This is a genomic window from Bradyrhizobium sp. SPXBL-04 (genome assembly GCF_051853035.1).
GTDB lineage: Bacteria > Pseudomonadota > Alphaproteobacteria > Rhizobiales > Xanthobacteraceae > Bradyrhizobium > Bradyrhizobium zhanjiangense.
Genome location: NZ_CP182472.1, coordinates 1 through 225,019, shown reverse-complemented (window position 1 = coordinate 225,019; position 225,019 = coordinate 1). Strand labels below are relative to the sequence as shown.

210 protein-coding genes, 2 tRNA genes and 1 pseudogene (1 of these 213 cut by a window edge) are annotated in these 225,019 nt (G+C 64.9%); 91 read left to right on the top strand and 122 right to left on the bottom strand.

The window, feature by feature from the left end:
- The 9 genes from ACNJX8_RS01065 to xth all read left to right on the top strand — a co-directional run.
- Positions 1-147, top strand: partial view of an SRPBCC family protein gene (locus tag ACNJX8_RS01065; protein ID WP_128944575.1) — the 3' portion only. The gene continues 210 nt to the left of window position 1, outside the view; the window shows 147 of its 357 coding nt (coding positions 211-357); the start codon falls outside the window, past its left edge; its stop codon occupies positions 145-147.
- Positions 148-188: 41 nt separating this feature from the next.
- Positions 189-791 carry an ATP-dependent Clp protease proteolytic subunit gene (locus tag ACNJX8_RS01060; RefSeq protein ID WP_128930524.1) on the top strand — a complete coding sequence of 201 codons (603 nt, stop codon included), beginning with the start codon at positions 189-191 and terminating at the stop codon, positions 789-791.
- 426 nt (positions 792-1,217) lie between these two features.
- Positions 1,218-1,556: a P-II family nitrogen regulator gene (locus ACNJX8_RS01055; protein ID WP_008142813.1), complete on the top strand. Its 339-nt coding sequence runs from the start codon at positions 1,218-1,220 to the stop codon at positions 1,554-1,556.
- A gap of 38 nt (positions 1,557-1,594) precedes the next feature.
- Positions 1,595-3,043, top strand: a complete 1,449-nt coding sequence (locus ACNJX8_RS01050) for an ammonium transporter (RefSeq protein ID WP_128930523.1) — start codon at positions 1,595-1,597, stop codon at positions 3,041-3,043.
- A gap of 202 nt (positions 3,044-3,245) precedes the next feature.
- Positions 3,246-3,650 (top strand): GFA family protein, encoded by a 405-nt coding sequence (locus ACNJX8_RS01045; protein ID WP_128930522.1) that lies wholly within the window; start codon positions 3,246-3,248, stop codon positions 3,648-3,650.
- Between the two features lie 319 nt (positions 3,651-3,969).
- Positions 3,970-5,184 (top strand): aminotransferase class I/II-fold pyridoxal phosphate-dependent enzyme, encoded by a 1,215-nt coding sequence (locus ACNJX8_RS01040; RefSeq protein WP_439359289.1) that lies wholly within the window; start codon positions 3,970-3,972, stop codon positions 5,182-5,184.
- A gap of 9 nt (positions 5,185-5,193) precedes the next feature.
- Positions 5,194-7,668, top strand: a complete 2,475-nt coding sequence (locus tag ACNJX8_RS01035; RefSeq protein WP_439359288.1) for a DNA translocase FtsK — start codon at positions 5,194-5,196, stop codon at positions 7,666-7,668.
- Between the two features lie 152 nt (positions 7,669-7,820).
- Positions 7,821-8,576 carry an outer membrane lipoprotein carrier protein LolA gene (locus tag ACNJX8_RS01030; protein ID WP_128944639.1) on the top strand — a complete coding sequence of 252 codons (756 nt, stop codon included), beginning with the start codon at positions 7,821-7,823 and terminating at the stop codon, positions 8,574-8,576.
- Positions 8,577-8,781: 205 nt separating this feature from the next.
- On the top strand, positions 8,782-9,597 hold the full coding sequence (gene xth, locus ACNJX8_RS01025; RefSeq protein WP_128944571.1) for an exodeoxyribonuclease III: 816 nt from the start codon (positions 8,782-8,784) through the stop codon (positions 9,595-9,597).
- A 123-nt stretch (positions 9,598-9,720) separates the two neighbouring features.
- Here the strand turns inward: xth and ACNJX8_RS01020 are convergent, their stop codons facing one another.
- Both ACNJX8_RS01020 and ACNJX8_RS01015 read right to left on the bottom strand, forming a co-directional pair.
- Complete coding sequence (locus ACNJX8_RS01020; protein WP_439359287.1) at positions 9,721-10,164, bottom strand: cyclic nucleotide-binding domain-containing protein; 444 nt, start codon at positions 10,162-10,164, stop codon at positions 9,721-9,723.
- 58 nt (positions 10,165-10,222) lie between these two features.
- Positions 10,223-10,909: a response regulator transcription factor gene (locus ACNJX8_RS01015; protein ID WP_007598630.1), complete on the bottom strand. Its 687-nt coding sequence runs from the start codon at positions 10,907-10,909 to the stop codon at positions 10,223-10,225.
- Between the two features lie 200 nt (positions 10,910-11,109).
- On the opposite strand from ACNJX8_RS01015, the gene ACNJX8_RS01010 reads away from it, so the two are divergent.
- Both ACNJX8_RS01010 and ACNJX8_RS01005 read left to right on the top strand, forming a co-directional pair.
- Positions 11,110-11,679, top strand: a complete 570-nt coding sequence (locus tag ACNJX8_RS01010) for a L,D-transpeptidase family protein (protein ID WP_164934846.1) — start codon at positions 11,110-11,112, stop codon at positions 11,677-11,679.
- A 6-nt stretch (positions 11,680-11,685) separates the two neighbouring features.
- Entirely contained in the window at positions 11,686-12,471 is a 786-nt protein-coding gene (locus ACNJX8_RS01005; protein WP_439359286.1) for a 2-keto-4-pentenoate hydratase, read from the top strand.
- A gap of 144 nt (positions 12,472-12,615) precedes the next feature.
- On the opposite strand, the gene ACNJX8_RS01000 is transcribed toward ACNJX8_RS01005, so the two are convergent.
- Positions 12,616-13,305, bottom strand: a complete 690-nt coding sequence (locus ACNJX8_RS01000) for a YggS family pyridoxal phosphate-dependent enzyme (protein WP_128940782.1) — start codon at positions 13,303-13,305, stop codon at positions 12,616-12,618.
- 108 nt (positions 13,306-13,413) lie between these two features.
- Between ACNJX8_RS01000 and ACNJX8_RS00995 the strand changes: the two genes are divergently transcribed.
- Entirely contained in the window at positions 13,414-15,117 is a 1,704-nt protein-coding gene (locus ACNJX8_RS00995) for a diguanylate cyclase domain-containing protein (protein WP_439359285.1), read from the top strand.
- 99 nt (positions 15,118-15,216) lie between these two features.
- On the opposite strand, the gene ACNJX8_RS00990 is transcribed toward ACNJX8_RS00995, so the two are convergent.
- Positions 15,217-16,263, bottom strand: a complete 1,047-nt coding sequence (locus ACNJX8_RS00990) for a diguanylate cyclase (RefSeq protein WP_439359284.1) — start codon at positions 16,261-16,263, stop codon at positions 15,217-15,219.
- A 194-nt stretch (positions 16,264-16,457) separates the two neighbouring features.
- Here ACNJX8_RS00990 and leuS point away from each other — a divergent pair, with 194 nt between their 5' ends.
- The 3 genes from leuS (at position 16,458) to holA (ending at position 20,784) form a co-directional block, all read left to right on the top strand.
- Entirely contained in the window at positions 16,458-19,082 is a 2,625-nt protein-coding gene (gene leuS / locus ACNJX8_RS00985; RefSeq protein WP_439359283.1) for a leucine--tRNA ligase, read from the top strand.
- A complete protein-coding gene (gene lptE, locus ACNJX8_RS00980; RefSeq protein WP_128930512.1) occupies positions 19,069-19,620 on the top strand; it encodes an LPS assembly lipoprotein LptE in 552 nt (183 codons plus the stop codon). The genes leuS and lptE overlap by 14 nt, the downstream gene beginning before the upstream one ends.
- Before the next feature lie 135 nt (positions 19,621-19,755).
- Positions 19,756-20,784 carry a DNA polymerase III subunit delta gene (holA, locus tag ACNJX8_RS00975; RefSeq protein WP_439359282.1) on the top strand — a complete coding sequence of 343 codons (1,029 nt, stop codon included), beginning with the start codon at positions 19,756-19,758 and terminating at the stop codon, positions 20,782-20,784.
- A gap of 314 nt (positions 20,785-21,098) precedes the next feature.
- Here the strand turns inward: holA and ACNJX8_RS00970 are convergent, their stop codons facing one another.
- The 7 genes from ACNJX8_RS00970 to hemJ all read right to left on the bottom strand — a co-directional run bounded on the left by ACNJX8_RS00970 (position 21,099) and on the right by hemJ (position 29,834).
- Positions 21,099-21,983, bottom strand: a complete 885-nt coding sequence (locus tag ACNJX8_RS00970; protein WP_439359281.1) for a ParB/RepB/Spo0J family partition protein — start codon at positions 21,981-21,983, stop codon at positions 21,099-21,101.
- Positions 21,984-22,139: 156 nt separating this feature from the next.
- Entirely contained in the window at positions 22,140-23,018 is an 879-nt protein-coding gene (locus ACNJX8_RS00965; RefSeq protein WP_128944563.1) for a ParA family protein, read from the bottom strand.
- A 32-nt stretch (positions 23,019-23,050) separates the two neighbouring features.
- Entirely contained in the window at positions 23,051-23,692 is a 642-nt protein-coding gene (rsmG, locus tag ACNJX8_RS00960) for a 16S rRNA (guanine(527)-N(7))-methyltransferase RsmG (protein WP_439362047.1), read from the bottom strand.
- 141 nt (positions 23,693-23,833) lie between these two features.
- Entirely contained in the window at positions 23,834-25,714 is a 1,881-nt protein-coding gene (gene mnmG, locus ACNJX8_RS00955; RefSeq protein ID WP_439359280.1) for a tRNA uridine-5-carboxymethylaminomethyl(34) synthesis enzyme MnmG, read from the bottom strand.
- A 507-nt stretch (positions 25,715-26,221) separates the two neighbouring features.
- Positions 26,222-27,577, bottom strand: coding sequence for a tRNA uridine-5-carboxymethylaminomethyl(34) synthesis GTPase MnmE (mnmE, locus tag ACNJX8_RS00950; protein WP_439359279.1), 1,356 nt, complete (start codon positions 27,575-27,577; stop codon positions 26,222-26,224).
- Between the two features lie 315 nt (positions 27,578-27,892).
- A complete protein-coding gene (gene rho / locus ACNJX8_RS00945; RefSeq protein WP_128930505.1) occupies positions 27,893-29,158 on the bottom strand; it encodes a transcription termination factor Rho in 1,266 nt (421 codons plus the stop codon).
- A 253-nt stretch (positions 29,159-29,411) separates the two neighbouring features.
- Positions 29,412-29,834: a protoporphyrinogen oxidase HemJ gene (hemJ, locus tag ACNJX8_RS00940; RefSeq protein ID WP_091882604.1), complete on the bottom strand. Its 423-nt coding sequence runs from the start codon at positions 29,832-29,834 to the stop codon at positions 29,412-29,414.
- A 524-nt stretch (positions 29,835-30,358) separates the two neighbouring features.
- Between hemJ and ACNJX8_RS00935 the strand changes: the two genes are divergently transcribed.
- Genes ACNJX8_RS00935 through dnaQ form a run of 4 tightly spaced genes read left to right on the top strand, consistent with a single transcriptional unit; the run spans position 30,359 to position 33,184 of the window.
- Positions 30,359-31,198: a pyruvate, water dikinase regulatory protein gene (locus ACNJX8_RS00935; RefSeq protein ID WP_091882598.1), complete on the top strand. Its 840-nt coding sequence runs from the start codon at positions 30,359-30,361 to the stop codon at positions 31,196-31,198.
- 7 nt (positions 31,199-31,205) lie between these two features.
- On the top strand, positions 31,206-31,814 hold the full coding sequence (locus tag ACNJX8_RS00930; RefSeq protein WP_439359278.1) for a Maf family protein: 609 nt from the start codon (positions 31,206-31,208) through the stop codon (positions 31,812-31,814).
- Positions 31,815-31,837: 23 nt separating this feature from the next.
- A complete protein-coding gene (gene coaE, locus ACNJX8_RS00925; protein ID WP_439362046.1) occupies positions 31,838-32,437 on the top strand; it encodes a dephospho-CoA kinase in 600 nt (199 codons plus the stop codon).
- Between the two features lie 30 nt (positions 32,438-32,467).
- Positions 32,468-33,184 carry a DNA polymerase III subunit epsilon gene (gene dnaQ / locus ACNJX8_RS00920; protein WP_128930501.1) on the top strand — a complete coding sequence of 239 codons (717 nt, stop codon included), beginning with the start codon at positions 32,468-32,470 and terminating at the stop codon, positions 33,182-33,184.
- Here the strand turns inward: dnaQ and secB are convergent.
- Entirely contained in the window at positions 33,181-33,666 is a 486-nt protein-coding gene (gene secB, locus ACNJX8_RS00915) for a protein-export chaperone SecB (protein WP_091882589.1), read from the bottom strand. The two genes, dnaQ and secB, sit on opposite strands and share 4 nt — an antisense overlap.
- A 413-nt stretch (positions 33,667-34,079) precedes the next feature.
- Between secB and ACNJX8_RS00910 the strand changes: the two genes are divergently transcribed.
- From ACNJX8_RS00910 to ACNJX8_RS00900, 3 genes are read left to right on the top strand one after another with little or no spacing between them, the layout of a single operon-like run.
- The gene (locus ACNJX8_RS00910; RefSeq protein WP_439359277.1) at positions 34,080-34,775 is read left to right on the top strand and encodes a Tim44/TimA family putative adaptor protein; all 696 of its coding nucleotides are present in this window, start codon (positions 34,080-34,082) and stop codon (positions 34,773-34,775) included.
- Positions 34,753-36,342 carry a murein transglycosylase A gene (gene mltA / locus ACNJX8_RS00905; RefSeq protein WP_439359276.1) on the top strand — a complete coding sequence of 530 codons (1,590 nt, stop codon included), beginning with the start codon at positions 34,753-34,755 and terminating at the stop codon, positions 36,340-36,342. The genes ACNJX8_RS00910 and mltA overlap by 23 nt, the downstream gene beginning before the upstream one ends.
- A complete protein-coding gene (locus tag ACNJX8_RS00900) occupies positions 36,339-36,929 on the top strand; it encodes a Smr/MutS family protein (protein WP_128944553.1) in 591 nt (196 codons plus the stop codon). Before mltA ends, ACNJX8_RS00900 begins: the two co-directional genes overlap by 4 nt.
- A gap of 161 nt (positions 36,930-37,090) precedes the next feature.
- Here ACNJX8_RS00900 and ACNJX8_RS00895 read toward each other — a convergent pair whose 3' ends face one another.
- From ACNJX8_RS00895 to hslV, 5 genes are all read right to left on the bottom strand, one after another.
- Positions 37,091-38,230, bottom strand: coding sequence for a hypothetical protein (locus ACNJX8_RS00895; RefSeq protein ID WP_439359275.1), 1,140 nt, complete (start codon positions 38,228-38,230; stop codon positions 37,091-37,093).
- 186 nt (positions 38,231-38,416) lie between these two features.
- Entirely contained in the window at positions 38,417-39,721 is a 1,305-nt protein-coding gene (gene hslU / locus ACNJX8_RS00890) for an ATP-dependent protease ATPase subunit HslU (RefSeq protein ID WP_091882581.1), read from the bottom strand.
- A gap of 53 nt (positions 39,722-39,774) precedes the next feature.
- Positions 39,775-40,392 (bottom strand): DUF2585 domain-containing protein, encoded by a 618-nt coding sequence (locus tag ACNJX8_RS00885; protein WP_439359274.1) that lies wholly within the window; start codon positions 40,390-40,392, stop codon positions 39,775-39,777.
- Entirely contained in the window at positions 40,389-40,874 is a 486-nt protein-coding gene (locus tag ACNJX8_RS00880; RefSeq protein ID WP_439359273.1) for a GNAT family N-acetyltransferase, read from the bottom strand. Before ACNJX8_RS00880 ends, ACNJX8_RS00885 begins: the two co-directional genes overlap by 4 nt.
- Positions 40,875-41,059: 185 nt before the next feature.
- On the bottom strand, positions 41,060-41,620 hold the full coding sequence (gene hslV, locus ACNJX8_RS00875; RefSeq protein ID WP_091882572.1) for an ATP-dependent protease subunit HslV: 561 nt from the start codon (positions 41,618-41,620) through the stop codon (positions 41,060-41,062).
- A 213-nt stretch (positions 41,621-41,833) separates the two neighbouring features.
- On the opposite strand from hslV, the gene hisB reads away from it, so the two are divergent.
- From hisB to ACNJX8_RS00835, 8 genes are all read left to right on the top strand, one after another.
- Positions 41,834-42,427 (top strand): imidazoleglycerol-phosphate dehydratase HisB, encoded by a 594-nt coding sequence (gene hisB / locus ACNJX8_RS00870; RefSeq protein ID WP_439359272.1) that lies wholly within the window; start codon positions 41,834-41,836, stop codon positions 42,425-42,427.
- Between the two features lie 63 nt (positions 42,428-42,490).
- Positions 42,491-43,021, top strand: coding sequence for a DUF2628 domain-containing protein (locus ACNJX8_RS00865; protein ID WP_128944549.1), 531 nt, complete (start codon positions 42,491-42,493; stop codon positions 43,019-43,021).
- The gene (gene hisH, locus ACNJX8_RS00860; RefSeq protein ID WP_439359271.1) at positions 43,018-43,668 is read left to right on the top strand and encodes an imidazole glycerol phosphate synthase subunit HisH; all 651 of its coding nucleotides are present in this window, start codon (positions 43,018-43,020) and stop codon (positions 43,666-43,668) included. Before ACNJX8_RS00865 ends, hisH begins: the two co-directional genes overlap by 4 nt.
- The gene (hisA, locus tag ACNJX8_RS00855) at positions 43,656-44,396 is read left to right on the top strand and encodes a 1-(5-phosphoribosyl)-5-[(5-phosphoribosylamino)methylideneamino]imidazole-4-carboxamide isomerase (RefSeq protein WP_439359270.1); all 741 of its coding nucleotides are present in this window, start codon (positions 43,656-43,658) and stop codon (positions 44,394-44,396) included. Before hisH ends, hisA begins: the two co-directional genes overlap by 13 nt.
- A 10-nt stretch (positions 44,397-44,406) precedes the next feature.
- On the top strand, positions 44,407-45,180 hold the full coding sequence (hisF, locus tag ACNJX8_RS00850) for an imidazole glycerol phosphate synthase subunit HisF (protein ID WP_091882560.1): 774 nt from the start codon (positions 44,407-44,409) through the stop codon (positions 45,178-45,180).
- A 78-nt stretch (positions 45,181-45,258) separates the two neighbouring features.
- Positions 45,259-45,585 carry a phosphoribosyl-ATP diphosphatase gene (locus ACNJX8_RS00845; RefSeq protein ID WP_008539706.1) on the top strand — a complete coding sequence of 109 codons (327 nt, stop codon included), beginning with the start codon at positions 45,259-45,261 and terminating at the stop codon, positions 45,583-45,585.
- Between the two features lie 21 nt (positions 45,586-45,606).
- Entirely contained in the window at positions 45,607-46,563 is a 957-nt protein-coding gene (gene coaA / locus ACNJX8_RS00840) for a type I pantothenate kinase (protein WP_091882557.1), read from the top strand.
- A 105-nt stretch (positions 46,564-46,668) separates the two neighbouring features.
- Positions 46,669-46,965, top strand: coding sequence for a hypothetical protein (locus ACNJX8_RS00835; RefSeq protein ID WP_244551021.1), 297 nt, complete (start codon positions 46,669-46,671; stop codon positions 46,963-46,965).
- Positions 46,966-47,004: 39 nt separating this feature from the next.
- Here ACNJX8_RS00835 and ACNJX8_RS00830 read toward each other — a convergent pair whose 3' ends face one another.
- From ACNJX8_RS00830 to ACNJX8_RS00820, 3 genes are all read right to left on the bottom strand, one after another.
- Positions 47,005-49,230, bottom strand: coding sequence for an ATP-binding protein (locus ACNJX8_RS00830; RefSeq protein WP_439359269.1), 2,226 nt, complete (start codon positions 49,228-49,230; stop codon positions 47,005-47,007).
- Positions 49,231-49,355: 125 nt separating this feature from the next.
- Positions 49,356-49,823, bottom strand: a complete 468-nt coding sequence (locus ACNJX8_RS00825; RefSeq protein ID WP_128930492.1) for a hypothetical protein — start codon at positions 49,821-49,823, stop codon at positions 49,356-49,358.
- Between the two features lie 110 nt (positions 49,824-49,933).
- Positions 49,934-51,472, bottom strand: coding sequence for a YifB family Mg chelatase-like AAA ATPase (locus tag ACNJX8_RS00820; protein ID WP_128930491.1), 1,539 nt, complete (start codon positions 51,470-51,472; stop codon positions 49,934-49,936).
- A 226-nt stretch (positions 51,473-51,698) separates the two neighbouring features.
- On the opposite strand from ACNJX8_RS00820, the gene ACNJX8_RS00815 reads away from it, so the two are divergent.
- Positions 51,699-51,944, top strand: a complete 246-nt coding sequence (locus ACNJX8_RS00815; RefSeq protein ID WP_018644993.1) for a PilZ domain-containing protein — start codon at positions 51,699-51,701, stop codon at positions 51,942-51,944.
- An 80-nt stretch (positions 51,945-52,024) separates the two neighbouring features.
- Positions 52,025-52,798: a tetratricopeptide repeat protein gene (locus tag ACNJX8_RS00810; protein WP_439359268.1), complete on the top strand. Its 774-nt coding sequence runs from the start codon at positions 52,025-52,027 to the stop codon at positions 52,796-52,798.
- A gap of 87 nt (positions 52,799-52,885) precedes the next feature.
- Here the strand turns inward: ACNJX8_RS00810 and ACNJX8_RS00805 are convergent, their stop codons facing one another.
- From ACNJX8_RS00805 to rsmI, 7 genes are all read right to left on the bottom strand, one after another.
- Positions 52,886-54,175 carry an AAA family ATPase gene (locus tag ACNJX8_RS00805; protein ID WP_439359267.1) on the bottom strand — a complete coding sequence of 430 codons (1,290 nt, stop codon included), beginning with the start codon at positions 54,173-54,175 and terminating at the stop codon, positions 52,886-52,888.
- On the bottom strand, positions 54,172-54,906 hold the full coding sequence (locus ACNJX8_RS00800; RefSeq protein WP_439359266.1) for a CpaD family pilus assembly protein: 735 nt from the start codon (positions 54,904-54,906) through the stop codon (positions 54,172-54,174). Before ACNJX8_RS00800 ends, ACNJX8_RS00805 begins: the two co-directional genes overlap by 4 nt.
- Positions 54,907-54,964: 58 nt before the next feature.
- Positions 54,965-56,482, bottom strand: a complete 1,518-nt coding sequence (locus ACNJX8_RS00795) for a type II and III secretion system protein family protein (protein ID WP_091882534.1) — start codon at positions 56,480-56,482, stop codon at positions 54,965-54,967.
- 13 nt (positions 56,483-56,495) lie between these two features.
- On the bottom strand, positions 56,496-57,308 hold the full coding sequence (gene cpaB, locus ACNJX8_RS00790) for a Flp pilus assembly protein CpaB (protein ID WP_439359265.1): 813 nt from the start codon (positions 57,306-57,308) through the stop codon (positions 56,496-56,498).
- Between the two features lie 465 nt (positions 57,309-57,773).
- Positions 57,774-58,718, bottom strand: coding sequence for a glutathione synthase (gene gshB, locus ACNJX8_RS00785; protein ID WP_128930486.1), 945 nt, complete (start codon positions 58,716-58,718; stop codon positions 57,774-57,776).
- Positions 58,719-58,728: 10 nt separating this feature from the next.
- Complete coding sequence (locus tag ACNJX8_RS00780) at positions 58,729-59,130, bottom strand: YraN family protein (RefSeq protein WP_128930485.1); 402 nt, start codon at positions 59,128-59,130, stop codon at positions 58,729-58,731.
- Positions 59,117-60,079 (bottom strand): 16S rRNA (cytidine(1402)-2'-O)-methyltransferase, encoded by a 963-nt coding sequence (gene rsmI, locus ACNJX8_RS00775; protein ID WP_249758942.1) that lies wholly within the window; start codon positions 60,077-60,079, stop codon positions 59,117-59,119. Before rsmI ends, ACNJX8_RS00780 begins: the two co-directional genes overlap by 14 nt.
- Before the next feature lie 324 nt (positions 60,080-60,403).
- On the opposite strand from rsmI, the gene ACNJX8_RS00770 reads away from it, so the two are divergent.
- Positions 60,404-61,642, top strand: coding sequence for a penicillin-binding protein activator (locus tag ACNJX8_RS00770; RefSeq protein WP_439359264.1), 1,239 nt, complete (start codon positions 60,404-60,406; stop codon positions 61,640-61,642).
- A gap of 148 nt (positions 61,643-61,790) precedes the next feature.
- On the opposite strand, the gene hemW is transcribed toward ACNJX8_RS00770, so the two are convergent.
- The 3 genes from hemW to rph are packed head-to-tail and all read right to left on the bottom strand — an operon-like array spanning position 61,791 to position 64,291.
- Complete coding sequence (gene hemW, locus ACNJX8_RS00765; protein ID WP_091882516.1) at positions 61,791-62,945, bottom strand: radical SAM family heme chaperone HemW; 1,155 nt, start codon at positions 62,943-62,945, stop codon at positions 61,791-61,793.
- A complete protein-coding gene (rdgB, locus tag ACNJX8_RS00760; RefSeq protein ID WP_128930482.1) occupies positions 62,932-63,567 on the bottom strand; it encodes an RdgB/HAM1 family non-canonical purine NTP pyrophosphatase in 636 nt (211 codons plus the stop codon). The genes hemW and rdgB overlap by 14 nt, the downstream gene beginning before the upstream one ends.
- Before the next feature lie 10 nt (positions 63,568-63,577).
- A complete protein-coding gene (rph, locus tag ACNJX8_RS00755; RefSeq protein ID WP_091882509.1) occupies positions 63,578-64,291 on the bottom strand; it encodes a ribonuclease PH in 714 nt (237 codons plus the stop codon).
- 167 nt (positions 64,292-64,458) lie between these two features.
- Between rph and hrcA the strand changes: the two genes are divergently transcribed.
- Together hrcA and grpE are read left to right on the top strand one after the other, a co-directional pair.
- Positions 64,459-65,547, top strand: a complete 1,089-nt coding sequence (hrcA, locus tag ACNJX8_RS00750) for a heat-inducible transcriptional repressor HrcA (protein WP_128940757.1) — start codon at positions 64,459-64,461, stop codon at positions 65,545-65,547.
- Between the two features lie 96 nt (positions 65,548-65,643).
- Positions 65,644-66,261: a nucleotide exchange factor GrpE gene (grpE, locus tag ACNJX8_RS00745; RefSeq protein WP_439359263.1), complete on the top strand. Its 618-nt coding sequence runs from the start codon at positions 65,644-65,646 to the stop codon at positions 66,259-66,261.
- A 68-nt stretch (positions 66,262-66,329) separates the two neighbouring features.
- Here grpE and pncA read toward each other — a convergent pair whose 3' ends face one another.
- On the bottom strand, positions 66,330-67,052 hold the full coding sequence (gene pncA, locus ACNJX8_RS00740) for a bifunctional nicotinamidase/pyrazinamidase (protein WP_128930479.1): 723 nt from the start codon (positions 67,050-67,052) through the stop codon (positions 66,330-66,332).
- Between the two features lie 548 nt (positions 67,053-67,600).
- The gene (locus ACNJX8_RS00735; protein WP_439359262.1) at positions 67,601-68,542 is read right to left on the bottom strand and encodes a hypothetical protein; all 942 of its coding nucleotides are present in this window, start codon (positions 68,540-68,542) and stop codon (positions 67,601-67,603) included.
- A 394-nt stretch (positions 68,543-68,936) separates the two neighbouring features.
- Between ACNJX8_RS00735 and dnaK the strand changes: the two genes are divergently transcribed.
- From dnaK to ACNJX8_RS00690, 9 genes are all read left to right on the top strand, one after another.
- On the top strand, positions 68,937-70,838 hold the full coding sequence (gene dnaK / locus ACNJX8_RS00730) for a molecular chaperone DnaK (protein WP_122400223.1): 1,902 nt from the start codon (positions 68,937-68,939) through the stop codon (positions 70,836-70,838).
- A gap of 77 nt (positions 70,839-70,915) precedes the next feature.
- Positions 70,916-71,071 (top strand): hypothetical protein, encoded by a 156-nt coding sequence (locus ACNJX8_RS00725; protein WP_245473353.1) that lies wholly within the window; start codon positions 70,916-70,918, stop codon positions 71,069-71,071.
- A gap of 27 nt (positions 71,072-71,098) precedes the next feature.
- On the top strand, positions 71,099-72,235 hold the full coding sequence (gene dnaJ / locus ACNJX8_RS00720) for a molecular chaperone DnaJ (protein WP_128944536.1): 1,137 nt from the start codon (positions 71,099-71,101) through the stop codon (positions 72,233-72,235).
- A gap of 87 nt (positions 72,236-72,322) precedes the next feature.
- Complete coding sequence (locus tag ACNJX8_RS00715) at positions 72,323-72,922, top strand: class I SAM-dependent methyltransferase (protein ID WP_439359261.1); 600 nt, start codon at positions 72,323-72,325, stop codon at positions 72,920-72,922.
- A 163-nt stretch (positions 72,923-73,085) separates the two neighbouring features.
- A complete protein-coding gene (locus ACNJX8_RS00710) occupies positions 73,086-73,664 on the top strand; it encodes an NADPH-dependent FMN reductase (protein WP_128930475.1) in 579 nt (192 codons plus the stop codon).
- A 6-nt stretch (positions 73,665-73,670) separates the two neighbouring features.
- Positions 73,671-74,381, top strand: coding sequence for an orotidine-5'-phosphate decarboxylase (gene pyrF, locus ACNJX8_RS00705; protein WP_439359260.1), 711 nt, complete (start codon positions 73,671-73,673; stop codon positions 74,379-74,381).
- A 24-nt stretch (positions 74,382-74,405) separates the two neighbouring features.
- Complete coding sequence (locus ACNJX8_RS00700; protein WP_091882479.1) at positions 74,406-74,717, top strand: DUF1330 domain-containing protein; 312 nt, start codon at positions 74,406-74,408, stop codon at positions 74,715-74,717.
- A 253-nt stretch (positions 74,718-74,970) separates the two neighbouring features.
- Positions 74,971-75,786, top strand: a complete 816-nt coding sequence (gene dapB / locus ACNJX8_RS00695; RefSeq protein WP_439359259.1) for a 4-hydroxy-tetrahydrodipicolinate reductase — start codon at positions 74,971-74,973, stop codon at positions 75,784-75,786.
- A gap of 82 nt (positions 75,787-75,868) precedes the next feature.
- Positions 75,869-76,492 carry a 2,3-bisphosphoglycerate-dependent phosphoglycerate mutase gene (locus tag ACNJX8_RS00690; protein ID WP_128940750.1) on the top strand — a complete coding sequence of 208 codons (624 nt, stop codon included), beginning with the start codon at positions 75,869-75,871 and terminating at the stop codon, positions 76,490-76,492.
- A 123-nt stretch (positions 76,493-76,615) separates the two neighbouring features.
- Here the strand turns inward: ACNJX8_RS00690 and ACNJX8_RS00685 are convergent, their stop codons facing one another.
- Both ACNJX8_RS00685 and ACNJX8_RS00680 read right to left on the bottom strand, forming a co-directional pair.
- Positions 76,616-77,512 carry a methylated-DNA--[protein]-cysteine S-methyltransferase gene (locus tag ACNJX8_RS00685; protein ID WP_128944534.1) on the bottom strand — a complete coding sequence of 299 codons (897 nt, stop codon included), beginning with the start codon at positions 77,510-77,512 and terminating at the stop codon, positions 76,616-76,618.
- Positions 77,513-77,566: 54 nt separating this feature from the next.
- Complete coding sequence (locus ACNJX8_RS00680; protein ID WP_439359258.1) at positions 77,567-78,100, bottom strand: DUF2244 domain-containing protein; 534 nt, start codon at positions 78,098-78,100, stop codon at positions 77,567-77,569.
- A gap of 22 nt (positions 78,101-78,122) precedes the next feature.
- Here ACNJX8_RS00680 and nth point away from each other — a divergent pair, with 22 nt between their 5' ends.
- The gene (gene nth, locus ACNJX8_RS00675) at positions 78,123-78,875 is read left to right on the top strand and encodes an endonuclease III (protein ID WP_439359257.1); all 753 of its coding nucleotides are present in this window, start codon (positions 78,123-78,125) and stop codon (positions 78,873-78,875) included.
- 21 nt (positions 78,876-78,896) lie between these two features.
- Here nth and ACNJX8_RS00670 read toward each other — a convergent pair whose 3' ends face one another.
- From ACNJX8_RS00670 to ACNJX8_RS00660, 3 genes are all read right to left on the bottom strand, one after another.
- Positions 78,897-79,637, bottom strand: a complete 741-nt coding sequence (locus ACNJX8_RS00670) for a sulfate transporter family protein (protein WP_128930467.1) — start codon at positions 79,635-79,637, stop codon at positions 78,897-78,899.
- Positions 79,638-79,935: 298 nt separating this feature from the next.
- On the bottom strand, positions 79,936-80,388 hold the full coding sequence (gene nikR, locus ACNJX8_RS00665) for a nickel-responsive transcriptional regulator NikR (RefSeq protein WP_128930466.1): 453 nt from the start codon (positions 80,386-80,388) through the stop codon (positions 79,936-79,938).
- Between the two features lie 180 nt (positions 80,389-80,568).
- Complete coding sequence (locus ACNJX8_RS00660) at positions 80,569-83,031, bottom strand: heavy metal translocating P-type ATPase (protein WP_439359256.1); 2,463 nt, start codon at positions 83,029-83,031, stop codon at positions 80,569-80,571.
- A 50-nt stretch (positions 83,032-83,081) separates the two neighbouring features.
- On the opposite strand from ACNJX8_RS00660, the gene ACNJX8_RS00655 reads away from it, so the two are divergent.
- Positions 83,082-83,357, top strand: a complete 276-nt coding sequence (locus ACNJX8_RS00655; RefSeq protein ID WP_024338640.1) for a metal-sensitive transcriptional regulator — start codon at positions 83,082-83,084, stop codon at positions 83,355-83,357.
- 249 nt (positions 83,358-83,606) lie between these two features.
- On the opposite strand, the gene ACNJX8_RS00650 is transcribed toward ACNJX8_RS00655, so the two are convergent.
- Positions 83,607-84,572, bottom strand: coding sequence for a YiiX/YebB-like N1pC/P60 family cysteine hydrolase (locus ACNJX8_RS00650; protein ID WP_128930462.1), 966 nt, complete (start codon positions 84,570-84,572; stop codon positions 83,607-83,609).
- A 191-nt stretch (positions 84,573-84,763) separates the two neighbouring features.
- Between ACNJX8_RS00650 and ACNJX8_RS00645 the strand changes: the two genes are divergently transcribed.
- Positions 84,764-86,158 carry a flavin monoamine oxidase family protein gene (locus tag ACNJX8_RS00645; protein WP_439359255.1) on the top strand — a complete coding sequence of 465 codons (1,395 nt, stop codon included), beginning with the start codon at positions 84,764-84,766 and terminating at the stop codon, positions 86,156-86,158.
- Between the two features lie 184 nt (positions 86,159-86,342).
- On the opposite strand, the gene ACNJX8_RS00640 is transcribed toward ACNJX8_RS00645, so the two are convergent.
- The 6 genes from ACNJX8_RS00640 to rpmI form a co-directional block, all read right to left on the bottom strand.
- Positions 86,343-87,113: a sulfite exporter TauE/SafE family protein gene (locus ACNJX8_RS00640; protein WP_439359254.1), complete on the bottom strand. Its 771-nt coding sequence runs from the start codon at positions 87,111-87,113 to the stop codon at positions 86,343-86,345.
- A complete protein-coding gene (pheT, locus tag ACNJX8_RS00635) occupies positions 87,110-89,518 on the bottom strand; it encodes a phenylalanine--tRNA ligase subunit beta (protein ID WP_439359253.1) in 2,409 nt (802 codons plus the stop codon). The genes ACNJX8_RS00640 and pheT overlap by 4 nt, the downstream gene beginning before the upstream one ends.
- The gene (locus ACNJX8_RS00630; RefSeq protein WP_439359252.1) at positions 89,515-89,961 is read right to left on the bottom strand and encodes an endonuclease domain-containing protein; all 447 of its coding nucleotides are present in this window, start codon (positions 89,959-89,961) and stop codon (positions 89,515-89,517) included. Before ACNJX8_RS00630 ends, pheT begins: the two co-directional genes overlap by 4 nt.
- A gap of 215 nt (positions 89,962-90,176) precedes the next feature.
- Positions 90,177-91,259 (bottom strand): phenylalanine--tRNA ligase subunit alpha, encoded by a 1,083-nt coding sequence (gene pheS, locus ACNJX8_RS00625; RefSeq protein WP_439359251.1) that lies wholly within the window; start codon positions 91,257-91,259, stop codon positions 90,177-90,179.
- A gap of 201 nt (positions 91,260-91,460) precedes the next feature.
- The gene (rplT, locus tag ACNJX8_RS00620; protein ID WP_027528250.1) at positions 91,461-91,820 is read right to left on the bottom strand and encodes a 50S ribosomal protein L20; all 360 of its coding nucleotides are present in this window, start codon (positions 91,818-91,820) and stop codon (positions 91,461-91,463) included.
- 80 nt (positions 91,821-91,900) lie between these two features.
- Entirely contained in the window at positions 91,901-92,101 is a 201-nt protein-coding gene (gene rpmI, locus ACNJX8_RS00615) for a 50S ribosomal protein L35 (RefSeq protein WP_008539890.1), read from the bottom strand.
- A gap of 275 nt (positions 92,102-92,376) precedes the next feature.
- On the opposite strand from rpmI, the gene ACNJX8_RS00610 reads away from it, so the two are divergent.
- Positions 92,377-92,772: a hypothetical protein gene (locus ACNJX8_RS00610; protein ID WP_128940740.1), complete on the top strand. Its 396-nt coding sequence runs from the start codon at positions 92,377-92,379 to the stop codon at positions 92,770-92,772.
- Between the two features lie 139 nt (positions 92,773-92,911).
- Here the strand turns inward: ACNJX8_RS00610 and infC are convergent, their stop codons facing one another.
- Complete coding sequence (infC, locus tag ACNJX8_RS00605; protein ID WP_128937058.1) at positions 92,912-93,451, bottom strand: translation initiation factor IF-3; 540 nt, start codon at positions 93,449-93,451, stop codon at positions 92,912-92,914.
- 250 nt (positions 93,452-93,701) lie between these two features.
- Here infC and ACNJX8_RS00600 point away from each other — a divergent pair, with 250 nt between their 5' ends.
- Together ACNJX8_RS00600 and ACNJX8_RS00595 are read left to right on the top strand one after the other, a co-directional pair.
- The gene (locus ACNJX8_RS00600; protein WP_128930456.1) at positions 93,702-94,502 is read left to right on the top strand and encodes an alpha/beta hydrolase; all 801 of its coding nucleotides are present in this window, start codon (positions 93,702-93,704) and stop codon (positions 94,500-94,502) included.
- A 191-nt stretch (positions 94,503-94,693) separates the two neighbouring features.
- Positions 94,694-95,164 (top strand): nuclear transport factor 2 family protein, encoded by a 471-nt coding sequence (locus tag ACNJX8_RS00595; RefSeq protein WP_439359250.1) that lies wholly within the window; start codon positions 94,694-94,696, stop codon positions 95,162-95,164.
- A 132-nt stretch (positions 95,165-95,296) separates the two neighbouring features.
- Here ACNJX8_RS00595 and ACNJX8_RS00590 read toward each other — a convergent pair whose 3' ends face one another.
- The 3 genes from ACNJX8_RS00590 to ACNJX8_RS00580 all read right to left on the bottom strand — a co-directional run bounded on the left by ACNJX8_RS00590 (position 95,297) and on the right by ACNJX8_RS00580 (position 98,119).
- Positions 95,297-96,094 carry an acyl-CoA thioesterase domain-containing protein gene (locus ACNJX8_RS00590; RefSeq protein WP_439359249.1) on the bottom strand — a complete coding sequence of 266 codons (798 nt, stop codon included), beginning with the start codon at positions 96,092-96,094 and terminating at the stop codon, positions 95,297-95,299.
- 208 nt (positions 96,095-96,302) lie between these two features.
- A complete protein-coding gene (gene queG, locus ACNJX8_RS00585) occupies positions 96,303-97,478 on the bottom strand; it encodes a tRNA epoxyqueuosine(34) reductase QueG (protein ID WP_439359248.1) in 1,176 nt (391 codons plus the stop codon).
- Positions 97,427-98,119, bottom strand: coding sequence for a glutathione S-transferase family protein (locus tag ACNJX8_RS00580; RefSeq protein ID WP_128930451.1), 693 nt, complete (start codon positions 98,117-98,119; stop codon positions 97,427-97,429). Before ACNJX8_RS00580 ends, queG begins: the two co-directional genes overlap by 52 nt.
- A gap of 169 nt (positions 98,120-98,288) precedes the next feature.
- On the opposite strand from ACNJX8_RS00580, the gene ACNJX8_RS00575 reads away from it, so the two are divergent.
- The 3 genes from ACNJX8_RS00575 to ACNJX8_RS00565 all read left to right on the top strand — a co-directional run bounded on the left by ACNJX8_RS00575 (position 98,289) and on the right by ACNJX8_RS00565 (position 101,384).
- Entirely contained in the window at positions 98,289-99,095 is an 807-nt protein-coding gene (locus ACNJX8_RS00575; RefSeq protein ID WP_249758921.1) for an undecaprenyl-diphosphate phosphatase, read from the top strand.
- 219 nt (positions 99,096-99,314) lie between these two features.
- Positions 99,315-100,640, top strand: coding sequence for an FAD-binding oxidoreductase (locus tag ACNJX8_RS00570; protein WP_439359247.1), 1,326 nt, complete (start codon positions 99,315-99,317; stop codon positions 100,638-100,640).
- A gap of 3 nt (positions 100,641-100,643) precedes the next feature.
- The gene (locus ACNJX8_RS00565; RefSeq protein ID WP_439359246.1) at positions 100,644-101,384 is read left to right on the top strand and encodes an SDR family oxidoreductase; all 741 of its coding nucleotides are present in this window, start codon (positions 100,644-100,646) and stop codon (positions 101,382-101,384) included.
- Between the two features lie 149 nt (positions 101,385-101,533).
- Here ACNJX8_RS00565 and ACNJX8_RS00560 read toward each other — a convergent pair whose 3' ends face one another.
- Positions 101,534-102,499 (bottom strand): complex I NDUFA9 subunit family protein, encoded by a 966-nt coding sequence (locus ACNJX8_RS00560; protein ID WP_439359245.1) that lies wholly within the window; start codon positions 102,497-102,499, stop codon positions 101,534-101,536.
- A gap of 152 nt (positions 102,500-102,651) precedes the next feature.
- On the opposite strand from ACNJX8_RS00560, the gene ACNJX8_RS00555 reads away from it, so the two are divergent.
- A tRNA-Leu gene (locus ACNJX8_RS00555) sits at positions 102,652-102,738 on the top strand.
- Positions 102,739-102,967: 229 nt separating this feature from the next.
- Here ACNJX8_RS00555 and ACNJX8_RS00550 read toward each other — a convergent pair.
- Positions 102,968-103,336 (bottom strand): antibiotic biosynthesis monooxygenase family protein, encoded by a 369-nt coding sequence (locus ACNJX8_RS00550; RefSeq protein WP_128940732.1) that lies wholly within the window; start codon positions 103,334-103,336, stop codon positions 102,968-102,970.
- Positions 103,337-103,430: 94 nt separating this feature from the next.
- Here ACNJX8_RS00550 and ACNJX8_RS00545 point away from each other — a divergent pair, with 94 nt between their 5' ends.
- Entirely contained in the window at positions 103,431-103,907 is a 477-nt protein-coding gene (locus tag ACNJX8_RS00545; protein WP_128930445.1) for a MarR family winged helix-turn-helix transcriptional regulator, read from the top strand.
- Between the two features lie 87 nt (positions 103,908-103,994).
- On the opposite strand, the gene ACNJX8_RS00540 is transcribed toward ACNJX8_RS00545, so the two are convergent.
- Positions 103,995-105,266, bottom strand: coding sequence for an MFS transporter (locus ACNJX8_RS00540; protein WP_439359244.1), 1,272 nt, complete (start codon positions 105,264-105,266; stop codon positions 103,995-103,997).
- A gap of 282 nt (positions 105,267-105,548) precedes the next feature.
- On the opposite strand from ACNJX8_RS00540, the gene ACNJX8_RS00535 reads away from it, so the two are divergent.
- The 8 genes from ACNJX8_RS00535 to ptsN all read left to right on the top strand — a co-directional run bounded on the left by ACNJX8_RS00535 (position 105,549) and on the right by ptsN (position 113,643).
- Complete coding sequence (locus ACNJX8_RS00535) at positions 105,549-106,874, top strand: UbiA family prenyltransferase (protein WP_439359243.1); 1,326 nt, start codon at positions 105,549-105,551, stop codon at positions 106,872-106,874.
- A gap of 114 nt (positions 106,875-106,988) precedes the next feature.
- A complete protein-coding gene (locus ACNJX8_RS00530) occupies positions 106,989-107,603 on the top strand; it encodes a ribonuclease D (RefSeq protein WP_439359242.1) in 615 nt (204 codons plus the stop codon).
- A 144-nt stretch (positions 107,604-107,747) separates the two neighbouring features.
- A complete protein-coding gene (lptC, locus tag ACNJX8_RS00525; protein ID WP_128930441.1) occupies positions 107,748-108,482 on the top strand; it encodes an LPS export ABC transporter periplasmic protein LptC in 735 nt (244 codons plus the stop codon).
- A gap of 5 nt (positions 108,483-108,487) precedes the next feature.
- Positions 108,488-109,198: an LptA/OstA family protein gene (locus tag ACNJX8_RS00520; RefSeq protein WP_249758908.1), complete on the top strand. Its 711-nt coding sequence runs from the start codon at positions 108,488-108,490 to the stop codon at positions 109,196-109,198.
- Positions 109,199-109,445: 247 nt separating this feature from the next.
- The gene (gene lptB / locus ACNJX8_RS00515) at positions 109,446-110,456 is read left to right on the top strand and encodes an LPS export ABC transporter ATP-binding protein (protein WP_128930439.1); all 1,011 of its coding nucleotides are present in this window, start codon (positions 109,446-109,448) and stop codon (positions 110,454-110,456) included.
- A 90-nt stretch (positions 110,457-110,546) separates the two neighbouring features.
- On the top strand, positions 110,547-112,181 hold the full coding sequence (rpoN, locus tag ACNJX8_RS00510; RefSeq protein WP_439359241.1) for an RNA polymerase factor sigma-54: 1,635 nt from the start codon (positions 110,547-110,549) through the stop codon (positions 112,179-112,181).
- A 189-nt stretch (positions 112,182-112,370) separates the two neighbouring features.
- Complete coding sequence (gene hpf, locus ACNJX8_RS00505; protein ID WP_128930437.1) at positions 112,371-112,973, top strand: ribosome hibernation-promoting factor, HPF/YfiA family; 603 nt, start codon at positions 112,371-112,373, stop codon at positions 112,971-112,973.
- Positions 112,974-113,181: 208 nt separating this feature from the next.
- Positions 113,182-113,643, top strand: a complete 462-nt coding sequence (ptsN, locus tag ACNJX8_RS00500) for a PTS IIA-like nitrogen regulatory protein PtsN (RefSeq protein ID WP_091882367.1) — start codon at positions 113,182-113,184, stop codon at positions 113,641-113,643.
- A gap of 312 nt (positions 113,644-113,955) precedes the next feature.
- On the opposite strand, the gene ACNJX8_RS00495 is transcribed toward ptsN, so the two are convergent.
- The 9 genes from ACNJX8_RS00495 to ACNJX8_RS00455 form a co-directional block, all read right to left on the bottom strand.
- A protein-coding gene (locus ACNJX8_RS00495; protein ID WP_439357590.1) for an IS3 family transposase occupies positions 113,956-115,130 on the bottom strand; the annotation gives its coding sequence in 2 pieces (ribosomal slippage) (positions 113,956-114,836 and positions 114,836-115,130; 1,176 coding nt in all).
- Between the two features lie 189 nt (positions 115,131-115,319).
- On the bottom strand, positions 115,320-115,592 hold the full coding sequence (locus ACNJX8_RS00490; RefSeq protein WP_035704148.1) for a DUF1150 family protein: 273 nt from the start codon (positions 115,590-115,592) through the stop codon (positions 115,320-115,322).
- A gap of 50 nt (positions 115,593-115,642) precedes the next feature.
- Positions 115,643-116,068 (bottom strand): Hsp20 family protein, encoded by a 426-nt coding sequence (locus ACNJX8_RS00485; RefSeq protein WP_091882361.1) that lies wholly within the window; start codon positions 116,066-116,068, stop codon positions 115,643-115,645.
- A gap of 310 nt (positions 116,069-116,378) precedes the next feature.
- Complete coding sequence (locus ACNJX8_RS00480) at positions 116,379-117,461, bottom strand: sn-glycerol-3-phosphate import ATP-binding protein UgpC (RefSeq protein WP_439359240.1); 1,083 nt, start codon at positions 117,459-117,461, stop codon at positions 116,379-116,381.
- A 20-nt stretch (positions 117,462-117,481) separates the two neighbouring features.
- Positions 117,482-118,330, bottom strand: coding sequence for a sn-glycerol-3-phosphate ABC transporter permease UgpE (gene ugpE / locus ACNJX8_RS00475; protein ID WP_128930435.1), 849 nt, complete (start codon positions 118,328-118,330; stop codon positions 117,482-117,484).
- The gene (ugpA, locus tag ACNJX8_RS00470) at positions 118,330-119,211 is read right to left on the bottom strand and encodes a sn-glycerol-3-phosphate ABC transporter permease UgpA (RefSeq protein ID WP_128930434.1); all 882 of its coding nucleotides are present in this window, start codon (positions 119,209-119,211) and stop codon (positions 118,330-118,332) included. The genes ugpE and ugpA overlap by 1 nt, the downstream gene beginning before the upstream one ends.
- Before the next feature lie 49 nt (positions 119,212-119,260).
- Positions 119,261-120,577 carry a sn-glycerol-3-phosphate ABC transporter substrate-binding protein UgpB gene (gene ugpB / locus ACNJX8_RS00465; protein WP_128930433.1) on the bottom strand — a complete coding sequence of 439 codons (1,317 nt, stop codon included), beginning with the start codon at positions 120,575-120,577 and terminating at the stop codon, positions 119,261-119,263.
- A 386-nt stretch (positions 120,578-120,963) separates the two neighbouring features.
- Positions 120,964-122,169, bottom strand: coding sequence for a CaiB/BaiF CoA transferase family protein (locus ACNJX8_RS00460; RefSeq protein WP_439359239.1), 1,206 nt, complete (start codon positions 122,167-122,169; stop codon positions 120,964-120,966).
- Between the two features lie 176 nt (positions 122,170-122,345).
- Positions 122,346-122,771 (bottom strand): organic hydroperoxide resistance protein, encoded by a 426-nt coding sequence (locus ACNJX8_RS00455; protein WP_439359238.1) that lies wholly within the window; start codon positions 122,769-122,771, stop codon positions 122,346-122,348.
- A gap of 153 nt (positions 122,772-122,924) precedes the next feature.
- Between ACNJX8_RS00455 and ACNJX8_RS00450 the strand changes: the two genes are divergently transcribed.
- Positions 122,925-123,386: a MarR family winged helix-turn-helix transcriptional regulator gene (locus ACNJX8_RS00450; RefSeq protein WP_439359237.1), complete on the top strand. Its 462-nt coding sequence runs from the start codon at positions 122,925-122,927 to the stop codon at positions 123,384-123,386.
- A 15-nt stretch (positions 123,387-123,401) separates the two neighbouring features.
- On the opposite strand, the pseudogene ACNJX8_RS00445 reads toward ACNJX8_RS00450, so the two are convergent.
- The 3 genes and pseudogenes from ACNJX8_RS00445 to ACNJX8_RS00435 all read right to left on the bottom strand — a co-directional run bounded on the left by ACNJX8_RS00445 (position 123,402) and on the right by ACNJX8_RS00435 (position 124,398).
- Positions 123,402-123,637 (bottom strand): annotated as a pseudogene (locus ACNJX8_RS00445) (GIY-YIG nuclease family protein).
- A gap of 182 nt (positions 123,638-123,819) precedes the next feature.
- A tRNA-Ala gene (locus ACNJX8_RS00440) sits at positions 123,820-123,895 on the bottom strand.
- A 95-nt stretch (positions 123,896-123,990) separates the two neighbouring features.
- A complete protein-coding gene (locus ACNJX8_RS00435; protein WP_128930428.1) occupies positions 123,991-124,398 on the bottom strand; it encodes a TIGR02300 family protein in 408 nt (135 codons plus the stop codon).
- A 156-nt stretch (positions 124,399-124,554) separates the two neighbouring features.
- Here ACNJX8_RS00435 and aroA point away from each other — a divergent pair, with 156 nt between their 5' ends.
- From aroA to ACNJX8_RS00375, 12 genes are all read left to right on the top strand, one after another.
- The gene (aroA, locus tag ACNJX8_RS00430; RefSeq protein WP_439359236.1) at positions 124,555-125,892 is read left to right on the top strand and encodes a 3-phosphoshikimate 1-carboxyvinyltransferase; all 1,338 of its coding nucleotides are present in this window, start codon (positions 124,555-124,557) and stop codon (positions 125,890-125,892) included.
- Entirely contained in the window at positions 125,889-126,527 is a 639-nt protein-coding gene (gene cmk / locus ACNJX8_RS00425; RefSeq protein ID WP_128930426.1) for a (d)CMP kinase, read from the top strand. The genes aroA and cmk overlap by 4 nt, the downstream gene beginning before the upstream one ends.
- A 264-nt stretch (positions 126,528-126,791) precedes the next feature.
- A complete protein-coding gene (gene rpsA / locus ACNJX8_RS00420; protein ID WP_164934835.1) occupies positions 126,792-128,498 on the top strand; it encodes a 30S ribosomal protein S1 in 1,707 nt (568 codons plus the stop codon).
- A gap of 271 nt (positions 128,499-128,769) precedes the next feature.
- Complete coding sequence (gene sppA / locus ACNJX8_RS00415) at positions 128,770-129,750, top strand: signal peptide peptidase SppA (protein ID WP_439359235.1); 981 nt, start codon at positions 128,770-128,772, stop codon at positions 129,748-129,750.
- 172 nt (positions 129,751-129,922) lie between these two features.
- Positions 129,923-130,228, top strand: coding sequence for an integration host factor subunit beta (locus ACNJX8_RS00410; protein WP_008539997.1), 306 nt, complete (start codon positions 129,923-129,925; stop codon positions 130,226-130,228).
- A gap of 71 nt (positions 130,229-130,299) precedes the next feature.
- Complete coding sequence (locus tag ACNJX8_RS00405) at positions 130,300-130,692, top strand: DUF1049 domain-containing protein (protein WP_439359234.1); 393 nt, start codon at positions 130,300-130,302, stop codon at positions 130,690-130,692.
- A 66-nt stretch (positions 130,693-130,758) separates the two neighbouring features.
- Positions 130,759-131,430 (top strand): phosphoribosylanthranilate isomerase, encoded by a 672-nt coding sequence (locus ACNJX8_RS00400; protein WP_439359233.1) that lies wholly within the window; start codon positions 130,759-130,761, stop codon positions 131,428-131,430.
- Positions 131,427-132,644: a tryptophan synthase subunit beta gene (trpB, locus tag ACNJX8_RS00395; RefSeq protein WP_439359231.1), complete on the top strand. Its 1,218-nt coding sequence runs from the start codon at positions 131,427-131,429 to the stop codon at positions 132,642-132,644. The genes ACNJX8_RS00400 and trpB overlap by 4 nt, the downstream gene beginning before the upstream one ends.
- Entirely contained in the window at positions 132,641-133,477 is an 837-nt protein-coding gene (gene trpA / locus ACNJX8_RS00390) for a tryptophan synthase subunit alpha (RefSeq protein ID WP_439359230.1), read from the top strand. Before trpB ends, trpA begins: the two co-directional genes overlap by 4 nt.
- Before the next feature lie 105 nt (positions 133,478-133,582).
- Positions 133,583-134,524 carry an acetyl-CoA carboxylase, carboxyltransferase subunit beta gene (accD, locus tag ACNJX8_RS00385; protein WP_091882310.1) on the top strand — a complete coding sequence of 314 codons (942 nt, stop codon included), beginning with the start codon at positions 133,583-133,585 and terminating at the stop codon, positions 134,522-134,524.
- The gene (locus ACNJX8_RS00380) at positions 134,521-135,864 is read left to right on the top strand and encodes a bifunctional folylpolyglutamate synthase/dihydrofolate synthase (RefSeq protein WP_439359229.1); all 1,344 of its coding nucleotides are present in this window, start codon (positions 134,521-134,523) and stop codon (positions 135,862-135,864) included. The genes accD and ACNJX8_RS00380 overlap by 4 nt, the downstream gene beginning before the upstream one ends.
- Before the next feature lie 102 nt (positions 135,865-135,966).
- On the top strand, positions 135,967-136,707 hold the full coding sequence (locus tag ACNJX8_RS00375; protein ID WP_439359228.1) for a metallophosphoesterase family protein: 741 nt from the start codon (positions 135,967-135,969) through the stop codon (positions 136,705-136,707).
- 102 nt (positions 136,708-136,809) lie between these two features.
- On the opposite strand, the gene ACNJX8_RS00370 is transcribed toward ACNJX8_RS00375, so the two are convergent.
- The 12 genes from ACNJX8_RS00370 to ubiE all read right to left on the bottom strand — a co-directional run bounded on the left by ACNJX8_RS00370 (position 136,810) and on the right by ubiE (position 155,151).
- Positions 136,810-137,817, bottom strand: coding sequence for an ATP-dependent DNA ligase (locus tag ACNJX8_RS00370; RefSeq protein ID WP_439362045.1), 1,008 nt, complete (start codon positions 137,815-137,817; stop codon positions 136,810-136,812).
- Between the two features lie 145 nt (positions 137,818-137,962).
- Positions 137,963-138,283, bottom strand: coding sequence for a thioredoxin (trxA, locus tag ACNJX8_RS00365; RefSeq protein ID WP_008540017.1), 321 nt, complete (start codon positions 138,281-138,283; stop codon positions 137,963-137,965).
- Between the two features lie 67 nt (positions 138,284-138,350).
- Positions 138,351-141,860, bottom strand: a complete 3,510-nt coding sequence (gene addA / locus ACNJX8_RS00360) for a double-strand break repair helicase AddA (protein WP_439359227.1) — start codon at positions 141,858-141,860, stop codon at positions 138,351-138,353.
- Positions 141,854-145,000 (bottom strand): double-strand break repair protein AddB, encoded by a 3,147-nt coding sequence (gene addB, locus ACNJX8_RS00355; protein ID WP_439359226.1) that lies wholly within the window; start codon positions 144,998-145,000, stop codon positions 141,854-141,856. The genes addA and addB overlap by 7 nt, the downstream gene beginning before the upstream one ends.
- A 223-nt stretch (positions 145,001-145,223) precedes the next feature.
- Positions 145,224-145,946, bottom strand: a complete 723-nt coding sequence (locus ACNJX8_RS00350; RefSeq protein WP_439359225.1) for a nucleotidyltransferase family protein — start codon at positions 145,944-145,946, stop codon at positions 145,224-145,226.
- Positions 145,947-146,070: 124 nt separating this feature from the next.
- Complete coding sequence (locus ACNJX8_RS00345; RefSeq protein ID WP_091883010.1) at positions 146,071-146,388, bottom strand: PilZ domain-containing protein; 318 nt, start codon at positions 146,386-146,388, stop codon at positions 146,071-146,073.
- Positions 146,389-146,477: 89 nt separating this feature from the next.
- Positions 146,478-147,998, bottom strand: coding sequence for a tRNA (adenosine(37)-N6)-threonylcarbamoyltransferase complex ATPase subunit type 1 TsaE (tsaE, locus tag ACNJX8_RS00340; protein ID WP_439359224.1), 1,521 nt, complete (start codon positions 147,996-147,998; stop codon positions 146,478-146,480).
- On the bottom strand, positions 147,995-150,499 hold the full coding sequence (locus ACNJX8_RS00335; RefSeq protein WP_439359223.1) for a PAS-domain containing protein: 2,505 nt from the start codon (positions 150,497-150,499) through the stop codon (positions 147,995-147,997). Before ACNJX8_RS00335 ends, tsaE begins: the two co-directional genes overlap by 4 nt.
- Positions 150,500-150,855: 356 nt before the next feature.
- Positions 150,856-151,314, bottom strand: a complete 459-nt coding sequence (gene dut / locus ACNJX8_RS00330) for a dUTP diphosphatase (protein ID WP_439359222.1) — start codon at positions 151,312-151,314, stop codon at positions 150,856-150,858.
- On the bottom strand, positions 151,311-152,762 hold the full coding sequence (gene coaBC, locus ACNJX8_RS00325) for a bifunctional phosphopantothenoylcysteine decarboxylase/phosphopantothenate--cysteine ligase CoaBC (RefSeq protein ID WP_439359221.1): 1,452 nt from the start codon (positions 152,760-152,762) through the stop codon (positions 151,311-151,313). The genes dut and coaBC overlap by 4 nt, the downstream gene beginning before the upstream one ends.
- A gap of 56 nt (positions 152,763-152,818) precedes the next feature.
- A complete protein-coding gene (gene ubiB, locus ACNJX8_RS00320) occupies positions 152,819-154,393 on the bottom strand; it encodes a 2-polyprenylphenol 6-hydroxylase (protein WP_439359220.1) in 1,575 nt (524 codons plus the stop codon).
- Entirely contained in the window at positions 154,390-155,151 is a 762-nt protein-coding gene (gene ubiE, locus ACNJX8_RS00315) for a bifunctional demethylmenaquinone methyltransferase/2-methoxy-6-polyprenyl-1,4-benzoquinol methylase UbiE (protein WP_439359219.1), read from the bottom strand. The genes ubiB and ubiE overlap by 4 nt, the downstream gene beginning before the upstream one ends.
- 81 nt (positions 155,152-155,232) lie before the next feature.
- On the opposite strand from ubiE, the gene mutM reads away from it, so the two are divergent.
- A complete protein-coding gene (mutM, locus tag ACNJX8_RS00310) occupies positions 155,233-156,138 on the top strand; it encodes a bifunctional DNA-formamidopyrimidine glycosylase/DNA-(apurinic or apyrimidinic site) lyase (protein WP_128930408.1) in 906 nt (301 codons plus the stop codon).
- Between the two features lie 275 nt (positions 156,139-156,413).
- On the opposite strand, the gene ACNJX8_RS00305 is transcribed toward mutM, so the two are convergent.
- Together ACNJX8_RS00305 and ACNJX8_RS00300 are read right to left on the bottom strand one after the other, a co-directional pair.
- Entirely contained in the window at positions 156,414-157,157 is a 744-nt protein-coding gene (locus ACNJX8_RS00305; protein ID WP_439359218.1) for a nucleotide-binding protein, read from the bottom strand.
- Positions 157,158-157,534: 377 nt separating this feature from the next.
- Positions 157,535-158,893 carry a serine protease gene (locus ACNJX8_RS00300; RefSeq protein ID WP_439359217.1) on the bottom strand — a complete coding sequence of 453 codons (1,359 nt, stop codon included), beginning with the start codon at positions 158,891-158,893 and terminating at the stop codon, positions 157,535-157,537.
- Positions 158,894-159,126: 233 nt separating this feature from the next.
- Between ACNJX8_RS00300 and ACNJX8_RS00295 the strand changes: the two genes are divergently transcribed.
- On the top strand, positions 159,127-159,930 hold the full coding sequence (locus ACNJX8_RS00295; protein ID WP_091882261.1) for a HesA/MoeB/ThiF family protein: 804 nt from the start codon (positions 159,127-159,129) through the stop codon (positions 159,928-159,930).
- A 13-nt stretch (positions 159,931-159,943) separates the two neighbouring features.
- On the opposite strand, the gene ACNJX8_RS00290 is transcribed toward ACNJX8_RS00295, so the two are convergent.
- Positions 159,944-160,945, bottom strand: coding sequence for a 2-hydroxyacid dehydrogenase (locus ACNJX8_RS00290; protein ID WP_439359216.1), 1,002 nt, complete (start codon positions 160,943-160,945; stop codon positions 159,944-159,946).
- A gap of 339 nt (positions 160,946-161,284) precedes the next feature.
- Here ACNJX8_RS00290 and ACNJX8_RS00285 point away from each other — a divergent pair, with 339 nt between their 5' ends.
- Entirely contained in the window at positions 161,285-161,815 is a 531-nt protein-coding gene (locus ACNJX8_RS00285) for an SH3 domain-containing protein (RefSeq protein ID WP_128940694.1), read from the top strand.
- Positions 161,816-161,883: 68 nt separating this feature from the next.
- On the opposite strand, the gene irrA is transcribed toward ACNJX8_RS00285, so the two are convergent.
- On the bottom strand, positions 161,884-162,375 hold the full coding sequence (gene irrA, locus ACNJX8_RS00280) for an iron response transcriptional regulator IrrA (RefSeq protein WP_091882249.1): 492 nt from the start codon (positions 162,373-162,375) through the stop codon (positions 161,884-161,886).
- Positions 162,376-162,726: 351 nt separating this feature from the next.
- Here irrA and fabA point away from each other — a divergent pair, with 351 nt between their 5' ends.
- From fabA to fabI, 3 genes are all read left to right on the top strand, one after another.
- Entirely contained in the window at positions 162,727-163,248 is a 522-nt protein-coding gene (fabA, locus tag ACNJX8_RS00275) for a 3-hydroxyacyl-[acyl-carrier-protein] dehydratase FabA (RefSeq protein WP_091882246.1), read from the top strand.
- A gap of 39 nt (positions 163,249-163,287) precedes the next feature.
- Positions 163,288-164,511 carry a beta-ketoacyl-ACP synthase I gene (gene fabB, locus ACNJX8_RS00270; protein WP_439359215.1) on the top strand — a complete coding sequence of 408 codons (1,224 nt, stop codon included), beginning with the start codon at positions 163,288-163,290 and terminating at the stop codon, positions 164,509-164,511.
- A gap of 137 nt (positions 164,512-164,648) precedes the next feature.
- Positions 164,649-165,446 (top strand): enoyl-ACP reductase FabI, encoded by a 798-nt coding sequence (fabI, locus tag ACNJX8_RS00265; protein ID WP_439362044.1) that lies wholly within the window; start codon positions 164,649-164,651, stop codon positions 165,444-165,446.
- A 112-nt stretch (positions 165,447-165,558) separates the two neighbouring features.
- Here fabI and ACNJX8_RS00260 read toward each other — a convergent pair whose 3' ends face one another.
- The 5 genes from ACNJX8_RS00260 to ACNJX8_RS00240 all read right to left on the bottom strand — a co-directional run bounded on the left by ACNJX8_RS00260 (position 165,559) and on the right by ACNJX8_RS00240 (position 168,963).
- The gene (locus tag ACNJX8_RS00260; protein WP_439359214.1) at positions 165,559-166,155 is read right to left on the bottom strand and encodes a glutathione S-transferase family protein; all 597 of its coding nucleotides are present in this window, start codon (positions 166,153-166,155) and stop codon (positions 165,559-165,561) included.
- Between the two features lie 42 nt (positions 166,156-166,197).
- Positions 166,198-166,509 (bottom strand): hypothetical protein, encoded by a 312-nt coding sequence (locus ACNJX8_RS00255; protein ID WP_439359213.1) that lies wholly within the window; start codon positions 166,507-166,509, stop codon positions 166,198-166,200.
- Positions 166,510-166,634: 125 nt separating this feature from the next.
- Positions 166,635-167,450: a hypothetical protein gene (locus ACNJX8_RS00250; protein ID WP_439359212.1), complete on the bottom strand. Its 816-nt coding sequence runs from the start codon at positions 167,448-167,450 to the stop codon at positions 166,635-166,637.
- Between the two features lie 114 nt (positions 167,451-167,564).
- On the bottom strand, positions 167,565-168,029 hold the full coding sequence (locus ACNJX8_RS00245; protein WP_439359211.1) for a GNAT family N-acetyltransferase: 465 nt from the start codon (positions 168,027-168,029) through the stop codon (positions 167,565-167,567).
- A 7-nt stretch (positions 168,030-168,036) separates the two neighbouring features.
- A complete protein-coding gene (locus tag ACNJX8_RS00240) occupies positions 168,037-168,963 on the bottom strand; it encodes a hydrogen peroxide-inducible genes activator (RefSeq protein ID WP_128940689.1) in 927 nt (308 codons plus the stop codon).
- A gap of 113 nt (positions 168,964-169,076) precedes the next feature.
- Here ACNJX8_RS00240 and katG point away from each other — a divergent pair, with 113 nt between their 5' ends.
- Positions 169,077-171,242, top strand: a complete 2,166-nt coding sequence (katG, locus tag ACNJX8_RS00235; RefSeq protein WP_128946624.1) for a catalase/peroxidase HPI — start codon at positions 169,077-169,079, stop codon at positions 171,240-171,242.
- 207 nt (positions 171,243-171,449) lie between these two features.
- On the opposite strand, the gene pnp is transcribed toward katG, so the two are convergent.
- The 8 genes from pnp to rimP form a co-directional block, all read right to left on the bottom strand.
- Complete coding sequence (pnp, locus tag ACNJX8_RS00230; protein ID WP_128940687.1) at positions 171,450-173,612, bottom strand: polyribonucleotide nucleotidyltransferase; 2,163 nt, start codon at positions 173,610-173,612, stop codon at positions 171,450-171,452.
- A 379-nt stretch (positions 173,613-173,991) separates the two neighbouring features.
- A complete protein-coding gene (gene rpsO / locus ACNJX8_RS00225) occupies positions 173,992-174,261 on the bottom strand; it encodes a 30S ribosomal protein S15 (RefSeq protein ID WP_008540131.1) in 270 nt (89 codons plus the stop codon).
- A gap of 2 nt (positions 174,262-174,263) precedes the next feature.
- Entirely contained in the window at positions 174,264-175,385 is a 1,122-nt protein-coding gene (gene truB, locus ACNJX8_RS00220) for a tRNA pseudouridine(55) synthase TruB (protein WP_164939657.1), read from the bottom strand.
- Positions 175,382-175,813 carry a 30S ribosome-binding factor RbfA gene (gene rbfA, locus ACNJX8_RS00215; protein WP_439359210.1) on the bottom strand — a complete coding sequence of 144 codons (432 nt, stop codon included), beginning with the start codon at positions 175,811-175,813 and terminating at the stop codon, positions 175,382-175,384. The genes truB and rbfA overlap by 4 nt, the downstream gene beginning before the upstream one ends.
- Positions 175,814-175,967: 154 nt before the next feature.
- Complete coding sequence (gene infB / locus ACNJX8_RS00210) at positions 175,968-178,676, bottom strand: translation initiation factor IF-2 (protein WP_439359209.1); 2,709 nt, start codon at positions 178,674-178,676, stop codon at positions 175,968-175,970.
- A 70-nt stretch (positions 178,677-178,746) separates the two neighbouring features.
- Entirely contained in the window at positions 178,747-179,430 is a 684-nt protein-coding gene (locus ACNJX8_RS00205) for an RNA-binding protein (RefSeq protein ID WP_439359208.1), read from the bottom strand.
- Positions 179,431-179,507: 77 nt separating this feature from the next.
- Positions 179,508-181,115, bottom strand: coding sequence for a transcription termination factor NusA (nusA, locus tag ACNJX8_RS00200; protein ID WP_128930390.1), 1,608 nt, complete (start codon positions 181,113-181,115; stop codon positions 179,508-179,510).
- 2 nt (positions 181,116-181,117) lie between these two features.
- A complete protein-coding gene (rimP, locus tag ACNJX8_RS00195; protein WP_439359207.1) occupies positions 181,118-181,873 on the bottom strand; it encodes a ribosome maturation factor RimP in 756 nt (251 codons plus the stop codon).
- Between the two features lie 356 nt (positions 181,874-182,229).
- Here rimP and ACNJX8_RS00190 point away from each other — a divergent pair, with 356 nt between their 5' ends.
- Positions 182,230-183,312, top strand: coding sequence for a DUF2336 domain-containing protein (locus ACNJX8_RS00190; RefSeq protein WP_439359206.1), 1,083 nt, complete (start codon positions 182,230-182,232; stop codon positions 183,310-183,312).
- Positions 183,313-183,447: 135 nt separating this feature from the next.
- Here ACNJX8_RS00190 and trmB read toward each other — a convergent pair whose 3' ends face one another.
- From trmB to murJ, 16 genes are all read right to left on the bottom strand, one after another.
- Positions 183,448-184,158, bottom strand: a complete 711-nt coding sequence (gene trmB, locus ACNJX8_RS00185) for a tRNA (guanosine(46)-N7)-methyltransferase TrmB (protein ID WP_439359205.1) — start codon at positions 184,156-184,158, stop codon at positions 183,448-183,450.
- Complete coding sequence (locus ACNJX8_RS00180) at positions 184,155-185,312, bottom strand: M20 family metallopeptidase (RefSeq protein WP_439359204.1); 1,158 nt, start codon at positions 185,310-185,312, stop codon at positions 184,155-184,157. The genes trmB and ACNJX8_RS00180 overlap by 4 nt, the downstream gene beginning before the upstream one ends.
- 87 nt (positions 185,313-185,399) lie before the next feature.
- Positions 185,400-185,813, bottom strand: a complete 414-nt coding sequence (locus tag ACNJX8_RS00175; protein WP_024338547.1) for a helix-turn-helix domain-containing protein — start codon at positions 185,811-185,813, stop codon at positions 185,400-185,402.
- A gap of 210 nt (positions 185,814-186,023) precedes the next feature.
- The gene (lnt, locus tag ACNJX8_RS00170) at positions 186,024-187,637 is read right to left on the bottom strand and encodes an apolipoprotein N-acyltransferase (RefSeq protein ID WP_439359203.1); all 1,614 of its coding nucleotides are present in this window, start codon (positions 187,635-187,637) and stop codon (positions 186,024-186,026) included.
- Positions 187,634-188,752, bottom strand: coding sequence for a hemolysin family protein (locus ACNJX8_RS00165; protein ID WP_164934831.1), 1,119 nt, complete (start codon positions 188,750-188,752; stop codon positions 187,634-187,636). Before ACNJX8_RS00165 ends, lnt begins: the two co-directional genes overlap by 4 nt.
- 1 nt (position 188,753) lies before the next feature.
- Positions 188,754-189,263 carry an rRNA maturation RNase YbeY gene (ybeY, locus tag ACNJX8_RS00160; RefSeq protein ID WP_439359202.1) on the bottom strand — a complete coding sequence of 170 codons (510 nt, stop codon included), beginning with the start codon at positions 189,261-189,263 and terminating at the stop codon, positions 188,754-188,756.
- 60 nt (positions 189,264-189,323) lie between these two features.
- The gene (locus tag ACNJX8_RS00155; RefSeq protein WP_091882190.1) at positions 189,324-190,319 is read right to left on the bottom strand and encodes a PhoH family protein; all 996 of its coding nucleotides are present in this window, start codon (positions 190,317-190,319) and stop codon (positions 189,324-189,326) included.
- Positions 190,320-190,383: 64 nt separating this feature from the next.
- Positions 190,384-191,778, bottom strand: a complete 1,395-nt coding sequence (gene miaB, locus ACNJX8_RS00150) for a tRNA (N6-isopentenyl adenosine(37)-C2)-methylthiotransferase MiaB (protein WP_439359201.1) — start codon at positions 191,776-191,778, stop codon at positions 190,384-190,386.
- Positions 191,779-191,925: 147 nt separating this feature from the next.
- Positions 191,926-192,651 carry an HAD family hydrolase gene (locus ACNJX8_RS00145; protein WP_439359200.1) on the bottom strand — a complete coding sequence of 242 codons (726 nt, stop codon included), beginning with the start codon at positions 192,649-192,651 and terminating at the stop codon, positions 191,926-191,928.
- 225 nt (positions 192,652-192,876) lie between these two features.
- Entirely contained in the window at positions 192,877-193,332 is a 456-nt protein-coding gene (locus ACNJX8_RS00140; RefSeq protein ID WP_094894339.1) for a Fur family transcriptional regulator, read from the bottom strand.
- Positions 193,333-193,372: 40 nt separating this feature from the next.
- Positions 193,373-193,858, bottom strand: coding sequence for a ribosomal protein S18-alanine N-acetyltransferase (gene rimI, locus ACNJX8_RS00135; RefSeq protein WP_439359199.1), 486 nt, complete (start codon positions 193,856-193,858; stop codon positions 193,373-193,375).
- On the bottom strand, positions 193,855-194,550 hold the full coding sequence (gene tsaB / locus ACNJX8_RS00130) for a tRNA (adenosine(37)-N6)-threonylcarbamoyltransferase complex dimerization subunit type 1 TsaB (protein WP_128930379.1): 696 nt from the start codon (positions 194,548-194,550) through the stop codon (positions 193,855-193,857). The genes rimI and tsaB overlap by 4 nt, the downstream gene beginning before the upstream one ends.
- A gap of 199 nt (positions 194,551-194,749) precedes the next feature.
- Complete coding sequence (locus tag ACNJX8_RS00125; RefSeq protein ID WP_439359198.1) at positions 194,750-195,319, bottom strand: NifU family protein; 570 nt, start codon at positions 195,317-195,319, stop codon at positions 194,750-194,752.
- Positions 195,320-195,484: 165 nt separating this feature from the next.
- Positions 195,485-195,979: a universal stress protein gene (locus tag ACNJX8_RS00120; RefSeq protein ID WP_439359197.1), complete on the bottom strand. Its 495-nt coding sequence runs from the start codon at positions 195,977-195,979 to the stop codon at positions 195,485-195,487.
- Between the two features lie 108 nt (positions 195,980-196,087).
- Positions 196,088-197,140 (bottom strand): tryptophan--tRNA ligase, encoded by a 1,053-nt coding sequence (trpS, locus tag ACNJX8_RS00115; RefSeq protein WP_128946877.1) that lies wholly within the window; start codon positions 197,138-197,140, stop codon positions 196,088-196,090.
- Positions 197,141-197,220: 80 nt separating this feature from the next.
- Positions 197,221-198,753 (bottom strand): murein biosynthesis integral membrane protein MurJ, encoded by a 1,533-nt coding sequence (murJ, locus tag ACNJX8_RS00110; protein ID WP_439359196.1) that lies wholly within the window; start codon positions 198,751-198,753, stop codon positions 197,221-197,223.
- Positions 198,754-198,876: 123 nt separating this feature from the next.
- On the opposite strand from murJ, the gene ACNJX8_RS00105 reads away from it, so the two are divergent.
- On the top strand, positions 198,877-199,878 hold the full coding sequence (locus tag ACNJX8_RS00105; protein WP_128930376.1) for an adenosine kinase: 1,002 nt from the start codon (positions 198,877-198,879) through the stop codon (positions 199,876-199,878).
- 274 nt (positions 199,879-200,152) lie between these two features.
- On the opposite strand, the gene ACNJX8_RS00100 is transcribed toward ACNJX8_RS00105, so the two are convergent.
- On the bottom strand, positions 200,153-201,349 hold the full coding sequence (locus ACNJX8_RS00100; RefSeq protein ID WP_439359195.1) for a serine hydrolase domain-containing protein: 1,197 nt from the start codon (positions 201,347-201,349) through the stop codon (positions 200,153-200,155).
- 345 nt (positions 201,350-201,694) lie between these two features.
- On the opposite strand from ACNJX8_RS00100, the gene ACNJX8_RS00095 reads away from it, so the two are divergent.
- Positions 201,695-202,015, top strand: coding sequence for a hypothetical protein (locus ACNJX8_RS00095; RefSeq protein WP_091898185.1), 321 nt, complete (start codon positions 201,695-201,697; stop codon positions 202,013-202,015).
- A gap of 110 nt (positions 202,016-202,125) precedes the next feature.
- The gene (locus ACNJX8_RS00090) at positions 202,126-203,616 is read left to right on the top strand and encodes an NAD-dependent succinate-semialdehyde dehydrogenase (RefSeq protein ID WP_128930374.1); all 1,491 of its coding nucleotides are present in this window, start codon (positions 202,126-202,128) and stop codon (positions 203,614-203,616) included.
- A gap of 164 nt (positions 203,617-203,780) precedes the next feature.
- Here ACNJX8_RS00090 and ACNJX8_RS00085 read toward each other — a convergent pair whose 3' ends face one another.
- Both ACNJX8_RS00085 and ACNJX8_RS00080 read right to left on the bottom strand, forming a co-directional pair.
- Positions 203,781-204,695 (bottom strand): phosphoribosylaminoimidazolesuccinocarboxamide synthase, encoded by a 915-nt coding sequence (locus ACNJX8_RS00085; protein WP_439359194.1) that lies wholly within the window; start codon positions 204,693-204,695, stop codon positions 203,781-203,783.
- 63 nt (positions 204,696-204,758) lie between these two features.
- Positions 204,759-205,676 (bottom strand): pirin family protein, encoded by a 918-nt coding sequence (locus ACNJX8_RS00080; protein WP_439359193.1) that lies wholly within the window; start codon positions 205,674-205,676, stop codon positions 204,759-204,761.
- Between the two features lie 317 nt (positions 205,677-205,993).
- Here ACNJX8_RS00080 and ACNJX8_RS00075 point away from each other — a divergent pair, with 317 nt between their 5' ends.
- Entirely contained in the window at positions 205,994-207,058 is a 1,065-nt protein-coding gene (locus ACNJX8_RS00075; protein WP_439359192.1) for a helix-turn-helix domain-containing protein, read from the top strand.
- Positions 207,059-207,383: 325 nt separating this feature from the next.
- Positions 207,384-208,808 (top strand): serine hydrolase domain-containing protein, encoded by a 1,425-nt coding sequence (locus tag ACNJX8_RS00070; protein ID WP_439359191.1) that lies wholly within the window; start codon positions 207,384-207,386, stop codon positions 208,806-208,808.
- Positions 208,809-209,278: 470 nt separating this feature from the next.
- Here ACNJX8_RS00070 and ACNJX8_RS00065 read toward each other — a convergent pair whose 3' ends face one another.
- A complete protein-coding gene (locus ACNJX8_RS00065; RefSeq protein ID WP_439359190.1) occupies positions 209,279-210,649 on the bottom strand; it encodes an MmgE/PrpD family protein in 1,371 nt (456 codons plus the stop codon).
- Between the two features lie 122 nt (positions 210,650-210,771).
- Here ACNJX8_RS00065 and ACNJX8_RS00060 point away from each other — a divergent pair, with 122 nt between their 5' ends.
- Positions 210,772-211,887 carry an FUSC family protein gene (locus ACNJX8_RS00060; RefSeq protein ID WP_128930368.1) on the top strand — a complete coding sequence of 372 codons (1,116 nt, stop codon included), beginning with the start codon at positions 210,772-210,774 and terminating at the stop codon, positions 211,885-211,887.
- A gap of 1 nt (position 211,888) precedes the next feature.
- On the opposite strand, the gene ACNJX8_RS00055 is transcribed toward ACNJX8_RS00060, so the two are convergent.
- The 8 genes from ACNJX8_RS00055 to recF form a co-directional block, all read right to left on the bottom strand.
- Complete coding sequence (locus tag ACNJX8_RS00055) at positions 211,889-212,539, bottom strand: 2-hydroxychromene-2-carboxylate isomerase (protein WP_439359189.1); 651 nt, start codon at positions 212,537-212,539, stop codon at positions 211,889-211,891.
- Entirely contained in the window at positions 212,536-213,024 is a 489-nt protein-coding gene (locus tag ACNJX8_RS00050) for a DUF2867 domain-containing protein (protein ID WP_091898205.1), read from the bottom strand. Before ACNJX8_RS00050 ends, ACNJX8_RS00055 begins: the two co-directional genes overlap by 4 nt.
- Positions 213,021-214,415, bottom strand: coding sequence for an MATE family efflux transporter (locus ACNJX8_RS00045; RefSeq protein WP_439359188.1), 1,395 nt, complete (start codon positions 214,413-214,415; stop codon positions 213,021-213,023). Before ACNJX8_RS00045 ends, ACNJX8_RS00050 begins: the two co-directional genes overlap by 4 nt.
- A 263-nt stretch (positions 214,416-214,678) precedes the next feature.
- Positions 214,679-215,974 (bottom strand): UDP-N-acetylglucosamine 1-carboxyvinyltransferase, encoded by a 1,296-nt coding sequence (gene murA / locus ACNJX8_RS00040; RefSeq protein WP_439359187.1) that lies wholly within the window; start codon positions 215,972-215,974, stop codon positions 214,679-214,681.
- A 124-nt stretch (positions 215,975-216,098) separates the two neighbouring features.
- Entirely contained in the window at positions 216,099-216,566 is a 468-nt protein-coding gene (locus ACNJX8_RS00035) for a hypothetical protein (protein ID WP_128947851.1), read from the bottom strand.
- Between the two features lie 568 nt (positions 216,567-217,134).
- A complete protein-coding gene (gene gyrB / locus ACNJX8_RS00030) occupies positions 217,135-219,570 on the bottom strand; it encodes a DNA topoisomerase (ATP-hydrolyzing) subunit B (RefSeq protein WP_128940667.1) in 2,436 nt (811 codons plus the stop codon).
- 256 nt (positions 219,571-219,826) lie between these two features.
- A complete protein-coding gene (locus tag ACNJX8_RS00025) occupies positions 219,827-220,567 on the bottom strand; it encodes a hypothetical protein (RefSeq protein WP_439359186.1) in 741 nt (246 codons plus the stop codon).
- A gap of 109 nt (positions 220,568-220,676) precedes the next feature.
- The gene (gene recF, locus ACNJX8_RS00020) at positions 220,677-221,813 is read right to left on the bottom strand and encodes a DNA replication/repair protein RecF (RefSeq protein ID WP_439359185.1); all 1,137 of its coding nucleotides are present in this window, start codon (positions 221,811-221,813) and stop codon (positions 220,677-220,679) included.
- Between recF and ACNJX8_RS00015 the strand changes: the two genes are divergently transcribed.
- Positions 221,797-221,883, top strand: coding sequence for a hypothetical protein (locus tag ACNJX8_RS00015; RefSeq protein WP_439362043.1), 87 nt, complete (start codon positions 221,797-221,799; stop codon positions 221,881-221,883). The two genes, recF and ACNJX8_RS00015, sit on opposite strands and share 17 nt — an antisense overlap.
- Before the next feature lie 114 nt (positions 221,884-221,997).
- Here the strand turns inward: ACNJX8_RS00015 and dnaN are convergent, their stop codons facing one another.
- Entirely contained in the window at positions 221,998-223,116 is a 1,119-nt protein-coding gene (dnaN, locus tag ACNJX8_RS00010; protein ID WP_091898217.1) for a DNA polymerase III subunit beta, read from the bottom strand.
- A 393-nt stretch (positions 223,117-223,509) separates the two neighbouring features.
- Positions 223,510-224,919, bottom strand: a complete 1,410-nt coding sequence (dnaA, locus tag ACNJX8_RS00005; RefSeq protein ID WP_027572414.1) for a chromosomal replication initiator protein DnaA — start codon at positions 224,917-224,919, stop codon at positions 223,510-223,512.
- Positions 224,920-225,019 lie beyond the last annotated feature (100 nt).

Below are 225,019 nucleotides of genomic sequence, written 5' to 3'. Positions count from 1 at the left end.
TTTCGCGAGAGCCACGTCATCTTCCGGATCGAGCCGAACGAAGACGGCGGCACCCGCTTTCGCATCATCCAGCAAGCCTGCGACGAGCGAACAAGGCTGCCGCAGCCGGCCAATAGCAATTGCTGCCTGATGCGCGCGGCGGCCTAGCAACAACACAACTTCATCACCTGCAGACATGGAGGTCGCCGATGCGCGACATGCTTCAGCTCGTCCCTATGGTCGTCGAACAATCCGCCCGCGGCGAACGATCCTTCGACATCTACTCGCGGCTGCTGCGCGAACGCATCATCTTCCTCAACGGCGAGGTCAATGATGCGATGTCCGGGCTGGTTTGCGCGCAGCTGCTATTCCTGGAGGCGGAGAATCCGAGCCGGCCGATCAATCTCTACATCAATTCCTATGGCGGCGTGGTTACCAGCGGGCTCGCGATGTACGACACCATGCAGTTCATCAAGGCGCCGGTTCATACGCTGTGCATGGGCACCGCGCGCTCCATGGGCTCGTTCCTGCTGATGGCCGGCGAACCCGGTCACCGCGCCGCGCTGCCCAATGCGAGCCTTCACGTGCATCAGCCGCTCGGCGGCTTCCAAGGCCAGGCGTCAGACATCCTGATCCACGCCAACGAAATGCAGGAAACCAAGCGGCGCATCACCAGGCTCTATGCGCAGCATTGCGGACGGACTGAAGAGGAGGTGGAACGGACCCTGGACCGCGACCACTTCATGACCGCGCAGCAGGGAGTCGAATGGGGATTGGTCGACCGGGTTTTTGCAGAGCGCGACGCCGCCTGATGGTGCGACAGCGGCCCTCAGCGGGATACCCTCGGCGAGGTTCATCTGCTCGACCCGCGGCCGCCGCGATGAGCGTATCCCGTAAGCAGCGGGCGCAGTGGTCTCGATATTTCTCAAGTCCCCTTCCGTATCAAAATACCTTTTGACTGCCCGACACATGAGCAACATTGTGTCGGCAGCCTGTCCTGCCTGCGTTTTGAGCAGACGTGACCACGTTTTGAGCGCGACGTAATATCGCACCGCACGGCAATGCGCGTTAGGCGCGAAAACACGCGTTTTCATAATCCGTTAGGCAACGCGCCTGATCTGGCACGGCATTTGATTCTACGGGTCTCGGCTGAGCCCGCGTAGTGAACTTCTCCCTCGTGGCGAACCAGTCGAGAACGCCCGGCCATGTCCGGACCGGGCCAAGCGGGGATAGGACCCATGAAAATCGTTATGGCGATTATCAAGCCATTCAAGCTGGAAGAAGTCCGTGACGCCCTGACCGCCATCGGCGTTCACGGTCTCACGGTGACGGAAGTCAAGGGATATGGCCGCCAGAAGGGCCATACGGAAATCTACCGCGGCGCCGAATATGCCGTGAGCTTCCTGCCCAAGATCAAGATCGAGGTCGCTGTCGCCTCCGACCAGGTCGACAAGACCATCGACGCCATCACGTCCGCCGCGAAAACCGGCCAGATCGGCGACGGCAAGATCTTCGTCATCAACCTCGACCATGCGGTGCGCATCCGCACCGGCGAGGCCGACGCCGCGGCCCTTTGATTTCGCGCTCAACCTTTATCCAATCAGGAGTGAATACAATGACGTTTAAGCGTCCCTATGGCGCGGGACTGGCGGCTCTCGCAGTCGGCCTGTTCGCTGCGACCGCAGCCTATGCCGAGCCAACGGTCAACAAGGGAGACAACGCCTGGATGCTGACATCGACAGTGCTGGTGCTGTTGATGACGATCCCCGGCCTCGCACTGTTCTACGGCGGTCTCGTCCGTTCCAAGAACATGCTCTCGGTCCTGATGCAGGTGTTCTACACCGTCTGCGTCGTCACCGTGATCTGGGCCGTGTACGGCTACAGCCTCGCCTTCACCGGCGGTTCCGACTTCATCGGCGGCTTCTCCAAGGCCTTCATGATGGGCGTCACCACCGACTCGAAGGCGGCCACCTTCTCGGTCGACGCCAACATCTCGGAGCTCATCTACGTGTGCTTCCAGATGACCTTCGCGGCGATCACGCCCGCCCTCATCGTCGGCGCCTTCGCCGAGCGCATGAAGTTCTCGGCGATCGCTCTGTTCATCCCGCTCTGGGTCACGCTGATCTACTTCCCGATCGCGCACATGGTCTGGTACTGGCCCGGCCCGGACATGATCCAGGATGCGGCCAAGGCGCTCGCTGCGGCGGGTGATGCGGCAGCCAAGACCGCGGCGCAGGCCAAGCTCGACGAGATCAACGCCGACGCCGGCTGGATCTTCAAGAAGGGCGCCATCGACTTCGCTGGCGGCACCGTGGTGCATATCAACGCCGGCATCGCAGGTCTCGTCGGCGCTCTCCTGATCGGCAAAAGGGTCGGCTACGGCAAGGAGCTGATGGCTCCGCACTCGCTGACCATGTCGATGATCGGCGCCTCGCTGCTCTGGGTCGGCTGGTTCGGCTTTAACGCCGGCTCCAACCTTGAAGCCAATGGCGGCGCTGCGCTCGCCATGACCAACTCCTTCGTCGCCACTGCTGCCGCCGCGCTGTCGTGGATGTTCGCGGAGTGGATCGTGAAGGGTCATCCGTCGGTGCTCGGCGTGATCTCCGGCGCTGTCGCGGGTCTCGTGGCCGTGACGCCCGCTGCCGGCTTCGCCGGCGCGATGGGTGCGATCGTCCTCGGCCTCGTGGTCGGCGTGGTCTGCCTGTTCTTCTGCACCGTCGTGAAGAACGCGCTCGGCTACGACGACTCCCTCGACGTGTTCGGCGTGCACTGCATCGGCGGCATCGTCGGCGCCCTCGGCACCGGCATTCTGGTCAACCCGGCGCTCGGTGGTGCCGGCATCATGGACTACACCGCGATCCCGCCCAAGGTTGCCGATTACGACTTCGCCACGCAGATGATCGCCCAGCTCTGGGGCGTCTGCACCACGCTGGTGTGGTCGGGCATCGGTTCGGCGATCCTCTACAAGGTCGTCGATGTGATCGTTGGCCTTCGCACCAATGTCGAGAGCGAGCGTGAAGGCCTCGACATCACCGAGCACACCGAGCGCGCCTACAATATGTAACTCTCCTCCCGGCCGCGATCTCCTCGGGGATCGCGACCAGACCTACGGTTTGGGCACATACCCGGCAATGCCCTGACCGTTGAGGGGCTCCAGCGCAAGTTGGAGCCCCTTTCTTTTGGTCGGAGCGCCGAAGAAAAACATTGCCATTGCGGACCGCCGGCGCAGAAATATCGACCTCAAGAACAACAATCGGGAGGTCGTCATGCGTTTGGAAGGCGGATGCTATTGCGGCGCAGTGCGCTACAAGGCCGAAGGTGATCCGATGATGCAGGCCCAGTGTCATTGTCGCGAATGCCAGTACATCACCGGCGGCGCGCCCAACACCTTCATCGCAATGCCGGCGGCCGGCTTCAGCTACATCACCGGACAGCCCAAGCAGTTCACGCGCAAGGACCTCGAACGCGCCGTCACGCGCGAATTCTGCGCCGAATGCGGCACCCATCTGGTGACCAAGGTTCCAGGCCTGCCGGCCGCGGTCGTGAAGGTCGGCACGCTGGACGAGCCCGGCCAGTTCCATCCGCAGATGGCGATCTACACCTGCGACAAGCAGGAGTTCCACGCGATCCCCGCGGGCATGAAGACATTCGAGAAGCTGCCGGGGCATTGAAGCTCGAATCGAGCCAGGGAGACGCTGCGCTCCCTCTCCCGCTTGCGGGGGAGGGCTGGGGTGGGGTGCTTCCGCGGGCGAGAGCCCCAAGAGGAGAGAACCCTCACCCGACGCTTCGCGTCGACCTCTCCCGCATGCGGGAGAGGTGACGAACCCGCCCATGCATCCCGTTATTATCCGGCCCCATTATTCCCGCTCTGGACGGGGGCGGCGGCCGATGGTTAATCGTGTCTTAACCTCGCCCTATCTATGGTGAACTGAACCGCTTCCCGCCGGCGCCTTGGTGCGACCGGCTGTTCCAAGAGTGCTGGCGCCCAGAATGGTCATGACCGCTTCATCCCGTGCGCCGCAGGCCAGTGGAAGCTCCGACAGCGAACGCTCGCCCTTCGTCCGGCTGAACGAGCTCTTGGGCCCGCATCAGCCGGGTAAGCCCTTGATTACGCTTGCAGTCGGCGAGCCACAGCATCCCGTGCCTGACTTCGTCGGCCCGGTGCTGGCCAAGCACATCGCCGAGTTCGGCCGTTACCCGGCGAACAAGGGCACCGACCCCTTCCGCAACGCGGCGGGTGCCTGGCTGTCATCGCGCTTCAAGCTGCCGCGGCCGCTCGACCCCGAGAACGAGATTCTCGTCCTCAATGGCAGCCGCGAGGGGCTGTTCCTCGCCGCGCTCGCGGCGGTGCGCTGTGTCGGCCCGCGCCCCGGCAAGCCTGCCATCCTGATGCCGAACCCATTCTATCCGGTCTATGGCGCCGGCGCTCGCGCCGCGGCCTGCGAGCCGGTCTACCTGCCGACAACGGTCGAAAACGGCTTCCTGCCCGATCTCGACGCCATCGACGAAGCGACACTGGCGCGCACCGTGGCGTTCTATCTGGCCTCGCCCGCCAATCCGCAAGGCTCGGTCGCCACGCCCGATTATTTCAAGCGGTTGAAGCAGCTCGCCGACCGCTACGGCTTCGTGATCCTCAGCGACGAGTGCTATTCCGAGATCTACACCCGCGAGGCACCGGGCAGCGCGCTCGAATGCGCCGGCCCCGATTTCACCCGCGTGGTTGCGTTCCAGTCGCTGTCGAAGCGCTCCAACCTGCCCGGCCTGCGCGTCGGCTTCGCCGCCGGCGACAAGAAGTTCATCGGCATGTTCCTGGAGCTGCGCAACATCGCAGCGCCGCAGGTGCCGGTACCGCTCCAGCATGTCGCGACCGTTGCTTACGGCGACGAAGCGCATGTCGAGGAGAACCGCAGGCTCTACCGGATCAAGTTCGATCTCGCCGACCAGATCATCGGCAATCGTTACGGCTATCGCCGGCCCGATGCCGGCTTCTGCGTCTGGCTCAACACATCCGCGTTCGGCGACGACGTGTCGGTGACGCTGAGACTGTTCACGGAAGCAGGCGTGCGCGTGGTGCCCGGCAGCTATCTGGCGCGGCTCCAGCCTGACGGCTTCAATCCCGGCGCGGGCTATATTCGCCTTGCGCTGGTGCAGGATGGCGAGACCACGGCGCAAGCGCTGCACCGCCTGGTCGAGACTCTGGGTTAGGCGGGGCCCATGAGCATGTCGGCAATCGAACGTGTCATTCCACTGGTCGGCCATCTGCCGCCCTCGATCCGAGAGGGGCTGGCGCGACGTCTGCGCGAGCTCACCGGCCTCGGCCTGATCGCGCTGGCGGGCGTCGCATCGGCGGCGCTGATGACCTGGTCGGTGCAGGATCCCAGCCTCAGCCACGCCACCTCACGGCCAATCCGCAACATCCTCGGCTATGCCGGTGCGATCGGTGCCGACCTCTCGATGCAGATCCTCGGCCTTGGCGCGATCATGCTGGTCCTGACCGTCGCGGTCTGGGGCTGGCGCATGATGACGCATCGCCCGTTCGACCGCGAAGCGCTGCGGCTCGGCTCATGGATTCTCTGCACGGTGATCGCCGCGGGCTTTGTCAGCTGCTGGCCGCACGGCGGCGCCTGGCCGCTGCCGACCGGCCTCGGCGGTGTCGTCGGCGATGCCCTGGTGCGCGCGCCCGCCGTGATCTTCGGACCTGCAGGAACAATCTATCGCATCGTGCTGGGCACGATCCTGTTCGCCGCGATGACGGCGACCTTCCTGATCGCCTGCGGTCTCGGCGCACGCGAGCATGACGACGAGCTCGCGGAGATCGAGGATGACGACAAACCGCTCGACGAAGACGAGGAGAGCGATCGCGGCTCGGTGTCGCTGGGCTGGCTGTTCCACGCCTTGATGAGCACCAAGGCGCGACTGATCTGGCTCTTCGGTGCCGCTTACCGCTCGCTGGTCTCGAGCGGGCCGAAGACCAAGGCCGCTCAGTTCAGCCGTCAGGAGCCCAATCTCGGCGGCGGCCGCGCCGCGCCCTCGATCTCACCACAGTCCGAAGACGAGGACCACGAGGACGAGTACGAAGAAGAGGAAGAGGAGGAGGAAGAGGAGGAGCCCGCCGCGCGCGCACCGCGCAAGAAGGCCGCGCCGAAGACCTCTGCCAAGAAATCCTCCGACAAGTTCGATCTTCCGTCCGTCTCCATGCTGGCCGCACCAAAGGCCGGTGACCGCCAGCCGCTCAGCAAGGCGGAGCTGGAGACCAATTCCCGCTCGCTCGAAGGCGTGCTCCAGGATTTCGGCGTGCGCGGCGAGATCGTGAAGGCCAATCCGGGTCCCGTGGTCACGCTGTACGAGCTGGAGCCGGCGCCCGGCATCAAGTCGTCGCGCGTGATCGGGCTTGCTGACGACATCGCGCGCTCGATGAGCGCGCTGTCGGCACGCGTCGCCGTCGTGCCCGGCCGCAACGCGATCGGCATCGAATTGCCGAACGCGCATCGCGAAAAAGTTTACCTGCGCGAACTGCTGGTGGCGAAGGAGGCGACCGACACGGTGGCAAAGCTGCCGCTCTGCCTCGGCAAGACCATCGGCGGCGACCCCGTGATCATCGACCTCGCACGCACGCCGCACATGCTGATCGCCGGTACCACCGGCTCCGGCAAATCGGTCGCCATCAACACCATGATCCTCAGCCTGGTCTACAGGTTGCGCCCCGACCAGTGCCGGCTGATCATGGTCGATCCGAAGATGCTCGAACTCTCCGTCTATGACGGCATCCCCCATCTGCTCACGCCTGTTGTGACCGATCCGAAGAAGGCGGTGGTCGCGCTGAAATGGGCCGTGCGCGAGATGGAAGAGCGCTACAAGAATATGGCCAAGCTCGGTGTGCGCAACATCGACGGCTACAACACGCGCCTGCTCGAATTGAAGGCCAAGGGCGAGGAGCCGACGCGCACGGTGCATACCGGCTTCGACAAGGAGACCGGCAAAGCGATCTACGAGGAAGAGAAGCTCTCGCTCGACCCGCTGCCTTACATCGTGATCATCGTCGACGAAATGGCCGACCTGATGATGGTCGCCGGCAAGGACATCGAAGGCGCGGTGCAGCGTCTGGCGCAGATGGCGCGCGCCGCCGGCCTGCACGTGATCCTCGCCACGCAGCGTCCGTCGGTCGACGTCATCACCGGCACCATCAAGGCGAACTTCCCGACGCGCATCGCCTTCCAGGTCACGTCCAAGATCGACAGCCGCACCATTCTCGGCGAGATGGGCGCCGAGCAGCTGCTCGGCCAAGGCGACATGCTCTACATGGCCGGCGGCGGCCGGATCAGCCGCGTGCACGGACCTTTTGCCTCCGACGAGGAGGTCGAGAAGGTGGTGCGTCACCTCAAGACGCAGGGCCAGCCCGAATATCTCGAAGCGGTCACGGCCGAAGAGCCCACCGAGGATGAGGACGGCGCGGTGTTCGACGCCACAGGCATGGGTGCCGACGGCGGCGGCGATTTGTTCGCGCAGGCCGTTGCCATCGTCAAACGCGACCGCAAGGCTTCGACCAGCTACATCCAGCGCCGCCTGCAAATCGGCTATAATCGCGCTGCATCGCTGATGGAGCGCATGGAACTGGAAGGCATCGTCGGGCCCGCCAACCATGCCGGCAAGCGCGAGATTCTGGTCGAGGAAGAAGACAGCCATATGTGAGGCGAGGAGCCTCAACACATCATTTCACGCAAAATCGATATCTGCTTTTGCCCGAAATCACGCTAAAAGGCGCCCAGCCACGTTAGGACGACGCGTTGATCAGACATCCGGACATTCGATTCGCTGCCACCATCGCTGCGCGAAGCGCGCGCGTGGCCGGCGTGCTTCTCGTCACCGCCGCGATGGTGACCGCTACGTCGCTCGCGCAGACCGTGCCCGTGCCGAAGCCAGCGCCGAAGGGCCGCGATGGCGGTGCGGCGGGGGGAGGGCCCGCCGTCACCGGTGCGACGCAGGCGCCGCCGAATCCGGTCATCCCGGATCCGCGCCGCAACGTGCCGAGCAGCATCTTCCAGACCTTCGATGCCAACCAGAAGGCGCAGGCCGCCAAGATCAGCGCCTATCTCTCCTCGCTCCAGACACTGGTCGGGAATTTCGTCCAGGTCGGCCCCGACGGCAGCAAGACGCAGGGCGATTTCTACATCCAGAAGCCGGGCAAGGTGCGCTTCGAATATGACGCGCCGAGCCCGATCGACATCGTCGCCGACGGATCATCGCTGGTGGTGCGTGATCGCAAGCTTGCGACCCAGGACATTTATCCGCTGTCGCAGACGCCGCTGCGTTTCCTGCTGTCCGATCGCATCGACCTGATGAAGGACACCAACGTCGTCAACGTGTCCGCCGACGACGTCTTCACCAGTGTCACTATCGAGGAGAAGCAGGCGCTGGTCGGCACCAGCCGCCTCCTGTTGATGTTCGGCGCCAAGGACGGCCAGTTGAAGCAGTGGACCGTCACCGACCCGCAGGGCTACGACACCACGATCGCGGTCTACAATCTGGATTCGAGCAAGAAGCTCGATCCCAGCATGTTCAAGATCGATTTCACCAATTACGGCCCATCGCCGGGTTGAGCGCTCCGCTGCCGTAGGGTGGGCAAAGGCGCGTTTGCGTCGTGCCCACCATCTTTCCTCCTCTCGATCGGCACGTCGGCACGCTTCGCTTTGCCCACCCTACAAAAGCACGCCCAGATACTCACATCTCGCACCCGAAAAGACGGTGGGCACGGCGCTTTGCGCCTTTGCCCACCCTACGAGAGCTTGCTAAGACGCATCCCTCATGCGTCTCTCCCTGACAACCTGGAACATCAATTCGGTGCGGCTGCGCATCGATCTGGTCGCGAAATTCCTCAAGAGTGCGCGGCCGGACGTGCTGTGCTTGCAGGAGACCAAATGCATCGACGACGCCTTTCCGCTGAAGCGCTTCAAGCGGCTCGGCTATGAGCACGTCGCGCTGAACGGACAGAAGGGCTATCACGGTGTCGCCATCGTCTCGAAGATCCCGTTCGAATCGAAGGACATCCGCACCTTCTGCGACAAGATCGATTCGCGGCACATCTCGGTGTCGTTCGGCGAGAAGGCCAACATCGCAAAGCCGCTGGTGCTGCATAATTTCTACGTGCCCGCCGGCGGCGACATTCCCGATCCCGCGCTGAACGAGAAGTTCGACCACAAGCTCCGCTTCCTCGACGAGATGAAGGCCTGCGAACCGCTGCATCCGCGCGGCGAGGACCGTCATATCCTGGTTGGCGATCTCAACGTCGCCCCGCACGAGAACGACGTATGGTCGCACAAGCAACTCCTGAAGGTGGTGTCGCACACGCCTGTCGAAACCGAGAAGCTGAAGGCGGCGCTGGCGGCCGGCGAATGGATCGACGTCGCGCGCGAGCGAATTCCGATGTCGGAGAAGGTCTATACCTGGTGGAGCTACCGCTCCGCCGACTGGACCGTCGGCGATCGCGGCCGCAGGCTCGACCATATCTGGGTCTCGCGCGCGCTGAAGCATGCCGTCAGTGATTTCAAGATTCTTCGCGATGCCCGGAGCTGGGAGCGGCCGTCGGACCATGTCCCAGTCACGGTGACGCTGGATCTATGATTGTCGCCCTGGCGAAAGCCAGGGCCCATTACCACCAGTCTTCGTTGTTGCGCGAGGACGTCGGCAGTCGCACCAAGCCACAAACATTTGGGTTAATGGGTCCTGGCCTGCGCCAGGACGACTTCAGCTCGTCAGCTTCGCACCGGCCATCAGGATATCGCTGGCGATCTGGCTGGATCGGACCGCGAATTCGTCGCGGAGGCGAACCGCGGCGGCGGGGTCGCTTTCGAGCACGCGCTGGAACAGGCTGCGCGCGATGCGGATGACAGAGGCGTGCTCCAGCGCCACCGCTCTCGACGGCCGCTTCATCGGCACCACCAGCGCGAGCTCGCCGATCAGCGCGCCGGGACTGGCGATCATTTCGGCGCCGGCGCCGTCCTCGACCCGGAAGGCGCCGCGCTGGACCACAAAGCCGGCATCGGCCTCGTCGCCGAGATTGAACAGGACGTCGCCGCGGACGAAGTTCCGCTGCTCGGAGCCGATCGCCAGCATGCGCAACGATGCGTCTCCCAACAGGCGCAGTGTCGGGACTCGCTCGAGAAGCGCTACATCGTCGTCGATTGACATTCAGGTCCGAGGCTCAAAGGCACGCGATCTCAAACGATTCGCAGGCCCCTGAAGCGTATCACGGCACCAGCTTGTAGCCACCGGCTTCCGTGACCAGGATTTCCGGGTTGGCGGCGTCCTTCTCGATCTTCTGGCGAAGGCGGTAGATGTGGGTTTCCAGTGTGTGGGTGGTGACGCCGGAATTATAGCCCCAGACCTCCTGGAGCAGGGTCTCACGCGAGACCGGCATCTGGCCGGCCCGGTAAAGGAAACGGAGGATGGCGGTCTCCTTCTCGGTGAGGCGGACCTTGCGCGCGTTCGCCGCGGTCAGCATCTTCGAACCCGGGCGGAAGGAGTAGGGGCCGACCGAGAACACCGCGTCCTCGCTGGCCTCGTGCTGGCGGAGCTGAGCGCGGATGCGGGCGAGCAGCACGGCGAAGCGGAAGGGCTTTGCCACATAGTCGTTGGCGCCGGATTCCAGGCCCAAAATCGTGTCGGAATCGGTGTCGTGGCCGGTCAGCATGATGATCGGGGCCTTGAACCCGCCCTTGCGCAGGGAGCGGACCACTTCGCGGCCGTCGGTGTCAGGCAGACCGACATCCATCAGAACGAGATCGGGAGCATTGGCCTTTGCGGCGCTCGCGCCCTTGGCGCCGGTATCGACGGCGGACGCTTCGAATTCTTCGTGCAGCGATAATTGCTCCACCAACGTATCGCGCAGATCGGTATCGTCATCCACGATCAGGATCTTGCGGGCATTGGCCATGGGGGGTCATCCTTTTGGATCCGGCTCGGCGCGCATCCATGCCGCACCCAGCCGCGAGGGAAAGTTAGGGTCGCCGTTGTTATTGTTGTTCGTGTTGAAGTAGTGGGCTGTTACCGATTCACAAGCCAGAACCACTCTAACCCAGAATAGCAGGGCGTTTTGATGAATGTCCTGTAATGAACTCGACATCGCATGTTCACATGAAAAACAAAGCTGCGTCAGCTAGTTACACCCAGAATCGAAGGGCCAGGCCGCTGTCCGCGATCCGCGTTAAGCCAGCTGCCGGTAATCCGCGCCGGGGCTGGCTGACGGCCGGAGCACTGACGATACCGGTGGCGTTGGGGCGAGGCGGCATTCTCGCCAACAAGCGCGAGGGCGACGGCGGCACCCCGCGCGGCAGCTTCCGTCCCAGGCGATTGTGGTGGCGGGGCGACCGGCACAGCCGCCCCCAGACGTTCTTGCCGGCCCGGATCATCACCGGCGAAGACGCCTGGTGCGAGGATCCCAAAGACCGTCATTACAACCAGGGTATCCGGCTCGGCGAGGGGCAGGGCGGCGACCGGCTCAAGCGCGCCGACCACCTCTACGATTTCATCATCGAGATCGACCACAACACCAGGCCGCGGATCGCCGGCCGCGGCAGCGCGGTGTTCCTGCACCTCGCCCGCGACAATTTCGGCCCGACTGCAGGCTGCGTCTCCATGACGAAATCTGCGATGCTGCAATTGCTGCGACGGCTGGGGCCAAGAACAAAAATCATCATCGGGTGAGGACGGATGCTCGACAAGGATCAGATCGCCGCCGCATCGCAGGTTCTGGTGAAGCATTGGCGCGACGGCACCAAGCTTGACGCGCTGGATGCCCGGTTGCGGCCGCAGAGCCGCGCTGATGGCTATGCCATCCAGGCCGCGCTCGAAACGCAATCGAGCGGAAAATTATTCGGCTGGAAGATCGCGGCAACGAGCGAGTCCGGACAGAAGCACATCAATGTCACGGGACCGCTGGCCGGCCGCATCATGAGCGACACCGTAATCGCCGATGGCGGCACCGCGTCGATGCTGGGCAACGAGATGCGCGTCGGCGAGCCGGAATTCGCCTTCCGCATGGGGCGCGATCTATCGCCGCGCGCGGTGCCGTACACTGTCGACGAGGTCCTCGCCGCCGTAGGCACCTTCCATCCCGCAATCGAAATTCCCGATTCGCGCTTTACCGATTTCGCCGGCGCCGGCGAGGCGCAGCTCATCGCCGACAATGCCTGTGCGCATCTATTCGTGCTGGGCGCGCCGACGACTGCGGATTGGCGCGCGCTGGATCTCGTCGAGGAGCGGCCACAAATCACGCTATGCGGCCAGCGCTATATCGGCCACGGCAAGAACGTGCTCGGCGATCCCCGCGCGGCCCTCGCCTGGCTCGCCAACGAGCTCCGCGGCCTCGGCATCACCTTGCGGGCAGGGGAGGTGGTGACCACAGGCACATGCCATCCGCCGCTGCCGATCAAGGCCGGCGATCATTTTACGGCGGATTTCGGCGTGTTGGGGAAGGTGTCGGTGGGGTTTGTGTAGGCGCACACGCTCCGCTGTCATTGCGAGGCGCCCTTGCGACGAAGCAATCCAGAATCCCTCCGCGGAAAGATTCTGGATTGCTTCGCTTCGCTCGCAGTGACGAAATCGATGACGGTTGCTGGGTGCGTTCCTCGCTAACGGCTCTCACCTGTGTCCGAAGATCGCGCTCCCCACGCGGACATGGGTGGCGCCGAGCATGATCGCGGTCGCAAAATCCGCGCTCATGCCCATAGACAGGTTCTTCAATCCATTGCGCTCCGCGATCTTGGCAGTGAGAGCAAAGTGCGCCGCCGGCGGTTCGTCGACCGGCGGAATGCACATCAGGCCGGAAATCGTCAGCCCATAAGTGTCGCGGCAGCTCGCGAGGAAGGCATCGGCCTCGCCGGGCGCGACGCCGGCCTTCTGCGGCTCCTCGCCGGTGTTGATCTGGACGAAGAGCTGCGGGTGCTTGTTCTGGGATTCGATTTCCTTGGCTAACGCTTGGCAAATGCTCGGACGGTCGACCGAATGGATGGCATCGAACAGCGCGACCGCCTCTTTCGCCTTGTTGGATTGCAGCGGGCCGATCAGATGCAGCGCGATGTCGGAGTAAACAGACGTTAACGCAGGCCACTTGGCTTTGGCCTCCTGCACCCGATTCTCGCCGAATACGCGCTGTCCGGCGGCGATGACCGGGGTAATCGCATCCGCGGCGAAAGTCTTGGACACCGCGATCAGCGTCACGGAGGCGCGATCACGCTGCGCATCCTTGCAGGCGCGTGCAATTTCGGCTTCGACTGCGGCGAGCGCGTTTGGTGAATGGCCGGTTACCGGCGCGGCATTGGCTTCTGTCATGACGTCGATTGGCTGTGGTCGTAACCGAGGTAAGTCCAATTTTACCTAGTTCAAGAAAGAGTTTTTGAACCCTTCGCTTTACCTTGGCCCATGGGGTGGGTAGCGAAGATGGCAAGCGTCAGTCTCAACCGCAAACGAGCGAAACTCAAGCAGGTTCTCGGTATCCGAGCGCGGCTGGCGTTGCTAGCGGTGATTCTGGTGGCCCCCTTGATGCTCGAGCGCATCCGTTCGCTCGAAGACACGCGCGCGCGACAGATCGCGCAGGCCGCGGCCGAATTCACCACCGTCGCAAGGCACAGCGCCGATGCGCAGCGCGAGGTGATCTCGTCGGTCGAGACCATCCTGAAATCGGAGGCCTTCATCCGGGCGTCCGCCGGCGGCATCAGCAAGAGCTGCGACGTGCTGCGCGCGAGCCTGCCGTCCAGCCTGCCCTGGATCCGCACACTTCTGATCGCCGGCCAGGACGGACGCATCCAATGCGCCACCAACAACATGTATGTCGGCCTCGACCTCAGTGACCGGCCTTACTTCCTGCAGGCACAGCAAACCGGCCGCTTCGTGTTGAGCGACTTCATCATGTCCCGGCCCGCGCCGACGCCGACCGTCATGGCGGTTTATCCGGTGTCCGCGTTCAGCGGCGTCCCGGATGCCGTCGTGCTCGCCACCGTCAATCTCGACTGGATGTCGAAGGTCATGAGCAATCTCGGCGGCCGCGCCGGCATTTCTGCGGTGTTGGTCGACAGCGCCGGCACCGTGCTCGCCGCGCCCGCCGACCAGCACAGCGCGGTCGGCCGTCCCCTCGACAACATGCCGCTGATGTCGGCGATCGCCGACAGGGCACTGCGGTCGGACCAGGACGAAGGCTCGCTGTCGTTTCTTGCTGCAGACGGCTCCCGCCGCGCGGTCAGCTATATCCGCATCGCCGGCACCAATGCTCGCCTGATCGCCAGCATCGACGAGGACAAGGTATCTGCGGCCGTGAGCCGCGACATCCGCACCGCCTATCTCCAGTTCGCCTTCGTCGTCGTGTTCGTCCTGCTCGGCGCGCTGATCGCCGCCGAGAAACTGGTGATCAAGCCGATCGAGATGCTGGCCGACATGGCCAAGCGTCTCGGCGAAGGCGATCTGTCGGCGCGGGCGGCGCGCAGTCGCCTGCCCGCCGAGTTCGTGCCGCTGGCCCGCGCGTTCAACGCAATGGCCGCGCAATTGAGCCAGCGCGAGCGCGAGCTGATCGCCAGCAACGACCGCCTGACGGTGATGGCCTCGATCGACATGCTCTCCGGCCTCGCCAACCGCCGCGGCTTCCAGAGCCGGCTCGATTTCGAATGGATGCGCGCGCAGCAATATGGCAGCGAGCTCGCGCTTCTGATGATCGACGTCGACCACTTCAAGCTCTTCAACGACACCTATGGCCATCTCGAAGGCGATTCCTGCCTGACCCGGCTCGGCGAATCACTGTCCGGCATTGCAGCCGACACGATGGGCTTTGCGGCACGCTATGGCGGCGAGGAATTCTGCCTGCTGCTGCCGAACACCGACGTGCCCCGCGCCGTCGAAATCGGCGAATTGGTGCGCGCGGCCGTGCTGAAACTCTGCCTGCCGCACATCACCTCCGCGCATATGATCGTCACCGTCTCGATCGGCGTTGCTGCGACGAAGCCAAACGAGACACTGCGCCCCGGTGATCTCATCGAAGCCGCCGACGCCGCGCTCTATGCCGCCAAGCATCGCGGCCGCAACAACGTCGTCGAGCACGGCGTGCAGGCGATCGAGACCGGCACGACTGACATGATGATGGCGGCTAACGGCTAGAGCGTTTTCGAGCGAAGTGGACACCGGTTCGCGTGAAGAAAACGCATCAAAACAAGAATCTAGAGCTTCGGTTCTGATTCAATCGGAACCGATAATGCTCTAGCCCGCCGCTCCGGCGCGCTCGAGCTCGATCTCGGTCACCACGCGATTGCGGCCACCGCCCTTGGCGAGATAGAGCGCGCGGTCACAGCGCTCGATGAAATCGGTGATCGCTTCGCCGGTCCGGTATTGCGCGACACCGATCGACACACTGATATTGGGCAGGATCTCCCCGGTCGAACGACGCGTGATCCTGCATTCGGCGATCGCGCGCCTGATGCGCTCGGCGGTCTCGGCAGAGGCGGCAAGGTCGGCATCCGGCAGCACCGCGATCAGCTCCTCGCCGCCATAGCGGGCCGGCAGATCCTGCTCGCGGACCTTCTCGCGCAACACCTTGGCGATCAGGCGCAACACCTGGTCGCCGATGCCATGGCCGAAATTGTCGTTGAAGGTCTTGAAGTGCTCGATGTCGAGCAAGAGCACGCTGAGCGGCTCGCCCCATTCCGCGGTCGCCTGCGCCTTGCGCAGGAATTCGTCGAGCGCCCGCCGATTCGCCAGCCCCGTCAGCGTATCGGTCCGGGCGCGCTGCTCGGACCTCGACAGCGAATCACGGATCACGTCGAGCTCGCGGGTCTTTTCCGCAAAGCCTGCCTCGAGCCGTGTCGCGCGGGTGGCGGCGCGGGCCAGCTCGTTCATGAGCTGGGCGACCAGCGCCTTCGGATCGACGCCGGCCTTGCCTTGGTCCGCGACCTCGCTGATCGCCTGCATCTGCGAATGGTTGTCGGCGATGGCCGTCGTCAGAAACTCCTTTGCCGCACCCATGAGGGCATGTAGCCGCTCGGAGGTGCGGACGACGATGGCACTGACCTGCGGCGCGATGTAGGTCTCGAACAGATCCTGATTGGTTCTGCTGTCGAAAGGACGGTTGTGGTCGATCAGGAGATCGATCGCGTCGCGCAGATCGTCTTGGCTGCCGGCGAGATATTGGAACCAGACGGCAAAATTGGCCGGGGTGGGCGCAATCCGCTGCTCGGCCATGCTCCGCAGCGCCCGTCCGGCAATGGACGCGGCATAGTCGTAATCGGGATCGTCGAAGCTGGAATCCATCGCAAGTATCGGGGGTCCTTGGCGGCCGCAACTTCGCATCGACCCCTTAATCACACCCCAACGACGGCCTCGGTATTTTTGCGGAGCAGTTCGGAAGGTTCCCCAGATTGCGGCAACCCATTGACCCCTTGCGGACTTCTATGGCCTAGTCCGCCGTCTTTAAGCCGGCCGAACCACGAAAAGCCAACGATTCCATGACCTCCGAACGCTACAACGCCCGCGACGCCGAACCGCGCTGGCAACGCCTCTGGGACGAACAGGCGATCTTCGTCTCCCGAAACGACGATTCGCGGCCGAAATACTACGTCCTCGAGATGTTCCCTTACCCGTCCGGGCGCATCCATATCGGCCATGTCCGCAATTACACGCTCGGCGACGTGCTGGCCCGCTTCAAGCGCGCCAAGGGGTTCAACGTGCTGCATCCGATGGGCTGGGACGCCTTCGGCCTGCCGGCCGAGAACGCGGCGATCGAACGCAAGGTCGCGCCGAAAGCCTGGACCTACGACAACATCGCCGCGATGAAGAAGCAGCTCCGCTCGATCGGGCTGTCGCTGGACTGGTCCAGAGAGATCGCGACCTGCGATCCCTCCTACTACAAGCACCAGCAGAAGATGTTCCTGGACTTCCTGCGCGCAGGCCTCGCCGAGCGCGAGAAGCGCAAAGTGAACTGGGACCCCGTCGACATGACCGTGCTCGCCAACGAGCAGGTGATCGACGGCCGCGGCTGGCGTTCCGGCGCTGTCGTCGAGCAGCGCGAGATGAATCAGTGGGTCTTCAAGATCACGAAATACTCGCAGGAGCTGCTGTCCGCGCTCGATGGGCTCGACCGCTGGCCCGACAAGGTGCGGCTGATGCAGCGCAACTGGATCGGCCGCTCCGAAGGCCTGTTGATCCGCTTCGCGCTGGATGCGGCGACGACGCCGGCCGGCGAGAACGAGCTGAAGATCTTCACGACGCGCCCGGACACGCTGTTCGGCGCGAAGTTCATGGCGATCTCGGCGGATCATCCATTGGCGCAGGCGGCCGCCGCGAAGAACCCTAAGCTTGCGGAGTTCATCACCGAGATCAAGAAGATCGGCACCGCGCAGGAGATCATCGACACCGCGGAGAAGCAGGGCTTTGACACCGGCATCCGCGCGGTGCACCCGTTCGATCCCTCCTGGAAGCTGCCGGTCTATGTCGCCAATTTCGTGCTGATGGAATATGGCACTGGCGCGATCTTCGGCTGCCCGGCGCACGACCAGCGCGACCTCGACTTCGTCAACAAGTACAATCTCGGCAACACGCCGGTGGTGTGCCCCGAGGGCCAGGACCCGAAGACATTCGTCATCACCGACATCGCCTATGACGGTGATGGCCGCATCATCAATTCGCGCTTCCTTGACGGCATGACGATTGATCAAGCCAAGGAAGAGGTGGCGAAGCGGCTGGAAGGCGAGCTGCGCGGCAATGCGGCGGTCGGCGAGCGGCAGGTCAATTTCCGCCTGCGCGACTGGGGCATTTCGCGCCAGCGCTATTGGGGCTGCCCGATTCCCGTCATCCATTGCCCGAAATGCGATGTGGTGCCGGTGCCGGATGCCGATTTGCCGGTGACGCTGCCGGAGGATGCGACCTTCGACAAGCCCGGCAACGCGCTCGATCATCACCCGACCTGGAAGCACGTCACCTGCCCGAAATGCGGCGGCAAGGCGCAGCGTGAGACCGACACCATGGACACCTTCGTGGATTCGTCCTGGTACTTTGCGCGCTTCACCGATCCCTGGAACGAGAAGGCGCCGACCACGCGGTCGGTGGTCGATCGGCTGATGCCGGTCGATTGGTATATTGGCGGTGTCGAGCATGCGATCCTGCATTTGCTCTACGCGCGCTTCTTCACCCGCGCGATGAAGGCGACCGGGCACATTGCGCTGGACGAGCCGTTCGCCGGCCAGTTCACCCAGGGCATGGTGGTGCACGAGACCTACCAGAAGGCCGACGGCACCTATGTGCAGCCGGCCGAGGTCAAGGTCGAGGTCGGCGGCAATGGTCGCCGCGCCACGCTGCTCGCGACCGGCGAAGACATCCAGATCGGCCCGATCGAGAAGATGTCGAAGTCGAAGAAGAACACGGTCGATCCCGACGACATCATCGAGTCCTATGGTGCCGACGTCGCGCGCTGGTTCATGCTGTCGGACTCCCCGCCCGACCGCGACGTGATCTGGAGCGACGAGCGCGTCCAGGGCGCATCGCGCTTCGTGCAGCGGCTATGGCGGCTGGTGAACGATGCGAAGGAACTCGGCAAGGACGCTCCGGCGGCCCGGCCAGCTTCGTTCGGGACGGATGCGACCGCCTTGCGCAAGGCCGCCCATGGCGCCCTGGACAAGGTCACGACCGGCATCGAGCGGCTGCACTTCAACGTCTGCCTCGCCCATATCCGCGAATTCGCCAATGCCCTGTCCGAGGTGCTCCAGCGCCCCGGCCAGCCTGCCGCGGACCTGGCCTGGGCGATCCGGGAGGCCGGCCAGATCCTGGTCCAGCTGTTCTCCCCGATGATGCCGCATCTGGCCGAAGAGTGCTGGCAGGCTTTGGGCCAGAGCGGGCTGGTTTCGGAGGCCAATTGGCCCCAAATCGAACGCGATTTGCTGGTTGAAGACAGCGTGACCCTGGTGGTCCAGGTCAATGGCAAGAAGCGGGGTGAGGTCACGGTTGCAACAGTGGCCCAGAATCCGGAAATCGAGGCTGCCGTTTTGGCCCTCGATGCGGTAAAGCTGGCCCTGGACGGCAAGCCCGTTCGCAAGGTGATCATCGTCCCCAAGAGGATCGTGAATGTTGTCGGCTAGGATCCGCATCGCAGCCCGCTTGCTGGCGGTCGCCGCCCTGGCGGCGCTGACGGCCGGCTGCTTCCAGCCGATGTATGCCGAGCGTAACGACGGCACTCCCGGCCTGCGCGAGAAGCTGATGGGGGTCGAGCTGCCGCCGATCGCCAAGCCGAACGCGTCGCGCGAGGCGCGCGTTGGCGTCGAGGTCCGCAATGCCCTGGCCTTCAAGCTCTACGGCACGGCGACAGGCATGCCACCGACGCACCGCCTGGAGATCCGCTTCACATCCACCCGCTCCTCGCTGATCGTCAGCGCCGCGACCGGTCTGCCGACCAGCGAGAATTACGGCATCGACGCCCAGTACAATCTGATCGAGGTCGTCAGCGGCAAATCGGTGATGACCGGCACCACTTTCTCGCGTGTGTCCTACGACATGCCCGGCTCCTACCAGCGCTTCGCCCGCAACCGGGCCTATCGCGACGCCGAGGATCGTGCCGCCAACGAGATCGCCGAGAACATCACGACCCGGCTCGCCTCGTTCTTCACCGCCGGCACCTGATTCATTCCAGTTCATTCCGGGGCTCGCGAAGCGAGAACCCGGAATCCAGAGATTGTGGATCGAGATTCTCAGGCGCGCAATTGCGCGCCGTAGTTCGCCCTTCGGGCCCCCCGGAATGACGAGTTTTGAGGCGGCATGGTCGCGCTGCGCGGAAAAGAGATCGATGCCTTCCTCGCCCACCCCGATGCGGGCCGTCCGATCATCCTGCTCTACGGTCCTGACGCGGGCCTCGTGCGCGAGCGCGCCGATGCGCTGATCGCATCCGCCGTCGACGATCCCAACGATCCATTCTCACTGGTCAAGCTCGATGGCGACGAGCTCTCCGCCGAGCCGTCCCGCCTCGTTGACGAGGCCATGACCGTGCCGCTGTTCGGCGGCCGCCGCGCCATCCGCGTCCGCGCCGGCTCGCGCAGCTTTGCCAGCGGCATCGACACCCTGGCCGAGATGAGCGTGAAAGATTGCCGCATCGTGATCGAGGCCGGCGAGCTGCGCCCGGAATCGCCGCTGCGCAAAGCCTGTGAGCGCGCCAAGACGGCGGTCGCGATCGGCTGCTACCCCGACACCGAGCGCGACCTCGCCAAGCTGATGGAGGACGAGCTCCGCACTGCCAATTTGCGCATCGCGCAGGATGCCCGCGCGGCGCTGATGTCGTTCCTCGGCGGCGACCGCCAGGCCTCGCGCAACGAGCTGCGCAAGCTCATGCTCTATGCCCATGGCAAAGGCGAGATCACGCTGGACGACGTGATGTCCGTGGTCGCCGATGCCTCCGAGCTGAAGCTCGATCCCATCGTCGACGGCGCCTTCGCCGGCCGACCCGACATCGTCGAGACCGAATTCGCCAAGGCCATGATCGCCGGCACCTATCCCGGCGTGATCATCTCCGCCGCGCAGCGTCAGGCCGCGTGGCTGCACAAATCGGCGCTCGCGATTGCCGACGGCACGCCGGCCTCTGCCGTGCTCGACGGCGGCTTTCCACGGCTGCACTTCTCGCGAAAGCCCGCAGTCGAAACGGCGCTGCGCAATTTCAGCCCGGTCCGGCTTGCCGCCATCATCGAGCAGCTCGCGACAGCCGCGCTCGAGACCCGCAAGCAGTCCACCCTCGCCGCCGCCATCGCCCAGCGCACGCTGATGGCGATCGCCGCGAATGCGAAGCGGCGGGGGTAAGCGCGGCTCTCACCACGTCATTGCGAGGAGCACTTGCGACGAAGCAATCCAGAATCCTTCCGCGGAAAGATTCTGGATTGCTTCGCTTCGCTCGCAATGACGTGATTGATGTAGACGCGCCACACACGCAACTGTCGTCCTGGCGAAAGCCAGGACTCAATGCTGCAGCGAGACGTTTGGCGAAGATGTGATCCGGTACTGCGACCTTCCACGATCGATAGATCACGCGGTATGGGTCCTGGCTTTCGCCAGGACGACGCCGAGGGTACAGCCGATTGCCCGGCTCACAATGCCGGAGCAGGTCGCGGCCGCGATCAAATCCCGCCCTTCGCCAGCCGCTTCACCACCTCGTCGAGCTGATCGAGGTTGCGATAGTTGATCTGCACGGAGCCGCCGGGATCACGGTGATTGACGGTGACCTTGAGCCCGAGCGCGTCGCTGACGCGCTTTTCGAGATCGATCGTATCGGGGTCCTTTTCCTTCGCGCCAGCGCGCGCCTTCTGCGGCTTGCGCTCCGGCACGCCCTCTTCATGCGCCAACGCCTCGGCCTGACGAACATTGAGGCCCTCCTCAACGATGCGCTTGGCGGCTGCGAGCGGATCGGGCACGCCGATCAGCGCGCGGGCATGGCCGGCCGTCAGCTCGCCGGTCGCGATGAAGGCCTGCACCTCGGCCGGGAGCTTCGTCAGCCGCATCATGTTGGCGACGTGGCTGCGGCTCTTGCCGACGACTCTTGCGATGTCATCCTGGCTGCGTTTGAACTCGTTTGCGAGCGCGTGATAGCCCTGCGCCTCTTCCATCGGGTTGAGGTCTTCGCGCTGCACGTTCTCGACGATTGCGAACTCCAGCGCATCGCTATCGCTGATGTCGACCGGCACGATCGGCACTTCGTGCAGGCCGGCCATTTGCGAAGCGCGCCAGCGCCGTTCGCCGGCGATGATCTCGTAGCGGTCCTGTGTGCCCTTCACCGGTCGCACCACGATCGGCTGGATCACGCCGTGCTGCTTGATGGAGTCGGAGAGCTCCTTGAGCTCGGCCTCCGAAAAGGTACGGCGCGGATTGCGCGGATTGGCCTTGATGAATTCGATCGGCACCTTGCGCTGCGCGCGCGGACGATCGACATGCTGAGCCTCGCCGCCGACATCACCGATCAGACTCGCAAGACCTCGGCCCAGTCGCGAACGCGCTTCGTCGGCCATCGCCAGCTCCCTTGGATTCACGGTGCAGCACTCCAGAACTGAATTTCACACTCTCGATCGTAGGGTGGGCAAAGGCGCGTCTTCGCGCCGTGCCCACCATCTTTCAATCGAATGGTTTTGGTGGGCACGCTTCGCTTTGCCCACCCTACGGCAGCGTCAATGCGTCATGCGCAGCTCGCGCTCGCGCTGGATCACTTCGGTGGCGAGCCGCAAATACGCTTCGCTGCCGACGCATTTGAGATCGTAGACCAGCACCGGCTTGCCGTAGGACGGCGCTTCCGAGATGCGCACGTTGCGCGGGATCATGGTCTTGTAGACTTTCTCGCCCATGAACTGGCGGACGTCGGCAACGACCTGGTTCGAGAGGTTGTTGCGCGAGTCGAACATGGTCAGCACGATGCCGTGGATCGACAGGTTGGGGTTGAGCGTCGAGCGCACCTGCTCGACCGTCTGCAGCAATTGCGACAGACCTTCGAGCGCGAAGAACTCGCATTGCAACGGCACCAGGATCGCATCGGACGCCGCCATCGCGTTCACCGTGAGCAGGTTGAGCGAGGGCGGGCAGTCGATCAGCACATAGGTGTAGTCGGCGTCCGGCGAGACATTGTTGTTGAGCGCGCCGATGGCGTCGCGCAGCTTGAAGGCGCGGCCGGGCGTGGTGCCGAGCTCGAGCTCGAGGCCGGAGAGATCCATGGTCGAGGGCGCGATGTGCAGCCGCGGCACGGCGGTCGAGACCACCGCCTCGCGCAAGGCGGCTTCGCCGACCAGCACGTCATACGTGGAGCACGAACGGCTGCGGCGATCGATGCCGAGGCCGGTCGAGGCGTTGCCCTGCGGGTCGAGATCGACGATCAGGACGCGTTCGCCGATCGCCGCGAGCGCCGTGCCGAGATTGATCGCTGTGGTTGTTTTTCCCACGCCGCCCTTCTGATTCGCCAGCGCCAGGATGCGGGGGTGGCCAGGCGGCACCTCATTGGTCACCTCATTGGTCTCTTGGGCGCTCTGTTCTTGCTGCGGCTCGTCAATCACGCTCATCGCAAATTCCCCCACTCAGGCCCCTGAACGCCTCACCCGCGCCGTTCGACGGACGTCAGTTCCACGATCCACCCGTCACCGGTGCGGCTTGGATGGAGCTGAGGCTGAATATTCCAATATTTAGTGGCTTCGGTCAATTCAGCCTCTACATCTTGACCCTTGAGAAACAACGCTTTTGCGCCCTGGCGCATCAGCGGCTCCGCAAAGCCGATAAGTTGATGTAGCGGAGCCAACGCGCGCGCGGTGACGCAATCGACGGGGCCGGTGATTCTATCCACATTATCCCCGATCTCAGCGAGATGTACGAGCCCTGGAGATGTGGTGACGCGAATCGCCTCGCGCAGGAATGCGGCCTTCTTGGCGATTCGCTCGACGAGATGGACGCGGGCATCCGGCGTCCCGGCCATGGCGCAGGCGAGCACGACGCCCGGGAAGCCACCGCCGCTGCCGAGATCGGCCCAGCGTTTTGCCGCCGGTGCGAGATCCACGAGCTGAAGCGAGTCGGCGATGTGCCGGGTCCAAAGGTGCGGCAGCGTCGAGGGCGCGACGAGGTTGGTCTTGGCCTGCCACTCCCGGAGCAAGGCGATGAAGCGATCGAGCCGGTCTTCCGTTTCATGTGAAACGGGCGCGAGCTTGAGCGCCGCGATCTTGTCGGCAGCGATGACCGCGTCCAGTGATTGATCGGTGGCGCTGGCCTTGTCGATCTTCGGTCTGGTCGGCCTCGGCTCGGGTCGACCGCCGGCGCCCTCACCCGCCGCGGATTTTCTTGATGACGATCTGCCGCCTCCCGGCCCGCGATGTTTCACGTGAAACGCCTATGCGATCGCCTTTGAGATCTTCCGGGCCTCGCGCCGCAGATGGGCAGCGAGAATGCCGAGCGCCGCCGGCGTCATCCCATCGATCCGGCCGGCCTGGCCGACCGTGAACGGCCGGGCCTTTTCCAGCTTGGCCCGCACCTCATTGGAGAGACCAGGCACCCGCTGGTAGTCGACCTCAGCCAGCACCATCCCCTCGTCGCGTCGGAAGGCTTCGACATCGGCGCTCTGGCGCTCCAGGTAGACGTCGTATTTGGCATCGATCTCAAGATGGGTGGCGATGACGGGGTCGATCGCCGACAGCTCCGGCCAGATCGCGCGGACCTGACTCCAGCCAATATCTGGATACGCCATCAGCTCGAAGGCGGACCGGCGCTGGCCATCGCGGTTCAGGGACAGGCCGTGCTTGATCGCCTCGTTCGGGGTGATCGTGAGCGACTTCGAGAGCGTCCGGGCTGCGTTCAGGGCATCCATCTTGGCGCGATGGTGCTGCGTGCGGGCACTGCCGACACACCCCAAGGCGATGCCCTTCTCGGTCAGACGCTGATCCGCGTTGTCGGCCCGCAGCGTCAGCCGGTATTCGGCCCGGGAGGTGAACATCCGATAGGGCTCGCTGATCCCGCGGGTGACGAGGTCATCGATCATCACACCGAGATAGCCATCCGCCCGGTCGAACACGGTCAGTGCGGCCCCGCTGGCGGAGAGCGCTGCGTTGAGGCCGGCCACGATGCCCTGCCCGGCGGCCTCCTCGTATCCGGTGGTGCCGTTGATCTGCCCTGCCAGGAACAGACCGCGCAAACGCTTGGTCTGGAGGGTCGGATCGAGCTCCCGGGGATCGATGTGGTCGTATTCGATGGCATAGCCCGGACGGACCATCTTCACCCGTTCCAGGCCTGGAATGCTGGCGAGGATCGCGAGCTGGACCTCTTCGGGAAGCGAGGTCGAGATGCCGTTGGGATAGACGGTCGTATCGTCGAGCCCTTCCGGCTCCAGGAAGATCTGATGGCCATCGCGGTCGCCGAAGCGGACGATCTTGTCCTCGATCGACGGACAATAGCGCGGACCGGAGCTCTTGATCTGACCGGAATACATCGGGGAGCGATGGACATTGGCCCGGATCACCTCATGGGTCGCCGAGGTGGTCCGGGTGATCCCACACTGGATCTGCGGGGTCGTAATCCGCTCCGTCATCACCGAGAACGGCTCCGGTGGTTCGTCTCCGGGCTGCATTTCGACCGCCGACCAATCGATCGTGGTGCCGTCCAGACGGGGTGGAGTCCCCGTCTTCAGCCGTCCGAGGGTAAAGCCGGCACGCTCAAAGGAGCTGGACAGGCCCATCGCCGGCGCCTCGCCCACACGACCGGCGGGCCAATTCTCCTCACCGAGATGGATCAGGCCGCGCAGGAAAGTGCCGGTGGTGACGACAATCGCCTCTGCTCGAAGCTGCCGGCCATCAGCCAGGCGCAGACCGGTGACCCGGCCTTCCACCACGATCAGCTCGTCAGCCTCACCCTCGATGACGGAAAGACCCTCGGTTTCCCGGATCGCGGCCTGCATCGCGGCCGCATAGAGCTTCCGGTCGGCCTGAGCGCGAGGACCACGAACAGCGGGACCCTTGCGGCGATTGAGGACGCGAAATTGAATGCCGCCGGCGTCGCCGACGCGACCCATCAGACCATCGAGAGCATCGACTTCGCGGACCAGATGGCCTTTGCCGAGACCGCCAATGGCGGGGTTGCAGGACATGGCGCCGACAGTGGAGAAACGGTGCGTCACCAGAGCGGTCGCTGCACCCATCCGCGCAGCAGCAGCCGCGGCTTCACAGCCGGCGTGACCACCACCGATGACGATGACGTCGAAACTCTCTCGCTCTGTTCGCATGAGCGGACTTCTAGCTCAGAGGCGGAAAAGCCGGAAGCGGAAAACTGGGTGAGATGCATGGGCGAAAAGCGATTTCGTAAAAAACAACCCCATGCACAGTAGAAAGGGCGTTGAACGGTTGTTTCACGTGAAACAATAAGGCGCCGTTCGATGGGAGGTAGGACAGTGAAGCCCGCCATGTTTCGATGCCTAAGTATTTCAACATTGAGCGAGATCGACGCCCCCGCCCGTCATTGCGAGCGCAGCGAAGCAATCCAGCATCTTCTCTCGGGAGGCAGACTGGATTGCTTCGTCGCAAGGGCTCCTCGCAATAACGAGATTGAGCGCTAGGTTTCGATTCCGGCCGTCGCTGTTTTCGGGCCTAGATCGAAGAGACCAAGATCGAAACGGGTCAGGCAGTCTGTTTCACGTGAAACAAAAGGCCGGAACTCGTAAAGCTATTTCACCTGACCCACTTTCAGGCGCAAGAAATGGAACAAGCGCTAATCCTACAATGAAGAACTAGCGCTACTTTCCAATGCAGAATTTCTGGAAGATGGCCCCAAGGACGTCTTCGACATCCACCCGGCCCAGCAGCCGACCCAGGGCATAGGCGGCGGCACGTAGTTCCTCCGCGGCAAGTTCTTCGCCCTCTTCTACAAGCTCCAAGCTTTGGCGCAAGCTGTCCGCCGCTTGGCGCAACAGGTCGCGTTGGCGCGCCCGGGTCACCAATGCGCCCTCGCTGGTTCCGAAGAATTCAGAAGCAAATGTCACCAGTGCGTCGACCAGCTGAGGGATGCCATCGCCCCGGCTCGCCGAGATCCCGAACTCGCCGCGCGGCCCGGCTTCCCCCACCCCACCGAGATCGATCTTGTTGCGCACGATCCAGATCGAGCCACCGGTCCGATCGCCTTCGCCGGCCTTCCACAGCGACCGCGTCGCGTCGGGATCGATGGCCTGCGATCCCTCCACCAACCACAGCACGAGATCTGCGTCTTCGGCCCTGGCCTGCGCCCGGCGCACGCCCTCCTGCTCCACCGGATCATCGGTTTCGCGAATACCGGCGGTGTCGATCACCGTCACGGGGTAGCCATCGAGATCGAGCTGTACCTCGATCACATCGCGTGTGGTGCCGGCATGCGGCGAGACGATCGCAACCTCGCGGCGGGCGAGCTGATTCATCAGCGTCGACTTGCCGACATTCGGCTCGCCTGCGATCGCAACCACCAGGCCATCGCGCAGACGTTCAGCTTGTCCCTGTGCCGCAAGGACTTCTGCAATTTCACCATGCAGCGCTCGGATCGCCTTGATGGCCGGTGCCAGGAGCTCGGCAGGCACATCGCCCTCGTCCGAGAAATCGATGCCGGCTTCGATCAGGGCAGAAGCCTCGATGATGCGCTCACGCCAATCGCGCGCGCGATGGCCGAGCAGGCCTTGCAATTGGCGCAGCGCCTGACGCCGCTGGCGGTCGGTGTCGGCGTGGATGAGATCGTCGAGGCCCTCGGCCTCGGTGAGGTCGAGCTTGCCGTTTTCGAACGCGCGCCGCGTGAACTCACCAGGCTCGGCCGCCCGCGTATTCGGTATATCAGAAATAGATGCGAGAAGCGCCGAAAGCACCGCACGTCCGCCATGGACGTGGAATTCGGCGACGTCCTCGCCGGTCGCGCTTGCCGGTCCCGGAAACCAGAGCACGACTGCGTCGTCGATCGGTTGGCCCATACCGTCACGGAGCAATCGGCGGCTGGCCTGCCGCGGCGCAGGCAGCGTACCCGTCAGCGTCGTCAACACCACGCCGGCCTGCGGCCCGGAGACGCGCACCATCGCAATCGCGCTCGGCGGACGGCCGGACGACAGCGCAAAGATGGTCTGGTCTTGCGGATGCATGGCCTATTTGTCCGGCTGCGGGAGAAAAGGCAAATCCACCATTTTCGAACGCCAGGTGGCCTAGTTTTGCTGCGCCAAGTCCCGCAACAAAGGCTGATATTGCAATGCAATAAAGCTGCGGCAATTTTGCTGCGGGATCCAGCCGCTCAAGCCCAGCAGGCTCAAGCAAATTCAATCTTATTGTATTCTGTCAAAGGCTTAACCGAAAATCGGGCTCGAGCGAGAGGCCGCTAATCTGCTGCAATTCGCCGCAGGAAAGCTGCACAATGAAAATGGGCGCCCGAAGGCGCCCTCCAACTTTTCGCTGCACTGCACTCAGGTGTTCATCGAGTCGAAGAACTCCGAATTGCTCTTGGTCGAGCGCAGCTTGTCGAGCAGGAAGTCGATCGCATCCATGGTACCCATCGGGTTGAGGATACGGCGGAGCACGTACATTTTCTTGAGCACCTGCGGATCGGTGATGAGCTCCTCCTTGCGGGTGCCGGAGCGCGAGATGTCAATTGCCGGGAAGGTGCGCTTGTCCGAGACCTTGCGGTCCAGGATCAACTCCGAGTTACCGGTGCCCTTGAACTCTTCGAAGATGACTTCGTCCATGCGGCTGCCGGTATCGACCAGCGCGGTCGCGATAATGGTCAGCGAGCCGCCCTCCTCGATGTTACGGGCGGCACCGAAGAAGCGCTTCGGACGCTGCAGCGCGTTGGCATCGACACCGCCGGTCAGCACCTTGCCGGATGACGGCACCACGGTGTTGTAGGCGCGCCCCAGGCGGGTGATCGAATCGAGCAGGATCACGACGTCGCGGCCATGCTCGACCAGGCGCTTGGCCTTCTCGATCACCATCTCGGCGACCTGAACGTGGCGCACCGCCGGCTCGTCGAAGGTGGAGGACACCACCTCGCCCTTCACCGAACGCTGCATGTCCGTGACTTCTTCCGGACGCTCGTCGATCAAGAGCACGATCAGATAGCAGTCCGGGTGATTCGCGGTGATCGAGTGCGCGATATTCTGCATCAGCACGGTTTTACCGGTGCGCGGCGGCGCGACGATCAGCGCGCGCTGGCCCTTGCCGATGGGCGCGACGATGTCGATCACGCGTGCGGAGAGATCCTTGCGCGTAGGATCGTCGATCTCCATGCGGAAGCGCTGATTCGGAAACAGCGGCGTGAGGTTGTCGAAATTGACCTTGTGCTTGGCCTTTTCCGGGTCCTCGAAATTGAGCGTGTTGACCTTCAGCAGCGCGAAATAGCGCTCGCCCTCTTTCGGGCTGCGAATATGGCCCTCGATGGTGTCGCCGGTGCGCAGGCCGAACCGGCGGATCTGCGAGGGCGACACGTAGATGTCGTCCGGACCGGGCAGATAATTCGCATCAGGCGAGCGCAGGAAACCGAAGCCGTCGGAGAGCACCTCGACGACGCCTTCGCCAACGATATCGGTCTCGGCCAGCGAGAGCTGCTTGAGGATGGCGAACAGCAGCTCCTGCTTGCGCATGGTGCTGGCATTCTCGACCCCGTTCTCTTCCGCGAACGAGACCAGCTCGGCCGGGGTTTTCGACTTGAGGTCCTGGAGTTTAATTTCCCGCATTGGGGTGGTCCTGTGGGGTAACCTTGGAAGGGGGGTGCGAGGTGGCTCTGAAATGCGGACGCGAGCAGTGCAGGTAAGGTCCGCAGGTCTGGCAAGGAGAGTGCCGATGAGGCTTCAAACCTGATGCGGTGTCCGGCCTCTGGAAAGCTCGGACACAACCACATCCGCCTGCGTTGGGTGGGATATCGATAATATAGAAAATCGCTTCCTGCTCCGCAAGCCGAAGCGCTGAGCGATTCGTCGCGCGCCTTGCCTAGAACGGCTTCACGATCACCATGATCACGATGAAAATCATCAGGACGGTCGGCACCTCATTGATAATTCGATAGAATTTCTGGGTCCGCGGGCGCCGGTCGGCGGCGAAATCCTTCAGCCAGCGGGAAAAAAAGCCGTGGACCGCGGACATTGCCAGGACCAGTGCCAGTTTTACGTGCAGCCAGCCGGAGCTGAACCAATGGCCGGACCAGGCGAGATAGAGCCCGGCGAGCCAGGTGACCATCATGGCGGGATTGATGATCGCCTTGAGCAGCCGGCGTTCCATGACCTTGAACGTTTCGGACTGCTTCGAGCCGATTTCGGCTTCGGAGTGATAGACGAACAGCCGCGGCAGATAGAGCATGCCCGCCATCCAGGAGATGACGGCGATCACGTGCAGCGCCTTGATCCACTCATACATGCCGGCAGCCTTCCATTCTTGTTTTCGACCCACTTTGCCGACGCGAACCGGGATCCATTCTGCTCGAAACCGCTTTCTGCTCACCGAACAGTGGATGGAAGGTGTCCGGTAAGAATTCATTCATAGATTTGGGCGCACACACATATCCGCGTGCTCGGCTCTTCTAAACCTAAAAATTTTAGAATCTTAAGGTTTGAGTCTTTGTGACCGTGGATTGGACTCACGCAATTCCGTCCGCCACTTCACGCGCGCTTGTTCACATCCATCAACATCTCCTGCGTCGGTCTGGCCGGTCGGAATAAGTGACCCGGTCTCAGGGGCTTGCGCCCGCTTGTCGGCAGCTTATCAAGAGGCTTGTCCGCGCAATCCCGTTTCCGCGCCGGCCGGCCGGCAAACTTGTTCTGGCGGGCAGCGGTGTGAAGAAAATTGGCCGTTGTCCCGTCCCTGGTGTCGCGCATCTCTTTCCGAGAGGTTAAGCTCCACAGAAATCCACAAACTGCCCCGCCAAAATTCAAAGAGTTTTTGTGCCGACCTCGAACAACTATTTCCATCTGCACCTGGTCTCCGACTCCACCGGTGAAACACTCATCACCGTGGCGCGCGCGGTCGCGGCTCAATACGCCAACGTGACGCCGGTCGAGCACGTCTATCCACTGGTGCGCAGCCAGAAGCAGCTCGATCGCGTGCTCGACGAGATCGAGGAGGCGCCGGGAATCGTGCTGTTCACGCTGCTGGAGAAGGATCTGGTCTTCAGGCTCGAGAACAAGTGCAAGGAGATCAACGTTCCGAGCCTGTCGATCATCGGCCCGGTGATGCAGCTATTTGAAGCGTATCTCGGCGCTGCGACCACCGGCCGCGTCGGCGCCCAGCACGTGCTCAATGCGGAATATTTCAAGCGCATCGATGCGCTGAACTACACCATGATCCACGACGATGGTCAGCATGTCGAAGGTCTCGACGAGGCCGACGTGGTGCTGGTGGGTGTGTCTCGCACCTCGAAGACGCCGACGTCGATCTATCTCGCCAATCGCGGCATCCGCACCGCAAACGTGCCACTGGTTCCGGGCATTCCGGTGCCCTCGCAATTGGAGACGCTGACGCGTCCGCTGGTCGTCAGCCTGCATGCGACTCCGGAACGGCTGATTCAGATCCGTCAGAATCGCCTGCTCTCTATGGGAGCCGAGTCTGGCAGCGACACCTACACCGACAAGCAATCGGTCACCGAGGAGGTTGCGTTCGCACGCAAGCTCAGCGCCAAGCATGATTGGCCACTGCTCGATGTCACCAGACGCTCGATCGAGGAAACCGCCGCGGCGATCATGAAGCTCTACACCGATCGCCAGCGCAACCGGCCCTCAGAATAGTTTCGCAATGGGTCTGTGGCGCGGCACATCTCCGTTGATTCTGGCCTCGCAAAGCAGCGCGCGGAAAACGCTGTTGGCGAACGCTGGCTTCGAATTCGAGAGCGTGACGGCTGACATCGACGAGCGCGGCCTTCAGGCTGCGTCGAAGCTTTCAAACCCGCGCGCGATCGCTCTGTTGCTGGCCTGCGAAAAGGCGAAGGCCGTCTCGGCTCTTCATCCCGGAAGCTATGTGATCGGCGCCGACCAGACCCTGGCTCTTGGCGAGCGCCTCTTCAACAAACCTGCCGGTCGTCCCCAGGCGATGGCGCAATTGCGCGATCTCGCCGGCAACAGCCACGAGCTGAATTCAGCGGTGGCGGTGGCGCATGACGGAAAGATTGTTTTCGAGGATGTTTCGGTCGCCCGCATGACCATGCGGCATTTGACCGAAGCCCAGCTTTCAGACTATCTCGATGCCGCCGGTGACGCCGTCGCGACCAGTGTCGGCGGCTATCAGCTCGAAGGGCTGGGTATCCATCTGTTCGAGCGCATCGAGGGCGACCATTTCACCATTCTCGGCCTGCCGCTGCTGCCGCTGCTTGCGTTCCTGCGCCGCGAGCGGCTAGTTGCGGTGTGAACGACAGACATGGCTGGGCGCTGATGCGGATCCTTGGACTGACCGGCTCGATCGGGATGGGCAAATCCACCACCGCGAAATTGTTCGCGGAGGCTGGTGTTCCCGTCTACGACGCCGATGCCGCAGTTCATCACTTGTATGAAGGCGAAGCGGCTCCCGCGATCGAGGCTGCCTTCCCCGGCACCACCGTCAACGGCAAGGTCGACCGGTCCAAACTGTCCGCGCGGGTCGTGCACGATCCCGCCGCGATCAAGCAGCTCGAGCAGATCGTCCATCCAATGCTGGGCGAGTCCCGCAAAAAATTCTTCGCCGAGGCCGAAGCGGCCAAGGTCCCCGTCGTGGTGCTGGACATTCCCCTCCTGTTCGAGACCGGCGGCGAGAAACGGGTCGACGCCGTGGTCGTGGTCTCGACCTCGCCGGAACTTCAGCGCGAGCGGGTGCTGGCGCGCGGCACGATGGACGAGGCAAAGCTCGACGCCATCATCGCCAAGCAGATGCCCGACGCCGAAAAGCGCAAGCGCGCCGATTTCGTGGTGGATACCTCACACGGACTTGAGCCGGTGCGTGCTCAAATCAAGCACATCCTGGCCGAGGTCGTTAAGATGCCGCAGCGGCGATCCTGATTCGCCAATTTTTGCACGGCCATCCCAATCATGCGCGAAATCGTTCTCGATACCGAAACCACCGGCCTCGATCCGCTCCGCGGCGATCGCCTGGTCGAAATCGGCTGTGTCGAGATCTTCAACCGCATGCCGACCGGACAGACCTTCCACCGCTACATGAACCCCGAAAGGGACATGCCGGCGGAGGCCTTCGCAGTGCACGGGCTGTCGGCTGAATTCCTGTCGACCAAGCCGCTGTTCCACGAGGTCGTCGACGAGTTTCTGGAATTCATCGGCGATGCGCCGCTGGTGATCCACAACGCCTCGTTCGACATCAGCTTCATCAATGCCGAGCTCGATAGGATCAAGCGCGCGGCGATCCCGCGCGAGCGGCTGGTCGATACGCTGCTGCTTGCGCGGCGCAAGCATCCCGGCGTGTCGAACCGGCTCGACGATCTCTGCTCGCGCTACGCGATCGACAATTCACACCGCACCAAGCACGGTGCGCTGCTCGACGCCGAGCTCCTGGCCGAGGTCTATGTCGATCTGGTTGGGGCGCGGCAGTCGCAGCTGCTGCTGGCCTCGGACACCGAGGAGATTCGCGTCAGTGCGACCGGCGAAGCGCCGCGGCGACAGCGCCTGGTGCCGCTTGCGCCGCGGGTTTCCGATGCCGAACGCGAGGCCCACCGGGCCTTCATCGCAACGTTTGGCGACAAGGCGATCTGGAACGAGTACCTGCCCGCTCCAGCTGCCATGGCGGCCGGTTAGGCCTGACCGGCTTGGCCCTGAGCGGCCATTTGCCGCTCCATGTTCTGACGATAGAGACCGACGAAGTCGACCGGATCCAGCATCAGCGGCGGGAACCCGCCGTCGCGGACGGCGGTCGCGATGATCTCGCGCGCGAACGGGAACAGCAGGCGCGGGCACTCGATCATGACCAGCGGATGCAAATTCTCCTTCGGCACATTGGCGATCCGGAACACGCCGGCATAGGCGAGCTCGAACGAGAACATCACCTTGCTCGCCGCCTCGGCCTTGCCCTCGACCGACAACGTCACCTCGAACTCCTGTTCGCTGAGGTTGTTGGCGCTGACGTTGATCTGGATGTTGATCTGGGGCGGCTGGCTCTGCTGCTGGAGCGAGCTCGGCGCGTTCGGATTTTCGAACGAGAGGTCCTTGGTATATTGCGCCAGCACGTTGAGCTGGGGAGCCTGGGCCGCCTCGGGAGGGGTGCCGTTACCGTTGGTCATGAAAGTCTCTCCTTACCCGATTTGGGCTGAATTTCGCGGCGGTTGGCTAACATAGGCCCGCCTCATTCTACAAGGACGAACGACCCCGGGTGAGATATCGGAGCCGCGCCCGCAACTGTGCGGTTCACCCGGTCTTTTGCGCGAAATTGCGCCCTAAACGATTGAAGAAGCGCGATTTCCGGGCAGGATCGGGTTTCCCCTTAAGCATAAAACGCGCTACACTCAGCGCCGTGCCAAAAGGCGCCATTGGCCGGGCAAGATTTCGTGCCTACATCCCAGGGACCAGACGCGCGGACCTAAATGGTGATGTAGACTTGCCGTTTCCGTATGGAACGGTCTACTGGCCGGATTGATTTTCCCGGCGACGACCTCAAATCGAAGACCAAAAGCAAAGACCAGAAAGCGAATACGACGTGGACATCTACACTATCATTTTCCTGGCGCTGGCGGTCTTTATCTTTCTGCGGCTGCGCAGCGTGCTGGGACAGCGCACCGGCAACGAACGGCCGCCGTTCGACCGCAATGCGCTCCAGGGTGCCCAGGACAAGAACGTCGTGACCATGCCGGGCAAGGTGATCGACCAGGCCCCGCTGGCGCCGACGGCCGAGCCGATCCCGCCCGCCGATCGCTGGAAGGGCCTGGCCGAGCCGGGCACCCCACTCGCGCAGGGTCTCGACGCCATCGTCGACAAGGATTCCACTTTCGACCCGCGCCATTTCATCTCGGGTGCTCGTGGCGCCTATGAGATGATCGTGCTCGCCTTTGCCAATGGCGACCGCCGCGCGCTGCGCGACCTGTTGTCGTCGGAGGTCTATGAGAGCTTCGATGCCGCGATCAAGGAGCGCGAGAAGAACGAGCAGAAGACCGAGACGCGTTTTGTCTCGATCGACAAGGCTGAGCTCGTCGGCGCCGAGCTGCGCGACCGCACCGCGCAGCTCACCGTGCGCTTCGTCTCGCAGATGATCTCGGCCACCCGCGACAAGGCCGGCAACATCGTCGACGGCAGCGCCGACACGGTCGCCGACATCACCGACATCTGGACTTTCGCCCGCGACACCTCCTCTCGCGATCCGAACTGGAAGCTGGTTGGCACCGGAAGCGCGAATTAAGATATTTCTGAAGAACAGCGCGACGGCGCTTTGCGCAGGTGTCGTCGTGCTGTCGTCGTTTTCGCTCGGCGCAGAGGCGGCGCGGCGCCACTACCGCAGCCATCACCATCATCTTCCGACATTGCCTGCCGCCCCGCCGCGGGCCTTGCCCTATCCGCAGCTTCCCCTGCCGTTCGAGATTTCCGGCGCGCAGTATCTGCCGCTGGCCTGGGCGGACGTGAAGGGCTGGAGCGAGGACAATCATCTCGCCGCCTACAAGACCTTCCGTGCGAGCTGCCGGTCGATCAACGCGCAGACCGGCCCATCTGAGCCGAAAGCCGAATCCAAAGCACTTGGCGCCTCGCTGAGCAAGCCCTGCCGGGCCGCCAGATCGCTCGAGCTCACCGACGACGCCAAAGCGAAGACCTTCTTCGAGGAGAATTTTTCGCCGTTGCGCATCTCGCGCCTCGGCGAGCCCGACGGCTTCGTCACCGGCTATTACGAGCCCGTGCTGGAGGGATCGCGGACGCAGACCGACGTCTACAACGTTCCGGTCTATCGCCGCCCCTCCAACCTGTTCGTGCGCGGCTACAAGCAGGACTCGGTCAGCCTGCCCAACAAGGGTCCGGTCTATCGCAAGATCGGCCGCCGCAAGCTGGTGCCCTACTATGACCGCGGCGAGATCGAGGACGGCAAGATCGCCGGCCGCGGGCTGGAGATCGCCTGGCTCAAGGACCCCACTGATCTCTTGTTCGCGCAGATCCAGGGCTCGGCACGGATCAAGTTCGACGACGGCGGCACGGTCCGGCTCAATTACGACGCCTATAACGGCTATCCCTACACGGCGGTCGGTCGCATTCTGATCGAGCGCGGCATCATTCCGAAGGAAGAGATGTCGATGCAGAAGATCAGGGAATGGATGACGCAGAATCCTGAGGGCGCCAAGGAGCTGCGCCGCCAGAACCGCGCCTACATCTTCTTCCGCGAGGTAAATCTCTCCGACAAGGAGGAGGCGGTCGGCGCGCAGGGCATTCCGCTGACGGCCGGCCGCTCGATCGCAGTCGACAAGTCGCTGCACGTCTACGGCACGCCATTCTTCATTGAGGGCGAGCTGCCGATCGATTCCGAACGCGCCAAGACGTCGTTCCACCGGCTGATGATCGCGCAGGACACCGGCTCGGCCATCATCGGACCTGCGCGCGCCGATCTCTATTTCGGCGCGGGCCCGGATGCCGGCCGCGTCTCCGGGCGGCTCCGCCATCCCATGCATTTCGTGATGCTGGTGCCCAAGAGCCTCGATCCCAGCATACGCGGCGCGCGATTGCCGGTGCCGGACCCGCGTCCCTCGGAGAAGATCGCAAAGCTGTTCCCGCAGACCGACCCGGCCAAGGATCCGAAGAACGCGGCGGCTGCGGCGAAAGCTGCTGAGTCAGGCAAAGCTGGCGCGCCCTCGCCTGCCGTGCCACAAGCCAAGGACGCCACCGTTGCGGTAGCGAGCCCGGTGCCGCTGCCGGAGCCGCGTCCCAACATCAAGCCCGACCGCGAACAGCGCAAGCGCGTGTATCGTCGTTCCCACCCGCAGCAATGAAGCGATCGTCCCGTCCGCCCGTGCTGGAGCCGCGTCCCTCACCGCGCCGCCGTGCGCTGAGCGAGGAGGAGCGCGCACTGTGGGACAATGTTGCGAAACAGGTCAAGCCGCTGAGGAAGTCTCGCGTGGCGAAGGCGCCGGCCGCGCCGCGCGGTGAGCCATCACCGACGCTCCCGTCCGCAAGACCCGCGCCACCCGCAAGGCCGGTCGCCGCTGCGCCGGTGCCGCGCGTCGCAAAACCGTCCGTACCGCCATTGGCGCCGATCGGCAAGCGCGAGCGCGCAAAGCTATCGCGTGGGCGCAGCGAGATCGAAGCGCGGCTCGACCTGCATGGCATGACCCAGACGCGCGCCCATCGTGCGTTGACCGGCTTTCTGCACCGCGCCCAGAACGACGGCCTGACCTTCGTTCTGGTCATCACCGGCAAGGGCCGCAGCGGCGGCGAAAGCGGCGTGCTGCGCCGCCAGGTGCCGGAATGGCTCAGCCTGCCGGAATTCCGCGCCTTCGTCGTCGGCTTCGAGGAGGCCCATATCGGGCACGGCGGCGAAGGTGCGCTGTACGTGCGAATTCGGCGGGCGAGGGTCTAGAGCGGCCGGACGATTGCGAGCGCGGACTTCTCTTGCCTCTCCCGCTTGCGGGTGAGGGCTCTCTCATCTTGGGCAATCTCTTTGTGGGGACACCCTCACACCAGCCCTCTCCCGCAAGCGGGAGAGGGAGCGCACCGTCTCCGGAGTTGGACTGAGTCGTCTCAGAACGGCCGGATGATTCCGACGCGCGGGATCAGCGTGAGGATCAGGCCGAAGGTGTTCGTCTTCCGATCCTCGGCCGGAATCGGCGGCGTCTCGCGCGCGGCGGGAAGCATCTTCACCGCGTGCAGAATCAGGAACATGCAGACCGCCCAGTTCGAGATCCAGCGCGAATAGTCGAACACCATCGCGAACATCACGAGATAGGCGAGGCTGACGCCGATCACCGCCGCGAGGACGAGCCGCCGGTGCATATCCTTCGCAAGCGCGTCGATCAGGCTCGCAAGATAACGCCACAGCGGCGTGTGCAGCCAGATCAGTGCCGCAAACACGGGCACGCCGAGAATGTTGTGCGGCAGCCGGCCCCAGGTGTCGGCAACCTCCTTCGCCAGCGGTTGATACCAGATGTAGCTGAATTGCAGCAGATCGGTGCGGGATGGATCGGCCATCCGGCTCTTGAGATATGCGACGAAATCCGCTTCCGGGATCGGCATCGTTCCCAGAAACTGCGCCGCGAAGAACAGCGCGGAGACGATGGCAAAAGCCGCGACACCGAACGTATTGTTGGTGCGATTGCAGCCGCAAGCCAGGTAATGCCTGATCACGACGATGGTGATGATCGTCGGCACATACATCAAGAGATGGATGTGATGGATCAACACGAGCATGATCGAGAACAGTGTAGCCGTCGCCACGAAGAGCAGCGAGCCCGCCGGCATCAGCAAGAGGACGATCGCCAGCGCACAGCCATAGATGTCGAAATGGCCGAGCGTGTGCATGAAGTTCTTGAGGAAGAACGGCGAGCCCGCGGTGAAGACGAACAGCGGCAGCGTCTTCGCGGTGAAGCCGAACGTCTTCTGGAACAGCCTTGCGTACAGCCCCAGCGTCGCCAACCACGTCACCCCGCCGAGCGCGAACACCAGCCACACCGGCACCTTCGCCGTGAACAGCGCGACGATCGCCCCGATCAGCGCGCGCTTGATGAAGCCGAAATGGTAGTCGACGAGGAGGTGGATATAGGGGACGTAAGGCGGCAGCTGGATCTTGTGAAGGAAGACGCCGACCAGGACGGCGGCGTTGATCGCGAGCAGCAGCCGCCACGGGTTTTGCCAGAGGCTAGCGGGCACGCCGCACCTGCGCATTGGCGGCCAACTCAGCCGTCGTCCCGGACAAGCGAGCATAGCGAGTGCTGATCCGGGACCCATAACCACAGAAGGTCGTTTGAGCCGAGATCGGAGTCGCCATCTGTTTCAACAAGGACCGCCGCGGGTAATGGGTCCTGGCTTTCGCCAGGACGACGGCGGAATAGATACAGCGCCGGGGCAAAATTACAAAATAAACCGGCTCAGATCGGCATTCTTGGCCAAATCTCCGACGTGCTTCTGCACGTAGTCAGCATCGACCCGGACCGTCTCACCATTGCGGTCGGGGGCGGTGAAGGAGATCTCGTCCAGCACCCGCTCCATCACGGTCTGGAGCCGCCGCGCGCCGATGTTCTCGACGGCGGAATTGACGGCCACGGCGACGTCGGCCAGCGCATCGACCGCGCCATCGGTGATGTCGAGCGTCACGCCCTCAGTCTGCATCAAGGCGACATATTGCTTGATCAGCGAGGCTTCGGGCTCGGTCAGGATGCGGCGCATGTCGTCGCGGGTCAGCGCCTGCAATTCGACGCGGATCGGCAGGCGGCCCTGCAATTCCGGCAACAGGTCGGACGGCTTTGCGACGTGGAAGGCGCCGGAGGCGATGAACAGGATGTGGTCGGTCTTGACCGCGCCGTGCTTGGTCGAGACCGAGGTGCCCTCGATCAGCGGCAACAGATCGCGCTGCACGCCCTCGCGCGAGACATCGCCGCCGACGCGGCCGTCGCGGGCACAGATCTTGTCGATCTCGTCCAGGAACACGATGCCGTTGTTCTCGACCGCGCTGATCGCTTCCAGCGTCAGCTGCTCGGTGTCCAAGAGCTTGTCGGATTCCTCGTTGACGAGAATCTCGTGCGAGCCCTCAACGGTCAGCCGCCGCGTCTTGCTGCGGCCGCCCAGCTTGCCGAAGATGTCGCCGATCGAGATCGCGCCCATCTGCGCGCCCGGCATGCCCGGGATCTCGAACATCGGCATGCCGCCGCCGGACGACTGCGTCTCGATCTCGATTTCCTTGTCGTTGAGCTCGCCGGCGCGCAGCTTCTTGCGGAAGGATTCGCGGGTCGCGGAAGAGGCATTGGCGCCGACCAGCGCATCGAGCACACGCTCCTCGGCCGCGAGCTGCGCCCGAGCCTGCACGTCCTTGCGCTTGCGTTCACGCACCTGGACGATCGCGACCTCGACGAGATCGCGCACGATCTGCTCGACATCGCGGCCGACATAGCCGACCTCGGTGAACTTGGTCGCTTCCACCTTCAGGAACGGCGCATTTGCGAGCTTGGCGAGCCGCCGCGCGATCTCGGTCTTGCCGACGCCGGTGGGGCCAATCATCAGGATGTTTTTCGGCAGCACCTCCTCGCGCAAGGAGCCTTCGAGCTGCTGCCGCCGCCAGCGGTTGCGCAGGGCGATCGAGACGGCGCGCTTGGCATCGGCCTGGCCGACGATGAAACGGTCGAGTTCGGAAACGATTTCGCGGGGGGAGAAGTCTGTCATGGCACCTTAGCTAGGGTCAGATGCGGGCTGGGACAAGCCGCTTTTTTCGGCCATCAGATGATCGGCGGACCGGATTGCCATTGCTTCACGGCGTCCACCGGATTGATCAGCATCAGGATATTGAGTGTCAGATTGTCGCGAATGTGGAGCGCCAGCATGATTTCGAAGGCGAGCCCGATCAGAATGGTCACTGACACCGGCAGCACACGGGCAACGAGGAACCCCAGTACCATGAAGACCGCGTCCGAGACCGAGTTGACGATGCTGTCGCCGTAATAGTCCAGCGAGATCGTACCGGCGCGGTAGCGTTCGATGATGAACGGCGAGTTCTCGACGATTTCCCAGGTGCCTTCGATCAGCATGGCGATGATCAATCGTGCCGGCCATGACAAAGGCAGCGAGGGCAGTCGCGCGAACAGCAGCCAAGTCAAACCGTAGAACAGGAAGCCGTGCAGGACGTGGGAGAAACTGTACCAGTCGGCGATATGTTGCGAATTCTCCGAGCTGTTCACCACGCCATGCCACAGCTTCACATAGCCGCAGGTGCAGATCGGCACGCGTCCCACCGCGAACAGGATCGAGGCTTGCAGCATGAGCAGCAATAACGCGATGCCCAACCAGGCTTGCGGGGGTACCGCGACCTTGCTCTGCTGCGTGCTCGTCAGCGTCACGATTCACGCACCATCAACAGCGCCGGTCCGTCCGGCGTCTCGACCATGCGGTCGCGGACAAAGCCAGCCTTCTCATAGGCGCGTATGGCACGCGCGTTGAGCGGATCAGGATCGGTGACGATCCGCGGCAGGCCGTTCCGCAGCTGCGCGTTGACGAATTGGCGAATCAACGCCGCGCCATGGCCGCACGCGATCATGTCGCTTTCGCCGATGAACTGGTCGATCCCACGCGTGCCCTCCGGTTGCGGCCCGAAGCCCGTATTCCAGGCGGTCAGGCGGTAGCATTGAAGATAGCCGAAGGGCCTGTTGCCGGCCAACACGATGAACTGGTTCATGGCCGGCTCGTCGAGATCGCCGCTGACGAGCGAAAACTGCTCGTCCGGATCGCCCCACCATTCCCGCACATGGGGCTCGCCCAGCCACCGCCGGATCAGCGGCAGATCGGCCGCGGTCATCGGGCGGAAGATGTAGGTTATGGCCATCAGCTAGCCGCGGCGATGCTGCGCCCCCTCTCCCGCTTGCGGGAGAGGGTCGGGAGAGGGTGTCTCCGCAATGGGACAATCCCCCAGAGGAGAAAGCCCTCACCCGCGCGTTCGGCGCGACCTCTCCCGCAAGCGGGAGAGGTTACAGCCAGTCCGGTGCCCCGCCGTTGAGTCACAGGTAGGCCCTACCCTGTCGCCAGGCTCTCGATGGTCACATTCCGGTTGGTGTAGACGCAGATGTCGGCGGCGATGTCGAGGGAGCGGCGGACGATGGTCTCGGCGTCCTTGTCGGTATCGAGCAGGGCGCGTGCCGCGGCGAGCGCATAATTGCCGCCGGAGCCGATCGCCATCACGCCGGCCTCGGGCTCGAGCACGTCCCCGGTGCCGGTCAGCACCAGCGAAACATCCTTGTCAGCCACGATCATCATGGCCTCCAGCCGCCGCAGATAGCGGTCGGTGCGCCAGTCCTTGGCCAGTTCGACCGCAGCGCGGGTCAGCTGCCCCGGATATTGCTCGAGCTTGCTCTCCAGCCGCTCAAAGAGCGTGAAGGCGTCGGCGGTCGCGCCGGCAAAGCCGCCGATGACGTCGCCCTTGCCGAGCTTGCGGACCTTCTTGGCGTTGGACTTGATCACGGTCTGGCCGATCGAGACCTGGCCGTCGCCGCCGACCACCACCTTGCCGCCCTTGCGGACCGTCAAAATCGTGGTGCCGTGCCAGCCCGGCGAGCTGTTCTGGGAAACCTGCATGAATGACCCTCGTTGTCGGGCCTGATTTAGGCGGTCGAGGCCAAGGGGACAACAGGCGGACAACCGGCGGACAACGGGCCGCTCCGGGCCTAATTCGCTCACCATAGGCAGAAGTAGAGGCCCGGCTACCCCGTTCCCGCAGTAGCGAAGGCGTCATTTGGCTGTTAAAAGACCGGCGTTTTCGGCCCCGAACTAGGATGAAAGCTAGTTTTGATGCGCACCGCGACGATCAAGCGCAAGACCAAAGAGACCGACATCGAGGTCACTGTGAACCTCGATGGCAACGGCGTGGCCAATATCGCGACCGGCATCGGCTTTTTCGACCATATGCTCGATCTCCTGGCCCGCCATTCCCGCATCGACCTCACGGTCAAGGCGGTGGGCGACCTGCACATTGATCATCACCATACCACCGAAGACACCGGCATCGCGCTCGGCCAGGCGGTCAAGCAGGCGCTCGGCAACATGGCGGGCATCACCCGCTATGCCGGCGTGCACATGCCCATGGACGAGACGCTGTCGCGCGTCGTCATCGACATCTCGGGCCGCCCGTTCCTGGTGTTCAAGGCCGACTTTCCCCGCGACAAGATCGGCGAGTTCGACACCGAGCTGGTGCGCGAGTGGTTCCAGGCCTTCGCCATCAACGCCGGCGTGACTCTTCACGTCGAGACCCTATATGGCGATAACAGCCACCATATCGCCGAGTCCTGCTTCAAGGGTCTGGCGCGGGCGCTGCGCACTGCGGTCGCGATCGATCCGAAGGCTGTGGGCGAAATCCCGTCCACCAAGGGCTCGCTCGGCGGCTGACGTCTCGGTCCGGCGGCGGGCGCCGCCTCCGGTATCACTGAATTCAGAGAACGGGGCATCACCATGCCTGTCTATACGGTTCATGCTCCCTCTCCTGCCGGAGCCGATCTGCGTGCCACCGACAAGTTCGTCTTCGTGCGCGACGGCTTCCACTTCTGGGCGATGATCTTCGGCCCGGTCTGGCTGCTGTGGAATCGGCTGTGGCTGGCGCTGATCGGCTGGCTGATCTTTGTGGCCGCGTTCAATGCGGGGCTGTCCAGCCTCGGTCTCGGGCGCTCGTCGATCTTCTACGCGGATCTCATTATCGCCCTGCTGATGGGCTTTGAGGCCTCAAGCCTTCGCCGTTGGACCTTGTCGCGCGGCAAGTGGCGGCAGCTCGACGTCGTGATTGCCGACAACGAGGATACCGCGGAGCACCGCTTCTTCGAGCGCTGGAGCCAGAAGCAGCACGGCATCGTCAACGATCAATGGGCCGTTGATCGCGGCGGCCCGCCGCCGACCCGCGGCGTGCCGGGTCAGCAATTCTCGAACCCGCCGCCATTGCCGGCGGGCGGCATCATTGGGTTGTTTCCAGAACCGGGAGGGTCAAGATGAGCGTCGCCATCATCGATTACGGTTCCGGCAATCTGCATTCCGCCGCGAAAGCCTTCGAGCGCGCCGCGCGCAGCTTGGACAACCCGCAAAAGGTGTTCGTTACCAGCGATCCGGACCAGGCCTACAGCGCCGACCGTCTGGTGCTGCCGGGCGTCGGCGCTTTCGCCGATTGCCGGCGCGGACTTGATGCCGTCAACGGCATGGTCGAGGCGATCACGGAAGCGGTGCGCGTCAAGGCGCGGCCCTTCTTCGGAATCTGCGTCGGCATGCAGTTGATGGCAAGCCGCGGCAAGGAGCATGTCACGACGGACGGCCTGAATTGGATCGGCGGCGATGTCGAGAAGATCACGCCGCGCGACGAGAGCCTGAAGATCCCGCACATGGGCTGGAATACGCTGGAGGTTTTGCGCGAGCATCCGGTGCTGAACAAGCTGCCGCTTGGCCCTAAGGGCCAGCACGCCTATTTCGTGCACTCCTATCACCTCAACCCCGCCAACGAGGCGGATGTGCTGGCGCGCGCCGATTACGGCGGGCCTGTCACCGCGATCGTCGCGAAGGACACCGCGATCGGCACGCAATTTCACCCCGAGAAAAGCCAGCGTTTCGGCCTGGCCCTGATCTCGAACTTTTTGCGATGGAAACCGTGATCCTCTTCCCCGCGATCGACCTCAAGAACGGCCAATGCGTGCGCCTCGAGCAAGGCGACATGGCGCGGGCGACCGTGTTCAACCTCGATCCCGCGGCGCAAGCGCAGAGCTTTGCCGCGCAGGGTTTTGAGTATCTCCACGTCGTCGATCTCGACGGTGCCTTTGCCGGCAAGCCGGTGAATGCCGAGGCCGTCGAGGCGATGCTGAAGACGATCAGGATTCCGGTGCAGCTCGGCGGCGGCATTCGCGATCTCGCCACCGTCGAAGCCTGGCTCGACAAGGGCATCACCCGCGTCATCATCGGCACCGCAGCGGTGCGGGATCCTGAACTGGTGAAGGCTGCGGCGAAGAAATTCCCGGGCCGCATCGCGGTCGGTCTCGACGCCCGCGACGGCAAGGTCGCCGTCGAAGGCTGGGCCGAGACCTCGCAGGTCACAGTGCTGGAAATCGCGCAGCGTTTCGAGGATGCCGGCGTTGCCGCCATCATCTTCACCGACATTGCGCGCGACGGTCTGCTCAAAGGCCTGAACCTAGACGCGACCATTGCGCTGGCGGACGCGATCTCCATTCCCGTGATCGCCTCAGGCGGCCTCGCCTCGATCGAGGACGTCAAGGCGATGCTGACGCCGCGCGCCAAGAAGCTCGCTGGCGCGATCGCCGGCCGCGCGCTCTACGACGGCCGGCTCGATCCCGCCGCCGCCCTCACCCTGATCCGCAACGCGTGCTAGGAGACATCCAATGTTCAAGGTGCGCGTGATCCCCTGCCTCGACGTCAAGGACGGAAGGGTCGTCAAGGGAGTCAACTTCGTCGATCTGCGCGATGCCGGCGACCCTGTCGAAGCCGCGATCGCCTATGATGCCGCCGGGGCCGACGAGCTCACCTTCCTCGACATCACCGCGACCCATGAGAACCGCGGCATCATGCTGGACGTGGTCCGGCGCACGGCGGAAGCCTGCTTCATGCCGGTCACGGTCGGCGGCGGCGTGCGTGAGGTCAACGACATCAAGACGCTGCTGCGCGCCGGCGCAGACAAGGTCTCGATCAACAGCGCCGCGGTGTCGCGGCGCGAGTTCGTCAAGGAAGCCGCCGAGAAGTTCGGCGAGCAGTGCGTGGTGGTGGCGATCGACGCCAAGCGCGTCAAGCGTCCGGGCGGCGACCGCTGGGAGATCTTCACCCATGGCGGGCGCAATTCGACCGGCATCGACGCCATCGAATATGCCCAGGAAGTGGTCTCGCTCGGCGCCGGTGAAATCCTGCTCACCTCGATGGACCGCGACGGCACCCGGCAGGGTTTTGACATTCCGCTGACCCGGGCGATCGCCGACAGCGTCTCCGTCCCGGTGATCGCCTCTGGCGGCGTCGGCAATCTCGACCACCTCGTCGACGGTATCCGCGACGGGCACGCCACCGCCGTGCTGGCCGCCTCGATCTTCCACTTCGGGGAATTCACCATCCGCGAAGCCAAGGAGCACATGGCCCGCTGCGGACTGCCCATGCGCCTCGATGCCTGACGACTCCCGTTCACAAAAGTGCTACACGAGCCGGTAGACCGGCTCGTTCGGCCGGATCGCGCTTTCCGAGTAGTCTGTATGCCGCGTTTCACGATCCACGATCTGGCCGAGACCATCGATGCCCGCGCGGCATCCGGTGGCGAAGCTTCCTATACCCGCAAGCTTCTGGACAAGGGCGCCGAGCATTGCGCCAAGAAGTTCGGTGAGGAAGCAGTCGAAACCGTAATCGCAGCAGTCGAAAACGATCGCGCGCATCTGATCGCCGAAAGCGCCGACCTGCTCTACCATTTCCTTGTGCTGCTCAAGGCACGCGGCGTAAAGCTGGAGGAGGTCGAGGCCGCGCTGGACAAGCGGACGTCGATGTCAGGGTTGGAAGAAAAGGCGTCGCGCAAGAGCGGCAACTAGCCGAGGTGGAAAGATCGCGTCATGGATATCCGCGCACCCGAGCAGCAGTATAATCCGTACCGCGTCTATACGCGCGAGCAGTGGTCCAGGCTGCGCGACGATACGCCGATGACTCTGGAGCCGGGCGAGTTCGACCGGCTGCGCTCGCTGCACGATCGCCTGGACTTGCAGGAGGTCGAGGACATCTACCTGCCGCTGTCGCGCCTGTTGTCGATCTATGTCGACGCCATGCAGCGCCTGTATTACGCCGAGCGCCAGTTCCTCAATATCCGCGACCGAAAAGTGCCCTACATCATCGGCGTCGCCGGCTCGGTCGCCGTCGGAAAATCCACCACGGCCCGCGTGCTTCAGGCGCTGTTGGCGCGCTGGTCGCCGCGGCCGAAGGTCGAACTGATCACGACCGACGGATTTCTGTATCCCAACGCGGTGCTCGAGCGGCAGGGCATCATGCAGAAGAAGGGTTTTCCGGACAGCTATGACCTGCCGCTGCTGCTCAGCTTCCTCTCCGACATCAAGTCCGGCCGCCGGCACGTCCGCGCGCCGGTCTATTCGCATCTGACCTACGACATCGTGCCAAACGAGTGGGCGGAGATCGATCGGCCCGACATTCTGATCGTCGAAGGCGTCAACGTGCTGCAGACCGGAAAGCTGCCGCGTGACGGCAAGGCGGTGCCTGTGGTCTCCGACTTCTTCGACTTCTCGGTCTATATCGACGCCGACGAGGCGGCGCTGCGGCAATGGTACATCAAGCGCTTCCTGGCGCTGCGCGACACCGCCTTCACCAATCCAAAATCCTACTTCAACCGCTACGCCCTGTTGTCGGATGAGGAAGCGACCGCCACCGCGATCGCGATCTGGGAACGCACCAACCTCGCCAATCTCGAGGACAACATTCTGCCGACCCGCCCCCGCGCGACGCTGATCCTGAAAAAGGGCGCCGACCACACGGTGGAGAGCGTGGCGCTCAGGCGGCTGTAATCGCGCCGGTGAACATGGGTCCCTGGCTGGTCCGGGCTGAGTGTCTTTTGTTGCTGACCGACAATCGGTATTCCGCTATGCCTTCAAAAACGGCTGGGAGGCAGCATGGTTGATCGTCTCAGAAGCGCCGCGGAGCAGCTTGAAGCGCCGATCTGCCCGGACTGCCATATCGAGATGAAGTGGTTCCGCTCCGAACTGCTCGCGGACGAGCCGACCCCGATCATCGCGCATCTCTTCGTGTGCCCACATTGCAAGCGCGCGGCAAAGACGGACACCATATTCAAGGGCCCCCAAACGCCGCCAGATAAGCTCGCTGCGCCGCGTTTTACTGCTCATGAAGGAACGATCGTCCCGCCGGACGACACGGGGCATGCTCGGCTCCCGGCCTGCCCCGCACCATAGCTGGCGCCGGCCGGGCTGAGGTTCCCGTGAAATTCTGGATCAGACTGCCAGGTTCCGCGACGCGGCCAGCCCGGCCAGCGCCTCGTCCAGCTTCTCGCGGTCGAGCGGCTTGATCAGGAATCCGTTCATGCCTGCCTCGAAGCAGGCGTAGCGGTCCTCGACCAGCGTATTGGCGGTGAGCGCCAGGATCGGTGTGTGCTGGCGACCCGTGGCTGCCTCATGTGCGCGGATGCGTTTTGTCGTCTCGATGCCGTCGAGCTGCGGCATCTGGATGTCCATCAGCACGAGGTCATAGGGCGTGCCGGCCGATGAGGCGGCGAGCCAGGATTCCAGCGCCGCCTCGCCATGGACGGCGATGACGACGCGATGGCCGAGTTTGGTGAGCAGCGATCGCATCAACAATGCGTTGATCTCGTTGTCCTCGGCAACGAGAATCGAGAAGCCCCTCGCCCGCGTTGCGCTGGTGGATTCTGCCTCCGGCTCCGGCGCGAGATCGGGCGAGGCGACCTCCGGCGTCAGCGCGAGGCGTGTGGCAAGCGAGGCCGCGCGCAGCGGCTTCACCAGGAATCCGGAGAAGGCCGGGGAGAATTTCTCGTGGCGCGAGCTCGACGTCAGCAGCACGAGCCGCTGCATCGCATGCGCCCGCGCCGCTTCGCCGAGATGGTCGGCAGCGGCAGGACCGATCGCGCGATCGACCAGTACGGCGTGCCATGAACGCTCCGGCAGTAGCGCCTCGGCGACCGCCGCATCCGCAACCATGCAGGTCTGGCCGCCCCAGCGTTCCAGGCGCCGCGCGATCAGTGAGGCTTCGATGCCCTCGGCGACGAGGAGTAACGATTTGCCGGCGAGGTCGGGGCTGGGGAATGCCGTCTGTCCGGCGCCGGCTTGTGACGGGGGTAGCGGCACCGCGACCTCGAAGGTCGAGCCCTTGCCCGGCTCGCTCGTGAGCGTGATCCGGCCGCCCATGCGCTTGACGATGCGCTCGCTGATGGAAAGGCCGAGCCCGGTACCGCCATAGGTGCGCGCGACGCGCTCGTCCGCCTGCTCGAACTCCCGAAAGATGCGCGACTGCGCTTCCGGCGCGATGCCGATGCCGGTGTCGCGGACCAGGAAGCTGATCTCGTGCGGCCAGATGCCGGGCTCGACGATCAGCGCGACGCCTCCGCTCGCGGTGAACTTGATGGCGTTGCCCGCAAGATTGAGCAGGACCTGACGCAGCCGCGCGGCGTCGCCTACCACCTCGAGCGGCAGGCGCTCGTCGATATAGGATGCGATCTCGAGAGTCTTGGCCTGTGCCCGCGGCGCCAGAAGCTCGGTGATCTCCTCGATCAGCGTGGACAAGGCGAAGGGACGTTGCTCGAGATCGAGCTTGCCGGCTTCGATCTTGGAATAATCGAGCAGCTCCTCGATCAGCGTCATCAAGGCTTCGCCGGAGGTTTTCACCGCCTTGGCATAGGTCGTCTGCTCCGGTGTCAGCGTGGTATCGAGCAGAAGGCCGCCCATGCCGATGATGCCGTTGAGGGGCGTGCGGATTTCGTGCGAGGCCATCGCGAGGAAGCGCGATTTCGCGCGGTTGGCGGCATCGGCCTGATCGCGGGCGTCGGACAAAGCGCGTTCGGTCTCGGTGCGGTCGGTGACGTCGCGTCCGACGCTCTGCAGTTCGGCGGGCTGTCCGGCATCGAGGCGGACATAGCCCTCGCGCCAGGCGATCCAGCGCGCGCCGAGCGGGGTTGCGATCTTCTGGTCGTGAACGCGTGTGCCGCTGCTCTCGCGCGCGCTGTCGCCCTGCTCCAGCACGTCGAAATCGAAGCGGGTGCCGACCAGCGCGCTCCGCGCCTGTCCGGCCAGCGCGCAATAGGCGTCATTGGCAAAGGTGATGCGGCCGTTTGTGTCGCGCAGCACGATCAGATCGCCCTGCTGTTCGAACAGGCTGCGAGCGCGCTCTTCGGCTTCCTTCAGCTCCCAATTTCGATCGATCAGCGTCTCATTGTGGGCGGCGAGCGTACGCAGCCGCTTGTTGACGAAACGCAGCCGCATGCTCAGCGTCGCAAGGCCTAGACAGGCGAGGGCGAACAGGAAGCTCGCGCCGATCGCAAACGCATTCGGATCGTAGCCGGAGTTCTCGGACCGGCTGCCGGAGACGAAACCATAGGCGGCGCCGAACGTCGCCGAGAAGATCATGAACGAGCGGAGCGCGAAAGCGATACGGGGATGCCGTCGCCTGAAGCGGCGCATGCGCACCTTGATCCGGAACGTCCGACCCATCGCCACCGACCCCGACTCTTGTCCGAAACCCCGCGCTCGCCGTGTGTGACGATGTCGCCTCGACCTTGCGAACAGTTTGAGGCTTCGGCGCCGCCTCCAAACAGGGTTGACGAGGTGTTAATGCTTCAGAGCGAGGCGGCCTGGAGCTGGCGGTGGCCGCCGCGGGCGCCGACGATCAGCGCCGCCGCCTCGCGCTGCGAGAACGTTTTCGAGCGCACATAGATGCGGTAATCGGCCGGCCCTTCGGTGGAGAGATAGATCACCTGAGCGCCATCGATGGGCTGCGCCGCGATCGAGACCAGGCGCGTCGACGGAGTGGCCTGGCAGGTTTCCGATTCCGAACCGAGGCCGTCGTCCACCACCGCGAAATCCGCAGCGTCCGCATCGTCGGTGACCTGAACCCGCACCGTGGCCTGCGCGGGATCCTCGGTGAAGGCGACGTGCACGCCGGCGGTCCAGAACAGAGTTGTGAGCTCGACCGAGGTCTCGCCGAGGGCGATGCAGGGATGCGAGACCGATCCGATCTCAGCGCGGGCGAACACCGCCGCTGCCAACAGGGGGACAACCGAGGCCAGGATCTTGAAACGCAACATGACACTCTACTCGCCCGGGCCCCTCGGGAACTCGTGTTGGAAACACATGGGGCTTATGGTTTGCAGAGCGTAAAGGAAACTCGTTACCGCCGGGTTGATGCGCGGAATGATCAGGCCAACTGGCGCACATCCTCCGCGAGTGCGCGGTAGGACAGGGCCTCGGCGAGGTGCAAGCGGCCGATCTTGTCGGCATTGTCGAGATCGGCCAGCGTGCGCGCGACCCGCAGCACGCGATGATAGCCGCGCGCCGACAGCCGCATGGTCTCGGCGGCGTCGCGCAGCAGTTTGGCGCCCTGCGCATCCGGCTTGGCGATCTCTTCCAGGACCGAGGCCGGCGCCTCGGCATTGGTGCGGACGTTGGGCAGGCCGGCATCGGCATAACGCGCAAGCTGGATGTCGCGTGCGGCCGCCACGCGCGCGGCGACCTCGGCGGAGCCTTCCGCCGGCGGCGGTAGGATCAAATCGGCCGCGGTCACTGCCGGCACCTCAATGCGCAGATCAATGCGATCCATCAGGGGACCGGAGATGCGCGCCTGGTAGTCGCCGGTGCAGCGGTCGATGCGGCCGCGCTTGCAGGCATAGCCGGGCTCGAACGCATTGCCGCAGCGGCAGGGATTCATTGCGGCCACCAGCATGAAGCGGGCAGGGTAGGTGACGCGGTGATTGGCGCGCGACACCGCGACCTCGCCGTTCTCCAAGGGCTGGCGCAGCGAATCCAGGACGCGCGGATCGAACTCGGGCAGCTCGTCGAGGAACAGCACGCCCTGATGCGCCAGCGAGATCTCGCCGGGCTTGGCGCGCATGCCGCCGCCGGTGAGCGCGGCCATGCTGGCGGAATGATGCGGCGAGCGGAACGGCCGCCGCGCGGTCAGCGCGCCGCCCTCGATCTCGCCGGCGACGGACGCGATCATGGAGACTTCGAGCAATTCGCTCGGCGACAGCGGCGGCAGGATCGAGGGCAGGCGCGCCGCCAGCATCGACTTGCCCGCGCCGGGCGCACCGATCATCAAGAGGTGATGCCCGCCGGCAGCCGCGATCTCCAGCGCCCGCTTGGCGCTTTCCTGGCCCTTGATATCGCGCAGGTCGAGGGACGAGGCGGCGGCTTCATGCACCTTCGGTGAGGGCCGCGACAGCACCTGCGTGCCCTTGAAATGGTTGGCGATCTGAATGAGCGATTGTGCGGCGATGATCTGGATGTCCGGGCTCGCCCAGGCCGCCTCCGAGCCGCAGGCGGCCGGGCAGATCAGGCCCTCCTCGCGTCCATTGGCGCCGATCGCGGCGGGCAGGACACCTGCGACCGGCGCGATCGACCCGTCGAGGCCGAGTTCGCCCAGAACCGTGAAACCCGTCAGCGCATCCGGCGGGATCGCGCCGATCGCCGCCATCAGCCCGAGCGCGATCGGCAGGTCGTAATGGCTGCCCTCCTTGGGCAGATCGGCCGGCGCCAGATTGACGATGATCCGCCGCGCCGGCAGCGCCAGCCCCGAGGCGATCAGGGCCGAACGGACCCGCTCGCGCGCCTCCGACACCGCCTTGTCCGGCAAGCCGACGATCGCGAAGGCCGGCAGGCCCGGGGCGACCTGCACCTGCACGTCGACCGCACGGGCCTCGATCCCCTCAAAGGCGACGGTAGAAACCCGCTGAACCATGCTCGAACCAGCCTGCCCTCTCGTGCAATTAGGGGTAGCAGAGCCTGGCGCCCTTCGCAAGAACAATACAGGAACATTTCCGAGGCCAAGCAAGCCCTAACCGACCGTAAACGCGATGCCGACACTACGCCTCGAATGCGAGCGGCTCTCCTCAGCACATTCCAACGAATGTCCGCTACTCCTGGGGCTGCGGGATGGGCCGTGATCTAACGGGTGAAGAATTCAAATGCTTGCAAATCGCCGGAGAAGCGAACGCCGGGTGTGCAGCCGGCTGGCCAAGATCCATTTTGGTGCGGGCTCGCTGCCGCGCGACTGCACGATCACGGATATTTCGGATGGCGGCGTGAAAGTGGTGGCGGAATTCCTGGAAGTGCCGCCGCAATTCACCATCATCTTCGCGCCCGATTATTCCCGCCAATGCCGCCTGCGCTGGCGCATCGGCTGCGAGTTCGGCGCGGAGTTCGTCGATTAGGCCTTAATGGCTGCGCCTCCTTAACGGGGCTTTAGCGTTAATGGGTAAGCATCTCTGATCAGTCGCCGAGTGATCAGAGTATGCCCAAGCGTCCGTCCGCCGCCTTTCCTTCGGCGAAATTCCTGCTTCCCGCGTTCATGGTGCTCGTCCTCGGCGGCTGCCAGACCAATGGCATCGAGGATGTGACCGGCGCGCTCGGCGTCAGATCTGACGCCGCCGTCAAGGTCGACGCCAAGCCGGACATGGACGCCCTGCGCGAACGCTACCGCGCCAAGCCCGGCGATCCCAGCATTGCGCTCGCCTACGGCAAGGCGCTGCGCGAGAGCGGCCAGCGGGCGCAGGCCGTCGCGGTGATGGAGCAGGCCGTACTCGCCCATCCCAGCAACAAGGCATTGCTCGCCGGCTATGGCCGCGCGCTTGCCGACAACGGCAATTTCCAGCAGGCCTTCGATGTTCTCGGCCGTGCGCATACGCCCGAGGATCCGGATTGGCGCATCCTGTCGGCGCAGGGCGCGGCGCTCGATCAGCTCGGCCGCAACGAGGAGGCGCAGCAATATTACGCGACCGCCCTAAAGATCGTGCCCGACGAGCCGCAGGTTTTGTCCAATCTCGGCCTGTCCTACATGCTGCAGAACAATCTGCCGCGGGCAGAGGAAACGATGCGCCGCGCGCATGAGCGCAATCCCGGAGATCCCCGCGTGCGCGCCAATCTCGCGCTCGTGCTGGGGCTGGAAGGAAAGCAGGCCGAGGCCGAGATCATCGTGAAGGCCGATCTGCCGCCGGATCAAGCGGCAGCAAAGGTCACGGCGCTGCGGCAATTGCTGGCGAAGAAGCAGCAGCGGGCGGACAGATAGCCCACGCTCTTCTCTTCGTAGATTCTCGTTTTGACGCGTTGTCTTCGCACGAACCGGTAGCCAGTTCGCTCGAAGACGCTTCCAGCCTTACGACGCCTTGCGATGCGGGGCGGATCCGCGGCCCGACCTGCCCTTCAGCTTTTTCAGCAGCGGCCCGAGCAGCGAACGCTTCGGCTTCTTCACCTCGCCGCGGCCGGCGAGGCGGTTCGCCATGCTCTGGAACAGAAGGGTGGTGCGGTGACTCTTGGAGACCTCCGCGATCATCTGGCCATTGTTGGCAGCGGTCGAGAACAGCTTCGAATCGAACGGGATCACCGCGAGCGGCTGGCTCTCCATGGTCTTGGCGAAGGCTTTGACCTCGATCTCCGCCCGCTTGTGCATGCCGACCTGGTTGAGGCAGTACAGCGGCGGCCGGTCGTTCGGCCGCGCCGCCTTGAGCACGCTCAGCATGTTCTTGGTGTTGCGCAAATTGGCGAGATCGGGCTCGGCCACGATCACGATGTCGTCGGCGTTGACCAACGCGCGCCGGGTCCAGCCCGACCATTGGTGGGGAACATCGAGCACGATGCAAGGCGTGGTCATGCGCAGCGTGTCGAACACCGCGTCGAAGGCTTCGGCGCCGAAATCATAGACGCGGTCGAGCGTCGCGGGCGCGGCCAGCAGGCTGAGCCGCTCGGTGCACTTGGCGAGCAGGCGCTCCATCAGCGCCGTGTCCGGCCGGTCCTGCGACAGCACCGCGTTGGCGATGCCCTGCACCGGATCCTGATTGTAGTCGAGGCTCGCGGTGCCGAAGGCGAGGTCGAGATCGATCACGACGGAATCGAGCGCGAGATCGCGGGCGATGGTCCAGGCCACGTTGTGCGCGACGGTGGACGCGCCGACGCCGCCCTTGGCGCCGACCACCGCGATGACACGGCCGGTGATGATGGCTTCCGACGCCGAGAACAGGCTGCAGATCGAGCGGACCACGTCGAGGGTTTCGACCGGTCCGACCACGTAATCGTTGACGCCGCGGCGGACCAGCTCGCGATAGGGCGCGGTGTCGTTGGGATTGCCGATCACCACGACGCGGGTACCGGGATCGCAGACGCCGGCGAGGTCGTCGAGCCCCTCTAGGATGTCGCGCGTGCCGTCGGACTCGATCACGATCACGTTCGGCGTCGGCATCGATTCATAGACTTCGATCGCCGCAGCGAGGCCACCGTCCCTGGCAGTGAGATGCGCCTTGGCGAGCCGGCGATCCTCCCCCGCCGCGGTCACCGCGGCGAGCGTCTGCTCGGTCTCGCAAAAGGCCTGCACCGAGATGCGGGGAACCGGCGCAATGTGTTCGTCGGGGTGCCGCGGATCGTCCGCGTCTTCGTCGTGGATATCACTCATTTGCCGGTGTCGCTGAGTTTGGCCTTGTCGGCCTCGGGATAGGCAGTCGCAGTGGGCGAGCCCTTGCGATAGCGGTCGAAGGCGATGTCGCGCCGTGCGGTGTAGGCGGGCGTCTCGGCGCGCGGCTGTTCGAGATCGGCGGGGTTGTCGATCATGGCCGCGAGGTTGCGCTGGCTGGCGCAGCCCAGATTGAAATACGGCCGGTTCTCGTTGTAGCCGGGGTCGAGGATGTTCGGACCAACATCTTCCGGCCACAGTCCGCAGGGTCCGGCCACCGCGCTGATCTTGGAATAGCTCAGCCGGATCGTCGGCAGCAGGCCAGGATCCTCAGGACGATAGGGATGCTGGACGATGGCGCGCGAGGGCACGCCGCCGGATGCGAGCACGGAGCGGATTTCCTGATAGGTTGCCGCCGCCGCGCGCGAATTCGCGGTGTCGGTGGGCACGTCGACGCCGACGGAGCCGGTGCCTTCGCGCACCCAGTCCCGGGCAATGCCGACGACATCCGCGTGTTGCGCAGCCGAGAGGCCGCCGCGCGCCTTGCCGACGAAGATCACGATCGAGCGCTTGCCCTCCTGCACCGCGATCGGGTGGCGCTGGCGATAGTCGGTCGGCACCGTCTGAGTGACGATTTCACCGGTGGTGTTGCACGCGCCCAGCATGACGGACAGTCCCGTCAGCGCCATCGCTACGCTGAAGTGGCGGCGTCGGTCGGCTATCGTCCTCGTCATCGCTTGATCCCCTCTTGCCCCGTTTCCTGTCCCGTTCCCCCGGGCCGTCCGCTCGTCGTCAGTCGATGATGAAACCGAAATCGCCGGGCGTGCCGTTGATCGGATCGACGCGGCGCGCGATGCCATAAAGGCGGTTCATGCGGCCGAGCAGCGCCGTCTGCGCGTCGGAGGCCGGCGCGAAACCGTCGTCGGGCCGCGACAATTCCTTCTGGGCGACGGCACGCACCACATAGGGCGTCACGATCACCATCAGCTCGGTCTCGTTGTTGACGAAGTCCTGGCTGCGGAACAGCGCGCCGATGATCGGCACCTGGTCGACGCCGGGCAGGCCGTTGATCGCCTGCTTGGTGTGCTGCTGAATCAGGCCGGCCATCGCCATCGAGCCGCCGGAGGGAATTTCCAGCGTCGTTTCGGCGCGGCGGGTCTGAACCGAGGGGATCGTGATGGAGTTGCTCGAGGTCGAGGACACCGCCTGCGTCAGCGTGATCGCGTTCGTATTCGACAGCTCCGAGACCTCGGTCATGACGCGCAGGCTGATGCGGCCTTCGCTGAGCACGACCGGGGTGAAATTCAGGGAGATGCCGAACTTCTTGTAGGTGACCTGGGTGGTACAGACGTGGGTGACCGGATCGCAGGAATAGCCCGCCGGAATCGGGAATTCGCCGCCGGCGATGAAGGTTGCGGATTCGCCCGAGATCGCGGTCAGGCTCGGCTCGGCGAGGGTGCGCATGACGCCGGCGCTTTCCATTGCGCGCATCGTGGCGCTGACGGTGGCGACGCCCTTGGCGAGGCCGGCGACGCCGAGCCCGTTGTTGGCGACGATCGGTCCACCAGAGACCGAGAACGGGTTGGAGTTGTTGAAGTTCACCACCGCGGTGCCGGCATTCAGGCTGGCGCTGAGATCGACGCCCAGCTGCTTGACGATATCGCGGCGGACTTCGCCGACGACGACCTTGAGCATCACCTGGTCGCGGCCGCGCACGACGATATTGTTGACGACCTTGTCGCTGCCGCCGACGAGCTTTGCGGCGACGTCGCCGGCCTGCTGGGCCTCGACCGGGCTTGAGACCGAGCCGGTCAGCATCACGCTGTCGCCGACGCCTTCGATCTGCACGCCCGGCAGCGACTGGCGCAGCGCGGCGCGCATGCCGTTGAGGTCGCGCTTCACTGCGATGTCGTAGGAGGCGACCTGCTGGCCGTCGGCGGTGAAGAACACCACGTTGGTCTGGCCGACCTGGCCGCCGATGATATAGGCGCGCTGCGCCGAGCGGATCACCGCGTTGGCGATCTTGGGATCGGCCACCAGCACGTCCTTGACCTCGCGCGGCAGGTCGATGACGACGGACTTGCCGACGCCGAGCGACAGGAAGCGCGTCCGTGCCGGCGCGATCGTCGCGACCGGCGACACACCGAGATCAGGCGCTTGCATCGGTGTCTGGTCGCCGACCGGTGCGTCCGCGGCACTGAGCCGGTCGGGGGCTGCGAGCAGCCCCAGCATCAGCATCGTCCCCGCCAAGAACGAGCGCGCGCGCTTCCCCCGAATGCGCACGCCCGTCCGATCATCCCCGTAGTTCATGCTATCCCCATCATCACTTCTGTGACGTCAGTTGCCGCGCCTGCACGCCGTAACGAATTACATTCACGCCGGCGGGACGCTTGACCGCCTGGTCCTCGGGCGTGCCATCGACTGCGTTGGCATCGACGATGCTCCGCAGCGCGAGCTGGAGCGTGCCGCCCTGGCGCGCAGCCGACAGCGTGGCGACCTGGTCAGGCTTGAGCTCGAGCGTGACGGTCTTGCCGATCACGGCGGTCTGGCCGTCCTTCTCCTTCGGCGCCTGGTCGATCGCGAGCACGCGGATGTTGGTCAGGATGACCTCGGACACGATCAGGTCATTGCCGCCGGTCGGTACGTTGGTGTCGGGATTTTTCAGGCGGCGGGTCAGCACGATGTCGACGCGGTCGTTCGGCAGGATGAAGCCGCCGGCGCCGGTCTCGGCTGAAATTTCGGTGGAGACGGCCCGCATGCCGGAAGGCAGGATCGCAGCCATGAAGCCGGAGCCTTCGGCCCTGACCAGCTTCTGCTCGCGGATCGGCTCGCCCTGCATCAACGGCACGCGCGCGATCGAGCCGGCGATCTGGGTCTGCGCCTCGGGCCTGCTGTCGCGGCGGATGAAGGCGTTGCTCGCGGTCGCCGCCGGCCAGGCCTGCCATTGCAGATCCTCGGGCTTCACGGCCTGGCCGAGCCCGATGTCGTTTTTCGCGACCAGGACCTCGACCGTCGGAAGCTTCTCGGCGACGGGCAGAACGGGCGCGGGCGCACTCTGATAGCTGCTCGCCAGATACGCAGCGACGCCGCCGGCGCCCAGTGCGATGACGAGAACGACAATGCGTGCGGTATTCATACGCTTCTACTCTTACGCGGGGCACTCGAACCGCACGTGGCGGGTTCCCCCGCGTCGATGAGTAGGGAGTAAAAGTATAAGGGGTGTTGCGAGGTCGAATGTGATGGCCGATCACGCTGCGGGTTTTCGGCAGATGGTGAACGCAGCGTTATTCGGTCGGCCAGCGGCCCCGTAGATTCACGTAGCGCGTGAGACGCGTGCGGATGCAGCGCGGGGGCGTCATGGTGAATGGGTGGTTAGTGATGGGAGAGGCTCGAAGTCGCGCGTCATCGCAGTGTGTGCTGCGACGCGTCGGCGATCCGTGATCCTGAGGTGCGAGGCTGTCGATGCAACGCATCGCAAGGCGAGCCTCGAAGGATGAGCGGCCGGGATGCAGCCGGGCCGTCGTCCTTCGAGGCTCGTCCTGCTATGCAGGACAAGCGCCTCAGGATGACGGTGATAAATTGACGCCTGCGTAGCCCGACGCTACTTCGCGCGCTTCTGCTCGATCGCGTCCCAGATCTTCGCCGCCACATCTGGGCCGCCGAGCCGCGTAATGGCGCGGATGCCGGTCGGCGAGGTGACGTTGATCTCGGTGAGGTTGCCGTTGATGACGTCGAGGCCGACGAACAGGAGGCCGCGCTCGCGCAGCGCCGGTCCGACGGTGGCGCAGATCTCGCGCTCGCGCACCGTGAGCTCGGTCTCCTGCGCCGCGCCGCCGCGCACCATGTTGGAGCGGAGGTCGTCCGCGGCCGGGACGCGGTTTACCGCGCCGGCGAACTCGCCGTTGACGAGGATGATGCGCTTGTCGCCGTGCTTCACCTCGGGGATGAATTGCTGGATCACCCAGGGCTCTTTGAACGTCACCGAGAACATGTCGAACAGCGAGCCGAAATTCATGTCCTGCGGCATCACGCGGAAAACCGCGGCGCCGCCATGGCCGTGCAGCGGCTTCATGACAACGGCTCCATGTTTGTCGCGAAAGGCGTTGATCTCGTCGAGGTCGCGCGAGATCAGGGTCGGCGGCATCAGCTGCGGAAAGTTCATGACGAACAGCTTTTCCGGCGCGTTCCGCACCGAGGCGGGATCGTTGACGACCAGCGTCTTCGGATGGATGCGCTCCAGGAAATGCGTCGAGGTGATGTAGGCGAGGTCGAACGGCGGGTCCTGGCGGAGCAGCACCACGTCAAAGCCGTTGAGCGCCTCGCGCCTGGGCTCCCCGAGGGTGAAATGATCGCCGGGCTCGTCGCGCACCGTGAGGAGCTGAACCGGAGCGACCAGCTCGTCGCCGACCATCGAGAGCTTGTCCGGCGTGTAATAGGACAGGCCGTGGCCGCGCTTCTGCGCCTCCAGGAGCAGTGCAAAGGTGGAATCGCCCTTGATGTTGATGCGGGCGATGGGGTCCATCTGGACGGCGACGTTCAGTTTCATGGTCTGCCTTTCAGGTCGAGGCGTCGAATGCCGCCAACACATGGCGCGGAAGTGATCGCGGCGCAATCAGCATGGCGTCGAATCGCAATTCGAATTCGGCATGCTCGGGATGCGCCACGAGCCAGCCTTGTGCGGCATCGATGATGCGCTGCTGCTGGCGCGGCGTCACCGCGAAGGCGGCGTCATCCAGCGTCGCCCGCGCCTTGACCTCGACGAAGGCGATCAGATTGCGGCGGCGCGCCACGATGTCGATCTCGCCATGCGGGGTGCGATAACGCTTGGCGAGGATGCGATAGCCCTTGGCCATGAGAAAGGCGGCGGCGCGGCTCTCGGCGGAGATGCCGGTGCGGAACGCGGCGACGCGCTCGGGCGAGGCGACTTTCGGTTCCGCCGGGACCTCAGTCTTCGCCATCGCCGCCCCGCAAGTCCTTGTGCACGTCTTTTGCGAGCTCGAGCGCGCGGGCGTAGACCTCGCGTCGTGGCCGGCCCGAAAGTGCGACCGCATGCGCCACGGCATCCTTGACGCTGTGCGCGGCCAGCTGCTCGCGCAAGAGACCGTCGAGCGCATCCGATGCCAGCACGTCGGCGTTTGCTGCAGGCGGACCGATCACCAGAACGAATTCACCGCGCGTCTCCGGCGCGTCGGCTTGCCGCGCGAACTCGGCGAGGGGCGCACGCCTGACCTCCTCGTGCAACTTCGTCAGCTCGCGGCAAACCGCGGCCTCTCGTTCACCCATGATCTCGGCGAGATCGGTCAATGTGGCCTGCATGCGATTACCCGATTCGAACATCACCAGCGTCGCGTCGATGCGCGCAAGCTCGGCCAGGCGTGCGCGGCGCGCGGCCGATTTCGCCGGCAAAAAGCCTTCGAAGAAGAAGCGGTCGGTCGGCAGCGCTGCGACGGACAGCGCCGCCAGCACCGACGACGGGCCGGGCAGCGCATAGACCGCATGGCCGGCAGCGCAGACCTCGCGCACCAGCTTGAAGCCAGGATCGGAGATCAGCGGCGTGCCGGCGTCAGAGACCAGCGCGACCGAGCCGCCTGCCGCAAGCGCCTCCAGGATCTTTGGGCGCGCGGCTTCCGCGTTGTGCTCGTGATAGGGCTTGAGTTGTGCAGCGATGGCGTAGCGCTCGGTCAGGCGCCGGGTGATGCGGGTGTCCTCGCAGGCGATGACGTCGACGCCGGCGAGCGTCTGAAGCGCCCGCAGGGTGATGTCGCCGAGATTGCCGATGGGCGTCGCCACCAGATGAAGGCCGGGCGCCGCCTTCGGCGCCGTAAGCCGATGGGCGTCGATGGAGAAGCCGCGCGAGGCGGCATCTTGAGCTTCAGGCGTATTTATCGGGGCCGGCTTTGCGCGCATAATGAAGTCAACTTAGGCACGATCCGCAGGGCTGGGAACCGGCTCTTCGAAAAAGATCGTGCCGAGGTGAGGGCGGACGGGAATGTGATCGATCCGGGATCGCGTTGCGAGGGAGTAAGGGTCCTCGCGCCATATTCGCGACCGAAACGCCGCCTTGATGCTGCGTGAGTGCGTGAGCAGTTGGCCAGGACGGAAGGCGGCCGGGTTAAGTGGCTATTATCCTTTTGTTTTGGTTAACTATTCGTCGACAATATGCCTGAATCCCCGGCTTGTGTCGTGGAAGGAGTGACCGGCTGCCGACGGCCGGTCGGAAGAGAAGTTGCCATGGTGGGCCCGCGTCATCCCAGATCTTCCTCTTCGGAGGAGTCTTCCGCTCCCGGGCCCCGATCGTCGGCGGCGACCCGGCGGAGTGCGCTCGGCCTCCTGCTCGGCGCGCCCTTGCTGTCGGCCTGCGCCGGCGTGCAGCAGAGTCTCAGTCAGTTCTCCAGCTCGGCGCCCCCGGCTCAGCCGGCTGGCCCGCCGCAACAGGCCGCGACCGCGGGCACCGGCGGGGTGAAGGTCGCCGTGATCCTGCCGCTCTCGGCCGCCGGCAATGCGGGCCTCGCGGCGCAATCCATGCGCAACGCCGCCGAGATGGCGCTGGCCGAGTTCCAAAACCCGAACATCCAGCTCCTGATCAAGGACGACAATGGCAGCCCGCAAGGCGCGCAAGCAGGTGCGCAGCAGGCGGTCGATGAGGGCGCCGAGATCATCCTGGGACCGCTGTTCGCGCAGTCGGTGCCTGCGGTGGCGCAGGTCGCGCGCACGCGTGGCATTTCGGTGATCGCGTTCTCGACCGATTCCAGCATCGCCGGACGCGGCGTCTATCTGCTCAGCTTCCTGCCGGAGTCCGACGTCAACCGCATCGTCGAATATTCCGCCAGCATCGGAAAACGCTCCGTCGCCGTGCTCGTGCCCGACAATGCCTATGGCAATGTCGTCGAAGCCGCCGTGAAGGCGGCGGTGCCGCGGCGTGGCGGGCGCATCGTCGCCTTCGAGAAATACGGCGCCGATCGCGCCACCCCGGCGCGGACTGTGGCGCAGCAGCTCGGCAGCGCGGACGCGCTGTTCATTGCCGATGACGGCGATGCCGTCGTTTCGGTCGCGGATGCGATGACTGCGGCGGGTGCGAACTTGCGCAACATCCAACTACTCGGCACCGGCCTGTGGGACAATCCGCGCGTCTATGCCAGCGCTGCGTTGCAAGGCGGTCTCTATGCCGCGCCGGACCCGGCCGGTTTTCGCGCGTTCTCCGGCCGTTATCGCACCAAATACGGCGCCGACCCGATACGCACCGCGACGCTCGCCTATGATGCGGTCGCCCTCGTCGCCGCGCTCGCGCGCACGCAAGGCACGACCCGCTTCTCGCCTGATGTGCTCACCAACCCCTCGGGCTTTGCCGGCATCGACGGCCTGTTCCGCTTCCGCGCGGATGGCACCAACGAGCGCGGGCTTGCGGTCATGAAGGTGACGCAGGGTGGCGGCGTTGCGGTCGCGGGCTCGCCGAAGAGTTTTGGGGCTTGATGGCTCACCTCTCCCGCTTGCGGGAGAGGTCGGCGCGTAGCCGGGTGAGGGCTTCCTCCTCTTGGGGATTCTCCCGTTGCGGAAACACCCTCTCCCCAACCCTCTCCCGCAAGCGGGCGAGGGAGCGCACCAATGACTTGGCTGAGGCTTACGCCGCCAAATCCGCGACCACAGCATCCAGCACCGGAAAACCGCTGCTGGTCACGCGCAGCCGGCCCGTCGCGTCGACCGTGATCGCGCCTTCCTCGCGGAGCAGCGCAATGCGGCCGGGGTCGAGCGGGCGGCCGGAGAGGGCTCTGTAACGCTCGGGGTCGATGCCTTCGGCGAGACGCAATCCCATCAGCAAGAACTCGTCGGCGCGTTCCTCGCTGTTGAGGAGCTCATCGGTGACGACGCCGTCGCCGTTGGTCTCGACCCGCATCAGCCAGGCTTCGGGGCGCTTCTCGGTGGCGGTGGCATGGCGCACGCCGTCGATGTCGAGGCGGCCGTGGGCGCCGGGGCCGATGCCGGCATATTCCTCGCCGCGCCAATAGACCAGATTGTGCCGGCACTCGGCGCCGCGCCGCGCGTGGTTGGAGATCTCGTAGGCGGGCAGGCCGAGCTTGTCGCAGGTTTCCTGCGTGACGTCGTAAAGCGCACGCGCGACGGCTTCGTCCGGTGTCTTAAGCTTGCCCGCCTGGTGCAGGCCGAAGAACGGCGTGCCTTCCTCGATCGTCAATTGGTAGAGCGACAGATGCTCGGCCGCTTCATCGATCGCGAGACGCAGCTCCTCGGCCCACATCGCCGGCGTCTGGTCGGGACGGGCGTAGATCAGGTCGAACGAATAACGGTCGAACGAGCGGCGCGCGATGGCGACGGCATCGAGGGCCTCGCGCGCACTGTGCATGCGGCCGAGCGCCTTCAACGAGGCATCGTCGAGCGCCTGCACGCCGAGCGAGACGCGGTTGACGCCGGCGGCGCGATAGCCGGCGAAGCGTGTGGCCTCGACGCTGGTCGGGTTTGCCTCCAGCGTCACCTCGACATCGTCAGCAACATGCCAGTGCTTGCCGATCGCATCGAGCACTGCGCCGACGGTTGCGGGCTGCATCAATGACGGCGTGCCGCCGCCGAGGAAGATCGAGGTGACCTCCCGGCCGGGCGCGCGCTCGGCGGTCGCAGCGATCTCGCGGGCGAAGGCCGAAGCGAAGCGCGCTTCGTCGATTGGTGCGTGGCGGACATGGCTGTTGAAGTCGCAATATGGGCATTTCGACAGGCAGAATGGCCAGTGCACGTAGACGCCGAAGGCTTCCTTAGCGCGGCTCAAGGCAGATCTCCGCCAGTTTCACGAAGGCGCGGGCGCGGTGCGACAGGCCGAGGCCGAGCGGCGGCAGGCCATGCTTCTCGATACTGTCCATCTCGCCGAAGGTGCGGCTGTGGCCGTCGGGCAAAAACATCGGGTCGTAGCCGAAGCCGGCGGTACCGCGCGGCGGCCAGACCAGCGTGCCGTCGACGCGCGCCTCGACCTGTTCGAGATGATCGTCGGGCCAGGCGACGCAGAGCGCGGAGACGAAATGCGCGGTGCGCTTCGCCGGAATCGTCGCGCCGCGCTCCTGGAGCAGGCGCTCGATCTGCGCCATCGCCACTGCGAAGTCTTTGTTTGGCCCGGCCCAGCGCGCGGAGAAAATGCCGGGCGCGCCGTCGAGCGCGTCGACCACGATGCCGGAATCATCGGCGAAGGACGGGAGCTTGGACGCCCGCGCCGCCGCGATCGCCTTGATCGCGGCATTGCTGCGGAAATCATTGCCGGTCTCTTCGGGCTCGCTCAGGCCGAGATCTCCGGCCGACACCGCCTCGATGCCGTACGGCGCAAGCAGCTCCCGCATCTCGGCGAGCTTGCCGGGATTGTGGGTGGCGATGACGAGCTTGTCCGTGATTCGGCGGTGCATGGCCTATTGACTACGCCACAGCCAGTTTCTGCAAGTCTACCAGACGCGCGACGCCCTTGCGCGCCAGCGCCATCAACGCCAGGAACTCGGTTTCGGTGAAGGGCTCGCGTTCCGCGGTGCCCTGCACCTCGATGAGGCGGCCGTCGCCGGTCATGACGAAATTGGCGTCGGTCTCGGCTTCCGAATCCTCGGCGTAGTCGAGATCGAGCACCGGCGTGCCGTTGTAGATGCCGCAGGAGATCGCGGCGACGTTGTCGCGCAGCACGTTGGTCTTGATCATGTTGCGCGCCTTCATCCAGTTGATGCAATCGGCAAGCGCGACCCAGGCGCCGGTGATCGAGGCCGTGCGGGTGCCGCCGTCGGCCTGGAGCACGTCGCAATCGACCGTGATCTGGCGCTCACCGAGCGCTTCCAGATCGACGATGGTGCGAAGCGAGCGGCCGATCAGGCGCTGGATCTCGACGGTGCGGCCGCTCTGCTTGCCGGCGGAGGCCTCGCGGCGGGTGCGTTCGGAGGTTGCGCGCGGCAGCATGCCGTATTCGGCGGTGACCCAGCCGCGGCCCTGGCCCTTCAGCCACGGCGGCAGGCGGTCTTCCAGCGTGGCGGTGACCAGCACATGGGTGTCACCGAATTTCACCAGGCACGAGCCTTCCGCATATTTGACCACGCCGCGCTCCAGCGTCACGGGGCGCAATTCGTCGGGCGCACGGCGGCTTGGCCGCATGGGAAATCCTCCAAAACTCACGGGAAAGGCTGTTCGCGGTGCTTGTAGGAGGGGCGAGGGTAGGCGGCAAGGTTTTTTCACCCCCTGATGTCGAGCCTGTAAACGCCACGCTTGTCAGAAGCGCCCGGGATGGACAAATTATGAGTATCTGAGAGGAGTTACCGTCTGTGGCCCATCACGATCCGATCCATCTGATCGCGCCGCGCGCAGGCCTCGCCCAGCTCAACGAGCGTTCCCGCGACATCTTTCGTCAAATTGTCGAAAGCTATCTCGCGACCGGCGAGCCGATGGGCTCGCGCAATATCTCGCGCCTGATCGCGATGCCGCTGTCGCCGGCCTCCGTGCGCAACGTCATGGCCGATCTGGAACAGCTCGGCCTGATCTATGCGCCCCATACCTCCGCCGGCCGGCTGCCGACGGAACTCGGCCTGCGCTTCTTCGTCGATGCCTTGATGCAGGTCGGCGACCTCAACGAGGCCGAACGACAGTCCATCCAGAGCCAGCTCTCGTCCGTGGGCGAGGCGCAATCGGTCGAGGCGGCGCTGGACCAAGCCTTGATGCGGCTGTCGGGCCTGACCCGTGCCGCCGCGGTCGTGCTGACGCCGAAATCCAATGCGCGGCTCAAGCACATCGAATTCGTCCGCCTGGAACCGGAGAAGGCGCTGGTGATCCTGGTTGGCGAGGATGGCCAGGTCGAAAACCGCGTCCTGACGTTGCCGCCCGGAGTTCCCTCCTCGGCGCTGACCGAGGCCGGCAATTTCCTCAATGCGCGGATTCGCGGCCGCACGCTGGCCGAGGCGCGGCTCGAGCTCGAGACCGCGCTCGGGGAGGCCCGCGCCGAACTCGATCAGCTGACGCAAAAGGTGATCTCGGCCGGCATCGCGAGCTGGTCCGGCGGCGAGAACGAGGACCGCCAGCTCATCGTCCGCGGTCACGCCAATCTGCTGGAGGATCTGCACGCGCTGGAGGATCTGGAGCGGGTGCGCCTGTTGTTCGACGATCTCGAGACCAAGCGCGGCGTCATCGACTTGCTCGGCCGGGCCGAGACCGCCGAAGGCGTGCGAATTTTCATCGGGAGCGAGAATAAGCTGTTCTCGCTGTCGGGTTCCTCCACCATCATCTCGCCCTATCGGGATGCCGCCGGCCATATCGTCGGCGTTCTCGGCGTGATCGGCCCGACGCGGCTGAATTATGCCCGCGTGATCCCGACGGTGGACTACGCCGCCCGTATCGTCAGTCGCCTTTTGGGGGGCTGACCGGCGTTTCCTCCGATCACAGGCGCTTGATTTTCGTAAGCTTAGGCACGATATCCGGGCCAACAATCCCCTGAGACGAGTTCGAGAATAGAGCCGATGACCGATCAAGACCGGCAACCCGAAGACACGACCGCGCCGACCGGCGAGCCCGTGGTGTCGAAGCCCTACATCATGCCCGACGATCCCGAGCCCGGTTCGGTCGAGACGCTGCAGAAGGAAGCCGCCGAGGCGCGCGACCGCATGCTGCGGACGCTGGCCGAGATGGAGAACTTGCGCAAGCGCACCACCAAGGAAGTCGCCGACGCCCGCCTCTACGGCATCACCGGCTTTGCCCGCGACGTGCTCGACATCGCCGACAACCTCCAGCGCGCGCTCGATGCCGTTCCGGCCGAGGCGCGTGCCGCGGCCGATCCCGGCCTGATCTCGCTGATCGAGGGCGTCGAGCTCACCGAGCGCTCGCTGCTCAACGCGCTGGAAAAGCACGGTGTGAAGAAGTTCGATCCGCAGGGCCAGAAGTTCGACCCGAATTTCCAGCAGGCGATGTTCGAAGTGCCCGATGCGTCGGTGCCGTCGGGCACCGTGGTGCAAGTCGTGCAGGCCGGCTACACCATCGGCGAACGCGTGCTGCGTCCCGCCCTGGTCGGTGTCGCCAAGGGCGGCGCGAAGGCTGCGCCCGCGGCCAACAACAATGAGTCGAGCGGCGCGACGAATTGAGTCTCACGGCTTCGCCGTCATTCCGGGTTCGACGCTTCGCATCGCCCCGGAATGACGGTGCGAAACTCTTACGCGCTCACCGCGATATCGGCAGACTGAATCCGCTTCACGCCGGCCTTGGCCATATCGGCCCAGGCCTTTGCCAGCGAGCCCTGCGTGTCGATGCCGCGGCAGGCGTCCTCCACCACATAGACGTCGAAGCCCGCCTTGCGCGCATCGAGCGCGGTCCAGGCGACGCAGAAATCGGTCGCGAGGCCAGCGACGAAGACGCGCTTGATCTTGCGGCCCTTCAGGTAGCCGGCAAGGCCCGTCGAGGTCTTGCCGTCGGCTTCGAGGAAGGCCGAGTAGCTGTCGACGTCCCTGTGAAAACCCTTGCGGATGATGAGTTCGGCGTGCGGGATCGCAAGGTCCTTCGACAGCGCGGCACCGTCGGTGCCCTGCACGCAATGGTCCGGCCACAGCACCTGCTTGCCGTAGGGAAGATCGACGGTCTCGAACGGCTTCTTGCCGGAATGCACCGACGCGAACGAGATGTGGCCGGGCGTGTGCCAGTCCTGCGTCATCACCACGTTCGCAAACGCTTTCGCGATCTTGTTGATGACCGGCACCACCTGCTCGCCTTCCTTCACCGCAAGGCTGCCGCCGGGCAGGAAGCAGTTCTGCACGTCGATCACGAGCAGGGCGGAGGCCTCGTCCGGCTTGATTGACGCGGCCGCAAACAGCGCGGTTGGAGCGAGGCCCGCGAGCGCCGTAGTCGCAAGCGCCGCCAACATGTGTCGCCGATCCAGCATCGTTCGTCTCCCCTCCAGGATGATCCACGGGAAGAAAGCCTAGTTCCGTTCGCATACGAACAGAAGCCCGAAAATGCAGCCGATATTGGTGAGTGGTTGGGCTTGGTCGGCGGCTTCGCTTAACCTCTCCCGCTTGCGGGAGAGGTCGCTGCGCTCGCAGAGCGCGGCGGGTGAGGGCTCTGTCCACGTCGGGAGTGTCCCCTTGCGGAGACACCCTCTCCCCAACCCTCCCCCGCGAGCCGGTAGGGCTATCGCATATGGTGTGAATAATGCTTCGGCATCGGCAGTGGGCTCCCTCTCCCGCTTGCGGGGGAGGGCTGGGGTGGGGGTGCCTCCGCGTCGGGATTGTCGAGAATTGCGGAGGCGATCCCAGTGCGGTGAGAGCCCTCACCCGCCGCGCTCGGGACGATGCTTCGCATCGCCCGGGACGCGTCGGCCTCTCCCGCAAGCGGGAGAGGCGGAGCAAACTCGCGGGTGGTCCCCGCGAAATGCATATGCGATAGCCCTACGCGAGCCGGGGAGGGAGCGCATCCAGTTTGTGGATGCGACTACCCCTTCGGCTGGATGCCGTCGCGCACGGCGCGGAAGCGGGTGAAGGCGGCTTGCCACTGGTCGCGCGGGGCGCTGGCGATGATGCGCAGCGAGGCGCCGCCGGTCGAGAAGCGGATCCACTGCACCACGGTCACCGGCGTCTTGTCCTTGCCGCTGACGCCGTCGATCCGGGTCTCGAAGCCCTGCTGGCCGTTGATGCGGATCGGCTCGGACATGGTGACGCGCGACTCGCGCACGCCGGGAATCTGCAGCGCCGCCTCCTGCGCAAAGCGGGCGCGGTCGTCGGCTTGCTGCGGGGTGGCACCGATCAGGCCGAGGATCATGAACGGCTTCGACTCATAGCCTGCGCTCTCGTTGCCGTCGGCAAGGATGATGCTCGAGCCCGGCGCCAGCGTGCGGATGTCCTTGAAGTCGGCGAGATCGGTGATCTTGAACGGCATCAGCGCGATCTGCTCTTCGGCCGAGACCTGCTTGCGGGTCACAGTGCTCGCAAACATCTGCCGCACCGCTTCATCAGTGTAGATCTTGGTCGCATTCTCCGGGATCTGCACCGCGACATAGCCGGAGAAGCCGGCGCCCGGCACGATCATCGAATAGCGCCTCACCGGAGTGTCGCCGGCCTTGCCGCTTTCGGTGGTGAAATAGGCAAGGCCCGCGGGGGTCTCGATCTTGTCCTGCTTGACGCCGTTCGCGCCGGCCGGATTGGAATTGAAGGCGCTCACGACCTCGCCATAGGCCGCAGGCGGCAGCTCAGTGATCAGCACCTTGACGCTGCCGTCCTCGCTCTCGAAACCCGGAAAGGTTTTTGCCGTGTTGAGGCCGATCAGCGGCACCATTCCGAGGCGCAGGCCAGGCGGGTAAACGGCGTCGGCAGCAAGGGCCGGAAGCGCCGAGGCGACGAGGAGGACGAGCGCGGCGAGGGGGCGGATCAGCTTCATGGGCACTCTGATTGGTTCACATTGAGGCCGTTCGATGGTCGGCCATTGGGCCGCTTTGTCGCGCGGAGCAGCTGCGCTGCGGTTGCCGGCCGGACCGCCTTTTAGCGGGTTTGGCCTTGCCGCAACAGGGTGGGGCGGACTGCCATAGCGGGGGCTCGCCGAGGCCTGAACCTGTTAATATTTCCTCACCCGCAAGGGTGATTGAGCCCGGATATGATCTTCCAAAACCCGATGTTTTCGCGGCCGAAACTTGCGTTCGGTCCTTGCGGGCCCCTCCCCCCCTCCTATATGAGCCTCAATCATCGCAATATCGCGGATGTTTGATCTTAGGGGGTTTCGGTCGGGTGCCTTCTGGGCCCAGCCAACCTGCCGCAAAAAGAAGGATATCAGGACCATGGGAAAGGTCATTGGGATCGACCTCGGCACCACGAACTCGTGCGTCGCCGTAATGGATGGCAAGAACGCCAAAGTCATCGAGAATTCCGAGGGCATGCGCACGACGCCTTCGATCGTCGCCGTCACGGATGACGGCGAGCGCCTCGTCGGCCAGCCGGCCAAGCGCCAGGCCGTCACCAATCCCGAGCGCACCTTCTTCGCAGTGAAGCGCCTCATCGGCCGCCGCTACGACGACCCGATGGTCGAGAAGGACAAGAAGCTCGTTCCGTACAAGATCGTGAAGGCTTCCAACGGCGACGCCTGGGTCGAGGCCGACGGCCAGACCTACTCGCCCTCGCAGGTCTCGGCGTTCATCTTGCAGAAGATGAAGGAGACCGCGGAAGCTCATCTGGGCCAGAAGGTCGACCAGGCCGTCATCACCGTTCCCGCCTACTTCAACGACGCCCAGCGCCAGGCGACCAAGGACGCCGGCAAGATCGCGGGCCTCGAAGTGCTGCGCATCATCAACGAGCCGACCGCGGCCGCGCTCGCCTATGGCCTCGACAAGACCAAGGCCGGCACCATCGCGGTGTACGACCTCGGCGGCGGCACCTTCGATATCTCCATTCTCGAGATCGGTGACGGCGTGTTCGAGGTGAAGTCGACCAACGGCGACACCTTCCTCGGCGGCGAAGACTTCGACATGCGCCTGGTCGGCTATCTCGCCGACGAGTTCCAGAAGGAGCAGGGCATCAACCTGCGCAACGACAAGCTCGCCTTGCAGCGCCTGAAGGAAGCCGCTGAAAAGGCCAAGATCGAGCTGTCCTCGACGACGCAGACCGAGATCAACTTGCCCTTCATCACCGCGGATCAGACCGGTCCGAAGCATCTGACGATGAAGCTCACCCGCGCCAAGTTCGAGGCGCTGGTCGACGACCTCGTGCAGAAAACCATCGAGCCCTGCCGCAAGGCGCTGAAGGACGCCGGCGTCACCGCCGGTGAAATCGGCGAGGTGGTGCTGGTCGGCGGCATGACCCGCATGCCGAAGGTCCAGGAGGTTGTGAAGCAGCTGTTCGGCAAGGAGCCGCACAAGGGCGTCAATCCGGACGAAGTCGTGGCGATTGGTGCCGCGATCCAGGCCGGCGTGCTCCAGGGCGACGTCAAGGACGTGCTGCTGCTCGACGTGACCCCGCTGTCGCTGGGCATCGAGACGCTGGGCGGCGTGTTCACCCGCATCATCGACCGCAACACCACGATCCCGACCAAGAAGAGCCAGGTGTTCTCGACGGCTGAAGACAATCAGAATGCCGTCACCATCCGCGTCTTCCAGGGCGAGCGTGAAATGGCGGCCGACAACAAGATGCTCGGCCAGTTCGATCTGATGGGCATTCCGCCGGCTCCGCGCGGCATGCCGCAGATCGAGGTGACCTTCGACATCGACGCCAACGGCATCGTCAACGTCTCGGCCAAGGACAAGGCGACCGGCAAGGAGCAGCAGATCCGGATCCAGGCCTCGGGCGGCCTGTCGGAAGCCGACATCGAGAAGATGGTCAAGGACGCCGAGGCCAATGCGGCGGCCGACAAGAAGCGCCGCGAGGCGGTCGATGCCAAGAACCATGCGGACGCGCTGGTGCATTCCACCGAGAAGGCCCTCGCCGAGCACGGTTCGAAGGTCTCCGAGACCGAGCGCCGCGCCATCGAGGATGCCGTCAGCGACCTCAAGGAGGCGCTGAAGGGCGACGATGCCGAGGCGATCAAGGCCAAGACCAACACCCTGGCCCAGGCCTCGATGAAGCTCGGCGAAGCCATGTACAAGCAGCAGGCCGAGGCCGACGCCAAGAAGGACGCGGCCAAGGACGACGTCGTCGACGCGGAATTCACCGAGGTCGACGACGAGAAGAACAACAAGAAGTCCGCTTAAACCCCAAGAGGGTGACGATGCGGACGGCTTGGACCCCAGACGCGCTAAAGGCCTCCTCCCTCGCGGGGGAGGCCAACGTGTCGGGACGGGCGGGCAAGACGCCTGTTACGATCAATCAATTCCCAGCCGTTATGCTCAATGTTGCTACGCTGCCCTCTGCCGCGACGCGCAAGGCCGCCTATATCAAGGCTGCCTATGTCGTCGCGCAGCGGCATCGTTTCGCCCCGACTTGATTCGCGATTGGATAGACCGAGTCCGACATGTCCACGTCCACCAAGCGCTGCTACTACGAGACCCTCGAAGTCGAACGCGACGCCGACGAATCCAAGCTGAAATCGTCGTTCCGCAAGCTGGCAATGAAATTCCATCCCGACCGCAATCCCGGGGACCATACCAGCGAAGTCAAATTCAAGGAGATCAACGAGGCCTATGAGGTCCTGAAGGACAAGGACAAGCGCGCCGCCTATGACCGCTATGGCCACGCCGCGTTCGAGCAGGGCGGCGGCTTTGGCGGCGGCGCCGGTTTCGGCGCCGGCTTCGCCTCCTCCTTCTCCGACATTTTCGAAGACCTGTTCGGCATGGCCGGACAGCGCGGCCGCGGCGGCCGCGAGCGCGGCGCCGATTTGCGCTACAACATGGAGATCACGCTCGAGGAAGCCTTTGGCGGCAAGACTGCGCAGATCGAGATCCCGGTCTCGGTCACCTGCGAGGCCTGCTCGGGCATCGGCGCCAAGGCCGGTACCAAGCCGAAGACTTGCTCGACCTGCGGTGGCGCCGGCCGTGTGCGGCAGTCGCAGGGCTTCTTCACGCTCGAGCGCACCTGCCCCGGCTGCCAGGGACGCGGTCAGATGATCGAGGACGCCTGCCCCTCCTGCGCGGGCCAGGGCCGCGTCACGCGCGAGCGCACGTTGTCGGTCAACATTCCGCAAGGCGTCGAGGATGGCACCCGGATCAGGCTCGCCGGCGAGGGCGAGGCCGGGGTCCGCGGCGGCCCGCCCGGCGACCTCTACATCTTCTTGTCGCTGGCCCAGCACCAGTTCTTCCAGCGCGACGGCGCCGATCTGCATTGCCGCGTGCCGATCTCGATGGTGACGGCCGCCCTTGGCGGCGAATTCGAGGTGCCGACGATCGAGAAGAGCAAGGCCAAGGTGAAGGTGCCCGCCGGAACCCAGTCGGGCCGCCGTTTCCGCATTGCATCAAAGGGCATGCCGGTGCTGCGCTCGCGTCAGATGGGCGACATGTACGTCCAGGTCGTGGTCGAGACCCCGCAGAACCTCACCAAGAAGCAGCAGGAATTGCTGGCCGAGTTCGAAAAGCTCTCCTCCGGCAACACCCAGCCGGAATCCGAGGGATTCTTCGCCAAGGTCAAGGATTTCTTCGGCAACCGGGCGAGTTGACGCGTCTTGACCGTGTCGTCTTCGGCCTATACGTCTTTATGACCATTTTCTGACACGCCGCGTCCCGCGGTCCCGTCCGGTCCTGACATGCCATTGCCATCGTCCGCGCGTGCGTTGAAGAAGCCTCGTCTTGATGACGAGGTGCGCTTTCTCAGATCTTGGATCGAAAAGCCGCTGCACATGGGCGCGGTGATGCCGTCGGGCAAGCTGCTGGCTCGGACCATGGCCCATTACGTCGATATCGATTCCGACGCGCCGGTGGTTGAGCTCGGGCCCGGCACCGGCGCCATCACCTCGGCGCTGATCGAGCGCGGCATCGACCAGAAGCGCCTCGTCCTTGTCGAATACAATCCCGGCTTCTGCGCCCTGCTGCGCGACCGCTACCCGCAAGCCAAGGTGGTGCAGGGTGATGCCTATCGCCTGCGCGACACGCTCTGGAACGTCTTGAGCGCGCCGGCCTCCGCGGTCGTCTCCGGCCTGCCGCTCGTCACAAAACCGATGCTGACGCGGCTGCGCCTCATCCGCGATGCCTTCACGGCGATGGCGCCCGGTGCGCCGTTCATCCAGTTCACCTATGCGGTGGTGCCGCCGATCCCGAAATCGCTGCCCGGCGTGTCCACAGAGGCCTCGGAACGGATCTGGATGAACCTTCCTCCGGCCCGCGTCTGGGTGTATCGCAAGGACTAACCTGTCGCCACAAACGCGGTGCGCTCCCTCTCCCGCTTGCGGGGAAGGGCTGGGGTGGGGGTGTCTCCACGGTGGGATTCCCCCAGTCGAGAAAGCCCCCCGCCGCGCTTCGCGCGTCGACCTCCCCCGCAAGCGGGAGAGGTGAACGGAGTTCGCCGCCCGGATGTCAGCTCCCAAGATCCTGGTCATTCCCGGCTCACTGCGCACCGGCTCGCATAATGCGAAGCTGGCGGCGCTCGCAGCCTATGAATTCGACCAGGCCGGCGTCGACGTCACCCGCATCTCGCTCGCTGATTTTCCGCTGCCGATCTATGACGGCGATCTCCAGGCCAAATCCGGCGTGCCCAAGCACGCCATCAATCTCAAGCGCATGATCGGCGCGCATCACGGCGTGCTGATCGTCACGCCCGAATACAATGCTTCGGTGCCGCCGCTGCTGAAGAACGCGATCGACTGGGTCAGCCGCGTGCACGATCTGCACGAGGCGCGCGGCGACGTGTTCCGCAACCGCGTCTTCGCGCTCGCCGGCGCGTCGCAGAGCCGGCTGGGCGCGGCCCGTGCGCTGCAGGCGTTGCGGCTGATCCTGACCTCCTGCCACGCCCATGTGATTGCCAGCCAGCTCACGCTTGCCTTTGCCGATCAGGCCTATGACGATATGGACAGGCTGAAGAACGAGGGCGATATCGCCGCGTTGAAGGCGCTGGTGCGGCAGTTGATCGACATTTCCCAACGCATGATGTGAGGTGACATGACGCCAGCCGAGATCGCCCCGAAAGACCGCCTGATCGTTCCGCTCGACCTGTCGAGCCCGGAGGCTGCCGAGGCGATGGTCGCAAAGCTTGGCGACAGCGTCACCTTCTACAAGATCGGCTACCAACTCGCCTATGCCGGTGGCCTGCCGCTGATCGGCAAGCTTGCCGACACGGGCAAGAAGGTGTTTGCCGATCTCAAGATGCACGACATCGGCAACACCGTGATGCGCGGTGTCGAGGGTGTCGCCAAGCTGGGGGCGACTTTCCTCACCGTCCACGCTTATCCGCAGACCATGAAGGCGGCCGTCGAGGGACGTGGCGGCTCGGGCTTGAAGATTCTCGCGGTCACCGTGCTGACCTCCTACGACGACGACGATCTGCACGCGGCCGGATATCGGCTCGGCGTCTCAGAGCTGGTCGAGGCCCGCGCCCAACAGGCACAGGTGCTCGGTGTCGATGGCCTCGTGTCCTCGCCCGAGGAAGTGGGCGCCCTGCGAAAGATCGTCGGTCACCAGATGAGCCTCGTCACGCCAGGCATCCGCCCCGCGGGCGCGCCGAGTGGCGACCAGAAGCGGATCATGACGCCGGGTCGTGCGATCGCCGCAGGTGCCGATTATCTCGTCGTCGGACGTCCGATCCTCGAAGCCGCCGACCCCAGGGCGGCGGCCGACGCCATCCAGGCGGAGATCGCGCAAGCGCTCGGCTGAGCAACAACCAGGGAGAGAAGAACAATGGCAAAAGGCTACTGGATCGGGCGCGTCGATGTGAGCAATGACGAGGGCTACAAGCCCTATGCCGTGGCCAACGGTCCGATCTTCAAGAAATGGGGTGGTCGCTTCGTCGTTCGCGCCGGCAAGTTCACCACCGTCGAAGGCGCCAGCCGCAACCGCAACGTCGTGATCGAATTCCCGGACTACGAGACCGCGCTCGCCTGCTACAACTCGCCGGAATACCAGGCCAATATCAAGGTGCGCCAGCCGCACTCCATCGCCGAGCTCATCATCATCGAGGGCTATGACGGCCCGCAGCCGTCGGACGGCTGAGGCACGATCTTTCTTACCCTCCCCTGGAGGGGGAGGGTCGATCGCACGCAGCGCGAGCGGGGTGGGGTGATCTCTCCGCTCGGGCACGGTTGGTTGCTGAGAGACCGTCACCCCACCCCGTCACGCAATCTCGCTCTGCTCGATCGCGTGCCGACCCTGCCCCTCCAGGGGAGGGTGGGAGCGGGCCTCTGATCCCCCTCGGTTGCCGGAACTGCCTCCCCCCGCTACAACCGGCCCCAGAGAGGATCACACCATGTCCGACATGCGCTTGATTGTTGCTGGGGCCGGCGGCCGGATGGGCCGCGCGCTAACGCGGGCGATTGCCGAGAGCAAAGGCGCGGTGCTGGCCGGCGCGTTGGAGGCGCCGGGCTCGGACTTGCTCGGCAGGGATGCCGGCGTGCTCGCAGGCCTGCCGGCCAACGGCATCACGCTCTCCGCCGACCTCTGGGCGATGTCCAAGGATGCCGATGGCATCCTCGATTTCACCGTGCCGGCGGCGACCATCGCCAATGTCGCGATCGCCGCCCAGCGCGGCCTTGTCCATGTCATCGGCACCACCGGGCTGTCGGCCTCCGATAACGCCGTGATCAAGAGCGTGACCAACCGCGCCGTCGTGGTGCAATCCGGCAATATGAGTCTGGGCGTCAACCTGCTTGCCGCCGTGGTCAAGCGCGTCGCCAAGGCGCTGGACCAGAGTTTTGATATCGAGATCGTCGAGACCCATCATCGCATGAAGGTCGACGCGCCCTCGGGCACCGCGCTGATGCTGGGCCAGGCAGCAGCTAGCGGGCGCGGCATTCAGCTCGACGAACACGCCGCGCGCGGCCGCGACGGCATCACCGGCGCGCGCCGGCCCGGCGACATCGGCTTTGCCTCCTTGCGCGGCGGCACCGTGGCCGGCGATCACAGTGTCAGCTTCCTCGGCCAGTTCGAACGCCTGACCCTGTCGCATCACGCCGAGGACCGCATGCTGTTCGCCCATGGCGCGCTCAAGGCGGCGCTGTGGGCGCACGGCAAAGCGCCGGGGCATTACTCCATGGCCGACGTGCTCGGCCTGTCCGACATCTGAACCAGAGCATGATCCGGAAAAGTGCGAAGCGGTTTTCCGACAAGGTCATGCTCAGAACAATAAACTAGATGGAAAGCAGTTGATGAGCGAACGTCTTCTCGTGCTCGTGCGGCACGGCCAGAGCGAATGGAATCTGAAGAACCTGTTCACGGGGTGGAAGGATCCTGACCTCACCGAGCTCGGCGTCAGCGAAGCCAAGGAAGCCGGCCGCAAGCTGAAGGCGCAGGGCCTCGTGTTCGACGTCGCCTACACCTCGGTCTTGACGCGCGCGCAACACACGCTCGACCTCATCCTCGGGGAGCTCGGGCAGGAAGGCCTGCCGACCGCGAAGGACCTCGCGCTGAACGAGCGCGACTATGGCGATCTCTCCGGCCTCAACAAGGACGACGCCCGCAAGAAATGGGGCGAGGACCAGGTGCTGATCTGGCGCCGCTCCTACGACGTGCCGCCGCCCGGTGGCGAAAGCCTGAAGGATACGCTCGCGCGGGCGCTGCCCTACTACGTGCAGGAGATCCTGCCCGCCGTCCTCAACGGCAAGCGCACGCTGGTCGCCGCCCACGGCAACTCCTTGCGCGCGCTGATCATGGTGCTGGAGAAGCTCTCGCCCGAAGGCATCTTGAAGCGCGAGCTGGCGACCGGTGTGCCGATCATCTATCGCCTCAATGCGGATTCGACGGTGGCCTCGAAGTTGGATCTGGCGGGGTAATGACGATCCCGTAGGGTGGGCAAAGGCGCACAGCGCCGTGCCCACCATTCTTCCGCAATCGCTGATGCATGGTGGGCACGCTTCGCTTTGCCCACCCTACGGCAGATTCTCCGGGACGGCGATCTACTGCATCCCCACCCGCCCGGCTTCCCAGCCCAGCATCGCCTGCTTGCGGGTGATGCCCCAATGATAGCCGGTGAGCGTGCCGCTCTTGCCGAGGGCGCGATGGCAGGGGACGACGAACGAGACCGGATTCTTGCCGACCGCAGCGCCGACGGCGCGTGAGGCCTTCGGGCTGTTGATGTTGCAGGCGATGTCGGAGTAGGACACCGCGCGGCCCATCGGAATCTTCAGCAGCGTCTCCCACACCCGCACCTCGAAATCGGTGCCGATCAGGACCACGCGCAGCGGCTGATCCGGCCGCCACAGCTTGGGGTCGAAGATGCGCGCTGCGAGCGGCGCGGTGCCGTCGTGATCTTCCACATAAGTGGCGTTCGGCCAGCGCCGCGTCATGTCGGCGAGCGCGACCTTCTCCTCACCGTGATCGGCGAAGGCGAGGCCCGACAGGCCGCGGTCGGTCGCGATCACGATCGCGGTGCCGAACGGCGAGGGATGGAAGCCGTACCGCAGCGTCAATCCTGCGCCGCCGTTCTTCCATTCGCCCGGCGACATCGCCTCATGGGTGACGAAGAGATCGTGCAGCCGGCCGGGGCCCGACAGACCGGAGTCGAGCGCCGCATCGAGGATGCTCGCGGAGTCTCTGAGCAGCCCCTTGGCATGGTCGAGGGTGAGCGCCTGCATGAAAGCCTTCGGCGTGATCGAGGCCCAGCGGCGGAACAGATGGTGCAGCTCATCGGGCGTGACGCCGGCCGCATCCGCCATCGCCTCGATGGTCGGCTGCGCGCGCCAGTTTTCCGAGATGAACGCGATCGCCCGGCGCACGGAATCATAGTCGCGCAGCGCGGCGTTCTGGGGGCCCGGCTTGGCCAGACGCTGATCATGTATGGCGAGTGTCATCATGACCGGAATGTAGGAGCGGGAAGGGTATGAAACCACCCGATTTCTGATCTGGAATCAGGTGATCGGATTGTAGGTCGGGCCCCGCTTGGCGGCGTTCAGCGCCTCAACCAAGCCTTTGTAAAAGCTCGCTTTTTCGTTCGGTCCCAGGAAGCGGGCGATCTGGACATGGTGACCGCGCGAGATCAGATAGAGATGCTCGATGCCAAAATCCTCGTCGATCTCCATGTCGAGCCGGACCCAGAGCGGATTGAACGTCCATTCGACGATCTGGCCGCGATCACTGATGCGTCGCACGCGCAATTCGGAAAGGGTGACCACGATCTCCTCGCTGGCCCGTGCGGCGCGGAAATTGGCCTTGAAGGCCCACCAGATCACGAGAACGTCGAGCCCGAAGAACCCCAATACCGGCCAGGCCCCCATCATCAGGAAGGCAAGGCCCGTGACGAAGCTGACAACGCTCAGGAACAGCATCACGGCGAGGAAGCCGGCGCGGTTCAGCGAGCGGTGTGGCGTCAGCAGCGCGGAGAAGATCTGCACTTCGCGCTGATCTTCGGAGCCCTTGCGCTCAATTTCGTTGCCTGTGCTCATCGTCCCTCAGTATATCCCGATCATGGCGAAAATCACCCGCAAGCCGGCTCCGCGCAAAGCGACCGTGCCGAAGAAGAAGGCAAAACCGGCCGCGGCCAAGCCGAAACCGCCCGCGAAAAAGTCGCGCAAAGCCGCAAAACCCTGGACGCCCGCCGAAATTCACGAGGCCTTCAGCCGTTTCCGCAAGGCCAATCCGGAGCCGAAGGGCGAGCTTGAGCACATCAATCCGTTCACGCTGCTGGTCGCCGTGGTGCTGTCGGCGCAGGCGACCGACGCCGGCGTCAACAAGGCGACGCGCGCGTTGTTCGAGGTGGCCGACACCCCGCAGAAGATGCTCGATCTCGGCGAGGCGCGCCTGCGCGAGTACATCAAGAGCATCGGCCTCTATCGCACCAAGGCCAAGAACGTCATTGCGCTATCGGCAAAAGTGCTCAGCGAGTTCGGCGGCGAAGTGCCGCGCACGCGCGCCGGGATCGAGTCGCTGCCCGGCGCCGGACGCAAGACTGCGAACGTCGTGCTCAACATGGCCTTTGGCGAACACACCATGGCGGTCGACACGCATGTCTTCCGCGTTGGCAACCGCACCGGGCTTGCGCCGGGCAAGACACCGCTCGAGGTCGAGCTCGGTCTCGAAAAGGTGATCCCGGCCGAGTTCATGCGGCACGCCCATCACTGGCTGATCCTGCACGGCCGCTATACCTGCCTCGCGCGCAAGCCGCGCTGCGAGGTCTGCCTGATCAACGATCTCTGCCGGTGGCCGGAGAAGACGGTGTGAGACAGTGCCGCGTCGGGCGCGTCACCGCATCTGTCGCGCCGGCTCGATCAGCTCGGGTCGCGAGCCGGACAGGCGCTTGTGCATGTGGACCATGAAGGCCATGCCGAAGATCGGCGTCGCCAGATTCACGATCGGGATCGAGACGAAGGCGGCGATGAACAGGCCGGCGGTGAAGATGGTCGCGGCATTGTCGCGCCGCATCGCCTTGGCTTCCGCAGGCGGGCGGAAGCGCATGGCCGCGAGCTCGAAATATTCCCGGCCGAGCAGCCAGGCGGCGGCGATGAAGAAGATCAGGAAGCCGGCGCCAGCGAATAGCACCAGCGGCAGCGCGGCGAGATAGACCAGGATCGTCAGCAATGCGGTCTTGACGCCCTCGAGGATTGCCTGGCTGAACGGCAGCGCGACACCGGGCCGCTCGGCGGGATAATGCTCACGCTCGACGATGTCGGCGACGTCGTCGACGAACAGGCTCGCCACCAGCGAGGTGATCGCGGGCATCAGGAAGATGCCTCCGAACACGACGCCGAGGCCGGCCGCGATCGAGACGATCCACGAGAGGACCTCGAGCGATGAGTGCCAGCCCGGCCCAAGCAGACCCTCGAGCCAGACCTCACCAGAGGTCGCAAACCAGCTGAGGAGCCGCTGCAGGCCGATCGCCAGCACGGTGATCAGCACCAGCGCCAGCCCGATCGATCGCCACAGGATCGAGCGCATCGGCGGCGAGATCATTTGCGACAACGCCTTCACGGCGGCATCCAGCATGGGGCACCCTCTCCCGAAACCACCCGCGAGAGGTAGACATGCAAGGCAGCTTCGGCAAGGGCGGGCGGCTCCGCCGCCGTCGGCTGCGACGCGGCGCGAATTCTTGCTTACCCTCCCCTGGAGGGGGAGGGTCGGCACGTGATCGAGCGAAGCGAGATTGCGTGACGGGGTGGGGTGATCTCTCCACTCGGGCATTGTTCGTTGCGGAGAGACCGTCACCCCACCCCGCTCGCGCTGCGCGCGATCGACCCTCCCCCTCCAGGGGAGGGTAAGAGCCGCTAAGCTCTCCTAGAGTAGCCTACTCATGCCGATGACCGTGACCGTGCTTCCGCGCCTTCACGTGCTTGCCCTCGCCGGTCGGAATCATCACCACGCGGCCGTAGCGCACGCCGCGTTCGGCGATGATGTGATCGGCGAAATGCTTGACCTCGGAGGCCGCGCCGCGCAGCGCCGTCATCTCCATGCAATTGTTGTCGTCGAGATGGACGTGCAGGGTCGCCAGCGCGAGGTCGTGATGGCCGTGGAATTCCTGCACCAGGCGTTTTGAGAGATCGCGGGCGCTATGGTCGTAGACATAGACGAGGCCGGCGACGCAGGGGCCGGTCTGCGCGGTGTCCTCGGTGCTCTGTTGCAGGCCGGCGCGGGCGAGATCGCGGATGATCTCGCTGCGGTTCTGGTAGCCGCGTGCTTCCGCCGCCGCGTCGATCTCCGCCAGCAGATCATCCTCGATCGTGATCGTAATTCGCTGCATCAGATGCTCCCTCGCGGCCCCTTCTTACCTCGCCCCGCCTGCGGGGAGAGGTCGTAATTCAAGCGTAGCTTGAATTACGGGTGAGGGGGAGCATTCCGCGAATGCAGCTGTTACCGCCTGTGTGGAGATGCCCCTCACTCCAACCCTCTCCCCGTAAGAACGGGGAGAGGGAGTACACCATCACAATCGCGTCGCACGCAGCCGCAGGGCGTTGCCGACCACGCTCACCGAGGACAGCGCCATCGCCGCCGCGGCGATGATCGGCGACAGCAGCACGCCGAAGGCCGGATAGAGGATGCCGGCCGCGATCGGGATGCCGGCGGCGTTGTAGATGAAGGCGAAGAATAGGTTTTGGCGGATGTTGCTCATGGTCGCCTGCGAGAGCTTTCGCGCCCGCACGATGCCGACGAGATCGCCCTTGAGCAGGGTCACGCCGGCGCTCTCCATCGCCACATCGGTGCCAGTGCCCATGGCGATGCCGACTTCGGCCGCCGCCAGCGCCGGCGCGTCGTTGACGCCGTCGCCGGCCATTGCGACGCTGCGGCCGGCCTTTTGCAGCTTGGTCACCACCGCGCTCTTCTGGTCCGGCAACACCTCGGCCTCGACATCGGCGATGCCGAGCTGTCGCGCCACCGCTTGCGCCGTCGTGCGGTTGTCGCCGGTCAGCATGATGACCTTGATGCCTTCGGCCGCAAGGGCCTTCAGCGCCTCCGGGGTCGAGGCCTTGACCGGATCGGCGATCGCGAAAAGGCCGGCAAGCCGGCCGTCGACGGCCATGCTGATCACGGTCGCGCCGTCGCCGCGCAGCCGTTCGGCTTCGGCGTCAAGCAGCTTGGTGTCGATGCCGATCGACGTCAGATATCTGGCATTGCCGAGCGCGATGGTCTTGCCGTCGACCTTGCCGGTCGCGCCCTTGCCGGTCGGCGAGTCAAAATGCTCGACTTGGCCAAGAGTGAGCTGCTTCTCTTTTGCCGCGCGCACGATCGCGTCGGCCAGAGGATGCTCGCTGGCACGCTCGACGCTGGCGGCGAGGCGAAGGACGTCATCCTCGGCAAAGCCGGCAGCCGGCACGATCGCCACCACCTTGGGCTTGCCCTCGGTCAGCGTGCCGGTCTTGTCGACCACCAGCGTGTTGATCTTCTCCATCCGCTCCAGCGCTTCGGCGTTCTTGATCAGCACGCCGGCTTGCGCGCCGCGACCGACGCCGACCATGATCGACATCGGGGTCGCAAGTCCGAGCGCACAGGGGCAGGCGATGATCAGCACGCTGACCGCGGCGACCAAGCCGAAAGCGAGCCGCGGCTCCGGTCCAAACCACGACCAGGCCGCAAAGGCGGCGATGGCGACGACAATCACCATCGGCACGAACCAGCCGGCGACCTGATCGGCCAGCCGCTGGATCGGCGCGCGCGAGCGCTGCGCGTCGGCGACCATCTGCACGATCTGCGACAGCAGCGTCTCGCGTCCGACCTTGTCGGCGCGCATGATGAAGCTGCCGGACTGGTTGAGCGTGCCAGCGATCACCTTGGCTCCGCTCTCCTTGGTGACCGGCATCGATTCGCCCGTGATCAGCGATTCATCGAGCGAGGAGCGGCCCTCGAGGATCACGCCGTCGACCGGCACCTTCTCGCCGGGACGAACGCGCAAGCGGTCGCCGGCATGCAGCGTATCGATCTCGACTTCATGCTCGCTGCCATCGGCATCGACGCGGCGCGCGGTCTTCGGCGCGAGCTGGAGCAGCGCCTTGATCGCGCCCGAGGTCGCATCGCGGGCGCGCAGCTCCAGCACCTGACCGAGCAGAACCAGCACGGTGATCACGGCAGCCGCCTCGAAATAGACGGCGACCGCCCCCTCATGGCCACGGAAGGTGTCAGGGAATATCTGCGGCGCGACGGTGCCGATGATGCTGTAGACATAGGCGACGCCGGTGCCCATCGCGATCAGCGTGAACATGTTGAGGTTGCGCGTCAGCAGCGACTGCCAACCGCGGACGAAGAACGGCCAGCCGGCCCACAGCACCACGGGCGTGGCGAAGACGAGCTGGATCCAGTTCGACAATGTCTGGTCGATCCAGTTGTGCGGGCCCGCGAGGTGGCCGCCCATCTCCAGCACCACGGCCGGCAGCGCCAGCGCGCCGCCGATCCAGAACCGCCGCGTCATGTCGGCAAGCTCCGGATTGGGCCCGGTCTCGAGGCTCGCGACTTCCGGCTCCAGCGCCATGCCGCAGATCGGGCAGGTGCCGGGGCCGACCTGGCGGATCTCGGGGTGCATCGGGCAGGTGTAGATCGTGCCCGCGGGCATCTCGGGCTCGGGCGCCCCGTCCTTCGCGAGGTACTTGGCGGGGTCGGCGGCGAATTTGGTGCGGCAGCCGGCCGAGCAGAAATGGAAGGTCTCGCCGTGATGTGTGAGGTGGTGCTTCGACGTCGCGGGATCGACCGTCATGCCGCAGACGGGATCGAAAACCTTGGTCGCGGCATCGCCATGGTCATGGGCGTGATGATGGACGTGGCCAGCGTGATCGCCGTGTCCGCCGCAGCAGGAGGACGCCGGCTCGGGCGCTGCGGGCTCGGCCTTGGCGGAACAACCGCACCCCGAATGTCCATCTGCGGCGTCGTGATGAGGCTTGTGTTCGCTGCTGTTCATTTCCATGCTCCGGCCTTGCCACCTATACCCGGTAGGGGTATATAGGCCGCATGCGCAAGGACATCAAGGCATCTGTCGGAAAACGTCTCGGCCGGATCGAGGGCCAGGTTCGCGGCCTCTCGAAAATGGTAGAGGAAGACCGCTACTGTATCGACATCGTCACGCAGATCTCGGCGGTGCGCGCCGCGCTGCGCCGGGTCGAGGAGGAGATCCTGAAGGATCACGTCGCCCATTGCGTCGAGCACGCCATCGCCAGCGGCGACAAGGCCGATCAGCGCGAGAAGATCGCGGAGCTGATGGCAGTGATCGGGCGGGCGGAGCGGTAATTCTCGTCATTGCGAGCGCAGCGAAGCAATCCAGACTGTCTCTGCTTAGGGATTCTGGATTGCTTCGCTGCGCTCGCAATGACTGTGGAGAGGGACGCGAGATAACTCCTCTTGCGTCGTCCTGGCGAAAGCCAGGACCCATACCGCGGAATCTATCGATCGCGTTCGGTAGGCGTACCGAACGAGGAGTCTTCGCCAAACTGCTCCCTGGGGTAATGGGTCCCGGCCTTCGCCGGGACGACAGTGGAGCTACGCCGCCCTCTCTCTTGCCCGGCCTCGCCGCCTTGGACGATACATCGCCAGCCTCTTCAGCAGCGGGACATGGCCGGCCATCTCGGCAGGTTGCTTGCTCACTTCCTCAGCCGAAATCTCAGCCGGCGTCTCTTCGTCAATCGCTTCAGGAACGAGCGGCGGCGCACGGAGCGTTTCTGGAAACACACTGAATGTGCCCGCCACCTCCTCGAGCGGCTTCTGCTTGTCGGCCCAGTGCAAGGCCGTGTAGTCGAAGCCGTGCACGATGGTGGGTTTGACGACTTCGAAATAGGGCGAGATGTCGAAGTCGCGGGGCATGTAGAGCGAGGAATCGCGGATGTGCAGGATCTCGCGGCGAGCAGCGCGGCTGCCGGCCTTGGTGATCTTCGGCAGGATCGGGTAGCGCACCGCGTCGAACGCTTGCGCGATCAGCGCCGAGCAGATGATCTTGGTCGGATCGCCCGATCCCAGCGCGATCATGCGCCGCCGCCAGCGCTGTGGCACCGGCAGCGGGAACAGGAAGCGCATGAGGTCGACGATGTTCTTGGTGTCGTAGCCGAATCCGATGCGATTGATCGCATAGCGGCAGACGGTGGTGCGGTCCTCATACGACAGCCCGACCGGGCGGCAGACGCGGGTATGATAGGGGAAATATTTCGACAAAGGCGCCGAGGTGACGCCCTCGCCGATATTGGCCTCGATCAGCACATGCGGCTCGCCGTCCGCCTCTTCCGCGCCCTCGATCGGACCGACATAGAGCGCAGCATGCGACCAGGTCGACTGCGTCAGATATTTGATGATGCCGGAGATGCGGTTGTTGCCCTCGACCAGCAGCACGTCGCCGGGCTCGATGACGCCGCGCAGGTGCTCCGGGTCGCTCGGCGTGAACGGCTCGTAGCCCGGCACCTCCTTCGAGAGGTACGCGGCAATCAGCTTGCCGACTGAGTCCAGGACCGTCCCCATTTCGAACTCCCCCCACGGCCTTTTCGGCCGTCTTTTTCCCTTCTCTATCATGGTCGAAACGTGTTGCAATTCGGTTCATCACTCTGTGAGATCAAGCACGATTGATTCACCATGATGGTTGCTGCGCAACATCAGATGCGGCAAGGTTCGCGGGCTGTTCCCGTTCGCCGCAAGTCCCCGGAAACCATGACATGACAATCACGCGCCGCGGTTTCCTTTCGGCGTCGGCGGCTCTTGCTGCGATGCCGGTCCTGCGTGCAACCGCCGCGACCCCGCCGCGGGAGGCTGACATCGTCGTGATCGGCGCGGGGGCTGCGGGAATTGCCGCAGCGCGGCGCATCATGGCCGCCAACCGCAAGGTTGTGGTGGTGGAAGCGGCGGCCCAGATCGGCGGCCGTTGCATCACGGACAGCACGACTTTCGGCACGCCATTCGACCGCGGCGCGCGCTGGATGCACAATCCCGAGACCAATCCGATGATCCGGCTGGCGCGCAGCGCCGGCCTCGACGTGCTGCCGGCGCCATCAGGTCAGAAGATGCGCATTGGCCGCCGCAATGCGCGCGCCGGCGAGACCGAGGAGTTCCTGGCCGCGCTGGTGCGCGCCAACCGCGCCATCGACGACGCCGCGCGCGGCAAGCTGGATACTTCCTGCGCCTCCGTGCTGCCGAAGGATCTCGGCGACTGGGCCGGCGCGGCCGAGTTCATGCTGGGCGCGGGCTTTGCGGGCAAGGATCTGAAGGAGCTTTCGGCGATCGACAAGACCCGCGCGCAGGACCGCAATGGCGCGATCGCCTGCCGCCAGGGTCTGGGGACGCTGATCGCGAAACTCGGCGAGCAGGCGCCGGTGGCGCTGTCGACGCCGGCGAGCCGGATCGTCTGGAGCAATCGCGACGTCGGCGTGGAGACCCCGAGCGGCAAGATCGCCGCCCGCGCCGCCATCATCACGGTCTCGACCAACGTGCTGACCTCAGGCGCGATCAAATTCGCGCCCGACATTCCGAAACGCACGTTAGACGCGGCATCGAAGCTCACCCTCGGCAGCTATGATCACATCGTGCTGCAACTGCCGGGCAATCCGCTCGGCCTGTCGCGCGACGACATCCTCATCGAGCAGAGCAACTCGACGCGCACGGCCCGCATGTTCGCCAATATCGGCGGCTCCTCGCTGTGTTCGGTCGACGTCGGCGGCTCGTTTGGTCGCGATCTCGCCGAGCAGGGCGAGAAGGCGATGACGGCTTTCGCGAAGGAGTGGATCACCAAGCTGTTCGGCAGTGAGGCTGCGGCCGCCGTGCAGAAGACCAGCGCGACGCGCTGGAATGCCTCGCCCTATGTCATGGGCGCGATGTCGGCGGCCTCGCCCGGCGGCCAGCTCTCGCGAAAGGTTTTGGCAGAGCCGATCGGCAACATGTTCCTCGCCGGCGAAGCCACGCATGAGACGCTGTGGGGCACGGTCGACGGCGCCTGGGAAAGCGGCGAACGCGCCGCGGAGGCCGCCTTGCGCAAGATCGGCGCGCTCAAGGACGAGCCGGCGGACGTGCCGACGCAGTCGACGAAGAAGCGTAGGGCCAAGCCGCCGCGGGATTGATTCAGTCGTCGTCCTGGACAAGCGCAGCTCTTGGCAACGCGTAGCGTTGTCCAGGGCGGAGCGCAGATCCAGGACCCATTACCCCAGGGAGGGATTTGGCGACGGCCAGTGGTCACCAACCCGGGCTAAAAATGTTGACCGGGATAATGGGTCCTGGCTTTCGCCAGGACGACGCGAGGATGGTTCAACGCAACACCCCATCCAGCACCGGCAATCCCGCAATCACCGCCATCGCGATCAGCGCGTAGCAGATGCCGCGAAACACTTTTTCGCTGGCGCGGCCGAACAGCGAGGCGCCGAACGCGACGCCGAGCGCGTAGACCGGGCCGACGATCAGCGAAAGCACGAGCGACTCGCGCGAGATCAGGCCCGTGGTCGCGTAACTGACCATCGAGAAGAAATCCGACGCGCCGAAGAACAGCACGATGTTGGCGCGCGCGACGAACGGCGCGATCGGGCGCCCGAGCCAGTAGCCGACGATCGGCGGGCCGCCGGTCTGAGCCAGCCCGCTACAGAATCCCGAGAGGCTGCCGATGCCGACCGAGAGCCAGGCGTGATCCTTGCCGCGATAGCGCCAGCCCGACAGCAGCAGGAGCAGCAGCGCAGCGACGAAGCAGGAGATGATCCAGCGTGTGGTGACGGGCTCGAGCACGCTGAGGAAATAGGTGCCAAGGGGCACGCCGGTCAGCGCGCCCAGCACGATCACGGCAGTGGCCTTGCGGTCCGCCTTGCGCCAGGCGTCGGGCAGGAGCGGCGCGGCCGCGACGAAATCGATCACGAGCAGCAGTGCAGCCACGAGCCGCGGCGCCGCGATGCTGCTCGCCAGCGGCATGAAGATCAGCGCCGAGCCGAAGCCGGAGAAGCCGCGGGCGGTGCCCGAAACGAAAGCGACGGCGCAGAGCGCCATCGCAATGGTGAGGCTGACGTCCATGGGAAGAAAGTCGGTGAGACTCATCCCCGCAAGGTGCCACCGGTCTTCTTCGTCACCTCGGCAACGACCTTCGCGGCCACAGCCTCAATCTCCTGGTCGGTCAGCGTCTTCTCGCGCGGCTGGATGGTCACCGCGATCGCGATCGACTTCTTGCCGTCGTCGATGCCCTTGCCCTCGTAGACGTCGAAGACATTGACGCCGGTGATCAGCTTCTTGTCGACGCCTTGCGCGGCGCGCACGATGTCACCGGCCTTGATGGTACGATCGACGATGAAGGCGAAGTCGCGCGAGACCGGCTGGAACGCCGACAGCTCGATCACAGGCTTGGCACGGGTCGGCTTTTTCTTCGCCTCGGGGATGCGGTCGAGAATCACCTCGAACGCCATCAACGGGCCGTCGGCGCCGAGCGCCTCGAGCGCGCGCGGGTGCATCTCGCCGAAATGGCCAAGCACGTTCTGCGGACCGATCTGGATCGTGCCCGAGCGTCCCGGATGCAGCCAGCCGGGACCACCGGCGACGATCTGAAGCGCCTGCATCGGCGCGCCCGCGGCGGCGAGCACCGCCAGCGCGTCCGCCTTGGCATCGAACACGTCGGCTTGCGCCGAACCGGACCAGTGTCGTCCCAGACCTTCCGAACAAGCAACACCGCGGCGCACGCCGCTCGCCGCCATGAACTGATCCTGCGGGCGGTCACCCCTGAACAGCTGCCCGACCTCGAACAGTGCGACATCGCCAAAGCCACGATCGGCATTGGCCTGCGCCGCGGCGATCAGGCCCGCCAAAAGGGTCGGGCGCATGTCGGACAGGTCCGACGCGATCGGGTTGGCGACTTCGAGCTCGCGCTGACCGCCGCCGAACAATTTTGCCGCAGGTTTTGCGATGAACGACCAGGTCACCGACTCGACCATGCCGCGGCTCGCCAGCGCGCGCCGTGCGCGGCGGGTGCGGAGCTGAAGCGGAGTCAGTACCGGCTTGCGCGCGTCCTCGCCGCGCTCGAACGGTGTTTCCGGCACCTTGTCGACGCCGAAGATGCGCACGATCTCTTCGACGATGTCGGCCTTCCCGTGCACGTCGGTGCGCCAGGAGGGGACTGCGACCTTCACCACAGGGCCCGGGCCCGCCATCATGAAACCGAGATGGGTCAGAATGCGCTTCATCTCTGCTTGCGGCACTTCGATGCCGGAGAGACGCTTGACCTCGGTGACCGGGAAATCGATCACGCGATCGTCGCCGAAGGCCTTGCCGACCACGGCGGTCTCCGACGGCGTGCCGCCGCACATCTCCATCACCAGCTTGGTCGCGAGCTCGAGCCCCGGCACCATGAAGGCGGGATCGACGCCGCGCTCGAAGCGGTAGCGCGCATCGGAATTGATGCCGAGCTTGCGGCCGGTCTGGGCGATGTTGATCTCGTTCCACAGCGCCGATTCGATCAGCACGTCGGTGGTGTTCTCGTCGCAGCCGGAAGCTTCGCCACCCATGATGCCGGCGAGCGATTCGACGCCGTGCTCATCCGTGATCACGCAGATCGCGGGATCGAGATTGTAGGTGCGGCCGTCGAGCGCGAGCAGCGTCTCGCCCTCGCGGGCGCGGCGCACGACGAGGTTGCCCTTCACCTTCTTGGCGTCGAACACGTGCAGTGGCCGCGCGCGATCGAAGGTCATGAAATTGGTGATGTCGACCAGCGCGTTGATCGGGCGCAGCCCGATCGCGGTCAGCCGCTTCTGCAGCCATTCCGGCGACGGCCCGTTCTTGACGCCGCGCACGAGGCGCAGCGCGAAGCCCGGGCACAGCGTGGCGTCTTCGACCGTCACTTTCACGGGGCAGGGGAATTCACCCTTGATCGGCTTGATCGTGGGGTCCTTGAACTTGCCCATGTCGGCGGCGGCAAGATCGCGCGCAATGCCGTGCACGCCTGTGCAGTCCTGCCGGTTCGGCGTCAGATTGATCTCGACCACGGGATCGCCGAGCCCGGCCCATTCGGCGTAAGCAGCGCCAACAGGCGCGTTCGCCGGCAGCTCCATGATGCCGTCATGGTCGTTGGAGATCTGCAGCTCGGCCGCCGAGCACAGCATGCCGCGGCTCTCGACGCCGCGGATGGTGCCGACACCGAGCGTGATGTCCTTGCCGGGAATGTAGGTGCCGGGCGGCGAGAACACGCTGACGAGTCCGGCCCGCGCATTCGGCGCGCCGCACACGACCTGCACCGGCGCACCGCCGTCACCGGTGTCGACCATGCAGACCCGCAGGCGATCCGCATTCGGATGCTGCTCGGCCGAGATCACCTTCGCAATGGTGAAGGGCTTGAGCGCCTTCGCCTTGTCCTCGATGTTCTCGACCTCGAGCCCGATCATGGTGAGCTTGTCGGCGAGCTTGTCGAGTGACTCGTCGGTCTCGAGATGATCCTTCAGCCAGGAGAGAGTGAATTTCATGGCTGTTTTTTCTCCGCAGGGACGGTCTGCTCCCTCTCCCGCTTGCGGGGGAGGGCTGGGGTGGGGGCTCTCTCCGCAACGGTGGTTGCGATTGTTTCGAGAACGCCGGCACGATTGGTCATGACATCGAGATTGCTGAAGCGAAGCACTTTGAAGCCCTTGGCTTCGATCAGAGCTGAGCGACGCGCATCGGCGCGCTCGCCTTCGTCCGAGAAGTGTTGGCCGCCGTCGAGCTCGATGACGAGCTTCGCTGAATGGCAAATGAAATCGGCGATATAGTTCTCGATCGGCACTTGGCGGCGAAAGCTGGCGCCATTCAGCCGGTTGCCGCGCAGCTCCGACCAGAGGATTCGCTCTGCATCGGTCGAGTTGCGCCTGAGCGCGCGCGCATTGGCGCGCAGTCTAGGTGACACTTTCCAGTCCGGATGCTTGGGATCAACCATCGGCAGCCCCATTGCCGAGAAACCCTCACCCCAACCCTCCCCCGCAAGCGGGGGAGGGAGTTCGACCTGTCGAGCAGACACAGAATACGTACCCACGAGACAAAGGCTACGCGCACGCTCCATCCGTTTCCTCCTCCGCTTGCGGGGGAGGGGTAGGGAGAGGGTTCTCTCCACGGAGGGAACGGAGAGAGTCTTCCTGTGTCCGAGCGTCGCCATCACGTGCTCAATCCTCCCGCTAGCGTCGGTACCTCCAGCGGCTTGAAGCCGTAATGGGATAGCCAGCGGACGTCGCTGTCGAACAGCTGGCGCAGATCGGCGATGCCGTATTTCAGCATGGCGATGCGGTCGATGCCCATGCCCCAGGCAAAGCCCTGGTACTCGTCGGGATCGATGCCGCAGGCGCGCAGCACGTTGGGATGCACCATGCCGCAGCCGAGAATCTCGAGCCAGTCCTCGCCCTCGCCGAAGCGGATCTCGCCCTTGTCGCGGCGGCACTGGATGTCGACTTCCAGCGACGGCTCGGTGAACGGGAAGAACGACGGGCGGAAGCGCATGTTGATATGGTCGACCTCGAAGAACGCCTTGCAGAACTCATGCAGGATCCATTTGAGGTGGCCGAGATGCGAGTGCTTGTCGATGACGAGGCCTTCGACCTGGTGGAATTGCGGCGTGTGGGTCGCGTCCGAATCGATGCGGTAGGTGCGGCCCGGGCAGATCACGCGGATCGGCGGCTTCTGGCTCAGCATGGTGCGTACCTGCACCGGCGAGGTGTGGGTCCGCAGCAGCATGCGCGAGCCGTCTTCTTTCGGATGAAAGAAGAAGGTGTCGTGCATCTCGCGCGCGGGATGGCCTTCCGGGAAGTTCAGCTTGGTGAAGTTGTAGTCGTCGGTCTCGATGTCGGGACCTTCGGCGACCGAGAAGCCCATGTCGGCGAAGATCGTGGTCAGCTCGTCCCAGACCTGGCTCAGCGGATGGATGCGGCCGGCTTCAGCCGCCGCATCGCGCAGGGGCAGGGTGACGTCGATGGTCTCGGCGGCAAGCCGCGCATCGAGCGCTGCCGACTTCAAGACGTCGCGCTTTGCTGCGAGCGCCTCGGTGACCTTGTCCTTGGCCTGGTTGATCGCGGCGCCCTGCGTCTTGCGCTCGTCCGGCGACATCTTGCCGAGCGTTGCGAGCAGCGCTGAGATCGAGCCCTTCTTGCCGAGGGCCGCGACGCGCACGGATTCGAGCGCCGCCTCATCGGTGGCGGCGGCGATGTCGGCGGTGATCTGGGCTTGGAGCTGAGCAAGATCGGTCATGGCAATCCCTTTTGGCCAGGATGCTGAGCCGATGATCCTAGCCCGTCACACCCGGCACTCTGCCGGGCATCCACGTCGGAGAAGTGTGTTTGCGCAAGAGATGACGGCCGGGGCAGTCAAAGCGCCAAGACAAACGCCAAGACGCGCCGCTGCCCGGGCCATCACAAGCTGAACGCTGCGCAGAGCACAGTGGAAGACGGCTTACGCCGCCAGCGCGGCTTTGGCCTTCTCGGCGATCGCCTGGAACGCGGCGGGTTCGCGGATCGCGAGATCCGACAGCACCTTGCGGTCCACGGTGATGCCCGACTTGGCAAGGCCGTCGATAAATCGGCTATAGGTCAGGCCGAACGGACGCACCGCGGCGTTGAGACGCTGGATCCAGAGCGCGCGGAAGGTGCGCTTGCGACGCTTGCGGTCGCGGAAGGCGTACTGCGCGGCCTTCTCGACGGCCGGCTTGGCGGCGCGAATGGTGTTCTTGCGGCGGCCGTAGAAACCCTTGGCGGCCTTGTAGACTTTCTTGTGCTTGGCGTGGGCGGTCACACCGCGTTTGACGCGAGACATGACAGAAATCCTTCAGAGATGACTTGGTTTTCGGATCGCCGCGCGTAAGCGGGGCGAGGTGGCAGTGACCGTGGACGCGATCAGGCGTTCGGCAAGAAGTACTTCTTGACGTTGTCGCCGTCGGTCTTGAACAGCACGCGGGTGCCGCGGAGCTGACGGATCTGCTTTTTCGTCCGCTTGATCATGCCGTGACGCTTGCCGCGCTGGGCGTGCATCACTTTACCAGTGGCAGTCACCTTGAAGCGCTTTTTAGCGCCCGATTTGGTCTTCAGCTTGGGCATTTGGCTCTCCTATGGCCGCAACAGAAATCCGCCCGTGAAGGCGGCTGGCCGTCTAAAATGCTCGTTAGAGCGTTGATTGTGCTCAGGTTTTACGAACAAGCGCGAAACCCGCACGGTACATCGCCACGGCAGCCCTTAATCAGCCGGGCGGTGAAGGCTGGGCTTATGACAGAGCGGGAGCCAAATGGCAACGATGAACCGCCGGAACCTGCCCGCCGACTATTTGGAGTTGCCACCCCCAATATCCACGCCTTCATGTCCGGAGCAGGACCAAAATGGCCGATTTCCCGCAATCGATTTCCACCTTTGCCCGCCCGCGCCGCCTGGCGCTGCTCGCCGTGCTTGCCGCCGCCATGATGCCTTCGACTGCCGATGCCCGCGCCGGCGGCTATGACGGCATCTGGAACGTCACCTTCGCCACCACGAGGGGCAATTGCAGCTCCGGCTACAGCGTTCCCTTCACCGTCACCGGCAGCCGGGTGTCGTCTGCCGGCGGCGGGCGGGTGTCGGGCAAGGTCAATCGCGGGGGCACTGTGGCGGTCCAGGTCTCGGTCGGCGCCTCCCACGCCAGCGGCGGCGGCCGGCTCGCCGGCATCAACGGCGCCGGCTCGTGGAGAGGCATCATCTCCGGCGACCAGTGCAGCGGCACCTGGCAGGCGACAAGGACGTAGGCGCCAAGCGTTCGATGTGCTCCATCCCCCGCTTGCGGGGAGGTTGCAGCAGCGCTCGCGGCTTGCACCTCGACCAAAACAAAACGGCCCGCCGGAGATCCGGACGGGCCGTTGAACTCTCGATCCTAACAAGCCAGCGTTAGCGCGGCGCCAGCACCATGACGACCTGGCGGCCCTCGAACCTTGCGTCCTGCTCGACCTTGGCGAGCTCGGCGACGTCGGTCTTGATCTTGTCCAGAAGCTTGGTGCCGATCTCCTGGTGCGCCATTTCGCGACCACGATAGCGCAGCGTGATCTTGACCTTGTCGCCCTCTTCGAAGAACCGCTGCATCGCGCGCATCTTCACGTCGTAATCGTGATCGTCGATCATCGGGCGGAGCTTGATCTCCTTGATCTCGACGGTCTTCTGTCGCTTGCGGGCTTCGGCGGCTTTCTTCTGAGCGGAATACTTGTACTTCCCGTAGTCCATGATCTTGCAGACGGGAGGGCTGGTATTCGGCGAAATCTCGACCAGATCCATGCCCACGTCCTGGGCCATCCGGATGGCGACGACGGTCTCGACCGTGCCTTTGTTCTCACCGGTCTGATCGATCAGCTGGATCTGCGCATTGCGGATATCATCATTGATGCGGGGCCCGTCTTTGCTGGCAGCGGGCGGAGCTTTATTAGGACGGCGAATGGGTGGTTCTCCAAAGTTGTGAAGGAAGCGGCCATTTTGAAGGAAGATGCGTTTGCCGGCAAGCAAGTCGCTCGTGCGAGACGCGAAAAACCCTCAAATGCGAGGCATTTTGGTCACGCCCGTTGGCACGCAGACGACATAGACACCTTGCTTCTGTTCCGCAAGCGTCCCAAAGGGCCAATGCCGACACCGAATTGAGCTGCGGGGCGCGACCAAACAGCTCAAACCGCACAGCCAGAGTAAACGTTCCATGATCAATGCAATTCCCGATACCGTGCTCGACTTCATTGATGTCGGCGAGGGCCCGTCCGCGCGCAGGATCGCGGTGCGCCGCCGTGGCGGAACGGGCCCCGGGCTGGTCTGGCTCGGTGGATTCAAATCGGACATGCAGGGCGGCAAAGCACTGGCGCTGGACGCCTGGGCCAGAGAGCACGGCCGCGCCGTGGTCCGGTTCGACTATTCCGGTCACGGCGAATCCGGCGGCGAGTTCGCCGATGGAACCATCGGGCGCTGGCTGGAGGAGAGCGTCGCGGTGTTCGAGCGCTTCTGCGACGGTCCGCAAATCCTGATCGGCTCCTCCATGGGCGGCTGGATGGCACTGCTGCTCGCGCGCGAGATCAAGAAGCGTCAAGAGCAACAGCAAGCCAAGGCCTCGCTGGCCGGTCTCGTCCTGATCGCGCCCGCGCCCGACTTCACCGAGGCGCTGATGTGGAAGAATTTCTCGCCCGCGGTGAAGAAGGAGATCGAGACCAAAGGCGTCTGGATGCGGCCGTCGGACTATGGCGACGGCTCGCCCTATCCGATCACGCGAAACCTGATCGAGGAGGGGCGCAATCACCTCGTGCTCGGCAGCGCCATCGATCTCGGCTGCCCCGTCCGTATCCTGCAAGGGGCGAAAGATCCCGATGTGCCGTGGCAGCACGCCTTCGCGCTGACGCATCGCCTGCCGGCCGACGACGTCGTGCTGACCATGATCCAGGACGGCGATCACCGCCTCTCCCGCCCGCAGGACATCGCGCGCATTCTTGCCGCGGTGGCGGAGATCGAGTGAAGTGTCTCTCTTCCTTCTCCCCTTGCGGGAGAAGGTGGCGCGAAGCGCCGGATGAGGGGTGGTTTCCGCGAACTCGAATAGACGTGTTCGCCGAGACAGACCCCTCACCCAAGCGAATGCGTATCAACGAGCGGAGCTGCCCTCTCCCGCAAGGGGAGAGGGCACAATAAGAAGCACCGGGAGGCAACACAATGACCACCACCACCGCCATGCTGCGCACCTTCTGCGATGCGGTCGAGCAGCGCAACGGCCGTGCCTTTGCTGAGCTGTTCACCGAGGACGGCGTCTATCACGACGTGTTCTACGGTGCCTTCGCCGGTCGCGCCAAGATCGCCGAAATGATCGATGACTGGTTCTATCGCACGGCAACCGATTTCCGTTGGGACATGCACAATCCCGTATCGGACGGCACCACGCTCTACGCGCGCTACACGTTCAGCTACAAATCGACCCTGCCGGAGGCGAACGGCGCGCGGGCGATGTTCGAGGGCGTGGCGATCATGACGCTGACGGGCGGCAAGATCGCCAGCTATCACGAGGTTGCCAACACTGCGCCGGCGTTCGTCGACCTGAAATTTGCGCCGGAACGGATTGCGAAGATCGTGGCCAAGCAGGGCGCCGAGCTGAAGGCGCGGCCGGAGATGCTGCGGCATCTTAGTTGAGCGCCGCTCTCTCCATTTCGTCATTCCGGGGCGCGCCCATTGGCGCGAGCCCGGAATCCATTTCACCTCTTGGCCCGCGGCCCGATGGATTCCGGATCTGCGCCTGACGGCGCATCCCGGAATGACGACAAACTACCGCTTCGACGGATTCACCATCGGCTTGCGCTGCGCCAGCGCGGCGACCGTGGCGGTGCCGATCGGGCCCTCTTCGTCATAGAGCCAGCATTCGCCGATCGCCACGCCGTCGGTGGCGTGGTGATTCACCACCTCGAAGCCGATCCACTTCGTGACCGGCAGGCGATGCAGATAGATCGTGACGTCGCTGTTGATGTAGCCGAGCCCCTTGTCGCCGGCGTTCGCAAACGGGCTGGCGAAATCGGCACCAACAGCGACATGGACGAACGGCGTCATCGGCACGCCCGCAACGAGCTCGCGCACCTCGCTCATCCAGAGCCGGCGCGGTCCAAGCGAGCCCATATGGCCGATGATCGGCCGCGTCGTCCATTTGCCGTTCATGCCGAGCCTGGGATCGGTCGGCTTTAGAATGTCGGCCGGCTTCGGCACGTCCCAGTTCGGCGGCGACCAGATGTTACCTTCCGGATTCTGCGTCCGCCGCAACAGCTGGCACGAGGCGCGCGCCATGCTGACTCCGCCGGAGACGAACTCCGCTTCCAACACGCGGATGCGCAAGCCGTCGCGCACGAGCCGCGTCGTCACTTCGATCGGCTTGTCGATGGTCGGCAGCCGAAACATGTCGACGGTGAGTCGTGCCGGCACGAATTCGGGGCCGGAATAGCGCTCCTCGATGGCGAAACCGAGCAGGCCGATGATGACGCGCCCGTGCAGCGATTTCGGGTCCCATGGACCGTTGGCGACTTCCGTCGGATGGAATGTGTCGCCGTCGCGGGTGAAGAAAGGCATGTTTGTCATGACGCGCGAGATTGAAGAAACGCGCTTGGAAATCAAGATCGTACAGGGTGCCGAACGGCGCTCGCGCTCGCGTCATTGCGAGGAGCTCTTGCGACGAAGCAATCCAGACTGCCTCTGCGGAAAGATTCTGGATTGCTTCGCTGCGCTCGCAATGACGGAGGATGTGGCACTGACGCTGGTTCGATGTGAGTCGCGGATGAGGAAAATTTCAGGAGGCGGCGCGCCACTCCTCACGCACGCTCTCGTCAGACTCTCCATCCATCGCAGCGCTCTTCAACGCCGCAAGCTCCTCCTCCGACATTAACTGCCCCAACGCCCACACCGCGGCCCCGCGCACCAGCGGGCTCGCATCCTCCAGCAATCGCCGCGCCTCCGCAGCCAGGGCCCCCTCCCCGGAATTGCCGATCGCGATCAGCACGTTCCGCACAAAACGATCGCGGCCGATGCGCTTGATCGGCGACTTCGTGAACAGCGCGCGAAACGCCGCATCGTCGAGCCGTGCCAGTTCAGCGAGATCAGGCGCGCGCAATTCGTCGCGCGCGGCGAGCTTGGTCTCGCGCCCCTCCTGCGCGAACTTGTTCCAGGGGCAGGCGGCAAGGCAATCATCGCAGCCATAGATGCGATTGCCGATGGCTTTGCGAAATTCGTGCGGGATCGGCCCCTTGTTCTCGATGGTGAGATACGAGATGCAGCGCCGCGCATCGAGCTTGTAGGGCGCAGGAAACGCGGCAGTCGGGCAGATGTCGAGACAGGCGCGGCACGAGCCGCAATGGTCGATCTCCGCATCGTCGCGCGGCAGCTCCAGCGTGGTGTAGATCGCGCCGAGGAACAGCCAGGAGCCGAACGCGCGCGAGACGAGATTGGTGTGCTTGCCCTGCCAGCCCAGATGCGCGGCTTGCGCCAAGGGTTTCTCCATCACGGCCGCAGTGTCGACGAACACCTTCACGTCGGACGGCGCGGTCGCGACCAGCCAGCGCGCCAGCGCCTTCAGCCGCTTCTTGATAAGGTCGTGATAGTCATCGCCCTGCGCATAGACCGAGATCGCCGCACGCGTGCTCTGCTTCAGGATCGCAAGCGGATCCTGGTCGGGGCCGTAATTGACGCCGAGCATGATCACCGAGCGTACGTCCTGCCACAGCCCGCGCGGATCGACGCGGCGCTCAGGGCTTGCGGCCAGCCAGTCCATGTCGCCATGGCCGCCGGATGCGATGAATTCGAGAAAATATTTTCCGGCGCTCTCGATCGTGCCCGGTGCGGTGATGCCGATGCAGTCGAAGCCGAGCGCGCGGGCTTCGCGCGCAAGCGCCGTCTTCAGTTCAGCCGGATCGGAGCTCAGAAATCCAGGTCCACGTAAGTCCGCGACGCCGGCACGCCGGCCAGCCATTCGCTGAGCAGCGGACGGAACGACGGGCGGGACTTCACCCGCGCGTACCACGCCTTTGCTGCGTCGTCCTCGCTCCATGGCACGTCGCCCAGATAGTCGATCGCCGAGAGATGCGCCGCGGCGGCGAGATCCGCGTAGGTGAGCCGGTCACCCGCGAGGAAGTTACGCGTCTGCGCCAGCCAGCCGATATAGGCCAGATGATAGCGCACGTTGGCCTTGGCGGCGCGCATCACGTCGGCCGAAGGCGGGCCGCCGCCGTCCTCCTCGCTCATGAACCGCTTGTAGATGCGCTCGGTGACGAGAGGGTGCGAGACCTCCTCGAAGAATTTTTCGTTGAACCAGGCCATCAGCCGGCGCACCTCGACCCGCTCGCCGATCGTTTGCGGCATCAGGCGCTTGGGTCCCATCTCGGCGCCATGGGCCTCGTCGACATATTCGGCGATGATCGCCGCGCCCGGTATGGGCGGCTGCTCGTCGTCCACCAGAACCGGCGTCGTTCCCGCCGCATTGAGCAGCAGAAACGCCTCGCGCCGCTCCCAGCTGCGCTCTTCGACCAGCTTCAGGTCGAGCCCGTATTCGCCCGCGATCAGGCGGATGAAGCGTGAATGCGGGCAGAACGGATGATGAAACAGCGTAAACATGAAGCCTTTGACTATTTGATGGTGCTTAAGAATCCATCAATGTTTGTGCGGCGCCACACTAGTTCCTCAAAACCGCGAAGCAAGGGCGTGATGTCGCATTTTGCGATTGCGGCATGGGAGCGAATAGGCGAGAAGAGCCCCGCTTTTCCAGCCGAAATGGACCGTAAATATGTCAGATGCAATACGGGCAGTGATCCTCGGCATCATCGAGGGTGTGACCGAGTTCCTTCCCGTGTCCTCGACCGGCCACCTCTTGCTTGCCGAGCGCTTCTTCCACCTCGGCGAAGGAGCCTTCTGGGATTCGTTTACGGTTCTGATCCAGCTGGGTGCGATCCTCGCGATCGTCGGGCTCTACTTCAGGAAGCTCTGGGACGTCGCGATTGGCCTGTTCACGGGCGATGCCTATGCGCGCCGCTTCGTGATCGGCGTGCTGGTGGCGTTCCTGCCGGCCGTGATCGTCGGCCTCGTCGCCGGCAAGTACATCAAGCTCATGCTGTTCAATCCGTGGGTCGTGTGCTTCACGCTGATCGTCGGCGGCGCCATCCTGCTCTGGGTCGACAGGCTCGAGCTCAAGCCGCGCGAGTTTGATGCCACCAAGTTTCCGCTGTTGATGTATCTCTATATCGGCATCGCGCAGTGCGTGGCGATGATCCCGGGCGTGTCGCGTTCCGGCGCCAGCATCGTGGCCGCCATGCTACTCGGTGCGGACAAGCGCGCGGCGGCGGAGTTCTCGTTCTTCCTCGCCATCCCCACCATGATCGGCGCGTTCGCCTACGATTTCTACAAGAACCGCTCCGAGATGACGATGGATCACATGAACATCGTCACGATCGGCTTCGTGGTGTCGTTCATCACCGCGATCATCGTGGTCAAGACGTTTTTGACCTACGTCACTCGGCACGGTTTCATGCTGTTCGCCTGGTGGCGCGTCATCGTCGGCACGCTCGGCCTGGTCGCGCTGGCGCTGGGGCACTAAAGCGCCTGGCTGTAGCCCGGATGGAGCGCTAGCGTAATCCGGGGCCGGCGTCGCTTGTTGCACGATCCCGGATTGCGCCATCGGGCGGCGTTTCGCGCCGATCCGCTAGCTCCATCCGGGCTACGCCGCTCGGCTGGAAGAGCGTTTTCAACGCAAAATAAGCTTTTGATCGGTAGTCAGTTTCCAGCGCCGGGCGGAGCCCGGCACAGGAGCTGAACCATGACCCTCGTCAGCGGCTGGGGGCGCTTCCCGGTCGTCGATAGCGATGTGCTGCGGCCGCGCTCGTTCGCGGCGGTGGGCGAGGCTGTCTCGGCTGGCACCGTCGCGCGCGGCAATGGCCGCGCCTATGGCGATGCCGCGATCGGCGCCGCCAGAACCGTCGCGATGACGGGATTCGACCGGATCAGGTGGTTCGATCCGGCGACCGGACGCATCCGCCTCGAGGCCGGCGTGCTGCTGTCGGACCTGATCGAGACATTCGGCCCACGCGGCTTCCTGCCCTTCGTCGTTCCCGGCACGCGCTTCGTGTCGATCGGCGGCGCGATTGCGGCCGACGTTCATGGCAAGAACCATCATTGCGAGGGCGGCTTCGGCCGCTATGTCGAGAGTATTTTGCTGCGAACCGGACAGGGCGAGGTGATCGAAGCCTCGCGCGAACAGAACTCCGATGCGTTCTTTGCGACCGTCGGGGGCATGGGCCTGACCGGAATCATCCTGGAAGCGACGATGCGGTTGCGTCCGGCCGAAACGGGATGGATCCGCGAGCGGGTGATCTCCGCATCCGACCTCGACGCGGCGATGCGCGCGCTCGATGCGAGCGATTCCGCGACCTATTCGGTGGCCTGGATCGATTGTGTCGCGGGCGGCAAGGATCTCGGCCGCGCGCTGATTTATCTCGGCGAGCACGCCGGCAAAGACGAGCTCGCCGCTGACGCCGCTGCATTCCCTGTCGGCAAGGATCCCGGCCTCCGCGTGCCCGTCGATCTGCCCTCGATGACGCTGAACCGCACCAGCATCCGCGCCTTTAATGAGCTCTACTACCGCATGGGCGCGCGGCGCGCCGGCGGCAGCCAGGTGGTCTCGCTCTATCCGTATTTCTTTCCGCTCGACAGCCTCAAAGACTGGAATCGCATCTATGGCAAGCGCGGCTTCCTTCAGCATCAATGCGTGGTCCCGGAGCAGGGGGCACGCGCGGTGCTCGGCGACATCCTCGAGCGCGTCGCGCGTCGCGGCGATGCCTCCTTCCTCGCCGTGCTCAAGAAGCTCGGGCAGGGCGACGGCATCCTGTCGTTTCCGCTGCCCGGCTACACGCTGGCGCTGGATTTCCCGCTGAGGGGCGACATCCTGAATTTCCTCGACGAGATCGATCGCCTGGTCGTCGCTGCCGGCGGCCGGCTGTATCTCGCCAAGGATGCGCGTCAGTCGCGCGCGACGTTCGCCGCCGGCTATCCGGCCTTGTCGCGCTTCAACGCGATCCGCAAATCGCTCGATCCCGCCGGGACCATCCGCTCGAAACTTTCACAACGCCTGTTTGATGAGGTCTAGGCCGTGACGTCACGCAAGTCCGTATTGGTGCTGGGTGGCTCCTCCGATATCGGCCGCGCCGCCGCGCGCGCCTTTGCCAAAGCGGGATACGATGTCGGCCTCGCCGGCCGCGACGTCGCCGTGCTGGAGCCTGATGCCGCCGATCTGCGCGCGCGCTACAACATCGAGGTCGGACTCTATAAATTCGATGTGCTCGACACTGCGTCGTTCGAGAGCTTTGTCGGCGGCCTGCCGGCGTTGCCTGACGTCGTTGTCTCGATCGTCGGCCTGCTCGGTGTGCAGGAGACCGCCGAGAGCGATCTCGCCCACGCCACCACGATCATGCGCTCCAACTACGAAGGCCCGTCGCTGATCCTCGGCCTGTTCGCCGAAAAGTTTTTAGGCCGCGGCAATGGCACGATCGTCGGCGTGTCGTCCGTTGCCGGCGATCGCGGCCGCGCCTCGAACTATGTCTATGGTTCGGCCAAGGCCGGCTTCTCCGCGTTCCTGTCGGGCCTGCGTGCCCGCGCCAGCCGCGGTGGCGTGCACGTCGTCACCGTCAAGCCCGGCTTCGTCCGCACCAAGATGACGGAAGGCATGAAGCTGATCGGCCCGCTCACGGTCGAAGCGCCGGTGGTCGGCGATGCGATCCTTCAGGCCGTCGAGAGCAAAACCGACGTCGTCTATGTCAGCGGCAAGTGGCGCCTGGTGATGCTGATCATCAAGACGCTGCCCGAAGCGGTGTTCAAGAAGCTGAAGTTTTGAGGTGTATCCGCACCGGCGGTGCGCTCCCTCCCCCGCTTGCGGGGGAGGGTCGGGGAAAGGGTGTCTCCACAGAGAGACTCCCGATGACGAGAAAGCCCTCACCCGCCGCTTCGCGGCGACCTCTCCCGCAAGCGGGAGAGGTGTCAACCTCACGCGCTCTTGCGCTGAAACTGGCCCGCCGCGCGGAAGCGCCAGAGATATTGCGGGGCAATGGTGTCGAGCGAATCGGCCGTGATGCCGAGCCCTTCCAGCGTCAGGCCCGCCGCCTTCGCCGCATCCGACACGACATTGTCGAGCTCGAGCATCGTGACCTGGTCCGGTGTCAGCTTCAGCGCGCCCGGCGCGAATTGCAGGAAGTTAGCCTTGAAGCGGGCGAGCCCGAACGGCAGCGGGATCAGCATCCGCTCGCGATTGGTGATTGCGAGGATGGCCTCGATGATCGCGCGCATGGTCAGCACGTCCGGCCCGCCGAGCTCGTAGGTCGCGCCCGCCTTGGCCTTGCCGTCGACGGCGTCGGCGATCGCAGTGGCGACGTCGGCGACATAGACCGGCTGTACCTTGGTCTCGCCGCCGATCAGCGGCAGCACCGGCGAAATCCGGGCCAGCGCGGCAAAGCGGTTGGTGAACTGGTCCTCGGGCCCGAACATCAGGGAGGGACGGAAGATCGTCGCCGACGGCACGGCTGCCCTTACCGCCTCCTCCCCGGCCGCCTTGGCCTTGGCGTAGCGCGAGGGCGATTTGGCGTCGGCGCCGATGGCGGAGACATGCACCAGGCTGGCGCCGGCGGCCGCCGCCGCCTTGGCGACGGTTTCGGCACCCTTGGCCTGGACGGCGTCAAAGGTCTGCTGGCCGCCCTCGGTGAGGACGCCCACGAGGTTGATCACGACATGCGAATCACGCAGCGCCGCCTCGACCGAGGCCGGATAGCGCAGGTTCGCCTGCACGGTGTGGACCTGCCCAACCTTGCCGGAGGGCTGGAGGTATCCGGCCAGTTCCGGCCGCCGCACCGCCACCCGGATCCGGTAATCGCGCTTGCACAGGGCGCGGACGACATTCCGGCCCAAAAACCCCGATCCGCCGAAAATCGTGACGAGCGTGTCCAGATTCGATGCCATGGGGGTCGGTTCCTGCAGGTGGGGTAACGTGTTGTCAGGCTTGTATCGGGCCGGTTTGCGATGCGCAATCGGCATCCCAATGCAGGCTTCACGCATGAATTGACAACGGCGTCACCGAACCGTAGTAACCGCCTCCGTGCCCCAAACGGCATGCCCAGGTGGTGGAATTGGTAGACGCGCTGGCTTCAGGTGCCAGTGGCTTAACGGCCGTGAAGGTTCGAGTCCTTTCCTGGGCACCATCCCCAACCCAAGTGGTTGAAATCGCTCATTTGCAGGGAAATTGAGCCGCTAACCGGTACACAAGGCCGGGACACAGCGTTTATGGACTCTAGGAGTCCCGGATCTCCAATTTCATCATCATTGCCTTTCGGAAATCGGGAGTCAAAGGTCGCAACAGTCGTCAGTGCGACCGCGCCCGCTATCGAGTGGATGATCTTGGTCATCGGATCCCGCCGTTTTCGAAGCGAGCTACGCGACGCAGATGCCGGGCACGGCGACCTTCTGGAACAGGTGCGGAGAGGCGACGGCGGACGAGGGATAGGCCGAGATCTTCGATCTGAACTCAGGGTGCGTGAACGCAGCCCGGAAGTGGGCGGTCGATTCCCAGACGGCATAGTTCAGATAGGTCGGGCTTTCGCCGATCGCGCGGTGAAGCTGGGTGGAGATGAAGCCCGGCTGCCGCTTCATGAAGGCGGCATCGTCCTGCCAGACCTGGAGGAAGCTCTGCTCGTCGGCCTTGTCGAGCGTGAAGACATTCACCAGCACGACAGGGCTGGTATCGATGCCGAGCTGACGATCGATCGGAAAGGCGGGGTCCAGTGGGCGTAGGTGCGACATGAAGCCTCCGTGAGGTTGGTTGCATGATGTCATTATGGTACGATGCTATATATCAACTTGACATTATAATGTCAATATAGATTTATGGTGACATATGCTGAAATCCGAACGCACGCCAGCCGGCGATGCCCTGACCAACCTCATGCTTGACCTGTTCCGGTTGAACAGCCTGCTCTTGACCGCAGGCGACCGCTTGGTGGCCCGCCTCGGGCTCACGAGCGCCCGCTGGCAAATCCTCGGCGCCATCGTGCACGCCGAGCGCCCCCAGCCAGTCGCATGGATTGCCCGCGATCTGGGTGCCAATCGCCAGAACGTGCAGCGGATCGTCAACGACCTTCTCGCGGAAGGGCTTGTGGCGCTCGAGGCCAACCCGCATCACCGGCGAGCGCAACTTGTCGTCCTGACCGATAAGGGACGGCGCACTTTCGACGCTGCCATGGCTTTGCAGGCGCCGTGGGCCAACGGCCTTTCGGAAGGGCTCGCAGTCAAGGACCTGCAAGCCGTTCACCGTGTCGTCACGGCGCTACGGAAGAAACTGGAGAGCAACGATGAGCCTGAAGAGCGAGGCTAGTCCAGCGGTTCGGACGATGACTTATTGGGATCGCCGAAGTATCGCCGCCACAACGGTGCCTCTGTAGTACAAATCAGCCCGCCGCCCTCACACCACCCGCTTCCCCGCCCGCTCCGCCACCGCCTTCTGCACAAAATACATCGCGACCAGCGAGACGATCGAGGTCGCGACGACGATGTAGCCTAGGCGGTCGAAATGGATCAGCGAGCCGTCGGCCTGCTGCGCGATGATGCCTGCGGCGAGCACCGAGCCGAGCCCGCCGGAGAGCTGCTGCAGCGAGGCGCTGACCGCGCTGAACGAGCCGCGCTGGCTCGCGTCGGGGATCGCCGACATCAAGGCCTGCGACGGGATCATGCGCGAGAAGATGCCGACGAACATCAAGACGTTGACGAGGATCGCGGTCGCCAGCGAGACGTGGCCGAGATGGGTGTAGATCAGCACCATGATCACCGACACCACGCTGCCGAACACGAAGGTCGGGTATTTGCCGAACGCGTCGCTCGCCCTGCCGACCAGCGGCCCGGTGACGATGCTGAACAGGCCAGAGACGAGATAGATCGTCGGCAGATGCGTAATATCGATGCCGAGATTGTGCACGGTGAAGGCGCTGGAGAACGGCATCAGCATGTAGCCGCCGGTCGCCAGCAGCGTCGTGACGGCGAAGGCCAGCGTATAGCGCGTCTGTCCGATCGTCGCGATCAGATGGCGGAACGGGTTTCTGTCCTGCTTCAATTTCAGGTGCGCATCGACCGGCTCCATGACCAGGGCGATGATCGCGATCGCGGCGATCGACACCACGACGATCGCGGCGAAGCAGACATGCCAGTTCCAGTGATTGGCGAGAAACAGCCCGGCGGGAATGCCGAGCACCTGGCTCGCGGCAAACGCGGTCTGGATGAAGCCCATCACGCGGCCGCGCAGTTGCAGCGGAAACAGGTCGGTGACGATGGCGAGCACGACCGAGCCGATCACGCCGCCGAACAATCCGGTCACGATCCTGCCGAGCAGCAGCACATGGTAGGTCTGCGCGGCGGCGCAGAGCATCGTTCCGAGCGTGAAGCCGACATAGAAGAACAAGAGCAGGCGCTTGCGATCGAAGCGATCGGCAAAGCCGGCGGCCAGGATGCCCGAGATCCCCGCACTGAACGCGTAGGCCGACACCGCGACGCCGAACTGCCCGGCCGTGATGTTGAGCGAGGGCATCAGGATGGCGCCGAGCGGCGACATGATGATGAAATCGAGGATGATCGTGAACTGCGTGAACGCGAGCAGCGCGATGAGGAGCGCCTGATAGCGCGAAAAGCCGCGTTGGCGTTCCCTTGGGTCGTCGACGGGCGCAGCGAGCGTCTGTTCGGTCATGGCACCTGATTCAGGGTGAGGGCGACGGGGGCGCGAGAAACTGGCAGATAGGGTGGGCTGGGACGATGTCCACAGGGCGCAAGGCAAAAGCTCTGCCGGAACAGGACGCGCGCGCGGGTTGTGGGATTTGGGCAACAGGGCCTTCGGCGGGAGATCGTCCGCCCCCCTCCTACTCGGAATTAAGCCGCCCTTAGCGAATGCCGCTTAGGCTCGCGGCCGTCCATTTCCCCTGCTCCCCGGCCTTTGGGCCGGTCATTTGGCGGCAAGTAAGAGCATTTTCGGATGGAGCAGCCTGCCCGGCAGTATGATCCTGGCGCCCCGACACCGTCGGCGATTGCGGCGGCTGGGCGGACGCTTGTCGTCGATCTGGAAGGCGCTCTGCTGCGTTCCGAACTGCTGATGGAAGCGCTATTCAGCGCGCCTGGCCGCATGCTGGCCCGCTTCGGCGCAGGCGGACGGGCGGGCATGGCGGCGCTCACGGAAATTCTGGCGCGGGCCGAGATCGACTATGCCCATCTGCCCTATGATTCCGATGTGCTGAACCGGGCGCTGGCGGCGCGGGCGCGGGGCGCGAAGATCTATCTCGTCGCCGGACGTTTCGTCGATCATGCGACGGGCATTGCCGCGCATCTTGGTTTTGACGGCGTCGTGACGCCGGCCGATCTTGCTGCGGGCAACACGTTGCCGTTCGATCGCGGCGCGGTCGAGCGCATCGACAACCGAGGCGGAAGTCGCGTCAGCCTAAAAACCTGGGCCAAGGCGCTGCGCATCTATCAATATGCCAAGAACACGCTGGTGTTCGTGCCGGCGCTCACCGCGCATCAGCTGAACCTTTCGACGCTCGGCTATGCGCTGCTGGCGTTCATGGCGTTCTCGGCCTGCGCATCGGGCGCCTATCTGATGAACGATCTCTTGGATCTCGCGGCCGATCGGCAGCATCCAACCAAGCGCCATCGCGCGCTCGCGGCCGGCGATTTGCCGATCTCCTCCGCGCTGTCAGCGATTCCTGCACTGTGGCTGTTCGCGCTCGTCGCCGGCCTCTGCATCTCGCCCCTCTTCCTCGGCGTGCTCGGCGCCTACCTCGTCACCACGATCGCCTATTCGCTCGCGCTCAAGCGCAAGATGCTGGTCGACGTGGTGACGCTGGCGGGCCTCTACAGCTTGCGCATCATCGCTGGCGCCGTCGGCGTCGGCGTGGTGCTGTCGGAATGGCTGTTGATCTTCTCGCTGTTCGTGTTCACCTCGCTGGCGCTGATCAAGCGCTTCAGCGAGCTCAGCATGCGCGAGAGCGCCGGCCTCGCCGATCCCTCCAACCGCGACTACAGGATCACCGATCTGCATGTCATCGCCGCGATGGCGGCGGCGAGCGCGATGAACGCGGTGACCGTGTTCTCGCTCTACGTCTCCTCCTCCGCAGTGACGCCGCTCTACAGCCGCCCCTGGATGCTATGGCTGCTCAACCCGCTGCTGCTCTACTGGTTCGGCCGCGCCCTGATGATGGCGCATCGCCGCGAGATGCCTGACGATCCGATTCTCTACGCTTTCCGCGACGGCCCCAGCCGCATCACGGTGGCGGCGATGATCTGCATCATGCTGGCGGCGATCTGACCGGGCCCGTAAGGTCACGGCCGGCGCTTGCGCGGCGTGCTGCGAGTGGATACATCGCGGGTAATCCCGATTAGCCTATTCTGCCGACAGACCGATTCGAGGTTTTGAAACGCCATGACCGTACGCCTGCATCGCGGCGACCTGCCCGACTTGTCCCGCTACACCGGAGCGGTGGCGATCGACACCGAGACCATGGGGCTGAACCCGCACCGCGACCGGCTCTGCGTGGTGCAGCTCTCGCCCGGCGACGGCAGTGCCGACGTGGTGCAGATCCCCAAGGGCCACACCGACGCGCCGAATCTGAAGGCGCTGCTGGCCAATCCCGCCATCACCAAGATCTTCCACTTTGCGCGGTTCGATGTCGCGGTGTTGTACCAGACCTTCGGGGTCATGACCGGGCCGATCTACTGCACCAAGATCGCCTCCCGCCTGACCCGCACCTATACCGACCGCCATGGCCTGAAAGACCTCGTGCGCGAGGTGCTCAACATCGACCTCTCCAAGCAGCAGCAGTCCAGCGACTGGGGCTCCGACAGCCTGACCGAGCCGCAGCTCGCCTATGCCGCCTCCGACGTGCTGCATCTGCACGGCCTGCGCGAGCGGCTCGATGCCATGCTGGTGCGGGAAGGCCGCACCCAGCTGGCGCAGGCCTGTTTCGACTTCCTGCCGACCCGCGCCCTGCTCGACCTGCAGGGTTGGGCGGAAGAGGACATTTTCGCGCATTCCTGACGCCTCCTGTGGTCGCCAGGTTCAGGGCTGCCGCCCCGTTTCGGACACTTTCGTAACGGCCTGTCGCCGGCTGCATATTTCGGCGGCGCCGGGTACAATGGGGCGCCTTCGACTGGACAAGGTTAGCGACACGCTGGAGCAGCGGTGAACTCGGCCCAGAATCCCACCTACGACGCCGCGCTTGCGGCGAAGTTTGCCAGCGCGGCGCGCCACAGCCGCCTGGTGCGGATTCTGCGTGTCGCGGTGCCGGGCGCGGTGCTGCTGTCCATGGCCGCCATCGTCGGCGTGTCGGTCTTCAATCCGTTCCGCATGCTGATGCCGAAGCTGCCGCTCGATTCCGGAAACATGGTGGTGTCGGGCACCAAGATCACGATGGAATCGCCGCATCTCGCCGGCTTCACCCCGGACCAGCGGCCCTACGAGCTCTGGGCCAAGACCGCGACGCAGGACATCACCGACCCCGATCATGTCGATCTCGCCGATCTGCGCGCGAAGGTCCTGATGGAGGATCAATCCACCCTGTTCCTCGACGCTCGCACCGGCCGTTTCGACAACAAGCAGCAGCAGCTCGATCTGCACAAGGACATCTTGCTGCGTACCTCCACCGGCTACGAGGCGCGGCTGAACTCCGCCTTCGTCGACATGAACAAAGGCACGGTCACTTCCGACGAGCGCGTCGACGTCAAGCTGACCAACGGCACGCTGACTGCGGACCGGCTGCGGATCACTGAGGGCGGCGATCTCATCCGCTTCGAGGGCAACGTGGTGATGCACCTCGACAAGCTGGACGACACCGCCGCCGCGCAGCCTGCGCCACCCGATCCAGCGCCACCTGCGAAGACGCGCACGCCTCAGAACAAGTCTGCCAATTCAAAGTGATTTTCATGATCAGTTTTTTTTCGCGCAACGACAACAAGCGGAGCGCCATCATCAACGCGGCCGCGCTTGCCGCCACCGTCGTGCTGATGGCAACAGGTGGCGCGGTGGCCCAGAGCACGATGCAAGGCGTGCCCAACGCGATGCAGGGCTTTTCGCAAAACCGCGATCAGCCGATCCAGATCGAGGCCGCCTCGCTCGAGATGCGCGACAAGAAGAAGGAGGCGACCTTCGCCGGCAATGTGAAGGTCGTGCAGGGCGACACCACCATGACCTCGAAAACGCTTGTGGTGTTTTACGAGTCGAGCGGCGGCGATAAGCCGGCCACGCCGCAGCCCGCGGCGAAGGGCGCGAAGGCGGCGCCGATGCAGTCGGCAACGCCCGGTCCGGGCGGCAGCTCCGCGATCAAGCGGCTGGAGGCGCGCGGCAATGTCGTGGTCACCCAGAAGGACCAGGTGGTAACGGGCGAGACCGCCGTGTTCGATACCAAGACCAACCTCATCACCATGATCGGCGGCGTGGTCTTGACGCAGTGCAAGAACGTGCTGCGCGGCGACCGTCTGATGGTCGACATGACGACCGGCGTCTCACGTGTGGAATCCGACAGCGGCCGCGTCCAGGCCCTGCTGCCGCAGGGCGGCAGCAGTGATTGCGGCCAGGGCGCCAAACCCGGCACGGCGCCGCCTTTGCAGTTACCGGGCGCAAGTAAACAAAAGTAAATTCAAGCACTTGTGTCGGATGCTCCCGATCCGAGGTTGAAGCTTGCCCGGCAAGACTGTATCTAGCGCGAAGGGCTTTCGAAGCGGGGTTCGCCGCTTTTCGGGCGTGTTTCACTGGGCATGAGACATCCCTTCACCCATGCTGCACCGGCGGATCACAAGGCCGGGGTGGCAGATCGCGGGATCACGCGCGGATCATCGTGCAGGATTGTCGTGCAGGATCGTCGTGAAAGGCTAGAAGGCGGGGATGGTCGATCTCTTCAGCATGTTCCGTCGGCGCCCCGCCAAACGCGGCCGGCCAGGGTTTGCGCGTCAGGACATCACCGCGCTCGGTGACAACGTTGGCGGTCTCGTGACCAGCCCAGTGCGGGACGCGCCGCCGCTCGCCCGTGACCAGGCGATGCGGGCGCCCGACCAATTCCAGGGCGACTACCAGGCCGACTATCAAGCCGAGCCGCCGCGTCCGCAGGCGGTTCACCCCGTCAGGGCCGCCAGCAGGTCCAATGGCACGGGCGGACCGCAGCTGCTGCGGCGGCCGGGCTTCCTGGCTGTGCATAGCGTGGAAAAGGCTTTTGGCAGCCGCCAGGTCGTGCGCGGCGTCAGCATCTATGTGCGCCGTGGCGAAGCCGTCGGCTTGCTCGGCCCGAACGGCGCCGGCAAGACCACCGTGTTCTACATGATCACCGGCCTGATCAAGGCCGATCGCGGCGCCATCGAGCTCGACGGCCACGACGTCACGAAACTCCCGATGTATCAGCGCGCGCGGCTCGGCATCGGCTATCTGCCGCAGGAGGCCTCGATCTTCCGTGGCCTCACCGTCGAGCAGAACATCCGCGCCGTGCTCGAAGTGGTCGAGCCCTCGCGCAAGAAGCGCGAGCAGCAGCTCGATTCGCTGCTCGACGAGTTCAACATCACGCGCCTGCGGAAATCGCCGTCGATCGCGCTATCAGGCGGTGAGCGCCGCCGCGTCGAGATCGCGCGCGCGCTGGCGACGCGGCCGAACTACATGCTGCTCGACGAGCCCTTCGCCGGCATCGATCCGATCGCGGTCGGCGACATCCAGGACCTCGTCCGCCATCTCACCAATCGCGGCATCGGCGTCTTGATCACCGACCACAATGTGCGCGAGACGCTCGGCCTCACCGATCGTGCCTACATCGTCTATGCCGGTGAAATCCTGACCGAGGGTACCCCGGATGAGATCGTCGCCGATCCAGACGTGCGCCGGCTTTACCTTGGCGAGGAATTCCGCCTCTAGCCCGTTTTTGCGTTTCGTCAAGACGTGTACATCGGGCCCGGACTAGGGTAAGCAAAAATCGGACCAATTTTTGGGAACGGTTCTTGCTTCATGGCGCTCACGCAGAGATTAGAGTTCCGGCAATCGCAGTCGCTGGTCATGACGCCGCAGCTGATGCAGGCGATCAAGCTGCTGCAATTGTCCAATCTCGATCTCACGACCTTCGTGGAGGAGGAACTCGAGCGTAACCCGCTGCTGGAGCGGGCCAATGACGAAGCCGGCGGCGAAGCTTCCGCCGACGCCGGCCAGTACGGCGAGGAGGCCCGCGGCCAAGACGATGGTAACGGCGACAGTTTTGGCGACGATGGCTTTGGTGGCACCGCGGAGGCCTTCGAGCCCGGCCAGGAAGAATGGATGAGCAAGGATCTCGGCACCCGCGCCGAGATCGAGCAGACCCTGGACACCGGCCTCGACAACGTTTTCTCCGAGGAGCCGGCCGAGGCGGCTGCGCGCAATGCCCAGGACGCCGCGCCGACGACCTACACCGAGTGGGGCGGCGGCGCCTCCGGGGATGAAGACTACAATCTCGAGGCCTTCGTCGCCGCCGAGATGACGCTCGCCGACCATCTTGCCGAGCAACTCTCGGTCGCCTTCACCGCGCCGGCGCAGCGCATGATCGGCCAGTACCTGATCGACCTCGTCGATGAGGCCGGCTACCTGCCGCCGGATCTCGGCCAGGCCGCTGAGCGTCTCGGCGCATCGCAACAGGATGTCGAGGACGTCCTTGCCGTGCTGCAAAAATTCGATCCGCCCGGCGTCTGTGCGCGCAATTTGAGCGAATGCCTGGCGATCCAGCTGCGCGAGCTCGACCGCTACGATCCGGCCATGCAGGCGCTGGTCGAGCATCTCGATCTCCTCGCCAAACGCGACATCGCGTCCTTGCGCAAGCTTTGCGGAGTCGACGACGAGGACATCGCCGACATGATCGGCGAGATCCGCCGCCTCAATCCCAAGCCCGGCATGAAGTTCGGCTCGGCGCGGCTCCAGACCATGGTGCCCGACGTCTATGTCCGCCCGGGTCCCGACGGCGGCTGGCACGTCGAACTCAACAGCGACACCCTGCCGCGCGTGCTGGTCAACCAGACCTACTATTCCGAGCTGTCGAAGAAGATCGGCAAGGACGGCGACAAGTCCTACTTCACCGATGCGCTTCAGAACGCGACCTGGCTGGTGCGCGCGCTCGACCAGCGCGCCCGCACCATCCTGAAAGTTGCAACCGAGATCGTGCGCCAGCAGGACGGCTTCTTCACCCATGGCGTGGCACACTTGCGGCCGCTCAATCTCAAGGCCGTCGCCGATGCCATCCAGATGCATGAATCCACGGTGTCGCGCGTCACCGCCAACAAATACATGGCAACCAATCGCGGCACGTTCGAGCTGAAATATTTCTTCACGGCCTCGATCGCCTCGGCCGACGGCGGCGAGGCGCATTCCGCCGAAGCCGTTCGCCACCACATCAAGCAGCTGATCGATTCGGAAGAGCCCACGGCGATCCTGTCGGATGACACCATCGTGGAACGCTTGCGCGCCTCGGGCATTGATATTGCCCGCCGCACGGTCGCGAAGTACCGCGAAGCCATGCGCATACCCTCCTCGGTGCAACGTCGCCGCGACAAGCAGAGCGCTCTTGGTAACGTCCTCTCCACCGCAATGTCCGATCGTTCCCGCAACACCGAGCCGGCCTGATTGCGCCGGGGCGAAATCGCGCTACTCTCACCTCCCCATTGAGACCGATCCAAGCATGCGCATGATCCGGAAAAGGTTTTCCCTCCCGACAAATGCGGAACGCGTTTGCGGGGAGATCATGCGCAGGGAACAACTTCAGCTGCGGTGATCCGTCATCGCAGCTGAGGCGCAAACCAAGCGAGGCATCACATGACTCTCCGGATTTCGGGCAAGAGCATCAACGTCGGCGAGGCCCTGCGCGGCCGCGTTGCCGACCGCACCGACGAGGTGCTGCGCAAATATTTCGACGGCAACTATTCCGGCCACATCACGCTGAGCAAGGACGGCTTCGGCTTCCGCACCGATTGCGCGCTGCACCTCGATTCGGGAATCACCCTGGAAGCCGATTCGAACGCGCCGGATGCCTATGCCAGCGCCGACCAGGCGCTGCTGATGATCGAGAAGCGGCTGCGCCGCTACAAGAACCGCCTCAAGGACCGTTCCGCCCGCAAGGCCCATGCCGCCACCGAGGCGATGGCTGCGCTCAATGCCACGAGCTATGTGCTCGAGGCGCCCGAGGGCGAGGACGAGGTCTCCGGCTACAGCCCCGTGATCATCGCGGAGCAAACCACCTCGCTCAAGTCGCTGTCGGTCAGCGAGGCCGTCATGGAACTCGACCTCAGCGGGGCGCCTTGCCTGGTGTTCCAGCACGGCTCCTCGGGCCGGGTGAACATCATTTACCGCCGCGCCGACGGCAATGTGGGCTGGATCGACCCTCCGGGCGGCAAAACAGACCGCAAGGTGGACGGTTAATGGTTCCGTACCCTCCGCAAGCCTTAACAATGACCGTGGGCAAAGCCGCACGCGGGAGTTGGCACCGGGATTGCGTTGGAGTAGAAGCGCCCCACATCAGGACCGGGCTAAGTCCCCCTCCTGCTTCATGTTATTGACGCCGGCTCAGCTTGGTCTTCCAAGATGGCCAAATCGGAACTGACGGTTTAATTCACCTCGGAAAGCTTCCATGCCGATTACCGATCTGGTCGCACCCGAGGCGATTCTCCCGGCATTGAAAGTCAACAGCAAGAAGCAAGCCTTGCAGGAACTCGCGGCCAAGGCCGCCGAGCTGACCGGGCAGAACGAGCGCTCCGTCTTCGAAGTGCTGCTTCAGCGCGAAAAGCTCGGCACCACCGCAGTCGGCTATGGCGTTGCCATTCCCCACGGCAAGCTGCCCAAGCTGGACAAGATCTTCGGCCTGTTCGCGCGCCTCGATCGTCCGATCGATTTCGAATCGATGGACGGCCAGCCGGTCGATCTCGTCTTCCTGCTGCTCGCTCCCGAAGGCGCCGGCGCCGACCACCTCAAAGCCCTCGCCCGCATCGCCCGCCTGCTGCGCGACCAGGACATCGCCAAAAAACTCCGCGCCTCGCGTGACGCCCAGGCGATCTATTCAGTGCTGGCGCTGCCGCCGGCGACGGCGGCCTGATCTATTTCGTCATTGCCGACTAGCGAGAGAGCGTCGCAACTCGCTCCCGTGCCCCGGACGCAGCGCAGCGCTTCCCTCGCGATGCGAAGCATCGTCGAGCGCGGTGCGCCGCAGAGCTGGGGCCCATGTCTCCACATTGTGCGTGTTGCTTTCTGGGTCCCGGCTCTGCGCCGCAACGCTTCGCGCTGCACCGCGTCCGGGACACGAGAGTTGAGCACCTTGTAGCCTCACACTCCGTCATTGCGAGCGAAGCGAAGCAATCCAGAATCTCTCTGCGGAGGGATGATCTTCCCCCAAAAAAGTGGACAGCGTTCAAGCCGATTTTAGCTCCATCTCGACTGGGCTGATATAGCCGATGGCCGAGTGTCTGCGGTGTTGATTGTAGAAGCCCTCGACGTAGGCGAAGATGTCGCGCTCAGCTTCATCGCGGGTCGGATATTGACGGTGATGGATCAGTTCGGACTTGAGCGTGTGGAAGAAGCTTTCCATCGGGGCGTTGTCGTAGCAGTCGGCTCTGCGGCTCATCGAAGGCCGGACGCCGGCGGCTTGCAGCGCTTGGCGGTACTCGGTTGAAGCATATTGGATGCCGCGATCGGAGTGATGGATCAGGCCGGCGCCGGGCTTTTGCCCCTTGATCGCCATCCTTAATGCGGCGAGCGGCAATTCGGCGCGCAGATGGTCGTCCATCGCCCAGCCCACGATACGGCGACTGTACAGATCCATGATGGCGGCCAGGTACAACCATCCTTGGCCGGTCCAGACATAGGTGATGTCGGCGAGCCAGACCTGATTGCGCATGGCGGCCGAGAAGTTCCGGCCGAGCAAGTTGGGCGCGATCGGGAAGCCATGCCCGCTATCGGTGGTGCGGCATCGTCGCGGCCCGGCCGAGATGGCTCGAACGCCATGGCAGCGCATCTGCCGCTCGATTCGGCCACGGCTTGCATGGTGTCCCTGGGCCTTGAGTTCGACATGAATGCGCGGGCTGCCATAGCGACCATGACTGTCGCGATGAACCCGCTTGATGTCCTGCAGCAACTCTCGATTGGCAGCGGCCCGGGGGCTTTCCGGGCGCGACCGCCAAGCATAGTAGCCCGCAGGCGAGACGCCGAGGACACGGCACATGATCTTAACCGGATAGTCGGCGCGGCGATCTTCGATGAAGCGGAACTTCATGTCCTGGGTCCAGCAAAGATCGCGATCGACTTTTTTAAAATGTCGCGCTCCATACGCAACTGTTCGTTTTCCCGCTGCAACCGGGCGATCACGTCAGCTTGGGCCGCCGACGGCACCGCCGCTTGCGACGTGGGCGCCGCGGCGCTGCCGCCGGCTGCTACCGTGCTCCGCTCCTTCACCCATCGGCTGAGCACGGAGCCGTCCAGCCCGAGCTCCTTCGATACCGACTTCGCCGAACGGCCGCTCGACAAAACCAGATCAACTGCCTGCCGCTTGTACTCGTCCGAATACGAGCGTCGCTGCCGTTTCGCCATCTGACACCTCTCGCTGCCTAAGCTATAGGTGTCCACCGATTTAGGGGAGGCTCAGGATTTCTGGATTGCTTCGTCGCTTCGCTCCTCGCAATGACGATGCCGAGAGGATATCGCTCGAAATGAAAACGGGCACGCCTTCGCGTGAAGGCATGCCCGCTTGAAACTCTATTCGTGCGAACGCGCGTGCGCTCAGTGCACGCTCACCGCTTGCAGCTCGTTGCTCCAGGCGTTGGCGATCGCGGCTTCCCGGCTGTCGGTCAGCATGATCGGCGTGCCGTCGGCGGCGTGGAGCGCGAAGAGCTTGAGGCCCGGCGCAATCTTGGGCGCCTCGGGGAACAGGTCTGGCACGTCCTCGGAGCGGATCTGCTTCACATAGGCGATATGACCTTCGCCGAGTGTTGCCAGCGTCTCCGGAGAGACATTCTTGGCTTCATATTCGAACGCAACGTGACCTTCACTCATGGTCTCGACTCCTCTGGAACACTAAGCGGTCGAGTCCGCTACTCGTTCCATTATTCGTGCTCATTGATAGCGATTGTCTTAACGATCCTCTCCGGTTCAGGCCGGGCCAGATCGATCGACAACAGCCCGTTCTTCAGATCCGCGCCCAGCACCTGCATCCCCTCCGCCAGCACGAAGGTGCGCTGGAAGTGGCGCGCGGCGATGCCGCGATGGATGTATTGCCGGGTCTTGTCGTCCTGCTGCCGCCCGCGGATCACGAGCTGGTTTTCCTCAATGGTTACATCGAGTTGGTCGCGGGTGAATCCGGCGACCGCCAGCGTGATGCGCAAACGCTCGGGCTGGCCATCCGCGCGGTCGCACCTCTCGATATTGTAGGGAGGATAACCGTCGGCGCCTTTGACGACCCGATCGAGCACGCGCTCGATCTCGTCGAAGCCCAGCAGAAAGGGACTGGAGAGCGTTGGAACACGAGACATAGTTTACAAAGTCCTCGCAGAAGCGACTTTGGTGTTTCAGGGCCCGGAAGCGGCACCCCTTGGTCAGCAATATGGGCATATCCCCAAGGCGGTTCAAGCAGGTAGCCGGGGAGGCTGTGGATGGGCCTTTCCGGTCGTGATGGCCGGGCTTGTCCCGGCCATCCACGATCTTACCCGCGGCGCCAAGAACCTGGATGCCCGGGACAAGCCCGGGCATGACGAGTCTCGATTTATCGTAACGAAAACAAGCCCCTTCTACTGTGCATGGGGTTGTTTTCGCACTTTTTGGTTGGCCGGCCCCTGGAACCGGTCAGGCCTCGATCCGCTTGCGCCCGTCGCCGCTGAACAGGTGCAGCTTTTGGCGCACCGCCGCGACGCGGATGTTCTGGCCGATGGCGGGGGCCTCGGTTCCGGGAATGCGGACGATGACCTCGCCCGGCGGCAGCTCGCCGGGGGTGGCGGCGACGCGCTGCTCCTCCTGCTGGCGCGAGCCGTAGACGAAGGTTTCGGCACCGACGCGCTCGATCGCCTCAACGGTGAGCGGCAGCGCTACGCCGCCGGCCGGGGTCTGGTCGGTGATGACGAAATCCTCCGGGCGGATGCCTAGGATGCCGGCCTCGCCTACACCATTGAGCTGCGATCTGATCTCGTCAGGGCGCGTCGACATCAGATTCATCGGTGGTGCCCCGATGAAGGAGGCGACGAAGGTGGTGGCCGGCTTCTCGTAGATCGCGAGGGGGTTGCCGACCTGCTCGACCTGGCCGCCGTTCATCACCACCAGGATGTCGGCGAGCGTCATCGCCTCGAGCTGATCATGGGTGACGTAGATCGACGTGGTGTTGAGGCGGCGCTGCAATTTGCGGATCTCGACCCGCATCGCGATGCGCAGCTTGGCGTCGAGATTGGACAGCGGCTCGTCGAACAGGAACACTTTTGGCTGGCGCACGATGGCGCGGCCCATGGCGACGCGCTGGCGCTGGCCGCCGGAGAGCTGGCGCGGCTTGCGCTCGAGCATGGCGGAGAGCTCGAGCACGCGCGCGGCTTCCTCGACGCGGGTCTTGATCTCGGCTTCCGCCATGCCGCGGTTGCGCAGGCCGTAGGCCATGTTGTTGTAGACGCTCATATGCGGATAGAGCGCGTAGTTCTGGAACACCATCGCGATGTCGCGATCGGCCGGCTCGACCTGGTTGACGACACGGCCGCCGATGTCGATCTCGCCGCCGGTGACGGTCTCCAGCCCCGCGACCATGCGCAGCAATGTGGACTTGCCGCAGCCCGAGGGGCCGACCAGTACGCAGAACTGGCCGTCGCCGACATCGACGTCGACGCCCTTGATGGCTTCGAAGCCGCCGGGATAGGTCTTGCGGACGCTGCGCAGGGTGACGTTAGCCATGAAAACTCATTTCCAAGAACCTACTTTTCCGTCTCGACCAGTCCGCGCACGAACAGCTTCTGCATGGCGACGACGACGAACACCGGCGGCAGCATGGCCAGCACGGCAGTTGCCATCACGATCGGCCATTCGGTGAGTGCGTCGCTGGTGGTGATCATCTTGCGGATGCCGATCTGGATCGTCTGCATGTCGTCGCGGGTGGTGATCAGCAGTGGCCAGAGATATTGATTCCAGCCGAGGATGAACAGGATCACGAACAGCGCCGCCATGTTGGTGCGCGACAGCGGCAGCAGCGTATCCCAGAAGAAGCGCAAGGGGCCGGCGCCGTCGATGCGCGAGGCTTCCAAAAGTTCGTCCGGCACCGTCATGAAGAACTGGCGGAACAGCAGCGTTGCGGTGGCCGACGCGATCAGCGGCAGCGACAGGCCGGCATAGCTGTCGAGCATGTGCAGATCGGCGACGATCTTGTAGGTCGGATAGATGCGCACCTCGACCGGCAGCATCAGGGTGATGAAGATGAGCCAGAAGATCGGCATCCGGAACGGAAAGCGGAAATAGACGATCGCATAGGCCGAGATGATCGAGATCGCGATCTTGCCGACCGCGATCAAGAGCGCCATCACCAGCGAGTTCAGCATCATGTTGCCGACTGGCTCGCGGGTCGAGCCGCTCGTGCCGACGAAGATGGTCTGGTAGTAAGTCTGGAAGAAATGGCCGCCGGGCAGCAGCGACATCTGTCCGTTCGCTATCAGGGCGTTGTCCTGGGTCGAGGCGACGATCGCGATGTAGACGGGGAACGCGACGATCGCGATCCCGATCCAGAGGATGATATGAGCGACGTAGCGCCTGATGCCCTCTTGCTCGACCATCAGTAGGTCACCTTGCGTTCGACGAAGCGGAACTGGATTCCGGTCAGCACGATCACCATGATCATCAGGATCACCGATTGCGCCGCGGAGCTGCCGAGATTGCCGCCGAGCAGGCCGTCGGAATAGACCTTGTAGACCAGCGTCTCCGTCGACTTGCCGGGACCGCCGCGGGTCATGGTATCGATGATGCCGAAGGTGTCGAAGAAGGCGTAGACGATGTTGACGACCAGCAGGAAGAAGATGGTCGGCGACAGCAGTGGGAACGTCACGGTCCAGAATCGGCGCATCGGGCGCGCGCCGTCGATCGCGGCCGCCTCAAGCACGCTTCTCGGGATGCTCTGGAGGCCGGCGAGGAAGAACAGGAAGTTGTAGGAGATCTGCTTCCAGGCGGCGGCGAGGATGATCAGCGTTGCGGCCTGGTCGCCGTCGAGCAGCGGATTCCAGTCGACGCCCAAGGCGCGCACATAGCGCGAGAGCACACCCAGCGAGGGGTGCAGCATGAAGATCCAGAGCACGCCGACGACCGGCGGCGCCACCGCATAGGGCCAGATCAAGAGCGTGCGGTAGAGCATCGAGCCGCGCAGCGGCTTGTCCGCCATCACCGCGAGCAGCAGCGCAAACGACAGCGACGAGACTGCGATGGCGAACGAGAAGAAGAAGGTCCGCACGATCGCCTCGAAATAGGCGCGGTCCTTCAGAAGTTCGAGATAATTGTCGAACCAGACGAAGCTGGTCGAAAGACCGAAGGCGTCCTGGAGCAGGTAGGACTGGATCACCGCCTGCAAGGCCGGCCAATAGAAGAAAATCAGCACGATCGCGAGCTGCGGCGCAACCAGCGCGTAGGGCAATAGCTTCGATTGGAAAATGGCTTGCTTTTGCATGATGCCCGCAGGAGCGGCAGGCCGGGTTACCGGCCTGCCGCTGATCGCCTCACTTGACGGCGGTCTTTTCGAACTGGCGCAGCATCGTGTTGCCGCGCTCGACGGCGGCATCCAGCGCCTGCTTGGCGGTCTTCTTGCCGGCGAGCGCCTGCTCGATCTCTTCCGACCAGACGTCACGGAGCTGAACCATGTTGCCGAGGCGCAGGCCGCGGGAGTTCTCGGTCGGCTCCTTGTTGGTCAGCTCGAGCAGCGGGGTCTCGAGATAGGGCTGATCCTTGTAGAAGCCTTCCGCCTTGGCCTTCTCATAGGCCGCCTTGGTGATCGGCAGATAGCCCGAGGCCTTGTGGATGTAGACTTGGCGATCGGTATCGGAGAGGAAGCTCAGGAATTTCGCGACACCCTTATAATCGTCGGCCGACTTGCCACCCATGACCCAGAGCGAGGCACCGCCGATGATCGAGTTCTGCGGCGCGCCCTTCACGTCGGGATAGTAGGGCATCGGGACGGCGGTGAAGTTGAACTTGGCCTGCGCCTTGACGTTGCCGAAGAATGCCGAGGAGGTCAGATAGAGCGGGCATTCGCCTGACGTGAAGCGGCCTTCACCGGTGTTGGTGCGGCCGGCATAGTCGTAGGTCTTGTCCTTCTGGAGCTCGACCAGCTTCTCGAGGTGCTTGACCTGGACCGGGCTGTTGAACTCGAGCACGGTGTCGAAACCGTCGAGGCCGTTGGCCTTGGTCGACAGCGGCACGTTGTGCCAGGCGGAGAGCTGCTCGAGATTGACCCAGGTGACCCAGGAGTTGGAGAAGCCGCAGGTCGGATGGCCGTTGTCGTGCAGCTTCTTGGCGGCGTCGAACACCTGAGGCCAGGTCTTCGGGATCTCGACATTGGCCTTCTTCAGCTCGTCGAGGTTCACCCACATCACCGTCGATGACGAGTTGAAGGGGAAGGACAGCATCTCGCCCTTCGAGGTCGAGTAGTAGCCGGTGATCGCGGGCAGATAGGCCTTCGGATCGAATTTCTCGCCGGTCTCGGCCATCAGCTTGTACACCGGCTTCACCGCGCCGGTTGCGGCCATCATGGTCGCGGTGCCGACCTCGAACACTTGCATGATGTGCGGGGCGTTGCCGGCGCGGAAGGCGGCGATGCCGGCGTTCATCGTGTCGGCGTAATTGCCTTTGTAGGTCGGGATCACCTTGTAATCGCTCTGCGACGCGTTGAAGTCGTTCGCGAGCTTGACGATGACGTCGTTGTTGGCGCCGGTCATCGCGTGCCACCACTGGATTTCAGTCACGGCCAGGGCCGGCGAGGCCGACAAGCCAACCGTGATTGCAACAGCCGCAGCCGCACCAAAATGTCGAAGAGCCATCAAGAAAACCTCCCTTGCCCGTCAATAAAGAAGCGCTTGCGCTAGCAGCGCCATATGACGTTCACATGACTGTGTAAGCGGCCGAAACGAAAGCGGCAAGCGCTGGAAAAGGGAAGCCGGAAAATAGGCGAAGACGAAGGGGCAGCCTCCTACGCTCGCGGTGCAGCATCACGACAAGTGCGGTGTTGCCGCGAAAGGAGAGTGGCATGGGGGCTCGATGCGGCCGCAGATTAACCTCTCCCGCTTGCGGGAGAGGTCGCGCCGAAGGCGCGGGTGAGGGCTCTCTCCGCTTGGGGATTGTCCCGTTTTGGAGACACCCTCTCCCCAGCCCTCCCCCGCAAGCGGGGGAGGGAGCGGACCGGCGCCGCCGCTCAATCTCTCTTATCTCAGCGCTTGCGCTCGGGGCCGCAGACCACGCCCTTTTCGACCATCGCTTCGATCTCCGCCCTGGAGTAGCCGAACTCGCCCAGCACCTCAGCCGAGTGCTGGCTGAATTTCGGCGGCAGGCGGCGCAGGCTGGGCTTGCTGCGATCGAGCCGGATCGGCGAGGCCACGCCCTTGTACCAGTCCTTCTCGATGATATCGCCGCGCGCGATCGTGTGCGGGTTGGTCAGCGCCTGGTCGATTTTCTGCACCGGGCCTGCCGGCAGGCCGGCCGCGAGCAGGCGATTGCACAGCGGCTCGGCCTCATGCTGGCTGAACACGACGGCGAGCTCGGCGCGCAGCGCCTCGCGATTGGCGATGCGGTCCTTGTTGCGGGCAAAGCGCGGATCGGTGCCGAGCTCGGGCTTGCCGATCTCCTTACAGAGCTTGCGGAAGGTGCCGTCATTGCCGACCCCGATGAAGATGTTGTCGGTTTTCGTCGGGAAGATCGCGTAGGGCACGAGGTTGGGATGCTCGTTGCCGGTGAGCGAGGGCGGCTTGCCATGCATGAAATAATTCGCGGTGTGCGGATGCATGATGGCAAGGCCGGTCTCGTACAGCGTCGTCTCCAGGAACTGGCCCTGGCCTGAACGCTGGCGCTCCGACAGCGCCATCAGGATGCCGATCGCCGCATAAAGGCCGGTGGTGATGTCGACCAGCGGCACGCCGATCCGCATCGGCCCGCTCTCCGGTGAGCCGGTCGCGGCGATCATGCCGGTCATGGCCTGGATGATGGCGTCATAGCCGGGATTGCCGCCACGCGGGCCGTCGGCGCCGAAGCCGCAGATCCGACAATGCACGAGGCGCGGGAATTTTGCGCGCAGCACTTCGTTGCCGATGCCCCATTTCTCAAGGGTGCCCGGCTTGAAATTCTCGATCAGGACGTCGGCCGTCTCCAGCATCTTCAGCAGCACGGCACGGCCGCCCTCGGAGGCGAGGTCGAGGCCGATCGAGCGCTTGTTGCGGTTGATGCCGACGAAGTAGGCCGCGTCCTCCTCGTGGAAGGGAGGGCCCCATTCGCGCACCTCGTCGCCCGCGGGCGGCTCGACCTTGATGACGTCGGCGCCATGGTCGGCGAGGATCTGGGTGCAATAGGGACCGCCGAGCACGCGCGTGAGATCGATGACGCGCAATCCGCTCATGGCACCTGTGGCGGCTTCAGAACTCATGCCTTCGCTTCCCCTGTGTCGACGTTTGATCACAGGCCTAGCGAGGTTCGTGCACGCCAGCAATGGCCCCGCGCGTAGGGCCGTATGCGCCGCAGCGTCTCAATCCCGCGAAGTGGGAAATCCACGGAAGCGGCTGGCTCGAGGGGGATCTCGGGCCAGCCAATCCGCACTTCCGGTCAGACGACCGTCAGGCGAACGTCGATATTGCCGCGCGTGGCGTTGGAGTATGGGCACACCTGGTGCGCCTTCTCGACCAGCGCCTCGGCCTCGGCGCGGGCCAGGCCGGGCAGCGAGACGGCCAGATCGATGTCGAGACCGAAGCCGCCCTCGGAGCGCGGGCCGATGCCGACGGTCGAGGTGACGGAGGCGTCGGCGGGAACCTTGGGGCCGCCCTGCGAAGCCACGAACTTCATCGCGCCGATGAAGCAGGCGGCATAGCCGGCCGCAAACAGCTGCTCGGGATTGTTGCCGGCGCCGCCGGCGCCGCCGAGCTCCTTCGGCGTGGTCAGCTTGACGTCGAGCGCGCCGTCGAGGGTTGCGGCATGGCCGTCGCGGCCGCCGGTCGCCTTGGCGCTGGTCTTGTAGAGGACGTTCACGGACATTTTCATCTCCCTGGGGTTCGGGTGGGCGCGATCTGTATCGCAGACAATTAGATTGCGCACAATCTAAATTGTGGTGCCTCACATTTAATTGTTCGCAATTGAATATGCGACCGCCCGGCCCCACAATGCGGGGCAAATCCCGTGAGATTCGCCATGGCCCGGAAACCATCGGCAGCGGACGCGCCGCTGCGGCTCGACAACCAGATCTGCTTCGCCGTGTATTCGGCCGCGCATGCCTTCAACCGCGTCTACAAGCCGCTGCTCGACCGGCTCGGCCTGACCTATCCGCAGTATCTCGTCATGCTGGTGCTGTGGGAGCGCGACGACGTGCCGGTGAAGGACATCGGCGAGAAGCTGTTCCTGGATTCGGGCACGTTGACACCGCTGCTCAAGCGGCTCGAGGCCGCCCAACTCGTCAAACGCACCCGCTCGAGCGAGGACGAGCGTCAGGTGCTGATCGCCCTGACGCCGCAGGGCTACGCGCTGAAAGACAAGGCGCGCAGCGTGCCGCAATCGATTCTGGCGGCGTCGGACTGCTCGGTGCCGGAACTGGTCGCGATGAAGGACGAGATCGTCGCGCTGCGGGATAGGCTTAATGCGGTGATCGGGGAGTAGGGGCAGTTAGAGCGACTAGAAGTGCTTCTTCGCGAACGCGCGCCCCGAGCCAGATTTCAAGTATCGTTCGAATGCGACAGCGCGTGCGGCGTCATCGAACGCGAAATAAGTTCGTATTCGCCAGGTCCGTATTTCGACGTGTGAGGCACCTCGTCGGCGTTATGCTTTGCCAGACGCGCCCGTAGATCGTCGGTGATGCCGACGTAGAAGTGCTCGGAATCGAGACTTTCGAGAATATAGACGTACTTCATCGCGCTTCCTCCCTGGAGGGTAGGATAGCAGCTTCAAGACATGCCTAGGATGTTGCCGTGGTGGTGATCGCGGATAGAGTCCGCCGCCGCCCTTCGGGCTATGGCGGGGCAGCCTTCGCTCACTTCGCTACGAGGGACTTCCCTAGGCTTGCCCAGCCGAAGCTCGCGAAGCGAGCGAAGGCTGGTGGAGCCAGGCGGGATCGAACCGCCGACCTCTTGCATGCCATGCAAGCGCTCTCCCAGCTGAGCTATGGCCCCTTAACCTCAGACAGGGTGAATCTGGTGGATCACCCCAACCGGCGAGCCCTAGGCGACTCGCGCGGTGCACCCTTTTTCACAGATCAGGACTGATCTCAAGTCTCTTCATCACCTCCGACATCACCAATGATGTCGGTCACGTCCTCATCGCCCTCTTCCTCGTCGGCAATGAAGGTCGAATCATCGTCATCGTCGTCGTCGAGGGTCTCGTCGACCTCGATATCGTCCTCCGATTCGGGCACGACGGCCTTGACCTTGCCGGTGTTCTCCTCGGCATCGGCCTCCTCGAGCGACACCAACTCCTCGGCCTCTGCCGGCTCCGGCGCGGTGTCCTGGGCCATGCTGCGGGCTTCAGTGCCGCGGGACGCACGTGCGGGAGCGATGGGGGCGATCGGCACCACCTCGCCGGTATAAGGCGAGATCACCGGATTCTTGTTGAGGTCATAGAATTTCTTGCCCGTGGTCGGGCAAATACGTTTGGTTCCGAGTTCGGACTTGGCCACGGCAGGAATCCTGGGAATGTCTGAAAAGCGGTGCTTCACTTGGCTAGTTGGCGGCCCGCTGTCAATAGCGCATTACGGAAGAACGACATGCCCGTGACGGGGCGCGGACCATGTGGTACCTGCGGCCCAGCCTTCAAGGCATCCAAGGACACAATCTTGACCCATTCCGACCAACCGAGGCCGCTCCAGTCTCGCGCCAGCGGCCCCCTGACCGGGAAAGTACGGGTGCCCGGCGATAAGTCGATCTCCCACCGTGCCCTGATCCTGGGTGCGCTCGCGGTCGGGGAGACCAAGATTTCGGGCCTGCTCGAGGGCGAAGACGTCCTCAACACCGCCAAATCGATGCAGGCGCTGGGCGCCAGGGTCGCGCGCACCGGCGATTTCGCGTGGACGGTGAACGGCGTCGGCGTCGGCGGCTTCGCCCAGCCCAAGGCGGCGCTGGATTTCGGCAACTCCGGCACCGGCTGCCGCCTGGTCATGGGCGCCGTTGCGGGGTGCCCGATCTCGGCGGTGTTCGACGGCGACGCCTCGCTGCGCAGCCGCCCGATGCGCCGGATCCTCGACCCGCTCGAACAGATGGGCGCCAGGGTCGTATCAGGCGGCGAGGGCGGCCGTCTGCCGCTGACCCTCCAGGGCGCGCGCGATCCGCTGCCGATCACCTACAAGACCCCGGTCGCCTCGGCCCAGATCAAATCGGCCGTGCTGCTGGCGGGCCTGGCTGCGCCGGGCACCACCACGGTGATTGAGAGCGAGGCGAGCCGCGATCACACCGAGCTGATGCTGAAGCATTTCGGTGCCGACATCACATCGGTGCAGGAAGGCCAGCACGGCCGCCGCATCACGCTTCAAGGCCAGCCTGAGCTGCACGCTGCCACCGTCGTCGTGCCCGCCGACCCCTCCTCGGCGGCTTTCCCGGTCGTTGCGGCGCTGATCGCCGAGGGCTCCGACGTCATCCTGTCGGATGTCATGACCAATCCGCTGCGCACCGGCCTGTTCACCACGCTCCGCGAAATGGGCGCCTCGATCGAGGAAAACGACGTCCGTCGCGATGCCGGCGAGCCGATGGCGCAATTGCGCGTGCGCGCCTCGAAACTGCGCGGTGTCGAGGTGCCGCCGGAGCGCGCGCCGTCGATGATCGACGAATATCTGGTGCTGGCGGTCGCAGCCGCCTTCGCCGAAGGCACTACCATTATGCGCGGCCTGCAAGAGCTGCGCGTCAAGGAATCCGATCGGCTGGAAGCCACGGCTGCCATGCTCCGCGTCAACGGCGTGAAGGTCGAGGTCTCCGGCGACGATCTGATCGTCGAAGGCCGCGGTCATGTGCCCGGCGGCGGCGTTGTTGCCACCCATATGGATCATCGCATCGCGATGTCCGCGCTGGTGATGGGTTGCGCGTCCGACCAGCCGGTGAGCGTCGACGACACTGCCTTCATCGCCACCAGCTTTCCGGATTTCATTCCGATGATGCGTTCGCTAGGGGCCGAGTTTTCATGATCATCGCCATCGACGGGCCCGCGGCCTCCGGCAAGGGGACGCTCGGCAAGCGCCTCGCCCACCATTACGGTTATCGTCATCTCGATACCGGCGTAATCTATCGTGCGGTGGCTTACGAGCTGATGCAGTCCGGTCACGATCTCCGCGATGAAGCCGCGGCGGTCGCGGCGGCGCTGGAGCTCGACCCCGAAAAGTTCGGCAATCCCGCACTGAAGACCCAGAAGGTCGGCGAGGGGGCCTCCATCGTCTCGGCGATCCCTGGGGTCCGCGAGGCCCTGGTCAATTTCCAGCGGCAATTCGCCGCTGATCCGCCCGGGGCCGTGCTCGATGGCCGGGACATTGGAACCGTGATCTGCCCCCATGCCGACGTGAAGATTTTCGTCGTCGCCGATCCCAAGGTCCGCGCCCATCGCCGGACCATGGAGGCGAGGGCGCGGGGGGAGGAGGCGGACGAGGCGGCCGTGCTCGCCGACATCGTCCAGCGCGACGAGCGCGACAAGAACCGGCTGATTGCGCCTTTAAAACCGGCCCCGGATGCTCACTTGCTTGATAACTCCCAACTGGATATAGAAGGCGGCGTCCGGGCCGCCATCGACATTATCGAGGCCGTCCGAGCGGGCCGGTCGCGGGGTTAAGCCGCAGCCGTCATTGGAGGAAGCGCCCGCTCCCGCTCTTTGAGGTCGATAACCTTCGGTCCCTGATGGAACCGGCGCGATCCAGGCCCCGGACAACGATTCCACGTATCGAACGCGCGGGCCTCAGCCGGCCCGCTTCCGCAGTTCCGGCGCCGAGCCGGAGCAGCGAGCGGTCGCTCGAAGGTCTTGCGGACCTTCCGACACTGCGTGTGCGATGCGCCCATGAACCCAACGGCCGGCAAGACATCCGCAACTGGAGAACAAATGGCTTCGACTTCTGCTGATACCTATAGCCCCTCGCGCGACGATTTCGCCGCGATGCTCGACGAGTCCTTCGCAGGTGGCAACCTGCAGGAAAGCTCCGTCGTCAAGGGCAAGGTGGTTGCAATTGAAAAGGACATGGCCGTCATCGACGTCGGCCTGAAGACCGAGGGCCGCGTGGCCCTGCGCGAATTTTCCGGCCCCGGCCGTGACAGCGACCTCAAGGTCGGCGACGAGGTGGAAGTGTTCCTCGATCGCATCGAGAACGCCCTCGGCGAAGCCGTGTTGTCGCGCGACAAGGCGCGCCGCGAAGAGAGCTGGGGCAAGCTCGAGAAGGCGTTCCAGAACAACGAGAAGGTCAACGGCGTCATCTTCAACCAGGTCAAGGGCGGCTTCACCGTCGACCTCGACGGTGCCGTGGCCTTCCTGCCGCGCTCGCAGGTCGACATCCGTCCGATCCGCGACGTCGCGCCGCTGATGAACAACTCGCAGCCGTTCCAGATCCTCAAGATGGACCGCCGCCGCGGCAACATCGTCGTGTCGCGCCGCACGGTGCTGGAAGAGACCCGCGCCGAGCAGCGCCAGGAGCTGGTGCAGAACCTCGAAGAGGGTCAGGTCATCGACGGCGTGGTCAAGAACATCACCGATTACGGTGCGTTCGTTGATCTCGGCGGTATCGACGGCCTCCTGCACGTCACCGACATCGCCTGGCGCCGCGTCAACCACCCGACCGAGGTGCTCTCGATCGGCCAGACCGTGAAGGTCAAGATCATCAAGATCAACCACGAGACGCATCGCATCTCGCTGGGCATGAAGCAGCTCTTGGACGATCCGTGGCAGGGCATCGAAGCCAAGTACCCGCTGGGTGCCCGCTTCACCGGCCGCGTCACCAACATCACCGACTACGGCGCGTTCGTCGAGCTCGAGCCGGGCATCGAAGGCCTGATCCACGTCTCCGAGATGTCGTGGACCAAGAAGAACATGCACCCCGGCAAGATCGTCTCGACCTCGCAGGAAGTCGATGTGCAGGTGCTGGAAGTCGATTCCGTCAAGCGCCGCATCTCGCTCGGCCTCAAGCAGACCATGCGCAACCCCTGGGAGGTCTTCGTCGAAGGTCACCCGACCGGTTCGGTGGTCGAGGGCGAGGTCAAGAACAAGACCGAGTTCGGTCTGTTCCTGGGCCTCGAAGGCGACGTCGACGGCATGGTCCACCTCTCCGATCTCGACTGGAAGCTTCCGGGCGAGCAGGTGATCGACAACTACAAGAAGGGCGACATGGTGAAGGCCGTGGTGCTCGATGTGGACGTCGAGAAGGAGCGTATCTCGCTCGGCATCAAGCAGCTCGAAGGCGACCCCTTCGCCGAGCCGGGCGATGTCAAGAAGGGCGCGGTCGTGACCTGCGAAGTGCTCGAAGTGAAGGAGAGTGGCATCGAGGTGAAGATCGCCGGTACCGACTTCTCGACCTTCATCAAGCGCTCCGAACTCGCCCGTGACCGCAACGACCAGCGTGCCGAACGCTTTGCCGTCGGCGAGAAGGTCGACGCCCGCGTGATCCAGTTCGACAAGAAGGCCCGCAAGGTCCAGGTGTCGATCAAGGCGCTCGAAGTCGCCGAAGAGAAGGAGGCCATCGCGCAGTACGGCTCCTCCGATTCGGGTGCGACGCTCGGCGACATCTTGGGCACCGCGCTCAAGAACCGCGACAACAAGTAAGCGAAACGCAGGTTTCGCTGACATCAAAGCCCCGGCGCGAGCCGGGGCTTTTTTGTTACGCTTGTAGCCCGGATGGAGCGCAAGCGTAATCCGGGGTCGTTGCCTCACGGACGGACTGTCCCGGATTTCGCTGCGCTCCATCCGGGCTACGCACCTACCGCGGTCACAGCCTTGTTTTCTTCAAATTGCGCCGCAATTGATGTATCCAGATAAGCCGATAGTCACGCTGTGACGGCACAACGCGTCTAGCCATTCATTTGGAGATATTCCGATGTCGCTCGATTCGGACATCATCGTCGATCGCCGAAGGATCCGCCGCAAGCTGTCGTTCTGGCGCGTGATGGCCGCGTTGATCGCGATCGCGGCGATCGCGAGCTTCGCGCTGATCGCGACGCCAGGCGCGCGCGGCACGTTCGCATCTGCCGGGTCGATCGCGCGCGTCCACATCGATGGCCTGATCCGCAGCGATTCCGATCGCACCCAGGCGCTGGAGCGGCTGGAGAATTCGCAGGCCGCGGCCGTCATCGTTCACATCAACTCGCCGGGCGGCACCACCGCCGGCTCCGAGCAGCTCTACGATTCGCTCACCCGGCTGAAGGCCAAGAAGCCGCTCGTCGTCGTGGTCGAGGGCCTTGCCGCTTCCGGCGGTTACATCACCGCGATTGCGAGCGACCACATCATCGCCCAGCAGAGCTCGCTGGTCGGCTCGATCGGCGTGCTGTTCCAGTATCCGAACGTCACCGAGCTTTTGAAGACCATCGGCGTCAAGGTCGAGGAGGTGAAGTCGTCGCCGCTGAAGGCCGCGCCCAACGGTTTCGAGCCCACCAGCCCCGAGGCCCGCGCCGCGCTCGATGCGCTGGTGAAGGACTCCTACGCCTGGTTCAGGGGATTGGTGAAGGAGCGGCGTGGCATGGATGACACGCAGCTCGAGAAAGTTGCCGATGGCCGCGTCTTCACCGGCCGCCAGGCGATCGATCTCAAGCTGATCGATCAGATCGGCGACGAGAAGACGGCCGTGACCTGGCTGGTCGAGCAGAAGGGCGTCAAGAAGGGGCTCAGCGTGCGCGATTACAAGCTCCAGCCGCGCTTCGGCGATCTGCCGTTCCTCAAGACGGCCGCCGCCGTAACGCTGGAAGCGCTGGGTTTAGGCTCGATTGCGCATCAAATCGGGCAAGCCGGCGTCGCACAGGCGGTCGATCGGTTCGGAATGGATGGAATGCTGGCCTTGTGGCAGCCGGCCGCGTCAAACTGACGGGAACTGGGCGAGTCCCAGATGTTTTTCCCGCGGGGCGAGTGCCGGGTCAGCCTGCTTTTTCGGCATTTGTCACGCATTTTCACGACGCTCAACCTTGATTTAGCGTCTTGACAGATCACGGTATTTTCACGGAAATGGTCATCCGCACGCTTCCGGGTCCTATCTCTCGATGATCAAATCCGAACTTGTTCAGCGTATCGCCGAGCACAACCCGCATCTGTACCAGCGGGATGTCGAGAACATTGTGAATGCGATTCTCGAAGAGATCGTAGCGGCCCTCGCACGCGGTGACCGCGTCGAGCTGCGCGGCTTTGGTGCCTTCTCGGTCAAGCATCGCCCGGCACGCGCCGGGCGCAATCCGCGCACCGGCGCCCATGTGCCGGTCGACCAGAAGAGCGTTCCGTTCTTCAAGACCGGCAAGGAAATGCGCGAGCGGTTGAACCGCGACCATCCGGATCCCGGCGCGGCAGACTGAGGCCGGCGTCAGGATTTCCTGCGGTCGCGCATGATGCGGCCGCAAGCTTGATTCAAGGCGAGCGAAGCGAGATGCGAAAGTTCCTGACCGCGCTGATCGTGATTCCGCTGGGCCTGCTCCTGGTGGTCTTCGCCGTAACCAACCGGCATTTCGTCACCGTCTCCTTCGATCCCTTCCTGTCGTCCGACCCGTCGCTGTCGGTCACCTTGCCGCTGTTCCTGCTTTTGATCCTGGTCGCCGCCATGGGCGTGCTGGCAGGTGGCTGCGCCGTCTGGCTCGGCCAGCGGCACTGGCGGCGCGCGGCGCGCCGGAATGATGCGGATGCACGGGCTGCCAGGGGCGAATTGGCCGATCTGCGGGCCCAAATGGCCGCAGCAAAGCCCGAGTCCCAGCGCCTCCCCGTCGCCTCGGGGGTCGGCCTTTACGGGCCCATCGGGCGAGACAAGCAGCGCGCGACGTTGTAGAAGCGGCCGCAACCGAAAGCCCTGTTTTCCGGCCGCAGGCCCGCGGCCTCCATTCGCTTTGAGACCATGTCCCTGCTCGTCAAGATCTGCGGCCTGTCTACGCCCGAGACGCTCGAGGTGGCACTCGAGGCGGGTGCCGATATGGTGGGGTTCGTGTTCTTTCCGCCGTCGCCGCGGCACCTGTCGTTGGACGCGGGCCGCGAGCTCGGCCGCCAGGTGAAGCGGCGTGCGCTCAAGGTCGCGCTGACCGTCGATGCCGACGACGCCACGCTCGACAATATCATGGACGCGCTGTCACCGGACATTCTCCAGCTCCATGGCAAGGAGAGCGTGGCGCGGCTGCGCGACATCAAGCAGCGGTTCGGCCGCCCCGTGATGAAGGCGGTGCCGGTCGCCACATCTGCCGATCTCGCCGTGCTGCCCGGCTACGCCGCAGTCGCCGACCGCATCCTGTTCGATGCGCGCGCACCGAAAGATGCAACCCGCCCCGGCGGTCTCGGCGCGCCCTTCGATTGGCACCTGCTCGAAAATCTCGATCTGACCCTGCCCTACATGGTCTCGGGCGGGCTTCACGCCGACAATGTTGCGGAGGCTCTCCGCGTCACCGGCGCCGGCGGCGTCGACGTCTCCTCCGGCATCGAGAGCGCCCCCGGCGTCAAGGATCCCGAGATGATCAAGGCCTTCATTCGCGCCGCGCGCGCCAGCCAAGATACAAGCCAAGAGTTGAGTGTCCGATGAACGTCGCCAAACCCAATTCCTATCGCAGCGGCCCCGACGAGCGCGGCCATTTCGGCATTTTCGGCGGCCGCTTCGTCGCCGAAACCTTGATGCCGCTGATCCTCGATCTGGAGAAGGCCTATACCGAAGCCAAGGCCGATCCGGCGTTCCAGGCCGAGATGAACGGCTATCTCAAGAACTATGTCGGCCGGCCCTCACCGCTCTATTTCGCCGAGCGCCTCACTGAGCATCTTGGCGGTGCGAAAATCTACCTGAAGCGCGAGGAGCTCAACCACACCGGCTCGCACAAGGTGAACAACGTGCTCGGCCAGATCATGCTGGCGCGGCGCATGGGCAAGAAGCGCATCATCGCCGAGACCGGCGCCGGCCAGCACGGTGTCGCCACCGCAACGCTGTGCGCGCGCTTCGGCCTGGAATGCGTGGTCTATATGGGCGCCGTCGACGTCGAGCGGCAGCAGCCCAACGTCATCCGCATGGAGATGCTGGGCGCCAAGGTATTCCCGGTGCAGTCGGGCACGCGCACGCTGAAGGACGCCATGAACGAGGCGCTGCGCGACTGGGTCACCAACGTGCACAACACGTTCTACTGCATCGGCACGGTGGCGGGCCCGCATCCCTATCCGACACTGGTGCGCGACTTCCAGTCGATCATCGGCAACGAGACCAAGACGCAGATGCAGGAGGTCGAGGGCCGGCTGCCGGATTCGCTGGTGGCCTGCATTGGCGGCGGCTCCAACGCGATGGGCCTGTTCCATCCGTTCCTTGACGACCCCTCGGTCGAGATCTTCGGCGTCGAGGCCGCGGGCCATGGCCTCACGCAGCTGCACGCCGCCTCGATCGCGGGCGGCCGTCCCGGCGTGCTCCACGGCAACCGCACCTATCTCTTGATGGATGCCGACGGCCAGATCCAGGACGCGCATTCCATCTCGGCCGGTCTCGACTATCCCGGCATCGGCCCCGAGCATTCCTGGCTGCACGAGATCGGCCGCGTGAACTATCTCTCCGCGACTGACGACGAAGCGCTCGCCGCATTCCAGCTGCTGTCGCGGCTCGAAGGCATCATTCCCGCGCTCGAGCCCGCCCATGCCATCGCCAAGGTGATGGAGCTCGCGCCGAAGCGGCCTCGGGATCACCTGATGGTCGTCAACCTCTCCGGCCGCGGCGACAAGGACGTCCCGCAGGTCGGCGACATCCTCAGGGGCAAGAGCAAGTGACCACGCGTATCGACACCCGTTTTGCCGAGCTGAAAAAGCAGGGCCGCTCGGCCTTCGTGACCTTCCTGATGGCCGGCGACCCCGATCCGGCGACATCGCTCGAGATCATCAAGGCGCTGCCGAAGGCGGGCGCCGACGTGATCGAGATCGGCATGCCTTTCACGGATCCGATGGCCGATGGTCCGTCGATCCAGGCCGCCGGGCTCCGCGCGCTCAAGGCCGGCATGACGCTGAAGAAGACGCTCGACCTCGTGCGCGGCTTCCGCAAGGACGACAACGCGACGCCGATCGTGCTGATGGGCTATTACAACCCAATCTACATCTATGGCGTCGATAAATTCCTGGCCGATGCCAAGAGTGCCGGCGTCGATGGTCTCATCATCGTCGACCTGCCGCCGGAGGAGGACGACGAGCTCTGCCTGCCCGCGATGAAGGCCGGGCTCAACTTCATCCGTCTGGCGACGCCGACCACCGATGACAAGCGTCTGCCGGCCGTGCTCGCCAACACCTCGGGCTTCGTCTATTACGTCTCGATCACCGGCATCACCGGTGCGGCCGCCGCGGACTCCTCGGCGGTGAGCGAAGCAGTTGCCCGCATCAAGCGGCACACAAAACTGCCGGTCTGCGTCGGCTTCGGCATCCGCACGCCGGAGGCTGCGCGCGCCATTGCCTCGCATGCCAATGGTGCGGTGGTCGGCACCGCGCTGGTCGATGTGCTCAAGAACAGCCTCGATGCGGATGGGCGGGCAACTGGCAAAACCGTCAACGCCGTCGCCGAATTGACGGCGGCCCTGGCCCAGGGCGTTAAGGGCGCGCAACAGGCGGCGGAATAATTCCGCTCTTGGGGCGGGCGACACGGCGGCTTGCCGGGCAGCGGCCCGGCCGCCATATATCCCTTCAGGCGATCCGCGAGGCGGGTTCGCACATCGGAGCAAACCATGAACTGGCTTACCAATGTGGTTCGGCCGAAGATCCGCAACATGCTGCGGCGGGAGACGCCGGAGAACCTGTGGATCAAGTGCCCGGATTCCGGACAGCTCGTCTTCTACAAGGACGTCGAGGCCAACCAGTTCGTCATCCCCGGCTCGAACTACCACATGCGCATGGGCGCGGTGGCCCGGTTGAAGTCGATCTTCGACAACGAGACCTGGTTCGATGTGGCGCTGCCCGAGGTCACGCCCGATCCGCTCAAGTTTCGCGATGAGAAGAAGTACGTCGATCGCATCAAGGATGCGCGCGCGCGCACCAACCTCAACGACGCGATCAAGGTCGGCTACGGCAAGCTCGAAGGCTCCGCCGTCGTCGTCGCAGTGCAGGATTTCGATTTCATGGGCGGCTCGCTCGGCATGGCCGCAGGCGAGGCCATCGTGCGCGGGCTCGAGCTTGCGGTCGAGAAGAATGCGCCGTTCATCGTGTTCGCCGCATCCGGCGGCGCGCGGATGCAGGAAGGCATTTTGTCGCTGATGCAGATGCCGCGCACCACCGTTGCGGTGCAGATGCTGCGCGAGGCAAAATTGCCCTATATCGTCGTGCTGACCAATCCGACCACCGGCGGCGTCACTGCGTCCTATGCCATGCTCGGTGACGTGCAGATCGCCGAGCCCGGCGCGCTGATCGGCTTCGCCGGCGCACGCGTGATCGAGCAGACCATCCGCGAAAAACTCCCCGAGGGGTTCCAGCGCGCCGAGTATCTGAAGGAGCACGGCATGGTCGACATGGTCGTGCATCGCCACGAATTGCGTCCGACGCTGGCGCGACTCTGCCGCCTGCTGACCAAGGCGCCGGCGCTGGAAAGCGCATCGAAGCCGGTGCAGCCGGTTGCGAGCCCGGCGCAGATCGTATCGGCCGCCGAGACGGCGCCGGCCGCGCCCCACGCGTGAACGCGTCCTCTGACAGCGCAAAGCCGCCGCTCGGCGAATTGATCGGGCGGCTGTCGGCCCTGCATCAGAAACGCATCGATCTCGGGCTCGAGCGGATGCACCGCCTGCTCGCGCGGCTCGGCCATCCCGAAAGCAAGCTGCCGCCGGTGATCCACATCGCCGGCACCAACGGCAAGGGTTCGACGCTCGCTTATCTGCGCGCGACGCTGGAGGCCGCAGGCTTGCGCGTGCACGCCTACACCTCGCCCTATCTCGTCCGCATCAACGAATGCTTCCGGCTGGGTCGCGTCGGTGGCGGCGTGCTCGTCAGTGACGATGAATTGCGCGCCGCTCTCGAAGAGGTCGAGCGCGTCAATGCCGGCGAGGCTGCGACTCTGTTCGAGCTGAAGACCGCCGCGGCCTTGCATCTGTTCGCACAGCATCCGGCCGACGTGGTGCTGCTCGAAGTAGGCCTCGGCGGCCGGCTCGATTCGACCAACGTGATCGATGTGCCGGCGGCCTGCGTGATCACGCCTGTCAGCATGGATCACATGGACTTCCTTGGGGCGACCCTGGCATCGATCGCCGGCGAGAAGGCCGCGATCATCAAGCGCGGCGTACCCGTGATTTGCGCCGAGCAATCGCCGGAGGCGATGAACGCGATCGAGGCGCAGGCCAGGCGCATGCGCGCACCGCTGTTTGCGGCGAACGAAAGCTGGCACGTCAATGTCGAGCGCGGACGTCTGGTCTATTCCGACGATCGCGGTTTGATGGACCTGGCGGCGCCGCGCCTGTTCGGCCGCCATCAGTTCGACAATGCCGGCCTTGCAATCGCGACGTTGCGCGCCGTCCCGGCGTTCAAGGTCAACCAGGCGGCGTTCGAGGCCGGCATCGTCGGCGCGGAATGGCCGGCACGAATGCAGCGCATCACTTCGGGCGAACTGCTCTCTTGGGGACCGCAGGGCTCGGAAATCTGGCTCGATGGCGGACACAATGCGGAGGGCGGCCGTGTCGCCGCGGCTGCGCTCGGCGATCTCGAAGAGCGGGTGTCGCGGCCGCTGGTCGTCATCGCCGGCATGATGGCCAACAAGGATGCTCAGGGCTTTCTCGCCAATTTCGCCGGTCTCACCCGTCACATCATTGCAGTGCCGATCCCTGATACCGAGAACGCTATGCCGGTCGACCGCCTCGCGGACGCCGCGCGCAGCCTCGGCATGCGCGTCGAGCCCGCGCCCGGCATCGAAGCTGCGCTGCGCGCCTTGGCGAAGCTCGCCTACGAGGTGCCGCCGCGCATCCTGATCACCGGCTCGCTCTATCTGGCCGGCCACGTGCTGGCGATCAACGGCACGCCGCCTGCATGAGTTTGCGTAGCCCGGATGGAGCGCAGCGCAATCCGGGATCGTGCCACAAGCGATGAAGGCCCCGGATTTCGCTTCGCTCCATCCGGGCTACGGTGATGAACGATGCGTTTTGCCGCGATTGCCGACGTCCACGGAAACTATCTCGCGCTCGAAGCCGTGCTCGCCGACATCCGCGCGCAAGGCATTGCCGACATCGTCAATCTCGGCGACATGCTGAGCGGACCGCTCGATGCGCGCAGGACGATCGAGATCCTGATGACGCTCGACGCCGTGCACGTGCTCGGCAATCACGACCGCTATCTGCTCGACCGCGCTCCGGAACAGATGGGCTCGTGGGATCGTCCCGCCCATGCGCAGCTCAATGCCGCGCAGCTCGACTGGCTGCGCGCGCAGCCGATGACGCGTGTGTTTCGCGACCAGGTCTTCCTGTGCCATGCGACGCCCAATAGTGATGAAGTCTATTGGCTCGACACCGTGCATCCCGACGGCACGGTTGCGCTGTCGCCGCTGGACCGCATCGAGCAATTCGCACAAGGCATCACGCAGTCGCTGATCCTCTGCGCCCACACCCATCTCGCCCGCGCTGTGCGCCTGCGCGACGGCCGGCTGATCGTCAATCCCGGCAGCGTCGGCAGCCCTGGTTATCGCGACAAGCATCCGTATCCGCACGTCGTCGAAGCCGGCACGCCGCACGCGCGTTATGCCATTCTCGAACTTGCTGATGGCGTTTGGCAGGTGACGTTCCGACACGTCGTGTATGATTATGAAGCGATGGCGGCGTTGGCGCGGCGAAACGGGCAGCCTGAACTGGCGAACGCGCTGGCGACGGGATGGATTGGGTAGTTATGATCTTGTAGCCCGGATGGAGCGCAGCGTAATCCGGGGCATCGTCGCTTGTGGCACAATTCCCGGATTACGCTGCGCTCCATCCGGGCTACGGCTAGCTCACTTCAACAACTTCATCGGATCGGCCGCTTTCTGCTTCAGCTGCTCGAATGTGCATTGCCGCGGCGCCTTGTCGGGACGCCAGCGCAGGATCGAGGTGCCGTGGCGAAAGCGCTCGCCGCTGAAATGGTCGTAGCAGACCTCGATCACCAGCTTCGGCTTGAGCGGACACCACTTTGCTGACCGCTCGGTGGACCAGCGGCTCGGCCCGCCCGGCGCGTTGCCGGTGAAGCCGGGCTCGCCAATCAATGCTTCGAGCCGATCGGTCAGATCAGGCTTCTGCTCTGCCTTGATCGCCGAGGTGAAGCCGACATGGTGCAGTAGACCTTTGTCGTCATAGAGCCCGAGCAGCAGCGAGCCGACCACGTTCCTGCCGGCGATCTTGTTGGTGGCGTAGCGGAAGCCGCCGACGACGCAATCGGCGCTGCGGAATTTCTTGATCTTCTGCATGCCGTCGCGCGTGCCGGCTTGGTAGGGCAGGTCGATGCGCTTGGCGATGACACCGTCCGAACCGCCGCCGGATTGCGCCAGCCATTTTTTGGCGGTGGCGTAGCTCGTTGTCGACGGTGAAAGACGGAAGACGCTGCCCCTGAGGTTGGCTTTCGCGAACGCTTCGAGCGCCGGCCGTCGTTCGATCAACGACTTTCCAGCGAGGTGCTTGTCCTTCGCCGCCGCGAGCAGATCGAAGACGAGGTAGAGCGCCGGCGCGTCCTGCGAGAGCTTCTTCACGCGGCTTGCCGCGGGATGGATTCGTTGCAGCAATGTGTCGAACGAAAAACCCTTGCCGTGCGGCACGACGATCTCGCCGTCGAGCGTGAAACGATCCGCCCTCAGCTTCAACGCGGCGGCAACGATCTCGGGGAAATAGCGCGTGAGGTCCTCGCCGGATTTCGAGCGGAGATCGACGTCGCTGCCGTTGCGCGACAGCAAGCAGCGAAAGCCGTCCCATTTCGGCTCGTACTGCCACTCCTTGCCGCGCGGGATCGCATCGACCGACCGCGCCTCCATCGCAACGAGGGAGGTCGATTTTCGCGCGCGCTTTGCGGGAGGGGCGGGCAAGGGCTGGGACTCGTCCTACGCTGAACACGCCCCACCAACGCAAAACGGCCGGCTTTCGCCGGCCGTTCTCGAAAATAATCCTGCGCGAGAAGGATCAGACCGCGGAGGTGATCCACTGCTGGAGCTTTGCCTTCGGTGCCGCGCCAACCTGGCGGGAGGCCATCTCGCCGCCCTTGAAGATCATCAGAGTCGGGATCGACATCACGCCATACTTGGACGCGGTCTTCGGGCTCTCGTCGACGTTGAGCTTCACGATCTTGACCTTGTCGCCCATCGCACCGGCGATCTCGTCGAGGGCGGGCGCGATCATGCGGCAGGGGCCGCACCATTCGGCCCAGAAATCGACGACCACGGGGCCGTTCGCCTTGAGCACTTCGGCTTCGAAATCGGCGTCGGAAACCTTGCTAACGGCCATTGGAGTACCTCACTCGGTTGAAAGAATCGGCGCGACCTGGAATCGCGCCCGGGATCATGGGGTCAACCTATGAACGGCTCCTTGCCGGGTCAAGGACGCTCACACCGAGATGAAGGGATGCCAGCGCCGCGTCCAGCGCGGGGGCCGAAATCTCCATATATTCAAGGGTCTCGGTCCAGAGCAGGACAGCCCTGACAGGCCTTTGGGGATAAAGCCTCGATAGCACCGCACGGTACAGCGCGAGCTGCCGGACATAGGCGGCGGGTGTCTCGGCCGCGTTTCTGGGTGCCGCCTGGTTGGTCTTGAAATCGACGATCAGGACCTCCTCGGGTCGAACGACCAGCCGGTCGATCTGCCCCGACACCAGCGCCGGGGTGCGCCCCGGCCGCTCCAATTTGCCGACGATGGCGACCTCGGCCCGGCTGCCGGCGGCAAAGACCGGGGCGAAGCGCGGCTCAGCGATCAAGGCGAGCACCTTGTCGGCCAGTGCGGTGCGGTCGGCCTCCGGCCAGTCCGAGGCATTGCGTGCCATGAAGTCGCGTGCGGCCTCGCGCCGGCGCTGGGCGGCGATGTCGGGCAGGGATTGCAGCAGCCGGTGCACCAGCGTGCCGCGTTGCAGCGCCAGCGCGCGGGACTGCACCGATTCGCCGCTGCGTACGCGGCGGCCCTCTTCGGCCGACTGGCCCGAGGGGCGCACGGGATCCTCGTCGATAACCTCGCGCGGGGCCGGCGCTCGCAGCCAGTCCGGCAAAGCGATTGTCTGGTCCACCGACGTCGCCGGCGTGCCTAGCGCCGCGACATCCTCCGGCCGCGCGAATCGTGTCACTTTGCCGAGCGGCGTCTCGATGATCTGCTTGTCCAGGCCCGAGCCGGCGAGGCCGGTGTCGACCAGATCGTACCAGCTCAGCTTGCGGACGGTCCTCATATTGCCGGGCATGCAGCCGCCGACGATCAGGCGGTCGGCGGCGCGCGTCATCGCGACGTAGAGTAGGCGGCGATATTCGTCCTCGGTCTCCTCGAGCATGGCCTTGCGCGCCTCGGCGACCGGCTTGGGATCGTCGGCCTTACGGCCGGCCCAGACCACCACCTCGCCGCCATTGCCGCGCGGCACGTGAATTAGCCGCAGCCGCTGCGAATCCGCGGGCGAGGATGTCGTGTCCACCATGAATACGACGGAAGCCTCCAGACCCTTGGCACCGTGCACGGTCATCACCCGCACCTCGTCGCGCGAGATCTCCATGTCGCGCTTCACTTCGGTGTCGGCCGAACGCAGCCAGGCCATGAAGCCCTGCAGCGAGGCCGGCGCCTTGCGCTCATAGTTCAGCGCCAGCTCCAGGAACTCGTCGAGCGCGTCGTTGGCCTCAAAGCCGAGACGGCGCAGGATGCGTGCGCGGCCGCCATCGCCCCCTAGCAGCCAGGCGTAGAACGCGAACGGCGTCTCCTCGCGCGCGCGCATCTCGCAGGCTTCCAGGCGCCGCAATGCCGTGGCGAACTTCTCGCTTGTGTCCGCATGTTCGCCGAGCGCGCGGCGCAGCGATCCCTTGCGGTCCCAGGCAAGCTGGAACAGGTCGTCGTCATCGAGCCCGAACAGCGGGCTCTTCAGCGCCACGGCGAGCGCGAGATCGTCCTGCGGCAGCAGCAGCGCGTCCGCAAGGTTCATCAGGTCGATGATGGCGATGTGCTCGGTCAGCTTGAGCCGGTCGGCGCCGGCGACCGGGACGCCAGCGTGCTTCAGCGCCTGGATCACGGCGTCAAAGGCATTACCGCGCCGCCGCACCAGGATCAGCATGTCGCCATAGCGCAGCGGCCGCCGCTCGCCTTCGTGTCCCGTCAGCGTGCCGCTCTCGACCAGCCGCTTGATCTCGGCCTGGATGCGGCGCGCGAGCTTCACCTCGGGGCTGGTGACGGCAACGCCGTCGAACGGTGCGCGCCAGCCCTCGATGTCCTGTCGCTCGTCGGCCTCCGCGAGGTCCCACAGCTCGATCACGCTCGGGCCTGCATCGGCTAGCGCATTGTGCAGGGGATGGCCGATCTCGACCGAATGGATGCTCTTGTAGATCTGGGGATCGCGAAAGACGTGGTCGACCGAGTGCAGGATCGCGGCGCCCGAGCGGAACGAATAGGTGAAGGCGACCGGATCGAACTTCAGCCCGGCCGCGGTGAACTTGCGGTGCAGCTCGCGCCGGCGTGCGTCGAATTCGTGCGGAGCTGCGCCCTGGAACGAGAAGATCGACTGTTTCTCGTCGCCGACCGCGAAGACGGTGCGGTTCAGCCCCTCACGCGCGCCTTCGCCTGCGGTGAATTCGGAGATGATGTGCGCGACGATGTCCCATTGCCGCGGGCTGGTGTCCTGGGCCTCGTCGATCAGGACGTGATCGACGCCGCGGTCGAGCTTGTAATGCACCCAGCCCGAGGAGACGCGGTCCAGCATCGCCAGCGTCTTGTCGATGAGGTCGTCATAGTCGAGCAGACCGCGCTCCTGCTTCTCGCGGCGGTAGTTTTGGGCGGCAGCGGTCGCAATGTGCAGCAGGGCCGCGGTGCGGTCGCGAACCGTCACAGCGCGACGCTTCTCGATCAGCCCACCAAGCCGCTGCGCCTCGGCCTCGAACAGGCGGGCGACGGACGGGTTGTGATCGCAAAACTTCTTGGTCAGCACTGCCTTGCGCGGCAGCTTGTCGTCGGTGAGGAAGACGCAGAGATAGGCATCGACCTGTGCACTGCCGGAAAAGACTTTTGCTTCGCGGAGCCGGCCGGCCTGGTCGTTGTCGGACTTGCTGCCGTCCTCCAGCGCGAAGGCGATCTCGTCCCAGCGCGACCGCGGCAGGAACGGACCGTCGAGAATTTCAGTCTCGACGTCCTCGATGCGGTCGCCGGCGTCGACACCCAGCACCGCCGCCATCTGAGCAGCAGCTGCCTCGGCGTTGCCGGCCTCGTCGGTCCAGGCCATGAAATGATCGCGACTCAGGCACGCCTCGCGCACGACCTCCTTGAAGGTGACGTCGGCGGCGCTCGCCATCGCCGTCAACAGCGCGCGGCCTATGACGCTCTCCGGATCACGTGCGGCGTCGAGCAGCACCTTCAGATTGGCGCGCTCCATCATGTCGGTCTGGTCGCGCTCGTCGATCACGGCAAAGCGCGCGGGCACGTTGGCCTCGAACGGGAATTGCTGGAGCAGGCGGGTGCAGAGCGCGTGGATGGTCTGCACCTTCAAGCCACCCGGCGTTTCCAGCGCGCAAGCAAACAGCTTTCGCGCCTCGCGCCGCAGTTTTGGGCTGGGGTAGGGAATGCCGACGGCGCGAATGGCGGCGTCGAGCCCGGCATCGTCCAGCGTCACCCAATGACCGAGCGTGGTGAACACGCGCTCGGCCATGTTGGCGGCGGCGGCCTTGGTGAAGGTGATGCAGAGGATCTTTTCCGGCGGCACGCCGGACAGCAAGAGGCGGATCACGCGCTGGACCAGCACATGCGTCTTGCCCGAGCCGGCATTGGCCGACACGAAAGCGGAGGCGGTCGGATCGGATGCGCGCGCCTGCCGCGCGCGCACCTCGTCCGGGATGGGGCGCGGCGCCTTCACCATTCCTCGATCCCCAATCCACCGGCCGCAGACCATTCCTTGATCCGGGCAAGATCGTCATAGGTGCCGTAGCGGTTCGCCCACATCGGCAGGTTCAGCGAGGTGTACGGCTGGTTCTCGTCCTCGAAGGCGCGGATCAGCGCCTCCAATTTGGCTCTTGCGTCGGCGGCGGCAGTGTCCGGCGGAATTGGCTCGTCACCTTTGTTTACCTTGAGCTGGAGGATGCGCTCTTCCCCGGCCGGATTGTTGCCGCCCAGGCGGACATAGACGAGCTGGCTGACCGACGCACCGGCGTCGATGTCGGGAAAGCCGCCTTCGCGCAGGATCGCGGCTTCCAGCGTCAGCTGCGGTGACAGGCCCATGCGGACCTGCTTGTCGCTTGGCGGCTGCCCGGTTTTGTAGTCGAGGATGGCATAGAAGCCGCCCTTGCGGCGCTCGATGCGGTCCGCGCGCGCAGAGAGGCGGAAGCTACGCGTGGTGTCGAGCGTGATCGAGATCTCGCCGTGGGTCTCCGCCGTGATGGCCTCGATCGCATCGCGCCGCGCCGTCTCCCATTCGCCGAACCAGCGCGCGATGCGCTGGAAGCGCGGCCACCATAGCGCCCGCGCCTCGGGCCGCTCCATCAGCGGCGCGAAATGCTTCTCGCCGATTGCCCGCAGAACGCGCGCGGGATCGTCGGGCAGGCGTGCCGCATAGGTTTCCGTGAACTCTCCGAGCGCATCATGGATTGCCGAGCCGCGATCGGCGGCCGAGAGCGGCATGTCGACCGGGTCAAGCGCATCCAGCCGCAAAATGTGCTTTGCGTAGATCGTGTAGGGATCGCGCAGCCAGTCCTCGATCGCGGTCACGGACATCTTGAGCGGCCGCGTCGCGCGCGGCGGTCGCGGCTCGGGCTGCTTGATCGGCCTGACCTCGTCGGGCTGGTCCAGCGCGCCCGCGAACTGCACGTATTTCTCGCCGGCGCGAACCGCCGCCTTCCAGAGTTCGTCGCCCGCCACTGCCTCTAACCGATGCAGGAAGCGCGACGCCACCGCCGGCGCGCCGCCGGCCTTGGCGGAATGGGTGAGGATCACCTCGTCGCCGCCGAGCAATTGCGCAAAGTCGTGCGCGGAGAGGCCGATGCGGCGCTCCGGCAGATCGAGACCGAGCTCGTGCCGCATCGGCCGGCTGAGCCAGGGATCGATGCGAGGTGCCGGTGGCCAGACCCCCTCGATCAGGCCGCCAATGATGATGCGGTCGGCCTGCATCAGGCGCGATTCCAGGGGGCCGTAGATTTGCAGCCGGGCGCCCGGCCTGTCGCGCCGCCGCACGGCGCGATCGCCGAACGCGGTCTGGAAGACATCGGGATAGTCAGGCAACGGCACCATCAGCCCGCTGGTCGTGCCGCCGCGCAGCAGGTCGTCGAAGGCGCTGGCGAGGGCGAGGCCTTCGCGCTCCTCGAAGGCGAGCGGAATGCCCTGCTCGTCGCGTGACAGCTCGATCATGATCTCGCGATGCCGGTGCGCGAGCTCGGCGAAGTCATACGGTTTCGAAGAGGCCAGGCTCTCGATCGGCGCCAATGCTTTTTGCAAGGCATCGATCAGCGCCTGGATGCGATCGAGATCCTCGGCCTTGAGCCGCGCGCGTGGCTCGGCCTTATGGAGCGCGGAGACTTCGCTGCGCCACAGCTTTGCCAGCTCGTCGCGAAAGCGGTTGAATTCGCGTAGGAGGCCGGCCGTGCCTGCAGGTGGGCGCGTGCCGCGCAGGACCGCGAGTTCGAGTCCCTCGATCGCTGCCTTCCACGCACTGGGCGCGCGGCCGAGCCGGCACAGCGGATGCTTCAGCATCGCCAAAAGCGTCGGCGGCTCCAGGCCCTTGGTCGCCGCCTCTGCCGCCAGGCGGGCAAAGACGCCGGCGGATGTTTCCATCAACACATCGCCGCCGGAATCGTCGAAGGCGAGGTCCCATCGCGTCAGCGCAGCCATCACCCGCCGCGCCAGCGCGCGATCGGGCGTCACCAGCGCCGCCGATTTGTCGAGATGCCGCGCCTCGCGCATCGCGATCGCGATAGCGAGCGCCTCCATTTCAGGGTTGGGGGCTTCGACAACCGTCAGGTTCTTCATGCCGCCGGCGATCTTTGCGGCGACATCCGGCTGCTTCAGCCGGTCATGCCAAACTTCCGTCTTGGCCGACGGCCGCATCGATTCGGACGCGAGCAGATCCCGGCCGCCTTCTGCCGGCGGCTGGAGAATCTCGACGTCGCTGCGCTTGATGCCAAAACGCTGCAACAGCGCGTGCATGGCATATTGCGGATGGTTCGAGGCCGGATGCTCCGCGAATTTGCCGAGCGCATCGCGCACGCCGCCGATGGTGCGCCAGGCGTCATCGTCGAGATCGGTGTCGAGGCCCGGCAGCACCACGGCGCCATGTGGCAGCGATGCGACCGCATGGAGGAATTTTGCGGTGGCCGGCATCGAGCCGGTTGAACCGGCCGCGATCACCGGCCCGCTCGGATGCGCGGTCAGCCGCCTGGCTTCCGCCGCGATCAGGAGATCGCGCCGCGCCGCCGGCTCGATCCGTTTGATCTCGGCGAGATGGCTGGGCCAGGCAATGCGCGCGATGCGCAAGAATTCGAGCGAGTGCTGCCAGTAGCGGTCGAGGTTATCCGGTACCAGACCGTCGAGCGCGCTCCAGTCGACGCCGCGCGTCACCATGTCGTCGATCAGGCGCGCGAGGTCGCCGGCCAGCGCCAGTGTCGAAGCTGGACCGCCAACCACCAGCGGCGCCAGCACCGGGCCCTTGGCCCAAGCGGCGACGAGCTGCGCCAGCGTCAGCCGCCGTTCGAGCTCACCCAGCCGCGGCGGAATGTCGAGAGGTGTTGCACCTGAAAACGGCTCGCCCTCGTCGGCGAAAGCGAGCTCGTCCTCGTCGATGTCACCGAGCGCGACGATGCGCGGCAGCACCACCGCGTCTGCCTTCATCTCGTCGAGGAAGATCTCGCGCACCACACGCATCGCGCGCCGGGTCGGCAGATACAGCGTGGCATCGGCAAGCCGCGCCGGCTCCTTGCGCGCCTCGAAGCCATCGACCAGCCGGCCGTCGAGCAGGGCCGCGACGACCGTGCGTAGGAACGGAACTGAGATGGGAACGCTGAAAACGCGCATGGGCTGCCTGATTCGGGAATCAGGCGCCAATATAGGGAGGCGAGCTCAAATGGTCATGGGTGTGGGCGAGGTCTTCCCCGCTGTTCGCGATTGCTGGAACAGGTATCGTAGGGTTGGGCAAAGGCGCGCTTGCGCCGTGCCCACCATACTAACTTCGAGTCTTGGCTTGATTGGTGGGCACGCTTTGCTTTGCCCACCCTACGGCACCGTCTTCGAGGCGCCTTTACGCCACGCTCTCCAGAAACGCCTCTTCCGCCGCATGCACGGCATCAGGCGTGCCGACATGCATCCAGACGCCGTCGAGGCGCAGGCCGAAAAGCCGCTCCTGCTCATTGGCGCGATCGAACATTTTTGTCAGTGAGAACTCGCCGTTGGGCGCATCGGCAAAGATCGCGGGCGACATGATCGCCGCGCCGGCATAGACGAACGGAACGACCTCCTTCTCCTTGCGCTTGCGCAGGGCGCCGTCGGGCAGCATGCCGTAATCGCCACGGCCGCTATAGCCGATGCTGGTCGCGGTCGGCGCCATCAGCAGCAGAATGTCCATGCGCGCGGGGTCGAAGTTTTCCGCAAGCCGCGTCAGGTTGGAGCGCACCCCGTCGATCCACAACGTGTCGGAATTGACGTGGAAGAACGGCGCATCGCCGAGCAGCGGCAGCGCCTTGACCACGCCGCCGCCGGTGCCGAGCACCTGGTCGCGTTCGTCGGAGATGATCACGCGCGGAGATTGGCGCGATGCGGTGTGATCGATGATTTGATCGGGCAGGTAATGCACGTTGACCACCGCCTCGGTCACACCGGCTTGGCCGAGCTTGTCGAGCACGTGGTCGAGCAGTGGCTGGCCAGCCACCGGCACCATCGGCTTCGGCATCTTGTCCGTCAGCGGACGCATGCGCAGGCCGAACCCTGCGGCAAGCACCATGGCTTTGGTCGGTTTGACGGACATTCTTCGCTTTCTCAAATCCCTTTATTTCGCTTTCGCGGCAATCCTAGCATGAGCCTCGGCCTGCCGCACCGCATCCCAACCGCCTTAATCGCCCGCCGTGACGGTTATACGACGAGTGTTGCCGTTACGCCCCGATGGCTGTGGAGCGCGCCTTTTTCTTCTTGTCGCCGAGCTTGAGGAAATTGACGCCGATCTGGTCGCCATTGACCCAGGCCAGCTCGCAGCGCCGGTACGCAAGTCCGGTGGACGACAGCAGCAGAAAAAATTCCTTCAGGTGCAGGCCCTCAACCGAGCCGTCGATGGTCAGCTTGGCGCCGGTCTCGGAGACGTCCTCCATGGTGCAGTCGCGCCGCCAGGTGCCATCGATGCCCATCATCTGGGCCGGAACCCCGCGCTCGAAAACGACCCGGTTATTTCCGCGCTGATCCGCTTTCGCCGCCATCTGCCCTTGCTCCAGCCCCGTGACGATCCGGCTGCCTCGCCGCCAGAATAGCGACATCTTGGCTAACGGCCGGTAAATCGGGCCCCGGACTAGGGCTGCGGCGGCGGGACGTTGGCGAGATACCACTCGCGCAGATCGGTGAGCGCGGGATGCGCGAGCGAGCGCTGGAGATAGGTCCAGATCCGCGGCTGGTGACGCAGATAATGCGGCTTGCCGTCGCGGCGGTTGAGCCGGGCGAAGGTGCCGAGCAGGCGGGTGTTTCGCTGCGCGGACATGATGACGTAGAGCTCGGCGAATCCGGCCGCATCGAAGCTCGCATCAGCCGCGCGGCGCGCTTTGATGTAACGCGACAGCAGCGTCAGCTCGAGGCTTTCCGGCACGTCGATGCGGGCGTCCTGGAGCAGCGACACCACGTCGTAGGATTGCGGACCGAGCACGGCGTCCTGGAAGTCGATCACGCCGACGCGCGCGATGCCGGTGCGATTGCCGAGCCAGATCAGGTTCGGCGAGTGATAGTCGCGGATGATCCACGTCCGCGGCGCCGCCAGCGGCTTCTTCAGCAGCTCGCGCCACATCGCGAAGAACTCCGCGCGCGCCTCCTCGCTCAGCGGCGCGTTGCGATCGGGCAGATACCATTCCGGCATTAACCCGATCTCGATCAGCATCGCCTCGATGTCGAAGACAGGAATGGTGTAGGTCTGGTCCGCCAGCCGCAGCGTCCCCGGCAACGTCCTGCTGTGCAGCATGGCCAGCACGTCGGTCGCAGCTTCATAACGTTCGGCGATCGGGCGCGGCGGATCGCCTTCGATCACGCCTTCGCTGCCGAAATCCTCCGAGATCAGAAAACCGTGGTCGAGATCGAAATGGTGGATCGCGGGCGCTGAGATTCCCGCCACGCGTAAACCTTCGTCCATGAAAACGAACGGCTTTATGTTTTCCGCAAGATGCACCGCGGCGCTGTAGGACTTGCCGTCATAGAGCGCCGCGCCATCCGGGCGCTGCGGCGAGTTCATGAGGATGACGACGCCGTCGTCACGGATCAGCCGCGCATAGGAGCGCGTCGAGGCGTCGCCATTCATGCGCCGTCGCGTCGCGTCGATATAGCCGGATGCATCGAGGAATTCGCGCAGCGCCTTCAGCCGTGCGACTTGCGCTGCACCCTTGCCGTAACCGGTGATGTCGGCCGCGCGTGCATTCGAGCCCAGCGCCGGCCGGTGCGTCAGCGCGATGTCGATGCGATCTTTCGGCATCGCCGACGGCGCACGCTCTGGCCATTCGATCAGAACCAGAGTTGCGTCCGGTAGCGGCGACAGTCCGATCTCCTCGAGCTCGCTCTCGTCCTCGACACGGTAGAGGTCGGCATGCATCACCGGAAACGGCGGCAGCTCGTAGCCCTGCACCAGCGTGAAGGTCGGGCTCGGCACTTCCAGCGCATCGTCTCCGGCGAGATAGCGGATCATGGCGCGGGCGGCCGCGGTCTTGCCGGCGCCGAGATCACCGGTGAGCGTGATGACATCGCCCGGGCCGACCAGCAGCGCGAGGTCGGCCATCAATTGCGCAGTGGCCGTCTCGTTGTGGAGCGCGACGGAGAATGTGGTTGGTTCGGTCATTCGGCGGCGTCGCGATGCGCCGCCTGGTCGGTCGGGAAATCGCAGATCACGACCGTGCCCCGCCCGACGATCGAATCCACCCGCACCTTGCCGCCATGCAGCTCGACGAAGGAGCGCACCAGCGACAGGCCGAGCCCGGCGCCGCGGTGACGCGAGCCCTGGGAGCGGCTTTCGAACCAGTTGAACACCTTGTCCTTCATGTCGGCAGGTATTCCAGGCCCGGAATCTGTCACGGTGAAGACCACGCTGCGTTCGGTGCGGCGTGCGCTGATGCCGACGGTGGAATCCTGTGGAGAAAACCCGACGGCGTTGGCGAGGAGGTTATAGAGCACCTGCACCACGCGCTTCTCGTCGCCGATGAAGCTGCCGATGTTGGGCGCGATCTCGACCTTGAGGCGGATGCGGTCGGTGGCGAGGCGGTCCTGGATGCCCTCGGCGGCGAGCTCGATGGTCTTGCTGACGTCGACCGGGCCGAGTTCCAGCTTCATCGCGCCGGCGTCGATGGTGGCGAGATCAAGGATGTTGTTGGTCAGCGCCAGCAGCGCGTTGGTCGATTTGGTGACGTAGTCGAGATATTCGGCCTGCTTCGGCGTCAGCGGCCCGGTTGAGGGATCGCTGAGGAAATGCGCGAAGCCGATGATGGTGGTGAGCGGCGAGCGCAGCTCGTAGGAGACGTGGTGGACGAAATCCACCTTCATCTGGTCGGCGGCCTCCAGCGCCTCGTTGCGCTCGCGCAGCGCGCGCTCGACATTCTCGGTGTCGGTAATGTCTTGGAACGTCAACATGGTCGCGCCGTCAGGCAGCGGGCGGATCATGCCATGAAGCACGCTGCCGTCCTTGCGTTCCAGCTTGAGCGGGATGTCGGCGCGGTTCTCGATCGAGGTGATGGCTTCGCGGATCTGGCGCCAGACGCCGGGGTCGTCGAACAGCTGATGGCACCAGCCTTCGACCGTCTGGATATGCGGCTCGCCGCGCATGGCATCGCTCGACAGCTTCCACATCCGCACGAAGGCCGGGTTGAACAGCTGCGCCTTGCCGTTGCTGCCGAACACCGCGACGCCTTCGGCGAGGCTGTCGAGCGTCTCGCGCTGCACGCGGATCAGGCCGTCGAAGCGGCGGGCGAGGTCGAGGCTCTCGGTGACGTCGTCGAACAGATAGGTGACGCCGCCTTCCGGGTTCGGCGTGGTGACGACCGAGAGGGCGCGGCCGTCGGGCAGGAACCAGGTGTCCTTGGCGGTCTCGACCGCGCGGTAGGCCTCGTGCAGCTTGGCCTTCCAGGCGCGGAAGTCCGGCTGCTCCGGCAATTTGCGCGCGGCGCGGAGCTGGTCGAGCACGCTGGAATCATCAGGGTTGGCGTCGAGGAAGGTGCGGTCGAGGTCCCACAGGCGTCGGTAGGAATCGTTGTAGAAGGCAAGGCGGCGCTGACCGTCGAACACGGCCACGCCCGAGGAGAGCTGGTCCAGCGTGCGGCGATGTGCCTCCGCCATGCGTACGAGCGCCGAGCTCAGCGCATCTGCCTCGCTGGCATCGATGGCGACGCCGACGCTGCCGCTGCCGACATTGACCGCGCGCACGTCATACATGCGCCGCTCGCCGCCGATCACGATCGGCAGCCGCGAGTTGAAGTTGGCGGCGTCCTTCAGTCCCCGGTCCATTGCGGTGCGGTCGGCGCTGTCGAGCAGCTCGAGCTTGCGCTCCTGGGCATCGGTGACGCTGTTCGCCTCGGTCGCGCGGACATAGGCGGGATTGGCGTAGGTCAGTGCGCCGTTCTCGCCCTTGGCCCAGATCGGCCAGGGAGAAGCAGCGGCGAAGCCGCGCAGCATCTCGGTCTCGTCGGAGAGCGCTTTGTAACGCAGATTGGTCTCGGCCAGATCGCGCCGCAGCCCGGAGAGTTCGCGAATCCTGACAATGGCCTGGCCGCCGATGGCGCGGCCGATGGCTTCCAGCGTATGGCCATGCGCGGTGGTCAGCGTCAGTTGGAACCCGTCGCCGTGCTGGCGCAGCGCATCGACGGCGTGATCCATCTGCAGCGCCGGTTCCGGCGGCAGCCAGGTTCCGAATGCGAGCACGCGCTGCGGCGAGGAATCGCGCGGCAGCACCATCGAGATGTCGCCGGAGATCTGCGCGCGGTTGTCGCCGGCCGGCCAGGAGATCAGAACCTGCGGCTCGGCGAACAGCAGCGCGCCGAAGCGGTCGGCCTGGAGTTGCAGTTCCCCGATCCGGGCGCGCAGCCGCGCCTCGTTGTCCGCCGTGCGCACGCGCGTGCGCATCAACAGGATCGCGGCCACCACCGAGAAGCCGAGCAAGGCCAGCGCGGTGGCGAGCACCGCGAGTTCCTGCCGGTTGAAATCCAGCATGATGGAGAGAGTGTCGACGAGGTCGGCGGCCTCAGCCGGCGCAGCCGGCAGCAGCGCCGCGAAAGCGCTCCCCAACAAGCCGTTGCGCGCCAACGATGTGCACGACAACAGCGTCCGACGCATCGACACGATCACGCCTGACATAGTTGCCCCAAGATCGCACGGATTTGCGCGCGGCGACCCGTCGCGCGCGAATCAAAAGACAATACCCTCACCGCGACTCCGGCGGTAAGAGTCCAGATCGTGAACGCAATGGCGGCCCCCCAAAAATGCCGGGCACGATGTTCCAACGCACGTAGTTCTTCGGGTGATTCGGCTGGAGCTGTCGCGCGTTAGCGGGGCAATGCGGAGTGCTTGCCTCGATGAAGGTGCGCTCCCTCCCTCGCTTGCGGGGGAGGGTTGGGGAGAGGGTGTCTCGACAATGGGACATTCCCCCAGAGGATAGAGCCCTCACCCGGCACTCCGTGCCGACCTCTCCCGCAAGCGGGAGAGGTGAAGAACTAGCGGCCGGTGGAACCAAAACCGCCGGCGCCTCGATCGGTTGTCGACAAGGTGGCCACGGGAACCAGCGCGGCCTGCACCACGGGCGCGATCACCATCTGCGCGATGCGCTCGCCGCGCTTGATCACGAAGGGGGCTTGGCCGTGGTTGATCAGGATCACCTTGATCTCGCCGCGGTAGTCCGCGTCGATCGTGCCCGGCGAGTTCAGCACGGTGACGCCGTGCTTGGCGGCAAGCCCCGAGCGCGGCCGCACCTGGGCCTCGTGGCCCGGCGGCAAGGCGATTGCGAGGCCCGTCGGCACCAGCGCGTATTGGCCGGGCGCGAGCGTCAAAGGCTCGCTGTCCGGAACCGCAGCCATCAGATCGAGGCCGGCGGCCTCGGCGGTCTGATAGGTAGGTAGCGGCAGGCCTTCGGCGTGGGCGAGGCGTTGCAGTTCGACCGTGACTTTGGTGCTCAAGATGCCGGCTCCCGGGATTTGTCGGCCACGCTCCTTGCGACATGCGCGACCAGTTCGATGGCGACCTGTTCCTTGGTCATCACCGGCCAGGAATCAACTGCGATCTCGCCATTCTTCTCACCATTCTTGCGACTGATCAGGTGCACAGTGTTGCGGTCGCCGCCCATCACGCCGGTGGCCGGCGAGACGTCGTTGGCGACGATCCAGTCGCAGCCCTTGCGCGCGAGTTTTGACTTGGCGTTGTCGATGAGGTGCTCGGTCTCGGCGGCAAAACCGATCACCAGCGGCGGGCGCTTGTCGGTCAGCTTGGAGATGGTGGCGAGGATGTCGGGGTTTTCGACCAGCTGAAGCGGTGGCATGCCGGCCGACGTCTTCTTCAGCTTCTGCTCGCCCTCGTTGGCGACGCGCCAGTCGGCGACGGCGGCGGCGAAGATCGCAATGTCGGCGGGAAGCGCCGCCTGCACCTGTTCCAGCATCTGCCGCGCCGATTCGACGTGCTTCACCGTGACGCCCTGGGGATCGCTGAGATCGACCGGGCCGCTCACCAAAATCACCTCGGCGCCGGCGGCCTGGGCGGCGGCGGCAATGGCAAAGCCCTGCTTGCCGGAAGAGCGGTTGGCGATGTAGCGCACCGGATCGATCGGCTCGTGCGTGGGTCCTGCGGTGATCAGCACGCGCTTGCCGGCGAGCGGGCGCGGCACCGGCGGCCGCAGCAGCCGCTCGGCGGCATTGGCGATCTCGATCGCCTCCGACATGCGGCCGGTTCCGGCCTCCCCGGCCTCGGCCATCTCGCCGGAATTCGGGCCGATCAGCACCGCGCCGTCGCGCTGGAGCTGCGCGACGTTGCGGCGCGTCGCCGCGTTGTTCCACATCAGCGGGTTCATCGCCGGCGCCAGCAGCACCTTGCGATTGGTCGCGAGCAGGATGGCGCTGGCGAGATCGTCGGCATGGCCGTTCGCCATCTTGGCCAGGAGGTCGGCGGTCGCCGGCGCCACCACGATCAGGTCGCAGTCGCGCGCGAGGCGAATGTGGCCGGCGTCGAACTCGCTCTGGGGGTCGAACAGGTCCGTGTACACGCGCTCATGCGACAGCGCGCTCACCGCCAGTGGCGTGACGAATTGCTGCGCTGCCTTGGTCAACACGCAGCGGACCTCGACGCGCCGTTCCTTGAGCCTGCGGATCAGGTCGAGCGACTTGTAGGCTGCGATGCCGCCGCCGATGATCAGGGTGACGCTGGCCTCGGCAGCGGCGCTGATACGTTGGGGTGTCGGGGCTGAGACTGCCGCAGGCGGCACCGCAAACGGCGTCAGGGGCTCCTCGCGGCCCTCGATCAGCTCCCGCAGGATGACCCGGACCTCTTCCTCGACCGACCTGTGGTTCTTGGCCGAGCGCAGCCGCAGATAGGTTTTGACTGCGTCGTCGAGCTTGCGGATGGTCAGGCTCGCCATGACGCCCTCCAGCACGAAATGATCGCGATGCTATCATTCGTGTGATTGCAGTGCAATCACAGATTCCGGACGGCGATCAGGATGCCGATGAAGGTCGCGGCGATGATCCAGAGCGCCACGGTGCGCCCGCGGTTCTTGCGGCTCTCGCTGCGGCCCATCGCGGCGATGCTCTCCGGCGACAGCCCTATGCCCTCCCGCGTCATGGTCTCGAGCTGCTCCAGCACCTTCACCGACCGCTCGGCGATCTCCGGCAGGCGCATCAGCACGCGCGCGATGTCTCCGGTCCCCGCCAGCGCGCCCTGGACCCGGCCGATCGGCCCGAGATTGCGCTCGATCCATTCGCGCACCACGGGGTCCGCGACCTTCCAGATGTCGAGCTTGGGATCGAAGCCGCGGGCCACGCCCTCGACCACGACCATGGTCTTTTGAAGCAGGATCAGCTCGGGCCGCGTCCTCATGTCGAACAGGCCGGTGACCTCGAGCAGCAGCGTCAACAGCCGCGCCATCGAGATCTCCTCGGCGGTGCGGTTGTGGATCGGCTCGCCGATGGCGCGGATCGCTTGCGCGAAATTCTCGACCGAATGATGCGCGGGCACATAGCCCGCCTCGAAATGCACCTCGGCGACGCGGCGGTAGTCGCGGGTGATGAAGCCGAGCAGGATCTCGGCGAGGAAGCGCCGCTCCTTCATGCCGAGCCGGCCCATGATGCCGAAATCGACCGCGACGAGACGGCCGGTATCATCCAGGAACAGGTTGCCCGGATGCATGTCGGCGTGGAAGAAGCCGTCGCGCAGCGCGTGCCGCAAGAAGCTCTGGATCACCTTGCGGCCGAGATCGGGCAGGTCGACCTGCGCCTCTGCAAGGCGCTTGTGATCGTTCAGCGCGATGCCGTCGATCCACTCCATCGTCAGCACGTTGTGCGTGGTGCGATCCCAGTCGACGATCGGCACGCGGAAATCAGGGTCGTCGCGCGTGTTCTCCGCCATCTCCGACAGCGCCGCGGCCTCCAGCCGCAGATCCATCTCCATCGCGACCGAGCGCGACATGGTGTTGATGACTTCGATGAGGCGCAGGCGCCGTGCCTCGGAAGAATAGGCTTCGGCCTTGTGCGCGACGAAGAAGAAGTCGGAGAGGTCGCGGCGGAAACGTGCGGCGACGTTGGGCCGGAGCACCTTGATCGCGACCGGCTTGCGGATGCCGTCGCGCAGGACTTCGCCGCGATGCACCTGCGCGATCGAGGCGGCGGCGACCGGTGGGCCGAAGCTCGCAAACACATCCGTTAGCGGCCGTTCCAGCGACGTCGTGATCGCCGCCTCCGCTTCGGCTTGCGAAAATGGCGGCAGGCGGTCCTGGAGGCTTTCGAGGTCGCGCGCCATGATGACGCCGACGACGTCGGGGCGTGTTGCCAGGAATTGCCCGAGCTTGAGATAGGCCGGGCCCATTCGGGTGAGGGCGCGCGATATCCGCGGACCGTGCTTGACGCCGCGCCGCTCGACGAGCCGCGCCAGCTTCAGCGCGAGCTGTCCCGGCGGCGGCACCAGGCTCCGATCGACCGAGCCGAACACGCCTTCGCGCGCGAACACGAACGCGGCGCGGGTCAGGCGCGCAATGTGGCTAATGGCAGAGATCACAAACGCCAGCCTGAATGCAGTGCGACGATGCCGCCGCTGAGCGTCTGCCAGCTGACGCGGGAAAAGCCGGCGTCGCGAATCATGTCGGCGAAGACGCCTGGCTTTGGAAACTTGCGGATCGACTCGACCAGGTACTGGTAGGACTCGGCGTCGCCCGTGACCATGCGGCCAAGCGGCGGGATCACCTTGAACGAGAACAAGTCATAGAGGCGATCGAGGCCAGGCATCTCGACGGTCGAGAATTCCAGGCATAGGAAACGGCTGCCGGGCTTGAGCACACGATAGGCCTCGCGGACCGCAAGGTCGATCTGCGGCACGTTGCGAATGCCGAAGGCAATCGTATAGGCATCGAAGCTGCGATCGGCGAAGGCGAGCGCTTCGGCATTGCCCTCGACGAAATCGACCCGGGTCTCGAAATGCCGCTTCATGGCGCGCTCGCGGCCCACGGCGAGCATGTCGGTGTTGATGTCGCAGACGGTGGCATGGAAGCCGGAGCCTGCCGCCTTGGCGGCACGGAACGAGATGTCACCGGTGCCGCCGGCGACGTCGAGCAGCGCAAACGGCCGGTCGTTCCTCGGCGGGTCGAGCGCGTTGATCATGATGTCCTTCCAGACCCGGTGCAGGCCACCGGACATCAGGTCGTTCATCAAATCATAGCGCGAGGCCACGCTGTGAAACACATCGTTCACCAGCGTCTGCTTGTCCCCTAAGGGGACGTCCCTGAAGCCAAAATGCGTGGTTTCGCCCGGCCGATCCATTACTCTACTCCACGAGGCGGACCATAGCGCGCCCGCCGCAATGGCGCTATCACACCGCCCTCATAAGGTGAATGCCCGACCATGCCTGAATTGCCCGAAGTCGAGACCGTCCGCCGCGGCCTTCAGCCCGTCATGGAGGGCGCGAAAATCCTCAACGCCGAGGCCCGGCGGCCGGATTTGCGCTTTCCGTTCCAGCCGGACTTCGTGGCGCGGCTCAAGGGGCAGGTCGTCACCGGGCTCGGCCGCCGCGCAAAATATCTCATGGCCGATCTCGCCTCCGGCGACGTGCTCCTGATGCATCTGGGCATGTCGGGTTCGTTCCGCGTCATCAAGCCGGACAACGATGCCGCGCCCGGCGCGTTTCACTATCCCCGCGGCAAGGACTCAGCGCATGACCACGTGCTGTTTCGGATGTCCTCGGGCGCCGACATCGTCTTCAACGACCCGCGCCGCTTCGGATACATGAAAGTGATTGCGCGCGCTGCGCTTGATGAAGAGCCGCTGCTGCGCGGGCTCGGTCCCGAGCCGCTCGGCAACGAGTTCGACGCCGCGATGCTGGCGCGGTCCTGTGCCGGCAAGACCACCAGCCTGAAGGCGGCGCTGCTCGACCAGCGCGTGGTGGCGGGGCTCGGCAACATCTATGTCTGCGAGGCGCTGCACCGCTCGCATCTGTCGCCGCGCCGGATCGCCGCGACGTTGTCGACCAAGGCCGGACAACGCAAGGGCGTTGCCGGCGGCGAGCCGACGGACCACGCCAAGCGATTGGTCGGCGCGATCCACACCGTGCTGAACGATGCCATCAAGGCCGGCGGCTCCAGCTTGCGCGATCACCGCCAGACCTCGGGCGAGCTCGGCTATTTCCAGCATTCGTTTAGGGTTTATGACCGCGAGGGTGAGAAATGCACGACGCCGCGCTGCGGCGGCACCATCAAGCGGTTTACGCAGAGTGGTCGGTCGACCTTCTGGTGTCCGAAATGTCAGAAGTGAGGATCAGGCGAGCGGCCGACAGAAGGTGAGTTTCTGCTAGCCGATATGCCTACCGCAACCGTCATTGCGAGGAGCTCTTGCGACGAAACAATCCAGACTGTCACCGCGGAGGTACTCTGGATTGCTTCGCTTCGCTCGCAATGACGGGTAGGTCGAGCCTGTCCCCCAAAAAAGAAGCGAAGCAACCCCGCCGGGCTGGTGGCCGGGTTGCTTCATCGCTTGGGCTCTTCAACCGGATAGTGAAGAGCCCGCTGCCGTCCGAGCGATCGCCCCGCTCAGGACGCCAGTATCTTGGTCTCGTCCGCCGAAAGCTCGGCGCTGACATGCAGCATGCCGTCCGCAGCCGACATCATCTGGCTGGCCAGCAGATGGGTCGTGGTGGAGAGTTCGAGCCGGGTCTCGATCCACTGCCAGAGGCCGCGGATCTCGTCTGCCGATTTGCCGTTCGGCGCGAATTCGCTGACCGCGAGACCGTTCGCGAGTGAGTCCTGGTGATCGTTGCGCATCACGATCAGCGGACGCGCGAGCACCTCGGCAAGATCGAGCGCGGCTTCCTCGGCGAGGGTGTTGGCGGAATTGTCGATGCGCTGGCCGCGGATCGGCGTCTGGTTCAGCACGAAGGCAAAGGGCCGCTTCCAGGCGCGCGCGACGCTGAGCGTCGAAGCGGTCGCCTCGATGTCGGCGACGCTCGGGCGGGCCGGGATCAGGCAGAGATCGGAATGGCGGATCGCGGCGGTGGTGGCGGCGCTAAGGCCGGCCGCGGTGTCGACGATCGCGAGTTGAAGGCCGCTGTCGGCCAGCATTTTCAGGCGCGGCGCGATGTCGGCGGCGTGATAGATCGGCTCGACGACGAGATCATCCGTGGTGCGGCGGCGCTGCCAGTTGGACAGGGTGCCCTGCGGGTCGGTCTCGATCAGGCGGACGGTGAAGCCGGCCTGCTGAGCTGCGAGCGCGAGGCCGATGGCAAGCGTGCTCTTGCCGCTGCCACCCTTTTGGGTGGCCAGTACGATCGTGTGCATTGAAGATCAATCCTTTGGAATGCTTGGGTCAGGAATACGCCACGCGAACGTGCATCGATCTCGATGCTGAGCTCTTCTCGCTCAGGACGTGCCGGCCCGATCCAAAGGGGATCGCGGAGGTCCGAATCAACGGCAACGATGATGGCGGAATAGCGAATACCAGCGAATCCGTACCATTACCGGACCCGTAGTCGTACGTAAGATAGTGCTCACGGCGGTGCCCCGGACAAAGCGCAGCGGAAAGCGGTGCACTGCTGAGCCGGGGCCCAGAAAAATCACCTCCACGGAATTTGAGGTAGCATGGGTCCGGGCTCAGCGGCGCCGCACTACATGCCGCACCGCGTCCGGGACACGAGCGGATCATTCTCTCGGCTGGTTTACTTCCGCACGCAGATCACGCGTATGACGGCCGCTCTTGCGTCCGTCGACGTGCCATTCGGCGTGACGCCATTCGCCTTCAGGAATCCGCGCACCGTCTCCGCGGCGACCATCACCGCCTGCGACGCCGGCACCGACGTCGCAGGTCCCGCGACCATTGCCGGCTTCAGCAGCGCGACGCCCGCGAACTTGCCGTCGGCGTCGATGGTCGGGCTGCCGGAGAAGCCGACCGCCGGCGGAGGCGACAGTGCGAAACTGCTTGATGCGACCGGCGCCAGCGCAGCCTTGAGGCTCGACACGCCGGCCGCGCCCCCCTGGCTCTGCGGATCGGCGATACCGATGACATCGACACTCGTCTTTGCCGCACCGCCGATGAGGCTGAGCGGCTTCAGGCCGCGTGCGCCGTAGATGTGCAGGAGCGCGAGATCGTGCTCCTTGTCCTCGGCGAGACGGTCGGCACTGCCATAGCCGGCGATCGTGATCGCGAGACAGCCATCGGTGACGAGGCGGTCGGTGACGATCGCACCATCGTCGCTGACGACGATGCCGGTGCCGTATTCGACGGTCTTGCGCGGCGGCGGCCCGGCTTGCGGTCCCGACGGAAACGCATTGAACGCGCTCGACATCGCGATCACGACCGGCTCGACCGTGTTCTCAGTCGCCTGGTCGTAGAGGATCGTCATGGTGCGGACCTCGTCGCCTTTGAAGGTGCCGCGGACATAAAACTTCTTAAGGCCCTGCAATCCCGACAGCACGAAGAAGTCGGGCTTCACCACGGTGTAATCGACCTTGCGCCCGGACGGCTCCTTCTCCAGGTCGGCGAGTTTTGCCGAGGTCGGGTTCGCCTCTTTGCGACGGCTGAGCAGCACCTGAACCGTGCCGGTCGGCGAAGTCCATTTCGAGCCATTGGCGTCGCTCGCTTGCTGCGGCACCAGCTTGCCGGGGATGCCGAGCCGGGCGCCGCTGGTCGGCTCCGTCACGATCTTCCAGCCGACGCTCTTCTGTTTCTTTCGTGCCGTCTCGGCAAGCGCGGCGCGCTCCTGCGGATTGAGCACGCCGGTCGGCTTGCCGCCCTTGGCCTTCTGGTACTCCTTGATGGCGTTGACCATGCGCTCGCTGACGTCGCCGGTGATGGCGCCGTTATACTGGCCGACCCAGGCGAGGTCGGACTGGAGCGCCAGCCGCTCAGCTCTTGCCATGGCATCCGCTGTGGCCGACGGCGTCTGCATCGCCGGAGGCTGGATCGGCACGGTCTGCACCGTCTTCGGCTTGGTGCCGGGGACCTGTGGCGCCGTCATCTGGGCGTTCGCGCCTGTGGCAGCCGCAAACATCAGTGTTGCCGCAAGCATCGATCTCATGACAAATCCAGCCAGCCCATTGAACGCCATGTCATTGAAGCACATCTCCTTGGTCGCGACCAATGATGGGGTGGTTCAGGTGGCGATAGAGGCCACGAACCCAAGTCCTCATCCTGAGGAGCGGCCTCAAGGCCGCGTCTCGAAGGATGGCCACGGGCGAGATCGGGGCCTTTCATGGTTCGAGACGGCGCTTTGCGCCTCCTCACCATGAGGGGTGAGAGGAACGAAGAACGATGCTGAGCCCGGACGAACTTGAACGCTATGCCCGCCATATCGTGCTGCGCGATGTCGGCGGTCCCGGCCAGGCTGCGCTGAAGCGGGCCTCCGTGCTGGTGATCGGTGCCGGCGGGCTCGGCGCGCCCGCTTTGATGTATCTGGCCGCCGCCGGCGTCGGCACGCTCGGCGTGGTCGATGACGACGTGGTGTCGCTGTCCAACCTGCAGCGCCAGGTGATCCATACGACGCCCGATATCGGCCGGCACAAGGTCGAAAGCGCCGCCGAGCGGATTGCGGCGCTCAATCCGCATGTCCGTTTCGTCGGCCACGCCACCTGGCTCAACGCCGACAATGCGCTCAGCCTGATCGGCGACTACGACCTCGTGCTCGACGGTTCCGACAATTTCTCGACGCGCTATCTGGTCTCGGACGCCTGCTTCTTTGCAAAGCGGCCGCTGATCACGGCGGCGCTCGGCACCTTCGACGGCTCGCTCACCACCATCCGTGCACATGAGAAGAACGAGCAGGGCGAATTCAATCCGACCTATCGCTGCCTGTTTCCGGAGGCACCGCCGCCCGGCACGGTGCCGGCCTGCGCGGAGGCCGGCGTCATGGGGGCGCTCGCGGGGGTGCTCGGCTCGATGATGGCGCTGGAGGCGATCCGCGAGATCGTCGGCTTTGGCGACGGCCTCATCGGCCGCCTTCTGATGATCGATGCGCGCGCGATGCGCTTCGAGACGCTGCGCTATGGGCGAGATCCGGCCAATCCGCTCAACGGCGATGGGCCCGTCGTCACCGACCTCAGCGCCCATCGCACCTGAGCGCCGCACGCGATCAGAGCATGCTGGGCAGCACGCGATCCGGCGGCTTGTGGGCGTCGAGGAAGGTGCGGATGTTGATGATCACCTTCTCGCCCATCTCGACACGGCCTTCGATTGTGGCCGAGCCCATATGCGGCAGCAGCGTCACCTTGCCGGCCTTTGCGAGCCGCACCAGTTTTGGATTGACCGCGGGCTCGTGCTCGTAGACGTCGAGGCCGGCGCCGCCGATCTCGCCGCCTTCGATCAGCTTGATTAGCGTATCCTCGTCGGTCACCTCGCCGCGCGCGGTGTTGACGATGTAGGCGTCTTTGCGGATCAGCTTCAGCCGCCGCGCCGAGAGCAGGTGATAGGTCGCCGGCGTGTGCGGGCAGTTCACCGAGATGATGTCCATCCGCGCCAGCATCTGGTCGAGGCTTTCCCAATAGGTCGCGCCGAGCTCTTCGGCGATCACGGGGGCGACGGGACGGCGGTTGTGATAGTGGATCTGCAGGCCGAAGGCGCGGGCGCGGCGCGCCACGGCCTGGCCGATGCGGCCCATGCCGATGATGCCGAGCCGTTTGCCGCCGATTCGATGGCCGAGCATCCAGGTCGGCGACCAGCCCGGCCAGGGTTTTCCTTCGGTCAGTATCGAGGCGCCTTCGATCATTCGGCGCGGCACCGCGAGGATCAGCGCCATGGTCATGTCGGCGGTGTCTTCGGTCAGAACTTTTGGCGTGTTGGTGACGGTGATGCCGCGGGCATGCGCGGCCTCGACGTCGATATTGTCGACGCCGTTGCCGAAATTGGCGATCAGGCGAAGCTTGCAGTCGGGCTGATTGACGACATCGGCACTGATGTGGTCGGTCACGGTCGGAACCAGCACGTCGGCGGTGCGCGCGGCTTCCGCGATCTGCTCGGCCGACATCGGCGTGTCGTCGAGATTGATCCGCGCGTCGAACAGCTCGCGCATCCGCGTCTCGATCGAATCCGGCAGCTTGCGCGTCACCACGACGAGGGGCTTTTTCTTCACCGACATGTCCTGCCTCATGAGGTGCCGCAGGCCGCCTCCGTCACCAAAGGCCGGCCGTTGAGGCCTCATTAACCCGGTTGTTCGACACTGCCCTTGCCGTGTCGTCCCCGGCGTTTCCTTCAAGCTCTCCCGATATTTCCGGCCGGAAAATCGGGGCAAACTGGTTGTTCAAGCGTCCGTCCTCTCTAGCAGAAGACCGGGCCAAGACAAGAACCACGGGTTAGGGCTTGCGGACCTGGCTTTGGGGAACACCCGCGTGGGGCGGGACAGGGGCTGACGCGGCAGGATTTTGGATTTTGGGGTGAGGACCCGGCTCGGGCGGGTCTTCGACAGGAGACGGGTTTGATGGCGTTGGGGCGTTTTTGTTCGGTGATGGCGCTCGTTTGTACCTGGTTGAGCGCCTCGGTCAGCCCCTCGCATTCGGCGAAGGACAACACCCCCCAGACCGCCAGCGGGCTGCCGGTGCCGCGCTATGTCAGCCTCAAGTCGGATCACGTCAACGTTCGCGCCGGCCCGACCAAGGACAATGACGTGGCATGGGTCTATACCCGCGCCGGCCTGCCGGTCGAAATCACCGCTGAATTCGAGAACTGGCGCCGGGTACGCGATTCCGAAGGCGCCGAGGGCTGGGTTTATCATTCGCTGCTGTCGGGTCGCCGTACCGCGGTCGTCACCATGAAGAACAAGGACGACCTCGCGCCGATCTACGACCGTCCCGATCCCGACAGTGCGGTTGCAGCCAAGCTCCAGGTCGGCGTCGTCACGCAGGTGAGGAAGTGCACCGCAAACTGGTGCCACGTCACCGGCAACGGTTTTGACGGCTGGATCCAGCAGGAGCGCCTCTGGGGCGTCTACTCGGACGAGCAGGTAAACTGACGTCTTGCCGTCGTCCCGGCCTAGCACGCAATTGCGCGCTAGGCCGGGACGACGCGGGAGAGTGAGGCTCAGCGCTTCTTGCGCAGGCGCACGACCATGTCGATGCGCGAGATCTCGTACCCCTCGGGCACCTCAGGCATCTTGGACAGCGCCAGATGCGGATCCTCGATATCGACCAGCTCATGGCTGTTCTCGAGGTAGTAGTGGTGGTGGGTGGTGACGTTGGTGTCGAAATAGGTCTTGGTGCCGTCGACGCTGACCTGGCGCAGCAGGCCGGCATCGGTGAGCTGGTTCAGCGTGTTGTAGACGGTCGCCAGCGACACCGGAACCTTGGCCAGAGTCGCTTCCTCATAGAGCATTTCAGCCGTGAGGTGGCGCGCACCCTTGCCGAACAAGAGCCAGCCGAGCGCCATGCGCTGGCGCGTCGGGCGGAGCCCCGCGGACTGGAGCATTTCGTTGACGTCGTGCCACGGGCAGCCGGTCAGGGCCGGCTGGCGGCCGGACAAGAGAGCCGCGGAATGGACGTCGTCGTCGTGATGGGGCGCGGTATTCTCGCTCATTTCCAGATTTCGGGCACGCGTGAACAATATCTCCCTGCAATATAAGAACAGAAAGATGCAGATGCAAGTTTCTCGCAACTAGAGAGGTTCTAATCAGACTTGGAACCGGGCGAGGGGAGCGGTCATTTTACCTTCATGGACGCGCTTTGCGACCCGAAATGCCTGTGTTAGAGAGCGCGCGGTTCCGCTTAGCCGATTTTGGCGCAGCCAGGCATGGCGGCCCGTCCGCAGTCCATCGGGGCTTGCGGGAGGTGCGCCTGACGATGGCAATTGGCGTTGCTCTCCGACCGAGACGGGGCCCATTTTCGCCAAAAAACGTCGCTCAATCGGGATTAGAACAGAGGCTCGTGCATGCTGAACAGGCGCAACGGTTACGAATACGAAGATCTGCTGGCGTGTGCCCGCGGCGAGATGTTCGGCCCGGGCAATGCCCAGTTGCCGCTGCCGCCGATGCTGATGTTCGACCGCATCACGGAAATTAGTGACAATGGCGGGGAGTTCGGCAAGGGTCTGGTCCGCGCCGAGCTCGACGTGAAGCCCGACCTCTGGTTCTTCGGCTGCCACTTCAAGAACGATCCGGTGATGCCCGGCTGCCTCGGCCTCGATGCGCTGTGGCAGATGGTCGGCTTTTATCTCGGCTGGATCGGCGGCGAAGGTCGCGGCCGCGCGCTCGGCCTCAGCGAGCTGAAGTTCGGCGGCCAGGTGCTGCCCGAGGCCCGCAAGGTTGTGTACAACGTCGATATCAAACGCGTGATGCGTTCAAAGCTCGTGCTCGGTATCGCCGACGGGTGGCTTTCGGTCGATGACCAGATTATTTATCGCGCCAAGGACCTGAAGGTCGGCCTGTTCAAGCAGGGCACGAGCCTGGGCTGAGCGCATCACCAAGAAGGCAACGATTTAGGCGAGGCTGTCATGAGGCGGGTTGTGGTCACCGGGATGGGCATTGTCTCGTCGATCGGAAACAACACCCAGGAAGTGCTTGCGAGCCTGCACGAGGCGAGGTCGGGCATTTCGCGGGCTGAGAAATATGCCGAGCTCGGCTTCCGTTCGCAGGTGCAAGGCGAGCCGACGCTCGATCCTGCGACGGTGGTCGACCGTCGCGCCATGCGTTTCCTCGGTCAGGGCGCGGCGTGGAATCACGTCGCGATGGAGCAGGCGATTCAGGATTCCGGTCTGTCGCCCGACGAAGTCTCCAACATCCGCACCGGCATCATCATGGGCTCCGGCGGCCCCTCGGCGCGCACCATCGTCGAATCCGCCGACATCACCCGCAGCAAGGGACCGAAGCGCGTCGGACCGTTTGCCGTGCCGAAGGCGATGTCGTCCACGGCCTCCGCGACGCTTGCGACCTGGTTCAAGATCAAGGGCGTGAACTATTCGATCTCCTCGGCCTGCGCGACGTCGAACCATTGCGTCGGCAACGCCTATGAGACGATCCAGATCGGCAAGCAGGACGTCATCTTCGCCGGCGGCTGCGAAGAGCTGGACTGGTCGCTGTCGGTGCTGTTCGACGCCATGGGCGCGATGTCCTCGAAATACAACGACACGCCCGCCACGGCCTCGCGTCCCTACGACGTCAATCGCGACGGCTTCGTCATCGCCGGCGGCGCCGGCGTGCTGGTGCTGGAAGAGCTCGAGCATGCCAAGGCGCGCGGCGCGCGCATCTATGGCGAGATCGTCGGTTATGGCGCGACCTCGGACGGTTACGACATGGTCGCACCGTCGGGCGAAGGCGCCGAGCGCTGCATGCGCATGGCGATGTCGACGGTGAAGACCAAGGTCGACTACATCAATCCGCACGCGACCTCGACGCCCGCCGGCGATCCGCCGGAGATCGATGCGATCCGCAGAGTTTTCGGCGTCGGCGAGAAGTGCCCGCCGATCTCGGCGACCAAGGCGCTGACCGGCCACTCGCTGGGCGCCACCGGCGTGCAGGAAGCGATCTATTCGCTGCTGATGATGAACAACGGCTTCATCTGCGAGAGCGCGCACATCCAGGAGCTCGATCCCGTGTTCGCGGACATGCCGATCGTGCGCAAGCGCATCGACAACGTCAAGATCGGCACCGTGCTGTCGAACTCCTTCGGCTTCGGCGGCACCAACGCCACGCTGGTGTTCAGCCGGCTGGATGCGTGACGGCGTTGTTGGCGCACCGTTGATTTTCTCGTCATGGCCGGGCTTGTCCCGGCCATCCACGTCTTGGCCTCAGGTTTCGAAGGGCGTGGATGCCCGGGACAAGCCCGGGCATGACGAAAGCGGAAGGTGATCGTGAGATGGAAGGTTTGATGAAAGGCAAGCGCGGTCTGATCATGGGCATCGCCAATGATCATTCGATCGCCTGGGGCATGGCGAGGACGCTGCATGCCCATGGCGCCGAGCTCGCCTTCACCTTCCAGGGCGAGGCCCTGGGCAAGCGCGTCAAGCCGCTGGCGGAGCAGCTCGGCGTCGATCTGGTGCTGCCGTGCGACGTCGAGGACATCGCCAGCGTCGATGCGACTTTCGCTGCGCTTCGCGACAAGTGGGGCCAGCTCGATTTCGTGATCCACGCGATCGGCTTCGCCGACAAGAACGAGCTGAAGGGCCGCTATGCGGACACCAGCCGCGAGAATTTCTCGCGCACCATGGTGATCTCCTGCTTCTCCTTCACGGAGGTCGCAAAACGCGCCGCCGAGCTGATGACAGAGGGCGGCAGCATGATCACGCTGACCTTCGGCGCCTCGGAGCGCGCGATGCCGAATTACAACGTGATGGGCGTGGCCAAGGCGGCGCTGGAAGCCTCCGTGCGCTATCTCGCCGCGGATTTCGGGCCGCGCGGCATCCGCGTCAACGCGATCTCCGCAGGCCCCATCCGCACGCTCGCCGGCTCCGGCATCGGCGAGGCGCGGGCGATGTTCGCATTCCAACAGAAGCATGCGCCGCTGCGCCGCGGCGTCACGCTCGACGAGCTCGGCGGCTCGGCGCTGTATCTGTTGTCGGATCTCTCCGGCGGCGTGACCGGCGAGATCCACTACGTCGATTCCGGCTACAACATCATCCTGATGCCGAGGCCTGACGATTTGAAGACGGAGTAGCTGAAATTCTGTAGGGTGGGCAAAGGAGCGCAAGCGACGTGCCCACCATCTCTCGACAATTCGGGACAGATGGTGGGCACGCTTACGCTTTGCCCACCCTACGAGAGCTCGTTTACCCCGCCGCGATCTCCTCGGCGCGCTGAAATGCCGGCCGCGCCATGCAGCGCGCGAGATAGGCGTCGAACGCCGGGCGCGACGGCACCATCTTGAACAGCCGCACCGCGAAATTCAGGCCGGAGCCGATGGTGATGTCGGCGGCAGAAAATTCCTCGCCGAGAATCCACGGCCCCTTCTCGAGCGCGGCTTCCAGCACGTCGAAGACCTGCGTCGCGCTGCCCCAGGCCGCGGTCGAGGTCGGGATCTCGATCTTGGTGTAGATCTGGATGATGGCGGGCTCGATGCAGCCCGGCGAGAAGAACAGCCATTGCAGATAGCGCGCGCGGCGCGGATCGGTCACAGCGGGAGCGAGCTTGGTCTCTGGATAGCGATCGCCAATGTAGGCGCAGATCGCAGCGGCCTCGCCGAGCGCGGCGTCGCCGTCGGTCAGCGCCGGCACCTTGCCCATCGGGTTGATCTTCAGATAGTCCGGCGCCTTTTGCGCGCCGGTCGAGATGTCGGTCAGCACGCGCTCATAGGGAAGGCCGCTCTCTTCCATCAGCCAGAGCGTCGTGAACGAGCGCGAGCGGGGCGACCAATAGAGCTTGATCATGGCGAGGAACCTTCCATCGGCGAGAGGCGAACGGCGCGCAATTCATGACGCGTTTGCTACGCATTCGCAACGCACTACGCCTAGGCGGATGCGGCGCCCGGTCGCCACATCTTGGTCAACGCGAAGTCGGCGGACCCCTTCAATCAGCGTGACGGAGTCTGCGCCGGTTGTTGCAACAAGGATGGCAATGTCTTGTCGAGGCTTTTCGTCAGCAGCGTGCGCACGCCCTCGCGGAGCACCGGATTGTTGACCACGTCCGCAGGCTTTTTCGGGAAACATCGCGCGATCCAGCTGGGTTGAGGGGCCGCCGAGAAAATTGTGCGTCATGCGCTCGATATAGGTGTCATCCGTCATCAAGGCAGGCGCCTCCTTCGTCAACTCCAAGGTCTGACCGTCATAGACCGCCGCTTGGCGATAACAGTGCATATGAGACCATCGCGACAGCGGCGAGAACGTTCATCCTTATACCCCACCGCGTCTCACTGCGCGAAATAGGGCGGTAAGATCTTGTCTAGCCGCTCCGTCAGGAAATCGCGCATGTTGTCACGCAGGGTCGTGTTGCCGGCGGAGTCGGCCGCCGTGACCGGAAACAGGGAGTTGTCTACTTTGCGAAGACGTTCGTCCTGCACGAAACTGTCAGCCATATGCTTCATGACGCCTTCCAGCGTCACGCCAGGCCCCTTCTTGATTTCAAAGGTCTGGCCGTCGAACACGGTCACGCCGATATAAGCGTACAGAAACGAATAGCTGATGATACCTGCGCCACGATTGAGAATACCGAGTCCCCGGAGCGGCTGGTTGGTCCCCGGCAGCATCCCCTCGCCGCGCGTGACGACGACATATCGTTCGCAGCCGGCATTGCCCGCGATCTGACGGATCAGGTTCGACAGCTCTTCGCGCTCGTTGCGAAACAGACTGGGCTTCGGATGATAGTAGGCGTCGAACGCGCCTTTGGCGTAGGCAATTCGCCTGAGCGGCGTGGCGCCCGCCGCCGCACGCACACGTGCGAAGACAAGGTCGTCAAGGCCCCAGGAAACCGGCACTTCCGCATACTCGTTGCCGAACACCGTTAGGCCGATCTTCTCGACGACGAATGGGTCCTGCGTCGCCGCGATCACGCCGACGCCGCAAGGACCGGCAGTCGTCTGCTCGGTGGGTTTAGCCGGAGCCTTCGGCTTCGCCGTTGCCTTCTTGGCAGCCGGCTTTGCCTGGGGCGCGGTCTGGGCGGAGGGAGTTGCGGTCGCAGGAGGGGTTTGCGCGGCTGCCGGAGCCAGAAAGGACAGCAGGACGAGCACCGAAGCAGCAAATCGAAACATGAATTCCAAGCGGGATCAGAGGCAAGGGGGCGTCGGACACCCCACACTAGGGTGGGAGTGTGACAACCGCAAGCTGCACCCGGCAAACGTCGTCTATCCCGTCGATCGCTGCTGCTTCCACCGATAATACTTCATCACGAACCCGTTCGACGGCTCGATCTCTTCTTTCTCGAACACAAAACCTTCACGCTCATACCAGCGCCAGGCTTTTTCGTTCTCGCGCACGCAGCGCAGGTACATCTCATCAGGCAGTTGCGTGCGCGTGAAGGCGAGCAATTGCCGGCCGAGCGATTGGCTCTGATAGGCGGGCGCGACGAAAAGCATGTCGAGATAGCGCTTCGGCAGATGTAGCGCCAGCATCGCGGCGATCGTGCCGTTGTCGTCGGCGACGAACAGGCTCCAGCCGTTCTCGATCTCGCGCCGGACGCGCGCGCGCAGATTTGCCAGCAGGAAGTCGCTGGCCTCAGCGAGGCCGGTCGAGACCCAGCTCTCCATCCAGACGCGGCCGACCTCGTCATGTTCGTCGGCGCGCGCTGGGCGGATGATCGGATGCGGCATCCGGCGCTCAAGCCCGCTGACTGCGCGCAGCCTGACGCGGGCGCGCCTTGCCGGCCGACAGGCACACCACCTCGGAGATCTGCAGCAGCTGTCGCGCCAGCGGATTGGTCTTGCGCCAGACCATGCCGATGGTGCGCGAGGGTTGGGGGTCACGGAAGCGCGCCAGCGAGACCGAGGCCGATCGCGTCTCCACCGGCACCGCCATCTCCGGGATCAAAGTGACGCCGATGCCGGCACTGACCATCTGGACCAACGTCGAGAGGGAATTCGCATCCAGCATCTCGCGCGGCGGCGCCGATTGCATGTTGCAGAAGGACAGCGCCTGGTCGCGGAAGCAGTGCCCCTCCTCGAGCAGCAACAGCCGCATCTCCCGCATCATCTCGCGCGACGGCACCGGGGTGCCCTCGTCCGCGCCCGGCCGCACCAGCAGGAATTTCTCGTCGAACAGCGCGACCTCGGTGAGCGAAGGCTCGGACACCGGCAGCGCGACGATGGCGGTGTCGAGCCGGCCCTCGACCAGCTCCTGGATCAGTCGCGGCGTCATGGTCTCGCGCACGCGGATATCGAGCTCCGGATGCATGCGCGTCAGGTTCTTGGTGATCTTGGGCAAGAGATAGGGCGCGATGGTCGGGATCATGCCAATGCGCAGGCGGCCGGCGAAGCGGTCCCGTGATGCCCGGGCGAAATCGCCGAGCTCATCGACCGAGCGCAAAATGTCGCGGACGCGTTGCGCGAGCTCCTCGCCGAACCGGGTCAGCGCGACCTGCCGCGCGCTGCGCTCCAGCAGCAGGCCGCCGAGGGTCTCTTCCAACTCCTTGATCTGCATCGACAAGGCCGGCTGCGAGATCGAGCAGGCCTCGGCCGCGCGGCCGAAATGGCCGTGGCGCGCCAGTGCATCGAAATAGCGGAGCTGCCGCAGGGTCAGGTTTATCATCAGAAAATCCTATTGCAGCGATCATTAAAGTCAACTTCACCTGATGGGAGGCGACGCTTAGAGTAGTTCTACCTGGTCAAAGGCGCCGTCGGACGCCACCAGAGGAGGTAATCATGGATGACACTTCGAAGTGCCCGTTTACGGGCGGAAAACCCACGCGCGTGAACCGCGACTGGTGGCCAACCCAGCTCAGCATCGAGATGCTGCACAAGAATTCCGACCTGTCCGATCCGATGGGCAAAGAATTCGACTATGCCAAGGAGTTCAAGTCGCTCGACCTGAACGCGGTCGTTAAGGACCTGACAGCCCTGATGACGGATTCGCAGGAATGGTGGCCGGCCGACTTCGGTCATTACGGCGGCCTGATGATCCGCATGGCCTGGCACAGCGCGGGCACTTACCGCATCACCGACGGCCGCGGTGGCGCCGGCGCCGGTCAGCAGCGCTTCGCGCCGCTCAACAGCTGGCCCGACAACGCCAACCTCGACAAGGCACGCCGCCTGCTCTGGCCGATCAAGCAGAAATACGGCCGCAAGATCTCCTGGGCCGATTTGATGGTGCTGGCCGGCAACGTCGCGCTGGAATCGATGGGCTTCAAGACGTTTGGTTTTGCGGGTGGCCGCGCCGACGTCTGGGAGCCGGAAGAGCTCTATTGGGGTCCCGAAGGCACTTGGCTCGGCGATGAGCGTTACAGCGGTGAGCGTCAGCTCGCCGAGCCGCTCGGCGCGGTGCAGATGGGCCTCATCTACGTCAATCCGGAAGGCCCGAACGGCAAGCCGGATCCGATCGCGGCGGCCAAGGACATCCGCGAGACTTTCTTCCGCATGGCGATGAACGACGAGGAAACCGTCGCACTGATCGCCGGCGGTCACACGTTCGGCAAGGCCCACGGCGCGGGCGATCCGTCGCTGGTCGGTCCGGAACCGGAAGCGGGCGCGCTGGAAGATCAGGGCCTCGGCTGGAAAAGCAAGCACGGCACCGGCGTTGGCGCCGATGCGATCACCGGCGGCCCGGAAGTCACCTGGTCGCAGACGCCGACCAAGTGGAGCAACTACTTCTTCGAGAACCTGTTCAAGTACGAATGGGAGCTGACGAAGGCGCCGTCGGGGGCGCAGCAGTGGAAGGCCAAGAACACCGAGGCCGTCATTCCCGATGCCTTCGACAAGTCCAAGAAGCATGTGCCGACCATGCTGACGACGGACCTCTCGCTCCGCTTCGATCCAGCCTATGAGAAGATCTCGCGGCGCTTCCTCGAGCATCCCGATCAGTTTGCGGACGCCTTCGCCCGCGCCTGGTTCAAGCTCACCCATCGCGATATGGGCCCGATCCAGCGCTATCTCGGACCGCTGGTGCCGAAGGAGACGCTGATCTGGCAGGATCCGATTCCGGCCGTGAATCACGAGCTGGTCGGCGAGCAGGACATTGCCTCGCTGAAGACCAAGATCCTGGCCTCGGGTCTGTCGGTGTCGGAGCTAGTCTCGACCGCATGGGCGTCGGCTTCGACGTTCCGCGGCTCGGACAAGCGTGGCGGCGCCAACGGCGCTCGCATTCGCCTCGCGCCGCAGAAGGACTGGGAGGTGAATCAGCCGGCTCAGCTCGCCAAGGTCCTCGGCAAGCTCGAAGCGATCCAGAAGGACTTCAACGCGTCCTCAGGCGCGAAGAAGGTCTCGCTTGCGGACCTGATCGTGCTCGGCGGCACCGCCGCGGTCGAGAAGGCCGCCAAGGATGCCGGCGTCGACGTCAAGGTCGCCTTCGCGCCGGGCCGCATGGACGCTTCGCAGGAGCAGACGGATGCTGCCTCCTTCGCGCCGCTGGAGCCGCGGGCCGATGGTTTCCGCAACTACACCGGCAAGAAGCATCAGTTCATGATGCCTGAAGAGGCGCTCGTCGATCGCGCGCAGCTGTTGAAGCTCACCGGGCCCGAGCTAACCGTGCTCGTCGGTGGCCTGCGTGTGCTCGGCGCCAATGCGAACGGTTCGAAGCACGGCGTCTTCACCGCGAAGGTGGGCACGCTGAGCAACGACTTCTTCGTCAACCTGCTCGACATGAGCACGCAATGGGCGCCGGTTGCCGACGGCACCTACGAGGCCCGCGACCGCAAGACCAACGCGGTGAAGTGGACCGGCACGCGTTCCGACCTGATCTTCGGCTCGCACTCGCAGCTCCGCGCCTTCGCCGAGGTCTATGCCACCTCGGACTCCAAGGAGAAGTTCGTGAAGGACTTCGCCAAGGCCTGGACCAAGGTGATGAACCTCGACCGGTTCGACATCGCGGCTTGAGGTCTTGCACCTCTCCCGCTTGCGGGAGAGGTCGCGCCGAAGGTAGCCGATGCCTTGCATCGGCGTTCTTCATCTAAGAACGGCGGCCATAGGCCGCCTACGCCTCTCCCGCAAGCGGGAGAGGCGGCGCACTTTGCCCGGGACAAGCCACAAACAAAAAGGGCGGCCTTTCGGCCGCCCTTCATGTTTTTGACCGTGTAGCGAGACCTACTCGCCGGCCGCTTCGCGCGGAGCCTTCTCGCCCTCGGCGGCCTTCTCCTTGGCTTCGAGGTCTTCGCCGGTGGTCTGGTCGACTACCTTCATCGACAGGCGGGTCTTGCCGCGGTCGTCGAAGCCGAGCAGCTTGACCTTGACCTTGTCGCCTTCCTTGACGACGTCGGAGGTCTTCTGCACGCGGTTGGCCGCGAGCTGGCTGATGTGGACGAGGCCGTCCTTGGAGCCGAAGAAGTTCACGAAGGCGCCGAACTCCATCACCTTGACGACGGTGCCGTCATAGATCTGGCCGACTTCCGGCTCGGACGCGATCGACTTGATCCACTTGATCGCGGCCTTCATCGCCTCGCCGTCGCTGGAGGCGACCTTCACGGTGCCGTCGTCCTCGATGTTGACCTTGGCGCCGGTCTTCTCGACGATCTCGCGGATCACCTTGCCGCCGGTGCCGATCACTTCGCGGATCTTGTCGGTCGGGATCTTGAAGGTCTCGATGCGCGGCGCGTATTCGCCGAGCTCGGCGCGGGCCGCGGTCAGGGCCTTGGCCATCTCGCCGAGGATGTGGATGCGGCCTTCCTTGGCCTGGCCAAGGGCGACGCGCATGATCTCTTCGGTGATGCCCTCGATCTTGATGTCCATCTGGAGCGAGGTGATGCCCTGTTCGGTACCGGCGACCTTGAAGTCCATGTCGCCGAGATGATCCTCGTCACCGAGGATGTCGGAGAGAACCGCAAAGCGCTTGTCCTCGAGGATCAGGCCCATCGCGATGCCCGCGGTCGGCCGCTTGAGCGGTACGCCGGCATCCATCAGCGCCAGCGAGGCGCCGCAGACCGAAGCCATCGAGGAGGAGCCGTTGGATTCGGTGATCTCCGACACCACGCGCGTTGTGTAGGGGAACTCGTGATGCGGCGGCAGCACCGGGTGGATCGCGCGCCAGGCGAGCTTGCCGTGGCCAATCTCGCGGCGCTTGGTGCCGCCGAGGCGGCCGGTCTCGCCGACCGAGTAGGGCGGGAAGTTGTAGTGCAGCAGGAATGTTTCCTTGTACGTCCCCGACAGCGCGTCGATGTACTGCTCGTCCTCACCGGTGCCGAGTGTGGTCACGACCATCGCCTGGGTCTCGCCGCGGGTGAACAGCGCCGAGCCGTGGGCGCGCGGCAGCACGCCGACTTCGGCGACGATGTTGCGCACCGTCTTGACGTCGCGGCCGTCGATGCGCTTGCCGGTGTCGAGGACGTTCCAGCGAACGATCTTGGCCTCGAGCTCCTTGAACACGCCGGCGATACGGAGCTTGTCGTATTTCGGCTCCTGGCCCTCCGGGAAGTAGTGGGCCATCACCTTTTCCTTGGCGACGCCGACCGCGGCATAACGCTCCTGCTTCACGGGGATCGCGTAGGCGGCGCGCAGCTCCTGCTCGATCAGGCCGAGCATTTCCTTTTCGATCGCCGAATTGTCGATCGCGGTGACTTCGCGCGGCTCCTTGGCGGCCTTCTCGGCGAGCTCGATGATCGCGTTGATGACCGGCTGGAAGTGGCGGTGACCGAACATCACGGCGCCGAGCATCACGTCTTCGTTGAGCTCCTTGGCTTCCGACTCGACCATCAGCACGGCGTCGGCGGTGCCGGCGACGACGAGGTCGAGCTGGGTGTCGACCATCTCGTCGAGCGTCGGGTTGAGGACGAATTCGTCATTGGCAAAGCCGACACGCGCCGCGCCGATCGGGCCCTTGAACGGCACGCCGGACAGCGTCAGCGCGGCGGAGGCCGCGACCATCGCCACGATATCGGGATCGTTTTCCATGTCGTGCGAGAGCACGGTGACGATCACCTGGGTCTCGTTGCGCCAACCGTCGACGAACAGCGGGCGGATCGGACGGTCGATCAGGCGGGAGACCAGCGTCTCCTTCTCGGTCGGACGTCCCTCGCGCTTGAAATAGCCGCCGGGAATGCGCCCCGCAGCGTAGGTCTTTTCCTGGTAGTCGACAGTCAGCGGCAGGAAGTCGACGCCTTCGCGCGGCGCTTTCGCCGCGACGACCGTGGCAAGCACCACGGTCTCACCATAGGTGGCGATGACGGCGCCGTCGGCCTGACGGGCGATCTTGCCGGTTTCGAGCTTGAGAGGGCGTCCGCCCCAGTCGATCTCGACTGAATGCTTATTGAACATAGAGGTCTTCTTTCATGGGTTCTCGAAAGAAGGGACACGCTTCGAAAAACAAAAACCATGCGCAAGATTGCGAGGCGCTGATCGGAGCGGGTGATCAGCGTCCTGCGATCCTGCCATGGTTTTTGGATGTCGGATGGCGTCCATCCTTTCGGGTCATACGGGCGCCTTGCCCGTTGTGCCCAGCCGCCGGATTGCTGCTGGACTGTCAGTCGGCACGAACGCGAACACCGAACCTTGGTCTTCGCTCATCATGCCCCGGATGTTCGCCGTCAACGGCTCGCATCCGACGCGCACGCAGCCTCGATCAAAAACCTTTAAGGAAGCGCTTTCGTTCGAAACCACGCGCGAAAACGCGCGCCAGTGGCGCGCGCAGGAACTCTTAACGACGAATGTTGTGCTTCTCGAGCAGCGCCTTGTACCGCGCCTCGTCCTTCTTCTTGAGGTAGTCGAGGAGCGAGCGGCGGGTCGAGACCAGCTTCAAGAGGCCGCGACGCGAATGGTTGTCCTTCACGTGGGTCTTGAAATGGTTGGTGAGGTTGTTGATGCGTTCCGACAGGATCGCGACCTGAACCTCGGGCGAGCCGGTGTCGCCGGCCTTGGTGGCATTCGTCTTGATGACTTCCGCTTTGCGTTCTGCGGCAATCGACATCGTCAATTTCTCTCGTTGCGACCGGGGTTGGCAGTCAGGCCGGTCAGGTTGAACACACGCTTGGGGATGATTTCGCCATTGCCAACTTCGGCAAGCGCCAAAAGACGGCCTGCCACCGTGACATAGACTGTGCCGCTACAAGTGGGCGCATCCCGTCCGCGCAACAAAACGGCTTGGCCCCGATGGAGCCTTGCCGCATCAGCCCGAGTGACGGCCAGTGCCGGGATGTCGTCCAGCGCGGTCTCAACGGGCAAAAGCGCGTCGGCGAGGCTGCCCTCGCCGGACGCGGCTCTATCGCACAAAGCCTCCAGCTGATCCAGCGGAATCATGTCGTTTTCGCCAAATGGGCCGACCAGGGTCCGCCGCAGCGCGCAGATATGGCCATAAGTGCCGAGAATCCGGCCCATATCGCGGGCCAGCGCCCGGACATAGGTGCCCTTGCCGCACTCGGCCTCGAACACGGCCCGGTCGTTATCCGGTTGATCCACAAGGGTTAAATGGTGAATCTCGACGGGGCGGGGCGCCAGCTCTACGACCTCGCCGTCGCGGGCGAGGTCATAGGCGCGCTCGCCCTGGACCTTGATCGCGGAATAGCGCGGCGGAATCTGCTCGATTACCCCAGTGAAGCGGGGCAACAGGGCCAGGATGGCCTCCCGGGTCGGGCGCTGGTCGGAGGTCGCGGTGACCCGACCCTCGATATCGTCGGTGTCGCGTTCCTCGCCCCAGCATACGGTGAACTGGTAGCGCTTGCGGCCGTCCATCACGAAGGGAACGGTCTTGGTGGCTTCGCCGAGTGCGATCGGCAGGCCGCCCGAGGCGAGCGGATCGAGCGTGCCGGCATGTCCCGCGCGCTTGGCGTTGAACAGGCGCTTGAGCACGGCGACGGCCTGGGTCGAGGTCATGCCGATCGGCTTGTCGAGCACGACCCAGCCGTGGACGTCGCGCCGGTCGCGGCGCGGCTGGTTGCCCTTCTGCTGCTGCTTGGCGCGCGGATCGTTGTTGACGCGGCGCGGCTCCTGGTACGATTGAGAATTGCTGCCCAGATCCGCAAAATTATTTGTCTGCACGTCGCGTTGATCGCCCTGTTCGCCGCTGATCGTGTCGTGAGCCGGGTCCATCGTCATCGTTCTTCTTCCCGATCCGAATCCGGATCCTGTTCCAAGTCCTTCTGCACCGCAGGTGTTCGCAAAAGCTTCTCGATCCGTTCCGCCTCGTCGAATCGTTCGTCGACGCGGAAGCGAATGTCAGGTGCAAATTTCAGGTTAACGCGCCGCGCGACTTCGCCGCGCAGGAATTTCTTGTTGCGCTCGAGCGCAGCGATGACGATCTCGGTGTCGCGGCCACCGAGCGGCATCACGTAGATTGTCGCGAGCTTCAGGTCCGGCGACATCCGCACCTCCGGCACGGTGATGATGTGACCTTCGAGATCCGCATCATGCACGTTGCCTTGCGCCAGAATCTCGGCCATCGCATGGCGAACCTGCTCGCCGACGCGCAACTGACGTTGCGAGCCTCCGGCTGCGGAACTCTTCTTTTGATGCTGGCGGGGCATTCTCGAAAATCACCTCGTCATGCCCGTGTTTGGGACACGGGCATTGTCATTTGTCCTGTTGAAACGAAGAGAGGTGGATGGCCGGAAAAATCCGGCCATCGCACTCTCGCAATTTCAGTTCAAAAAGATCCGAACGCTTCGGTAAGATTTGGACTTACAGGGAGCGCTGGATCGTCTCCACGCGATAACACTCGATGACGTCACCGGCACGCATGTCGTGATAGTTCTCGAAGGCCATGCCGCACTCCTGGCCGGACTGGACTTCCTTCACTTCGTCCTTGAAGCGCTTGAGCGTCGACAGCTTGCCTTCGTGCACGACGACGTTGTCGCGGATCAGGCGCACATTGGCGCCGCGTTCCACGGTGCCGTCGGTGACGCGGCAGCCGGCGACCTTGCCGACCTTGGAGATGTTGAAGATCTCCAGGATCTCGGCATTGCCCAGCATGGTTTCGCGCAAGGTCGGCGCGAGCAGGCCGCTCATCGCCTTCTTCACGTCGTCCACGAGGTCGTAGATGATGTTGTAGTAGCGGATCTCGATGCCGTTGCGCTTGGCGGCCGCGGCGGCCTCCTTGTTGGCTCGGACCGAGAAGCCGATGATCGCGGCGTTGAAGCCTTCCGCGAGCGTCACGTCTGATTCCGAGATGCCGCCGACGCCGGCATGCAGGATGCGGGCGGCGACTTCGTCGGTGCCGAGCTTCTCCAGCGAGCCGAGGATCGCTTCCAGCGAGCCCTGCACGTCGGCCTTGACGATCAGCGGGAATTCCTTGCGGCCCGCCGTCTTCAATTGCGACATCATCTGCTCGAGCGAGCCACGCATGCCGGAGATCGAGGCCGCCGCGTTCTCGCGCTTCTGGTGCGCGCGGTAGCTGGTGACCTGGCGGGCGCGGGCTTCGTTCTCGACCACGGCGAGACGATCGCCGGCCTCCGGCGGACCGTTGAAGCCGAGCACCTCGACCGGCACCGAGGGACCGGCCTCCTGCACCGTCTCGCCCTGATCGGAGATCAGCGCGCGGACGCGGCCCATCTCGGCCCCGGCGACGATGATGTCGCCGACACGGAGCGTGCCGCGCTGGACCAGCACGGTCGCGACCGGACCACGGCCGCGATCGAGCTTGGCCTCGATCACGGTGCCTTCGGCCGGACGCTCCGAATTGGTCTTCAGGTCGAGGATTTCGGCCTGCAGCGCGATCATCTCGAGCAGCTTGTCGAGATTGGTCTTGTTCTTGGCGGACACTTCGACGTCGACGACTTCGCCGCCGAAGGATTCGACCTGTACCTCGTGCTGGAGCAGCTCGGTGCGGACGCGCTCGGGCTTGGAGTCGGGCTTGTCGATCTTGTTGATGGCAACGATGATCGGCACGCCTGCCGCCTTGGCGTGATTGATGGCTTCGACCGTCTGCGGCATCACGCCGTCATCGGCCGCGACCACCAGCACGACGATGTCGGTGACCTTGGCGCCGCGGGCACGCATCGCGGTGAACGCGGCGTGGCCGGGCGTGTCGATGAAGGTGATCTTCTTGCCGCTCTCGGGCGACAGCACCTGATAGGCGCCGATATGCTGGGTGATGCCGCCGGCTTCGCCGGAGACCACGTTGGCATGGCGTAGCGCGTCGAGCAGCGAAGTCTTGCCGTGGTCGACGTGGCCCATGACGGTCACGACTGGCGAACGCGTCTCGGTGTCGGTGGAATCGTCGACCTGGTCGAACAGGCCTTCTTCCACGTCCGAGGCGGCGACGCGCTTGACGGTGTGGCCGAGCTCTTCGGCAATCAGCTGCGCGGTGTCGGCGTCGATCACGTCGGTGATCTTGTGCATCGCGCCCTGCTTCATCAGCATGCGGATGACGTCGACCGCGCGCTCGGACATGCGGTTGGCGAGTTCCTGGATGGTGATCGCTTCCGGGATCGTCACCTCGCGGACGAGCTTTTCCTTGGGCTCGTTCGAGGCATGGCCCTTGAGGCGCTGGGTGCGGCGGCGGAACGAGGCGATCGAGCGCTCGCGCACGTCGTCGGCGTTGAGCGCGGTGACGACGGTGAGGCGACCGCGTTCCTTCTGCGGGCCGGGCTTGTGCGTGGTCTTGGGGGCCGCCGCGGGACGCATGGCGCCGCCGGGACCGCGACGGATCTGGCGCGGAGCCTCCTCCTCGTCGGGCTCGGCGGCAACTGCGGGGCCGCGGCCAGCCGGTCCACCCGGACGCTGCGCGGTCGTGGTTGCAGGCCGCGCCGTCGTTGTTCCCGGACGTGCCGTCATGGGGGTGCCGGGCCGCGCCGCGGGGGCGCCGGGTCGCGGCGCAGGAGCGGTCGGAGCTGCCGTTGCGGGACGTGCGGCAGAAGGCTGCTCGCCTTCGCCGAAACGCTTCTTGGCCTCGGTCTCGGCCTTCCGCTTGGCTTCGTCCTCGTGGCGATGACGCTCGTCCTCGGCCTTGCGGCGGGCCTCGGCGGCTTCGCGCTCGGCGCGTTCGGCGGCCTCGCGGACCGCGCGGCGCTGGGCCTCTTCCTCGGCCTGGCGGCGTTCCTCGACCTCGCGCAGCTTGGCATCGGCCAGCGCGCTGGCACGGGCGGAACGTTCGTCCTCAGTCAGGGTACGCAGCACCACGCCGGAACCGGCGTTGCGCGGCGAGGCGGGCGGTGGCGCCGGGCGCGACGGCGCGGGCGCGGCCGGTGCCGGCTTCGCCGTCACCTCGGGCGCGTGCGGCTCGGGGCCGTCGCCAATGCGGCGCTTGCCGCGCTTCTCGACCACGACCTGCTTGCTGCGGCCATGGCTGAAGCTCTGGCGCACGGTGCCCGTTTCGACGCGCGGCTTGAGCGATAGCGTCTTGCTCGGAACGCTCAGCTTCTTGTCGCCAGGGGTCTTGGTATCAACCATTCAGCAGTCCTAATCCTGATCTGTTGTCGTTGTGCGTTGCCGCACCGTCGTATCGGTTCGTCGTTGTCTCTCAGAAATCCTGGCCGTGCTTTTCGGCCGTCTTGTCATCGTCCGCCATCCGGTATCGGACCAGCATCTGGCTACGTGACAGGAATGACCTGCTCGCCGGGCCCGCGAGCAGCGCAGCATGTATCACATTTGACCGGGTCAGTGCCAAATCCAATTCTATCGATTTCAGCGCGCTGATGACGGGAATCGGCGGCCTGGCGCCGCGATTTCCGGCATTTTGACGCGCCAGCATGTCCAATTTGCGGATTCCGTCCGCGGCCCCGTCGCTGGCATGGATCAGGACCTCGACCGTGCCTTCCCGAAGGGCGCTCTCGACCTTGCCGAAGCCAGCCACGACCTGGCCCGCCTTGGCGGCGATCCCAAGGGCTTCCGTCACGCTCCGAACCAGGAGCGTCTCGATGTCGGCGGGAAGCGTCTGGGGGGTGCGCAGGTCGCGCTTGAAGGCCTTGCTAAATTGGTGACGCCGCACGGCTTCCGCAACCACCTGCCGTGAGGCGGTGATCCACATGCCACGTCCGGGCAGCTTGCGCTTGAGATCGGGAACTATGTCGCCTTGGGGCGATAAAACGAAGCGGATCAGCTCGTCGATCGGCCGGACCTCGCGGCTGACCGCGCACATCCGCATGGTCGCGGACTTTTCGGTCCGCGGCCCATGGTCGAGTTCGCTGTCAGTGCTGGCGAGCATCCGGTCGACATCCTCCTTCGCCTTCTAAGTCGCGTGTTCTTTACGCAAAACCGGTCTCCACTTTTGCTGAACACGCCTTAAGCCGGCTGATCTTCGGTCGCCTCGGCTTCTTCGGGCTTGGCAAGATCGGCCTCGGTGATCCAGCCGGCCTTGACGCGGGCCTGCATGATCATGGCTTCGGCATCGTCACGGGAGATGTCGATGCCGTCGAGCGCACCAGCATGCTTGGTCGGCTCGCCGCCTTCCTTGCGCTCGGTCCAGCCGACCAAATCGTCGGTGGCGCAGCCGGCGAGGTCATCGACGGTCTTGATGTCATTCTCGCCGAACTTCACCAGCATTTTCGAGGTCACGCCGGGCACGTCCTTGAGCGCGTCCTCGACGCCGAGTTCCTTGCGCTTGGCCTCGAGCTCGGCTTCCAGCTGCTCGAGATATTCGCGGGCGCGGTTCTGCAGCTCCTGCGCGGTCTCCTCGTCAAAACCCTCGATGCTGGCGAGTTCCTTGACGTCCACCATCGCGAGTTCCTCGACCGAGGTGAAGCCTTCGGACGCCAGCAACTGGCCGACCACTTCGTCGACGTTGAGCGATTCCATGAAGACGCGGGTGGAGTTCTCGAAGTCCGCCTGGCGGCGCTCCGATTCCTCCTGCTCGGTCAGGATGTCGATGTCCCAGCCGGTGAGCTGCGAGGCCAGACGCACGTTCTGGCCGCGGCGGCCGATCGCGAGCGAAAGCTGGTTGTTGGTATCGGGGACGACGACCTCGATGCGCTCGCGATCTTCATCGATGACGACCTTGGAGACTTCCGCCGGCGCCAGCGCGTTGACCACGAAGGTCGCGATGTCGGGCGACCAGGGAATGATGTCGATCTTCTCGCCTTGCAATTCGTTCACCACCGCCTGCACGCGCGAGCCGCGCATGCCGACGCAGGCGCCGACCGGATCGACCGAGGAATCGCGGGAAATCACGCCGATTTTCGCGCGCGAGCCAGGATCGCGGGCGACCGCTTTGATCTCGACGATGCCGTCATAGATCTCCGGCACTTCCTGCGCGAACAGCTTTGCCATGAACTGCGGATGGGTGCGGGAGAGGAAAATCTGCGGGCCTCTCGTCTCGCGGCGGACGTCGAAGATGTAGGCGCGGACACGGTCGCCGTTGCGGAACACTTCGCGCGGCAGCATCTCGTCGCGGCGGATGATGGCTTCACCACGGCCGAGATCGACGATCACGCTGCCATATTCAACGCGCTTGACGACGCCGTTGACGATGTCGCCGATGCGGTCCTTGAATTCCTGATATTGCCGGTCGCGCTCGGCCTCGCGCACTTTCTGCACGATCACCTGCTTGGCCGACTGCGCGGCGATGCGGCCATATTCCAGCGGCGGCAGCGTGTCGGCGATGGTGTCGCCGACCTGGGCACCGGGATTGGCGCGCTGCGCATCCACCAGCGAGATCTGGTTGGAATGGTTTTCCACCTTATCGACCACCAGCATGTGGCGCGACAGCCGCAGCTCGCCCTTCTTCGGGTCGATCTCGGCGTGAACGTCAGTCTCGCTGCCATAACGGGCCCGTGCCGCTTTGGCGATGGCGTCCTCCATCGCGGCGATGACGATGCCGCGGTCGATCGATTTCTCGCGCGCAACGGCGTCCGCGATCTGGAGCAATTCAAGTCGATTGGCGCTGACTGCCATGGCTAGTCTCCTTCGTCAGGCTCGATCCCGCCGCGCCGCGCGCGTTCGGCGGCAAGGCGGTGTTTCTTCGTATTGGTCGGGGCCGGCTTCTTCTTCGGCTTGGTGTTCTTGGTGGTCTTCTCGCTGATCTTGGCGTGCGGCGCCGGCGGCGGCTCGAGGCCAAGATTGCGGCGCATCTCGCGCGCCTCGGCCTTGCCGCGACGCATCGATTCCGCGATCAGCTCGTCGGTCAGCACCAGCCGTGCCTCGCCGATATCCTCCATGGTCAGGAGAACGTCGGGATCATCACCCGCCTTGACGTCGTCGCGATGCAGATGCACGCGATCGCCTTCGACAGCACCGAGCGTGCCGCGGAACCGCTTCCGGCCCTCATGGGCCACCGCCATCTCGATCTTCACCAGATGTCCAGCGTACCGCTGGAAATCGGAGCGTCGCACCAGGGGGCGGTCGATCCCCGGCGAGGAGATTTCCAGCCGGTAGGCGCGATCGATGGGGTCGGCGACGTCGAGCACAGGCGACAGCGCCCGCGAGATCGCTTCGCAATCCTCGATCTGCATCGAGCCGTCCGGCCGCTCGGCCATGATTTGCACGGTGCAGCCGGCCTCTCCGGAAATGCGGATCCGTACCAGGCGATAGCCCATGCCCTGAAGCACCGGCGCTGCAACCGCAGACACCCGGGCCGCGACGCCGGGCTCGACCACGAGCCGCGGCTCGGCCAGCAATTCGGCATCCGTGGAACCAGAGTTCGGTTCGATCATAGCAGGGGTCAGGCGCTCGATGGTTAAGGCTCGGTTAATTTCAAAGCCCGCTTCGGAACTCTCCCAACAACGCGTCGGGCCGCATCTTCCGCCAAGCCGCGTTCAGGTAATAAAAAAGAGCGGGTCCTTTCGGGCCCACTCTCACTACGCGGATCGTATGAGAAGATGAATTGGCGCTGATATAGCCTTTTCCACCCTCCCGGACAAGGCCCATTGCAGGAAGGACGAGGCTTTTTGCGACCTTCGGACGGTCCGCCGCGCAACGCTTCCTTCATCAAGCAGGCCTAGATTCCCCGATCGTGGGGCGGCTTGAGCTACGGCGCGCCCACGGCGTGCCAGATCCCGAGTTGCGTTTCATGACCGTTGCCACGTCGCTGATTCCTGGATTGGACGATATCGTCAAACGCGGCGATCCGCGGCGTCGCGGCGAGATCGCGCGGGCCATCTCTGCATTGTTTTTCCGGGATGCCGAAAAACTCGGCCCCGAACTGATCGATCTGTTCGACAATCTCCTGATCGATCTCGTCCCGCATGCCGAGCTCGCCTCGCGCATCGATCTTGCCGAGCGCTTCTCGCGCCTCGGCAACGCGCCGCCGCATCTGGTGAACCAGCTCGCGCGCGAAAACGAGATTATGGTGGCGGGCCCTGTGCTGCGCCGCTCGCCCGTGCTCGACGAGGCCGCCCTGGTCGAGATCGCGCGGTTGAAGGGTCAGAGTCATTTGCTGGCGATGACGGATCGCCCCACCTTGCCGGCTGTCGTTACCGACGTGCTGGTCGAGCGCGGTGATCGCGACGTGGTGCGTCGCGCCGCTGGCAATGCCGGTGCAGTGTTCTCGCCCGGCAGTTATTCCGAGCTGATCAAGCGCGCCGCGCAGGACGGCGTGCTGACGCTCAAGATCGGTCAGCGCAACGATCTCTCGGGCGAGCACCTGAAGGAGCTTCTCGACGGTACGCTCGACGTCATCCGCCGTCGCCTCTCCAGCGTGGTCAATCCCGCGCGCCAGATCGAGATCAAGCGCGCGATGGCGGCCATCGAGGAGGCGGCGCTGCCGCCGGGGCCGCGCCGCGACTTCTCGGCGGCACAGCGCACGGTGCTGGCCCTGCATCGTGATGGCCATCTCGGCGAGAGCGCGCTGCTCGGTTTCGCCAAGGCGCACAAATACGAGGAATCGATCGCCTCGCTCTCGGCGATGTCCGGTGTCCGCCTTTCGATGCTCGACCGCCTGATCGCCGGTGATCGCTACGATCCGATTTTGATCCTGGGGCGCGTGCTCAATCTCGGCTGGCCCACGGTGCGCGCGCTCATCCTGCTCTGGTACGGGCCGCACCGCACCCCGGCCGATGCCGACATCGAGACCGCGCGCATGAATTTCACGCGCCTGATGCCGACGACCGCCGAACGCGTCGTGAATTTCTGGCGCAACCGGCAGACGATCTGAAATCAAGGCATCCAGCTTTGCCGTCATGGCCGGCTTGTCCCGGCCATCCACGTTCTTCGCGACCGAAGAAAGGAAGTCCGTGGATGCCCGGGACACGCCCGGGCATGACGACTGCGGACAAGCCGCGCGAAGTATCTACACTCGCTGAAACCGCAGATAGGCCGCCTTGCGCCCTTCGCGCGCGGCTTTCCGGCCGTAGCGCGTCATGGTGTAGCCCGCCCAGGGCTGCCGGAAATCGTCGGCGCGTTCCGCAAGCCATTTGAAGTCCGAAGAGCGCGCAAGATGCGACAACGTCCAGGCGCAGTAATCGTCGATGTCGCAGACGAAGCGGAATTCGCCGCCAGGCTTCAGCACGCGCGCCATTGCGGCAATGGTCCTGTCCTGCACGAAGCGCCGCTTCCAGTGCCGCCGTTTCGGCCAGGGATCGGGATGGATCAGGTCGATCCGCGACAATGAGGCTTGCGGAAGCCAAGCCAAGAGCTCGGCTGCATCGCCCGCGAACAGGCGGATGTTGCCGATATTGGTCGCCTCGATCTGCGCGAGGATTTTTGCCATGCCGTTGACATAGGGCTCGCAGCCGATGAAGCCGGTGGTGGGAAAGTTTTGCGCCTCGGCCGCGAGATGCTCGCCGCCGCCGAAGCCGATCTCGAGCCGCACCTCGCTCGCCGCGGGGTCGAAGATCTCGCCGGCATTCGCCGGCGCTTCGCTCGCGATGTCGAGCGCAAGATGCGGCAGCAGATGATCAATCAGCCCGGCCTGGTGCTGCCTGAGCTTGTGGCCCTTGCGGCGCCCGAAGAAGGCGCGCTCGCTGTCATCGCGCTCGGAAACTGATTTGCGTTCGCTCATCGCAGCGTCTGATACAGGCGATGGAGCAGCCGCGCGCGCGGCGCGAGCGACGAGATATAGAGCTGCTCATAATGGGTGTGCGCGCCCTTGCCGTCGACGCCGAGCCCGTCGAGCGTCGCAGTGTGCGCGGCGGTGAAATTGCCGTCCGAGCCGCCGCCGGTGTGGGTGTCGATCAGCTCGAAGCCGATCTCGGCGGCGAGGGTCTTCGCATGCTCGTAGAGTGCGGCGCCTGCATTGCTCTTCTCGTAAGGCGGACGATTGAGTTCGCCGGTGATCTCAACGGTGACGCCGTCGGTCTTCGACGTGAGCGCGAGGATCTTGCCGACGAACTCGTCCGCGTCGTTGAGGCTCAGCACGCGCAGATCGACTTCGGCATAGGCCTCTTCCGGCGTCACATTGGGGCGCGTGCCGCCGCGCACCACGCCGACATTGACGGTGACGCCGCGCTTCAGGTCGTTCATTCCCTCCAGCGCCAGGATCACGTTGGCGAGCTCGCGGACGGCACTTCGGCCGTCCCCTGGACGCGTGCCGGCATGTGCGGGGACGCCCTTGATGAAGACTCGGAAGCGTCCGACGCCCTTGCGCCCCGTGACGATCCTGCCGCCGTCGCGCGCCGGCTCCGTCACCAGCACGTATTTGGCCTTGCGCCCTTCCTGCTCGATCAGCGCACGCGAGGTCGGGCTGCCGATCTCCTCGTCGGAGGTGAACATGTGGGTGATGCCGAGCGGCGAACGATCGCCGGCGGCGCAGAGCGCACCAAAGGCGTGATGGGCGATGTAGGCGCCGCCTTTCATGTCGTAGATGCCCGGACCGAACGCACTGTCGCCTTCGACCTTGAACGGCAGGCGCTCGATGAAGCCCATGGGATGAACGGTATCGAGGTGGCTCAGCACCAGGATGCCCGGCTCGTGCTGGCCCCAGGTCGAACGCGCCACGAGATGGTCGCCGCAGCCGCCGACGCCGGCGACGCGCTCGAGCGTCACGGGCAGATCGCGGTATTGCTCCGCGACCACGGAGATCAGCTTGTTGACCTGTTCAGGTGCTTCCGTCGGCGTCTCGATCTCAACCCAGCGCCGGATGCCATCGAGAATGGTTTGGGAATCGAACCAATTGGAGCTGGCCATGAACGCATCTATGCCTTTGAATCGCATCATCGGAAAGGACGCGCATCGAGGGCGCGGTCGCAAATGACGACATAGGCCAGATTTGGCGCAGTCTCAAATCGCCATTGCGAAGACGCGTCAGCGCTTGTCGGGGCCTTCGCGGGCGGCGATCTGCTCGACGAGATCGACGATGGAGCGGCGCATCTTGGAATCGGTGATTCGGGTGAACGCCTTGGTCAAGGCGAGTCCCTCCGATGTCGCGAGGAAATCCGAGACGTAAGAGGGCGAGGCGCCTTCGCTGAAGCCTTCCGGGCCCGGCACACCGCTCGGCCCGCCCTCGAACAGGAACGACACCGGCACCTGGAGAATCTCGGCGATCTGCTGGATGCGGCTCGCGCCGACCCGGTTGGTGCCCTTCTCGTATTTCTGGATCTGCTGGAAAGTCAGGCCCAAAGCTTCACCGAGCTTTTCCTGGCTCATGCCCAACATGATGCGGCGCATACGCACGCGACTGCCGACATATTTGTCAACAGGGTTGGGCGCTTTCGACATTTCCTCAGCCCTCCAAACATCACCCTCGGCGCAATCATCAAGCGTGCCTCGGGTGTCAGCACCGTCAAATCAGACCCTCTTATTGGGAAACATTGCGGAGAAATTTAGCAACGCACCGCTGTCTTTTGCAGCTGGTGCAGAATGGGGAGCCCGCGTGCAGTCTGTCAACCGTGGGACTACGGTTGTCAAAGGATTCCGGCTGCGAGGCGATCAGAGGTGCCGTTTGGCGACACGTCGGCGGACCGCCACAATCACGGCGAGCGCGACGAGCATGGCTGCGGGCACGTCGCCCACCCGCGCATAGATCGTCGGCGGGATCGCGGCGGGCAGACCTGCATCCAAAATGCCCTCGATTCCGAGGCCGAGACTGGCGATGGTGCGCCCCACCGGATCGATCACTGCGGAGATGCCTGTATTGGCGGAGCGGACCAGCGGCAAGCCGAGCTCGATCGCGCGCATCCGCGCCTGCTCCAGATGCTGATAGGGACCGGTCGAGATGCCGAACCAGCCGTCATTGGTGAGGTTCACGATCCAGCCCGGACGTTCGCTGCGTCCGCCCACCTCGCCGGGAAAGATGGCTTCGTAACAGATCAGCGGCAGCGCGGGCGGCGCGCTGGCGACCGGCAGCGCATGGCGCACGGTGCCGGGAATGAAGCCGCCGCGCACGCGCGTCAGCTGCTCGAAACCGAGCTTCTCCATCAGCCCCTGGTAGGGAAGAAATTCGCCGAACGGCACCAAATGCAGCTTGTCGTACACAGCGAGCACGCTGCCGTCGTGATCGATCACGTAGATCGAGTTATAGGCACGCGTGATCGGCGTGCCCCGCGGCAGGTCGGGCGCGCGGACCGAACCCGTGATCAGCACCGTGCCCTTCGGCAGAAGGTCGGCGATCTCAGCCATCGCGTCGGCTTCGCGAGTCAGGAAGAACGGGAAGGCGGATTCCGGCCAGATCAGGATGGTGGCATCGCGCACGCCGGTCGATTGCGGGCCGGAGGCGCGGTCGGACAGCGCCAAATATTTCTTCATCACCTCCGCCTTGGCGGCGTAGTTGAATTTCGCGTCCTGCTGGAGGTTCGGCTGCATCAGGCGCAGCTTGGCGCCCGCGACCATCGTGGTCGGATGCAGCGACAGGCGGATCGCGCCGAAGATGCCCATGACGATCAGAAGCGCAATTGCGGCGGCCGGCGCGCGCCATTGCAGGCGGCGATCGGGCGCGCGATCGAATAGCGTCGCGGGGCTCGCGAAGATCGCGACCGTCAGGAACGTCATGCCCCACAGGCCGATCAGCGATGCCGTCTGCGCCAGCGGCAGCGGCTCGGACAGCGCGTAGCCGAACGCGTTCCAGGGAAAGCCGGTCAGCGCGTGGCCGCGCAGCCATTCGCTGATGGTGAGGCTTGCTGCGAGCGCCAGCACGCGCGTGGCGTTCTTGGTCCAGAGCAGGCGCGCCAGCGCAAAGCCGATTGCCATGAAGATCGAGAGATAGGCCGGCAAGCCCAGCACGGCGAACGGTGTCAGCCAGGCGAACACGTCGGCCTCGACGAAGAAGGCGTAGCCGATCCAGTAGAGGCCGGGCACGAAATAGCCGAGCCCGAACCAGTAGCCGGTCAGCGCCGCGGCAGGCACGCCGCCATATCGTCCGCCGCCGGCGCCGTCGATCAGCCAGACCAGCACCGGGAAGGTGACGAACAGCACCGGGAAGAGATTGAACGGCGCCAGCGCCAGCACCGACAGCGCCCCGGCCGCCATGGCGATGACGGCGCGCTTCCATCCCCAGCTGAGGATAATGGCAAGCGCAATCTGCCGAAGTCGCTGGAGCGGGCTCACTGCGGACCGGCCCCGTCGCTCGGCGGCGGGGTCGGCGTGTCACTGGCCGGCGGTTGACCGCTCTCGGGCGCAGCTTCGCGGCGGCGGCTCTCGCGCTGGGTGCGAGGCGCGGGACGCTCCTTCCGCGTGGAGATGCGCAGCCGCTTGACGCGACGCGGATCAGCGTCGAGCACCTCGACCTCGTAAGTGCCGGGGCCCGAGATCACCTCGCCGCGCACCGGCAGGCGCCCGACGAAGCTGACGAGATAGCCGCCCAGCGTCTCCACCTCCTCGCCGGCCTCGCCGGTGACGAAATCCTCGCCGATCACCGAGCGGACGTCGTCGAGGCTGGCACGGGCGTCGGCGATGAAGGCGTTGTCGGGCAGGCGCACGATCGAGGGCGGCTCGTCGCTGTCGTGCTCGTCGTCGATCTCGCCGACGATCTGCTCGACGATGTCCTCGAGCGAGACCAGCCCGTCGCTGCCGCCATATTCGTCGACAACCAGCGCGAGGTGGATGCGCGTGGCCTGCATCTGCGCGAGCAGGTCGATCGCCCGCATCGACGGCGGCACGTAGAGCAGCTTGCGGATGATGCGCGCCTCGTGAAGCGGCAGCGCGAGATCGACGGCGCGCAAATCGAGCCCGGCCGGCAGTGGCTTCTTGCGCTTGGTCTTGGTGGCCTCCGACACGCGCGCACGCGCGGTCATGAAGGCGAGCAGGTCGCGGATGTGGACGATGCCGACGGGATCGTCCAGCGTCTCGTTGTAGACGACGAGACGCGAGTGGCCGGCGCTCTCGAAGCGGTCCATCAATTCGCCGAGTGGGATGTCGCGCTTCACCGCGACGATGTCGGCGCGATGGACCATGACGTCGGCGATGCGGCGCTCGTGCAGGCCGAGGATGTTGCGCAGCATGGTGCGCTCGACCGCAGAGAAACCGGTGTCGTCAGGCGTCGACGCGTCGAGCACGACCTGGAGGTCGTCGCGCACCGATCCCGCCTTCCAGCCGAACAGCGTCCGGATGGCGCGCAAGAGCCAGCCTTCCGCGGTCGGGCGCATCACCTCGCCTTGGGTCACGACAGCGGGCAGATTGCGCGTGTTGCGCGGGTTGTCCTGGATTGGATCGGAATCCGGCATCTCAATTCGTCCCCGGGCGGTCCGCATAGGGATCGGGAATGCCGAGATGCGCCAGGATCTGCGTCTCCAGCGCTTCCATCTCCTCGGCGTCGTCGTCGTTCTCGTGGTCGTAGCCGATCAGATGCAGGAAACCGTGCACGGCGAGATGACTCAAATGATGATCAAACGGCTTGTGTTCCTCGTCCGCCTCGCGCCGCATGGTCTCGTAGGCGATCGCGATGTCGCCGAGCATGCGCGGCGCATCGCCCGGCTTCCACTCGCCCTCGGGCTGGAGCGCGGGGAACGACAGCACATTGGTCGGCTTGTCGATGCCGCGCCAGTTGCCGTTGAGAGTGCGGATGCCGGCGTCATCGGTCAGCATCACAGCCACTTCGGCGTCGGCGACGTCTTCGTCGACATTCTCGGCGGCGGCCGCAACCGCGCGCTGGATCACGGTTTCGGAATCGGGCTCGCGCTGCCAGCAATTGGCGACGACGAGGACCTCGGTGATGGGTAGGTTGGAATGGGACATTGTGCTGTCTGGGACGAAAAGGCGCGCTGTCCGCGCCCGCTTGGTCCGGCTGTTGCCTCGTCAGGATTGACCGGTGGCCGGCCGCTGCGGCGATCCTTCGTAAGCGGCGACGATCCGCGCCACGAGCTCGTGGCGGATCACGTCCTCGGCTTTGAAATGCACTTGCGCAATCCCCTCGACGCCGTTCAGGAGCCGGGTTGCTTCCGCCAGACCCGAGGTCTGGCCGTTCGGCAGGTCGATCTGCGAGGGATCGCCTGTGACGATCATGCGGCTGTTCTCGCCGAGGCGGGTCAGGAACATCTTCATCTGCATCGACGTGGTGTTCTGCGCCTCGTCCAGGATGATGGCGGCGTTGGTGAGCGTGCGGCCGCGCATGAAGGCGAGCGGCGCGATCTCGATCTCGCCGGTCTGGAGCGCCCGCTCGACGATGCGCGCGTCCATGAGATCGTAGAGCGCGTCGTAGATCGGGCGGAGATACGGATCGACCTTCTCGCGGAGATCGCCCGGCAAAAAGCCGAGCCGCTCGCCGGCTTCCACCGCCGGACGGGATAGGATGATCTTGTCGACCTCCTTGCGCTCGAACAGCTGCGCGGCATACGCGACCGCGAGCCAGGTCTTGCCGGTGCCGGCGGGGCCGATGCCGAACACCAGCTCGTGGCGCTTCAGCGCGCGGATGTAGGAATCTTGCGCGGCCGTGCGCGCGCGTACCGGGCGCTTGCGCAAATTGATGCTGTCGAAGGTCGATTTGGCCGATTTGGCGTCGAACTCGAACAGCGAGCCCTGGGCGATCACGGCGCGGATCGCGCCCTCGACCTCACCCTGGTCGAGATCCTGTCCCTTCACGGCTTGCGCGTAGAGCATCTCCAGCACGCGGCGTGCGGCGTCGCAGCCGTCGCGCGTGCCGCCGATGGTGATGTGGTTACCCTTGGAGTCGACGATCACGCCGAGCCGCCGCTCGATCTGCGCGAGATGCTGGCCGTACGGGCCGACCAGCGCGGAAGCGGCACGGTTGTCGTCGAAATCGATGACGACTTGGGTCTCGGGCGGTACTTGCATGTCGCGGTCAAATTTGCGGCTGGGAGCGAACGAAGACGAATCCGATGCGCTTTTTGGCAAGGGTTCAGGCTCCAGTGGCTTGCGATAAAGCGGGCTCGCGCGCGTTGCGCGGCGTCACGAGCTCGCCGAGAAAGCTGTAGCGCTCGAGGCTGTCGATCCGGACCGGCAGGATTTGTCCGATGATGTCGGGCGAGGCCATCACATGCGCGGGCTGGAGGTAAGCGGTGCGGCCGACGATCTGGCCTTCCTTGCGAGCCGGACGCTCGAACAGCACGTCGATCGTTGAGCCAATCGCAGCCTTGTTGAAGGCCGATTGTTGGCTGTCGATCAGTTCCTGGAGCCGCTCCAATCGCTGGTCCATCTCGGCGGGGGACACCGTCTCCTGCATGTCCGCGGCCGGCGTTCCCGGCCGGGCGGAATATTTGAACGAATAAGCCGCAGCGTAGCCGATTTGCGTGACAAGCGCGAGGGTGGCGAGAAAATCTTGCTCGCTCTCGCCGGGGAAGCCGACGATAAAATCCGATGAAAAAGCAATGTCTTGGCGTGCGGTGCGAAAACGGTCGATGACCCGCCGGTAATCATCGGCGGTATGTTTCCGGTTCATGGCGGCGAGAATCTGGTCCGAGCCCGACTGCACCGGCAGGTGCACGAACGGCATCAGGGCATCGAGGTCGCGATGGGCCGCAATCAGGCTGTCATCGACATCGCGGGGGTGACTGGTCGAATAGCGCAGCCGCGCGATGCCCGGGATTTGCGCCAGATGCTCGAGCAACCGGCCGAGCGGCCAGCTTTTTCCGTCCGGCCCCTCGCCGTGATAGGCGTTGACGTTCTGGCCGATCAGCGTGAGCTCGCGCACGCCGTTCTCAGTGAGCCGCTTCACGTCGTCGACGATCTTCGCCACCGGACGCGACACCTCGGCGCCGCGCGTGTACGGCACGACGCAGAAGGTGCAGAACTTGTCGCAGCCTTCCTGCACCGTGACGAAAGCGGAAATGCCGCGGGCGCGAATCGCATCGGGCTTCGGCTGGGCCAGGAAGCCGAACTTGTCTTGCGCAGGGAATTCGGTCTCGATCGCGCGGCCCTCGTCGCCAGCGCGCTTCAACAGCCCGGGCAGATGATGGTAGCTCTGCGGTCCCACCACGACATCGACGACAGGCGCGCGGCGCACGATCTCCTCGCCCTCGGCCTGTGCCACGCAGCCCGCGACCGCGATCTGCATCGCGCGGCCCGCGCGCGCGGCCTCGTCCTTGGCAACGCGCAGGCGGCCCAACTCGGAATAGACCTTTTCCGAGGCCTTCTCGCGGATATGGCAGGTGTTGAGGATGACGAGGTCGGCGTCCTCAGCGCTGGCCGTCTCCACGAATCCTTCCGGAGCCAGCGTGTCCACCATGCGCTGGGCATCGTAGACGTTCATCTGGCAGCCATATGATTTGATGTGCAGCTTGCGCGGCGGCGTCATGGAACCCGAAAATGGAGCTGGAGGACGGCCCTGAGATATAGGCTGGAGGCGCGAAAATCCAGCGAATGGGACCATTTGGCTCGTCATTCCGGGGCGCGACACGATCGCGAACCCGGAATCCAGAGGTTCTGGCGCGAGATTCCGGGGTCATCCGCGTCGGGGCGTGTCCCGGAATGACGGTGAGAGGGCGAAATCAGCCCGCCAGGCGTCCGCCTCGACCCGCCGGACCAGCTCCGGCAGCTGATGCATGTCGGCAAAGAGCAGGTCGGCGCCGGCCAGGCGCAGGGTTTCGGCATAGCCATCGCGGCAATGGCTGCCCCCGTAAAAGCCGAACACGGGCATCCCGGCCGCTCGCGCGCCGGCAATGCCGGCCAGGCTGTCCTCGATCACGACGCAGCGCTCGGGCGGCACGCCCATTTCGTTGGCCGCGAACAGGAACAGCTCCGGCGCCGGCTTGCCGTTTTTCACCTGCGAGGCCGAGAAGATATTTGGCGCGAGGCGCTCGTAGAGGCCCGTGCTCCCCAAGCTCACGCGCATGCGCTGATGCGAGCCGCTCGAGGCGACGCAGACGCGTTGGGTGACGACATCGAGCACATCATGGATGCCGCGGATCGCTTCGAGGTCGGCCTCGAACGAGCGGAACAGCTCGTCCTGCAGATCGCCGTGATAGGCCTCGGGCAGCTTGCGGCCGAGCTCGGTCTCGATCTCGAGATTCGCCTGCCGCGTCGAGCGGCCGAGGAAGCGCGCGAACACCTGATCCGACGTGATCGGATAGCCGTGCCTCGTCAGCACATCGGCATGCGCGCGACAGGAGATCACCTCGCTGTCCACGAGCACGCCGTCGCAGTCGAAGATGATGAGGTCGATGGGCATTCAGCGCCTGACTTGGTGGAGGCACTCTGGTGCCGCGCGGGTGGTGCTACCTCTCCCATTGGGAGAGGTCGGCGCGAAGCGCCGAGTGAGGGGTTGTGGACTCTCGTGGGACCTGAGCCCCCTCACCCGATTTGCGCTGGACGATGCTACGCATCGCCAGGAGCAAATCGACCTCTCCGGGGAGAGGTGAAGTGAGCTCGCGGAGAGATCTGCTCAAATTCGCGACTAACTCGTCGGCTTGTCGTCGTCGAGCGGGACGCAATAGAGCTCGAGGCGGTGATCGACCAGCTTGTAGCCGAGCTTACGGGCGATCTCGGCCTGGAGCTTCTCGATCTCTTCGGAGGTGAACTCGATCACCTTGCCGTCGCGCAGATTGATGAGGTGGTCGTGATGGCTGTCGCGCATCTGCTCGTAGCGCGCGCGGCCCTCGCGGAAATCGTGGCGTTCGATGATGCCGGCATCCTCGAACAGCTTCACCGTTCGGTAGACCGTCGAGATCGAGATCTTGTCGTCGACGGCGACGCAGCGCCGGTACAGTTCCTCGACATCGGGATGATCGACCGCCTCCGCGAGCACGCGGGCGATGACGCGGCGCTGCTCGGTCATGCGCATGCCGGTGGCGGCACAGCGCGCCTCGATGCCGGATGCCTTGGATGCGGAAGAAGGTTTCAGTGCGGTCATATGATTGTCTGCCTGGCGGAGGCGCTTTCTGCCACCAATGTTACGACAAGTCACGTCGCATCAGAAGGGCGTTCAATTGTTCCCCGTTCGGCTGCTTATAGTAGCGTTCGCGGCGCCCGACCACCATGAATCCGGCCCGATCGTAGAGTCGGCGCGCCGGCTGGTTATTTTCCTCGACTTCGAGAAATATTGTGCGCACCCCGCGCCCGGCGAGGTGGCCGAGATGGGTCATCAGCAGCGTGCGGGAGAGGCCGCGGCCGCGATGGGCCTGATCGACTGCGATCGAGAGGATTTCCGCTTCGTCCGCGCCGATCCGCGACACCGCAAAGCCGATCGTCTTGCGGCCGAGGCGTAAGCGATGCACCAGCGTGTTGCGCTCACCGAGCATGCTCTCGAACTCGCCTTCGCCCCAGCCGCGTGCGAAGGAGGCGCCGTGAAGCTGCGCCAGCCGCACGGCGTCGCGCGCGGACGCGGGCTCGACGGCGGCAGTGCCGCCGCGCCACCATTGCGAGAACCATCCCATCATGAGCTTGCAGCTTGTGCTGCGAGCTGTAGCTGCGCGGCCGGCTTGGCGTCGGGCGCGCGCAGATAGAACGGCCGCGCCGGGGTCGTGTCGGGATTGGCCGCGGCGCCGAGCCAGGCGACCCAGCCGATGTCGGGCGCGGGCTGCGCGTCGACCGCAATGGGTTGCGGCGCATCCTTCGGCCAGCGCCCGGCAAGGATGTTCGCGGCATTGCCGACCAGGTGCGGCGCGCCGAATTGCGAAGCCGCGATCGCCTCGTCGATGCTGGCGACCTGCGGTCGCACCAACTGGCTGCCGTCGCCGGCGACGATCTGGAAATAGACGTGGTCGTGCCGCGCATCGATCGCGGACATCACGGGCACCGATCGGCTCTGGCCGACGATGGCGGCGGCATAGGCCGACAAGGTGGTCAGGCCGACCGCCGGCCGCCTCGCCGCGAGCGCAAGGCCGCGCGCCGCCGAAATACCGACGCGCAGGCCGGTGAAGCTTCCAGGACCGACGGTGACCGCGATGCGGTCGAGCGCGGTGAAGGCGAGATTGGCCGATTGCATCACCCGCGCGATCAGCGGCATCAAGGCTTCGGCATGCCCACGCTTCATCGGCAGCGATTCCTGCGCGCGCAGCTCGGCCGTTTCGGTGTCGAGCACGGCCGCGGAGCAAGCGTCGAGCGCAGTATCGATGGCGAGGATCAGCATGGAACGATCGTAGCATCATCCGTCAGGGAATGCTCGTCGTTCCCATCGTCATGGCCGGGCTTGTCCCGGCCATCCACGCCTTTGCAGCTCCATATCTCGTAGGATGGGAAAGGCGCACTTGCGCCGTGCCCACCATCGTTCCGCAAATGACGGGATCTTGGTGGGCACGCTTCGCTTTGCCCACCCTACGGCAGCTTGCTTACATCGGCCGGACTTCGACCACGTCGGGCACGAAGTGCTTCAAGAGGTTCTGGATGCCGTGCTGGAGCGTCGCAGTCGATGACGGGCAGCCCGAGCAGGCGCCCTTCATGTTGAGATAGACGACGCCGTCCTTGAAGCCGCGGAAGGTGATGTCGCCGCCGTCATTGGCGACCGCCGGCCGCACCCGGGTCTCGATCAGGTCCTTGATCATGTCGACCGTCTCGGCATCGGCCTCGTCGAAGAATTCACCGTGGTCGTCGAGTTCGGTATCGCTTTGCACCGTGCCGTCGGCGAGCAGCGGCACGCCGGACATATAGTGCTCCATGATCGCGCCGAGAATCGCGGGCTTGAGCTGCTGCCACTCACCGCTCGCCTTGGTCACGGTGATGAAGTCCGATCCGTAGAACACGCCGGTGACGCCGGGCACGTCGAACAGCTTTTCGGCAAGCGGCGAGCGGCCTGCGGCTTCGCGGCTCGAAAACTCCACCGGGCTGCCGTCGACCACGATGCGGCCGGGAATGAACTTCAACGTGGCGGGATTGGGGGTGGCTTCGGTTTGAATGAACATGGTTTTCTCCAGACGTCGCCGGTTCAAGGCCGGCGCGTGCTCTATCCAGTAGCAGATGGCGACGGGGAACGCACGATCAAGGGGTGAGAAGGGCGTTTTGCTGTTATATCAGCAAGTTAGGGTGCTTGCGTCTCCCTCTCCCCGCCTGCGGAGAGAGGGGAAGAGCTAAGACAGCGAATCCACGCTTTGGTCGCTCAGCGCGCCGGAGATAATCGTCACCGGAACCGGAAACGTGCCGAGCGAATGGGCGAGCAGCGAGACCAAAGGCCCCGGTCCCTCCGCACCGGGGCTGGCGGCCAGCACCAGCATGGCGATATCAGGATCCTCGTCGATCACCGCGAGCAGTTGTTCCATCGCGGCGCCTTCGCGGATCACGCGCTCCGGCGTGATCGCGGCGATGCCGTTGGCGCGACCGGCGGCGCGGTCGAGCGCGGCTTCCGCCGCTTCCTGCGCCTCGGCGCGCATAATGTCGGCGACACCAAGCCATTCCTGGCTCTGCTGCTCGGGCTCGATGATGCGCAGCATCACCACGCCGCCGCCGGCGCGGATCGCCCAGCGGCTGGCGTAATACACCGCGCGATCCCATTCGGCGGTGTCGTCGACGATGACGAGGCATTTGGGCTTGTGACCCGGCTCGAAGCAAAGTCGCTTGCTGGTCATGCATGTCCCGGCGTGTGCACGGCCGGCATGCTGCCACACTCCCGGAACGTTTGGGAGAGGGGACATCGGCCGGCGCCGTGGCGCAGGCCGGTTTCTCAGATGCGATCTTCAGCGCCGGTGGATGAAGCCGACGATGTCCTTCGAGAGCTTCATGGTCTCGTCGGCGATAGTGCGGGCCCGGTCGGAGCCCTCGTTCAGGATCGCGTCGATATGGCCGGGGTCGGCGACGAGGCGCTTCATCTCGCCGGCGATCGGCGCGAGCTTGGTGACGCACAGCTCGGCCAGCGCATTCTTGAAGCTGGAGAACTGGCCGCCGCCGAAATCCCTGAGCACGTCGGCCTTGGAGCGACCGGAGAGCGCGGCGAAGATGCCGACGAGATTGTCGGCTTCGGGACGCGCTTCCAGGCCCTTCTCTTCGCTCGGCAGCGGCTCCGGATCGGTCTTCGCCTTGCGGATCTTCTGCGCGATGGTGTCGGCATCGTCGGTGAGATTGATGCGCGAATTGTCGGACGCATCCGACTTCGACATCTTCTTGGTGCCGTCACGCAAGCTCATCACGCGCGTCGCCGGACCGGTGATTAGCGGCTCCGGCAGCGGGAAGAACAAGCCGTCATTGTGTCCCTGGGCGCGAATGGAATCGCCGAAATCGTTGTTGAACTTCTGCGCGATATCGCGCGAGAGCTCGAGATGCTGCTTCTGATCCTCGCCGACCGGCACGTGGGTGGCGCGGTACAGCAGGATGTCCGCCGCCATCAGCACGGGATAGTCGAACAGCCCGACCGAGGCGTTCTCGCGGTCCTTGCCGGCCTTCTCCTTGAACTGGGTCATGCGGCCGAGCCAGCCCATGCGCGCGACGCAGTTGAAGATCCAGGCGAGTTCGGCATGGCCGGAGACCTGGCTCTGGTTGAACACGATGTGCTTCTTCGGATCGATGCCGGCAGCGATGAACGCCGCGGTGACCTCGCGGGTGTTGCGCGTGAGCTCGGCCGGTCCGCCCCAGACATCGACGCCTTGCGTAATCGCGTGCATGTCGACGACGCAATAGATGCAGTTGTGGGTTTCCTGCATCTTCACGAAGTTGACGATCGCGCCGAGGTAATTGCCGAGATGCAGATTGCCCGTCGGCTGGACGCCCGAAAAGACTCGTTCAACGAATGGCATGGTCAGCTTTCCTGGAAGATACGGCCGTCGTTTCCAACAGCGGCGCAGCCCCGTCAAGGGCAATTCGATGGGCTCGCGGTTTAGGCCGGTCGTTTCAACGCGTTAACCGCCTCGCGCCAGGAGGCTGCACCGAGGACTTGCAGGAGCAGGCCGTAGACGGCGATCCCCGCCGCGATCTGCACACCCAGTGCGACGAATTTGATCAAGCCATGGGTCTCGGCAGGCACGAGACCGGCGGTCAGCCAGAGCAGGGCGCCCATGGCGATCGCGGCCAGCACGATCCGCGGCAGCCGCTTGCGGGCCGAGGCGTCGACCGAGAAGCCGAATTCGGTTGTGCCTTTCCGAAGCAGCGAGAGCGCGCTGCTCCAGGCGCCGGCCGCGATGCTCGCCGCGATCCCGCTGGCGCCAAAGACATGACCGAGCACAACCGCGAGCCCGACCGTCACCACAAAGCCTTTGGCCGTCGCGAGCAGCGGCGTCATCGTGTCGCTGCGGGCGTAGAAGGCCGGCGACAGCGCCTTGATCAGCACGTGCGCCGGCAGGCCCAGCGCCAGCCACATCAATGCGCGCGCCGTGGCCGTGCTGTCCTCGACGCTGAACGCACCGTGCTCGAATAGCAGCCGTACGATCGGCTCGGCCAGCACGATCAGGCCGAGCGTGGCCGGCAGCGCCAGCCCGGTCGCCAGCTCCAGCGCGCGCGATTCGGCATGCGCCACCGCGACGCGGTCGCCGCTACCGACCGCACGCGTCAGCTCTGGCACCAGCACCGTGCCCATGGCGACGCCGACGATGCCGAGCGGCAGCTCGATCAGGCGGTTGGCAAAATAGAGCCAGGACACAGCGGAGGGCGTCGCCGAGGCGATGATTGCGCCGGCGACCATCAACCATTGCGGGCCCGAGCTTGCGATCATGCCGGGAATGGCCTTGGCAAAAAAGGCCCGCATCTCCTTGTCAGAACTCACGCGCAACGGCGTCGCAAGGCGCGCGCTTCGCTGCGACAGCAGCATCAGCAATTGCAGCAGACCGGCGACGCCGACGGCGGCGGCCAGCATCCACGCAGCGAGGACCGCATCGGCATGCCCCAGCAACAGCACCGCGATCGCGGCGATCAGCGCGATGTTGAACAGCAGCGGCGAGAACGCCGTCAGCGCAAAGCGCCCTTGTGCGTTGAGCAGTCCCATCAGCACGGTGACGGGGCCGGCGAAGGCGAGATAAGGCAGCATCAGCCGGGCGTTCTGCACGGCGAGATCGAGCGTGCTGCTGCCGAGAAAGCCCGGGGCGATCACCGTGATGATCAGCGGCATCAGAAGCGCAATGCCGATCGAGCTCGCGACCAAGGCCGCGCTGACCGTGCCGAGCACCCGTCCGGCGAACGCCGCCGCAGCCGCTTCGCCATCACGTTCGCGGATACGCAGCCAGGCCGGGATCAGTGCCGCATTCAGCGCCCCCTCGCTGAGCAGCCGACGCACGACGTTGACGAGCTGAAATGCCGCCAGGAACGCATCCGCCACGGCGCCGGTGCCGAGCAGCGCCGCGATCAGGGAATCGCGGGCAAAGCCCAGCAGCCGCGAGGCCAGCGTTCCCGTCGAGACGGTCAGGAAGGAGCGGATCATCGGGCGCAATAATACCGTTGCTTGCCCGCGAAGGGCTGGTCGTGATAGGCCGCGAGCCAGATTTCAGGCCTACAGGAAGCGGATTTCCGCAGGGATCGCAATCCGGCAACAGGATCAAGGTGAATGGCTGACGTGAAATATGACGTTCTCGGCATCGGCAACGCGCTGTTCGACGTGTTGGTCAGGACCGACGAGGCCTTTTTGGCCAAGCATGGCATGACCAAGGGCAGCATGTCCCTGATCGACGAGGCACGGGCGGCCGCCATCTACAAGGACATGGGCCCGGCGACGGAAGTCTCGGGCGGCTCTGCCGCCAACACCATCGTCGGCATCGGCAGCTTAGGGGCACGCGCCGCCTATGTCGGCAAGGTCAAGGACGACCAGATCGGCAAGCTCTATGTCCACGACATCCGCGCCGCCGGCGTCGCTTTCAACACGCCGGCCGCAACGGACGGCCCTGCCACCGGCTGCTCCTATATCCTGGTCACAGGCGATGGCGAGCGCACCATGAACACCTATCTCGGCGCGGCGCAGGATCTGTCGCCGGCCGACATCGATCCGGCCGAGGTCGCCGGCGCCGGCATCGTCTACCTCGAAGGCTATCTCTGGGACCCCAAGAACGCCAAGGACGCCTTCGTCAAGGCGGCCAAGATCGCCCATGATGCCAAGCGCAAGGTGGCGCTGACGTTGTCGGATTCCTTTTGCGTCGACCGCTATCGCGACGAGTTCCTGTCCTTGATGCGCAACGGCACTGTCGACATCGTGTTCGCCAACGAGGCCGAGCTGCATTCGCTCTACATGACCTCGGACTTCGATACTGCGCTGAAGCAGCTGCGCAACGACGTCAATCTCGGCGTCGTCACCCGCAGCGAGAAGGGCTGCATGGTGGTCTCAGTGGAAGACGCCGTCGCCGCGCCGGCATTCCCGGTCGACAAAGTCATCGACACCACCGGTGCCGGCGACCTCTTCGCCGCCGGCTTCCTGTATGGCCTCGCGCGCAACTTCGCGTACAAGCAGTGCGGCGAGCTCGGCGCGCTTGCGGCGGCCGAAGTGATCCAGCACATCGGGGCGCGGCCCCAGGTGTCGCTGAAGGAACTCGCCGAGCAGCGCGGGCTGACGGGGTAGCGCTTACCCTCCCCTGGAGGGGGAGGGTCGATCGCGCGCAGCGCGAGCGGGGTGGGGTGACGGTCTCTCGGCCCGCTCGGCGCTCATGAGACCTCTGCGTTCTCTGAGACCGCATTGCATCGTCGGCGAGGTCTTCGCCGCGGCTTCACCCCACCTCGGTTCGCTATATGCGAACCGATCCTCCCCCTCCAGGGGAGGATGGGAGTTTGCGTCTCGGCTGTCGCCTTACCTCGATGCGACCGATGCGGCTGCAGGCGCGAGAGAACTCAGCCCCTCACGCCGCCTTCTGCCCGCTCCCGGCCGCATCGAGCCCGGCATAAACCCCGCGCTCGAAGCCCGCGAACGTCTCCAGACACTTTGCGTCGGCGAACGGCAACAGCTGCATCAGGATCACGCCGGTGACGTCGCGCGACGGGTCGATCCAGTAATAGGTGTTGGCGAGGCCCGCCCAGGCGAGACTGTTCGGGCTGCGCCCTTCCGCGGTCTTGGCGGTGTTGATGAGGAAGCTCAGCCCCCACTTCTTCACCTGCTCCGGATAGAGATCGACGTCGTTGGTGTACATCGGCGCCGCCGTCGTCATCTTGCCCATGGCGAGATCGCCGATGTGGTTCTGTCCCATCGTCGCAACCGTCTCCGCCTTCAGCACTTGGTTGCCGTTGCCGCGGCCCTTGTTGAGAATCATTTGGGTGAACTTGATGTAGTCGCCCGCGGTCGAGTAAAGGCCACCGCCGCCCATGTGGAATTCCGGCTCCTGCTCGAGCTCGAACGGGATCGATGCGAGCTGGCCGTCCTCGCCGCGTGCATGCATGCCGACCAGACGCTTGCGCATGCTATCGGTGATCTTGAAAGCGGTGTCGCTCATGCCGAGCGGCGCGAACATATTGTCGCGCAAATACGCATCGAGCCGCTTGCCGCTGACGGCCTCCACCGCCTTGCCGACGAAGTCGATGTTGGTGCCGTATTCCCAGCGCGTGCCGGGATCGGTCATGATTGGCGTCTTCAGCGCCGCATTCTGGCAGGTGGTGATGGCGGGGATCCCCGTCTTCTCCAGATACACCGCGAGATCGCCGTTCCACATATTGTAGCAGAAGCCCGCGGTGTGGGTCATGAGGTGGCGCAGCGTGATCGGCCCCTTCGCAGGCCGCAGCTTCGGCTCGCCCTTGGCATCGAAGCCCTCGAGCACCTGCGGGGTGGCGAGATCGGGCAGCACTTCACCGATCGGCGCATCCAGCGACAGCTTGCCCTGTTCGACCAGCTGCATCGCGCCGGCTGATGTCACCGCCTTCGTCATCGATGCGATCCAGAACACGCTGTCCGCGGTCATCGCATCGGGCTTGGACAGGTCGCGCTTGCCGAACGCACCTTGATACAGCACTTCTTTACCGCTGGCGGCGATGGCGACGACTCCGGGAATTTCTTGTGCGTCGCTCTTCTGGCGCAGAAGTTCGTCGATCTGGGCTCGGCTTTGCATGCGTGTTTCCTCCGGTTTGATTATTGTTGGAGTGATTGATTGTCCTCCCGCATGCTCGGCGCGGCAAGCGCATCCATGTACCTGTGCCGGTCGCGATGTCGTGACTTGACGGTCGGCGTTCCACGCAGGACGACAACGGAGCTGAACTGCAACACTCTTTTACAACCTGCGGTGGATGGCTGCATCTCGCCGTGGCCGTGAATGGGCGCTGGCGGTATGTTTCGCGTGTTTGACTCACCTGAAGCATTTTGTGCGTTGCGGCGCTTCAGCACGCGGCCAATTGGCCGGTGACGTTAAGACTTGATGCAAATTGGCGGCTGCTGATCGGCCGCGAGGGGACCTCAAATGATTTCGACCTGGAGTGAATGGAAGCGCTATCCCCGTCCCGGACGGGGCGACAATTTGGAGGCGCCGATCTCGCCCGGCATTTACGAGGTTCGCATCGCCGGCACCGGCGCGCTGTACTCCTTCGGCGCAGTCGACAACCTGGCGCAGGCGCTGGCACTGCTGCCGGTCGGTTCGAAGTCATGGTTCGGCCGCCGCGACACCTCGGACGTGCCCGATCTCGAATACCGCACCTGCGCGACGTCCTCGAAGGCCGACGCCAAGGCCGCCGCCGAGCGCATGATCGGGCGCCGCGAGACCTATCTGAGCGGCGCGGCCTGAGGTCGCGCTCCCGTTTAGCTGAAGGCAGATGTGCGTTGCGGGGCGGTGCATTGCGCGCCGTCTGTCCCTATATTCCGGGCCGATCCGATCGCGCCCTGAGGAGTAACGCCATGACCCCGACTGCCGCCCGCGCCCCGCAAGCCTCGTCCAATCTGCGCGACCGGTTGAAGGACCCGTCGCTGCTGAGGGAAGCCTGTTACATCGACGGCGCCTGGGTCGGCTCGCCGGTCTTCGCCGTGAATAATCCCGCGACCGGCGTCGAGCTCGCCAAGGTTCCGCAGCTCGGCGCGGACGATACCACCAAAGCGGTCGAAGCCGCCGAGCGCGCGTTCCCGGCCTGGGCCAAGCTCACCGCCAAGCAGCGCTCCAACATCTTGCGCAAATGGTTCGAGCTGATCGTCGCCAATCGCGAGGATCTCGCGCTGATCCTCACCTCCGAGCAGGGCAAGCCGCTCACCGAGGCGCTCGGCGAGGTCGATATCGGCGGCGCCTACGTCGAGTTCTTCGCCGAGGAGGCGAGGCGCGTCTATGGCGAGACCATCCCGACGCAGCGGAGCGATGCGCGCCTGCTCGCGATCAAGCAGCCGATCGGCGTCTGCGGCGCGATCACGCCGTGGAATTTCCCGAACTCGATGATCACGCGAAAAGTCTCGCCGGCGCTGGCGGCCGGCTGCACCGTGGTGCTGAAGCCCGCCAATGAGACGCCGCTGTCGGCGCTCGCGCTCGCGGCTCTTGCCGAGAAGGCCGGTGTGCCCAAGGGCGTATTCAACATCATCACCGGTGACGCGCCGCCGATCGGCAAGGTCCTGTGCGAGCATCCGGCGGTTCGCTTCGTCGGCTTCACCGGCTCGACCGCCGTCGGCAAGATCCTCTACCAGCAGGCCTCGGTCGGCGTGAAGCGGCTCGGCCTCGAGCTTGGCGGCAACGCGCCGTTCGTGGTGTTCGACGACGCCGACATCGACGCCGCGGTCGAAGGCGCTATCGTCTCGAAATACCGCAACATGGGCCAGACCTGCGTTTGCGCCAACCGCCTCTACGCCCAGGATGGCATCTACGACGAGTTCGTGCAGAAGCTGTCGAAGAAGGTCGCGGCGATGAAGATCGGTGACGGCACCGAGAGCGGCGTCACGCAGGGCCCGCTGATCAACATGAAGGCGATCGACAAGGTCGAGCGCCACATCGCCGACGCCATCAAGCGCGGCGCCAAAATCGTCACCGGCGGCAAGCGTAGCGAGCTTGGGCGCTCGTTCTTCGAGCCGACCGTGCTGGCCGACGTCAAGCCGGACTCGCTGGTGTCGCAGGAGGAGACCTTTGGCCCGCTCGCGCCCGTCATCCGCTTCAAGGACGAAGCCGACGTCATCGCGATGTGCAACGCCTCGCCGTTCGGCCTTGCCTCCTACTTCTACTCCCGCGATCTCGGCCGCGTCTGGCGCGTCGCCGAGGCGCTGGAATCAGGCATGGTCGGCGTCAACACCGGCCTCATCACCACGGAAGTCGCCCCCTTCGGCGGCGTCAAGGAAAGCGGCCTCGGGCGCGAAGGCTCGCATCACGGCATGGAAGAGTATGTCGAGATCAAATACGTGATGATGGCGGGGGTGTGAGGGCGCATCAGTCTCCCCGCGTCATTGCGAGCCACCGGGTCCGCGCAAAGCGCGGCCCGATGACAGGCTCCGCGAAGCAATCCAGAATCTTTCCGCAGAGGCAGTCTGGATTGCTTCGTTGCAAGGGCTCCTCGCAATGACGAAGTGAGGTGCAACAGCTGGAACTAAATCTTCAGCTCTTTCCCCGTCACGCGCCTGTAAGCTTCGAGATACCGCTTGCTGGTTGCATCCACAACGCTGGCGGGCAGTGGCGGCGGTGGGGCATCGCCGTTCCAGCGGCCGGCGCGGCGCTCGACGTCGAGATAATCGCGTAAGGGTTGCTTGTCGAAGCTCGCCTGCGGCTGGCCGGGCTTGTAGGCATCGACCGCCCAGAAGCGCGAGGAATCCGGGGTCATGACTTCGTCTATCAGGATGATGCGGCCGTCCTTGTCGCGGCCGAACTCGAACTTGGTGTCGGCGATGATGATGCCCTGCTCGCGCGCCAGCTCCTCGCCAAGCGTATAGATCGCGCGCGTCATGCTCTCCAGCGTATAGGCGACCTCGTCGCCGACCACCGCGCGCATCTTCGCGATCGTGATGTTCTCGTCATGCCCACTCTCGGCCTTGGTTGCCGGGCTGAAGATGACAGGCTCCAGCTTCTCGCTCTCGACGAGGCCGGCCTTGAGCTTCTCGCCGGCCAGCGTGCCGCTTGCGGCATATTCCTTCCAGGCCGACCCCGAGAGGTAGCCGCGGATCACGCATTCGATCGGAAATACGGTGGTGCGCTTGCACAGCATGGCGCGGCCGAGGATTTCGGCACGATGAGCCTTCAGCGCCGGCACGGCCGCAATGATCGCGTCGGTGTCGGCGCTGATCATGTGATGCGGCACCACGCCTTCGAGCTCGTTGAACCAGAACGCACTCACTTGCGTCAGCACCGCGCCCTTCATCGGGATGGTCTCGCCCATCACGACGTCGAAGGCGCTGATGCGGTCGGTGGTGACGAGCAGCAGGCGGTCGTCGTCGACGGCGTAGATATCGCGCACCTTGCCGCGTCCGATCTTGGGGAGGGGCAGGTCGCTGGAGAGCATGGTGGTCATCGGCAAAGCCTTCACGCAAGAAATCCGGCCGCGGCTGACAGTGCGGCCGGAAACCGGATTAGCCTATTCCGGCAGCGGAATGAACTCGTGTTCCTGCGGAACTGCCGCGAAGCGGCCGGTTTTCCAGTCCTGCTTGGCCTGCTCGATCCGCTCCTTGCTGGAGGAGACGAAATTCCACCAGATGTGGCGCGGGCCCTCCAGTGCATCGCCGCCGAGAAACATCATCCGGGTGGCCTTCAATGCCTTCACGGTGATGCGGTCGCCCGGACGGAAGATCAGCAGCCGCGGCCCTTCGTAGCGCTCGTTCGCGATCTCGACCTCGCCGTCGACCAGGTAGATCGCACGTTCCTCCTGATCAGGATCGAGCGGCACGCGCGCGCCTTCCGCCGCCGTGACCTCGGTGTAGAACCAGGGCGAGACCATCGCGACAGGCGAGGCGATGCCGAACGAAGAGCCCGCGATCACCCGCGCGGTAAAATCGCGCTCGGAGATCATCGGCAAATCGCCCGCCGCATAATGCTGGAACGACGGCGCGATCTCCTCGGATCCCGCCGGCAACGCGATCCAGCTTTGCAAGCCCAGCATCTTCTGGCCCGAGGCGCGCTGCGCATCTGGCGTGCGCTCGGAATGGGCGATGCCGCGCCCGGCGGTCATGAGGTTCATCGCGCCGGGCGCGATCTCCTGGACGTTGCCTTCGCTGTCGCGATGCATGATCGCGCCGTCGAACAGGTAGGTGACGGTGGCAAGCCCGATATGTGGATGCGGCCGCACGTCCATGCCCTTGCCGGAGACGAACTGCACCGGTCCGAAATGATCGAAGAAGATGAACGGCCCGACCATCTGCCGCTTGCCGTGCGGCAATGCGCGCCGCACCTCAAATCCGTCGCCGAGATCGCGCGTGCGAGGCACGATGACGAGATCGAGCGCATCGCAGGACATGGGATCGCCGAGCACGGGATCGTTGGAGGGTTGCCAGCTCATGGGTGGACTCCTTTTGGCTTTGTTGGATGCGAGACTAGCAGGAATTTGCAGCGCCGTCGCGACAAAGCCGGGGCTCAACGTCGCGGACCGCAATAGCGCCATGTGCAGAACTATCATCGCCTCACCCACCGCTGTCATTCCCCGCGAAAGCGGGGAATCCAGTACGCTGCGGCCAATCGGTTTAATCACTGTCGTCTCGGAGTACTGGATCGCCCGGTCAAGCCGGGCGATGACAGTTGTGGTGCGGATGGTCCTTGAAAAAATACGCCTGACGAAGGATGTTCGGCTGATTTCAATCGCGACCGTCGCATCGCCCGATGACATTTGCTGCAACAGAACTGGCATTTCGCGCCGCGTCCGTGGCGCTGCTGCTTGTGCTAGGCGCGTCGCTCGTCTCTGATTTCGGACACGTGCTGGCATCCCGGCTCGGTGCTGGCTTCGCGATCGGCTCGGCCGCGCATGCGGCGAGCTATTCGGTCGGCGTATCGTCGCTGGTGCCGGCCTGGCATGCGCCGCTGATCGCGTTGTCGACGGGCAACATCGTGGTGTTCTGGCTGTTCACGCGCGCGCTGTTCGACGACGAGTTTCGCCTGCGCTGGTGGCACGGATTGATCTGGGGACTGGTGACCGCGTTCAGCTTCGTCAACTGTCTCTGGATCGCGCCGGGCGGAAACGTTCGGCTTGCCGTCACCATCGTCAATCTGATCGTGCTCGGTTTCATTGCGCTCGCGGTGGCGCAGACCATCAATTCGTGGTCGGCCGATCTGGTCGAGCGCCGCCGCCGCGTTCGCGTCTTCATCGTCTGCGCGGCCGCGCTCTATGGCGGGGTGAACGCGCTGCTCCAGATTGTCGTGACCGGAATTGAGGTTGGCGATATCGCCGACACGATCAATGCGGGCGTGCTCGCCTGCATCGTTGCGGCCATCGCCTATGGGATGATGCGCGTCGATGGTGCCGAGCTGTTTCCGGTTGCTGTGGAGGCCGCGCCGCCGCTGGTTTTGAGCCAAGCTCCGGCGGCAGAAGACGCCGCCGACCAGAAGCTCACCGATGCCCTGATGCGGCTGATGGCGGACGAGCGGATCTATCGCCAGGAGAACATCACCATCGGCGTGCTGGCGAACCGGCTGAAAATTCCCGAATACCGGCTGCGCCGGCTGATCAACCAGCGCCTCGGCTATCGCAACTTCAATGTGTTCCTGAACAATCACCGGATCGAGGAAGCCAAGGCCGCGCTCGCCGATCCCGCCCAGGCCGAAGTCCCCGTCATCACCATCGCCATGGATGCCGGCTTCCAGTCCCTCGGCCCCTTCAACCGCGCCTTCAAGGCGGTGACCGGCGTGACCCCGACGGAATATCGGCGGCTTAAAGCGAGCACGGCGTGATGGGCTCTTCGCCTCACCCGCCTGCGGGGAGAGGCCGGAATTTGTGGAGCAAATTCGGGTGAGGGGGAGCTTCCGCGAGCCCGTCTGTCACCGTCCCTGCGGAGACTCCCCCTCACCCCAACCTTCTCCCCGCAAGCGGGGCGAGGGGGGCCACCGTCCCCGGTGCGACAGACCAGCCCAATTTTCAAGCCGTTGGATCTGTTGCGTTATTTCAGAATCGATCAGTCCCGGCCAAATTCAGCCACGCCATTTTCCGGATCCGGCGAGCACATATCGCGCGCCTCCTGCTTCGTCTCCGGCACACGCCCCAAGCCGGAGACAGCCCGTGACCCACCGCCGCAAGATCGTCCTCCTCACCACCATCGCCTGTGCCGGTCTCGCGCTCGGCGCAGCCCGCGCCGGCGACGTGCCGAAGGTCGCCACCGGCTTTGTCGCCGGCATCCTATGCTCCGAGACCTTCGTCTCCGGCCTCGATCCGCGGCGCACCTTCACCGAGACCAACGATGCGATGCCCGGCACCGGCCTGATCAGCTGGGCGATGGAGTATCGCGTCGACCGCGTGCGCAAGGACGTTACGGTGACACTGTTTGGCCTCGGCCGCAGCCATGCCGTCTATCGCGAGGGGCTTGGCTGCACGCTCGCGCATGGCGAGCCGCTCGCCGAAGTCATGCCGCCGCCGGACGACAGGCAGCCCGCGCTGCTGCCCGAGATCGCCGGCCCCGCGATCGTGCCGCCGCAAAGTCCCGAGCTTGCTACCGCGCTCGACCGCGCCTTTGACGAGCCGGCACAGCCGCCTTATCGCCGCACCCGCGCGATCGTCGTGATGAAGGCGGGCCGCGTCATTGCCGAGCGCTACGCCTACGGCATCGGACCGGAGACGCCGCTGCTCGGCTTCTCCATGACCAAATCGGTGATCTCGGCGCTGACAGGCGTGCTGGTGCGTCAGGGCAAGCTGAAGCTCGACGAGCCCGCGCCGGTCGCCGCCTGGAAGCATTCGGATGACCCGCGCCATGCCATCAGTGTCGATCAATTGCTGCGCCACACCGCAGGGCTGGCACTCGGCAGCTCGTTGCAGGCATCGATCGGCTCCGCCTTCGAGCCGGTCAACCGCATGAAGTTCGTGGAAGCCGACATGGCCGCCTATGCCGCGAGCATGCCGCTTGCGACCGCGCCGGGCACGGCGTGGAATTATCATGACGGCAACACCATCCTGCTCTCGCATCTGATCCGCAATGCGGCCGGTGGACATCCCGCAGCTGCGCTGCGCTTCGCGCGCCGCGAATTGTTCGTTCCACTCGGCATGCGCCATGTCACGCTCCAGCTCGACGCTTCAGGCACGATCGAGGGCTCGAGCGAGATGCTGGCAACGGCGCGCGACTGGGCGCGCTTCGGCCAGCTCTATCTCAATGACGGCATCGCCGGCGGCAAGCGCATCCTGCCCGAGGGGTGGGTGAGCTATTCGTCCTCGCCCACGCCGAAGGCGTGGGTTGGCATCGGTGCCGGCTTCTGGACCAACCAGGGCGACAGCTTTGGCGCGAAGTTTCGCATCGCGCACGGCTGGCCGCGCGATGCCTTCTTCGCCAAGGGCACGATCGGGCAGTACACGATCGTGATCCCGTCCGAGCGGCTGGTGATCGTGCGCATGGGACGCTCGCCGAACTGGCCGCCGGAAGCAGATGGCGTGTTCGACCTCGTGCGCGACGTGGTGGCCGCAACGCGCGAGAAGGGGAAGATAGCCGGGGCGGATTGAGAGCAGCGGCGGCTCTTCTTACCCTCCCCTGGAGGGGGAGGGTCGATCGCGCGCAGCGCGAGCGGGGTGGGGTGACGGTCTATCCTTTGAAGCAGTGCCTGTGTGGAGAGATCACCCCACCCCGCTTCGCATTGCGCTTTGCTTCATGCGAAGCGACCCTCCCGCTCCAGGGTAGGGCTATCGCATATGCATTTCGCGGGGACCACCCGCGAGTTTGCTCGGCCTCTCCCGCTTGCGGGAGAGGCCGACGCGTCCCGGGCGATGCGAAGCATCGTCCCGAGCGCGGCGGGTGAGGGCTCTCACCGCACTGGGATCGCCTCCGCAATTCTCGACAATCCCGACGCGGAGGCACCCCCACCCCCGCCCTCCCCCGCAAGCGGGAGAGGGAGCCCACTGCCGATGCCGAAGCATTATTCACGCCATATGCGATAGCCCTACCCTCCAGGGGAGGGTAAGCATGCGCGCTCAAGCTATTGCCTCCCTAGCTCCGTCGCCTTCGCCACGCGGTCGAACCGCTCCAGCGTCATGATCGCATCCGCAAACTTCTCAGCGCGTGCGTTCAGCACGGGCCGCGCCAGAGTCAAAAACTTCTGCTGCATCGCCTTCGTGTCAGGAAACGAATTCGGCTCGCCCGAGGGATCGGCATGGAGCCGCTCATGCACGCCATTGTCCGTCGTGATGCTGACGCGGGCGCCGAACGGATGGGTGCGGCCGATTTCGAGGCGGTCGTCCTGCACCACGTCGAACTTGTCGGCGAGGGCGTCGATGGCGGCATCGCCAAGGCGGTTGTAATCGTCCCAGCCGAATGAGCCCTGGTCGAGCGCGAGCGCGCCGGTGAAGAACATCGAGAACTGGCCGCCGACGATCGAGGTCGGATGCCGCTTGGTCGCGGCATCGCCGGTGAGCGTGATGCCGTTACGATGCAGGCCGATCTCGACACGCTTGACCTGGTCCGGCGTCAGATTGTGCTCGCGCCGCATGGCGATCAGCGCGTCGATCGCCGCATGGGTGTAGCGGCAGCTCGGATAGGGTTTGACGCCGATCTTCATCGTCTCGTAGGTCTTGCCGAGCTCGGCCACCGCTTTGCCCGGATGCGCATCGTCGGTGTAGCCGGCGAGCAGGCCGTGCTTGCCCTCGACCGATTCCGTCGCGCCGACGAAATCGTTGCGCGCCAGTGTCGCGGCGATCACGCCGTTCATCGCGGCGGCGCCGACCTGGTAGCGCTTGTTCCAGGCGCCGTTGACCAGAAATTGCAGCGATCCGGCGGCCTGGCTGCCGGAGACGCCGAAGGCGGCGATGATCTGCTGCTCGGAGAGGCCGGCCAGCTTTGCGGCGGCCGCGGCCGCGCCATAGGTGCCGGCGGTCGCGGTCGGATGAAAACCGCGCGCGTAGTGCGAGGTCGGATCGAGCGCATTGCCGAGCCGGCAGCAGACTTCATAGCCCGCAACGATCGCGGTCAGCACGTCGCGGCCCGACGCGCCGACCATCTCGCCGACCGCGAAGGCGGCCGGCACCACCGGCGCGCTCGGATGCAGCGAGGAGTCGGCGTGCGTGTCGTCGAAGTCGAGCGAATGTCCCAGCGCGCCGTTGAGCAGGGCCGCCACCGCCGGCGTCCAGGTCTTGGCATCGCCGAACACGGTGGATTCGCCCTTGGCATCGAGCGCAAGCGTTTCCAGCGTCTTCAGCATCGACGGGGTCGATTCCGCCTCGCTGCGGGCGCGGATGGCGCTGCCGAGGAAGTCCAGCGTCAGCACTTTGGCGCGATCCAGCACCTCCGCCGGAATATCTAGGTACTTCAGATTGAAGACATAGGCGGCGAGCGTTGCGGTTTCGTGGGCCATCGTGTTTCCTCGTTTTGGCCGGCAAGTTAGGCGGGCTGATTTCGCCTTTCAAGCGGCCTTGCGGGGGCGGGCATCAGCCATGCTTTTGCCTGGCTCAAGAGGATCGGACCGGGACGTTGACGATGACACGCACAAGAGAGCTGCTCGACCGGATCCGGGCGCGACGGACGCAATTGGGGCTGGCGATCCGGGTCACCGTGGCGGCGGTCGCGGCCTATGCCATCGCCACCGCGCTGCATCTGCTCTTGCCGCTCTGGGCGGTGCTGACCTCGCTGATCGTGACCCAGATGAGCGTCGGACGCTCGCTGAAGGCGACGCGCGACTACATGCTCGGCACTATCGGCGGCGCCATCTATGGCGGCGCCATCGCGATCCTGATCCCGTACTCCGGTGAAGCGGGCCTGTTGGGGCTTCTGGTGCTCTCGGTCGCCCCGCTCGCCTTCATCGCCGCGATCAATCCGAGCCTCAGTGCCGCGACGGTCACGGCCGTGATCGTGCTCCTGGTTCCGACCATGCATCACTCCGATCCCATGACCTCGGCGATTGATCGCGTCAGCGAAGTCGCGGTCGGCGCTATCACGGGGCTGCTCGTCTCCTTCCTGGTGCTGCCGTCGCGCGCGGTCCGGCAGATCCGCGCCAGCGCAGCAAGACTGCTCGAACTGATCGCCGATGCCTTCACCGAACTGCTCGCGGGCCTCACGCGCGGCCGCGACAACGACGCGCTGCACCGGATCCAGGACGGCATCGGCACTGCCATGGTCAGCCTCAACGCGATTGGCTCAGAAGCCGAGCGCGAGCGCGCCGCACGCCTGTCGAGCGGGCCGGATACCGGTCCCTTGCTGCGAACCATCCTGCGCTTGCGGCATGACGTCGTGATGATCGGCCGCGCCACCGTGGTGCCGCTGCCGGCCGAGGTGCAGACGCGGCTCGCAGGTCCGCTGACGGAGGTCTCGATGGTGATCGCGCGCTTCCTGCGTTCGGCCGCCGCAGCCTTGCGGGAGGGCGCCGGCGCGCCGCCGCTCCATCCGGTCCACGTTGCGCTCCAGCATTACGCCGAGGCGGTCGCCGCCGTCCGTCACGACGGTCTGATCCGCGGCCAGCCCAGCGACACCGCCGAGCGCTTCTTCGCGCTGGGCTTCTCGCTGGAGCAGATGCACCAGAACCTCTGCGATCTCGATCGCGTCGTCGGCGAATGGTCGGAGGCAGCGGCCGACAAGCCCGCGCGGGTGGCGGAGTGAGCTAGCGCCGCTTCAGTCCCTTGCCCTGCATGCGCCAGAGCAGGAGGTCGATGCGGTCCTGGCCGAAGAACGGCTCGTTCTCGAACACGAAGGTCGGCACGCCCCAATGGCCGGAGGCGGCGTGGTCCTTTTCGTTCTCCGCGATCACGTGCTCATAGCGGTCCGGATCGGCAGTGATCGCGGCGTCCATGGCGGCAAGATCGAAGCCGGCCTTCTCGGCCGCGCGCGCGAGATGATCGCCCTCGTTCCATCCCGCCACCGAACCGTCCCATAGCACGCGCGCGATCGCGTCTGTAAATTCGAGCGAGCGTCCTTCGAGCTGCGCCATCGCGCCCAGCCGGGTCAGGCGGTGGATGTAAGGCTGCTCCGCCGCAACGTCGAGCGTCGTCTTGTCCTGCACGATCGGATCGGGCCTCGGGAAGCGGAACGGAATGCCCTCGTGCTGCGCCACGCGCGTGCTGTCGAGCACCACATAGCGAATGAAGTTCGGGCTGGCCTTCTTGAAGAATCCGGGCACGCGGACCGCGAGCGGGTAGACCGGCCGCAGGTTGACCGCGAGGTCATACTCGGCGACGAGCTTCAGTGTCTTGGGCAGGGCCAGATAGCTGAAGGGACTTCGGTAGGAGTAGAAGAGATCGACGGACAGCGTCATCGGGCCGGCTCCACGATGTCTCCCATCATGCTGCGGGCCACGAGCTTGTGGAACGGTACGATCAGCGTGAGGTAGGTACGCCCGAGCAGATTGTTGGTCCGCACCAACGTGGTCAATGTCACCTGCTGGTCCGCCCCGTCGCCGGCGACGTCAACCACGACGCGGAAATCGAGATGGTAGTCGTCAAACCCGGCGATGAGCTGCTCCGGCGTTTCGCTCAGCACCGGAAACAGGCCGATCATCCCGTACGGAGCCGGAGCACCTTCGCCCGACGTCTTCAGTCCGAAGGGTTTCACCAGGATGTTGCGCAAGCGCGTCAGCGCATCGATCCAGCGCGGCCCGTGCAGCACCATTCGGGTGCAGGCCTCGCGGGCGCTCAATTGCGTCGCGCCGACCTCTACACGAAAGGCATCGATGAACTGCGCGCCTGATAGCACAGCGCCGGCATCGACATCGGGTGTGACTTCGCGAACCGAGCCTGTCATCCCGCCAGTTTGCGCGTCAGCATGCCAAAGCGCAAGATCAACAGGCCGGCATAAACGAACGATCCGATCGACAGCCCGATCCAGACGCCGACCGCGCCGAGGCTGGCGTGGAAGGCAAGGACCCAGGCGATCGGGAAGCCGACGCACCAATAGCCTGTTGCTGCGAACACAAGCGTCATCTGGGTGTCATTGATGCCGCGCAGGGCGCCGCCCATGATGGTCTGGAGCGCATCGGCAATGAAGAAAGTCGCGCCGACCAGCAAAAGTGTCGCGGTCAGCGCGACGGTCGGCGCGCTGGCCTCGCTGCTGCCGAAGAACAGCCGTCCCAGCTCATAGCGGCCGAGGATGATCGCGACAGTCAGGGCCGCGACGAACGCAATGCCGAGCACGGCGGCAACGAGCCCCGCGCGCCGGACGCCGGCCGGCTCGTTGCGGCCGAAGGCGTGGCCAACGCGCACGGTGGCGGCCATGCCGATGCCGAGCGGCACCATGAACAGCACGGCGGTGACCTGGAGCGCGATCTGATGTGCGGCGAGCGCGGTGGTCGAGATCAGCCCCATCAGCAGCGCCGCCGAGGAGAACAGGCCGTATTCCATCAGCAGCGAGAACGAGATCGGCGCGCCGATCGCGATGAGCTGGCGCATCAGGGGCCAGTCGATCCGCCAGAAATGGGCGAGCGGGTGATAGTCCGCGAACGGCTTTCGCCATGCGGCAATAGTGAGCGCGGCGAGGAAGGTGCCGAGATTGACCAGCGTGGTCGCAAGCCCCGCGCCGAACAGGCCGAGCTTCGGCACGCCGAACAGGCCGTGGATCAGGACATAGACCAGCGCGGCATTGGCGGGGATCGCGGCGAGCGTGATCCACAGCGGCGCCTGCGGCCGGTTCACCGCGCTCATCATGCTGCGCAGCGCGATGAAGCCGAGCGCCGGCGCAATGCCCCAGGCCAGTCCGTGGAGGTAGCGCTGGGCCAGCGCGGCGGAATCCGGCGCCTGTCCGAGCGCGAGCAGGATCTGCTCGCCATAGAGCGGCGAGGCCATCATCGGCAGCGAGATCAGCAGTGCGACCCACAGGCCGACGCGCAAGGAGCGGCGGATCAGCCTGCCGTCGCCAGCGCCGAATGCCTGCGCGGCGAGCGGTGACACCGCCGACATCAATCCGAGCCCGAAGGTGAAGCTGACGAAATAGACCGTATGCGCCAGCGCCGCCGCGGCCACTGCGTCCTCGCCGAGCCGGCCGATCATCGCGAGATCGGTCGTGATCATCGCGATCTGCCCGAGCTGCGTCAGCATCATCGGCACGGCCAGCCGCAGCGTCTCGGCGAATTCATCGGCGAGATGATTTTGCGGCACGCCGGCTTGCGGCTGCGAATGACGTTGGACGGTGTCGAGCATGGCCGGTCCTTAGCACAGCCGCACGTCGAAAACATGGCCCGCGAGCGAGATGCCTCTTCACCCTCTCCCCTTGTGGGAGAGGGTGGCTCGCCGCGTAGCGGCGAGACGGGTGAGGGGTCTCTATCCTCAAGAGCGATCTTGCAAGTGGATAGAACCCCTCATCCGGCGCCATAGCCGAAGCTTTGCTTCGGCGTTCTTAAGAACGGCGGCCGAAGGCCGCCTATGCCACCTTCTCCCACAAGGGGAGAAGGAAGAAAGATCCCTCAGCTCTTCCTTTCCGGCACGCGCTTGATCTTCGCACCCAGTGCGTTCAGCCGTTCCTCGATGCGTTCGTAGCCACGCTCGATCTGGTCGGCGTTGTTGATGGTCGAGGTGCCCTCGGCGCAGACCGCGGCGAGCAGCATCGCCATGCCGGCGCGGATGTCGGGCGAGGTCATCGGCGCGCCGCGCAGGCGGCTGGGGCCGGCGATGATGGCGCGATGCGGGTCGCACAGCACGATGCGCGCGCCCATCGCGATCAGCTTGTCGACGAAAAACATCCGCGATTCGAACATCTTCTCGAACATCAGGATCACGCCCTCGCATTGCGTGGCGGTGACGATCGCGATCGACATCAAATCGGCCGGGAAGGCCGGCCAGGGCTGGTCCTCCAGCTTCGGCACGTGGCCGCCGAAATCGTCCTGGATCTTCAGCGTCTGGTTCGAGGGCACGATGAGATCGTCGCCCTCGACGCGGCAGACGATGCCGAGCCGCTCGAATCCCATGCGGATCGAGCGCAGGTGCTCGACACCGGCACGCACAATGCGCAAGGGCGAGCGCGTCACGGCGGCAAGGCCGATCAGCGAGCCGACCTCGATATGGTCGGGCTGAATGGAGTAGGTCGCTTCCCCCAGCGTCGCCTGGCCGTGCACGATCATGGTGTTGGTGCCGATGCCCTCGATCTTCGCGCCGAGCGCGACCAGGAAATTGGCGAGGTCCTGCACATGCGGCTCGGACGCGGCATTGCGCAGGTAAGTGACACCGTCGGCGGCGACAGCTGCGACCAGCGCATTCTCGGTCGCGGTGACGCTCGGCTCGTCCAGGAACACGTCCGCACCGGCGAGCTTCGGCGCACGGAATTCGAGCCGGTCGGTCGCGGTGACCTTGGCCCCCAGCTGCTCCAGCGCCAGCACATGGGTGTCGAGCCGTCGGCGGCCGATGACGTCGCCGCCGGGTGGCGGCAGCATCACTTCGCCGCAGCGGGCGAGCAGGGGGCCCGCGAGCAGAATCGAGGCGCGGATGCGCACGCACAGCTCGGGGTCGAGATCGGCGGCGCGGATGCTCTTGGCATGAATGCGCAGCGTATTGCGCGCGGTCCACTCCGCCGCGGCGCCGACCGAGCGGATCAGCTCGACCAGCGTCTCGGTGTCGCGGATCCGCGGCACGTTCTGAAGCGTCACCGGATGCTCGGTGAGCAGGGCCGCCGCGATGATCGGCAGCGCCGAGTTTTTGTTGCCGGACGGCTCGATCGAGCCCGAGAGCCGGTGACCGCCCTCGACGATGTATTGGATGGGCGCCACGGGGTTCTCGCTGTCCTGTTGGTGGAGCTGTTTCGGAGGCGGAAACTACAGAGAATTGAGCGCGGGAGCAATTGTGATGGCCGTGGCTCGAGCCCGTCCCTCGGGAGCTTGTGACAGGCGGCCCTTAGAACAACCCGACGATATTTCCGACCACGTAAAGGATGGCAATCAGGATCAGCGCGCCGATCATGACGAAGGAAATTTCGATCGCGATGGCCCCGGTGCCGAGCGTGGCAGCCACGGCGGCGAGGAGCCGCTCTTCACGGAAGATGAGCGCGAGCACCGAGAGCAGGATGGCAAGCAGGCCGAGCGAAATCGCGGTGACTGATGCGGTTTCACTCCAGCTTCGCGCCGCGGATTTTTCGATCTTGGGAGCCTGATACTCGACACCCTTTACCCGCGCCATCACGCGGTCCTTGATGCGATGTCCGGTGTCGACGATGACCTGCTCCGCTGGCGGCGGCGGAAACACGATCGGCACGACCCAACGCGGCAGCACGGCGGCCATCAGCGCCAGCACGCCGACGATGCTGCCGATGATGCCGAGCCGGCGGGATGGCGCGGTGGAACTGGTCATTGCGGAGCTGGTCATGGCGTGAGCGCTTCCCGGCCGGAATGGCCCGCGGGTTCATGCCACTTCGTCGCGATGGCGGGAGGTGAGGTTCAGGGGAGGCAATGGGAACAGGTCCTCTTGCCACGAGTCGGGTGCGCTCCCCCCTTGGGGGTAGGGCTATCGCATATGGCGTGAATAATGCTTCGGCATCGGCAGTGGGCTCCCTCTCCCGCTTGCGGGGGAGGGCGGGGGTGGGGGTGCCTCCGCGTCGGGATTGTCGAGAATTGCGGAGGCGATCCCAGTGCGGTGAGAGCCCTCACCCGCCGCGCTCGGGACGATGCTTCGCATCGCCCGGGACGCGTCGGCCTCTCCCGCAAGCGGGAGAGGCCGAGCAAACTCGCGGGTGGTCCCCGCGAAATGCATATGCGATAGCCCTACTCTTGCGGGGGAGGGTTGGGGAGAGGGTGTCTCCACGATCGAGACAGTCCCTGAGATGAGAGGAGAGAGCCCTCACCCGCCGTGCTCTGCGAGCACGTCGACCTCTCCCGCAAGCGGGAGAGGTGCAGCGAGTGCATGGCTAGCAGATCAAACCCAAAACGACCGGCGATCAAATATCGATCGTCGCACTCAGCGAATGTTCCTGAATGAAGTCGCGGCGCGGCTCGACCACGTCGCCCATCAGCTTGGTGAAGATGTCGTCGGCCTCGTCGACCTCCTTGACCTTCACCTGGAGCAGCGAGCGCGCTTCGGTGTCGAGCGTGGTCTCCCAGAGCTGCTCCGGGTTCATTTCGCCGAGACCTTTGTAGCGCTGCAGCGCGATGCCCTTGCGCCCGGAATCGGTGACCGCCTCGAACAGATCGACCGGACCGTGCACCACGTGCTCGCTGTCCTTGCGCCGCAGCTTGCCGGAGCGGGCGTAGACGTCCTGCAGCTTCGTCGTGTACTCGTCGAGCTTGCGGGCCTCGGCCGAGCCGAGCAGCGCATCGTCGATGACAGCCGCTTCCTTGACGCCGCGCACGGTGCGCTCGAACAGGAACCCCTGGCCTTCGACGAATTGACCGACCCAGCCGCGCTCGACCTCCTCGGCCTGGTTGTCCAGCCGGCTCGCGATGTATTGCGCGGCGGCCGCGGCGTTCTCGGGATTGCCGTAGATCGACTTGTTCAGCACGCCGGTGATGGCGGCCTGCTCGACCACCTTGCGGTTATAGCGGCTGTGCAGATTGCGCAGGATGCTGCGAACCACGCGGGCGTCGTCGACCAGCGAGCGCAGGTCGCGGCCGGTGCGGTCGCCGCCGGTGCCGGGAACGAACACGCAATCGTCGAGCCCGGCGTCGATCAGATAATCCTCCAGCGCCCGCTCGTCCTTCAGATATTGCTCGGACTTGCCTCTGGAGACCTTATAGAGCGGCGGCTGGGCGATGTAGAGATAGCCGCCGTCGATGATGTCGCGCATCTGCCGATAGAAGAAGGTGAGCAGCAGCGTGCGGATGTGGGCGCCGTCGACGTCGGCGTCCGTCATCACGATGATCTTGTGATAGCGCAGCTTCTCGACCGAGAAGTCGTCGCTGATGCCGGTGCCGAGCGCGGTGATCAGCGTGCCGATCTGCTCTGACGACAGCATCTTGTCGGGGCGGACGCGTTCGACGTTGAGGATCTTGCCGCGCAGCGGCAGCACCGCCTGGAATTCGCGATTACGACCCTGCTTGGCGCTGCCGCCTGCCGAGTCACCCTCGACGATGAAGAGCTCGGATTTTGCAGGATCCTTTTCCTGACAGTCGGCGAGCTTGCCCGGCAGCGAGGACACCGATAGCGGGCTCTTGCGCGTCAGCTCGCGCGCCTTTCGTGCGGCTTCGCGGGCTGCGGCGGCCTGGATCACCTTGCCGACGATCATCTTGGCTTCGCTCGGGTGCTCCTCGAACCAGGCCTGGAGCGCCTCGTTGAGGACGTTCTCGACCACGGGGCGCACTTCCGAGGACACCAGCTTGTCCTTGGTCTGCGACGAGAACTTTGGATCTGGCACCTTCACCGACAGCACGGCGGTGAGACCTTCGCGGCAGTCGTCGCCGGTCAGTGCGATCTTTTCCTTTTTCGCATTGGCCTCGGCATAGCCGTTGACCTGGCGCGTCAGCGCGCCGCGGAAACCGGCCAGATGGGTGCCGCCGTCACGCTGCGGGATGTTGTTGGTGAAGCACAGCACGTTCTCGTGGTAGCTGTCGTTCCACCACAGTGCGGCCTCGACGCCGATGCCGTTGGCTTCCGAGCGCACCATGATCGGCGCCGGCACGATCGCCTTCTTGTTGCGGTCGAGATATTTGACGAACTCCTCGACACCGCCGGAATAGTGCATCTCCTCGCGCTTCTCGACCGCATGGCGCGTGTCGGAGAGGATGATGTTGACGCCGGAATTGAGGAAGGCGAGCTCGCGCAGGCGATGCTCGAGCGTGGCGAAATCATATTCGACGTTCTTGAACGTCTCGGTCGAGGCGAGGAACGTCACCTCGGTGCCGCGCTTGCCCGGCGCATCGCCGACGATCTTCAGCGGCGCCACGGCATCGCCATGGGCGAATTCGATGTAGTGCTCCTTGTTGTCGCGCCAGATCCGCAAGCCGAGCTTGCTGGACAGCGCGTTGACGACGGAGACGCCGACGCCGTGCAGGCCGCCGGAGACCTTGTAGGAATTCTGGTCGAACTTTCCGCCGGCATGCAGCTGGGTCATGATGACCTCGGCCGCGGAGATGCCTTCGCCCTTGTGGATGTCGACCGGAATGCCGCGGCCGTCATCGCGCACCGTGACGGAATTGTCAGCGTTGAGGATGACGTCGACGCGCGTGGCGTGACCTGCCAGCGCCTCGTCGATGGCGTTGTCGACGACCTCGTACACCATGTGGTGCAGGCCCGAGCCGTCGTCGGTGTCGCCGATATACATGCCCGGGCGCTTGCGGACGGCATCGAGACCCTTGAGCACGCGGATCGATTCCGCGCCGTAGTCGCTCGCGTTGGAGGGCTCGTTTTCGGCACGCGGCTGCCGAGCAGGTTCTGTCATGAGAGGCCTTTGAGATGTCGCCCGAATCAGCGGCGCAAAAGGCGCTGATTTGTAGGCTATTTGTGCCACGAAAGAGGGTTTGCGCCTAGCGCAAAGTATCTCCTCGCAACCCTTTGGGAAGATAGGGTTTTTGGACCGATTTTCAAGGCTTTCGAAAGCCGATTCAGGGCGCTGCAAAAAGCACGATTCGAGGGCCGGTTTGCACCTCCAAAAACCGTTGAATTTGTGGGAACGGAAAGGTCAGTTCCAGGGCCCTTCAATACAGCTGGAGCGGCGGCCACGCCTCACCGTCGCGCCCGACCGTGAGCTCCCAGGTATCGCCGGCGGCGATGGTGAGACTGTTCGCGGTGGCTGGATGGCCCGGCACGCTCAGTCTGTAAGAGTATTTGCCGGGCCCGAGATCCAGCGCGACCACGTTCGCGCCGGCGGGGCGCGGGATGGTCCGCTCGTTGATCGTGAGCACGGCTTCCTGCTCGCCGATATTGCTGAACACGAGCTTCGCCTGGCCGGGTGCGGGCAGGACGTTTGCCCGGGTCGCCGCATCCGAATTCTTCTGCACGAGGTGGACCGAGGTGCTGCCGGCCTTGCGGTCGAGCTCCAGCGCTGCCGGCCCGATTGGGGAGACGAAGTCGAGGCGCACGTGGTCGGCGGTGACCACCGTGCCATCCTGTTCCTGCCAGCCGAGCTTTCCGAGCTCGGTGCGATAGAACACGAGCACGTCGCTGAGCCGTGCGGGCACGGTGGCTTCGAGCCTGGTCCGGAGCGGGGCTTCGATGCCCGGCATCACGGTGGTGTGGATCCCTCGATAGCTGTAGCGGGTCGGCGCAGGCAGCTTGGCATCCGGATCCAGCGTGAGCGCGGCAGAAAACAGCGGCGGCAGATTCGACACAAAGGCGCCGGCGCTTGCCGCGAGCAGGCAGCTCGCGAAGAGAGCAAGGCCGCACGCAAAAACTTGCCATCGTGCCGGAGCTCGCACCCCGGGCCTCACCGTCGTCATGCTCACGCTCCAAGGATATCGCGCGTGCTGGAAATCCTGCGCGATGGCCGCTTCCAGCGGCCTCAGGCAGCTAGTCGCTGACGGAACCGGGCGGGTTCAATGTGGGGGTCTACCTTCGGGCGGAGACTCGTCCGCTCTCGACGTCAAAGATCTCGCCTCCCGCGCCGATCTCGGCGAAGGCAGCGGGGTCCGCGCCGGTCAACCACACTTGCGCGCCGAGCTTCTTCAGCTCCTCGAACAGCGCCGCGCGCCGGTTCGGATCGAGATGGGCGACCACCTCGTCGAGCAGCAGCAGCGGCACGATGCCGGTCATCTCCGCCACCAGCGTCGCATGCGCCAGCACGAGGCCGATCAAGAGCGCCTTCTGCTCGCCGGTCGAGGCATCGCGCGCCGGCATGCTCTTGGGCGCATAGACGACCTGGAGGTCGGTGAGATGCGGGCCGTCGGTGGTGCGGCCGGCGATGGCATCGCGCGGACGGTTGTCGCGCAGGATCTGGCGGTAGCGGTCCTCGACCGACGTCGCGGTCTCCTGAAGCAGCGCGTTCTCCATCCAGCCGTCGAGCGCGATTTGTGCCGGCGGAAACGCCGAGGCTTGCGCGCGCGTATTGAGCATGCCCGTCAGCCGTGCCGCGGTCTGGCCGCGCGTTGCGGCGACCGCGACCGCAAGCTCGGCGGTCTCGCGCTCGATCGCGTCACACCAATGATCGTCGTAATTGCGCGTCTCGAGCAGGCGGTTGCGCGAGCGCAACGAGCGTTCCAGTGCGTTGATCCGGCTGGAATGGTCGCTGTCGATGGCGAGCACCAGGCGGTCGAAGAAGCGCCGCCGCTCGGACGTCGCACCCATGAACAGCCCGTCCATCGCCGGCGTCAGCCACACCATGCGGATGTGGTCGCCGAAGGCGGCGGCGGAATTGACCGGCTCGCGGTCGATACGGCAGCGCCGGCTGACGGCGGCGTCAGTGCGCGGCGCATCGATGCCGGTGCCGAGCGTGGCCAGCCCCAGTGCGCCCTCGACCTGCGCCGACACCGCCCAGGAGCCGTCGCCCTGGTTGTCGGCGACGTCTTCCAGCGTCGCGCGCCGCAAGCCCCGCCCCGGCGACAGGAACGAGATCGCCTCGATGCAATTGGTCTTGCCCGCCCCATTCGGCCCGACCAGCGCCACCATGTCAGCCGCCGTCTCGAGCCCTGCCGCCCGATAATTGCGGAACTGCGTCAGCGTCAGGCGATGAATGCGGGAGGGGGTCATATCAGCTCGTCATTGCCGGGCTTTGCTTTCCCTCCCCCCTTGTGGGGGAGGGTGGCGCATCACGCAGTGAGGCGACGGGTGACTCCTCCAGCGGAGCTGCCCTCTCCCACAAGGGGAGAGGGCATAGCAATGCGCATCGCGTTCGGCTCTAAAGGCAGTCTGCGTTGGCGAGGGAGCACCTCGCTCACACCCGCATCGGCATCAGCACGTACAGTGCGCTCTTGTCGTCGCGGTCTTGCACCAGGGTGGGCGAGCCGGGGTCGGCCAGCCTCAAGGTTGCGACGTCGCCTTCGATCTGGGCGGCGATGTCGAGCAGGTAGCGGGAGTTGAAGCCGATATCGAGAGCGTCGGAGGCGTATTCGACCTCCAGCTCTTCGGTCGCGCTGCCGGAATCCGGATTGGTCACCGACAGCACCAGCTTGCCCGCCGACAGCGACAGTTTCACCGCCCGCCCGCGCTCGCTGGAGATGGTGGAGACGCGGTCGACCGCGTTCTCAAAATCCTTCTTGTCGACAACGAGCTCCTTGTCGTTGCCTTGCGGGATGACGCGGCCGTAGTCGGGGAAAGTGCCGTCGATCAGCTTCGAGGTCAGCACCACATTGCCGATGGTGAAGCGGATCTTGGCCTGCGACAGCTCGATCGTCATCTCGGCCTCGGTGTCCTCGATCAGGCGCTGCACCTCGCCGACAGTCTTGCGCGGCACGATGACGCCGGGCATGCCCTCGGCGCCCTTGGGCTGGACCAGGTCGAGCTGGGCGAGGCGGTGGCCGTCGGTGGCGACGCCGCGCAGGGTCGCCGCCTTGGCGGTGCCGGCGGCGTGCAGATAGATGCCGTTGAGGTAATAGCGCGTCTCTTCGGTCGAGATCGCGAACTGGGTGCGGTCGATCAGCCGCTTGACGTCCTTGGCGGCGAGCGAGAACGAGTGCGACATGTCGCCGGCGGCCAGATCGGGGAAATCATTCTCCGGCAGGGTCTGCAGTGTGAAGCGCGAGCGGCCGGCGCGGATCGCCAGCACCGCGCGGTCGCCGTCGGCCTCGAGAACGATCTGCGAGCCGTCCGGCAGCTTGCGGACGATGTCGTAGAACATGTGCGCCGGCACGGTGGTGGAGCCCGCGGTCGCGGTTTCCGCGGGCAGCGTCTCCGTGACCTCGAGGTCGAGGTCGGTCGCCTTCAGCGACAATTTCGCGTTCTCGGCGCGGACCAGCACGTTGCCGAGGATCGGAATCGTGTTGCGGCGCTCGACCACGCGATGGACATGGCCCAGCGACTTCAGCAGTTGCGCGCGTTCGACCGTAACCTTCATTGCACTACTCGCCCGATCCCCAAGGAAAACACAGCGTTGAGAAGGCCGGGCAGCGGGACGCGCGCCACGGCACCGAAGACCCCGAAAAGCCGGATCATTCCTGCCGATATGATCAAAGCTGTCAGGGTCGCGCAAGGTGGCGCGGATGGCCCCCGGATTCAAGGGATCGGAGGCAGTTCCCCACGATTTACCGCCCAAACGAAGGCCGCCGCCCAGGCATAGAATAGATATGCTCCCTCGCCCCGCTTGCGGGGAGAGGGTTGGGGTGAGGGGGAGTCTCCGCAGGGGAGGTGAGAGTTGGACACGCCGAGAAGTCCCCCTCACCCGGAATCCGCGCTGCGCGCGCATTCCGACCTCTCCCCGCAAGCGGGGAGAGGTGAAAGAAATAGGCGTTTATTCCTGGAGCTGGCGCTTCAGCGACTCCACTTCCTCGGACAGCGCGGTGTCCTTGGAGACCAGGGCCTCGATCTTGCGCACGGCGTGCAGCACCGTGGTGTGGTCGCGTCCGCCGAAGCGGCGGCCGATCTCGGGCAGCGAGCGCAGGGTCAGCGTCTTGGCGAGATACATCGCCACCTGACGCGGGCGCACCACGTTGGCGGTGCGGCGCGAGGACAACAGATCGGAGCGGCTGACGTTGTACTGCCGCGCCACCACGCGCTGGATGTCCTCGATCTTGATCCGCTTGGGCTCCTGTGGCCGGACCAGGTCGCGCACCTCGTGCTCGGCCATCTCCAGCGTCACCGGCCGGTTGTTGAGTTTCGAGTGCGCGAGCAGACGATTGATCGCGCCTTCGAGGTCGCGGCCGTTATGGGTGATGGTGCGCGCCAGATAATGCAGCACCTCCTCGGGCACCTCGAACGTCGCATGGTGGGCGCGGGCCGCGGCAACGCGCGACTTGAGGATGCCGTGCCGCAGCTCCTCGCCGAGCGAGCCCATCTCGACCACGAGGCCGCCGGCGAGCCGCGAGCGGACGCGATCGTCCAGGCTCTCGAGATCGGACGGCGGACGGTCGGCCGCGATCACGACCTGACGGCCGGCATCGATCAGCGCGTTCAGGGTGTGACAGAACTCGGCCTGGGTCGACTTGCCCTGCAGGAATTGGAGATCGTCGATGACGAGCACGTCGATGCCGCGCAGCGCTTCCTTGAAGGCCAGCGCCGTCTGCGTCTTCAGCGCGGCGACGAAGCCGTACATGAATTTTTCCGCGGTGAGATACAGCACCTTGCGCTCGTTGCCGGAATTGCCGGCCCAGGTCACCGCCTGCAAGAGATGCGTCTTGCCGAGGCCAACGCCGGCATGGATGTAGAGCGGGTTGAACATCACGGGATCACCGCGGCGTCCTTCGGCGACCTGGCGCGCGGCCGCATGCGCCAGCGTGTTGGAGCGGCCGACGACGAAGCTCGCGAAGGTCAGGCGTGGATCGAGCGGCGAGCCGCCGAGCGCGTCGTGATTGGCCGAGACCGGTGCGGTTGCGGTCGAGCGCAGCTCCGGGGTCGGCGCGCGGCGCGCCTCGACCGGGGCGGGCGCTTCCTTCGGCTGCGCGACCGGGCGCACCGCCGAGCGGACCGTGAGATCGATACGATGCACTTCCGGCATCTCGGCTTGCCAGCACGACAGCACGCGCTCGGCATAATGGGCCTGAATCCAGCTCTTCAGGAAGCGCGTCGGCACGGAGAGTCGCACGCTCTCGTCCTGCACGCCTTCCAGATCCATGCGCGCAAACCAGCTCGTGTAAACGTCTTCGCCGACGCTCGAGCGCAGCCGACCCTTCACGCGTGACCAGCGATCCTGTTCCATTGTCATCGTCAGAAAACTTCTCTTGAGAGATAAGGTTGCGTTGTGAGCGCCATGCAGGGTTCCTGCCGAAATCCCTGGGGTGGCGCGACCTCAAGCGATTCCATCA

What these genes read in the sequence shown, in the direction of transcription:
- ACNJX8_RS01060 (WP_128930524.1), top strand. Translation starts at nt 189, where the DNA reads ATGCGCGACATGCTTCAGCTCGTCCCTATGGTCGTCGAACAATCCGCC.
- ACNJX8_RS01055 (WP_008142813.1), top strand. Translation starts at nt 1,218, where the DNA reads ATGAAAATCGTTATGGCGATTATCAAGCCATTCAAGCTGGAAGAAGTC.
- ACNJX8_RS01050 (WP_128930523.1), top strand. Translation starts at nt 1,595, where the DNA reads ATGACGTTTAAGCGTCCCTATGGCGCGGGACTGGCGGCTCTCGCAGTC.
- ACNJX8_RS01045 (WP_128930522.1), top strand. Translation starts at nt 3,246, where the DNA reads ATGCGTTTGGAAGGCGGATGCTATTGCGGCGCAGTGCGCTACAAGGCC.
- ACNJX8_RS01040 (WP_439359289.1), top strand. Translation starts at nt 3,970, where the DNA reads ATGGTCATGACCGCTTCATCCCGTGCGCCGCAGGCCAGTGGAAGCTCC.
- ACNJX8_RS01035 (WP_439359288.1), top strand. Translation starts at nt 5,194, where the DNA reads ATGAGCATGTCGGCAATCGAACGTGTCATTCCACTGGTCGGCCATCTG.
- xth (WP_128944571.1), top strand. Translation starts at nt 8,782, where the DNA reads ATGCGTCTCTCCCTGACAACCTGGAACATCAATTCGGTGCGGCTGCGC.
- ACNJX8_RS01020 (WP_439359287.1), bottom strand. Translation starts at nt 10,164, where the DNA reads ATGTCAATCGACGACGATGTAGCGCTTCTCGAGCGAGTCCCGACACTG.
- ACNJX8_RS01015 (WP_007598630.1), bottom strand. Translation starts at nt 10,909, where the DNA reads ATGGCCAATGCCCGCAAGATCCTGATCGTGGATGACGATACCGATCTG.
- ACNJX8_RS01010 (WP_164934846.1), top strand. Translation starts at nt 11,110, where the DNA reads ATGAAAAACAAAGCTGCGTCAGCTAGTTACACCCAGAATCGAAGGGCC.
- ACNJX8_RS01005 (WP_439359286.1), top strand. Translation starts at nt 11,686, where the DNA reads ATGCTCGACAAGGATCAGATCGCCGCCGCATCGCAGGTTCTGGTGAAG.
- ACNJX8_RS01000 (WP_128940782.1), bottom strand. Translation starts at nt 13,305, where the DNA reads ATGACAGAAGCCAATGCCGCGCCGGTAACCGGCCATTCACCAAACGCG.
- ACNJX8_RS00995 (WP_439359285.1), top strand. Translation starts at nt 13,414, where the DNA reads ATGGCAAGCGTCAGTCTCAACCGCAAACGAGCGAAACTCAAGCAGGTT.
- ACNJX8_RS00990 (WP_439359284.1), bottom strand. Translation starts at nt 16,263, where the DNA reads ATGGATTCCAGCTTCGACGATCCCGATTACGACTATGCCGCGTCCATT.
- leuS (WP_439359283.1), top strand. Translation starts at nt 16,458, where the DNA reads ATGACCTCCGAACGCTACAACGCCCGCGACGCCGAACCGCGCTGGCAA.
- lptE (WP_128930512.1), top strand. Translation starts at nt 19,069, where the DNA reads ATGTTGTCGGCTAGGATCCGCATCGCAGCCCGCTTGCTGGCGGTCGCC.
- holA (WP_439359282.1), top strand. Translation starts at nt 19,756, where the DNA reads ATGGTCGCGCTGCGCGGAAAAGAGATCGATGCCTTCCTCGCCCACCCC.
- ACNJX8_RS00970 (WP_439359281.1), bottom strand. Translation starts at nt 21,983, where the DNA reads ATGGCCGACGAAGCGCGTTCGCGACTGGGCCGAGGTCTTGCGAGTCTG.
- ACNJX8_RS00965 (WP_128944563.1), bottom strand. Translation starts at nt 23,018, where the DNA reads ATGAGCGTGATTGACGAGCCGCAGCAAGAACAGAGCGCCCAAGAGACC.
- mnmG (WP_439359280.1), bottom strand. Translation starts at nt 25,714, where the DNA reads ATGCGAACAGAGCGAGAGAGTTTCGACGTCATCGTCATCGGTGGTGGT.
- mnmE (WP_439359279.1), bottom strand. Translation starts at nt 27,577, where the DNA reads ATGCATCCGCAAGACCAGACCATCTTTGCGCTGTCGTCCGGCCGTCCG.
- rho (WP_128930505.1), bottom strand. Translation starts at nt 29,158, where the DNA reads ATGCGGGAAATTAAACTCCAGGACCTCAAGTCGAAAACCCCGGCCGAG.
- hemJ (WP_091882604.1), bottom strand. Translation starts at nt 29,834, where the DNA reads ATGTATGAGTGGATCAAGGCGCTGCACGTGATCGCCGTCATCTCCTGG.
- ACNJX8_RS00930 (WP_439359278.1), top strand. Translation starts at nt 31,206, where the DNA reads ATGGGTCTGTGGCGCGGCACATCTCCGTTGATTCTGGCCTCGCAAAGC.
- coaE (WP_439362046.1), top strand. Translation starts at nt 31,838, where the DNA reads ATGCGGATCCTTGGACTGACCGGCTCGATCGGGATGGGCAAATCCACC.
- dnaQ (WP_128930501.1), top strand. Translation starts at nt 32,468, where the DNA reads ATGCGCGAAATCGTTCTCGATACCGAAACCACCGGCCTCGATCCGCTC.
- secB (WP_091882589.1), bottom strand. Translation starts at nt 33,666, where the DNA reads ATGACCAACGGTAACGGCACCCCTCCCGAGGCGGCCCAGGCTCCCCAG.
- ACNJX8_RS00900 (WP_128944553.1), top strand. Translation starts at nt 36,339, where the DNA reads ATGAAGCGATCGTCCCGTCCGCCCGTGCTGGAGCCGCGTCCCTCACCG.
- ACNJX8_RS00895 (WP_439359275.1), bottom strand. Translation starts at nt 38,230, where the DNA reads ATGCGCAGGTGCGGCGTGCCCGCTAGCCTCTGGCAAAACCCGTGGCGG.
- hslU (WP_091882581.1), bottom strand. Translation starts at nt 39,721, where the DNA reads ATGACAGACTTCTCCCCCCGCGAAATCGTTTCCGAACTCGACCGTTTC.
- ACNJX8_RS00880 (WP_439359273.1), bottom strand. Translation starts at nt 40,874, where the DNA reads ATGGCCATAACCTACATCTTCCGCCCGATGACCGCGGCCGATCTGCCG.
- hslV (WP_091882572.1), bottom strand. Translation starts at nt 41,620, where the DNA reads ATGCAGGTTTCCCAGAACAGCTCGCCGGGCTGGCACGGCACCACGATT.
- hisB (WP_439359272.1), top strand. Translation starts at nt 41,834, where the DNA reads ATGCGCACCGCGACGATCAAGCGCAAGACCAAAGAGACCGACATCGAG.
- ACNJX8_RS00865 (WP_128944549.1), top strand. Translation starts at nt 42,491, where the DNA reads ATGCCTGTCTATACGGTTCATGCTCCCTCTCCTGCCGGAGCCGATCTG.
- hisH (WP_439359271.1), top strand. Translation starts at nt 43,018, where the DNA reads ATGAGCGTCGCCATCATCGATTACGGTTCCGGCAATCTGCATTCCGCC.
- hisA (WP_439359270.1), top strand. Translation starts at nt 43,656, where the DNA reads ATGGAAACCGTGATCCTCTTCCCCGCGATCGACCTCAAGAACGGCCAA.
- hisF (WP_091882560.1), top strand. Translation starts at nt 44,407, where the DNA reads ATGTTCAAGGTGCGCGTGATCCCCTGCCTCGACGTCAAGGACGGAAGG.
- ACNJX8_RS00845 (WP_008539706.1), top strand. Translation starts at nt 45,259, where the DNA reads ATGCCGCGTTTCACGATCCACGATCTGGCCGAGACCATCGATGCCCGC.
- coaA (WP_091882557.1), top strand. Translation starts at nt 45,607, where the DNA reads ATGGATATCCGCGCACCCGAGCAGCAGTATAATCCGTACCGCGTCTAT.
- ACNJX8_RS00835 (WP_244551021.1), top strand. Translation starts at nt 46,669, where the DNA reads ATGGTTGATCGTCTCAGAAGCGCCGCGGAGCAGCTTGAAGCGCCGATC.
- ACNJX8_RS00830 (WP_439359269.1), bottom strand. Translation starts at nt 49,230, where the DNA reads ATGGGTCGGACGTTCCGGATCAAGGTGCGCATGCGCCGCTTCAGGCGA.
- ACNJX8_RS00825 (WP_128930492.1), bottom strand. Translation starts at nt 49,823, where the DNA reads ATGTTGCGTTTCAAGATCCTGGCCTCGGTTGTCCCCCTGTTGGCAGCG.
- ACNJX8_RS00820 (WP_128930491.1), bottom strand. Translation starts at nt 51,472, where the DNA reads ATGGTTCAGCGGGTTTCTACCGTCGCCTTTGAGGGGATCGAGGCCCGT.
- ACNJX8_RS00815 (WP_018644993.1), top strand. Translation starts at nt 51,699, where the DNA reads ATGCTTGCAAATCGCCGGAGAAGCGAACGCCGGGTGTGCAGCCGGCTG.
- ACNJX8_RS00810 (WP_439359268.1), top strand. Translation starts at nt 52,025, where the DNA reads ATGCCCAAGCGTCCGTCCGCCGCCTTTCCTTCGGCGAAATTCCTGCTT.
- ACNJX8_RS00805 (WP_439359267.1), bottom strand. Translation starts at nt 54,175, where the DNA reads ATGAGTGATATCCACGACGAAGACGCGGACGATCCGCGGCACCCCGAC.
- ACNJX8_RS00800 (WP_439359266.1), bottom strand. Translation starts at nt 54,906, where the DNA reads ATGACGAGGACGATAGCCGACCGACGCCGCCACTTCAGCGTAGCGATG.
- ACNJX8_RS00795 (WP_091882534.1), bottom strand. Translation starts at nt 56,482, where the DNA reads ATGAACTACGGGGATGATCGGACGGGCGTGCGCATTCGGGGGAAGCGC.
- cpaB (WP_439359265.1), bottom strand. Translation starts at nt 57,308, where the DNA reads ATGAATACCGCACGCATTGTCGTTCTCGTCATCGCACTGGGCGCCGGC.
- gshB (WP_128930486.1), bottom strand. Translation starts at nt 58,718, where the DNA reads ATGAAACTGAACGTCGCCGTCCAGATGGACCCCATCGCCCGCATCAAC.
- ACNJX8_RS00780 (WP_128930485.1), bottom strand. Translation starts at nt 59,130, where the DNA reads ATGGCGAAGACTGAGGTCCCGGCGGAACCGAAAGTCGCCTCGCCCGAG.
- rsmI (WP_249758942.1), bottom strand. Translation starts at nt 60,079, where the DNA reads ATGCGCGCAAAGCCGGCCCCGATAAATACGCCTGAAGCTCAAGATGCC.
- ACNJX8_RS00770 (WP_439359264.1), top strand. Translation starts at nt 60,404, where the DNA reads ATGGTGGGCCCGCGTCATCCCAGATCTTCCTCTTCGGAGGAGTCTTCC.
- rdgB (WP_128930482.1), bottom strand. Translation starts at nt 63,567, where the DNA reads ATGCACCGCCGAATCACGGACAAGCTCGTCATCGCCACCCACAATCCC.
- rph (WP_091882509.1), bottom strand. Translation starts at nt 64,291, where the DNA reads ATGCGGCCAAGCCGCCGTGCGCCCGACGAATTGCGCCCCGTGACGCTG.
- grpE (WP_439359263.1), top strand. Translation starts at nt 65,644, where the DNA reads ATGACCGATCAAGACCGGCAACCCGAAGACACGACCGCGCCGACCGGC.
- pncA (WP_128930479.1), bottom strand. Translation starts at nt 67,052, where the DNA reads ATGCTGGATCGGCGACACATGTTGGCGGCGCTTGCGACTACGGCGCTC.
- ACNJX8_RS00735 (WP_439359262.1), bottom strand. Translation starts at nt 68,542, where the DNA reads ATGAAGCTGATCCGCCCCCTCGCCGCGCTCGTCCTCCTCGTCGCCTCG.
- dnaK (WP_122400223.1), top strand. Translation starts at nt 68,937, where the DNA reads ATGGGAAAGGTCATTGGGATCGACCTCGGCACCACGAACTCGTGCGTC.
- dnaJ (WP_128944536.1), top strand. Translation starts at nt 71,099, where the DNA reads ATGTCCACGTCCACCAAGCGCTGCTACTACGAGACCCTCGAAGTCGAA.
- ACNJX8_RS00715 (WP_439359261.1), top strand. Translation starts at nt 72,323, where the DNA reads ATGCCATTGCCATCGTCCGCGCGTGCGTTGAAGAAGCCTCGTCTTGAT.
- ACNJX8_RS00710 (WP_128930475.1), top strand. Translation starts at nt 73,086, where the DNA reads ATGTCAGCTCCCAAGATCCTGGTCATTCCCGGCTCACTGCGCACCGGC.
- pyrF (WP_439359260.1), top strand. Translation starts at nt 73,671, where the DNA reads ATGACGCCAGCCGAGATCGCCCCGAAAGACCGCCTGATCGTTCCGCTC.
- ACNJX8_RS00700 (WP_091882479.1), top strand. Translation starts at nt 74,406, where the DNA reads ATGGCAAAAGGCTACTGGATCGGGCGCGTCGATGTGAGCAATGACGAG.
- dapB (WP_439359259.1), top strand. Translation starts at nt 74,971, where the DNA reads ATGTCCGACATGCGCTTGATTGTTGCTGGGGCCGGCGGCCGGATGGGC.
- ACNJX8_RS00690 (WP_128940750.1), top strand. Translation starts at nt 75,869, where the DNA reads ATGAGCGAACGTCTTCTCGTGCTCGTGCGGCACGGCCAGAGCGAATGG.
- ACNJX8_RS00685 (WP_128944534.1), bottom strand. Translation starts at nt 77,512, where the DNA reads ATGATGACACTCGCCATACATGATCAGCGTCTGGCCAAGCCGGGCCCC.
- ACNJX8_RS00680 (WP_439359258.1), bottom strand. Translation starts at nt 78,100, where the DNA reads ATGAGCACAGGCAACGAAATTGAGCGCAAGGGCTCCGAAGATCAGCGC.
- nth (WP_439359257.1), top strand. Translation starts at nt 78,123, where the DNA reads ATGGCGAAAATCACCCGCAAGCCGGCTCCGCGCAAAGCGACCGTGCCG.
- ACNJX8_RS00670 (WP_128930467.1), bottom strand. Translation starts at nt 79,637, where the DNA reads ATGCTGGATGCCGCCGTGAAGGCGTTGTCGCAAATGATCTCGCCGCCG.
- nikR (WP_128930466.1), bottom strand. Translation starts at nt 80,388, where the DNA reads ATGCAGCGAATTACGATCACGATCGAGGATGATCTGCTGGCGGAGATC.
- ACNJX8_RS00660 (WP_439359256.1), bottom strand. Translation starts at nt 83,031, where the DNA reads ATGAACAGCAGCGAACACAAGCCTCATCACGACGCCGCAGATGGACAT.
- ACNJX8_RS00655 (WP_024338640.1), top strand. Translation starts at nt 83,082, where the DNA reads ATGCGCAAGGACATCAAGGCATCTGTCGGAAAACGTCTCGGCCGGATC.
- ACNJX8_RS00650 (WP_128930462.1), bottom strand. Translation starts at nt 84,572, where the DNA reads ATGGGGACGGTCCTGGACTCAGTCGGCAAGCTGATTGCCGCGTACCTC.
- ACNJX8_RS00645 (WP_439359255.1), top strand. Translation starts at nt 84,764, where the DNA reads ATGACAATCACGCGCCGCGGTTTCCTTTCGGCGTCGGCGGCTCTTGCT.
- ACNJX8_RS00640 (WP_439359254.1), bottom strand. Translation starts at nt 87,113, where the DNA reads ATGAGTCTCACCGACTTTCTTCCCATGGACGTCAGCCTCACCATTGCG.
- pheT (WP_439359253.1), bottom strand. Translation starts at nt 89,518, where the DNA reads ATGAAATTCACTCTCTCCTGGCTGAAGGATCATCTCGAGACCGACGAG.
- ACNJX8_RS00630 (WP_439359252.1), bottom strand. Translation starts at nt 89,961, where the DNA reads ATGGTTGATCCCAAGCATCCGGACTGGAAAGTGTCACCTAGACTGCGC.
- pheS (WP_439359251.1), bottom strand. Translation starts at nt 91,259, where the DNA reads ATGACCGATCTTGCTCAGCTCCAAGCCCAGATCACCGCCGACATCGCC.
- rplT (WP_027528250.1), bottom strand. Translation starts at nt 91,820, where the DNA reads ATGTCTCGCGTCAAACGCGGTGTGACCGCCCACGCCAAGCACAAGAAA.
- rpmI (WP_008539890.1), bottom strand. Translation starts at nt 92,101, where the DNA reads ATGCCCAAGCTGAAGACCAAATCGGGCGCTAAAAAGCGCTTCAAGGTG.
- ACNJX8_RS00610 (WP_128940740.1), top strand. Translation starts at nt 92,377, where the DNA reads ATGGCCGATTTCCCGCAATCGATTTCCACCTTTGCCCGCCCGCGCCGC.
- ACNJX8_RS00600 (WP_128930456.1), top strand. Translation starts at nt 93,702, where the DNA reads ATGATCAATGCAATTCCCGATACCGTGCTCGACTTCATTGATGTCGGC.
- ACNJX8_RS00595 (WP_439359250.1), top strand. Translation starts at nt 94,694, where the DNA reads ATGACCACCACCACCGCCATGCTGCGCACCTTCTGCGATGCGGTCGAG.
- ACNJX8_RS00590 (WP_439359249.1), bottom strand. Translation starts at nt 96,094, where the DNA reads ATGACAAACATGCCTTTCTTCACCCGCGACGGCGACACATTCCATCCG.
- queG (WP_439359248.1), bottom strand. Translation starts at nt 97,478, where the DNA reads ATGGCTGGCCGGCGTGCCGGCGTCGCGGACTTACGTGGACCTGGATTT.
- ACNJX8_RS00580 (WP_128930451.1), bottom strand. Translation starts at nt 98,119, where the DNA reads ATGTTTACGCTGTTTCATCATCCGTTCTGCCCGCATTCACGCTTCATC.
- ACNJX8_RS00575 (WP_249758921.1), top strand. Translation starts at nt 98,289, where the DNA reads ATGTCAGATGCAATACGGGCAGTGATCCTCGGCATCATCGAGGGTGTG.
- ACNJX8_RS00570 (WP_439359247.1), top strand. Translation starts at nt 99,315, where the DNA reads ATGACCCTCGTCAGCGGCTGGGGGCGCTTCCCGGTCGTCGATAGCGAT.
- ACNJX8_RS00560 (WP_439359245.1), bottom strand. Translation starts at nt 102,499, where the DNA reads ATGGCATCGAATCTGGACACGCTCGTCACGATTTTCGGCGGATCGGGG.
- ACNJX8_RS00550 (WP_128940732.1), bottom strand. Translation starts at nt 103,336, where the DNA reads ATGTCGCACCTACGCCCACTGGACCCCGCCTTTCCGATCGATCGTCAG.
- ACNJX8_RS00545 (WP_128930445.1), top strand. Translation starts at nt 103,431, where the DNA reads ATGCTGAAATCCGAACGCACGCCAGCCGGCGATGCCCTGACCAACCTC.
- ACNJX8_RS00540 (WP_439359244.1), bottom strand. Translation starts at nt 105,266, where the DNA reads ATGACCGAACAGACGCTCGCTGCGCCCGTCGACGACCCAAGGGAACGC.
- ACNJX8_RS00535 (WP_439359243.1), top strand. Translation starts at nt 105,549, where the DNA reads ATGGAGCAGCCTGCCCGGCAGTATGATCCTGGCGCCCCGACACCGTCG.
- ACNJX8_RS00530 (WP_439359242.1), top strand. Translation starts at nt 106,989, where the DNA reads ATGACCGTACGCCTGCATCGCGGCGACCTGCCCGACTTGTCCCGCTAC.
- ACNJX8_RS00520 (WP_249758908.1), top strand. Translation starts at nt 108,488, where the DNA reads ATGATCAGTTTTTTTTCGCGCAACGACAACAAGCGGAGCGCCATCATC.
- lptB (WP_128930439.1), top strand. Translation starts at nt 109,446, where the DNA reads ATGGTCGATCTCTTCAGCATGTTCCGTCGGCGCCCCGCCAAACGCGGC.
- rpoN (WP_439359241.1), top strand. Translation starts at nt 110,547, where the DNA reads ATGGCGCTCACGCAGAGATTAGAGTTCCGGCAATCGCAGTCGCTGGTC.
- hpf (WP_128930437.1), top strand. Translation starts at nt 112,371, where the DNA reads ATGACTCTCCGGATTTCGGGCAAGAGCATCAACGTCGGCGAGGCCCTG.
- ptsN (WP_091882367.1), top strand. Translation starts at nt 113,182, where the DNA reads ATGCCGATTACCGATCTGGTCGCACCCGAGGCGATTCTCCCGGCATTG.
- ACNJX8_RS00490 (WP_035704148.1), bottom strand. Translation starts at nt 115,592, where the DNA reads ATGAGTGAAGGTCACGTTGCGTTCGAATATGAAGCCAAGAATGTCTCT.
- ACNJX8_RS00485 (WP_091882361.1), bottom strand. Translation starts at nt 116,068, where the DNA reads ATGTCTCGTGTTCCAACGCTCTCCAGTCCCTTTCTGCTGGGCTTCGAC.
- ACNJX8_RS00480 (WP_439359240.1), bottom strand. Translation starts at nt 117,461, where the DNA reads ATGGCTAACGTCACCCTGCGCAGCGTCCGCAAGACCTATCCCGGCGGC.
- ugpE (WP_128930435.1), bottom strand. Translation starts at nt 118,330, where the DNA reads ATGGTCGAGCAAGAGGGCATCAGGCGCTACGTCGCTCATATCATCCTC.
- ugpA (WP_128930434.1), bottom strand. Translation starts at nt 119,211, where the DNA reads ATGCAAAAGCAAGCCATTTTCCAATCGAAGCTATTGCCCTACGCGCTG.
- ugpB (WP_128930433.1), bottom strand. Translation starts at nt 120,577, where the DNA reads ATGGCTCTTCGACATTTTGGTGCGGCTGCGGCTGTTGCAATCACGGTT.
- ACNJX8_RS00460 (WP_439359239.1), bottom strand. Translation starts at nt 122,169, where the DNA reads ATGAGTTCTGAAGCCGCCACAGGTGCCATGAGCGGATTGCGCGTCATC.
- ACNJX8_RS00455 (WP_439359238.1), bottom strand. Translation starts at nt 122,771, where the DNA reads ATGTCCGTGAACGTCCTCTACAAGACCAGCGCCAAGGCGACCGGCGGC.
- ACNJX8_RS00450 (WP_439359237.1), top strand. Translation starts at nt 122,925, where the DNA reads ATGGCCCGGAAACCATCGGCAGCGGACGCGCCGCTGCGGCTCGACAAC.
- cmk (WP_128930426.1), top strand. Translation starts at nt 125,889, where the DNA reads ATGATCATCGCCATCGACGGGCCCGCGGCCTCCGGCAAGGGGACGCTC.
- rpsA (WP_164934835.1), top strand. Translation starts at nt 126,792, where the DNA reads ATGGCTTCGACTTCTGCTGATACCTATAGCCCCTCGCGCGACGATTTC.
- sppA (WP_439359235.1), top strand. Translation starts at nt 128,770, where the DNA reads ATGTCGCTCGATTCGGACATCATCGTCGATCGCCGAAGGATCCGCCGC.
- ACNJX8_RS00410 (WP_008539997.1), top strand. Translation starts at nt 129,923, where the DNA reads ATGATCAAATCCGAACTTGTTCAGCGTATCGCCGAGCACAACCCGCAT.
- ACNJX8_RS00405 (WP_439359234.1), top strand. Translation starts at nt 130,300, where the DNA reads ATGCGAAAGTTCCTGACCGCGCTGATCGTGATTCCGCTGGGCCTGCTC.
- ACNJX8_RS00400 (WP_439359233.1), top strand. Translation starts at nt 130,759, where the DNA reads ATGTCCCTGCTCGTCAAGATCTGCGGCCTGTCTACGCCCGAGACGCTC.
- trpB (WP_439359231.1), top strand. Translation starts at nt 131,427, where the DNA reads ATGAACGTCGCCAAACCCAATTCCTATCGCAGCGGCCCCGACGAGCGC.
- accD (WP_091882310.1), top strand. Translation starts at nt 133,583, where the DNA reads ATGAACTGGCTTACCAATGTGGTTCGGCCGAAGATCCGCAACATGCTG.
- ACNJX8_RS00375 (WP_439359228.1), top strand. Translation starts at nt 135,967, where the DNA reads ATGCGTTTTGCCGCGATTGCCGACGTCCACGGAAACTATCTCGCGCTC.
- ACNJX8_RS00370 (WP_439362045.1), bottom strand. Translation starts at nt 137,817, where the DNA reads ATGGAGGCGCGGTCGGTCGATGCGATCCCGCGCGGCAAGGAGTGGCAG.
- trxA (WP_008540017.1), bottom strand. Translation starts at nt 138,283, where the DNA reads ATGGCCGTTAGCAAGGTTTCCGACGCCGATTTCGAAGCCGAAGTGCTC.
- addA (WP_439359227.1), bottom strand. Translation starts at nt 141,860, where the DNA reads ATGGTGAAGGCGCCGCGCCCCATCCCGGACGAGGTGCGCGCGCGGCAG.
- addB (WP_439359226.1), bottom strand. Translation starts at nt 145,000, where the DNA reads ATGCGCGTTTTCAGCGTTCCCATCTCAGTTCCGTTCCTACGCACGGTC.
- ACNJX8_RS00350 (WP_439359225.1), bottom strand. Translation starts at nt 145,946, where the DNA reads ATGTCCGTCAAACCGACCAAAGCCATGGTGCTTGCCGCAGGGTTCGGC.
- ACNJX8_RS00345 (WP_091883010.1), bottom strand. Translation starts at nt 146,388, where the DNA reads ATGGCGGCGAAAGCGGATCAGCGCGGAAATAACCGGGTCGTTTTCGAG.
- tsaE (WP_439359224.1), bottom strand. Translation starts at nt 147,998, where the DNA reads ATGACCGAACCAACCACATTCTCCGTCGCGCTCCACAACGAGACGGCC.
- ACNJX8_RS00335 (WP_439359223.1), bottom strand. Translation starts at nt 150,499, where the DNA reads ATGTCAGGCGTGATCGTGTCGATGCGTCGGACGCTGTTGTCGTGCACA.
- coaBC (WP_439359221.1), bottom strand. Translation starts at nt 152,762, where the DNA reads ATGGCGAGCCTGACCATCCGCAAGCTCGACGACGCAGTCAAAACCTAT.
- ubiE (WP_439359219.1), bottom strand. Translation starts at nt 155,151, where the DNA reads ATGGATCGGCCGGGCGAAACCACGCATTTTGGCTTCAGGGACGTCCCC.
- mutM (WP_128930408.1), top strand. Translation starts at nt 155,233, where the DNA reads ATGCCTGAATTGCCCGAAGTCGAGACCGTCCGCCGCGGCCTTCAGCCC.
- ACNJX8_RS00305 (WP_439359218.1), bottom strand. Translation starts at nt 157,157, where the DNA reads ATGCACACGATCGTACTGGCCACCCAAAAGGGTGGCAGCGGCAAGAGC.
- ACNJX8_RS00300 (WP_439359217.1), bottom strand. Translation starts at nt 158,893, where the DNA reads ATGAGATCGATGCTTGCGGCAACACTGATGTTTGCGGCTGCCACAGGC.
- ACNJX8_RS00295 (WP_091882261.1), top strand. Translation starts at nt 159,127, where the DNA reads ATGCTGAGCCCGGACGAACTTGAACGCTATGCCCGCCATATCGTGCTG.
- ACNJX8_RS00290 (WP_439359216.1), bottom strand. Translation starts at nt 160,945, where the DNA reads ATGTCGGTGAAGAAAAAGCCCCTCGTCGTGGTGACGCGCAAGCTGCCG.
- ACNJX8_RS00285 (WP_128940694.1), top strand. Translation starts at nt 161,285, where the DNA reads ATGGCGTTGGGGCGTTTTTGTTCGGTGATGGCGCTCGTTTGTACCTGG.
- irrA (WP_091882249.1), bottom strand. Translation starts at nt 162,375, where the DNA reads ATGAGCGAGAATACCGCGCCCCATCACGACGACGACGTCCATTCCGCG.
- fabA (WP_091882246.1), top strand. Translation starts at nt 162,727, where the DNA reads ATGCTGAACAGGCGCAACGGTTACGAATACGAAGATCTGCTGGCGTGT.
- fabB (WP_439359215.1), top strand. Translation starts at nt 163,288, where the DNA reads ATGAGGCGGGTTGTGGTCACCGGGATGGGCATTGTCTCGTCGATCGGA.
- fabI (WP_439362044.1), top strand. Translation starts at nt 164,649, where the DNA reads ATGGAAGGTTTGATGAAAGGCAAGCGCGGTCTGATCATGGGCATCGCC.
- ACNJX8_RS00260 (WP_439359214.1), bottom strand. Translation starts at nt 166,155, where the DNA reads ATGATCAAGCTCTATTGGTCGCCCCGCTCGCGCTCGTTCACGACGCTC.
- ACNJX8_RS00255 (WP_439359213.1), bottom strand. Translation starts at nt 166,509, where the DNA reads ATGACGGATGACACCTATATCGAGCGCATGACGCACAATTTTCTCGGC.
- ACNJX8_RS00245 (WP_439359211.1), bottom strand. Translation starts at nt 168,029, where the DNA reads ATGCCGCATCCGATCATCCGCCCAGCGCGCGCCGACGAACATGACGAG.
- ACNJX8_RS00240 (WP_128940689.1), bottom strand. Translation starts at nt 168,963, where the DNA reads ATGATAAACCTGACCCTGCGGCAGCTCCGCTATTTCGATGCACTGGCG.
- katG (WP_128946624.1), top strand. Translation starts at nt 169,077, where the DNA reads ATGGATGACACTTCGAAGTGCCCGTTTACGGGCGGAAAACCCACGCGC.
- pnp (WP_128940687.1), bottom strand. Translation starts at nt 173,612, where the DNA reads ATGTTCAATAAGCATTCAGTCGAGATCGACTGGGGCGGACGCCCTCTC.
- rpsO (WP_008540131.1), bottom strand. Translation starts at nt 174,261, where the DNA reads ATGTCGATTGCCGCAGAACGCAAAGCGGAAGTCATCAAGACGAATGCC.
- truB (WP_164939657.1), bottom strand. Translation starts at nt 175,385, where the DNA reads ATGACGATGGACCCGGCTCACGACACGATCAGCGGCGAACAGGGCGAT.
- rbfA (WP_439359210.1), bottom strand. Translation starts at nt 175,813, where the DNA reads ATGCCCCGCCAGCATCAAAAGAAGAGTTCCGCAGCCGGAGGCTCGCAA.
- infB (WP_439359209.1), bottom strand. Translation starts at nt 178,676, where the DNA reads ATGGTTGATACCAAGACCCCTGGCGACAAGAAGCTGAGCGTTCCGAGC.
- ACNJX8_RS00205 (WP_439359208.1), bottom strand. Translation starts at nt 179,430, where the DNA reads ATGCTCGCCAGCACTGACAGCGAACTCGACCATGGGCCGCGGACCGAA.
- nusA (WP_128930390.1), bottom strand. Translation starts at nt 181,115, where the DNA reads ATGGCAGTCAGCGCCAATCGACTTGAATTGCTCCAGATCGCGGACGCC.
- rimP (WP_439359207.1), bottom strand. Translation starts at nt 181,873, where the DNA reads ATGATCGAACCGAACTCTGGTTCCACGGATGCCGAATTGCTGGCCGAG.
- ACNJX8_RS00190 (WP_439359206.1), top strand. Translation starts at nt 182,230, where the DNA reads ATGACCGTTGCCACGTCGCTGATTCCTGGATTGGACGATATCGTCAAA.
- trmB (WP_439359205.1), bottom strand. Translation starts at nt 184,158, where the DNA reads ATGAGCGAACGCAAATCAGTTTCCGAGCGCGATGACAGCGAGCGCGCC.
- ACNJX8_RS00180 (WP_439359204.1), bottom strand. Translation starts at nt 185,312, where the DNA reads ATGATGCGATTCAAAGGCATAGATGCGTTCATGGCCAGCTCCAATTGG.
- ACNJX8_RS00175 (WP_024338547.1), bottom strand. Translation starts at nt 185,813, where the DNA reads ATGTCGAAAGCGCCCAACCCTGTTGACAAATATGTCGGCAGTCGCGTG.
- ACNJX8_RS00165 (WP_164934831.1), bottom strand. Translation starts at nt 188,752, where the DNA reads ATGCCGGATTCCGATCCAATCCAGGACAACCCGCGCAACACGCGCAAT.
- ybeY (WP_439359202.1), bottom strand. Translation starts at nt 189,263, where the DNA reads ATGTCCCATTCCAACCTACCCATCACCGAGGTCCTCGTCGTCGCCAAT.
- ACNJX8_RS00155 (WP_091882190.1), bottom strand. Translation starts at nt 190,319, where the DNA reads ATGCAAGTACCGCCCGAGACCCAAGTCGTCATCGATTTCGACGACAAC.
- miaB (WP_439359201.1), bottom strand. Translation starts at nt 191,778, where the DNA reads ATGACGCCGCCGCGCAAGCTGCACATCAAATCATATGGCTGCCAGATG.
- ACNJX8_RS00145 (WP_439359200.1), bottom strand. Translation starts at nt 192,651, where the DNA reads ATGCCCATCGACCTCATCATCTTCGACTGCGACGGCGTGCTCGTGGAC.
- ACNJX8_RS00140 (WP_094894339.1), bottom strand. Translation starts at nt 193,332, where the DNA reads ATGACCGCACTGAAACCTTCTTCCGCATCCAAGGCATCCGGCATCGAG.
- rimI (WP_439359199.1), bottom strand. Translation starts at nt 193,858, where the DNA reads ATGATGGGATGGTTCTCGCAATGGTGGCGCGGCGGCACTGCCGCCGTC.
- tsaB (WP_128930379.1), bottom strand. Translation starts at nt 194,550, where the DNA reads ATGCTGATCCTCGCCATCGATACTGCGCTCGACGCTTGCTCCGCGGCC.
- ACNJX8_RS00125 (WP_439359198.1), bottom strand. Translation starts at nt 195,319, where the DNA reads ATGTTCATTCAAACCGAAGCCACCCCCAATCCCGCCACGTTGAAGTTC.
- ACNJX8_RS00120 (WP_439359197.1), bottom strand. Translation starts at nt 195,979, where the DNA reads ATGACCAGCAAGCGACTTTGCTTCGAGCCGGGTCACAAGCCCAAATGC.
- trpS (WP_128946877.1), bottom strand. Translation starts at nt 197,140, where the DNA reads ATGCCATTCGTTGAACGAGTCTTTTCGGGCGTCCAGCCGACGGGCAAT.
- murJ (WP_439359196.1), bottom strand. Translation starts at nt 198,753, where the DNA reads ATGATCCGCTCCTTCCTGACCGTCTCGACGGGAACGCTGGCCTCGCGG.
- ACNJX8_RS00105 (WP_128930376.1), top strand. Translation starts at nt 198,877, where the DNA reads ATGGCTGACGTGAAATATGACGTTCTCGGCATCGGCAACGCGCTGTTC.
- ACNJX8_RS00100 (WP_439359195.1), bottom strand. Translation starts at nt 201,349, where the DNA reads ATGCAAAGCCGAGCCCAGATCGACGAACTTCTGCGCCAGAAGAGCGAC.
- ACNJX8_RS00095 (WP_091898185.1), top strand. Translation starts at nt 201,695, where the DNA reads ATGATTTCGACCTGGAGTGAATGGAAGCGCTATCCCCGTCCCGGACGG.
- ACNJX8_RS00090 (WP_128930374.1), top strand. Translation starts at nt 202,126, where the DNA reads ATGACCCCGACTGCCGCCCGCGCCCCGCAAGCCTCGTCCAATCTGCGC.
- ACNJX8_RS00085 (WP_439359194.1), bottom strand. Translation starts at nt 204,695, where the DNA reads ATGACCACCATGCTCTCCAGCGACCTGCCCCTCCCCAAGATCGGACGC.
- ACNJX8_RS00080 (WP_439359193.1), bottom strand. Translation starts at nt 205,676, where the DNA reads ATGAGCTGGCAACCCTCCAACGATCCCGTGCTCGGCGATCCCATGTCC.
- ACNJX8_RS00075 (WP_439359192.1), top strand. Translation starts at nt 205,994, where the DNA reads ATGACATTTGCTGCAACAGAACTGGCATTTCGCGCCGCGTCCGTGGCG.
- ACNJX8_RS00065 (WP_439359190.1), bottom strand. Translation starts at nt 210,649, where the DNA reads ATGGCCCACGAAACCGCAACGCTCGCCGCCTATGTCTTCAATCTGAAG.
- ACNJX8_RS00060 (WP_128930368.1), top strand. Translation starts at nt 210,772, where the DNA reads ATGACACGCACAAGAGAGCTGCTCGACCGGATCCGGGCGCGACGGACG.
- ACNJX8_RS00055 (WP_439359189.1), bottom strand. Translation starts at nt 212,539, where the DNA reads ATGACGCTGTCCGTCGATCTCTTCTACTCCTACCGAAGTCCCTTCAGC.
- ACNJX8_RS00050 (WP_091898205.1), bottom strand. Translation starts at nt 213,024, where the DNA reads ATGACAGGCTCGGTTCGCGAAGTCACACCCGATGTCGATGCCGGCGCT.
- ACNJX8_RS00045 (WP_439359188.1), bottom strand. Translation starts at nt 214,415, where the DNA reads ATGCTCGACACCGTCCAACGTCATTCGCAGCCGCAAGCCGGCGTGCCG.
- ACNJX8_RS00035 (WP_128947851.1), bottom strand. Translation starts at nt 216,566, where the DNA reads ATGACCAGCTCCGCAATGACCAGTTCCACCGCGCCATCCCGCCGGCTC.
- gyrB (WP_128940667.1), bottom strand. Translation starts at nt 219,570, where the DNA reads ATGACAGAACCTGCTCGGCAGCCGCGTGCCGAAAACGAGCCCTCCAAC.
- ACNJX8_RS00025 (WP_439359186.1), bottom strand. Translation starts at nt 220,567, where the DNA reads ATGACGACGGTGAGGCCCGGGGTGCGAGCTCCGGCACGATGGCAAGTT.
- ACNJX8_RS00015 (WP_439362043.1), top strand. Translation starts at nt 221,797, where the DNA reads ATGCGGGAGGGGGTCATATCAGCTCGTCATTGCCGGGCTTTGCTTTCC.
- recF (WP_439359185.1), bottom strand. Translation starts at nt 221,813, where the DNA reads ATGACCCCCTCCCGCATTCATCGCCTGACGCTGACGCAGTTCCGCAAT.
- dnaN (WP_091898217.1), bottom strand. Translation starts at nt 223,116, where the DNA reads ATGAAGGTTACGGTCGAACGCGCGCAACTGCTGAAGTCGCTGGGCCAT.
- dnaA (WP_027572414.1), bottom strand. Translation starts at nt 224,919, where the DNA reads ATGACAATGGAACAGGATCGCTGGTCACGCGTGAAGGGTCGGCTGCGC.